The organism is Deinococcus roseus, assembly GCF_014646895.1.
GTDB classification, from domain to species: Bacteria; Deinococcota; Deinococci; order Deinococcales; family Deinococcaceae; genus Deinococcus_C; species Deinococcus_C roseus.
In genome coordinates, this window is the sequence record NZ_BMOD01000001.1 from 288,452 (window position 1) to 515,174 (window position 226,723).

Below are 226,723 nucleotides of genomic sequence, written 5' to 3' on the forward strand. Positions count from 1 at the left end.
GGGATGGCTGACACTCGCAGCCCACAACAGGGCAATCAGGATGCCCCCAATGGCCACCGTCTGAATCAGGCCGTTGATCTTGCCAGAGATGCGCTTGTGCACCTCGTCGCGGCCACGGGCCAGGTCCATGAAACGCAAGGACCAGGACACCAGATCCCGCCACATCACCATCAGCACCATCCAGAGGGGAATCAGGTGGTCTGAGAGCAAAAGCAAAAACACACTCAGGCGAACAAAACCATCTGCCATGGAATCCATCAGTTCGCCTTCACGGTGGGCCACATTGTATTTGCGGGCGTAATAACCATCAAAAAGGTCGGTCAGGCCCATCGCGGCCAGCAAGCCCAGGCTGGCCCACAGAGCCCCCACCTGCTGGGAATGGAACACCAGACACAGGGGCACGATCAAAACAATACGCAGCGCCGTCAGCACATTTGGGCGTTTCAATTTGCGGAACATGTTTTATCTTAAGCAACGCAAGTCAAAAGATGCTGAGAAAGCCATCAGCTGAGCGCTCCAAAAAAAATCCCCCTTGCGGGGGTCGGGAAGATGGTAAGCCGGGTTCTGTCCCTGCCGGGTCGAAATGGCCCAGCAGGTCATGGTCATCTGTCTGGGACGCCTGTCGCCAGACGCCTCAAGCGGTCATCCTGCGGGTCAATGGAGCGGGCAGCTCCTCGCCGACTGTCGGACCTTGCACCGGATGGGGTTTACCAGCACCCCGAATCGCTCCGGGATCTGGTGCGCTCTTACCGCACCGTTTCACCCTGACTGTCAACGCTTGCGGCGGGTTCCGTTTCGGACATCCCGCTCCGCGTTGCGCGGACGTGACAGCGGTCTGGTTTCTGTGGCACTTTCCGTCGACTTCACACCTCGGCCCTTTGGAGGCTGGTTTGTTCGTCGCCCAGCCGTTAGCGTGGCATCCTGCCCTGCGGTGCCCGGACTTTCCTCACGCATCTGCGCGCGACCATGTCTCTTCCCGAAACCGTATTTTACATAATCCCACTCTTCATGCAAGCGGGTGCGTTCACGGGGACTGCAGGTTTCCTGCATCAGGACTTCAATTTCACGCTGGGTGAGCTGTCGGTATTCTCCGGGTTTTACGCCCCGCAACGTCATGCCTCCCAGCCGCACCCGCACCAGACGGCGCACCGGTTTGCCGATGGCATCCATCATGCGGCGCACCTGGCGGTTGCGACCCTCCCGGATGGTCAGGTACAGGCCTTCTGGTGCACGGATCACCCTGGCAGGTTCGGTGATGCCGTCTTCAAGTTCCACCCCATCTTCCAGATGGGCCAGATCCTGGTTGGTGAGTTCTTCTTCCGACCAGATGCGGTATTCCTTTTCGTGCTGGTATCTGGGATGGGTGAGTTTGAGGGTGAGGTCCCCATCGGTGGTGAGGATGAGCAGGCCCTCGGTCAGGCGGTCCAGACGGCCCACCGGGTGCAAACCAGGAATGACAGGCATCAGGTCCAGCACGGTCTTGCGGCCTGCTTCATCTGACGCTGTGGTGATCACCCCTTTGGGCTTGTACAGCAGGAAGGTCTTGTGGCCTTCTGAAACCTGGATGCGTTTGCCATCCACAGCGATCTGGTCGGTGAATTCTGCACTCTGGCCCAGCTGGGCCACTTTGCCGTTCACGGTCACCCTTCCAGCCTGGATCAGTTCTTCGGCGTGCCTTCTGGAGGCCACGCCCGCCTGGGCCAGAATTTTTTGCAATCTGGGCATCAAAACTCCCTTCGAGGTATGAAAAGCAGGTTCAGGATGGCCAGCAGGCCAGAAGCCCCCGAAATCAGCCACACCACCTGGGTGGTGGGTCCCTGCAGGTACTTGCTGAGGATGGCCGGAACCAGGGTGGCCACCAGCAGCAATTGGGTTGCGGAAAGTCCCACACTGAGTCCAGTGCTGGGTCTGGCAAAACAGGCAATCAACCCGAGGCCCACGTAGGCGGCTCCGAGCATGCGGTAGAGGGTGAGCACCTGAATTCCGTCCAGCAGAGGATTGGCAAACACAAAGTAAAAGAAAACACCAAGTGCCATAAAGAGGCTTCCGCTGATGAAGTACACAACGCGTGTCACCGAAACATCATACAGGGTGGATGTGGGTTTGGGGACAGGGGAAATGCTGAAAGCAGCAGGCAGAAAGGCAGGGGAGGCATGTGGATGCCGAGATCACAGGGCCGAGAGCACAGGGTCGAGAGCAAAAAAGATTGGCGTTGCGCCTGTAGGGGCGAGCGTGCAGAGGGACCACGTGGCAGTTCCTCGCATTGCACAAGACAGGCACGCCTGCCAGCAACCCCAGATCACACTACTTGCTCAGATCCCGACTGTTGAACCGCATCAGCCCAATCCCACTGAGCACCACAGCAATGGCCACCAGCACCAGGGCACTGCTGGCGTCAAGACCGTTTTTGATGGGCAAGGTGTCGTTGTAATAGTAGAACACCGAGAAAGACTGCAACACCTTCAGGTCGGGATTGACCGGGGCTGCGGCATTGAGGAGGTAACTGGCCAGCAGGATCACACTGGCCGTTCCCATCACCACACCAGAATGGGGCACCAGACTGCCCACCATCAGGGCCAGGGTGGAAGCTGTAAGGGCCAGCAGAAACACACTGCTGAAAGCATCCAGCAAATGTGCACCTTTGAATTCCACTCCCAGCACAGGCGCAAACAGCACACAGGTCAGGTAGAACACCCCGACCAGCAGCATTTGCATGCTGACCATGGCAAGCAAACGGCCCAGGTAATATCCGGTACGGCTGAGCGGATTGGAGAGCAGCAAATCCAGTTGCCCATGCTGTTCTTCTCCTGCAATGGCTGCATTTCCCAGGCTGATCCCGTGAATGATCAGCACCAGAGGCAAAGTCAGGCTGAGGAGTCTGGCATTGAAGTATCCAGGGGCAGTCACCAGATCCATCCTGAAGAACATCTGCTTGAGCAGGGGGGGCATGTTGCCCATCATGCTGTCAAGCATGCGGTCCATGCCTCCACTGGAGATCAGGCTTTTAAACAGGGAGAGTTCAGCCAGGCACCACAGAAAGAGCGCGAGGCACCAGAAGATCAGGGGTTTTCTGGCCCGCAGCCAGGTGTTTTTAAACACGCTGAACATGTTGGTCCTCCCGGTAGTACTCCATAAAAAGGCTTTCCAGATCGGCACTCATGGACCTCAGGCTGAGGATTTCAAACCTGGAGAGGGTCTTGATGAAAGCGTCCATCTTGCCTGAAACCGTGAAAATGGCCCTGTTGCCCTGCAGTTGCGTTTCGGTGATGCCTGGAATGTTTGAGAGGGATTCCGCTGGTGGAACAGCTGCAAACTCCACCTCAATCTGCTGTCTAGCATGACTTTTTAACTCTTGCATGGTGCTTTCCACAATCAGGCGGCCTTCTTTGAGGATGCCCACCCGGTCTGCGGTCTTGTCCACCTCTGCCAGCACATGTGAACTTAAAAGCACGGTTTTGCCCTGTTTCTTGCTGTCCAGAATGATCTGGTCAAATTCGTACTGCATCAGGGGATCCAGACCCGAGGTGGGCTCATCCAGAATCAGCACTTCCGGGTGGTGCATGAAGGCCTGGATGATGCCGATTTTCTGCTTGTTGCCTTTGGAGAGGTCGCGGATCTTTTTTCTGGGGTCCAGTTTGAGGCGTTCGATGGTGTCGTGGACCTCTTTGTCCATTTTCATGCCACGCAGATCCGCGAAGTAACGCAGGACTTCCAGGGCGGTCATTTCGGGGTACAGGTTGAGCTCTCCGGGCAGGTAGCCCACCTTCTGGCGGATTTTGACCGTGTCACGCTTGATGTCCAGACCCAGAATGGAGGCCTGTCCAGAGGTGGGTTTCAGCATGCCCAGCAGGGTGCGGATGGTGGTGGTTTTGCCTGATCCGTTGGGTCCCAGAAACCCGTACACCTCCCCTGTTCTCACCTCAAACACCAGGTCCTGGATGCCTCTGGAACGCCCATACTTTTTTTCAAGATGCTGAACCTCAATCACTTTCATGGCTGTCCTTTTCTGCTTTGCCACTCCTGCAGAATTCTGGGGTAGGCTTCCTGCCAGAACTCAAAAAAGGCCTTCATGTCGCTCAGGCGGTCATTGGGGGCCAGTTGCAAACCAAAATCCGCCACCTCGATGAACATCTGCAGTTTCTGCACCCCCTGCATGGCCACTTTTTCCCACACCCCTTCCCGGAGGCGGTAATCGCTTTTGCGGTCTCCTTTGACCCGTACTTTTTCGATGAAGCCCATCTGGGTCAGGGTGGTGCATCCCTGACTGATGGCCGCTCTGGAAACGTGCAGGCTGTCTTGCAGTTCCTGGGCGTTCATCTGGCCTTTCGGGTGAATCAGCAGGGCTCCCAGCAGGAGACCCAGAATGCGCTGTGCTCCCTGGGCTTCAAACACCCTGGTCACGTGCTGGATGAACTGGTCCTGTGGCGGGGTCATACACTCTTTTCTGAAATTTCAGGAATCTTTGAAATTTCAAGTTCACTTTACTGCTGGGTTCAATTCCTGGCATCTGCCACCATCAGACACCCCTTGCTGTTGTGCTCGATTGGGTCAAAGTCCCTCAATCTTTGCAGAAAGCTTCCAATGGGAAGCCTGTTCCTGTAGCCTACTGCCATGCCCATTTACGCTGTGGACAAGCCCCTGAATTTCACCTCCCACGATGTGGTTGCCAGATCCCGCAAATTGCTGAAGACCCGCAAGATTGGCCACACCGGGACCCTCGATCCCCTTGCCACCGGAGTGCTGGTGTTGTGCGTGGAGGATTCCACCAAACTGGTGCAATTCATGGAGGCAGACTCCAAAGATTATCTGGCCTTCATTGCTGTGGGTGCAGCCACCCTGACCCTGGATGCTGAAGGCCCCATCACTGAAAAAACCCCTTCTCCCCTGCCCAATCCCAAAAAAATCCAGGAGGTTCTGAAGGGCTTTCTGGGACCTCAACAGCAGATTCCACCCCAGTTCAGTGCCATTCAGGTGGGTGGAGTGCGGGCTTATGACATTGCCAGACAGGGCGGTTCCATTGAGCTTCCTGCCCGTTCCATCACCTTGCATGAATTGACCTTGCTGGGAATCAGCAGCACCCAGGACATGCAACACCTGCGTTTTGGGCCTGCAGAAAAAGGATGGAGCATCACCGAATCTGGCCAGGCTTTCCCTTTTCCAGAACAACTGGGGGATTTTCCCGTGCTGGTGGTCCGTTGCAGCGTGAGTTCCGGGTCTTACATCCGTGCCCTGGCCCGTGATGTGGGATTGGCCCTGGACATGCCAGCCCATCTTGCAGGACTGGTGCGCACCAGGGCAGGAAAATACCACCTGCAGGATTGTGTGTCCCTGGAACAACTGCCAGAAGCCACCGGATACAGCGAATTGACAGCCCTGGACTTTCCTGTTCTGGAGGTGGACGCAGAACTGGCAAAACGGCTGCGGTCAGGCCAGAAAATCAGGCACGATCAGGAGGGCCGTTTTGTGGTCCTGCATGAAAATGAACTGGTGGCTGTTGCAGAAGTCACTGAAGGGGTGCTCAGGGTTTTGCGGGTCTGGCACGGATCTTGAAGGGCCGGGCTTGACCTTCACGCAACGTGAGCCCCTAACCTCTTTCTGGGTGAAGCCATGTTCAAGATCGGTGAATTTGCACGCATCACAGGGGTGACCCTCAGGACCCTCAGGCACTACGACGAACTGGGCCTGCTGTCTCCGAGTCGCATCTCAGACAACGACTACCGGGTGTACACCGCTGGAGATTTGCAGAAAATGCAGCAGATTCTGTCTCTCAGGGATCTGGGGATGCCTCTGGAGCGCATCCGTCAGGTGACCCAGGGGCTGTCCAGAGCAGATTTTCTGCTGCTCCTGGAGGAGCACCGTGCTGCACTGCGGGAGGAGCTTGAACACCTTCAATCCAAAATTTCACGTCTGGAACACAAGTTGAAGGAGGTTCACATGTACAGCCCCGAGATCCGCAGCATCCCTGAACGTTTTGTGCTCTCTGCCCAGGGCACCGCGCAGGATTACCAGCACGTCACCGCTCCCATGCAGCAGTTGTGGGACCGCCTGTGTGGCCATCTGGCCCAGCATCCTGCAACGCGCACAGGACCCGACACCGTGGTCTGGTATGGCGATTATGGAGACATGGAGGCGTTCACACTGGAACTGGTTTTTCCCATCGCAGCTCCCATCGAGACTGCAGAAGGCGTTCGTTGTTACTTGCAGGAAGCCACCCCTGAGATGGGTGTGGTGCTGCACAAAGGCAGTTATGAAGATCTGGGAGATGCCTACGCTGCACTGGCGGCCTTTCTGGAGCAGCATGGTTATGAACGCACCGGGCACATGCGGGAAGCCTATCTGCACTTTGGTGAAGACCAAAAAGACCACCTGACCGAAATTCATGTTCCGGTGCGCAAGAAAGCCTGAGTGCATGGCTTGCATGGTTATGCCTGAAACTTGATATTCATGACAGCCTGATTGTGCTTTTTCATTGACAATTGGTGTATCGAGGCCCATCTGTTTTTGGTGTAATGACAACACTTAAACAGGGCATTCTGGTCTCAGCACAGACAGGGGAAGATGGAGGGTTTCCATCTTCCCTTTTGCATGGAAAATGGGTTATCTTGAAGTCCAAGCAATCTGTATACAGGATACACACTCTGGTGTGGACCACAGTGAACCACAGTTGCTTTCGCAATACCAGACTTCTGGTCCAGCAAAACCTGCCCAGAAGTGCTGAGAAGGAAGGTCAGTATGATCATCGGCTTGCCTAAAGAGATCAAAGTCAAAGAGAACCGTGTGGCCCTTACCGACGGAGGCGTTGCCAGTCTCGTCCGCCGTGGGCACACGGTGTTGGTTGAACAGGGTGCAGGTGTGGGGTCGGGCATCTCCGACGACGCATACCTCGCTGCTGGCGCAAGGCTTGTCACGGTAGACGAAGCCTGGGGCGCAGACATGGTGGTCAAAGTCAAAGAACCCATCAAGCAGGAATACCAGTACCTCAGAAAAGGACTGCTGCTGTTCACCTACCTGCACCTTGCTGCAGACCAGGCCCTCACCGACAGGTTGCTGGAAACCGGCACCACCGGAGTGGCCTACGAAACCGTGCAGATGAACGACGGCAGCCTCCCCCTGCTCACCCCCATGAGTGAGGTCGCAGGTCGCCTGTCCGTGCAGGCCGGAGCCTACCACCTGCAAAAACCCAATGGCGGTCTGGGCGTGCTGCTGGGCGGCGTTCCTGGTGTGGAACCCGGCAAAGTGGTGATTCTGGGCGGCGGCGTGGTCGGCACCAACGCAGCCAAAATGGCCATGGGCCTGGGTGCACAGGTCACCATCCTGGACGTGAGCCACAAACGCCTGCAGTACCTGGACGATGTCTTCGGGGGACGCATGGTCACCCTGATGAGCACCGAGGAAAACATCCGCAAAACCATCGCCACCGCAGATCTGGTGGTTGGTGGCGTGCTGATCCCCGGAGCCAAAGCCCCCCACCTGATCACCCGCGACATGCTTTCCCTGATGAAACCCGGCAGTGTGATTGTGGATGTGGCCGTGGACCAGGGGGGCTGCGTGGAAACCATCCATGCCACCACCCACGATGACCCCACCTACGTGGTGGATGGTGTGGTGCACTATGGCGTGGCCAACATGCCCGGAGCTGTGCCCAGAACCAGCACCTACGCCCTCACCAACCAGACCATCCGTTATGCGCTGGAGCTGGCAGACCGTGGACTGGACGCACTTGCCACCAATCCCTCCCTGCTGAAAGGCCTCAACACCTTCCAGGGCCAGTGCACCAACCAGGGTGTGGCAGAAGCCTTTGGGCTGAAATTTATGGAACCTGGACAGGCCCTGCAACAGGTTCTGATTTAAACTTCAGAAGCATCAAAACAATAGCATCAAAACAATAAAGCGAAGGGGTTTCCTTCGCTTTATTGTTTTTGTGTTCTTTTATTTGGTTTCAGAACCAGATTTAGGCTCTTCAGGTTTGGAAGGGGCAGGTGTTTCTGGCCCGTCATCATCTTTGAGAATATCGTCCAGCAAACTCGAAATGTCCTGCCCTTCGATTTTCAGAAACAGCATCACAGATTTGTGCTGGCTGTTGAAATTGTTGCGAAGGTCCAGGGTGTACATGGAAGGAATGTACTCTTCAGACTTTGCCACTATGATTTTGTAGGTCACTTCGATGGAATCGTAATATTTGTACTGGATGTTGTCGTAGTAATTCCCAGGTGTGACAGTTACTTTCCCAATTTCTCTGCGGGCTTCCACATAAGCAATGCTGATGTCAACATCTTTTTTGGGGCTGATGGACATGACGTCAAACATGCCCTGTAAAGATCCGGCGTAAATGTCACCTTCCTTGGGGTAATCTGGTTCCACAACGTTGTTCTCAACCGCTTTGCTGAAATCACCATCCAGATATTTGGGGTTGTAAGAAACCGTGGCGTATGTGGTTTCTCCAGGCTTGACTTTGATGCTGCTCAGTGTCTCGTAGCGCGCTGCAGCAGAATAAGGATTCTTTGATTGGTTCAAAGAAGAAGTTGCTCCAGGAGCGCAAGAAGCCAGACCAACCACCAGAGCCATCAATACAAAATTTCTAAGCATAAACCACCTTTGCTGTCCATTTTCAGGACTTCTGGAACAGTATGCTGCATTTAAACTTTCATTTCAAGCTCATGCAAATGGTATAGGCTAGATGATCTATCAAAACCTCAAACCCTGATTTCACCCTTTGAACGCTTCTGGGAACAAATGAAGCTTTTGTTGTAAACATGCAAAGGTTCAGTTCAGGGCTTCCAGGATGGACAGACGCAGTTTTCTCTTAAACCCAGAGTCAAAAGACACTTCCAGAATGTAATCACCTGAATACCCAATCCCCCTGTTCTGGGTTTCAAAAGTCAGGGTCAACTCATCTGCAAAAACGATGCGTTCATCCGTGCGGCTCAGGATCTTGCGGTTTCCCTCGACTTTCACCAGGTGAATGTTCAGAACATCTTCTTTGGATCCATCTGACAATTTGAAACGTGAAGTGAAATTTCCCAGGGCAATCTGATCCCCTGCCATGGCAGTCATTTCAGCCTCTGGGTGCAGTTGTGCAAAGGTGTCTGGATCACCTGTGAGTTCCCGTACCGAATGGGTCACTGAAAAAGAGTAAAGTCCATGCGGAACACGGATGGATTGGGCTTGCCTCAAAATGGCAGGAGCCTGTGTGCTGGTGACCGCTGGAGCACAGGAAGCCAGCAACACCAGAAGTCCAGTTAAAATTGCTCCAGGAAAACCTTTTTTCATGACCACTCCTTCATCAATTGCCATAAACTGCAAAAAGCATCTCCATGCATCTTACCTGACCCTCTGCCAGATGGCTGTGGTCTGCCCAGAAGCCAAGACTCCGGTATACTCTGAAGTCATAAGAGGTTGATATGAAAGGAAACATTACCATCACCGAAGGGGCACTGGCTGCCCTGATTGGACTGACCGCCCATGAAATTCCCGGCGTGGTGGGGATGTCCCCTGCCAACATCCGTGACGGCATCCGCAAGATTCTGGGGCGGGCACAGGCCTCTGAGGGGGTTGCCATCAAGAAAGACAGCAATGGCCAGTACAGCGCTGAATTGTTCGTGATTGTGGCCTTTGGGGTCAACATTCCCATTGTGGCCCGCAACATCGAAGAGAAAGTCAAAGAGTTCATCAAAAGAAATGCAGGCATCGAATTGGCCGGAGTGACCGTGCATGCCGTGGGGGTGAGCCATGCCTGAGACCCTGTCTTCACAGCAAATTGCAGCATCTTTGAGGTACGCCACCGACTGGCTCGGGGTGTACAAAGAGCAGGTCAATGCCCTGAATGTGTACCCGGTGCCTGACGGTGACACCGGAACCAACATGCACCTGACCATGCAGTCCATCCGCCGGGAACTCGACACCTGCGATGAGGACAGCATGCCTGGGGTGGCCAAAGCCATCTCTTATGGCGGTCTGCTGGGTGCGCGTGGCAACAGTGGCGTGATCCTCAGCCAGCTGTTCAAGGGCTTCAGTGAAACCATCCGGGACCAGAAAAATGTGACGGTGGAGCACCTGAAAACAGCTTTTGAACAGGCCTCCAGACTGGGTTATGCCGCCGTGATGCGGCCCGTCGAGGGGACCATCCTGACGGTGGCCCGTGAAGTGGCTTCTGGAGCCAGAAAAGCCAAGACAACCACTGTGGAAGGGTTGCTGGAATGTGCCCTGCAAGCGGGTCAGGAGGCTCTGGCCAGAACCCCGGACCAGCTTCCTGCCCTCAAACAGGCCGGTGTGGTGGACAGTGGAGGACAGGGTTACCTGTACATTCTGGAAGGCATGCTGGCCTACCTGCAGGACCGCCCTCTGCCTGCTGCGCCCACCATTGAATCTTATGCTGGACAGGGCATAGAGCACGAAGAGTTCGGGTACTGCACCGAATTCCTGATGAAAGACTGCACGCTCCCCATCGAAAAAGTGCGTGAACTGGTGTCCCCGTACGGAGACAGTTTGCTGGTGGTGGGCGCAGAGGGATTCGTGAAGGGTCACATTCACACCAACGAACCCGATGAACTGCTGGCAACTGTGGCCAGACACGGAACCATGGTGCGCACCAAAGTGGAAGACATGAGCGAACAGCACACCGAAATCCTCTCCATGGCCGGGGCCAGCACCCGTGCCGAAGAGGACCTGCCCCAGAGCGGTCTGGTGGCGGTGGCCAGCGGTTACGGTCTGGTCAAGGTGTTCCGCTCGCTGGGGGCAAGGGTGGTTTCTGGTGGGCAAACCCAGAACCCCAGCGTGCAGGACATCCTGGACGCTGCAAAATCCGTGACCGCCAGAGAAATCATCATCCTGCCCAACAACAAGAACGTGATCATGGCCGCGCAGAAAGCTGCAGAACTGCTGGGAGGCCATGTGAAAGTGGTGCCCACCCGCACCCTCGGACAGGGCATGAGCGCAGCCATTGGTTTTTCCAGTTTCTCCAGTGCAGAAGAACAACTGGAATCCATGCAGGACAGTGCCAATCGGGTGATCACCCTGGAGGTCACGCGTGCTTCCCGTTCTGTGCAACTGAACGGCCTGGACATTCAGGAGGGTGGGGTTATTGGCCTGAAAGACGATGAACTGGTCTTTGCAGGGGAAACCCCCGAGCAGGCGGTGCTGGAAATGCTGAAAACCACCTTCACAGACCAGACGGTGGCCACCATCTTCACGGGTCCCAATGTGGACCAGGAGCAAATAGACCGCCTGATGAATGACCTGCAAGAGCAGTTCCCTGACTTGATGGTCGAAGTGCATCCTGGCGGACCGGATCTGTATGACTATCTGGTGACCCTGGAATAACCCTTTTCGGCCACAGAACCGCAGCATGGTTGCTGCGGTTTTTTGCTGTCCTGAGAGAACGGTCCCAGGCAGATTTCATCTGCAGCCACCGTCTGTTTTTTCCTCATGTGGCTGCGGTAGGATGTGGCCTGTATGATTGATCCCCAGCAGTTTCCTTTTGATGCAAAGCGCCATCCTGAGGCCAGACCCGCACAGCGGATCACCTTCGTGGCCCAGGATTGTGATGAAAACACGGCTTTTGCTGCCCTGCAAGGGGCAAACCGTCACGGAAACGAATTCATTGCGCAGGCCCTGGAAAAAGGGGCTCCTTTTGTCCTCACCGATCAGGATGTCCAGAGGGGTCTGCAGGTGGCAGATGCCACTGCGGCCCTGAGGCAGTGGGCAAGGCACCAGCGTGATTTGCATGACCAGGCGGTCATTGGCATCACCGGGAGCGCTGGAAAAACCACTGCAAAAGAGTACGTGCGGGCCGCTGTGGATGGGGTGGCAACCCCAGGCAACCTCAACACCCTCAACGCCATTGCCTGCTTTCTGCTGGAACATGCAGGACAGACACCTGCCCCACTGGTCCTGGAGATGGGCATCGACCGCATCGGGGAAATGCAGGAACTGGTGGAACTCACCTCTCCAGATTACGGCGTGGTCACGGCTGTCGGAGAAGCCCATCTGGAATTTCTGGGAACCGTGGAAAATGTGGCCCGCGAAAAAGGTGGCATCTTGCAGGCCAGAAAACTGGGTGTGGTGAGCCAGCGCTGCACAGCTTTTTATCCAGGCGTTCCCACCTATGGCATGGAACATGGAACGTTTCAGGGTAGGAACCTGACATTTGAACCCACCCAGTGCCATTTCCAGTTTCTGGGAGATGCCATCACGGTGCCCACCACTTCACAGGTGGTGGCAGAAGCTGCCGTGCTGGGTCTGGGTCTTGCCCGCGAACTGGGCCTCAACCTGCGGGAAGCCGCAGAACGCATCCGCAGTGTGGATGTTCCAGGGGGCCGTTTCCGGGTGCATCCGGGCATCGTCACGGTGATTGATGACACCTACAACGCCAACCCCATTTCCATGCGCGCCAGCCTGGAAAACCTCAAACATTACTCGGGGCGCAAGGTGGCGGTGCTGGGAGACATGCTGGAACTGGGTCAGAACGCTGCAGAGTACCACCGCGGCATTGGCCTCCATGCCCAGCAGAATGCAGATCTGGTGTTCAGTGTGGGTCAGTTTGCAGAGCAGCTTTCTGCCCATCCCCACAGCGACATGGCGGCCCTGATCCAGACCCTCAAAAACGAGGTGCGGGCTGGAGATGTGGTGCTGTTCAAGGCATCCAGAGGCATCCGCCTGGAACAGGCTGTGCAGGCTGTGCGCGAGGTGTTTGGTGTTTAAAAAACTGGCCCTGCTGCCCCTCTTGCTGATGGCCTGTGCGCCCTGGGTGAGCCAGGTGAATCAGGGGCCCAGACTGGTGGTGTCCAGTTTTTCCAGAGGGGTGGCCTGGGCGTATGGACGGAATGTGTATGTGTTGCAGGGTCCCCGGTATGAACTGGAAAAAGTCACCCTGCCTGCTCCTGTTTCTGGACTGGCCTGGTGGAAAGAAGATTTGTATGCCAGCTTGCCCGCATCCAGCTGGGTGCTGAAAGTTCAGGGGGTTTCTGATGTGCGTCCTCTGGGAAGGGCCAGGGCCCTGAGTGCCAATCTGGTCTACCTGGACAACGGAGATGTGCTCACGCCAGAAGGCAACCTGACGGCGTACCGCTTTCCAGGATTCATCCAGGATGTGCTGTCTGTAGACCAGACCGATTTCGTGCTGGCCGATGAGAAGCTCTGGAAACTGGACAAAGGTGTGGCTTCTCTGGTTCGCAAAAGCAATGGTCCACATCTGGTCGCCGTGCCTGGGGGTGTGGAAACAGCACTGGTGCCCACCGTGCAGGTGCAGAACAAACGCTTCACCCTGGAAGGCCAGACCGCCTTCCTGAAAACCCTGGACGGCACCCTGCTGAAAAGCTGGAAGCTGGACCAGCAACGGGAATGCAATTGGGGCGTGGTGTACGATCAGGTCATGCTGGTTTGTAAAGACGGATTTTTTCAGCGTTTTGATCTTGAGCTGAACGCGGTCGGGAGTGCCTTGTGAGCCATCTTCTCAATGTGGTCTGGGGGGCTCTTGCCGCCTGGTTTTTTGTGGGTCTCTTTCTGGGCATTGCCCGCAGGCGGGGGTGGGGCCAGACCGTGCGCAAAGACGGTCCCCAGACCCACCTTGTCAAGCAGGGCACGCCCACCATGGGCGGTGCGCCTTTTGTGGTGGCTTTGCTGTTTGTGTGGATTTTCAATTACCTGCAATCTGGAATTGGGGTCGTCAAACCCCAGGAAGTGGTGTTGATCCTCAGCATCGTGCTGATGGGCATCATTGGTCTGATTGACGATTACATGATCGTGCGGGCCAAACTGACCGGGGCGGCAGAGCGGGGCGGCCTGATGGCCCGCTACAAAATTGCTTTGCAGATCACTGTGGGTCTGGCTTTTGGCATCGCTGCAGCCAGACTGGCCCACCCCACCACCGTGGACTGGGTGTTCTGGTGGGACCTGATCTTCAACACCTTCGTGATGGTGGGGGCGGTAAACGCTTTCAACTTCACAGATGGAGTGGATGGGCTCTGCGCTGGCGTGACCCTGATCATCATTCTGCCGCTGCTGGGGGCCTCTCCTGTGGTGGCGATCATGGCCGGGTGCATCATCGGGTACCTGTGGTACAACTGGAAACCCGCCAGCATCTTCATGGGAGACGTGGGTTCTCACGCGCTGGGAGCACTCGCAGCAGGTGCTTATGTGCTGTATGACCACACCTGGCTCTTGCCCATTGCAGGGATTGTTCCCGTCATGGAAATCCTCAGTGTGTCCCTGCAGGTGGCTTACTTCCGGCAGACCGGAGGCAAGCGCATCTTCAAAATGACCCCCATCCACCACCACTTCGAACTGAGCGGCTGGCAGGAAGGCAAGGTGGCCGGGCGCTTCTTTGCCATCACTGCGGTCTTCACAGCCCTGGCCTGGGGCCTGTTCGGGAAGGGTCAATGAACGCCCTGATTTATGGCCTGGGACGCTCTGGGCGCGGTGTGGCAAGGTACCTGAAAAAGCTCGGCTGGAATGCCGAATGGATTGACCAGAAACCCCAGGAGGCAGACCTGCAACTGGTTTCCGAACTGGGTTTTGGAGAGGGCTCTGTGGACCGGAAATACACCTGGGTGGTTGCAGCCCCCGGCGTGCCCATCGACCATCCTGACCTGGAAAAATTGCGTTCCAATGGAGCAAAAGTCATTGGAGAGCTGGAACTGGGTTTTCTGACCCGCAGAACCCCGGTCATTGGGATCACCGGAACAGCAGGCAAAGGGGGAACCAGCGTTCTGATCACGCAGCTTTTACAGGCGTCTGGCCTGAATGCACTCATCGGTGGGAATTTCGATCCGCCTTTTCTGGACATCATTGAAGATGCAGAGGTGGCCGTGGTGGAGATCTCCTCTTTCCAGCTGGAACGCATTCACACCTTCAGACCCCATGTGGCCGTGATCACCAACATGGACATCGACCATCTGGACCGCCACAAGACTGTGGAAGCCTACCACGCTGCCAAGTGGCGCATCCAGGAAAACCAGCTTTCAGACGACACCCTTGTGGTGATGGAAGAATTGAAAGTGCCAGAAAAGGCCAGGGCCAGAATCCTCTCCTTCCCCAGAAAACCCGAGCAAATCAAATTGCTCAGGGGTGATGTGCTGCTGGATGCAGCAGAGCTGCCCAGAGGCATTCATCCTGCCAATGCCCAGGCTGCTGTTTATGCCGTGGAAAGTTACCTGCAACAAATCCAGAAAACCGTCCAGCCAGAAGTGCTGCGTGAAGCCCTGCTGGAATCAAAAGCCGTGAAAGGCCGCAATGAGCTGGTGGCCAGCCACCAGGGCATCGATTATGTGGTGGATTCCATTGCCACCCGAACCATTGCCGTGAAATCTGCGCTGGAACAGGCAAAAGCCCCCATCGCCTGGATTGTGGGAGGCAGAGACAAAGGTGCTGCACTGGAACCCTTGCAGGACGTGGTGCAGCAGAAAGTCAAATTCATTGTGGGCATCGGGGAAGCAGGAGAGGCTTTTGCCAGACCCTTTAACCTTCCCCATCAGGTCATCTTTGAGGAAAGTGGGGATGCTACCATCAGGGAAGCTGTGAAAGCCGCCTCCCTGCAACTTCCCCAGGGTGGAACGGTGCTGCTGGCTCCGCTGGGCACCAGTTTCGACCAGTTCAGGGATTACCAGGATCGGGAACGGGCTTTCCGGGAGGCAGTCACGTGTTATACGAAGGAACCCTGAAACCCGCCCTGACCCTCAAAAGCCGCCAGTACCACCAACTTTTATGGCTCTCACAGGGCATCCTTGCGGTGCTGGGACTGGTGGGGGTTGCCACGGCCATGCCCGGAGAACTGATCGGACACGGCATGCAGACCACCATCGCCTTTGTGGCCACCTGGCTTTTTGCCCTGATGCGTCCCAAAGGGGTGATTCGCATTGCCCCTTTCATGTGGGTGATTTCCCTGGTTTTGCTGGTGATGGTGATGGTGATGGGTGAAGGGGGAAACGCCAGTGATGTGAAACGCTGGCTGGACTTTGGCCCCATCCGCTTTCAGCCTTCCGAGCTGGCCAAACTGACCCTGATCATGCAGCTGGGGAGTGCTTTTGCCCGCAAAGGGGTGAATGCCAAACTGTGGCAGAGCAGCCTGATGATCATGGCCACGGTGGGTCTGGTGATCATCGAGCCTGACCTGGGAACCAGTGTGCTGATTTTCGCCTCGGGGATCCTGATGATGTTTGCTGCCGGGGTGCGGTTCACCAGCATCAGTGCCCTGATCCTGTCCCTGTTCCTGCTGGCCCTGCCTTTTGCCAGCAGTTACCTGGAACGCAACCCTTACATTGTTGAGCGCTTCTTCGGGCACGTCAACACCGTCAAAGGCCAGGACACCTCGCAGGACTCCGGCTATCAGGTCAAACAGGCCCGCAAAGCCATGGAACGGGGCGGACTCTGGGGCCAGGGTGTGGATGGACGTCTGCCCCGCCTTCCCGCCAAAGACACCGACATGATCATTGCCAGCGTGGCTTTTGCCACGGGTTTTCTGGGGGTGGCCATGATCATTCTGGCCTACTGGCTGGTGGCCTATGTGGGACTGGGGGCATCGGAGATGGTGGTTTCTGCAGGCACTTTCAGGCCGCACCTGCACGCAGCCAGCATCATGGCCACCGGAGCCATGTTCATGATTGTGGGGCAGGCTTTCGTCAATCTGTGTGTGGCGATTGGCATTTTCCCGGTCACGGGGGTTCCCCTGCCCATGGTTTCCAATGGGGGAAGTTCACAGCTGGCCATGGGCATTGCTTTTGGTCTGATTCACTCTGCCCTGCGTGAAGTGCGCCTGGCCGAGGGCAGCAATCCCGAGCACGCTGCAGCCCTGTAAATTCAAGACCTTCAGAGACCAGGGTTTGGCCCTGGTCTTTTTTGTGGTCTTTTTGCCCCAAGTGCTTCAGTTGATCTTCAGGCAGTGGTCTGTGCAAGCAGGGTTTCAAGAGCAGGCACATGATCCAGCTTCATGATCCAGTCTGCCCAAAAAGCCTGTCTTGCGCTGGTTTGCAGCAGGCATGTCACGGTCTGGCTGACAGCTCCAGATGTGAAAAACCCTCTCTAGCATTTGGGCCTGCAAAACATATAAGGTATAGGGCGATGAGTCAGCCCACGATCGTACTCGCCACTGGAGGAACCGGAGGACACATTTATCCTGCGGTTGCCCTCGCTCAGGAACTCGCAAAAAGGGGGCATGCCTCGGCCATTCTGGGAATGGAGGGGGGCATGGAAGAGCGGATTGCCCGACAGGAAAACCTGCCTTTTTACGGGGTCAGTGCTGGAAAGATAGACCGCAGTAGACCCAACCCCATGGAAGTCCTCAAGGCAGCCAAAGGCTTCACCGAGGCCCGCAATGCCCTGATTCGAATCAAACCAAAAGTTGTTGTTGGTTTCGGAGGTTATGCCTCCCTGCCTGGTGTGCTGTCTGCCCAGTCTCTGGGCATTCCCACCGTGCTGCACGAACAGAATGCCAAGCTGGGTCTCACCCAGAAACTGGCGCTGGGCCGTGCCAAAAGTGTCACCACCGCCTACCCGAAAGTGCAGGGCCTCCCGGAAGGCAAATCCAAATGGGTGGGCATGCCGGTGCGGGAAAGGCGTCTGGACCGCAAGGAAGCCCTCAGCCGCCTGAACCTGCAGGAAGGGCCGCTCACCGTGCTGGTGATGGGAGGATCTCAGGGCAGTCTGTTCCTGAACCAGTCTGTGCCCGGAGCCCTGGAAGGGGCCTGCGGCATTGAAGGGTTGTGTGGAGAACACGGCATTCAGGTGATTCACTCCACAGGTCCCAGATGGCTCACCGAAATGGTGCCCAAAGTGCAACACCTGAGCTGGTACAAAGTTTCAGGTTATGTGGACAGCACCGCTGCCTGGTCCTGCGCAGACCTCGCCATCACCCGTGCGGGCAGTGGAACGCTGGCAGAAGCGGCCTTTTATGGCGTACCCCTGATTGCTGTTCCGCTGTCCAGCTCTGCAGACAACCACCAGTTGTTCAATGCAAAAGCCGTGGAAACTGCAGGAGCAGGCCGGGTGGTGGAAGAATCCCAGATTTCTAAACTGGGAGAGGTCTTCAAGGAACTGGTTCCTCTTGAGAAACGCAAGAAGATGCGGGAAGCCGCTGCCACCCTCACCCCCGCAGGTGCGGTGTCCCGTCTGGCAGATGAAGTGCTGCGCATCAAAGGAGGCCTGTGATGAACTACCACCTGATGGCCGTGTGCGGCATCGGGGTCAGCGGTCTGGCCCGCCTGCTGAAAGCCCAGGGACACCAGGTCTCCGGGTGTGACGCCAGAATCAACGAGATGGGTCAACAGCTCATCGCAGAAGGTATTGAAGTCTTCGAGAAGCACAGCCCGGACCACATCTCTCCTGACCTTTCGGCTTTGATTCTGAGCACCGCCATTCGGGAGACTGAACCTGAGGTGCTGAAGGCCAGAGAACTGGGCATCCCTGTGTTAAAGCGCATCCAGGTGCTTGATGAGGTGATGCAGGGAGCGCCTGCCAGTGTGGGCATTGCTGGAACGCACGGCAAAACCACCACCACCAGCCTGACCGCTGTGGCCCTGATTGGGGCAGGCCTCGACCCCAGTGCTTTTGTGGGAAGTGTGCTTCCTGACTTTGAGGGCAGCAATGTGCGTCTGGGTGCAGGTCCTTTCGTTGCTGAAATTGATGAATCTGATCCGCAGTTCCAGCATCTGAAGGTTTCTATGGCCGTGATGACCAATCTGGAAGACGACCATGTTTCTCCAGACGGTCAGGCCAGCGAAAATTATTACCCCTCTGTGGAAGCCTTGCATGCCGCTTTCAGGCAGTATGTGGACAATGCACAGCAACTGATTTACTGCGCAGACTGGGAAGGCCTGGATGCCTTTACGGCCCATCACCCGAACCGGGTGTCTTACGGGATTGGCCACGGGGATTATCAGGCCTTCAACATCGAATCCACAGACCAGAGCCAGGGTTACGACCTGCTGGTGCGCGGGGTTCTGGTGGGAAGGGTGCACCTGACCCTGCTGGGCAACCACAACGTGCTGAACAGTCTTGCAGCCCTCAGTGTGGTGGGAGAACTGGGAGGCGACCTTCAGGGAGCCATCCTGGCCCTTTCGCAGTTCAGGGGAGCAGGCAGACGCTGGCAGGAGATCGGCAGACGCGGAGGTGCCCTGATTGTGGACGACTACGCCCACAACCCCACCAAAGTGCAGGCCGCCTTGCAAGCTGCCAGACAGACCGGAAGGCGTGTGAGGGTGATTTTCCAGCCCCACCGTTACAAGCGCACCCAGCTCTCCTGGGAACGCTACGCCACCATCCTCACCGCTGCAGACGAGGTGATCCTGCTGGACATCTACGGGGCCAGCGAAACCCCCATTGAGGGCATCCACTCGGGTTTGATCCTGGCCCGCATGCAGGAACTGGGTTTCTTGCAGGTGGTGTACACCCCCACTTTTGAAGAGGCCATCGAAAAAGCCCTGTCTTCTTTGCAGGACAACGACCTGCTGCTGACCCTGGGTGCCGGAGATGTCACCCGCATTGCTGTGAGGTTGCTCGAATGATCAAGGTGTCCCATCTGCCGCTGGCCAAGCTCACCACTCTGGGGGTTGGAGGAGAATCCGAAGTCTGGACCGTGCACGACCAGACCGAGCTTCTGGAAGCCATGCAATCCCCTTACCGCCCTCTGGGGGGAGGATCCAATCTGGTGGTCAGCGATGCTGGCGTGAAAGAACGGGTCCTGCTGCTGAAAGGCACCCTCGCAGAGGTGAATCTGGAGAGCGATCCTGAACTGTCCCATGAAAAACTGCATGTGACCGGCTGGATTGGTGCAGGAAAAGCCCTGCCTGCCCTGGTCCGTCAGGTGCAGAAACTGGGTTTAAGCGGTCTGGAAGGTCTGGTCGGCATTCCTGCCACTGTTGGCGGAGCGGTCTGGATGAACGCAGGCACCCGCTACGGTGAGATGTGGGACGCCCTGTACTGCCTGGAAATTGCTTACCAGGGCAAAATCTCCGTGCACCATCCCAGCGATTTTCCTTACCAGTACCGTTCCAGCGGTCTGCCTGAAGGGGCAGTGGTCTCGCGGGTGCGCCTGAAGCTCACCCCATCCAATCCCGAAGATGTGCAGGCCAGAATGGATTTTGCAGACAATGCCCGCAAAGGCCAGCCCAAAGCCAGAACCGCAGGATGTGCCTTCAAAAACCCCAACGGGGTCAGTGCAGGCAAGCTGATCGACGAGGCCGGGCTCAAAGGCTTAAGGGTCGGCAATGCCATGGTCTCACACGAGCACGGTAACTTTGTGATCAACCTGGGTGGGGCCACCGCTGCAGATGTGCTGGAACTTTTACGCATCGTGCGCGAAAAAATTGGCATCCCGCTGGAAATGGAGTACGAAGTGTGGGAATAATTCGCTTTCTGGTGTTCATGCTCATCACCGTGACTTTGCTGGTGGCGTCCTGGTTCATTCTGCCGGTGCGGCAAACCCAGATCACGGGCCTGAGTCACCTCAAAGAAAGCGAAGTGCTGAACCTTGTGCAGGGCCATCCCGGAGATCCCTGGCTGTGGATTGCAAAGTACCGCCTGAAAGCCCTTGAGAAAGAGCCCTGGGTGCTCAGCGCAAAAGTCACCAAGATCTTCCCCAGCGATGTGAAAGTCAGCATCGTGGAGCGCGTCCCAGTCGCCAGACTCCTCAAAGACAGCCACGAAGTGGTGCTGTCTGTGGATGGTGTGGAACTGCCTGGAGCCCCCCGTGTGGGACCCCTGATCAAGGCAGAAGGCAAATTGAATATTCAACAGGCCTTAGAAGTTGCCTTCCTGTTGCGTCGAGAAGGCGTTCAGGTTGTAGAATTGACTCCAGCAGGCATTCGCATGAAAATCAAAGACTCCACCGTCTGGGCGGATTCTGTCGATTCCTTGCGCAAATACATGAGCAGTGTCAAAATGAAGCGTGGTAAAAACATCCACATTTACCCTTGGGGGGTGAGCGTCCAGTAATGAGTGTTAACCAAATCATTGTAGGTCTCGACATCGGTACGACGAAAGTCACAACGGTGATCGGCGAGGTCGGACCCGATGGTGTTCTGGACGTTATTGGTGAAGCCACCGTTCCCAGCGACGGGATCAAGAAGGGGGTGGTCGTCAACCTTGACAAGACCACTCAGGCCATCCGGCAGAGCATTGCGGCTGCCGAGCGCGTTGCAGGAGTGAAAGTACACGAAGCATTCGTCAGCGCCAACGGCTCCCACATCAAAGCGCTCACCAGTCACGGACTAGCAGCCATTCGCAGAAACCAGGAAATCTCCCGCGCAGACGTAGAACGCGCGATTGAAAATGCACAGGCAGTGCCACTTGATCCCACCGTGGAAATCCTGCACATTTTGCCGCAGGAATACACCGTGGATGGTCAGGAGGAGATCAAAAACCCGATTGGCATGCAGGGCGTCCGTCTGGAAGTGGACGTTCACATGGTCACGGGTTCGGTGGGACCCCTTGCCAACCTGCGCCGCTGTGTGCAGGAAAGCGGGCTCACACCCAACCAGCTGGTTTTGCAAGCGTACAGCGCTGGCCTTGCCGTGCTGGAACAGCAGGACTACGACCACACCGTGCTGGTGATCGACATTGGCGGCGGAACCACCGACATTGGGGTGTTTCGCCGGGGCAACCTCTGCCACAGCGCAGTGATCCCCATCGGTGGCGACCACATCACCGGAGACATTGCACAGATCCTCAAGATTCCCTTTGAGGAAGCCGAGCGCATCAAAAAACGCTATGGCAGCGCCATCCCCGAACTCGCAGACCCGGACGCCATGCTGGAAATCACCCAGGCTGGCGTGCAAACCAGCATCTCTCCTTTTGAACTCTCCCGCATCATCAAACCCCGTGTGGCTGAAATTTTCGCGCTGGTGCGCGGCGAAATCGACCATGCGCTGGGCCCCATCGAGATCATCACCTCCAGTGTGATCCTGACAGGCGGCACCAACATGATGAAGGGCATGAGCGAACTGGCCAGAGACCGCTTCAGATTGCCTGTAAGGCAGGGCTCTCCTGCCAAACTGGGCGGACTGAAAGACCTGGTGGCCAAGCCCAGCTATGCCACTGCCATTGGACTTCTGCGTTTTGCCCACCTGCAGGACGAACACCTCGCTTCCGGGGCCACCCGCACCAAAGCCACGGTCCCCGCCACTCCAATCCCCACGCCTACACCAACATCTCAGGAAGTGCACAACCACATCCCCACTCCCACAGCCAACAGCACCCAGGTGCCTCAACCCACCACCGTGCTGGATGACCCGGTGCCCCAGCCCAGACCTCAACCCCAGAAAAATCCCGATGGTGGCAAAAGTTTTCTGGACCGTTTGAAGGACATTTTCAAAGATTTCTTCTGAATTGCGAAAGGATTTCAGAGGAATTTCAAGAAATACAGGGCTTGGCACACAAAAAAAATAGAGTAGGATGTGTTGATAAGGAGAAGCAATGCAAGCAGCAAAGATACGCGTGATTGGATTGGGCGGAGCTGGGAACAACGCCGTGAATCGCATGATCGAATCTGGACTTGAAGGCGTGGAGTTCGTTGCAGGGAACACCGACGCACAGGTTCTGGCCAAGAGCCATGCCGAGGTGCGGATCCAGCTGGGAGACCGGCTGACCCGAGGCCTTGGTGCAGGAGCAGACCCAGAAGTTGGAGAAAAAGCCGCCCTGGAAGACCGGGAACGCATCCGTGAATACCTGGACGGCACCGACATGCTGTTCATCACCGCAGGCATGGGGGGCGGCACCGGCACCGGAAGCGCCCCGGTGGTCGCAGAGATTGCCCGCGAAATGGGCATCCTCACCGTGGCCATCGTGACCCGCCCTTTCCGCTTTGAAGGCCCCAAACGGGGTCGGGTTGCAGAAGAGGGCATCGCCAAACTCGCTGAACGCGTGGACGGCATGATCGTGGTCAACAACGAGCGCCTGCTCACCACCGTGGGGCCCAAAGTCAGCGTCAGGGATGCTTTCCTGATTGCAGACCGCGTGCTTTACTACGGCGTGAAGGGCATCAGCGACGTGATCAACGTGGACGGCATGATCAACGTGGACTTCGCAGACGTGCGCAACCTGCTGGTCAGCGCTGGAACCGTGCTGATGGGCATTGGCTCCGGTCGCGGCGACAACCTCGCTGAGGAAGCCGCTGCCAGCGCAGTGCACTCTCCCCTGCTGGAACGCGGCATCGAAGGTGCAAAACGCATCCTGGTGAACGTGACCGGCGGTTATGACCTGTCCCTCGACGATGCCAACGCCATTGTGGAAAAAATCCGCGAGGCTTCCGGCTTCGACGATCCAGACATGCTCTTCGGGGTGTCCTTCGACGAAAACGCCGGAGACGAAGTGCGCGTGACCGTGATTGCCACGGGATTCAACGAATCTCCAGTGCAAAACCAGCGCCGCAGCGCCATCGAAAGCATGGCCCGCCAGACCCGTGGCAAAGTGGACCAGCTGGATTTCGACATCCCAGCGTTCCTGCGGTACGGGGACCGGGACTGAGGTTTCACAAAACGAGTGCAGGGGCGCAGCGTGCTGCGCCCTTTTTTTGGCTCTGGTTCCCATTGAACATTTCTGCCATTGGGCGAGGCATGCGTCTTGGGCATAACAAGAGATCGCGTGTTGATCCCTCTGCCCGCCTCGCCCCTACAGGTTTTGCCTGAGATCCCAGCCATTGGGCGCAGCACGCTGCGCCCCTACTGCCTACTGCCTTCTGCCTACTGCCTTCTGCCTACTGCCTTCTGCCCCTCTGCACAGCCCTGCCCTTTTTCCCCATTTCCCTGTACACTGAGTTGCTGATTGCAGACCTTGCACTGACAATCCCAGATTCCACCCCAAATCACACCCAAGGTGAGTCCACCTGAAATGAACACCTACCAGCATCCCTCCCAGCGACCCGACACGGACACCGTGATTGCAATTGGCTCTTTTGATGGCGTTCACCTTGGGCACCAGAGCCTGCTGAACACCCTGATTGCCCAGGCCAAAATGCACCATGTTCCCAGTGTGGTGTTCACTTTTGACCCTCCCACCCGTGTGCTGATTCAGGGCGTGGATTTCCTCTCCACCCTGCCTGAAAAACTGAAACTGCTGAAGCAACTGGGCATCGATGAGGTGATTGCGCTGCCCTTCACCCGGGAGTTCGCTGGTCGTCCCAAGGAGGAATTCCTCAAGGACCTGTCCATTCTGCGGCCCAAAACCATTGTGGTGGGCCAGGACTTTGGATTTGGCAAGGGGCGCAGTGGGGGTCTGCCCGATCTGGAGACCATCACTCCAGAACTGATTGCCCTGCCCATGCTGAGCCTCGATGGGGAGCCCGTCAAGAGCACCCGCATCCGGGGCTTTCTGGGGAGTGGTCAGGTGGAGGAAGCCCACCAGCTTCTTGGTCGTGAATACGAAGCCATCGGTGTGGTGGTGCACGGAGACAAACGGGGCCGTCACATCGGTTTCCCCACCGCCAATGTCGCCGTCCCTGAGGGCAAACTGCTGCCCAGAGGGGTTTACTTTGTGGAGTTTGTGGCAGCAGAGCAGAGCCATTACGGCATTGCCAATGTGGGCAAAAGACCCACTGTGGAAGGCGAAGATGTGCGTCTGGAAGTGCACCTGCTGGATTACCAGGGCGACCTGTATGGTCAGGAGGCCCTGGTGAAATTCAAGCGTTTCATCCGGCACGAACAAAAATTTGCCGGTCTGGATGCCCTCAAAGAGCAACTCGAAAAAGACCGGCAACTGGCACGTTCCTGGATCCGCTGAAAGGCTGGACGAGAACCTCTACTTGAGGTTCTCGTCCAGCAGGGCATTGCACTCAAATGCAGCATCCGGGTCGTAAGCCAGGTAAGCCTGACGGATGTCTTCTGCCACCCGCTGGGCAATGGTATGGCTTTCTGCATTGTTCTGGTGGGACAGGTGGTTGTAAACCGCCACCTTGAAAGGCTGGATCTGGCTTTCCAGCAACCAGTTCATGGTTTCCTGCACATCCATGCTGCTGAAATCCATGTCCTGCCAGTCGCCAAAAACCAGTTTGCCTTCAAACAGCAACTTCGGCTGGAAGTTCTGGTAGCTGTACACCTCATATTTGCTGGCCTGCTGAAATTCCGAGAGGGGGATCAGGCCCACCTTGTCTTCAGGGGTGAGCATCTGCCTGCTGATGGTCTGGTCGTTCTGGTCTTTGAGTTGCAGCAAGAGCGCGGTCTGGTCTGGCAAATCCAGCGGCAATTCCACCACATCGTACGGGTACACTGCAGGCAGAACCACATCGGTGCTGATGTCGTAGCAGGTGGTGGTGCTCAGGGCCTTGGAAGACCCCGAAATGGTCACCGCTGTGTCCGAAGGCAGAAAAAAGCGGGTGATGCCATCCACATAGTTGGCCACTGCCTCTCCAAAAGACGGCGAGGGGGCCCACACCTTTTCGCACCCCGAGTCAGAAAACATGGATTTGGAGAGCTTTTTCTTGTTGTCCACAAAAAGGTCGTAGCGCAAGGAGCCTTTGTCCACGCAGATCTGTGAACCCCTGCGCAGGATGAGGTTCTGTTTGGTGGTGTAGTAGTGCAAAAGGCCTTCAGGATCAACAATCTTGTACCGGGTGGAAGTGCCTGCTTTGGGGGTCACCACCAGTTTGAGGGTCTGGGCTGCTGCTGTTCCTGCACAGAGCAAGGCAGCCAGCAGCAAGGTTCTGGCTGCAAAAAAAGTCATGTTTGTACCTCCTCGGTTGAACTGGAACCGCTGTTTTCCGGGCTTCCTGAAGTGCTGACTGAAGTGCTGTCTGAGGTTGAGGTGCCGTCTGAGGTGCTGTCAGCAGATGTCGGTGCTGCTGTTTCTGGATTGTGCAGTTTCATGAAGGTCCGCAAGAGGTAAAGGGCCACCAGAGGCAGCGTGTAGTCCAGAAAATACCCCTGGTAATGCATGATGGCAGCGGCTGGAATCAGGAGCAGCAACCAGACCAGCACGATTTCCAGGAAGTCTCCCAGCAGGTTTTTCAGTTTCAGGGTGCTGTCCACCAGCAAAGTGGCAGCCAGTTGCAAAATGAACAGGGTGATGGCTGCAAAGATCAGGATGTAAATGCCTGAAACAGCCTTGCCAAAATGGTTGTAGTTCAGCAGGTTCATCAGGCTGGTGAGGTGCACCTCCACCCCACTGGTGGGCACTTTCACAAAGGGGCTGATGGGGGTATAGTAGTTGTCTCCGTTGTCCCGGTCCGTGCGGCCAATCATCACAAGTCCAGGTTCATAGAGGTGCTGGTCGGTGGGATGCTGCAGGATCTCCGCTGCTTTGCGGATTTCCAGGCTGTCCCAGTACTGGAGTTCAGCGTTGCGGTCCAGTTTTTTGTAAACCAGGGCGCTGATTTCTATGGGTGTACTTGCTGCCTGCTGTCCTGTTTTGTTGCAGGTGTGCTGTCCTGCTTTGACCTGATTGCCCCGGCTGACCTGATAAAGGGCTTCTGCCACCGAGGGATAGCCTGCTTTGGGGCCAGCCAGTTGCCTGATTTTGAAATCCCCCTCGTCCAGCAGCAGGTCATGGTTCACAAAGCACAGGTTGGGGAAATCACGGATGTGCTGGATCCGGCCATCCAGCACAAAGGCATCCTGGTTTTCTCTGCCTTTCTGGTAGGGCAAAAAGACCGGGAAGGGAACTTTTTGCAAAGCAGAAATCAGGGCCCGGGAATCGGAGTAGGGATCGGGATATGAGAAATCCAGGTCAATGAAAACCGCTTCTGGCTTTTCATCAAAGCGGGAAAGGTTGTTCAGGATGCTTGCCAGGGCTTCCCGATTGAAGTACAGCATCTGGTTGGCCTGGCATTTGCTGGCGTCTTTGAATTCGCAGTGGCGCTTCTGGGCTTGCTGGGCGGCCACCTGCTGCACCGCCTGATCGTCCAGGTCGATCAGGTAGACTTTTTCTCCATCGCGGTGTGGGAGGGTCACCCCAGATTGCACAAAATTGACGGTGTCAAAGGCCTGCTGGCTGATGTTTTTCAGGGAACTGGCCAGCAGGGTCACCAGGGTGATGTTTTTGCCTGCCCCATCTGCAAAGGCCAGAAACACTGTCAATGCAGCCGAGAGCAGCACCACAAACAGGGTGCTGTTGGCGCTGTCTCGCACCTGGGCAGCATGGTTGGTCCAGAAATCCGTGAAATAACGCTTGATCCGGGTCAGCACAGAAGGCACCTCAGTGGCAGGCTTGTTGTCAAGTCGGGTTGCTGCACTTTCATGATACAGACCGGGACCTGCAAAAGTTCCCGTGGCCGTCACATGCTCAGCCTTCCCAGAGCCACCAGACCCAAAGGAGTCTTTTCTTGACTGAGGTTCTGTTTCACTGGTCTAAAGACCCATTGTGCTCTGGGATGTGACGGCAGGGATCAGGAAAACCCCTGATTTGAAATCAGGGGTTTCAGGTCAGTTCAGGTTCTGGGGGTGAAACTCAGATGTTGGGCTCGATCAGACCGTAATGGCCATCTTTGCGGCGGTACACCACGGCCACATGGCTGGTCTGGCTGTTCAGGAACACGTAGAAGTCGTGGTCCAGGGCTTCCATCTGCACAGCAGCGTCTTCTGCACTCATGGGGCGCATTTCAAAGCGCTTGGAACGTACAATTTCTGGGTTCTGGAAATCTTCCACCTCGTGGAGGGTGGGTTCAGCAGGGGCTGCTTCATGGCGGCGTTTGAGCAGTTTGGTTTTGAATTTGCGCAACTGGCGTTCCAGCACATCCACCACGCGGTCTACGGCAGCATACATGTCACTGTTGGATTCTTCAGCACGGATGATCCCACCCGGAATGTTGATTTGCACTTCAATCCGGTTTCTGCGCTGGGCATCTCGGGCTTCCCGCACACTCATCACCACACGGGCTTCCGTGATGTTTTCGTTGAAGCGGTCCAGTCGGGAAAGTTTGCTGCTCACGTAATCGCGGAGGGCCTCGGTGATTTCAAGGTTACGTCCAGAGATTTTATAGATGTTCACACGATCACCCCTCTATGTATAACGCCAAAGCGGCCCGACGCATGTTGTCCCATACGCCTTTTTTCGAGGCTCTACCGTCTTTGGTGTTCATATCTTAACACATCTCCATGAAAACACCAGACCTTTTGTCCCCTGTTACAAAAAACAAAAAAACACACGTCTTGCAGCTTAAAAAATGACTCGCCGGGCTGCATCTAAGCAAGAACCCTTACTGTGCCCCCTCATGCATTTGTTAAATTGACCCCATGAAACCCCTGGAGCAGCAGTCTGTCACAGAATTGAAGGACGGTCTGGAGGCGGGTCACTTCAGCAGTGTCCAGCTCTGCCAGCATTTTGTGCAGCGCATTGAACAGCTCAATCCCGAACTTCATGCCGTGATTCAATTGCACCCTGAAGCCCTGCAAACCGCTGAAATGCTGGACCAGGAGCGTGCTGCCGGAAAAAACCGTGGTCCACTGCATGGCATTCCCATCCTGGTCAAAGACAACATTGATGTGGTGGGGGTGCCTTGCACTGCAGGCTCAATTGCCCTGAAAGACCACTTTCCTGCCAGGGATGCTTTTGTGGTGCAGCAACTCAGGAAGGCAGGCTGCATCCTTCTGGGCAAAACCAACCTGACCGAGTTTGCCAACTTCATGACCATCGACATGCCCAATGGGTACAGTTCGCTGGGAGGCCAGACCCAGCATGCCCACCTGAAAGGCCACAACACTGGAGGTTCCAGCTCAGGAAGTGGGGTGGCCGTGGCAGCCAGACTGGCCCCTCTGACCATTGGGACCGAGACCAGTGGCAGCATCATCCATCCAGCGAACCACAGTGGGGTGGTGGGCCTGAAGCCCACTGTGGGAAGCGTGTCCAGAACAGGCATCATTCCCATCTCCTTCAGTCAGGACACCGCTGGTCCCATGGCCCACTCTGTGCAGGATGCTTTTTTGCTTTTTCAGGCCATGGTGGGACAGGATCCAGAAGATCCCCTTTCCAGAACCCTTTCTCTTGCTCCACTGCCCGAGGTGGGAGCAGGCACCCGTCTGGGAATCTTCCGGGACAGCTTCACCCTGCTGACCGAAGAAGAAGCAGAGCTGCTGGACAGGGGGCTGCAGAAGCTGCTGGATGCAGGAATCGAATTGGTGGATGTGGAGTATCCGCATCCTGAGCTCAGCCACCAGTGGCGCTGGGAGGTGCTGACCTACGAATTCAAAGAAGGACTGAACCGTTACCTGTCGGGCGTTTCTCAGGGTTCCCGTTCTCTGCCAGAGCTGATTGATTTCTATGATGATCATCCTGAAGAAGGTTTGCGTTACGGTCAGGTTCTGCTGCTGGCGGCCAACAGCACCACAGGAACCCTCAGCAACCCGGCCTACCAGCGGTCCCGCAAGCTGGATGTGCTGTATTCCAGAGACCTGGGCATTGATTTTCTGTTGCAGGAACACCAACTGGACGCCCTGATCTACCCCAGATGGTATGGCTATGATGTGCCTGCCAAGGCAGGTTATCCCAGCCTCACCGTTCCCGTGGGTGTTCGGGAAGATGGTCTGGCGGTCAACCTGACCTTTACCAGCACAGCCTGGACAGAACCCCTGCTGCTGGCCCTGGGTTTGCTGCTGGAGCAATAAAAGCTGGAACACAAAAAGGGCACAGCAAATTGCAGTGCCCTTTGAAGCAAGAAGCTGATTTCCGAAGTCGGGTTTACTCGGCAGTGCTGTCCAGGAAAGCAGCCACCCAGGAAAGCGGAGCATTCCAGTTGATGGTGATTTCGTTCATGGTCCATGCCCCCAGGTCATCGATGTAACAGGTCAGACCCACGCATTTGCCTTTCATGTTGGCGGCCACAGGATCGCTGAAGCTCTCGGAGTTGGGGCCACCGGACAGGGCACCAGCAGGAACTTCGGGAGAGTTGGGATCGGCCTGGTGCGCCCAGAAGCGGTGGTGGGGATTTCTCAGGGGTCTGCTGCCATATCCAGAAACATAGGATTTGTCCATGGGGTTGCGGCCCAGCAGGTAGTTCATGCCTTCCAGAGCACCCTCCAGGTATTTGCGGTTCTTGCTGAGGTCATAAGCGGTGCCCAGCACAAGGGCACGGTTGACCACAGCGCTGTTGGAGCCCCAGGGGTAAGGATCGGCTTTGAAAGGCAGCCTGTACCCAAGCTGGTCCACTTCCTTCAGGTAACTGTTTGCAGCAGCAATCAGGTTGCTCTGGGCGGTTTTGACATCTGCTGCAGGAAGCTCTGTTTTGACGGTGGCCAGGGTGAGGGTGGCAGCCTGGGTCAACTCTCCCCAGGTCAGGTCTTTGTCTGCCTGCAGGTAAAGGGGACTGGCTTTCAGGAAAGTGAGGTATTTTGCAGCACCCGTGGTGGCATAAAGTTCTGCTGCAGCCCAGTAGAATTCATCTGAGACATTGCTGTCGTTGTAAGGGCCTCCACCTGTGAAGATGTCGTAGGCGTAGACGTCCGGGTTGCGCTGGGCTGCGTCCCAGGCCTTTTCAGCAGCGGTGAGGCATTTTGCAGCGTAGGCATCATCCACACCTTTGAAGACCCGTGCGCACTGGGCAGCATTGGCGGCCAGGTTGAGGGTGGCTGCTGTGGTGGGGTAATAAAGGTAGCGCTTCTGGGGATCCTGGTCGGGACGGGTGGGAAGTCCAGTCCAGGCCACATCGTGCAATTTGTGGTGGACCATGCCCGAAGCGTCCACAGCCGTCCTGGTCAGGGCACCCAGATTTCCGCTCTGGTCACCTATGGGCAGTTTGAGGGTTTTGCCTGCAGGCACCTGCATGCCCAGCAGGAAATCCATTTCCCAGCGCACTTCGTCCAGCAGGTCGTTCTTGCTGTTGGTGTTTTCGGGGATCTGCAGTTTGCCATCTGCGAATCGGGAGGCGGTGCTGGTTCTGCTGGCCCGTTCGTACTGGTTCAGCAGCGTCCAGACCGACACCCCTGCATTCACCACGTATTTTCCGTGGTCTCCAGCGTCGTACCAGCCTTTGCTGGCGTCCAGATGGTAATCGCAGCCTTCCCAGGTGTTGCCTCTGGTGTCCGTGCCATCGAAGCAGGAAACGCTGGTGTCGCCCTGGTTGGGGGCAAGGCCCAGGTGCCCAGCAGGTCTGGCCCATTTGGCATCTCCAACGTATTTCTGCTCGATGGCGATGCCGCTGCGGTTGTGGTAGAAGTAGGCCAGCGCATCGTATTGCAGCTTGCCGTAAATGTCCTTGCCAATCTTGAAGGGGTGGCTTTGCAGGCCGGCCACATCCAGCACATAGCCTTCACCTGTGGCCGTCACACCAGAGAAATCTGCCTGATGCACGTGCTCTCCAGAAGCCGCGTCCTGTCCGAACACCCTGGTCTTGCCCTGGGCCACCGTTTTCCCTGCCTTGCTGAGGGTCCAGGCCAGTGGGGTGGCAGAATCATGGGCAATGGTGGCGGTTTTGGGGGCGTCTGGAAGGTAACCCACCTGATTGACCCGCACAATTCGGCGGTCATCTGCCACAACCGTGGTGCCACCACTGCCAAATTTGGGGCCTTTCAGGGAAACGTTGGACACGCACACTTTGGTCGCTGCCTTGCCTCCCATCTGGAACTGGAAAGCAGCTTTGGCATCGCTTTTTTCCTTCATCTGGAAGGTGTAGGTGTAATTTTTGGCCACAGGTCCCAGATCGTTCACTTCTGTGGCAAAGTAGGAGGTGTAGGGGGCAGCATCAAACTGCAAGAGGGGTTTGAATCCGGTGGCCACATCTGCCCGTGCAGTGAAACTGAGGGTATAAGTGGCATCCTGATTGAGCCCCACTCCACCCTGCCCCAGGATGACATCCCAGGGGTTTGCACCGGGAGTGCCAATGGTGAGGCAGGATTCTCCTGCATTCACGTCCCAGCCTGGACTGCCACTGGTCCACCAGCCATCTTTGCCTGAAGCAAAAGTGCCGTTGTTGAGGAGTTCTCCAATGGAGGTGTCTGCGATGTTGACACTGACCTGCACAGGAGCAGACACCGAAGCATTGCCCGAGGTGTCATAGGCCTGCGCACTGTAAATGTGGTCTCCATTGAGGGCTGCTGTGGCTGCAATGGTGGCCTGATAAGGGGCTTTGTTGACCTCTGCAACTTTTTTGCCTTTGTCGTAAAAAACCACCCGGGCAATGTCTTTGTCCTCACTGGTGGCGGTCAGCAGCAAATCTCCTTTTTCGGTGACACTGGCACTGCTGCTCTTGAGGGACACGCTGGGCGGGGTGGTGTCCTGAGGGGCCTGAAAAGCATTGCAAGAGGTGGTGCTCACGCCTAAAGTCAACAGGGCAGTGAGCCAGAACGCAGATCTGGACATGGTTTCTCCTTGTAAAACACAGTTGGGCTGATGTGAATGTAAGGTAGCAGGGTTAAGTTTATTCGTCAACAGAACAAAAGCAATCTGCCAGATTTTTGCAGCATTTTTCGAGAAAAAAGAAAAAATGCATCACCCTGAATTTTTCACAGGTGCATACAGGAATTTCTTCATCGGACAAAAGGTTTTCTGGCTTAACCATTTCCTGGTAAACAGCAAAGTCTGCCCGTGTCCCCAGGAGCGGTTTTTGAAAAGCTTTTCAGGTTTTCAGACAGACAGGGTTCTGCATCTCTCAAGAATGAATTCTTCCTGACCGAAATTTTCATGGGGATTCGATCATCCTCATAACATCACCCAAAATCCACCTAGACAACTGCGTCTTCAGCAAAAGAAAACCCACCGCCAGGGTGGGCTGCAAACTGCATGGGAAAAATCAGTCCTGAATGACAGTCATGTCTTTGGGCTGGGGCAGGAACTCCAGATCGGAGTACTGCTCCAGGGCAAATTCCAGGTCAAAACGGTTTCTGAACAGCATCACTGGTCGGCCCCGGTCATCTTCAACGTGTTTGGCAAAACGGGCCAGAGCACTGGGTTCTCCGGCCAGCCAGCGCACCAGTTTGTAGCTGGAGTGCATCAGATCAAGAGGCACATTGTATTCTTCCAGCATGCGGTGTTCGAAGACTTCGAATTGCAGTTGCCCCACCACGCCCAGAATGGGATCTCTGGCCCCGTCTGTGGGGAAGAAAATCTGCACCACGCCTTCTTCTGAGAGCTGTTCCAGGCCTTTTCTGAACGCCTTGCGCTTGCTGACATCTTTGGGAGAAACTGTGGCAAAGTGCTCAGGAGTGAACCTGGGGAAGTCTGCCAGCCTGATTTTGGGGTTCACGCTGACCACATCGCCGATCTGGAACACGCCAGGGTTCACCAGACCCACAATGTCCCCAGGGTAGGCCACTTCGATGCTCTCGCGGTCCTGGGCAAACAGTGTGTGGGCACGCGACAGGCGGATTTCCCGACCTGTGCGGGTGTGGGTCACGGCCATTCCACGTTCAAAGGTGCCCGAAGCCACCCGCATGTAAGCGGTGCGGTCCCGGTGCTGCTTGCTCATGTTGGCCTGCAGTTTGAAGATGAAACCTGTGAAACTCTCCTCGGTGGGTTCCAGTTTGCCCTGCGTGGTCTGGATGGCGTGAGGAGAGGGAGCGAGTTCCACCAGGGCATCCAGGAAGTTTTCCACCCCGAAGTTGGTGATGGCGCTTCCCCAGAACACCGGGGTCATCTCCCCTCTCAGGAACATCTCGGGGTCCAGGGGGTCCAGCACACCTTCCACCATCTCCACCTGTTCTTGCAGGATCTGCAAGGCGTCGCTGCCAATCAGGGTTTCCAGTTGGGGGTCAAACAAATCTGCCACCTGCACGGGAGCACGTTTTTTGCCGTGCTCGGTGCGTTCATACAGGAACACCCGTTTTTGCTGCAGGTCATACACCCCTTTGAAGTCAGGGCCAGAACCGATGGGCCAGGTCATGGGCACCACTTTGATTTTCAGGGTGCTTTCCACCTGCTCCAGCAGCTCAAAGAAATCCATGGCCGGACGGTCCATCTTGTTCATGAAAGTGATGATGGGGATGTTCTTGTTGCGACAAACGGCAAAGAGTTTCTCGGTCTGGGCCTGCACACCACGGGCAGCATCCAGCATCATCAGGGCACTGTCCACAGCCATCAGGGTGCGGTAGGTGTCCTCAGAGAAGTCCTGGTGTCCGGGGGTGTCCAGCAAATTGATGTGGTAGCCGTGGTAATCGAAGACCAGCGCAGAACTGGAAATGGAGATCCCACGCTGTTGCTCAATGGTCATCCAGTCCGACTGGGTTTGCTTCTGGTTCTGTTTGGCGGTGACCGAACCTGCGCTCTGGATCGCTCCTGAGTAGAGCAGCAGTTTTTCGGTCATGGTGGTTTTGCCGGCGTCCGGGTGGGAGATGATCGCAAACGTGCGTCTGCGCTGAATTTCATGGGGTAGGGTTGTCATAATGGTGACCTCTGCAAGAAAAAACGCCCGGTCCAGAAGGGCGATAACACTTCAGTATACCCGATTTGCAGATCCCCCAAAAATCCATGAGTATGTTCACCATTATCATCATCTTACACAACATACTCAACACATGGGGGTTTCGATGAAAATTGCAGTGCTCTCCGACATTCACGGAAATTTACAGGCTTTTCAGGCGGTGCTGGAAGACGCAAAAGAAGCCGACCAGATCTTTCTGCTGGGAGACAATGTGAACTGGGGCGTCCATTCCCCGGACGTCCTGCAACTCATTGCAGCAAGAAACCTCCAGACCCTCAAAGGCAACCATGAAACCATGCTGCTGGACCACCTGACGGGGCAAGCTCCGGTGGAGGCTTACACCAGCGAGGGTTTTGCTGCAGCGCGCTTCTGGGCCACTCAACTTGCAGCATTCAAAACAGAGATTGAAGCCTGGCCTTGCAGCCTCAACCTGCACTTTAAAGGTTTACCAGAACTTTTCTTCTGTCATGGCAGCCCCAGAAATGCCTTCGAGGAGGTCCTGAAACAATCCGATCAGGCGTTGAAAAGCACGCTTTCTGAGGTGTCTGCCCGCTGGATTTTTGCAGGCCACAACCAACGCCAGCAGATCAGGCGGCTGGGGAACACCACCCTCTGCACGGTGGGCTCTGTGGGCTTTGCAGTGGATGGATCCAGAACTGCCCAGTATGCGATGCTGCATGGAGAAAATGGAACCTGGAACATCGAATTCAGGCAGGTTCCTTTCGACTCAAACACTTTTTTCGCCAGTTACCACCACAGCGGATTTCTGCAGCAAACCGGCATTGTGGGAAATATCATCTATGCGGGTGTGTTGCTGGGCAGGTCCACCATCCGCGAATTCTGGCAGTTCAGAAACCGCCAAGCACCAGAAGCGGAACTTGATCAGGGTCTGCTGGGTCAATTTCTGATGCATGAACTCAAACCCACAGAAAAACAGTTTTTGCTGCACTGCCAGCACTCCTCTGATGAACTGAAAAGTGCACTGAGAGGCCTTTCTGTGCTGGTTTTGTGATGGGAATGGGCACATGCCGGAGATTTGCGCCAGATTGCACAAAGACAGAAAACACCCGCCGAACCATCCCGAATCACAAGCATGACGAGAATTTCGATCTTCCAGAACAACCATTTTTACATCACACTACAGCAACAGAAGTTGCACGATGCTCAATCGTTCACTGGTCAACTTTGAAAATGACAAAGGAAGCCTATAATCGAGCCGTGAACATTGCCATTCTCTGTCATGCCACAGCAGGCGGCTCGGGCGTGGTGGCCACCGAACTTGGGGTGGAACTTGCCCAGCACAACCATGAAGTGCATTTTGTTTCGACGGCCCAGCCTTTCCGGCTGTCTGCCCTGGATTGTTGCACCAATGTTTTCTTTCATCAGGTCGGACGTTATGAGTATCCCCTCTTTGAGCAGGCCCTGACCACCATCAACACCGCCAACACCCTCTCAGAAGTGATCCATGAGCATGGCATCCAGATCACCCATGCCCATTACGCCATTCCTTACACCACCAGTGCCCTGATGGCGCAGGACATCACCGGAAAAACCCGGGTGGTGACCACCCTGCACGGCACGGATGTGACCCTGGTCGGTCTGGATCCGGCCTTCAGACACTCCACCCGACATGCCATTCAGAAATCTGGCCGGGTGACTGCTGTTTCGCAGTTTCTGGCCAACCACACCAAAGAGCTTTTTGATGTGGATGTGCCCATTGAAGTGATTTACAACTTTGTGGACATTCACCGGTTCCAGCGCAACACAGATGCCAGATACCGGGCCAGGTTTGCCCATCCTGAAGAAAAAATCCTGCTTCACCTCTCCAACTTTCGAGGGGTCAAACGCACGCTGGATGTGATTGAACTTTTTGCCAGGGTGCAAACTGAAGTGCCATCCAGACTGCTGATGGTCGGAGACGGCCCGGACCGCTCCAGGGCCTTTGAACTGGCCCAGAAGCTGGGTGTACTGGGTCGGGTGCATTTTCTGGGTTCTTACCCATCGGTCGAGACCATCATGGGCATTGCAGATGTGTTCCTCCTCCCTTCCAGCCAGGAGTCTTTTGGGCTGGTGGCTCTGGAAGCCATGTCCTGCGGCGTACCGGTGGTGAGCAGCAACATCGGGGGCATCCCTGAGGTCAACATTCAGGGAGAAACTGGATACCTGTGTCCTGTGGGTGATGTGGACGGGATGGCCCATGCAACGTTAAAACTGCTTCAAGATGAAAAACTCCACCAGAAATTGAGTCTCAATGCCCGGTCCAGGGCGGTGGATCATTTTCAGCCGCATCATATCGTTCCCCAGTATTTGAGAGTGTACGAAGATTTACTGAGAGAATAAATTCTCATTTTTCACCCATAACATAATGAGTGATCGATGAGTATATTCAAATGATTTGTCCCCTTCTGACCTCAATTTGACAAGTTGCATTTGTCAAATTGAGGATTTTCACCCTTTAGACCCCTTAAGACCCTTAAAAACACCCAGAAAAGCACCCTTACAATTCAGTTTTCATGAGAATCTTAATTTTTCGTTTTAATGTTTTATCATCTTTTTTTACATGTTCAAGGCAGCATTTTCCTGATCGTTCAACATCAAAATGAACTGTGTTGTGAGAATGTAATGAGTAACAAAACTTATTTTTCTTAGGTTGTGCTCACAGGCTCAGCTTAACTTAAGTTAGGCAAGTCTAGAATTGCCAGAGCTTCAAAGGCGTATCGGTCCTTGGGAAAAGCCAAACGCGTGCCGCACCCCCTTCTTCGCACGCATCGACCCTAAAGCAGACAACCTGCATCTACATCACCCACAACCGGTGGGTAGAGGACGCTATTGAATTATGGCAAAACGCACCCTTAGATTCACCCTGATTGGGACTGCATTGTTGTGCAGTGTGCTGAACCTCAGCACCCCCGCCCACAGCGAAGCCGAGAAAAAATCCTTAAAGGTGGAAATCCCCCTTGATCCTGTCCTGCCTGCAGACAGCCTGGCAGAAAAAGCCCTGGAACTGACCCAGCCGGCCCCCGTACAGGCCCAGCCAGCCCAGGTGGTCAAAGCTGTGCAGCAAATTCAGGTGACCAAAACCCAGACCATAAAGGCACCTGTCAAAACCCAGACCGTCAAGACACCCGTCAAAGCCCAAACGGCCAAGGTGGTTCCAGCCCAATACCGCAGTGGCAGCAGCTTTATCCTGAAAGCCACCGCCTACAACAGCTTCTCAGGGCAAACCGACAGCAGTCCACACATCACAGCCACTGGAGCCAGAACCCGTTTTGGCATTGTGGCCCTGAGCCGGGACATGCTGCGCAAAATCCCTTACGGCAGCAAAGTCAGAATTGAACTGCTGGGAAAAGGGGCCTCCTATTACAACCGCCTGCTCTCCCAGACTGTTTTCGTGGTGGAAGACACCATGCATCCCCGCAAATACGGACAGGTGGACATCTGGATGCGTTCATCCAGCGAAGCCCGCTCCTGGGGTGTGCGTCAGGTCAGGCTCACCGTTCTCAGGTAAAATGCCACCATCAAACATGAGATGCATCTGGGTCATCTGACAGAGGGTCTGCAACAGCGGACCCTTTGCCTTTTGAAAGATTTTTGTGGATCACACAATGTTTTTGCAACCTGCCTGCCAAAACCTCCAGATGAAAGCTTGATTGAGACAGGGTGTCTGGACAGCTAACAATTCTAAGACATTCGGTTCTTAAACTGTCCCCGTACCTGGCACAACCCCCTTTCAGACTGGCTTCAGGTGCTTGCACCTGACCTCCAGATGTTGAAAGACCCTTATTGTTTTGGGGCCATGCCATGGACAGGAGGATTGAACCGTGCACAACTTGCAAATGACCTTTCCACATTCACAACAACGCCGCCTGAAAAGACTGATTCGCAAATTGACCCGTGCAGCCCAGCAAGAAGGGCACACCCTGAACGTGCTGTCTCCAGAAGAGCACCGACCCACTTTTGTGCTGCAGATTCAGGCCTCCCTGGAAGCCATCCAGAATTTCATTCGCAACCATTTCAGTTTCACCTTCAAAGATGCGCTGTGCAGCATTGAAATCCGGCCCATTTGAGGCCCATTTGAACTTGCATCTTCAGGTCCACCCTTCTGAAATTTGACCTTGCCCGTGGGACAAGGTTGTATGCTGCCCCTGAGGTAAAGGCATGCCAGAAGCGTGGCTGAAAATTGGCGAAATTGCATCCCTGCTGGGGGTCAGCACCAAAACCCTCAGGCATTACCAGAAACTGGGTCTGATTCAGGAACCCGAGCGCACCGAAGGGCAATACCGGCTGTACACCCCGGCGCACCTGGACAAACTGCGCCAGATTCGTGATTTGCAGGATCTGGGTTTGAAACTCCATGAAATCCGTTTTGTGATGGAAAGCTTAGAGCCCGAACTGCTTTTGAAGCAGATGCTGCACCTGAAAACCCAGGAACTGGAACGGGACATTGCCCGACTTCAGCAGCAAAAGCAACGGGCCGAGCAGATGCTGAAACAGGAAAAACCCCTGCAACACCTGCTGGAAGCCAAAGTTCCAGAATTCTGGAAAGCCAGTCTGGACCAGATTGCAGATCGAATTTCGCCTGAAGCCCTGCAACGGGAAAAACAACTGATGGGCAAAATGCTCAGTTTTCCCGCTTTGCAAAGCCCGGAACAACTGGAAAAAGACCAGCAGTATCTGCAAGAGCACCCGGAAATTCAGGAGCTTTTGCTGGACTGGACCGGACGGGTGGACCGCACCGAAGACCCACAGGAACTGGACTTGCTGGCCCAGGAATTGGCCCGCAGTGCCTGGTTGAGGGGCTTGTTCCTGCATCCAAAAGGTGTGCAGGACAGGCACGGAGATTTTGTGACCCAGGCTTTGCTTCCCCCGGACAGCAAAGAAGGCTGGATGCTGGAGCGTGTCAAACACCACATGCTCAGAGACCTCAAAAACAGCAAGGAGCAAAGAACCCATGAACATTCCTGAACTTGCCCAGAAACTTTTCGAACCCTTTCAATCAAAAACAGCTGGAAATGCCGTGGCTGTCCTGTGGCAAAACGAACTGGTGTATCAGCACACGGCAGGTCGGGCAAATCAGGAAAAGTACATCCCAGTCACGCCTGACACCCTGTTTTGCATTGGTTCCATCACCAAAACCATGACAGCCATCCACATCATGCAGCAGGTGGAAGCAGGCCGCATTGCTCTGGATGACCCCATCCGCAAACACCTGAAAAGCATTCCCATTGCTGAACCCTACATCAACAACCCCATCCGGGTGCGCCACCTGCTCACCCACACCTCAGGGCTGGGATATTTCCGTTCCTGGAAAGACATCTTGTTGCCTGCTGGTGGGCTGGGAGCCCTGAAGAACACCCCCACCCTCACCGAGTATTACCGGGATGGCCTGACCCCCATCTACCCACCCCTGACCCGATGGGCCTATTGCAACCATGCTTTCGCCCTGCTGGGACAGTTGATTGAAGATGTCACAGGACAGCCTTTTGAAACCACCTTCACAGCAGAGGTGCTGCGCAAATCTGGCATGGTTCATGCCACCCTGCAACGCCCCGAAAACACCGAATTGAGGGCCATGCCCTACATGAAATCTGACTCCAAATCTGGCGCTGTTTACAAACCATCCCCAGACCTGGACATCGTGGTCAAACCTGCAGGATCGGTGTACGCCAGCATCACCGACATGGTTGCCTACGCCCGGACCTTGCTGGCCCACTCCTCTCCCCTGCTGACCCGGGAATCCCATGACCAGATGCACAGCCGGCAGTTTGAAGTGAATCCTGACCTGATGGGCATGGGACTGGGTTTTGTGTTGCTGCCCTTTGGTGAAAAACAGGTGTCCTTTCACACCGGAGGCTGGCTGGGCTACAACAGTTCCATGCACATCTGCCCGGAACTGGGTGCTGCAGTGATCACCCTCTCCAACTCAGAGAACCCCGAAGTGATGTCTCTGGGAGAACAGTTTTTCAAAGAAGCCCTGCAGATCCAACCCACTGAAGCTGCAGGTGTGCCCGTGGAAGACCTGCAGTTTGCCCGCAGCTATGGTGAACCTGTCAAAGGCCTGGAGCGGGTGATTGCCCTGCTCACCCAGCCAGGAGGCCTGAAGTTGATCCGCAAAGAGGGACAGCTTCACCTGAAAACCCTCACAGGTCCCTGGAGGAAAGGGATTGCCCTGAAACCCAGAGGCGGTTCCCTGTTTGAAATTGCAGATCCACAGCAGCCCATGCTGTGCAACCTGGAAATTTCAGGACAGCGGGTGACGGCCCTGCACCTGGGCCTCAACCGGCTGGCTGGACAGTTCTGAAGCACCTGCTGCATTCTGCTGCATCTGCACACCCACAGCACGGCTCTCACCCGGCTCAGGTAAGCTAAGGGCGTCATGCGACTCATTCTCACCCTGGCCCTCTCGCACCTGCGCAGGAGGCGCACCCAGAACCTCCTCACCCTGATTGGCATTGCCGTCGGGGTGATGGTGCTGGTGACGGCCCTCTCCCTCACCAATGGATTCACCCAGTCCCTCATTGATGCCACCCTCAGAACCATTCCCCACCTGGCCCTGGTCAGCCGGGAAACCCAGCCCAACAAAGCACTGGAAGCCGCTCTGAAGAAGAATCCCCAGGTGCTGGCCTTCAGTTCCTTTGCTGCAGACAAAGCCCTGATCACCCGACCCGCCACCATGGGCCTTCCTGCCGGTGTGGACTTCTCCACCTTGCTGGGGGTAACCCCTCAGGAAAACGGCATCCTGAACCTCAGGCCCGAAGAAATGAAACTGATCAGCAGCCTCAAACCCAATGAAATTGTGCTGGGAGAGGTGCTGTCCCGTGCCATCGGGGCCTTTCCCGGAGACGAAGTGCGCCTTCTCAACAGCCAGTACAAAAGGGCCAGCTTGCGGGTCAAAGGCACTTTCCGTTCTGGCTACATCCTGATTGATCAGGCTTATGCCTTCATGAGTCAGCAAGCCGTCAAAAAACTGAACCCGGACAGCCCCATTGGGTACCGCATCAACCTGAAAGACCCCATGAAAGCCCGCGATCTGGGTTATGACCTGATGCGGCAATTCCAGGATTACAATGCACAGCCCTGGCAGGACATCAACGCCACCCTGATCGAACAGATGGCCCTGCAAAAACGGGTGATTGGCATTGTGGTGTTCCTGATCGTGATTGTGGCTGCCTTCGGCATTGCCAACATCTTGATCCTCAGCGTCTTTGAGAAAACCCAGGAAATCGCCATCCTGCGGGCCATGGGCACCCCCGAAAAGTGGATCCTGCAGACCTTCATGCTGGAAGGCCTGATTCTGGGTGTGGGCGGCCTGATCCTGGGCAACATTCTGGGTCTGCTGGTCAGCTATTACTTCAAGCTCTACCCCATCCGGCTCCCTGGAGACCTCTACTTCATTTCCAGCCTGCCTGTGCAGATCCAGGCCCTGGATTTCGTGTGGGTGAACATCGTCAGTCTGGCCACCACACTGCTGGCAGGTTTTGCAGCGGCCAGCAAAGCAGCCAGGATTGAACCTGCCAAGGTGATTCGCTGAAAGGCTGAGGGCCCTCAGCCTTCTGCCTTCTTCTTCACCTCCCAACCCTTTCTTAACTCCCCCTTAACAGCCTGCTGCCATACTTCCAGACAGATCGCGTTTTAAAAGATCCCCTTCAGGAGGAATGCACATGGACAATGACGACCAACCCATCGGCAAGGTGCTCAGCCGCAGACAGGCACTCAGGCTTTTTGGCATTGCAGGAAGCAGTGCGGTGGGGGCCACTGTGATCGGGCAGGCCCTGGCCCAGAGGCAGCCTCCAGGAGGTCCAGGGGGCAGTTCAGGCACCAGTGCAGGGAACAGCGGAGTGCAGGGGCTTCCTGGATGCGTGGTGCGTCCCTCCATGACCGAGGGGCCTTACTGGGTGGATGAGAAGCTGAACCGCAGCGACATTCGCAAGGACACCAGAACAGGAGCCATCAAAACCGGGGTTCCCCTGACCCTGATTTTTCAGGTGTCCCGCGTGGCTTTAAAGACCTGCGAGCCCAGAAGCGGCGTGATGGTGGACATCTGGCATTGCGATGCAGACGGGGTGTATTCGGATGCCAATGACCAGGGGTTCAACACCAGAGGGCAGACTTTCCTGCGTGGGTACCAGATGACCAATGCAAAGGGAGCGGCCACCTTCCAGACCATTTATCCGGGCTGGTATTCCGGTCGGGCCGTGCACATCCATTACCGGATGCGCACCATTGAGAACGGCAAGGTGACTGGAGACTTTGCTTCCCAGTTGTTCTTCGATGAGGCCGTCACCGACAAAGTGCATGCTGTGGCCCCTTACAAATCCAAAGGCAAACGGGACACCCCCAACAGCACCGACATGCTTTACAAGAACGGTGGCAACCAGATGCTTTTGAAGCTCACGGGCAGCCCGGAAAAGGGATACACAGCGACGTTTGACATCGGGCTGAACATCGGGTGACCTCATCCACCAGGGCATCAGAAAGAGGTCACCATCCTCCTTCTGGTGCTCTCAAAACAGTTTTGAGAAAAGCAAAATACTTTGGATCTTCTTCCTCAAAGATTTCTGAACCGTCCAGCATCATGGCACGGGTCAGGTACTCTGCTGCAGTGAGGTTGTCCTGCAGCTCAAAAGCAGTTTCTCCCACCCGGAGCAGCACAAAAGAGTTCAGAAAGCCTTCGGGCATCTTCATGCATTCCCAATAAAAAGGACTGGCTTTTTCAAACTGCTGCTGAGCAAAGTGGATTTCTCCGAAGCCCACGTAGATGCGCATGGTTTCCCAGTACGCGTACTTGGGTTCCGGGATCAACAAAAGCGCTTCTTCATAGATTCGGGTGGCGGCTTCAAACTCCCGGGCTTCTTCCAGGGCAATGGCCTGATCGATCTGTTCATCCACCCGGATTTTCAGGGCTTCAGGAAGGTCTTGTGGGTCAAACATGGGGGTCTCCTTTTTGAGGGCTGCGCAGACCAGAGAAGTAATCTTTCAGCAGTCTGGCACATTCTTTCTCCAGAACTCCAGTGACGACTTCAGGGGTGTGTCCCCAGTGGCTTCTGAGCAAATCCATCACCCCGCCCAGTGCACCCATTTTAGGGTTGCTGGCCCCAAACACCACTTTTGCAATGCGGCTTTCCAGAATGGCTCCAAGGCACATCGGGCAGGGTTCCAGGGTGACATAGAGGGTGCAGTCGGTCAGGTGCCCTCCCTGTTTTGTGCTGGCCTCCCGGATGGCTTCCAGCTCTGCGTGGCGGGTCAGGTCATGCAGGGCTTCGCACTGGTTGTGCGCTGCTGCAATGACCTCGTTCTGGTGTACGATGACTGCGCCAATGGGCACTTCGTTTTGCTGGCTGGCTTTGTGGGCTTCCTGGATGGCCTGTTTCATCCAGAAAGCATCTGAAGGGGGGGGTGTCTGCCCTGGAAAGCTTGCAGCCCAGATGGGAGGGTTGAGGCCCACCCATTGCACCTGCCCTTCCTCTGCCAGCAGCCAGACGTGATCCCGTTCACCTCTGGGAATTTTGCGGTCTGTCAAGACATCTGAAAGTTTGCGGGTGCCTCCAGCAAGGCGAATGCGGTCCCCTTCCTGACGGTGCCGGAGTTTCCAGTTTGCAGGAAACTGAAAATCTGGCTTTCGATAGACCTGAGGGTCGGGAATTTTTCCCTGCTGGACGGTCACCTGTTTTCCTGCAGGCAGGGTGAAATGCTGCACCACGTGTGATTGCAGGGCAGCCTGAATCTGGACCAGATGATCATGGTCAAATTCAATCCCCCGTTTTTGCAGTTTCAGGGCGATCAGGCGACGCTGGATGGCAGCGGGCTCCCTGTCCCAGCGGGAGTAAGGGGTCAATTGCTCAGCCATTTCGGTCAGCAGGTCATGGTCTTCCCTGCTGTAAGTGGCAAACCTGGCAAGAGCAGCATCTGCCTGAGGATTGAGTTCCTGAAGCCATGGCAGCACCTCATGGCGCAGACGGTTGCGGGTGTAAGTGAGGTCCTGGTTGGATTCGTCTTCACGCCAGGGCTGATTTCTGTCCAGCAGAAACTGCTGAATCTGGTTTTTGCTGATCCCCAGCCAGGGGCGATAAACTTTGCCATGCCAGGCAGGAATTCCAGTGGCTTTGGCAGTGCCCCTCACCAGTTGCCAGAGCACCGTTTCAGCCTGATCGTTCAGGGTGTGGGCTGTGAAGATCAGGTCTGTGCTGTGTTTCTTCGCTGTGCGGGTCAGAAAGCTGTACCTGAGCTGGCGTGCCGTTTCTTCGATGCTCTGGCGTTTCTTCTGACTGATGTTGCGGATGTTGGCGGTCCCAACCTCCAGGGGCACCTTCAGTTGCAGGCAGAGGTCACGCACAAAGTGCTCGTCTTCCCAGGCTGCTTCACGCAACTGGTGGTTGAAATGGGCAGCAGCGACGCGAATTCCTGCTTCAAGACAGGCCCTCAAGAGTCCAACAGAGTCTGAACCTCCAGACAGGGCCAGCAGCACGTGCCGGTCAGCATGGGACTTGAGGGGGTGGAGCAGGTCTTTCATGCTCATCCAGCCTACACCATTTGATCTATTTCGAAGTTTATCTAATTGGATTAAAATTGATTTTATGAGCATCAAACCAAAATTTCCCACATCTTCCAGCACCACCCCCGAACACAGTGCTGCCTTTTTCAAGGCCCTGGGACATCCCTCCAGACTGATGATTCTGGCCCTGCTCAGGCAGAAATCGCAGCATGGGGAGGAACTGGCAAAGCGACTCAACCTGAGTCCAGCCACCGTTTCCCATCACATGAACCTGCTGACCGAGCAGAACCTGGTGACCGCACAAAAAGATCAGTACTGGCAGGTTTACTCCCTGAATGAAAAAGCACTTCAGGGTTCAGTGTTGGCCCTCATCCCTGTGCTGATCGAAGAAAAACAGAAGTACAGTGAACAGGAAAAAATCCTGCATGCCTTCTTCAAAGATGGGCGTCTGGTGAAGTTTCCTTCCCAGATCAAGAAACAACGCATCGTGCTGGAAAAACTGATTGAGGCTTTCGAATTTGACCGGACCTACACGGAACTGGAGGTCAACCGTGTTCTGGTCGAATTCAACGAAGATGTGGCCACCCTGCGGCGCATGATGGTCACCGAAGGCCTGATGGTGCGTTCAAACAGCATTTACCAGAGGGTTAGAGACGAAACTTCCACAAAAATCCTCTGAATTCCCTACAATGTCAGGCATGACGTTGCGTGTCGGAGACCCTGCACCCCCTTTTTCTGCTCTCAGTGACCAGGGGCAACAAATCAGCCTGGACGCTTTGCATGGAAAATGGGTGGTGCTGTTCTTCTATCCCAGAGCGGGTTCCAGAGGCTGCAGTGTGGAAGCCAGGGGGTTTGAAAACCTGCTGCATGACTTTCACCGGCTGGGAACGGACATCATCGGGATCAGCACCGACACCGAGGCGCATCAGGCCAAGTTTCGCCAGGGTTGCACCCTTCATTTTCCCCTCATCCCCGACAGCGACAAGAAAATCTGCTCCAGGTATGGGGTGATGGGGTTGCTGGGGTTGCTCACAGGACAGGCAGACCGCCAGACCTTCCTGATTGACAGAGAAGGAAAAATTGCGCACCACTGGCGTTTTGTGAACCCCTTCAGCCATGCCTCAGAGGTTCTGGAGCAAGTTCAGGGCCTGACGGGGTACACTGAAACGCGTGAAAGTCAGAGTTAAAAGCGGAAAAGAAAAGAAACTGCTGAACCATTACCCCTTTGCCTACAGCGGGGATTTGCTGGAGGTCCCCGAACTCGAAGCAGGCAGTGTGGTGGATGTGCATGCCGAAGGGGGCATGTTCATCGGACGGGCATACTTCAATCCCACAGGCAGCATTCCCCTGCGCATGCTCACCCTCAAACGGGAGAACATCGACGAGAAATTCTACCGGGCACGCATCCAGCAGGCCTGGGACAGGCGCAAAGCCCGCCTGCCTGAAGCAGAAGCCTTCCGTTTGCTGCATGCAGAAGCCGACGGCACCCCTGGCATCGTTGCAGATTACTTCAATGGCGTCCTGAGCGTGCAATTCAGAAACGCTGGTGTGGAAAAGCACCGGGACATCATCCTGAGCGCCCTGAAACACGTCACGGGAGCGTCTTCAGCCTACGAACGTTCTGATACCGTGGAGCGCAACAAAGAAGGCCTGGGACAGACCACAGGCGTGCTGTGGGGGGAACCTCCCCAGGAAGTGGAATTCACCGAAGGCGGAGTCAAATTCTCCTTCAAGCCTCTGGACAGCCAGAAAACCGGATTTTTCCTGGACCAGCGGGACAACCGTGCCCTGATGGCAAACCTGGTCCAGCCAGGAGACAATTTTCTGGACGTGTACAGCTACACAGGGGGCTTCAGTTTGCACGCTGCAAAACAGGGAGCCAGAACCATGGCCATTGACAAAGACGCCACCGCGCTTGCCACCCTGGAAAAAGTGGCCCAGAAAAACGGTCTGGACCGTCAGGTGGGGATGCGCCTTGGAGATGCCATCAAGGTTCTGGCAGATCTGGAAAAAGAAAAACGCACCTTCCAGCACGCCGTCTTTGACCCTCCCACCCTGGCCAAACGCAAGGACGATGTGCCCCAGGCCAAACGCATCTTCTCCGAAGGGCTTTCCCACATCTTCAAGATGCTGACCCCTGGAGGCCACGTGCTGGTGAGCACCTGCGCCCACTACATCCGGGTGGAGGACATGCTGGACGCAGCCCGACTGGCCATGGCAGACACCGGACGCACCGCAGAAGTCATCACCGTGACCCACCAGCCTGCAGACCACCCCTGGATGCTGCTGGTCCCCGAAAGCCTGTACCTGAAATCCATCCTGCTGAGGGTTGAATGATCGGTGAAGTCAAACAGACTGAACTTCACCCTTTTTCACTTCTGCTCACCACCGAACCTGATATTTTAAAGCCATGATCGAGTTCACACCCCCTGAAGCCCCTCCTTTCAATGCCTCCTGCGCAGTGGAGCCTGCTTACCGGTTGCTGGACCACTACACCTCCTACCGGACCGATGTCACGGTGGATGGGGTCCAGCATGAAAATGTTGTGCTGTTCGATTTTCTGAAAACCCTCAAGACCCACCCAAATTATCCTGCTGCCCGCTCCCGTTTCCTGAAAAACATCGAAGGGGTTCTGGAGCGCGAGGGCGGCAAACTGGAATGGCTGGAGCGTGACCTGTGACCGAAGAAACCCTGCTGGCACTGGACAGTTACATCCAGAAACACTACGCCCAGGAGGACCGCGTCCTCAAAAACATCCTGACCCACAGCAATGAAGCTGGCCTGGACCCCATCCAGCTCAGCCCCACCCAGGCCAAGATGCTGCACCTGCTGGTGAAAATTCAGGGTGCAAAACGCATTCTGGAAGTGGGCAGTCTGGGCGGGTACAGCGGCACCTGGCTGGCCCGTGCCCTCCCCCAGGACGGCAAACTGATCACCCTGGAAATCAACCCGGACGCAGCACGGGTGGCCCGCAGCAATTTTGAACAGGCCGGTCTGTCAGACCGGGTGGAAGTCATTGAAGGCGACGCCATCCAGACCATGAAAGGCCTGCTGAAACAGGAGCCTTTCGATTTTGTGTTCATTGACGCCGACAAGACCCTCTACCCCGAGTACTACGAATTTGCCATGCGTCTGGTGCACCCCGGAAGCCTGATCGTGCTGGACAATGTGGTGCAGCAGGGTAAAATTCTGGACCCCAGCCTGAAAGAAAGCCGAAACCGCAAGGTCAGGGAACTGAACGCCTTCATCGGGCTGGATCCCAGGGTGGAAGCCATCATGGTGCCCACCTTCACCTCCAAAGGGCTGGATGGTTTTCTGGTGGTGCGGGTGAAGTAGATCCCTCTGCACCCCCCTGCACCCCCCTGCACCCCCCTGCACCCCCCTGCACCCCCTGCGCTTGTGCTGTCCCCCCTTCAGGGGGACTTTCTACGACACCCAGACCCGCAATCCATCAGAGGCCAGACGCACCTTTTCGGGAAGTCTGGTTTCTCCATTTAAAACCCTTCTGGCATCAATGTCGTGGCTCATGTGGGTGAAGATCACCTGTTTTGCAGACTGAACAGATGGCAAGGCCAGCGCTTCCTGCACATCGTAGACACTGCGGTACTTCATCTCGTAAGATTCATGCCAGTAAGAGGTGCCCAGGATCAGCAAATCCAGGTTCATCATGTGGGTCTGCTCGGTTTCTTCGGGGATGTTGATGCTGTCGGGGCAGTACACCCAGCAGAAATCGGGCTTTTCAAAACGGTAGGCATAACTGAAACCATTTGCCCCGTGGGGCACTTTAAAAGCAGACACCTGATACCCTGCCAGCATCAGTTCAGAAGTCACAGGTTTGAGCCAGTCCTGCAACTTCACGTAAGCAAAGCGGGCTTTGACCATTGGGATGACTTCTTCGGAGGCGTACATGGGCAAATCGTTACTGCCGTAGTACATGAAGTCCAGCAAATCCCCAAGGCCCAGCACATGGTCGTTGTGGGCATGGGTGATCAAGAGGCCGTCCACTTTTCTGAGGTCTTCCCGCAAAGCCTGGGTCTGGAAATCCGGTCCAATGTCGATCAGTACATTCTGAGAAGTTGAACCAGCATCTTCCTGAATCAGCAGGCTGGAGCGGGTTCTGCGGTTCTGACCGGTGCTTCTGGCCTCCTCGCAGACCGCACAATCACAATAAAAACGGGGCACCCCTCTGGAATCGGAAGTTCCCATGAAAACCAGTTGTGGCATTTGAATGCTCCTCCCAGCACAAAGGAGGGCATGTGCTGGCCCTCCTGCACGTTTAACAGAGATCAAACCTTCAGGAGTTCACGGGTGGCTTCTTCCAGGCTGCCGCTTCCTGACAGGCTGGATCCCACCAGCACGGCATCTGCAATTCCTCGAATTTCTGCCAGTTGCTCTGGAGTGGAGTAACCGCTCTCGGCAATCAGCACCCCTTCAAACCCTGCAGCTCTGGCTTTTGCAATCAGTCTGGGGGAAACCTCCAGATCGATCTTCAGGGTGGTGAGGTCGCGGTTGTTCACCCCGATGATTTTGCAACCTGCAGCCAGGGCGATGTCCAGTTCTTCAGCAGTGTGCACTTCCACCAGGGCATCCAGACCACAGTGGTGGGTGTACTCCAGGTACTCCCCGATCAGATCTCCCAGCACGGAAACCATCAAAAGGACGGCACTGGCTCCCCATTCACGGGCCTCTTCAATCATCCTGGGGTGCAGCACGAAATCCTTGCGCAGCACTGGAATCTCCACTTTTGCCACCACGGCTTTGAGAAAATCCGGGGAACCTTTGAAGTAACGCTCCTCGGTCAGGACGCTGATGGCACTGGCTCCACCCCGTTGATATGACAGGGCAGCATCCACAGGGTCCAGTTCAGCGATGGCCCCCAGAGAAGGACTGGCCTGCTTGACCTCAGCAATCAGGGCCAGAGGCTGGCTTCTGAGGGCAGTTTCAAAACGGCAGGATTTTTCCTGCTGTGGAAAATCGGTGGTGATGGGAAGCTGGTAATCCTGAGCCCGCAGGGTGCAGATCTCTCCCAGCACACCAGGGACTCGGGTAAGGTCGGGTAAACGCATGAAAGCATTCTACCGACTTGGCTGGTCACAGAAAGAAAGTCGTTTAACGAACCTTGACCCTTGGCTGGCTGTAAGCCTTCTCACCCTTCAACAGTCAAAATGCTCACTAACATGAAAGACATGCAGAATGTGCTGATCATTGAAAACAAAAAAGCAGGTCGGGGGAACCACCACCTTCACGAATTCCGGGATTTGTTGATCGAAAAAGGGATCAATGTGGTGGAACGGGAACTCAGCCGGGAAACCACCCCCGAAGCCCTCACCGCAGACACCGACAACTTTCAAGCGGTGGTGGCTGCCGGAGGGGACGGCACCATCAGCTGTGTGGCCCATGCTCTATCGGGAAAAGACATCCCCCTGCTCACCTTCCCTGCAGGGACCGCCAACCTGATTGCAGTCAATCTGGGCATTCAGGACAATGCAGAAACGCTGTATGACCTGCTGGAAAACGGAGAATCCTCCCGAATTGACCTTGCAGAGCTGGTGGTGGGCACCAAGCAATATGGCTTTACCATGCTGGCCGGAGTCGGTCTGGATGCAGAGATGATCCACGCCAGCGAGGAACTCAAACCCACCCTGGGTGTGGCAGCTTATGTGGTCGCCATGCTCAAAAAAATTGCAGTCCCAGAGGCCGACATCACCCTGGAAATGGACGGGAAAACCGTCAAGACCCGGGGCATGAGCGTGATGATCGCCAATTTTGGCATGGCCACCTTCGGCATTCCCATCACAGAAGGCATCGATCCCAGCGATGGCCTGTTCACCATCATCGTGCTGAAAGGCAACACCCCTCTGGCCCTGGTGCCCAGCATCATCGAGAGCATCAAGGCCCACCTCAAGGTGGGAAAAGTGGATTATGGAGACCGCATCGAGGTCTACCACTGCAAGGAAATCACCATCCACACCGACCCCACCCTTCCCGTGCAATATGACGGTGAGGTGGTGGAGGACGCCTGCACCCCCATTCATGCCCGTGTGCTGCCAAGAGCCGTCAGGATGATCCGGGCAAGGGAGAAAGAGGAACTGGCGACTTAGAGGCCGAGAGCCGAGGGCAAATCTGTAAAACTTTAGCTGGCGCTTCTGAATCTGACATTTGGCTGAAGCTTTTGCATTTCAAGGGCTTGGCCCTCGGCAAAAACACCTCCCTGCACGAAATTTTCGACCCTGCCTTCCTGCCCTGTGCTGTCCAGCCGTGTTAAACTCTTCTGGATATGGTGTTTTCCCCTGGTAACGGAGAAGTTCAAATCAGCGCTGAGACCATTCAGCAGCGCATCAAAGAAATTGGTGAGCAGATCACCCACGATTACGCAGGTCAGGAGCCCCACCTGATTTGTGTGCTCAACGGTGCTTTTCTGTTCCATGCCGACCTGGTCCGGGCCATTGGTTTGCCCCTGACCGTGGATTTTCTGGCGGTGTCTTCTTATGGCAATGCCAAGCAGTCCAGCGGTGAAGTCAAACTGATCAAGGACCTGAGCCTGCCCATTTCCAACCGCCATGTGATTCTGGTGGAGGACATTGTGGACACCGGCATCACCATGAATTACCTGCTGCATTATCTGGAGGGGCGTCAGCCTGCCAGCCTGAAGGTGGCTGCCCTGCTGTCCAAACCTTCCCGTCGCAAGGTGCAGGTGCCTGTGGAGTACGTGGGCTTCGAGATCCCGGATGCTTTCGTGTATGGCTTCGGATTGGACCGTTCACAGCGGGACCGCAACCTCTCTTTCATCACCTCTCAAGAGTCCTGAGATGCTGGGTTTAGCAGAGCGCCTGAAGTACGCGCTTCAGGAAGACATTGGGCGTGGAGATGTCACCACCCTGTCCACGGTGCCTGCAGGGCAGCAGGGCATCGGGTTTCTGAAACTCAAAAGCCCCGGTGTGGTGTTTGGCCTGGAAGTCGCCAGAGAAGTGTTTCATCTGGTGGATCCCAATCTGCAGGTGAACTGGGATGTGCAGGATGGCAGCGATCTGCAACCGCAGGTGCTGGGCAAAGTCACGGGCAGCATGCAGAGCATTTTGCTGGGTGAACGTCTGGCCCTGAACCTGATGCAGCGCCTTTCAGGTGTCGCCACCCTGACAAAAGCCTTTGTAAATGCGCTGGGAGACAGCAACACCAAAGTGCTGGACACCCGCAAAACCACGCCCCTGTGGCGGGATCTGGAGAAAGCTGCGGTGCGTGCTGCAGGAGGCGTCAACCACCGTTTTGGCCTGGACGATGGCCTGCTGATCAAGGACAACCACGTGGTGGCTGCAGGTGGCGTACAAAAAGCCATTCAGGCCGCCAAAGAGCGCTTCTACCTGATCAAGATTGAATGCGAAGTGGAGTCTCTGGAGCAGTTGCGTGAGGCCATTGGGTCTGGTGCAGACCGCATCATGCTGGACAACATGGACGACCAGAACCTGCAGGAAGCCGTGCGCATCAGAAATGAACTGAATCCACAGATTTCCCTGGAAGCCAGTGGCAACATGACCATAGAGCGTCTGGGACGCATCAAAAATTTTGGTCTGGATTTTGTGAGCGTGGGCGCACTGACCCATTCTGCAACAAGTTTGGACATTTCGCTGGATGTTCGGCTGGCCTGACCCAACAATGACAGTCTGATGCTGCACGTTTCTGGTGCAGGCCCGGACTGTCTTTTTTTGGGTGGTTGCTTGATTATGGGATGGTTTGCAACTGCAATTTTGTTTTACACGTTCCTGACAAAGTTACGCGAAAACCATAACTCAACTCATAATTCCCATAGAGATCTGGAGCTATTATGAGAGAAAGAGGCCTGAATTCCAGGCCTGCTCCCTGAGGCGCAACCACAGTCGCAACCACAGAGGTGACTTGATGAACCTGATCCAACTGGAACCCTTCCGCACCCCTGCAGAGCTGAAAGCCGAAATTCAGCGCCTGAAAACAGAGAAAAAAGCGGTGGTTCTCGCCCACAATTACCAGCGCCCCGAAGTGCAGGAAGTCGCAGACTACGTCGGGGATTCGCTGGGTCTGGCCCGCCAGGCCGCAAAAACCGAGGCCGAGGTGATCGTCTTTGCGGGCGTGCACTTCATGGCAGAAACCGCCGCCATCCTCAACCCAGAGAAAAGGGTGCTGCTTCCCAACCTCAACGCTGGTTGCTCTCTGGCAGACACCATCACTGCAGAGGACGTGCGGGCCTGGAAAAAAGACAATCCAGATGGCCTGGTGGTGGTTTACGTCAACACCACTGCAGATGTCAAAGCAGAAGCCGATTACTGCGTCACCAGTGGCAACGCTGTGGCCGTGGTGAACTCCCTGCCTCAGGACAGAAAGATTTTCTTTGCCCCGGACATGTTCCTGGCGGCCCACGTGGAACGCCAGACCGGACGCAAACTGGACATCTGGCTGGGAGAGTGCCATGTGCATGCTGGCATCCGACCCGACGACATCGACGCCCAGAAAGCCCAGAACCCTGGTGCCGAGTTCCTGATTCACCCGGAATGTGGCTGTGCCAGCCATGCCATTTACAACTTCCCGGACACCCCCCTGCTTTCCACGGAAGCCATGATCAGCCACTCCAGACAGTCTGAAGCAAAAGACTTCATTGTGGTCACGGAAATTGACATGGTGCACCGCCTGAAGCGCGAAGTCCCTGAAAAGAACTTCATTCCCGTGAACCGCACCGCCCTGTGCGAATACATGAAAATGATCACCCTGGAAAACGTCTATGAGACCCTGCGCGACCTGAACAACCAGGTCAGTGTGCCTGAAGAGGTGGCCCAGAAAGCCCTCAAGAGCATCGAGCGCATGATCCAGATCGGGTGATTGCCAGAACAGAAGCAAAACAGGGAGGCACAGTTTGACTGTGCCTTTCTTTCTGCCCTGCACACTCAAAAGGAGGTCTGATCCAGATGCAAACCCACCAGAACCATGACCTGCTGATTGTTGGCAGCGGAATCACCGGCCTGTACGCAGCCCTGCATGCCCGGAGCCTGGGCCTGAAGGTGCTGCTGATCAGCAAAGCCAACCTGGAAAGTGGTTCCACCTTCTGGGCCCAGGGTGGGCTGGCCTTCCCCACCAGCCCTGAAGACATTGAGCCGCACATTCAGGACACCCTGAAAGCCGGGCGCGGCCTTTGCGATGAACAGACGGTGCGCCTTTTTGTGGAGGAGGCGGGGCAGCACCTGCACAAACTGCTGTCTTATGGGGTGCCTTTCGAGGACCACCAGACCCTGGAAGGCGGTCACAGCCATGCCAGGGTGTTTCATGCCTGGGGGGACGCTTCTGGGCGGGCTGTAAGTGTGACCCTCACCCAGGCCGTCAGAGATCAGGGCATTGAAGTGCTGGAGGGGGCTTTTGTGCAGGCCCTGCTGATCTCAGAATCTGGAAGGGTGGTAGGGGTACAGACCCAGAACCAGAACCATCTGGCGGGAGCGGTTTTGCTGGCCTCTGGAGGCTTTGGGCAGCTTTACCCGGTCACCACTGCACCCGAAGAAGCCACCGGAGACGGCATTGCTCTGGCTTACCGGGCCGGGGCCGTGCTGCGGGACATGGAATTTGTGCAGTTTCACCCCACCGTGTATCTGGCAGGCAACCGGGGCCTCCTGATCACCGAGGCTGCGCGGGGTGAAGGGGCCATCCTGCTGAACAACCACATGGAACGCTTCATGCAGCAGTACGACCCTCAGGGAGAACTGGCCCCCAGAGATGTGGTCGCCCGGGCCATCGCCTCCGAAGAAACCCGAACCGGCAAAGTCTTCCTGGACCTCAGGCACCTGGGGGCAGAATTTGTGCAGCACCGTTTCCCCAGCATTTACAAACGCCTGCTTTCTCAGGGCGTGGACATCAGCACGGAGCTGGTTCCGGTCAGTCCAGCGGTGCATTACACCATTGGGGGCATTTTGACCGATGTGAACGGCAAAACCACCCTGGATGGGCTTTATGCTGCCGGAGAGGTCGCTTCTTCGGGGCTTCACGGAGCCAACCGTCTGGCCAGCAACTCCCTCCCGGAAGGTCTGGTGTTCGGGGTGCGGGCTGTGGATGCTGCTTTAAAAGACCTCAAGTTTGAAGATCCTGCCTCCAGAACCCTGCTGGAAACGGTGGACAGCAAGGCCAGCGTGCAGCAGGTGATTCGGGATGGGGCAGGCATCAACCGCACTGCAGAAACCCTGCGTGTGGCCCTCTCCGATTTGCCCAGACCCACGCCATCCAATGGAACCATTGAAGAACTGGAAGCCGGAAACCTCTCCCGCATTGCCGAAACCGTCCTGAGGGGTGCATTGCAGCGGGAAGAGTCCAGAGGTGGCCACTTCCGCACCGATTACCCCGAACTGGACGAGGTGAGGCACAGCCTCTTTCAGATCCCTCCCCTGCTGGAGACTTTATGATCAAACACGCTGTTTTGCAGCTCAAACCCGAAAAAGGCAACATTAAAGGCAACCTTGAGCTTTTGAAATCCGCTCTGCTGGACCTCAAAGCCGAGTCTCCCGATGTGGTGGTGCTCCCAGAAGCTTTCCTGACCGCTTACTTTCTGCAAGGCGGTGTGCGGGAACTGGCCCTCACCCAGCAGGAATTGCTGGCCCTCTTGCAGGAGATGTACCAGAGCCTGGAATGGACCGGGGTGCTGGATCTGGTGGTCGGTTTTTACGAGCGGGAAGGCGGCACCTTCTTCAATTCCTGCGCTTATCTGGAACTGGGAGGAAGGGGTATCCTGCACGTGCACCGCAAGGTGTTCCTGCCCACCTACGGGGTCTTCGATGAGGAGCGGTACCTGTCCAGAGGTTCCCGCATACAGGCCTTCAACACCCGCTTTGGTCGGGTGGGCATGCTGATCTGCGAGGATTTCTGGCACACTGTCACCAGCACCATCATTGCTCTGGACGGAGCCCAGATGGTTTATGTGCCCTCTGCCAGTCCTGCCCGTGGTTTTGCTTCCCAGAACCCTGGCAATATGGAGCGCTGGAGTGCGCTCGCTCAGGCCGTTTCTGCCGAGCATGGCGTGTACACCCTGCTCAGTTCCCTGATCGGGTTTGAGGGGGGCAAAGGCATGGTGGGAGGAAGCCTGATCGTGAGTCCAGAAGGGAAAATCATGGTTTCTGCTCCTGCTTTTGAAGCAACTGCACTGCTGGCAGAAATCGATCTGGAACGCATTCCTGCTGTACGTTATGACAATCCCTTGCTGGCAGACCTGCAAGGCAACCTGCCTTCGATCCTGCCAGACCTCAGCCGTGTGGTGCACAGAGGTGAGAAATGAAAATCCTCAAAGCAAACCGGGGCAGTGAAGCACTGGACCTCAATTACCCTTTGCTTGCCCAGTATCTGGAGCGCTTCATCCGGGAAGAACTGGCCTGGAGGGGCTACCAAAAAGGCCTGATCGGAGTGAGTGGAGGGGTGGATTCTGCCCTGACCCTGGCCCTGGCCGTGCGTGCTCTGGGAGCAGAAAATGTGCATGCAGTTGCCATGCCCCACCAGCGTTCTGCCCCCACCTCTTTTGAACACGCAAAGCTGGTCTGCGATGCCTTCGGGGTCAAGCTGGACACCGTAGACATCACCCCCATTGTGGAAGGCTACGCCCAGACCGATCCTGAAATGACCGCCAGACGCAAAGGCAACCTGATGGCCAGAAGCCGCATGATGGTGCTCTTTGACCAGTCTGAGAAACACCACGCCCTCACCCTGGGCACTGGAAACAAGACTGAACGCCTCTTTGGTTACTTCACCTGGCATGCCGATGACACCCCACCCATCAACCCTCTGGGCGACCTCTACAAAACCCAGGTGTGGGGTCTCTCTGAACATGTTGGGGTACCAGACACCGTGCTGCACAAGGCCCCCACTGCAGACCTGGAAGCAGGCCAGACCGATGAAGGTGATCTGGGCATCACATACAAAAGGGCCGATGTCATTCTGGAACACTACCTGAAAGGCTACCCAGATGCTTACATCGAAAGCCTGGGGTACACTGCTGCTGAAATCGAGCGGGTGAAAACCCTGGTGAACCGCACCCACTGGAAACGCACCACCCCGGCCACAGCCGTGGTCAGCAGCACCGCCATCAACGAGTTCTACCTTAGGCCTCTGGATTTCAGGATCAAATAAACCCGCAACTTTTTCAAGCTGCAACCCGTAACTGTGGCATGCAAATCTTGTTTTTTGTTTTCTCTGTGCTGGCAGATGTGTTGGTTCAGGTGCTCTGGTGTGGCCTGTTGCGGCTGTTTGGCTGGTGGGCTTTGCTGGTCCCAGCCCACATTGTGCTGATCGCTGCTTTTCCCAGCTGGACACTCTTTTATGGGAGTCTGGGTCTGTGGCTGGGTCTGGTGGTCCTGAAACAATTCAGGTTGCTGAACAGGCTTCCCTTGCTGAAAAAAGCTTGATCTCCTGCATTGACAACCACAGACACAAACCCACATTCAGAAACAAGAAAACGGCCTGGTCAGGGCCGTTTTTCTGTTGTTCTGAAGTTCAGAAGAAAACTTTGAGGCCAAAACGTCCACTCAGGTTCACCGAGTTGCCGCCGCCCACAAAAACCACATTGGGCTCCAGTTCTGCAAAGAAAGAAGCGGTTTTGGTGAATTCAAAATCTGCACCCAGCACGCCACGCAGCATCACGCTGGTGCTGTTGTTGCCGATGCCAAAACCCAGACCTGCACCAATGTAGGGCTTCACATCGCTCTTGCCAAAGGGATAAAGCACGTCTGCATTGAGGCCCATTCCGAAGCTGCCCCCAAAAACACCAAAGCTGGCTTCCAGACGACCGTCAAAGTCACCCAGAAATTTTTCTGCACCCAGACCGATGCTGGCGGAAAAAGCCGCTGCACCTTTGCCGTTGCTGACAAAATTGGCGTCTGCTCCAGAACCCCCCAGAATGTAGGTTTTCCCTGCTGCAAGTGTGCTGCCCATCAGGGCCAGAATGCTGACCATCACAAATTTTTTCATGTTTCCTCCAGCGCACCACTCTAGAGACAACCCTCATGAATTGCATGAGATCACACAAAATTCACCTTCATCTTGACTTTTATTGATATTTGATTATCATTAATCAGTATGAACAGCATCCCCATCACCGTGCTCTGTGGTTTTCTGGGCAGTGGCAAAACCACCCTGCTCAACCACCTGCTGCAACAATCCCAGAACCATAAAATCGCCGTGATCGTCAATGAATTTGGCGAAATCAACATCGATGCCAGCACCATTGTGCACACCGATGAGAAAACCATCGAACTTTCCAATGGCTGCATCTGCTGCACCCTGCGCGGAGATTTGCTGGAAGCAGTGGACCACTTGCTGAACACCCACGAAGTGGACCACATCATCATCGAGTCCACGGGCATCGGAGAACCCCTGCCCATTGCCCAGAGCTTCTGCCTGACCCCGGAAGAACTGGACCTCGATTCTGGCCTTCCCAACCTGCTGGGACGGGTGCACATTGATGCCATGGTCACCGTGGTGGACAGTGCCCAATTCTTTGAAATGTACCAGCGTCCTGGCACCATGGAAGGAGACGATCTGGAACGCGGTTATGGTCAGCTGTTGCAGGAACAGCTGGAATTTGCCAACCTGATCCTGCTCAACAAACTGGATGTTGCAGACCCTGCAGACGTACAAAAACTGCAAGAGCTGATCGGCATCACCAATCCCAGGGCCAGGGTGCTCCAGGGCATCCGTGGAGCTGTTCCAGCACAGGAGATTCTGGGCGTAAAGTTGTTTGACTTTGACCTCATGAGCCAGCTGGATGCCTGGATGCTGGAACTGGAAAAAGAACACACACCAGAAAGCGAAACTTATGGGCTGAACACCTGTGTTTACCGCCCAGAAATGCCTCTGGACCTTGAATCCCTGTATGAAGTGCTGGAAAATGGCCTTCCCAGAAACATCATCCGTTCCAAAGGATGGATTTACACAGGCAGCAGCACTGCCATTTTGTGGAACCACACTGGACGTTTTTTGACTCTGGAGCCCCTGGGAGAATGGAACAACCCATCAGAAGCCTTCACTGAACTGGTGTTCATCGGGCAGGATGTGGATGCAGAGGAAATTGAAGCCCTGCTGGCTCCTGCTCTGGTTCAGGGCACCTGTCAGGTTTGAGGTTCTGGAAGCCATCCAGAGCTGCATTTGAGGACTTCACATCAAACCCCTTTAAGCTGAAAGCATGAAAAGAACCCTGCTGCTTGCTGCAATGATCTGCTCCACTGCATTCGCCCAGGAAAAATACAACCTGATCCAGGCCGCCGACAAAACTTCGGCCCTGCCCGGAGAGGTCATCACCTACCTGCAGGATTTCACCATCAATGAGGCCATCACAGGAATCAGCCTGCAACTGGGCATCCCCGAAAACACTGATCTGGTGCAGCTCACTGTCGTTTCACCCAATGCGCGGGTGCTGGTGAGCATCGACAAGCAGAACTGGCTGCCCCTTTCCAGAATCGGAGACGGCAACATCCTGATCACTGCAGATGAGTTCCAGAAAGCTTTCGGGCAGGCAGCAGACACTTTTTTCATCGGGGCAGACACCAACCGGGATGGACTGCTGGACGGACAGGATGCTTTCACCACCGAAGATGAGCTCGGGGTGATCTACAAGGTCAAACTCCGCAAACCCTGAAGGATCCCGTTCAAAACACAGAAAGGGCGGGCAAAACCCGCCTTTGTCTTTGTCTGCCTGATTCAGCTCAGCAGAACACCTCAGTAAAACACCACAGTCTTGTTTTCATAGACCAGAATGCGTTCTTCCACCTGCCAGCGCACAGCACGGGCCAGCACCTGGCGCTCAATGTCGCCTCCCAGACGCACCAGTTCCTCAATGGTCTGGCGGTGGGACACCCGCACCACGTCCTGCTCAATGATGGGACCTTCATCCAGGTCGTTGGTGACGTAATGTGCCGTTGCTCCAATGATTTTCACGCCACGCTGGAAAGCACTATGGTAAGGTTTTGCCCCAATGAAAGCAGGCAGAAAGCTGTGGTGGATGTTGATGATCCGGTTGGGCCACTTGCTCACCAGCCCTGGAGAGAGGATCTGCATGTAGCGGGCCAGCACCGCAAAATCCACCCCATGTTCCACCATCAGTTCATGAATGCGCTGTTCCTGCTCCTGCTTGTTCCCCCGGGTGACAGGCAGATGGAAAAACGGAACCCCGAAGAATTCAGCATCGTTTTTCAGGTCCGGGTGGTTGGAGATGATCAGGGGAATGTCCACTTCCAGGTCTCCCCTGCGCTGCCTCCACAGCAAATCCAGCAGGCAATGGTCGTATTTGGAGACCAGAATGGCCATGCGTTTCTTTTCATCAAAACTGATGCTCCAGTCCATGCTGAACTGGTCTCCAATGGCCTGAAATGCCCCTTTGAGGATTTCGCCGGAGGCCCGTCCACGCTCAAACTCGATGCGCATGAAGAATTCGCCGCCACTCTTGGCGGTGGCATGCTGATCGGCATGGATGATGTTGCATCCCTGCTGGGTGAGGAAACCAGAAACTGCAGCAACAATTCCAGGCTGGTCAGGACAGTGAATCAATAATCGGGCCGTCATGGTCAGGTCATACTAGCATTGCCCTGCCAGAACACAGAACGTATACGTGCATACGGCAGTCACTGGGACAGTTGCAGGTTTGGAAGCCAACCGCAGTTTCTGCGCTGACACAGAAAAATCTTCAAGAGGAACCCATAAAATTTAAAGGCACCCGAAGGTGCCTCACAGTCATGAAATCTTACTTCTTGCGCTTCTTGCCGCCCTTTTCACCGGGACCACGCTCTTTGGCGTCACGCAGGAAGGACCGCAATTTGTTTTCAAACTCGGGACTCTGACGGCCAATCATGCGGGGACGGGGCATTTCCTCGGGAGCATCCTGCAGCTCCTTGATGGAAAGGTCCAGACGGCCCTTCTCGTCGCGTCCAAGGACCTTGACCTCCAGGGTCTGTCCTTCTTGCAGGTAGTCGCTGACATTGCGCACGTAACTGTGAGCGATCTGGGAGATGTGCACCAGACCCACTTCACCGTTCTCGAACTGAATGAAAGCACCGAAATCCGTAATGCGGGCAACCCGCCCTGTGACCACCGCTCCTGATTCAAATACCACTTTGTTTTCCCTTCATAGGCTCCCACAGTGTACACCATGAGAGGTGGGTAAGTTGTGCTCTGAAGCCAGGGTGAGAAAAAGGTCAAGAGAGCTTTCAGAGGTCAGCTTTCAGAGGTCAGCAAGATGCAGCTGATTTGGAGGTCTGGAACGACACAAAAAGCAGCAAGGGCAGCAGCGACTGCATGCCAATGCCCTCAGCCCATCCGCATCCAACCGATCAGGAGAAAAGCGCACTGGCTGACGGCTGATGGCTGACCGCTGAACGCTTTCCATGTAGAATGAGTCAGATATGAAATTGCGTGGAACGCTGAGTGGCCTCAGCTTGCTGCTGGAAAGCAAAGACACCCTGGAAAGCCTGAATACCCAGCTGACCGAGCGGGCCCAGGTGCTCAACAAAGCCCAGGTCTCCATTGAAATTGAACAGGACATCGCCTGGATGCTCATCGAAAACACCCAGGGCATCCTGAAGGAACTGGGGGCAGAACTGAAAAGCATCCGGCCTGCCATGGGAAGCCGTGCACCTGCCCAGCCCACCTCCAGCCCATCTCAGGGTTCTGTTGCTTCTGCTGCTCCTGCCAGCCCATCATCCAGCCCTTCACCAACTCCACCTTCCCAGATCAGTGCGCCCATCCTGCCCCAGCAGACCCGCATCCTGACCCAGCAATTGCGTTCTGGCATGCGCATCGAGCATCCTGGCAGCCTGGTGGTGGTGGGAGATGTCAACCCTGGCGTGGAACTGATTGCTGGTGGAGATGTGATTGTGACAGGTGCCCTCCGGGGCATGGCCCACGCAGGTGCACAGGGCAACGAAGCCAGTGTGATCTGGGCCAGACCCATTGCCTCTCCACAGATCCGCATTGGCAAAGCCGTGGCCCGTGCCCCAGAAGGCAAAGTCATGGACACCATGCGCCGCAATGAGAACTTCGATGCCGAGATGGCCAGGCTGGAAAACGACCACATCGTGATTGAGATTGTGAAGTCGAGCAAGCACTGACCTCACCCGCTTGCTTTGCTGCGCTCCTCTCCTGACAGGAGAGGCCGGAGTTGGCGGCGACCATTGGACGCTGGAATTCGCATTTTCCCCCCGCATATCGTATACTCAAGTGTAGTCTCGGGCTTGAGTCCGATGCAGTTTGAGGGTCAGCCTTGAACGAAGAATCCCTGTGTTCATAGGGGTGGGTGTATGCCCACCCTTTTATCATGGGGGAGGTGCATAGTGAATCTTGAGAGCATCGCCGTCAACATCCTGGAACCTCTGGGGTTCGAGGTGCTGGAAATTCAGGTGCAAAACGCGCAGCGCAGTCCCATTGTGGTGGTGCGCATTGACCGCCTGGACGAACAGCCTGTCACCACCGAAGACCTGCAACTCTGCAGCCAGACCCTGGGTCTGGAGTTTGACCGTCTGGACCCCATCAAGAAGGAGTACCGTCTGGAGTTTGAGTCTCCTGGACCCAAACGTCCGCTCAAGACCGTGCGCCATTTTGAACGCATGCTGGGCCTGAAAGCCAAAGTGCGTTCCAACATACAGAATTTCACTGCACCCATCAAAGAGGTGAACGGTGATCTGGTGACTTTTGACCACGGTGACGAAGGCATCACCCTGCGGATTGGTGATTTTCAGGCCAACCTGGCAGAGTTTCCCGACCGTCACCGCTGAAATCCGTAAGGAGCAAAGAACGTGAACAGAGAATTTTTGGATGCGCTCAATGATCTGGCCGTTGCCCGCAACATTGACAAGGGTCAGTTGATCAAGGCCTTTGAAGAAGCCTTGCAGCAGGCCTACACCAGAAACGTGGAACCCGAGAAGCGGATTGAGGTGCACCTGGACGCCCAGAGTGGCGAACTCGAAGTTTTGATCATCCGTGAAGTGGTGGAGAAAATGGAGGACGAGCAAAAGCAAATCTCACTGGCAGATGCGCTGGAGCTGGATCCTGAAGTGGAAATCGGCATGGAAATGGAATTCCCTGTCGAGCGCGAGAAATTCACCCGCATTGCCCTGCAGGCCACCAAACAGGTGCTGACCCAGCGCATGCGTGAAGCCGAACGCAACATCGTGTTCAACGAGTACAAGGACCGCGAAGGCGAAGTCCTGACTGCTTCTGTGGTCCGAATGGACAACAAAGGCAACGTCTTTGTTGAACTCGGACATGGCGAGGCCATCCTGCCCCCCAAAGAGCAGATCCCTGGCGAGAGACTCCTGAACGGCAACCGCGTCAAGGTCTACCTGAAGGAAGTCAAGAAGACCAACCGTGGCCCCAGCATTCTGGTGTCCCGTGCAGACGAACGCCTGCTGGATTACCTCCTGAAACAGGAAATCCCTGAAGTCGCCGAAAACATCGTGGAAGTGAAGTCCATTGCCCGCGAAGCTGGACAGCGTTCCAAGGTGGCTGTGTTCAGCCGCAACCCCAACGTGGACCCCATCGGGGCCTGCATTGGTCACCGTGGCAACCGCATCCAGGCCATCACCGGCGAACTGGGCAAAGAGCGTGTGGACGTGATTCTGTGGGATGCCAACCCCAGAGAGTTCATCCGAAACGCCCTCTCCCCTGCCAAGGCCGCTTTCATTGAAGTGGACGCAGACAAGAAAGAAGCCACCGTCACGGTGATGCCCGACCAGCTTTCCCTGGCCATCGGCAAAGGTGGACAGAACGTGCGTCTGGCCGCCAAGCTGACCAGCTTCAAGATTGACCTGCGCGAAACCAAGGCCATCAGTGATCTGGATGCTGCCATGCTGCAAGCCGCCGAACAGGGCGAGAAACAGCCTGCCGGAGCCAGCACCGGAGCTGCACGTGCCGCTTTCGATGCCCTTTTCAAAGATTCCAAGTCCGTTGCCAGTGCCACCCCCGAGGGTGATGTGGACCTGAAGGAGTAAGCCGTGTCTTTTTCGCCCGAGCGCACCTGCATTGCCTGCCGCAAAAAGCGTCCCCAGTCGGAGATGCTGCGGTTCAGAAAGACCGCTGAAGGCTGGGTCATGCAGGATGAGGACAGGTTCGGGCGGGGCGCTTACGTGTGTGGGGACTCTCAGGGCTGCTGGAATGAGAAAAAACTCCGGCGTCTGGGCAAAAGTTCCCAGCGTTTAAGCGAACAACTGAATACCAGGAGGTCTTGATGTCCAAAGTACGCATCTACACCCTAGCGAAAGAGTTAGGCCTCGACAACCAAAAAATGCTCGATGTGCTGAACGACCTCGGCGTGAATTACAAATCTGCCAGCAGCACCATCGATGACGACATTGTTGAGCTGATCCGAACCATGGTTGCCGAAGAGCAAACCCCCGCAAAATCCGCCAAGAAAGCAGAAGCTTCAGCAGCGGAAACCCCCAACGAAGACGATGGCAGCATTCCCCTGCGTGCTCCAGTGGTCACCATCATGGGTCACGTGGACCACGGGAAAACCAGCCTGCTGGATTACATCCGCAAGACCAAAGTGGCTGCCAAGGAAGCCGGGGGCATCACCCAGCACGTCGGTGCCTTTGAAGCCAAAACCAGCCGCGGAAAAATTGTCTTCGTGGACACCCCCGGACACGAGGCTTTCACCAGCATCCGTGCCCGTGGAGCCAAAGTGGCAGACATCGCCATCATTGTGGTTGCAGCAGATGATTCCATCATGCCCCAGACCCGTGAAGCGGTGGCCCACGCCAAAGCTGCCAACATTCCCCTGATTGTGGCCATCAACAAGATGGATTTGCCCGGGGCAGATCCCCAGAAAGTCAAAAACGACCTGATGGCCCTGGGGCTGGTGCCCGAAGAATTCGGTGGCCAGACCATCACCGCCGAGATCAGCGCCAAGACCGGTCAGGGGGTCGAGGAACTCCTCGAGTACATCTCCCTGATTGCCGAACTTGAAGAGTTCCGTGCAGATCCCAATGGCGAATTCAAAGGCGTCGTGGTGGAAGCCAAAGTGGACAAGCAGGCCGGAGTGCTGACCAACATCATGGTGCAAGAAGGCCAGCTCAATGTCTCTGACTTCCTGGTGGTGGGCGAAAACTACGGCAAAGTCAAAGCCATGGTGGATTCCTACGGTGAGCGCATCAAGAAGGCCGGACCCAGCACCCCTGTGCAGATCCTGGGCTTCTCCGATGCCCCCCAGAGCGGCGACATGGTGGTCTCCGCCAAGAACGAGCACGAGGCCCGCGAAATCGTGGCCAAACGTGTGAATGAACGCCGGGAAGCCGAAGAGGCCGCCTCCACCCGCCGCAAGTTCTCCCTCTCCGATGTGTTTGGTGCCCTGGAAGGCGAAACCCGCGAGGTCAACCTGATCCTGCGTGCCGACACCCAGGGTTCTCTGGAAGCCATTCAGGGCATTCTGGCCCGCAAGAAAACCGACGACCTCAACATCAATGTGATGCTGGCCGGAATCGGTGCTCCCAGCGAATCAGACGTGCTGCTGGCCTCCACTGCTGGCGCAACCATCCTGTGCTTCAACGTGACCGCTGCTCCACCCGTGAAAAAAGCGGGCGAGCAGAAGGGCGTGGATGTGAAGACCTTCCGCATCATCTACGAACTGATTGATGAAGTGGACCGCCTGCTGAAGGGAGAAGTTGAGCCTGTCTACGAAGAGCGTTACCTCGGTAAGGCCGAAGTGCGCATGATCATCTCCCACCCCAAATTCGGCACCATCGCTGGCTCTTATGTGCAGGATGGGAAGCTGAAGCGCAATGCCAAAGTGGTGGTCAAGCGCAAGGGCAAAGAGGTGTATTCTGGCACCATCATCGGCCTGAAACGCTTCAAGGACGATGTCCGTGAAGTGCTGACCGGCTTCGAGTGCGGAATCAACGTGGACTGGAACGAAGTCCAAGAAGGCGACATCATCGAGGCCAGTGAAATGGTCGAAGTGACACCCTCTTAAGAATTGCGAACAAAAAAAGACCCGCAAAATGCGGGTCTTTTTTTGTTGCCGGGGGCCGAGAGTACAGGGCTTTTCGGGAATCAGCATCACAGCAACGTGAAGTATAGAGCCCCTTGATGAACGAGAGAAACTCTTTCTACCTGAGCCATGGCTTGAGAGAAATACAACCCATGACCATGATCTTTTGATTGGCGTTGCATCATGCTCTCGGCTCTCGGCCCTTGGCATGAACCCACAACCCCTAGCACTCCCTCCCATTTCCTTGTAAAATATCCCGGCAATGCAAACGCAACCAAAGTCTTCCGTGCCTTTTTTGATCAAGGCGCTGTTGCCTCTGGTTTTTTCGCTTTTGCCCTGGCTGGGTGTGCAGTACGAGCGGGTGCAGGGTTCACGTCATGCCGAAGTGAGCCTGCGGGCCCTGCCCATTCCTGAGCTGACCACCAGCAGCATTCCTGCACCTCAAATTCCCAGCATCAAAGCAGCTTCTCCTCCTGCAAGGTTTTTCACCTTGCCCTGGTTTGTTCATGCCCTGGCCAGAACCGTGCAGGTCAAGGAAAAGGTGCTTTTTTTGCCTTACAGCCTGCCCTGGCTGGGCAAAATGATGCTGGATGGTGGCTGATTCCCGCTCCTGAATTGGCGCACCCTTAAAAACCTTTCTTTTCATGCAACAGCAATCCCCTGAACCCAGGCAGGTTGCTGAATTCAAGGAGCAAAATGCATCAAGCCCCCCGCAAAAAGCGCCGTGCACAGGCACCAGGCGCCAACACCATCTGGACCACCCTGGTCATTCTGGCCGTGCTCGTGGGCTCTTTGCTCAGCATCTGGAGGCCCTGGCAGCACCCACAAACCCCCACTGCCCTGTGGACCGAGAACTTCAAGTTTCTGAACCTGGGTCTGGACCTGCAAGGTGGCCTGAGGGTCACCATGAAAGTGGACACCGCCAATCCCACTGCAGACGATGTGGACAAGGCCAAAACCATTCTGGAAAACCGCGTGAATGCCCTGGGGATCGCTGAACCCACCGTGCAGCGTCAGGGCAATGACCGTGTGGTGATCGAACTTCCGGGCATCAAACCTGAAGAGCAGGACAAAGCCCGCAAGCTGATTGGCACCACCGCCAAGCTGACCTTCCACATCGTTCCTGATGCCATTGCCCAGAAGACCGATGCAGAGATGAAAGTCTCTGAACTCGGCCCAGCCGTGGCCACCGGGGACATCATCCTGAACGCCCAGGCCCAGGCCGATTCTGGTGGCCGCTGGGCCGTCAGTTTCACCACCACCCCCGAAGGCTCCAAAAAACTGGAAACCCTGACCCGTGCCAATGTGGGCAAGCGCATGGCGATTGTGCTGGACAACCAGATCAAGAGCGCTCCCACCCTGCAGAGCGTGCTGTCCACCAACGGTCAGATCACCGGTTCTTTCACCTCTGAAGAAGCCACCGACCTGGCCCTGGTGCTGAAGTCTGGTGCCCTGCCCGTGCCCCTCAAAGAAGTGGAAGTGCGTGCCATTGGGCCTTCACTGGGTGCAGATGCCATCAAGAGTGGAGCCATTGCTTCACTGGTGGGCATTGGGCTGGTGTTTGTGTTTGCCTTCTACTATTACGGGCTGTACTTCGGTCTGGTCATTGCTGTGGGCCTGCTGTTCTCCGGTCTGATCATCATGGGCATCCTGGGCGGTCTGGGTGCCACCCTGACCCTGCCTGGCATCGCCGGTCTGGTGCTGACCATCGGTGCTGCTGTAGACGGCAACGTGATTTCCTTCGAGCGCATCAAAGAAGAACTGCGCCGTGGCAAAGGGATCCGGGGAGCAGTCAACAACGGCTTCAACCACTCTTTCTGGACCATCTTTGATGTGAACCTTTCCCACCTGCTCTCTGCTTTTGCCCTGGCCAACTACTCCACCGGAGCCGTTAAGGGTTTCGCTGTGACCCTGGCCGTGGGTGTGATCGCCTCTGCTTTCTCCAACCTGGTGTTCTCCAAGTGGATGATGACCGCCATGGCCCAACGCAGACAATTCACCGCTCCGGACTGGGCTGCTTTCAAACACCCCACCATTGATTTCATGAAACCTGCTGCAATGATCACCACGGCCAGTGTGGCCCTGGCCATCATTGGCACAGTGATTGTGGGTGTCAAGGGCTTCAATCTGGGTGTGGATTTCACTGCAGGAACCTCTTACACCGTTGCCACCAAAGCTTCTGTTGAAGTGGAGGATGTGCGCAGCAAACTGGAAACCGCCGACATTCAGGGTGTGGATCCCAAAGCTGCCGTGATTCAGCGTTCGGTCACTCCAGGCATTGAAGGGGCACAGTTCACAGTCAAGGTGGGCGAAATTGCCGACACCACCAGCGACCAGTTGCGCAAAACCCTGACCGAACTGGATGGCGGTCAGGTCACCCAGATTGAAAAAGTGGGTCCCACGGTGGGCAAAGAGCTGACCGACAAGACCCTCAAAGCTGTGATTCTGGGGCTGTTCCTGATTCTGGTGTATGTGGCTTTCCGTTTCGATGTGATCTTCGGGGTGGGCAGTGTGCTGGCCGTGATCCACGATGTGGGCATCGTGATGGGTCTGTACTCCCTGCTGGGCCTGGAATTCACCATTTCCACGGTGGCTGCCATCCTGACCCTGATTGGTTACTCCCTGAACGACTCGATCATCGTGTCGGACCGCATGCGTGAAAACCTGAAGCTGATGCGTGGCAAGCCCTTCCGGGAGATTGTGAACGCCTCCATCAACCAGACCCTTTCCCGCACCATCATGACCTCTGTGACCACCATGCTGCCTCTGGTGAGCCTGTTCTTCCTGGGCGGGAGTGTTCTGCGGGACTTCTCCCTGATCCTGCTGGTGGGCATCATCATCGGAACCTACTCCAGCATTTACATCGTGGCTCCCATGGTGGTGTTCTACAACAACTGGCGCGCCACCCACAAACCCAACAGCAAAAAACCTGCCAAAGCTTAAACCCTTTGCAACCCCATGACCTCCTGATTTTCAGGAGGTTTTTGTTTGCCCTACTGCGTTTATCAGTGGAATAGAAGGATTAAAAAGAATCCTTCTATTCCAAACAACATCAACCCTTGCAGTAGCCTCTTATTCTTCTGTCAAAGGCTATAAAAACCCTCTACACTGTTGAAAAGAACCTGAAGTTGAAGGGGTGCTGGTATGAATCGAACTTGTGTGTCATGGTCAAAATGGTCAATGGTGTCGTTTTTGCTTTTCGGCTTTTCGCAGGCCAGGGTGGGTGGGGGCAACCTTCCAGCAGCAAATTCACCCATCGCCCAGAGCATGGTGGCCCTCATTGATGTGGAAGGCTCGCTGTGTTCCGGGGTCCTGATTGGCAACAGCACGGTGCTGACAGCGGCCCACTGTGTGGAGGACATGGTGGCCATTCCTTCCCCCATCGTGTATTTTCCACAGCCCGGAGAGGTGATTGGGCACAACCAGAAAGAACTGATGGTGAAAGGGCGTTTTCTGATTCCCAAGCGGATTCTGCGCACCCCGGAGCGTTCCAGTCGGGTGGCCCTGAACAATTCCACCTCCTCCCATCCCAAAGTGGTGAATTTTCAGGAAGAGCGAACATACCAGGGACCTGACCTTGCCCTGCTGGAGGTGGATGCAGGGGCTGTGCGTTTGTGGAACAGTTTCAAAAAAGCCCCTTTGCTGTTGAATCTGGACAGCGAAGAACTGAACCCTGGTGAAAGCATCCGGGTGGCCGGATTTGGCATTTACGAATTTCAGGACAGTGAACCCGCCGGGCAATTGCATGAAGGCACCGAAGAAGTGGAAGGGTTCGGACGCACGCCAGTGGGCACCTATGTCATCCAGCCTTCTGTGGGGGCCAGGGCCTGTGCAGGAGATTCTGGAGGAGGGGTTTTTGCCCTGCGCAATGGGCAGTGGACCCTGGCAGGCATCATCAGCAGTGCCAGTGGAACCGCCGAGCAGGCCAATCGCATTGCCCATGGCAGCAAAACCCACCGGATCTGCCAGGAAGTCGGGTACACCGCCATTGTGGATGTGCTGCAGTACGGCAAATTCATTGCCCAGGCCGCCCAGTGGGACACTGCCATTGCAGACTGGGTGAAAGAATCGGATCGCCGCAAGGCCCTGCTGGTCAACAATTTTCAGGCAGATGGCAATTACCTCTACAAACAGGCACAGGAGTGCGCCAGTGCTTTTGACCAGAAGAAATTCACGCAAGCACTCCCCGTTTGCACCACGGCAGCACAGGGGCGGGTGGAGTCTTCCCAGTACCTGCTGGGCCTGATGTACCTGAATGGGGACGGCGTGAGCAAGAATCTGGAAAAATCAGCATTCTGGATGGAAAAATCTGCAAAACAGAATTTTGGTCCTGCCTGGTATGTGCTGGCCTTCTGGCATGAGCAGGGTTCCGGTCCTTACCCCATCAACCCGCAGAAAGCCAGGGAAAGTTACCAGAAGTGTGCCCAGTTGCAGGTTGAGGAATGCCTGAACCGCCTCAAAGCCCTGCAGGGGCACTGAGGACATCGCAGCCCTGACGGCTTTTGCCTGACAATTTCTGGCCTGTGGGTCCTTTATGCTGAGGTCAAAGAGTGGAGGACGGAATGGACCATGCCCACAAATTGCACAGCATCTGGGACGAACTGGAAAAAGGAAATGAAGAGGCCATCCATGAAGCCCGCAAGCTGACCCGCAAAGCCCAGGCTGACCTGCGGGCAGTGGGAGCATCCAGAAAAACCCAGAAACCCTGGAAGAAATTGCGACAGACCATCGCACCCATCCGGGATCTGGATGTGACCCTGAGCAACCTGAAAAAGCTGCTGAAAGATTTGCACGCCGATGCAGTGACCCTGGAACTGCTGGGTCTGCATTACCAGACCTTGCGCCTCCGCATGTGGTCTGAGGTCAGGTTGCCTGCCCGGCCAAAGGGTGTTGCAGACGCGGACCCCGAACAGGTGAAAGAAACCCTGCAAGAAGACTGGGCCGCCCTGAAGAAAGAAGCCCGCAAGGTGTTGAAAAGTGATGATGCCACAGCCTGGCACAGCTGGCGCAAGCACCTCAAACGCTACCGTTACACCTGGGAAATTCTGGCAGAGGCCCCCACCGCCCTGGTGGATTTGCTGGGGCATCTGGGCAACATGCAGGACATGGAGGTTTTGAAAGCAGAGTTGCAAGGAGCACCTGAATTCCTGCATCCTTACCTGCCCGAATTGCAGGAGCTTTTAAACCAGCAGCATCAGGAGGAACAACAAAGAGCAGTGTCTGTCTGGCAGGAATGGAGCAATACACATGCAGTCCTGATAGAATCATAGGGTGGATTTAAGCGCAGTACAGAAAAAACAGCAGGCTTTCATTGAAGAGCGCGGCTGGTCCGAATTCCAGACCCCCAAAAACCTGGTGATGGCCCTGATGGTGGAAACCGCCGAGCTGCAGGAAATTTTTCAGTGGCTCACCCCTGAAGAAAGCTGGCAGGTTCGCCAGAGTCCTCAGGTTCTGGAACATGTGGGAGAAGAAGCCGCTGATGTGCTGCTTTACCTGCTGCACCTGTGTGGCCAGTTGAACATTGACCTTGAAGCCGCCGTCAAGGACAAAATGCAAAAGAATGCCCTGAAGTATCCCCTTCCGGCAGGGCCCGCATGAAGGTCCTGCAATACATCCAGGTGCTGCTGCTGCTCACCCTTCTGGGCATGATTCTGGTGGTTCAACTGGAAAACCCGCTGGAGGTGCGCCTTCCTTTCATCTCTGGAGGCAAAACCACCATTTCACTGGGCTGGTTTCTCCTGATGACCCTGGGAATGGGGGCATTGTACACTTTCTTCCTGATGCTTCCTCCTTACCTGCGCAGCCTTTGGGCCATCCGTTCTGAGCGCGTTCGCAGTGCTGAAATGCAAAAACAGCCTGCTGTCCCTGCAGCCCCTCTGGTGTCTGATGCACCAGATCTGGCCCCTCTGGAAGGAACCCGTGAACCATGAAAGAGGCCGTCTGGACGCTGGCCAATCCAGCCAGCCTTGCTGAACTGTCTGCCCTGATGGAAGATTTTGCCATCAGCCCCCTGATGGCGCAGGTTTTTCATTCCCGTGGACTGACCCGCGAGCACCTGTCTCCAGACCTGGGGCTGAGCCCCAATCCTGCCCTGCATGAAGCCGCAAGTCGAATCATTGCAGCCATTCAGCACAAAAAGCGCATCCGCATCCATGGAGACTATGATGCAGACGGCATCACCGCTTCCAGTGTGCTGGTGCTGGGTTTAAAAGCCCTGGGGGCAGATGTGCATGCCTTCATTCCCCACCGCCTGAACGAAGGCTACGGGATGCATCCTGACAAAGTCCCGGAGCACATTGATTCCTGTGATTTGCTGGTCACCGTGGACTGTGGGGTCACCAACCTGGAAGAGGTGCGGCGGGTCCTGGAAGCAGGCAAAGAGGTGATCGTCACAGACCACCACAAGCCTGGGGCTGAATTCCCAGACTGTCTGGTGGTGCACCCGTACCTGACCCCCAATTACGACCATGACCTGCACAACCTGACCGGAGCAGGCGTGGCTTACCATTTGTTGTGGGCCATCCACCAGCAACTGGGCAAACCGGATCCTGTGGAATACACAGACATCGCCACCATTGGCACCATTGCGGATGTGGCCCCCCTGATCGGGGAAAACCGTGCGCTGGTGATTGCTGGCCTGAAGCAAATGAAAAACAGCATTCATGCAGGCATCCGGGCTGCCCTCAAGCAGAACCGCATCGAGCAGCCCAGTGCCCGCGATGTGGCTTTCATTCTGGCCCCCCGCATCAATGCAGCAGGCCGTCTGGGTGAAGCAGAAATTGCCCTGGAGTTCCTGACCACCTACTCGGAAAGAAGGGCGCAGGAACTGGGCATTTACCTGGACACCCGCAACAAGGAGCGCAAGGAAATCCAGGACAAAATGTTCCAGCATGCCCTGCAGATTGTGAACCCCGAGGATCCCGCCATTGTGGTCACCCACCAGGACTGGCATGCAGGCATCATGGGCATTGTGGCCAGCAAACTGCTGGAAACCTACTACAAACCGGTGTTCATCATTGCGCAGGGCAAGGGCAGTGTGCGTTCCACCCCTGGCATCAGTGCCGTGGATGGCCTGAATTTTGCAAAAGACCTGCTGAAACGCTATGGGGGCCACTCTGGAGCCGCAGGTTTTGCCATTTACGAAGAGAACATCCCTGCGCTGCAGGACCGCCTGCATGAATTTGTGAACCGTTACCCGGTTCCGGTCAGGCAGATCAAGATGGACACCCTGCTGCCACCCAATGCTGCGCGTTTCAGCCTGCTGGAAGAAATCCAGCGTTTTGAACCTTACGGTGAAGGCATCCGCCCCCCCAGCTTCTGGGTGAACGGCCCTCTGGAAGAAAGCCGCCAGATGGGCAAAGAAGGCAAGCATTACAGCTTCAGGGCACACGGCATCCGGGGCAAAAAATGGGACTTCAAAGGACCCAGACAGGGCACCCCGGTGGACATTGCGGTGGCTCTGGGCAGCAACACCTACCAGAACAAAACCACCCTGGAATTTGATGCCGATGCTGTGCGCAAACAGCACCCTCTGGACCTGGTCCAGCAAGACCGCAAAGTGCGGGTTCACAGGCTTTCTGCCCGCTCAGCTTTTGCCGAACTGAAAGCCCATCCTGCCCACTTTGCTGTGTACGCAGAAAACGAGGGCATTCCATTTCTGCAGAAAAACTGCCCAGAAGTGCGTTTGCTCTCTGTGGAGGAAAATGCCCCTCAGATTCTGCTGATGGCCCTGCCTCCCCTGCAGGTGCTGCAACGCTGGCTGCAACAGGCTGAGGTGACTTTTGCTCTGGGCGAAAAGAATTTGCTGTCTTTGCTGAATGCTTACCAGCATGGCAACGAACACCTCACCCAGCATCCCCGTGCGGAGACACTGGAAGAACTCGGGGTGGCTTCTTTCATGGATGTGCCCGGAACCAACGTGTGGGCCAGCCAGAGTTACCGTCAAGAAGCCCTGGAGGCTTACATCAAAACCGCGCTGGCCCAGTTTTTCCTTTCCCTGAGCGATGCAGGTTTCAGCACTGCTGTGTTGCAGTTGTTTGCTGCAAAGCAAACCCCGAAGCAGGAATCCCTGCTGTCCCTTTCCTGAGGGAGCCCCTCCCAGAGAGATTTTGTTAAAATGGCGGCATGCAACTTGATTCCAACATCGCAGGGTTGATTGTCAAAGACAGGCAAACCGTCACTTCGTCAGGAGAGAGCGTCAAGAAGCGCATCGAAGGCCTGCACATCATGGAACGCCCTTCCAATGAAGACCACCGGGGAGAACTGATTGAGGTGTTCAATCCAGCCTGGAATTTTCATCCTGATCCGCTGGTGTATGTTTACTCTGTGGTGGTGCGTCCACAATCGGTGCGGGGGTGGGTGGTGCATCTGGAACAGGAAGACCGCATTTTCATTCTTTCTGGAACCCTCAGGTGGGCCTTTTATGATGCACGGGAAGGCTCTCCCACCCAGGGGATGCTCAATGAATTCACCTTCAGTGCACACCACCGGGTCTTGTTCGTGATTCCCAGTGGTGTTTTGCATGCCGTCAAGAACATTGGCGAGGGAGAAGCCACCTTCATCAACATGCCCAACAAACCCTACAACCACCAGGACCCTGACAAGTACCGCCTTCCCATGCCCAATGACCTCATCTCTTTCACGTTCTGAACCCACCGTCACGGTGATTGTGGCCACCTACAACAGTGCCACTTCACTGGAATTCACCCTGCGCAGCATCCTCAACCAGACCTTGCAGGATTTTGAGGTGTGGGTGATTGGGGATGCCTGCACCGATCAGACTGCAGCAGTGGTGGAAGGGTTTGGGGACACCCGTCTGAATTTTTACAACCGCACCCAAAATTCAGGAAGCCAGGCCCTGCCCAACAACGATGGTCTGGAGCGGGCCAGAGGAAAATACATTGCCTATCTGGGCCATGACGATTTGTGGTTTCCCTGGCACCTCTCAGAACTGGTGTCCGCACTGGAAACCCAGCAGGCAGATCTGGTGCATGCCATGTGTGCCCGCCTGTTGCCCCAGGGACTGCAGGGCATCTGGGGACCACCCAGCACTGGAAAGGGATATCACCTGGTCCACATTCCTCCGTCTTGCATTCTGCACCTCAGGGGAAAACTCACCTGGAAAGCTGCAGAAGACGCGCTGGTGGGGGTGGATGTCGATTTTCTGCGGAGGATGAGCCTGTCAGGACACCGGATTCATTTTCATCCCCGGCTGTCGGTTTTGAAATTTCCCTCTGGTGGCTGGAGGGCTTATGACCCCAGAACCCCAAAACCCCAGCAACAGCACTGGAAAGACCTTTCTGATCGTCCTGAAGCGCTGGAACACCGCATCCTTACCGAGGCAGCCCAGGTGCTTTCCCAGCACCTGAATCCCCTGTATCCCCTTCCCCAACTCATTCGGCACCTGATGCGGCACCTGACCTACTGGCTGACCCTACAGGGCATCAGTGAAAACAAGCTGATTCACCCTCTGTTGAAGATGCACTTGAACCGAACACGCAAACACAAGCGAAAAGTGCGGGGGCTGGATTGACCTGTGCAGCTCTGGGTGCTGTGCACTCAGGCTTCCAGTTCTGCAATCTGGGTGCTGAGGTTTTCCCACTGGTCCATCAGTTGCAGCAACTGGTGTTCCAGATCGGCCAGTGCTTTGCCCAGCATGGCAAAATCAGCGTCAGGGTTGGCCTGATCGAGGGCTTCTGCAGCTTTTTGCTGTTTGCTTTCGGTGTCGTGGATGTCCTGTTCGGTCTGCTCCAGTTTGCGCTTCAGGTGCCAGAGGCTGGGACCTGAACGTTCCCGTTTCACCTTGACCTTGACCTCTTCGGTTTTCTGGCTGACCACATGTTTTTGCCGGTAATACTGGTAACCTCCGGGATAACTGTAATACTGGCCGTCTTCCAGCAGCCAGATCTGGTCTGAGAGGTTTTCTATGAAACGCCTGTCGTGGGAGACCATCAGCAGGGTGCCTGGATACTCTTTGAGGGCTTCTTCCAGGCTTTCCACCATTTCCATGTCCAGGTGGTTGGTGGGCTCGTCCAGCACCAGAAAGTTGTACTGCTGCAGGGAGAGTTTCAGCAGGGCCAGTCTGGCCCGTTCTCCTCCCGAGAGGTTTTTGACCTGCTTGGTCTGGGCATCGTAGGGAAACATGTATGCCCCCAGCAGGTTGTGGGCCTCCTGGTCTTTTTCCACCAGGGCACGCACTTCGTCGTAGAGGGTGCTTTCAGGGTCCACACCCCTGAGTTGCTGGTCGTAGTATCCCACCCTTACCCTTGCTCCGCTTTTGACTGTGCTGCGGGAATCATCAGAATTCAGCAGGCCCAGCAAAGCCTTCAGAAAGGTGCTCTTCCCTGCCCCGTTCATGCCAATCAGGGCTATTTTTTCTCCTTTTCGAATGTGGACATTCACATCTTTGAACAGCTGCCGTCCTGCGAAATTCTTGGACAGGTGGCGGGCATCAAGCACCACTTCTCCAGAGTCAGAGCACTTGAAACTGACTTCGGTGACTTCTTCATCGGGAGGGGGAGCATCCACCTGGGCGGCCTGCATGCGTTCCAGGCGTTTTTCCATGGCATGCACCCGCTTGAACAGCTGGCTGTTTTTTCTGGCCCACACCCGGTTGAGTTCCACAGAGTCCTTGAAGGCATCAATTTTGCGTTGCTGGGCCTCAAAGACTTTCAACTGGTGTTCCAGTTCTGCTTCGAGTTGCTGTTTGAAGTGGGAATAGTTCCCGGTGTACACCTTCAGGTTGCGGTCCCGGATGTAGGCGGTCTTGCTGGTCACATTGTCCAGAAAAGCCCGGTCGTGGGACACCACCAGGATGGCTCCAGCATAACGGCTCAGGAAGCCTTCCAGCCATTCCAGCATTTTGATGTCCAGGTGGTTGGTGGGCTCGTCCAGCAGCAGCACTTCCGGGTTGCTGACCAGGAGTTTTGCCAGGCCCAGTCGGGTTTTTTCTCCGCCCGAAAGGCTGCCCACCCTTTCAAATTCCCGTCCTCGAAAGCCGAAGTTCAGCAGGACCGCGTCCCTGCGGGAACGGCGTTCATAACCGCCCCTGAGCTGGTAGTGTTCCAGCAGGTCATGGTAGGCCTGGAAGTCCTGCTCAGTCGCCCCTCCCAGCTTTGACTGCAGGTGTTCCAGCTGTTCTTCCAGGCCGTCCAGTTCATGAAATGCAGAATCGAGCACGCTGTGGATGGTGTCTTCAGGATCAAAATCCGGGTCCTGTCTGAGCATGCCGATGGTGGTGCCCTGGGCACGCCTGACGTCGCCAAAGGTGGGGTCTTCTTCTCCGGTGATGAGTTTCAGGACGGTGCTCTTCCCTGAACCGTTGCGACCCACCAGGGCCACCCGTTCTCCGGCATGCAGGGCAAAATTCAGATCTTCAAGCACGGTCTGCTGACCGTAATATTTCAGGATGTTGTTCAACTGGACTAACACCCTCAAATTGTACTGAATGTGGAACCATCAGGTTGAACAGCGACCCTCATCGGCAGTTTTCCCGAACCCCTTTACACCCTTTTTACATCTCCCCTCGCCCTGCAGCATTTGCCCAGAAAAGGCCGCAACGCCGCACAAATCGGCTGCTTTCCAGCATGTGCTTTGATAGTATGGGCATATGCTCGCTGAGGTGATGATTGAAAATGCCACCGAGGTCCGTACAGCCCAGCACCTTGGTGCCCACAGCGTGCTGCTGGCCCGTCATGTGGGCCGGGGGGGAACCAGTCCAGACCTGAAAACCCTCTCTGAGGTGCGAGAAGCCGTGAGGATTCCTCTGACGGTGCTGGTGCGGCCAGACCACCAGGGCTTTTCTTACGAAAAAGAGCGCAAGGACAAGTTGCTCAGCCACCTCAAAGCTTACCGAAACGCAGACATTGAACGCATTGCCCTCACCGTGCTGGATGAAGATGCTGTGGATGTTTTCTTTCTGGAAGACATCCTGGCTTTTGGTTTCCAGATCACCTTTCAGGATTTCAACAACCTGAAGCATCCTGTGCAGATGGTGAAAATGCTGGGCATGTACCCCAGGATCACCCGTCTGGTCACCCGTGGGAATGCGGTTTCCAGCTGGGAGGGTCGGGAGGTCATCCGCGATCTGGTGCCTGCAGCACGCCACGGTCTGGAGGTTTTTGCAGAAAGCACAGGCCTGACCCACCAGTCCATGGCAGACTTTGTGCGCAATTCCGGGGTGGCCGGGGTGCAATTTGGAGCGCAATGTCGGGACAGCTCAGGCAGGCTGGATCTGGTGATGATCGAGCAGTTCATTGACATCCTGCTGCATAAATCCCTCAAGCGTTTTTGAATCCGCTGAAACTTCACCTTCAGCTGAACAGGCTTCACCACTGTTGCCAAGCTGTTGTCCAACTGAAAAAGCAGAATCGTCTTCAAAAAACACTGCATAAAAATACATACCTCGTGAAACCCATTGGGCAAGATTTTGTTTTATCAAGCGCAGTTCTTTAGAATTGTAATCCATATGTAATTATTTGTTCTGGAGAATAATATTCACTCTTTTCAGCCAATCCTCAGCAGCAAATGCTAGCATGGCAACATGATCGCTGAGGTCATTGTAGAAAATGCCACTGAAGTCAGAACCGCGCAAAACGCTGGAGCCAATCGCCTTCTCCTGGCGCGCCATATCATGCAAGGTGGTGTCAGCCCCGACCTGAAAACCATAGCAGAAGTGCTTGAAGCCTCCCGGGTTCCGGTGTACGCACTGGTCCGCCCGGACCTCAAAGACTATGCCTATGGCCTGGACCGCAAGCCTCGGATCTACAAAATTCTGGACGCCTACCGCAGGGCGGGCATTCAGAACATCTCTTTTGGGGCCATCGAAGGATCCATGATCAACTGGCTTTTGCTGGAAGAAGCGATCACTTATGGTTTCAACATCACCTTCAACGCGGCCTTCGATTTCACCCAGGAACTCAGCGTGAACTACCTGCTGCTCAGCATGTACCCCAGGGTCGAACGGGTCACCACCCGGGGCCAGGCCGTCAACATCCCCGATGGTCAGGCCGAAGTGAAAAAACTGGTGTCCCTCAACAAACCCCACCTCAGGGTGATGGTGGAAGCCAGCGGTTTCACTTACGAAAACCTCCCTGCCTTTCTGCAGGAAACCGGCGTCAAAGAAATCCAGTTTGGCAGAACCGTCAGGGACGAGCACGGCAAACTCAATCCCATCACCCTCGCACAGTATGTTTCCATCATGAATGGCAAACCCATACAGAAGGAAAAGCGCGGTTTGCACAGCGGGTTTGACATCTCCTCTGATGTTTCACGTTACCGCAGGTAAACCTTCACAGACCAGCACATACAAAACAAAAAACCCGCCTGAGCGGGTTTTCTTTTTGCCAATCTCTTTATTTCATGGCCTGCTGCACGATGGGGTTGTCAAAGAGGGACAGCACCCAGTTGGGCAGCACCCCCAGCACCACCGTGGCCGCCACACTGGCCAGCACCGTCAGGGTGCTGTTGGGGAAAGGACGGTCTTCCAGAGTCTGGGCCTCCTCGGCAGGCATGAACATCAGCACGGCAGGACGCAGGTAGTACACGAAAGCAATCATGCTGGTGACGATGGCAATCACGGTCATGGCAATGTAACCGCTCTGGAAGGCTGCTCCAAAGAGCACCAGTTTGGCCACAAAGCCAGCGAAGGGCGGAATGCCTGCCAGCGACAGCAAAAAGATCGCCAGCGAGATGGCATGCAGGGGCTTGCGGTAGTACAGGCCGCGCATTTTGGGGATCAGGATGCCCCGGTCATCTTGCTGCAGCATGGCCACCACTGCAAACGCACCAGCATTGGCAAAGGTGTAGCCCAGCAGATGGTACAGCAGGGCAGGAATCCCCAGTTCAGGATTGGCCAGCAAAGCCAGCCCAAGGTAACCCGAGTGGGCAATGGCAGAGTAGGCCAGGGCGCGCTTGATCTCGGCCTGGCGCAGGGCAGCCATGTTGCCCCCGATCATGGTGAGGGCCAGGATGACCTGGGCGGGCAAAATCCAGTCTGCACCAGGCAGGGCTTTCAGGAACACCGAGATCAGTCCAGCGAACGCTGCGGTTTTGACCACAATGCTCATGAACTGGGTCACGATGGTGGGGCTTCCAGCGTACACGTCAGGGGTCCACTGGTGGAAAGGGGCCATCGCCACTTTGAAGCTGAATCCTGCCAGCAGCAGGAAGCTTCCGGTCAGCAGCAGGATTTCGTTCTGGAAGGTGTTGGAGGCAATGGCCTGACGGATGCTGTCATAGCCAAAGCTTCCCGTGGCCCCGAAGATCAGGGCGATGCCGTAAATCAGGATGGCACTGGCCACAGAGCCCAGCAGGAAGTATTTCATGCCTGCTTCCTCACTGCGCTTGGATTCTTGCAGTGTGGCGAGCACGTAAGTGGAGAGGGACATCACTTCCAGACCAATCAGCATCACGATCAGGTCTCCCGAGAAGGCAATCAGGAGGGTGCCCGAAATGCCGTACAGCAGGATGATGTCAAACTCTGGAAAGTTGAGGTTGCTTCTGGAAGCATGGTCCAGACTGGTGAGCTGGCTGAGGATTGAACCAATCAGGATGATGCCCGCGAACACCAGGCTGACGTTGCTGAGCTGCAAGGCACCCGCAAAACTGGTGAGGTTCTGGTCCCACAGGAAGAACAAACTGCCCAGGGTCAGCACCTGTCCGGTGATGCCCAGCATGGCGATGTTGCGGCGGGTGGTGAAAAAACCCAGGATGGTGGCCAGCACTGCCGTGATCAGGATGATGGTGATGGGCAACATGGCCGTGAAGTTGATGTCAGGCATTTGCAGGGTCATGGCTTAACCTCCCAGTCCTTGCAGCAGACGGTCCACTGTGGGGCGGATCAGGGCGATGGCAGGAGAACTGTAAATCCCATACACCAGACTGACCACCACCGCACTGACCAGAATCAGGCCTTCGAGACCAGAAATGTCTTTCAGCAGGGTGGTTCCCTGGGGTTTGGTTTCCCAGTAGGTCTTCTGGTAAGCGGTGAGGGCGTAGGCACCCGCAGCAATCACGCTGAGGCCTGCCAGGAAAGCCAGCCAGGGGCTGACCTGATACGCGCCCAGCATCACACTGAATTCTCCGATGAACCCGGCCAGTCCGGGTACCGCAATGGCTGCAAACCACAGGGTCATGGTCAGGCCAGAAAGCACAGGAGCATCGTCCATCAGGCCCCCGAAGTGGGTGCCCACGCTGCCGGTACGGGAATTGACCATGCCCACAGCCAGGAACAGTGCACCCATGTAAACCCCCTGAAAGGCCAGCAGGTACAGTGCGCCCGTGGTGGCAATCTCATTCATGCTGAACACACCCAGGGCCACCAGACCCATGTGGCTGAGGCCCGCGTAGGCCAGCAGGCGTTTCCAGTTGACCTGCTGGAAAGCAATCCAGGCAGCGTAGAGGGTGGTGAAGGCAGCGAGGGCCATCAGCACGATGCGCAGCTCTTCACTGGCATCTGGAAAGAGGGGCAGTGCGAAACGGAACACCCCATATCCACCCACTTTGTAAAGCGTACCCATCACGTCTGGCACACCAGAGTTGTGGTTTTCCTCGTGGAATTCGGGGAGCCAGCCGTGCAGGGGGAACATGGGGAGCTTCACGCTGAAAGCAGCCACAAAGCCCAGCAACAGCCAGGTTTGCACTTTGGGATCTAAGGGTTTGGCCAGCAGGTCTGCCAGAGCAAAGCTTGCAGCGCCAGAGTAGTATTTGACCCCAATCATGCTCAGCAGCATGAAGAGCGAACCGATGATGGTGTACACCGCAAATTTGGTGAGGGCCTGCACCCGTCTGGGACCGCCATAAATGGCCAGCATCACCAGGGCAGGAATCAGGGTGGCTTCAAAGAAGATGTAAAAGAGGATCAGGTCGCGGGAAGCGAAGATGCCCAGCAGACCGGACTCCATCAGGAGCACGTTGGCCAGCATGGGGCCGGGTCTTTCCACATTGAAGGCGGCGTACAGCACGCACAGCAGGCTCATGAAGGAGGTGACCAGCGTGAGCAGCAGGCTCACCCCATCCAGTCCCACACTGTAGGTGATGCCCAGGGTGGGCACCCAGGGGGCGGTGGTGGTGTCTGCACCCCCCTGTTGCCACAGCAGCAGGTTGACGATGAAAGCCAGCAGGGTGCCAGCAATGGCAAGGTATTTCTTGGTAGCTCCTGGAGTGAACACCAGCAACAGTGCAGCCATGGCAGGGATGTACATCAGCAGGTGAATCATTGCAGACCTCCCAGAACGCGCACTGCAAGGTAAACCAGCAGGGCTGCGGTGCCAACCAGCATCAGGCTGGCGTATGCACGCACATAACCGCTCTGCAGGTGGGTCAGCCAGCCACCGGGCTCGGTGGAGACACGGGCCGTGGCTTCCAGACCGCCTTCCACACCCCTATCCATGGCATCCAGCCCACGGGCCAGACCTCTGGCAGGTGCACCAAAGATGCTGTCATAAAGGGAGTTCACATAGAGGGCCTGCAAACTGGCGTTTTCAAAGCTGCCCAGTTTCTCGATGCGTTTCTGGCGATACAGCGTGAACCCAATGATGATGCCGAGCGCAGCAGTGCCCACCGCCACAGCAATCAGGGTCCATTCGGTGCTTTCCGAGAGGGTGGAGTGTTCTGCAGGAAGCACCTTGCCCAGGTATCCTGCCAGTCGGTTTTCACCCAGCTGGAAGATGTGGGGCAACCCGAGGAATCCGCCAAGGGTGGAAAGGGCAGCCAGGGCGATCAGGGGGAAGGTCATGATGGGACCGGATTCGTGGGGATGGGCGTGTCCACGGTATTCACCCCGGAACACCAGCACGTACCAGCGGGTCATGTAGAAGGCGGTCAGCAGGGCCACAAAAAGCCCAATGCCGTACATCCAGACGTTGTGCTCGAAAGCGCTGGTCAGGATGGCATCTTTGGAGAAAAAGCCCGAGAAGATGGGAATTCCGGCAATGGAGAGCCAGCCCACCACGCCCACCGCATGGGTGAGGGGCATTTTCTTGGCAAGGCCACCCATCTGGCGCACATCCTGCTCGTGGTGGCAACCGTGAATGACGCTGCCTGCCGTGAGGAACAGCAGGGCCTTGAAGAAAGCATGCATCACCAGGTGAAACATGCCTGCCCAGTAAGCCCCGACTCCAACGGCCAGAATCATGTAGCCGATCTGGGACACCGTGGAGTAGGCCAGAATCTTCTTGATGTCGTACTGGTTGATGGCAGACAGAGCACCATACAGGGCCGTCAGTGCACCCACCCAGGCGACCCATTCGTGGGCTACAGGGGCTTTTTCATAGAGGAAGTAGCTGCGGGCAATCAGGTACACCCCAGCGGTCACCATGGTCGCCGCGTGGATCAGGGCAGACACCGGTGTAGGGCCTGCCATGGCATCAGGAAGCCAGGTGGTGAGGGGAATCTGACCGCTTTTGCCAGCCGCACCCAGCAGCAGGAAGAGTCCCACCAGTTCCAGTGCAGGAAGCACGGCGCTCAGGCCTTCCACTTTTTCAGCGAGGTCAGGGATCACCAGGGTTCCGAAGTTCTTGTAGAGCAGGAACATCGCCAGCATGAAACCCAGGTCTCCAATGCGGTTCATGATGAAGGCTTTGCGGGCGGCGTTGGCGTAATCCCGCTTGTTGTACCAGAAGCCAATCAGGAGGAAGGACGCGGTGCCCACGCCTTCCCAGCCCACGAACATCAGGGGGTAAGAGTCTCCCAGCACCAGAATCAGCATCAGGGCCACGAAGAAATTCAGGAAAGCAAAGAAGCGGGTGTATCTTGGGTCGTCCTGCATGTATCCGATGGAGAACACGTGGATCAGGAAACCCACACCGGTGATCACCAGGGTCATCAGGCTGGAGACCTGATCGAGGTAGAACCCGACTTTCAGGTCTTTGCCTTCGTCCAGGTAGGGAAGCCAGGTGAAGTACTGCTCGTGAATGGCTTTGTCCAGGCCCATGTAGTTGCTGGCCGCCACCACAAAGGCACCCAGCACCGCCAGCGATCCGATCCAGCCACCGGAAGATCCTTTAAAGACCCGGCCTCCGAAGGTGATCAGGATCAGAAATCCCACAAAGGGAATGAGGGGCATCAGATAAAGTGGCATGGTTTCACCCTTTGAGTTCAGCCAGGGTGTCCACGTTGGTGGAGACCCGCTTACGGAAAATGGTCACAATGATCGCCAGACCAATCGCGACTTCGGCGGCAGCAAGTGTCATGACAATGAAAACCGCAGACTGGGCAACCAGATCCCCCCAGGCCTGCGCAAAAGCCACCAGCGCAAGGTTGGCGGCGTTCAGCATCAGTTCCACGCTCAGAAACACCAGAATGGCGGTGCGGCGGGTCAGGGCTCCAATCAGGCCCAGGCTGAACAGAATTCCAGAGAGCATCAGGTACGGGGTGACAGAGTCCATCAGGCCTTCACCTCCTGGCGCTCTCCTTCAAAAGAGCCGACCAGTTCGCCATCTGGCAGGTTGTCCTGTTGCTGCTCCGGGCGCTTGACCAGGGCAACGGAACCCACCACGGCCACCAGCAGCAGGATGGACACTGCTTCAAAGGGCAGCAGGAATTTGGTGAACAGCACTTCCCCGATGGGACCGGGAGCACCGCTTTGCAATTTTGCCGCTGCTTCAGGAATGGCGGGGGCCTTGAAGGAATTCATGATGATCACCATGGCGAAGATCACCAGACAGGCCGCCACCCCGGCCACTTCGGTCACGAAGGGGACAGGGTTTTCTTCGGTGACGGGTTTGGCCGCATTCAAGAGCATGATCACGAACAAAAACAGCACCATGATGGCCCCGGCGTACACGATCACCTGCACTGCAGCCAGGAAGTGTGCATTCAGGGTCACGTACAGCCCGGCCACACTGATCAGGCAGGCGACCAGTCCGAGGGCCGCGTGAACAGCATTTCTGCCCAGAATGGTGAGGCAGCCTCCCAGAATGGCCATCAGGGCGAAGGTCACGAAGATGAAGGTCATTCGTATTTCACCCCTTCCAGCTCCTCTCTGGGTTTCACTTCAAAGCCCACCCGCACAGGTTTGTTCTTGCGTTTGGCCTCGCGGCGCTGCGGGCGGGAACCAATGTTGCCCACCAGCATGTCCTCTTTGCCATACACAAAGTCCTTGTATCGGTAATCGGCCATTTCGAATTCGTTGCCCAGAACCACCGCTCCGGTGGGGCAGGCTTCTTCGCAGAGGCCGCAGAAGATGCAGCGCAGCATGTTGATCTCGTAGACCTTGGCGTAACGCTCACCAGGAGAGACCGGGCTTTTGGGGTCATTCTCCCCTGCTTCCACGTAGATGGCGTAGGCCGGGCACACCGCAGCGCACAGGGAGCACCCGATGCACTTCTCCAGTCCGGTGCCAGGGTGACGGGTCAGGATGTGGCGACCGCGAAAACGGGGTTTCAGTTGCACCCGCTGTTCGGGGTAAGACACGGTCACGGGCTTCTGGAACAGCTTGCTGAGGGTCACCCCCATGCCCTTGGCGATTTCAAGAACGCTCATCAGTCCCCTCCTTGGGTTTCTGCACGGTGCAGGGTTTGAGGTTTGTAGCGGGTGCTGTAAGCCAGACCGCCCACCAGGAGCAGCAGCTCAACCAGGGCCAGAGGCCACAGGCTGGCATCGGGGAAGTACGCGATGTAGAAGGCCACCAGCATGGTGTTGAACAGGGCCAGGGGGAACAGCACCTTCCAGCCAAAGCGCATCAGCTGGTCGTAACGGTAGCGGGGCAGGGTGGCCCGGATCCAGATGAAGATGAACAGGAAAATGGCGATCTTGACGATCAGCCAGATCAGGGGCCATTCGCTGATGCCCGGAATGACTGAGTCCAGGAAAGCGGGACCCCGGTATCCCCCGAAGAACAGGGTGCTCATCACGGCGCTGGCGGTGATCATGGCAATGTACTCGGCCATCTGGAACAGGGCCCATTTGATGGACGAATACTCGGTGATGTAACCCGCCACCAGTTCCTGCTCGGCTTCCACCAGATCGAAGGGGGTGCGGTTCACTTCTGCGGTTGCAGAGATCGCAAACAGAATGAAGGCAAAAGACTGGAACAGGAACATCGCCCCGTTGTTGAATTGCCATTCCACGATGTCACGGAGGTTGGTGCTGCCCACGATCATCAGCATGCCCAGCAGTGCGAGGCCCATCCCCAGTTCGTAGGAGATCATCTGGGCACTGGAGCGCAGACCGCCCAGCAGGGGGTATTTGGAGCCAGAAGCCCAGCCTGCCAGGAAAATCCCGTACACACCCATGGAGGTGACGGCCAGAATGAACAGGATCCCGATGTCAAGGTCAAACACCCAGGGGTCGGTGCCAAAGAGCGATTTGGCGGGACCTGCAGGAATCCCACCAAAAGCCATTAATGCAGAAGCCACCGCCACGATGGGCGCGATGATGAACACCACCTTGTCTGCCATGGTGACGTTGATGTCTTCTTTGAAGATGGATTTGATGGCATCTGCCACGGGTTGCAAGAGGCCCATGGGACCCACCCGGTTGGGACCGAGGCGGATCTGCATGCGGGCCAGCAGGCGGCGTTCAATCAGGGTCATGTATGCGAAGGTGGTCAGCAGCCCCACCACCACCAGAATGGCCTTCAAAAGGGTGATCAGGACGTCAATCAGCCACTGCGGCATTGAAGCTTCCTCCCAACTTTTCCCTCAGGCGCTCAGAGCGCAGCATGGTTTCTTTCCACATGCCCACCTCGGGACGGTGGTATTTGCTGGTGCGGGCATTGTACTGCCTGCCCAGGTCCACAATTTTGCCCTGGGCAGGCAAATCTGCCACATCCACCCCGAAGCGGTCTTTCAGGGCTTTCTGGGCGCTGCGCTGTCCCCGGATGGGGGCTTTCAGACTCAGGGCCTCCGCCACGGCACCCAGAGCGGTGATCAGGTCTGCAGATTCCCCGGAGGAAATGGCGGCAGGTTCCAGTTTGAGCAGGCGGCCTTCCAGGTTCACGGTGGTTCCGCGCTTCTCGTAGTTGGTCAGGGCGGGCAGCACCACATGGGCGCGTTTGGCCACCTCAGTGAGCTGGGTTTCGTGCACCACCAGGAAGCCACTGAAGTCTTCAGGGATGCTGGTCAGTCTGGACACCAGTGCAGCTTTGAGGGTGCCCAGCAAAGAAAGGTCTGCACCTTGCTGGGGAACGATTTCCAGTCTGGAGAGGCCCACCCCGTTGGAGTCCGCAGGAATGGGAAGTACCTTGGCGTTGCTGGACAGGGCGATGTGGGCCGCAATGTCCAGCCCAATCTGACCGCCTTTCAGCACGTCTGAGCCCAGGATGATCACGGGTTTCTTGGCGTTCTTCAAAAGGGCAGCCGCTTCTTCGATGGCTCCGCCTGCATACTGGCCGCTGATCACGCTGGAAAGGTGTTCCAGCACCTGAATGGAGTTCATCTCTGCAGAAATGTCCGCCACACCATGCATGCGGGTGGTGGTGGGGTAAAACACCGCAAGGCGTTCACGGTAACGGTGCATGCGCTCGGTGAGCCTCAGGTCGGCAATGGCGGTCCCGAAGTCGTATTGCAGGGGCAGCACGCCACCTTTGAGCATTTCCTGAACGCGCAGATCCACCACAGGGGCTTCTTCGCTCAGGTCTGCGCCAATCACCACGATGGCGTCTGCAGTGGCCACATCCAGCAGGGTCGCTGCAGGGGCATTGACCACCACACCATGTCTGGGGGCGTGGTCCACGTTGGGGGTCCCAACCTGTTTCACGAAGGCTTCCAGGGCAATCCCCTCTTCCAGCGTGATGTCTGCTCTGGTGAAAAAACCCATCTGCTGGGCGGAAACCCCGTCCAACCCGGTGCGGATGGCGGCAATGGCTTCTTCCCAGGTGGCGGGCCTGAATTGACCATTCACCTTGATCAGGGGCTGGGTCAGGCGGCCATCGTCCACGTAAGGGTGTCCGAAGCGGCCCCCATCGCAGAGCCATTGCTCGTTGACTTCGGGGTTATCCCGGCCCACGATGCGCTCCAGACGGCCATTTCGGGCATCCACAGTGATGGAGCAGCCCACAGAGCAGGCGGTGCAGGTGGTCGCGGTGTGGTCGTACTCCCAGTTGCGGCCCCTGAAGCGGGCCACGTTGTCCAGCAGGGCACCCACCGGGCAGATGTCGGTGATGTTGCCCGAGAAGTTGCTGGGCAGTCCTCCCTCGATGGTGTCAATGAAGGTGTGCCCGCCACGCTCGATGAAGTCCAGCACCTCCTGGTTGGGCACCTCCTCGAAGTAGCGGACGCAGCGTTTGCAGTGGATGCAGCGCTCCTGGTCCAGCACCACGAATTCCGAGAGTTCGTAGTGCTTCTCGGCGTGTCTGCGGTCAAACTGGAAGCGGCTGACCCCGTACCCGTACTCGAAAGCCCGGTCCTGCAGTTCGCAGGCACCGCCCTTGTCGCAGGTGGGGCAATCCAGTGGGTGGTTGATCAGCGTGAATTCCATCATGCCCGCCTGGGCTTTTTTGACGCCCTCGCTGAGGGTTTTGATGACCATGCCATCGCTGGCCCCCAGGGTGCAGGAGGCCATGGGTTTGGGGAAGTAGAAGATCTTCTTGTTGCCCTGCTCGTCCAGAATCCAGCTTCCATCCGGGTTCTTTCTGGGGGTTCCAGCTTCCACCAGGCACATGCGGCAGGCCCCAACCGGGCTCAGGTACTGCTGGGAGCAGAAGTAAGGAACATCCCGGCCCGCCTGGAAAACAGCGTCAATGGCACTGGTGCCTGCGGGCACCTGCACTTCGCGTCCATCGACAATCACGGTGATGCTGCTGGGCTGCGTCATAGGTCACATCCATCAGAAGGTTGAAGGTTTAAACGCATCGAAAAAGACGACATCTCACTCCTCCTTCCAGCGGGACTGCGCTGGATACATGGGTTTGCCATTGACCACCAGATGGTCGTATTCGTTGCGGAACAGCTTGATGGAACTTAAAACCGGACCCATGCAGGCATCTGCCAGGGCACAGAAACTCTTGCCCGAGATGTTGTCGCTCATGTCCAGGATCAGTTCCACATCTCCGGGTTTGCCCCGTCCGCGCACCAGTTTCTCGTACATCTTGACCATCCAGCCAGAAATCCCTTCGCGGCAGGGGGTGCATTTCCCACAGGATTCGTGGGCATAGAAACGCACGAGGTTCCAGGTGGCATTCACGATGCACATCGATTTGGGCAGCAGGATCACGCCACCCGTTCCAAGCATGGAACCTTTGGCCGCCACACTCTCGTAGTCCATGGGGGTGTCCAGGATTTCATCGGTCCAGGGCATCATGGGGGTGCTGGACCCTCCGGGGATGATGGCCTTGATGTCCTCGGTGGGGCCTCCGCACCAGTCGTAGATCAACTCGCGGAAGGTGGTGCCCATGGGAAGTTCAAACACACCGGGGCGTTTGACCGGGCCAGACACCTGATACAGCTTGGTGCCTTTGGATTTCTCGGTGCCCATGCTGGCAAACCACTCCGGGCCATACTTGATGATGTGGGTGGCCGCACAGAAAGACTCCACATTGTTGATGGTGGTGGGGAGGCCATAGAGTCCTGCTGCTGCAGGAAAGGGCGGTTTCAGTCTGGGGTTGGCCCTCAGGCCTTCCAGGGAGTTCATCAGGGCGGTTTCCTCACCGCAGATGTAAGCCCCTGCGCCCCGGTGCACCTGCAAGTCAAAATCAAAGCCGCTGCCCTGAATGTTCTTGCCCAGCAGCCCAGCCTTGCGGGCTTCCTTGATGGCTGCCCAGGTGCGCTCTGCCGCCAGCACGTACTCCCCGCGGATGTAGATGTAACCCACACTGGCCCGCATGGCATAACCCGCAATGATCATGCCTTCAATGAGCTGGTGGGGATCCTCGGTGAGCAGGTAGCGGTCTTTAAAGCTTCCGGGTTCGGATTCATCGGCGTTGCAGATGATGTAGTGCTGCCTGCCGTCTTTGAGGGGCATGAAACTCCACTTCATTCCGGTAGGGAATCCTGCACCTCCACGCCCACGCAGTCCACTCTTTTTCATTTCATCGATGATGGCGTCTGGGCCAATCTGGAAAGCCCGCTTTAAAGAGGTGTACCCACCATCTTCTTTGTAGGAGTCGATGGTGTAGCTTTCTTTTTTGCCCACACGGGCATACAGGGTGGGCTTGAACCGGGGATCAATGCCCGAGGTGATGGGTCTGGGAGGGGCCTGGGTCATGCTTCACCTTCCACCAGTGAGGGGAGTGTGGTGGCGAGGCCACCTGCGGGAAGTCCGTTTTCCAGTTCCTGCTGCCCTGCATGAATCGGAATGGGGGGCAGGATGTCGGGGTTGAAAGGCTCTCCCCTGCGGAACTGGTCCAGCAGGAGTTTGATGCGTTTCTTGGAAACGCACTCGTGATAACCCTCGTCGTTGATTTGCAGCATGGGGGCGGTTCCGCAGCTTCCCAGGCATTCCACTTTCTGGATCGAGAAAAGTCCGTCTTTTGTGATCTCTCCCTGCTGAATGCCCAGCGTGTCCACCAGGTGATCCCACAGTTCATCGCTGCCCGCGATGGCGCAACTTAATGTGGCGCACACCTGCAGGTGGTGTTTTCCGGTGGGAATGGTGTGGTAGGTGGAGTAGAAGCTCATCACGGATTTCACTTCGGTGGCGGTGTTGCCCAGCAGGGAAGCGATTTCCTCGATGTTCTCTTCTGGGACGTACCCGAAGGCGTTCTGCACTTCCCTGAGCAGGGGCATCAGGGCGCTGCGTCTGCCGCGTTCGGTGTCGGGATACCTTGAAAATATGTCCTGCACTACGTCCTGTTTGTCGGCAAAGTAACGCATTTCTCCTCCGCTTTCATTCCCGCCAGGGGGCCCACATCGGACCGTCGGATTCGGTCCAGGCCACCCCGTTCATTCTCAGCACCATCAGGATCTGGCCCCGGTGGTGGGCATCGTGCACCATGGCATGCTGCAGAAACATCAGGGGATGGCTTTCATACACCTTCTCAAACCCGCTGTTCTGGTCCAGCTTTTCCTGCACGGCCTGTTCAGACACCTGATCGGCCTGCTGCAAAATCTGCTGAATCTCCTGCACATCATGGGTGCTGACATCAAAGCCACGGTCTTCCAGCACCTGATGCAGGTAAGCCACTTTTTCAGCGTGCTCAGGAGCGATGGTCTCCATCCAGCCCCTGCGAAAATCAACCAGGTCGCACAGGTGCTGCCCGATGGTCCAGCCGCCTGCAGGATCCCGCAAATCCAGCTTTTCTGCCGTCAGGGCACCCAGCAAAGAGGCATTCACCTGTTTGTTGCGGTTCCAGGCGTTCATCACCACCTGATCTGCAGTCAGGGCTTCGCTCATCGGTCCACATCTCCCAGCACCGGGTCCACACTGGCCAGTACAGTGATCAAATCTGCGAACTGGCAGCCAATTCCGGCCACTTCCATCAGTTGCAGGTTCACAAAACTTGGAGCACGGATCTTCAGGCGGTAAGGCATGCTGCCCCCGTCAGAGATGATGTAGTACCCGACCTCGCCACGCGCTGTTTCCACTGGAACGTACACTTCCCCTCTGGGGGGGTGGAAGCCCTCGGTCACCAGTTTGAAATGGTGAATCACGGCCTCCATGCTGGTTTCCAGTTCGGGTCTGGGGGGCAGGCTCACCTTGCGGTTGGGGTCCTTGATCGGTCCGGGAACCAGATCGTCCAGTGCCTGCCGGATGATGCGGGCAGACTGGCGCATCTCTTCCAGGCGCACCATGAAACGCGCAAAGGAGTCCCCCTCTATGGCGGTGGGCACATCGAATTTGTATTGCTCGTAACCCGAGTAGGGGTTGTCTCTGCGGTGGTCAAAATCAATGCCAGAAGCCCGCAGGTTGGGTCCAGTGATGCCCATGTCCAGGCACTGCTCGGCAGTCACCTTACCAATTCCGGTGGTACGGGCCAGGAAGACCGGGTTGTTGGCAAACATGGTCTGGTACTCATCAATGCGGTGGTCAAATTCCACTGCAAATTTGCGCACGTTCTCGGCCCAGCCATCGGGGATGTCTCTGGAAAGGCCCCCCACCCGGAAGTACCCCTGGTTCATGCGGTAACCCGAAACCTCTTCAAAGAGGTCCTGAACCCACTCTTTTTCCCGGAAACAGTAAAACAGCAGGGTCAGCGCCCCCAGGTCCAGCATCCCGGTGCCAAAGAACACCAGGTGCGAGTGGATGCGCCCCAGTTCATGCAGAATCACCCGGACGCGCTGGGCACGGTCCGGGACTTCGGCACCGATCAGTTTTTCCACGCTCAGCACGTAGGCCAGCTCATGCCCGAAGGAGTGCAGGTAATCGGTTCTGGGGGCAAAGGTGACGTTCTGGTGGTAGGTGCGGTTTTCCATCACCTTTTCAAAACCGGTGTGCAGGTAGCCCATGTGGGGCACCACCTTGGTGATGTACTCCCCGTTCATGTGCACCACCAGACGCAACACCCCGTGGGTGGAGGGGTGCTGGGGTCCCACGTTGAGGATCATTTCCTCGGTGTGCAGCAGGCTGGAGGCTTCCTGATCAAGCAGGGTCATTTGGGACCTCCTTTGGAGACGTTCTGTTCAAAGACATCCACGGTGGGAGGGAAGCTGGGGGTGCTCTGGTCTCCAACCCGCTCTCCTCCACGCCATCCGGTGAGGCCCTTCTCCTGTCCAGAGAGGCCAGCCCGGAAGGTGGGAGGATCAATGAAACGGCCCTCGTTAAACAAGGTGGGGGTTTCGCCGAGGGGGAAATCCTTGCGCAGCGGGTGGCCTTCCAGATCTTCGGGGGTCAGCACTTTGCGCAAATCCGGGTGGTTGAGGAACACAATCCCCATCAGGTCGTACACTTCCCTTTCCAGGTAATTTGCGGCTTTCCAGATGGAATACAGGCTGGGAGCCTCTTCCCCATCTGAAAGGTAAATGCGCAGGAAAACACGCTCTTTGCTGGGAATGCGGTAGAGGTTGTAAATCACAGCGAAGCGCTTGGGACGGTCTTCCACATACTCGCTGTAATCTGCACCCACCACATCCAGCAGCACGAAACCTGCACGCTGGAATTCACGAGCCACCCTGAGCAGGTCGTCCCGCTCCACCACCACATGCTGCAACTGGCCCAGGGTGACTTTGAGGTTCAGGCGGTCCAGCAGTTCGTTCAGCGGGTCCATGCATCCACCGCCTTGAGTTTTTCACCGCGCTCGTCGTAGGCTTCCCCACGCACCTTCTTCTGCAGCTGGGTCACAGCGTAGATCAGCGCTTCGGGTCTGGGAGGGCAACCAGGAACAAAGACATCCACGGGCACCACGCTGTCCACGTTCTGCACGATGGCGTAATTGTTGAACATCCCTCCAGAACTGGCGCAGGCCCCCATCGAGATCACCCATTTGGGGTCGGGCATCTGTTCATAGACACGGCGCATGATCGGGGCCATCTTCTTGGAGAGGCGTCCGGCCACAATCATCACATCGGCCTGCCTGGGGGAAGCCCGGAACACTTCAGAGCCGAAGCGGGCGAGGTCGTTGCGTCCATCGGTGGAGCTCATCATCTCGATGGCACAGCAGGCCAGCCCGAAGGTCGCAGGCCACATGGAGTTGGAGCGTCCCCAGGCCACCAGCTTCTCCAGGCTGCTGAAAAGGATTCCCGAGTTTTCCAGTTCCTGCACATCTTTGGTGAACAGATCGGTCAGCGCCATTCCAGCACTCCTTTTTTCAGGATGTAGTAGTAGCCCACCAGCACCAGCACCACAAAGGTCACGGCTTCCCAGAAGGCAAACACCCCGAGTTTTTTGAAAGCCACCGCCAGGGGGTAGAAAAATGCCGTTTCAATGTCAAAGACAATGAACAGCATGGCCACCAGATAGAAGTGAACCGGGAAACGCTCTCTGGCACTGCCTTCAGGGTCGTTTCCAGACTCGTAGGGCATCAGTTTGGTGCGGGAGGCTTTCTTGGGTCCCAGGATGGCACTCACGCCCACAGCCAGCACACCAATCCCTCCAGCGACGAGGAACATGATCAGGATGTTGAAATATTCCATTCTCCCTCCTACATCGTGCTTTTTTTCCCTAAATTGGTGAAAAAAAGCACAAAGACTTCCGACAAAACAAACGGGGTCTTTTGCCCCATGCACGATGTACTACAAAACGGTCAGTACATTCATACCACAAAGCCAGGGAAAATAAAAGAATTTCCCCACCACTACGCACAATTTGGTTTTAAACGCTTTACAGGATGAGATTTTTCTGACAGCTGACAAAGCCCTTTTCTGGGAGGGATCAGGGAGGCTTCAGGAGGGGGATTTTGCACCCCAGGTGAAGGCAGGACTTGCCGAGCGACCCAGCGGTCACAAACCGTTTTGAACCGCGCTGTGGGGTCAAGAGGGGCCGAGCGCCAAGCGAAAAAAGCATGCGATATGCTCTGGAAAAGAGCATCACCAGGGGGCAATGCTTTATGGGCCATGTGGAATCCAGGTCTGTCTCTGAAGCCCAGGCAATTGCTCCAGCATCAAAGCAGTTGGTGCTCGGCGCTCGGCCCTCGGCGCTCGGCATCCTGCCCTTGCCCCCCAGCCAACACCGACACATGCTTCCCTGCCACCTGATACCCCAGGCTCTGGTAAAGCACATTGGCCACGGCATTGTCTGGATCCGCAAACAGCAGGGCATTCTTTTTGCGTTCCTGCAAGATAAAAGCACTGAGGGAAGCCATCAGTCGGCGACCAAACCCCTTGCCTCTGGATTCTGGAGGCACATAAACAAAACTGACACTCTGGTAATGCAGGGTCCAGCGGTTCACTGCAGCCACTGCAGCGCATTTCTGGCGGTGTTCCAGAATGTAGAACTCCCGGTAACTGGCGTACAGCATTTTCAGGACTTCTGCACGGGTCAGGGTGCGGCCCCGGGTTTCGGCATTGAACTGGATCAGCCAGTTGACCACCTCCACATCATCAGGACGCAGGCGTCTGAACTCACGGTCCATCTGGAGGTCCTGGTTTTCCAGGGTGTAGATCAGGCTTGTTCTGGAGCTGGAATTTTCATTTGGATGCGCTTCCACGATTTTTTGCATGGCGCATTCTGGGCCTTCCAGCAAAGCAGCCTCCTGCAAAAAGCTGGCAGGAAACTGAGCATGTTCTCCCAGCACCGAAACCCTCATATGCTGGTGTCTGGGGTCCCAGAGCAGGCACCCCTGGCGGTCTGGCAAAGCATAAGCTTCCAGGTCATGGTTGCGGGCACAGGCCCAGATCAGTTTGTGGTTGAGGACCTCATGCTGGTACAGCAGGTTTAAAGCCTCCTGGTGGTCCATCCAGGTGAGGCCAGTGGAGATTTCAGAGAATGTGGGGTAAGACATGAGCACCTTGCTTGTTGCTTTCTGGTTGGGCTGGGTTGATTGTACGTTGTTTGCAGCCATTGTATACACTGTGGTCTGCACAGTTTCTTACAGGAAATTTTGATCAGGCGCTTTCAAGGCGAAAACGCCCCCTTGCGGGGGCATCTGGTCTTAAGAAAGCACCTCTACATCGTCGTCTTCGTGTTTTTCCAGCGGCAGGGTGAAATAAAACCTCGCCCCTTTGCCCCGCTCGGATTCCACCCAGATGCGGCCTCCGTGTTGTTCAACGGCCAGGCGACAGAAGGCCAGTCCCATGCCCGTGTCAAAACGGGAGTGCATGGTCAGGCGGGATTGTTCGAAAGCAGCAAACAGGTTGGGGATGTCCTGGGCAGGAATCCCTTCCCCGTTGTCGCGCACGGCCAGTTCCACGGCAACAGCAGATGAACGGGCCACCACTTCAATCAGGCCCCCAGTGCGGGTGTGCTTCACAGCGTTGCTGATCAGGTTGGCAAAAATGCGCCTGAGAATGTCCTTGTCCACCGGTACATGATTGAAACGCTTGTCCACGTTCACGGTGATTCTGCGCTCTTTGAGTGCGATGCCCACGTCCAGCTTGGCCTGCTCGATCACCTGTTCCAGATCGTTGGGCCGGATGTGGGTCAGGGAGAGCACCATCTTGCCTGCCTGCATCTTGCGCACGTCCAGCATGTTGGCGGCCAGATACAGCAGGTGCTGGGATTCCTCGCGGGCCAGTTCGATCATGTTCATCAGGTCCGGGGGAATCAGGCGTTCGCCATCGTCCTTGACGATTTCCAGCAGGCCCAGAATGGCCGTGATGGGGTTTTTCAGGTCGTGGACCAGCATGTGCACCAGCTGGTCACGGGTTCTTTCATCTTTGATGTGGTTCTCAATTTTCTTCTGCAACTCAACCGTTTCAGATTGAAATTTGCCTTCCCTCTGGGCACGCTCCAGGGACCTTTTGACAGCCTGGGCAATGGTGGGGAGGCTGGAGTCCTGGGGCAGCACGAGGTCTGCTCCACCCTCCAGAACAGCCTGCATGGCAGCAGGAGCAACCACGGCAATCATGCGGGTGGTGCCCAGATCGGGTCTGCGGACCAGAATGGCAATCAAATCAGACAGGGCCAGGCCGGGACTGAACCCCTCGCGCAAAACAATGGCACTGGGCACGCCCTGGTGGGTGAGCTGCAACAATTCTTCGGGGGTGGCGGCCCCACGAACAGGCACACCAAGCAACCCCTGCAGCTGGGAAGCATCTTGAGGAAACTGGGTTCCGAACAGCACACTACTATCCACTCACGCACCTCGGGAAGAAAACGCGACACACAAATTCCGGCACAGGTATCATTTTAAATCTAACACATTTCTTAACTGAAAAAGTCGCCCCTGCAGTCCGCCCGGATGGACTTTCCAATGTGGTGCAGGGCACAGACCGGGAATTCTGTCCTTGCCAGCAACTTTCATTTTGCACCAACATGTTTTTGGGATGCAAAAAACACTCTGTCTGACAACCATAAAAAGAGCAGATGTTCATTTTTTGTTCCATTTGTGGTTTTTCACCTGGAGCCCATTTCCACTTAAAGTTTCCCTGAAGAGAGAGCCGGACAACTTTAATCAAGACAACAATACTGTAAGGGGTAATTCTGCTAAACTTTCCTTAACAGGCGACACCACGCCCCAGCTCACACACAACCACGAAGGGGGTCTACGGTGAACAGGTACGATGACCGAGCAAGACTGGTTTTCCATTACGCACGCGAAGAAGGCAACCGTTTGGGCCACGCTATGGTGGGCCCGGAGCACCTGCTGCTCGGCCTGATGCGTGAAGGGGGCACCGCCTGTCAAATCCTGCAAGACTTCGGGTTTACACTCGAAGGCTTACGGCGCAAGGTGGAAGAGATCATTGGACGCGGAGAAGGAAGTCGCCTGAACGACGCGCCCTCGATCACTCCCCGTGCACGCAGGGTGATGGAGCTGGCTTCTGCCGAAGCCAAAGCCCTCGGGGCACAGGTCACCAGCACAGAGCACATTCTTCTGGGGATCATCCGTGAAGGAGATGGCGTTGCATACCGCATCCTGCAAGAGCAGGCGAGAGATGTGGACACCATCCGCTGGCGCATCATGGCCAGTGCCGACACCCGCAACAACCCCAAACCCGTACACACGCCCTTCCTGGACGAGTACGGACGTGACCTGACCAAACAAGCAACGGAAGGCAAGCTCGATCCCGTGGTGGGCCGCAGCGAAGAAATCCGCCGTGTGACCCAGATTCTCTCCCGCAGAACCAAAAACAACCCCGTGTTGATTGGGGATCCGGGTGTCGGAAAAACCGCCATTGTAGAGGGTCTCGCTCTGGCAATTCACGAGAAACGCGTTCCTGCAAACCTGCAAGGTGCAAGGGTGGTGTCCATTGACCTTTCGGGCGTGGTGGCTGGAACCAAATACCGTGGTGAATTCGAAGAGCGCCTCAGACAAATCATCGATGAACTGCGCAACGCCAAAGTGATTGCTTTCATCGACGAGCTGCACACCCTGGTGGGTGCCGGTGGCGCAGAGGGAACCCTGGACGCAGCCAACATCCTCAAACCCGCGCTGTCCCGCGGCGAAATTCAGGTGATCGGTGCCACCACCACTGGTGAGTACCACCGTTACATCGAGAAAGACGCCGCCCTGGAACGCCGCTTCCAGCCTGTGATCGTGCTGGAACCCAATCCTGCAGAAACCCTGGAAATCCTGCGTGGCCTGCGCCCCCGTTACGAGGAGCACCACGGCGTGATCATTCCAGATTCCATTCTGGAGCTGTCTGTGCGCATCGGTGAACGCTCGCTGCCCGGACGCAACTTCCCTGACAAGGCCATCGATCTGATCGATGAAGCCGCCAGTCGGGTGCGCATCAACCTCAGTCTGGGTGTTCCGGTGGCAGAAGACGAAGCCGGAGAACCCGTGGTCACCCGCGAGGACCTCGAATCGGTGATCAACAGCATGGGTGGCGTTTATGTCGATGAACGCGAATCCAGCACCCTGACCACCCTGGAAGACAACCTCAAAGACCAGGTGTATGGTCAGCCCGAAGCCATCAAAGCCCTGTCCAGTGCCCTGCGCCGCGCACGTCTGGGGCTTGGAGGCCGCACCCGTGTTGCCGCCAGCTTCCTGTTCGTGGGACCCAGTGGGGTCGGTAAAACCCACCTTGCCAAAGCCCTTGCCCGTTCCCTCTTTGGCAGCGAACGCAGCCTGATTCGCATTGACATGAGCGAATTCCAGGAACCCCACAGCATCTCCAAGCTGATCGGGTCCCCTCCCGGATACGTCGGTCACGAACAGGGTGGTCGCCTCACCGAAGCCGTGCGCCGTCAACCTTTCAGTGTGATCCTGCTTGATGAGATCGAGAAGGCCCATCCTGACATCTACAACACCTTCCTTCAGGTGCTGGACGATGGTCGATTGACAGACGGTCTGGGCCGCACCGTGGACTTCAGACGCACCATCATCATCATGACCTCCAACACCGGCTTCAACACCGGTCCCGGTGTGGGTTTCAGCCCCGTGAAGGTGGAAGACACCCAGCCCCTGCGCCAGATCTTCACCCCCGAGTTCCTGGACCGTCTGGACGACGTGATCCGCTTCAAGGCCCTCGGAGAGAACGAACTGGTTCTGGTGGCCCGTCAGTTGCTCGGCGAAATGCAAGAAGAGCTCGCCACCCGCGACCTCAAAGTGCGCTTTGCAGATGCTGTGGCCCCCTGGCTGGTCAGCAAGCTGAAAGCCCGCTCCAGCAAGCACGCCCTGGGTTCCTCCCGCCAACTCCGCACCGTGGTGCGTGAAGAGATTGAAGATCCCCTCGCCCTGGAACTGCTCGAAGATGGCGGCGAACTGACCGTCAACGTCAAGGAAAACCATCTGGCTTTTGATCGGGCCAGCGTGGATTCCAAGATCCTGGCTTAAACCCGCATACAGTTGTGAAACGTTCTCCCTCTCGGGTTTCCGGGGGGGATTTTTCTGAATGGGTTAAACCCTGAGACTCACGCAGTCAAAATCCTGATCCCCCTCTCAGTATGTTCAGAACATAACAGGTACAATGGAGGGGTGAATTCTCCTCTTGTCCATTGCACCCCCTTCCCGAGGTCCTCTCGTGGCTAAGAAAAACCTGCCCACCTTTCAATGCAACAGTTGCGGTTACCAGTCTCCCAAACTGCTGGGGCGGTGCCCCAACTGTCAGGCCTGGGGCACTTTTGAAGAACTGGCCCCCTCCCCTGTTTTTGCTTCTGCAGGTGGAGCTTACGGAGGCATCAGGGGCGGCAAAATCACCCGCCTGACGGAAGTCAGCCGTCGTGAAGAGCCCCGCACACCCACGGGTCTGAGCGAACTGGACCGGGTGCTGGGTGGAGGTCTGGTGGCAGGCTCTGTGACCTTGATTGGTGGGGAACCTGGCATCGGAAAATCCACTTTGCTGTTGCAGGTCGCAGAATGCCTTTCCCAGGGAGGACACAATGTCATTTATGTTGCAGGAGAAGAATCCCTCGAACAGATCCGACTGAGGGCAGACCGCCTCGGGGTCAAAGGCGATTTCATGATGACCCGCGACACCCGCGCAGACCACATCGGAGGACTGCTGGACGAGCACAAGCCTAAACTTTGCATTGTGGATTCCATCCAGACCGTGCAGGTGACAGATGAGGGAACTCCTGGCAGCATCTCCCAGGTGCGTGAGGCCACTGCTGCCCTCACCCGTTATGCCAAAGAAACCGGGGCCAGTGTGGTACTGGTGGGCCACGTCACCAAAGACGGCACCGTGGCCGGTCCCAAGGTGATGGAACACATCGTGGATGCCACCGTGTTTCTGGAATCGGTGGGACAGTTCCGTTTGCTGCGCAGCGTGAAGAACCGCTTTGGTCAGGCTGGAGAACTGGGGGTTTTTGAGATGCGCTCTGAAGGTCTGGTGGCCGTGGAAAACCCCAGTGCTGCCTTTCTGGCCGAAAGACCCATCGGCGCTCCGGGCAGTGTGATTGCTGCAACCGTGGACGGGCACCGTCCCCTTTTGCTGGAAGTGCAGGCCCTGGCCTCCAAAACCCCTTACCCCAACCCCAGAAGGGTGGTGGTGGGTCTGGACCCCAAGCGGGTGGATGTGATCATCGCGGTGCTGGAAAAACGCTTCAATTTGACCCTCAGTGGCCTGGACATCTTCGTGAATCTGGCTGGAGGCATCCGCATCAACGATCCGGGACTGGACCTGGCTGTGGCCCTCGCCATCTACAGCGCCGTGGTGTCCAAAGCTGTGCCAGAAAAAGTGGCTGTGTTTGGAGAAGTGGGTCTGGCTGGAGAAGTTCGCACCGTTCAGCAGGCCATTCGCCGTGCAGAAGAGGCCATTCGAGCAGGGTATGACCAGCTTCTGTGTCCTGCGGGAATCCAGGGCAGCATGTTTGCTGTCCGGGACATCCAGAGTGCCATGACCAGCCTGTGGAGCCTGAAGTCCTGATTTTATGGAATCAAAAGCAGCCAGGGAACGAACAGACAACCGGCCTTTTCCCTGGCTGCTTTGTTTGCAGGTGGCTCAAGTTCCAGTCAGTTTCATGTCGAAAATGTACTTTTAAACTTCAATGGCCTTTCGGGAAAACATTTCAGCTTTCTTCAGGGAATCTTTGGCTATAATGTACGAGTAAAATGAACTGGATACCCCAAACCATTCGCATCCTCATCATGCTACTCGGGGGATATTTCTCCTATTTGCTGCTGGTGTGGTTTCCCATTCTGCAAGGTGGCCCTCAGGGATCGGTCACCAACCTGGTGTATCTGGTGGTCGCTGGCGTCCTCATTGGTTATGTGATTTCCAAACGCATTGAACTGACCCTGGCCCGCTGGGTGGAACAGTGGGTGGCTTTGCTGGTCAACCTGCAACCCAAACGGGTGATGGCTGCCACTGTGGGGGCCATCCTCAGTTTGCTGGTCAGTGTGCTGCTCAACAACCTGCTTTCCAATGCCCCTTTTTACCACTGGGGATTCAGCCTGCTGACCACTGCCGTGCTGGCCATCTTCTTCATCTTCTTTTCCCTGAAAAACAGTGATTTCTTTGGGTCTTTTGTGGCCAACACCACTGCACCCAAGACCACCCGGATTCCCAACCCCAAAATCCTGGACACCAACGTGATCATTGATGGACGCATCATTGAACTGCTGCAAAGCCAGTTTCTGGAAGGCACCCTGGTGGTTCCGCTCTTTGTGCTGCGTGAGCTGCAGTTCCTGGCAGACCATGCAGACCCCAGCAAAAGGGCCAGAGGCAAACGCGGACTGGAAGTGCTGGAGCAACTGCACAGCATCACCACCCTGAAAGTGCTGGACTGGAACGATGACAACATCAAGACCGTGGACGACAAGCTGGTCAAACTGGCCCAGGAATTGCATGCCAAACTGATCTCCAACGACTACAACCTGGGGCGGGTGGCCAAACTGCAGGATGTGGATGTGCTCAACCTCAATGCGCTCGCCACCGCCATCAAAGCCCGTTACAACGCTGGAGACATCATCCAGGTCAGCATCACCAAAGATGGTCAGCAAGCGGGACAAGGTGTGGCTTACCTCGAAGATGGAACCATGGTGGTGGTGGAAGACGGTGCAGCATTCAAAGGTCAACTGAGAAATGTGGTGGTGCTCTCCAACATCCAGACCAACGTGGGCCGCATGATCTTTGCCCGCACCGAAACCAACTGAATTTTCTTTTCAAAAAAGAACCGCCCCAGAGGCGGTTTTTTGTATTTGGATTTGTAGAAATCACTCGTAGCGCAGGGCTTCAATGGGTGGCAGTGAAGCGGCCCGTGAAGCAGGCCACACACCGAACAACACCCCGGTGAGGATGCTCACACTGAGGGCCACAATGCCCGTTGTCGGAGAGATGATCACCTGAGGGAAAATGTTGGGCAGGGCAGTCGCCAGGCCCACAATCACCAGCAGGCTGAAGACATATCCAATGGCCCCTCCCAGAGCGGTGAGGGTCACGGCTTCGATCAGGAATTGCTGCAAGATGGTGCCTCTTTTTGCTCCAATGGCCTTGCGCAGCCCAATTTCACGGGTGCGTTCGGTGACGGAGACCAGCATGATGTTCATGATGCCAATCCCACCCACCAGCAGGGACAGACCGCCAATGCCCGCCAGCAAAGCCTGCAAAATCAGGGTGATCTGGTTGAATTGCTGCACAAACTGGTCCACGTTGGTGACACTGAAATTCTGGCTGCCTCTGCGGCGTTGCAGAATGGATTCCACCTGACGCTTGACCTGTTCAGCGCTGGCCTCTGGGTGCAGGCGGAACTGCAAGTATCCGTATTCTCCTCTGGATTCATATCCTCCGCGCCAGCTGTTGGTGATGGGGATAAAACCCGTGTCTCCTTCGCTGAACAGGGCACCGAGGTCCTGGGTGATGCCAATCACGGTGTACTCTTCACGAACGCCTGTGTCCCGAATGGCCCGAACCACCTTGCCAATGGGGTTTTCTTTCTCAAAAATCTTGGTGGCGGTTTTCTGGCTGAGCACCACCACCTGGGCAGCACTTTTTTCCTCGTAGTCGCTGAAGTAACGGCCTTTCAGAATTTTGGCCTGGCTGGTGAGTCTGCTGAAGTTGGAGCGGGTGCCCCGCACACTCACCGAGACTTCCCGGTTGCGGTGGGTCATGCGCAGGCTGGAACCACTCGTGGAAATGTCATTGAGAGGCAACACCAAAAGGGCATCCATGTCTGCCTGGGTGAAGGTTTTGTAGGGCTTTCCAGGTTCATAGGAGGCCTGCACGAACATGGTCTTGCCGCCAATGTCATTCAGTTGCCCGGTGATGGCCTGGGTGGCCATCTGGCCCAGAGACAGCATGGTGGACACCGCAAACACCCCGATGATCACCCCCAGCATGGTCAGGACGCTGCGCAGTTTGTTGGCAAAAATGGCCTGAAAGGCAGCAGCAAGGTTTTCCAGGGGATTCATGGCTGGCCTTCCAACTTGCCGTCCCTGAGGCGCACAATGCGCTGGGCTCTGGCCCCCACCTCGTCTTCGTGGGTCACCAGAACGATGGTGCGGCCTTCCTGATGCAGTTCATCAAAGAGGGCCAGGATGTCATGGGTGCTTTTGGAGTCGAGGTTTCCAGTGGGTTCATCTGCAAGCAGCACATCCGGGTTTTGCACCAGGGCACGGGCAATCGCCACCCGCTGCTTTTGCCCGCCAGAGAGTTCACTGGGTTTGTGGTGCAACCTGCTGCCCAGACCCACCCGTTCCAGGGCTTCTTTGGCTCTGCGGGTGCGCTCGATACGGGAGGTTCCCCGGTAGGCCAGGGGCAATTCCACATTGACCAGCGCAGAGGTGCGGGCCAGCAAATTGAAGGCCTGAAACACAAAGCCAATGCGCTGGTTGCGCACCCCGGCCAGCTGGTCCTCGCTGAGCCGGGACACCTGCTGGTCTGCCAGCAGGTATTCTCCGGTGCTGGGCAAATCCAGGCAACCCAGGATGTGCATCAGGGTGCTTTTTCCACTGCCAGAAGGTCCCATCAGGGCCACGTACTCTCCCCTGCCAATGTCCAGGCTGACCCCGTCCAGGGCTCGCACCTGACTTTCTCCTTCTCCGTAAACCTTGGTGATGTTCTTCAGGGAAATGACGTTCATGGCTGGGCCACCTGGACCCTGTCACCCACCTTGATGGTGTCCATGTCCAGGGTCAGGACCTGGTCTCTGGGCTGCAGGCCTTCAATGGCTGCCACTTTGACATTGCGGTCCAGTATTTTCACTTTGATTTTTTCCACACTGCCCTGGCCTGCAGCATCTGGTCTCACCCGGTACACAAAGGTCTGCTCTGCTTCGGTGATGGCTTCCAGAGGGACCGTCAGGGTGTTGGGCTGTCTTAAAGTTTCCACTTTCACACTGGCCGTGAAGCCCGGTTTCACACCGCTTTTCTGGAAGGCGATCTGGGCGTTGACACTGGTCACCTGACTGTTGCCCTGTCCGCTGGTGGCTGTGGGATTGACCCGAAGCACTTTTCCACTGACCTTTTGACCGGGCAGGGCATCAAATTCCAGCACGGCTTTCTGCCCATTCGCAAGGTCTCTGGATCGAGTCTCATCAAAAGGGACCTCCAGATAAAGGTCGGTCAAATCTGTGATTTCCACTGCAGCCACTCCGGATGTGGCAAACCCTCCGGGAGACACCGTGACACTGCTGACCACTCCATCCAGAGGGGCCCTCAGCACCGCATCGGTCAACTGTTTTTCCAGGGTGAGCACCCGTGTTCTGGCGCTTTGCAGGATGCTCTGGGCATTTTGCAAAGTGGAAGTCTGCAGGCTTTTGGTTCCCTGCTGCCTGAGTTTTGCAGACTGCAAATCCAGTTGTGCACCCTGCACTTTCAACTGGGCTTCTTGCGCCGTGGTCACGGCCTGTTCGTAGTCGTTTCTGGAGATGCTGCCAATCTGGTAAAGGTCCTGCTGCAATTGCTGCTGTTTTGCAGCCACGCGGTAAGCGTTCTGCGCGCTGATCAGGGCATTCTGGGCCTGTTCCACAGTTTTGCGGGAATCCAGGCTGTCGGTCTGTATGCTGTTCTGGGCTTTCTGCACATCGGCCTGGGCGGCCTGCAAGCTGGATCTGGCACTGTCCAGATCGGTCTGGATGGACCGGGTGTCCAGGGTGATGAGCACCTGGCCTTTTTTCACCTGATCGCCCACCTTGACTGGCACAGCGAGGACTGTTCCTGGAGAAGCAAAGGCCAGGGGGCGGCTCAATGTGGCCTTGACCGTGCCCACGGCACTGACCTCCTTCACAAAAGTTTCCTGCTGCACAACGGCTGTGCTCACCCTGGGCAACTGGGGGACTCTGGGCATGAAAGTGTAAGCTGCAACCCCAACCCCTCCCAGTGCCAGAACCGTGAGGATCACGGTGCGTGGTTTCATTTTTCATCTCCCCAGGAAGCAAAATTGGCTGCCAGCAGCACACCATAACCCGCTTTCAATGCGGTGTTGCGGGCCTGTCCCAGAGCCGTCTGGGCATTTTGCACTTCCAGTTCGGCTTGCAGCACCTGCAGCCTGGAAATCAGGCCTTTCTGAAAACGGGCTTTCTGGGTGGTCAGGTTGGCCAGAGCAATCTGCAAGGAACGGTCTTTTGCTGTGACACTGTTTTGAGCAATCTGGTGCTGGCTCAGGGCATCTTCCAGGGCTTCTTGCAGGTCAGAAAGGGTTTCGGCCTGGGTCTTGCGAGCGTTTTCCAGCGCAATGCGGGCCTGGTCCACCTCGATGGCAGGGCTCAGGTCGCTGGATTTGATCTGGTATTGCAGGTCGGCATTTTCCAGGGTGGCCTGGTCCCTCAGGGCACGGGGATGGCTTTTTAAAGCCGTCTGCAACTGGGCAGTGGTCCAGCTCAGCTTTTCATCTCCAGAAGCATCCGGGGTTTTGCCATAACGCTTTTTGAAGCGCTCCTGGGCATCCTGAAGTTGTTTTCTGGTGCTGTCCAGGTCTTTCTGGGCACTGTCCAGATCGTTTTCGGCTTTTGCAAGGTCCAGCTGGGTTGCTGCTCCTGCTTTGAGGCGTGCACGGGAGGCCTGGGCCTGCAATTGTGAAATCTCCAGGCTGATCTGCTGGCCCAGCAACTGGTCTTGCAGGCTGTCCAGGTTTTGCAGGTCTGTCACCAGGTGTTGTCTGACCATCAAAGACTGATTGATCAGAGATGCTCTGGCTTGATCCAGACGCTGCTGGGCACCGAGCAGGTCGGGCTTGAGTGCCACCGGGTCACTCTGGGTGCGGGTCAATCCCCGGTCAGCTTCCTGCACTTCGGTGAGGCCCATCTGGTAGGAGGCGTTCTGTTTTAAAGCGGTGGGATAAAGAGGGGCTGGATTGACAGCGAAAGCCGTGGAAGCTGTGGTTGCCATCAACACCAGAATCATTTGCCATTTTGCGGATACCATGTGTAAACCTCCCAGAGTTGCAAAGCCAGATCCTGCAGGGCTTTTTCGAGTTCAAGCATGTTTTGCTGTTCTTTAAGCACCTGAGACTGCACCTGCAGCACAGCTGTTTCACTGACCAGTCCCTGATTCAGTCTGATTTTTTCCTGCTCTACAGCGGCCTCACTGAGCTGCAAAACCTGTTTTGAAAGGTCCAGCAGTTCCTGGTTTTGCTGCAACTGCATACGCAAATCTGCTCTGAACAGTTGCAACTGTTGTTGCTGGTCTCGCAGGGTGTCCAGGGTCAACTGCAATTGCTGGTTGTTCAAATCTTGCTGTCCTGTACGTGTAAAATCCAGGCCAAATCGGGCAGACAGTTTAAGACCCCAGGATTCAGGGGAAGCAGGGCTGTTGAAGCCATACCCATATTCCAGATGGGTGTCCAGGTTCTGGTTGATGCTGCCAGAAAGGCTGCTGTGCCCGTTGCTGTAACTGGCTCCCAGAGAGACCTCTGGCCACTGCTGCAGGTTCAATTTCTGTCCTTTGAGTTGCAGTTCAAACACCTGTTGCTGGGTTTTCAGCACTTCAGAGGTTTCTGCAGAGGTTGTTTCTGGTGGGAGGGGCAGTTCTGTGGGCACTTCTGGGGCGGTGAGTTTCAACCTTTGCAAATCCGCGAGGGATTTTTTCAGGCCCACCTGTTGCTGCCTGAGCTGCAATTCAGCCCGATTGACCAGCAAAGCAGCATTTTTCACCTGCTGTTCTGTCAGGGCACCCAGCTGGAAACGGGCCTGCCTGGATTTCAGTTCAAGCTGCTGGGTTCTGAGGTCCAGTTCGGCCTGTGCTGCGGAGAGTTTGTTTTTGCGGTAGGTCCATTCGGTTTGCAGCAGATCTTTCAGGGTGCGAATGCGGGTTTCGATCAGCTGGGTTTGCAGGCCCTGAACTTCCAGGTCCAGTTGCCTGCGTTGCTGTGAAGCAGAGATCCAGCCATAAGTGATTTCTGCTCCCACGCTGCCCGTCCATTCCTGCTGAGCGGTGATGGGATCTGGGGCAGATCCTGCGTCCCCTTTCAAGGCGAGATCGGGAACCAGTCCAGGTGCATTTTTTTTCAATGCGGTTTCTTTAAGCTGAATTTGCAGGGTCTGAACTGCGGGCTGGACCTCCACCCCTTGCAGCAATTCTGGCAATGGGGTGGCCTGGGCCAAGGTGAACAGGCTCAGTGCAAGGGTGAGCATCCATCTGTGCATGTCATTTGCATCCTCCTTCTGTATATGTGTACTACATCACTAGTACACTATCAATATATATAGTGAGCTGCTTTTTTGCAACAGGTGAAATCTGCTTCCATGCACACCCTCTGCCCAGAAAAACCAGTACACTACCAACTGTGAAAAGCATCAGCATCATCGGCGCAGGACTCAGTGGATCAGAAGCCGCACTGGCCGCGGCCAGACTCGGGGTGCAGGTCCACCTGTACGAAATGCGTCCTGTCAAAATGACCCCTGCCCACCACACGGGCAACTTTGCAGAACTGGTCTGCTCCAACAGCCTGGGTGGAGAGGGCAACACCAATGCCAAGGGCCTCCTGCAGGCAGAAATTGCCCATGCAGGCAGCCTGATCATGGAAGCCGCAAAGCTTTCCAGGGTTCCTGCCGGGGGTGCGCTGGCTGTGGCCCGTGAGGGTTTCAGCGAATACATCACCGAACAGGTGAAAAACCACCCTCTGATACAGGTGCACAGCGAAGAAGTCACCCGGGTTCCCGACGGCATCGTGGTGCTGGCCAGTGGCCCTCTGACTTCAGACGCTCTGGCAGAAGACCTCAAAAGGTACACCGACGGAGAGCACCTGTCTTTTTATGATGCTGCCGCTCCAGTCATCTCTTTTGACAGCATCAACCTGGACATTGCCTACCGCAAAGGGCGCTACGACCAGGAAGCGGATTACATCAACTGCCCCATGGACCGGGAACAGTACGACCACTGGTACAACACCATCCAGGAAGCGCGCCAGCACACCCCCCACGACTGGGAAAAACTGGAGTTCTTTGAAGGCTGCATGCCCATCGAGGAAATTGCAAGGCGCGGCAAGGACACCCCCCGGTTTGGTCCCATGAAACCCAGAGGGCTGCACAACCCCCGCACAGACCGTGAGCCTTACGCCGTGGTGCAACTGCGGCAGGAAGACCACGATGGCCGCATGTGGAGCCTGGTGGGATTTCAGACCGGTCTGAAATGGGGCGACCAGAAACTGATGGTCCAGAGCATCCCTGGTCTGGAAGAAGCAGACATCGTGCGTTACGGGGTGATGCACCGCAACACCTACCTGTGTGCCCCCAGAGTCCTGCACAACACCCTGCAACTGCGTGCCGATCCAGAGAAACTGGTGGCAGGGGTGCTGGCTGGCACCGAAGGTTATCTGGAAAGTGCCGCCACCGGATGGCTCGCTGGAACCAATGCAGCACGGCTGGCCCTGGGTCTGGAACCCATCTGCCCTCCCGAAGAAAGCATGCTCGGCGGTCTGGTGCGTTACCTCGCCAGTGCCAATCCCAAAGGTTTCCAGCCCATGAACACCAACTGGGCCCTGGTGCCAGAGTTCACCATTGAAGGCCGCAAGAAGCTGGGCAAACGGGAAAAGCGTCCCCTGATGTTTGACCGTGGCCTGAACGCCTTCAAAGCCTGGCACAGCCAGCTCTGACCAGCCCATCTGTGGAACCAGCAAAAATCCCCCGAAAGGGGGATTTTGCTTGAGGAAAGGTGTCGAGTTGCAGGTTAAGGAAGGCTCTTGGCAGAGTTGACGGCTGCGTAGGCATCCACCAGACCCTTGCCGCATCCCACATTGCAGGTGCTGTGGGTGATGGGTTTTGCAGTGTTCTTGAGGATGGTTTCCACCTGTGCAGGGGTGATGGTGGGTTTCACAGCGTACATCAGGCTGACCAGACCCGACACGTGGGGGGTGGCCATGCTGGTGCCCTGGTAGAAGGTGTAGTTGTAGCTGCTTCCGGTGCTGTTCAGCAGCGTGGAGAGGATGCCGTCCACATAACCGTCGCCATCACGGTCAATCTGGCCGCTGGCATCGTCGGTTTCGCCACCAGGAGCAGCGATGTCCACGGTGGTGCCGTAGTTGGAGTACCAGGCGCGACCTCCATCTTTGCGGGTGGCGGCCACAGCAATCACGTTGGCACAGTTGGCAGGGGTGGCTCCAGAAGCGGTTTTGTTGTCGTTTCCGGCAGCGATCACCACAGTCACACCACGGGCCACAGCATCATTGATGGCGCTCTGGTAGGTGGAGGGGCAGGAGGTCCCGGTGTAAGCCCCCAGGCTCATGCTGATCACTTTGGCAGGGTTGGGGTTGGTGGGCACGCCAGCCACAGAGATTCCTGCAGCCCAGCGGATGGAATCAGCAATGTCGGTGGTGGTGCCGCCGCATTTGCCCAGCACACGCAGGGCGCTGATTCTGGCGTTCCAGTTCACGCCAGCCACACCCAGGTTGTTGTTGGTGGCTGCTCCAATGGTGCCTGCCACGTGGGTGCCGTGCCAGGAGTTGGGGTAGTTGGAGCCGTTGCAGACCCCGCCATCCCCCACATCGGTGGGATCGCTGTCGCGACCGTTGCCATCTTTTGCAGCTGTAGCGCTGGAAATGAAGTCATATCCCGTCACCCATCTGCCTGCAAGGTCAGGATGGTTGGTCTTGCCGGTGTCAATCACGGCCACCACAGGGCTGCCCACCCCGGTGGTCACATTCCAGGCGTTGGGAAGGTTCATCTGGCGCATGTCCCACTGGTGCTGGGCATAGTAGGTGTCGTTGGGGACAGCGTTGGCATGCATGATAAAGTTGGGTTCGGCATATTCCACGTTGCTATGGGCACGCAGTTTCTCAATGGCAGCCAGGGTGGCTTTGCCTGATGCACTCTCAGAGGTGGTCACTTGCAGGTCCAGACCCTGCTTGGAGACGCCATCCAGTTTCAACACCACTTCTCCTCCGCTGAGGGTGCGGTCCACACTGGCATTCACGCCCAGTTTGCTGATGCCCTGGGTGCTGACATTTTCTTTGAATTTGACGATCACTTCGCCAGGCACGAATTCAGCTTTGCTGTCCAGCGTCATGGACTGAGCGGTGTCCACACTGGGGGTGACAGAACTGGAGCAGGCGGCGAGCAGGGCAGTGAGAACAACAACTCCGATTTGCAGTTTGCGCATACAACATCCCTCCCTGTGCCCTCTCGGGCACAACTTTCGAACTCGGTTCAGATTGATGAAAAGGGTTATACCTTTCTGAGTGTTTGCTGTCAATCAGGTCAGTTTTGGTCAGAGAAGTGTAATGATATGCATTTTTTGGACCCGGTTGATCTTTATCTTGTATACAGACATGGGTGGTCTCGAGCCACAGGCGCATATCAGAAGAAGTGAGTGAATATTTATTCCGATTTGAGAGGTATTATTGAACCGCTTTACCGATATATTTGTATAGACAAATTCTCTTTTAAATTTTTCAAAGAAAATAGGGTTTCGCAGACTTGGCTTTCTGAACGTCTTTTTTCTCAAAAGACTTCAAAATTTATCAAAACATCAGAAAATCTTCAGCCAGTCGAGGTGCTGCAGATTGTTTGACCAGAGAACATAAGTATTCACCCCAATCCCATCCTGAGCAAATCATGCAACCTTATATATGTATGCAAATTTCCTATTGATCATAAATCTATCTGGGATAAGTCGATTTTTACCATCTGAAAATACCGAGAAGTAGAAAAAATACGGTAAAATCTCTCCAAGTGGCATTTTTCGGTTTGGTGCGTTAGGATTGGAGTTTGTGTCTGACCTTGCTTCACTTCTGACCCGGGCCTGGAACCACAGAAAAGCCCTGCAGCTTTTCTCACACACCACTTTCTTTCGTGCCCTGCACCTTGCAGAGCATCCGGGCATGACCCTGGATGTGGTGGACCAGGTGGGCATCCTCAGCCTGTACCAGTCTTTTTCTGAGCAGGAAGAGCAGGAGGTGTTCAGAACCATCCAGCAGGTGCTGCCACTGGACACGCTTTACCTGAAGCGCAGACCCGTGGAAGCCCGCCATGTGTCCAACACCAGCAGAGACTGGCTCAGCCCTGAAGATCCTGTGTGGGGACCTGCCAGACCTGAGCTGATTGGGCTGGAACAGGATGTGAAATACCTGTTCAGGCCGGGCTCTGACCTCAGTGTGGGGCTCTTTGCAGACATGCGACTGGCCAGGCAGTGGGTGCGTGAACATGCACCAGAAAAAGTGCTCAACACCTTCAGTTACACCTGTGGGTTTGGCCTGAATGCAGCCCTGGGAGGCAGCACCACCGTAAAGAATGTGGATGCCAGCCGTAAAGTTCTGGAATGGGGTCAGGAGAACTACAGCCTGAATGGTCTGACCACTGACCCTCTGGACTTCATTTATGGAGATGTGCAGGAATGGTTGAAGCGTTTCCGAAAACGCCAGGACCCGTTTGATCTGGTCATCCTGGATCCACCCAGTTTTTCCAGAGGCAAACAGGGCATCTGGAAAGCCGAAACCCACTATGGCCAACTTGTACAGGAGGCTCTGCCATTGCTAAGCAGAGGGGGCATGGTGCTTGCCTGCTGCAACCATGCTGGCATTTCTATGAAGGACTTCAAACAGCAGATCCGCAAAGACAACCCCGCCCTGAAATTTCATCAGAGCCTGCCTGTGGCGCCTGATTTCCCTTCACAGCAAGAAAGCCACCTGAAGATCACCCTCTGGGGCCAGTGAATCCATGAAAGACCAGCTTGCCCATTGAAACCCTCCTAACAGTATGAAACCCTGTACGGGTTACACTGTTGGGTATGCAATTGGTTCCCCTCACCACCCCCGAAGAAGTCGATGCCTTTCTCTCTGAGCACCCTGTGTCTGCCATTTTCAAAGCTGGCACTTGCCACAAAACCATGCAGGGTTTCAGCGTGGTGGAACAGTTTCTCAAGCAGCGTGATCTGCCTGTGGGATTCATCCGCGTTGTGGACTGGCGTCCGGCCAGCAACCATGTGGCATCCCTGACCCAGATCACCCACCACAGCCCACAGTTCATTGTCTTCAAAGACCAGAAAGCTGTCTTCGATGTGGACAACTGGGACATCACACCTGAAGCCCTGGGACCTGTCTTTGAAGAGTACGTTCCTGAGCGTCAGGATCAGGCCGGAGAGGTCAAGGGCAACCTCACGCCTTACATTGACCTGACCGAGCGTTTCCTGAAGGGCGAACTGACCCCCTACCAGTACCAGACCTACTTCACCGACACCTTCCGTGACGATGGTTCCCTGCGCTCCAAGCAGGAATTTGAACTGCTGAGCCGCATGTTCGGTGATCCTGATGCTTACCACGGTGGTTTGCACTCCCTGGGCAACCCCACCCAGGACGACACCATGAAAGAACGTGCTGCTGAACTGCTCGAAGCCCTCAAAGCGCTTTCCTGAGCTGTCCTGCAAAGCAGATCAAATTCAACCCTCCAGACACCTGGAGGGTTTTTCATGAACCATGTGATGAATCAAAAACGCTTTTTCTTTGTGCCCTTTGCTGAAAGCTGATGGCTGACCGCTGAACGCTTCAGTACAGCCTGCTGAGCACTTCTTCTTTCATGGTGAAGCTGTGTTCTGGACCAGGAAAACTTCCATTTTTAACATCCTGCACATAGTTCTGAATGGCTTCTGTTCCCAGCTTGGCCATCTGGGCGTACTGTTTGACGAACTTGGGGGTAAAACGGTCAAAGAGGCCCAGCAGATCGTGGTACACCAGCACCTGACCATCGGTGTGGGGGCCTGCCCCGATGCCAATGGTGGGCACTTTCAGGCGCTCGGAAATTTTCTGGGCCAGAGGCGCAGGAATGGCTTCCAGCACCACCATGAATGCTCCTGCATCTGCCACGGCCTGGGCATCCCGCATGATCTGCTGGGCGTCCTGCACGGTTTTTCCCTGCACCTTGAAGCCTCCCAGGTTGACCGCCGTCTGAGGGGTGAGCCCCACATGGGCCACCACAGGTATCCCCGACTGGGAAAGGTGCCGGACGATGGGGGTGACCTCCTCTCCTCCTTCAATTTTCACGGCATCTGCTCCAGTTTCACGGATCAGGTGAACCGCGTTGCGCAGGGCATCGGTGAGTCCAGTCTGCACGGTTCCGAAGGGCATGTCCACCACAATGAAGGTTTCCCTGGCTCCGCGCTTGACAGCACGGGTGTGGTGGATCATGTCCTGCATGGTTACAAAAACGGTGGATTCGTAGCCAAGAACCACCATTCCCAGACTGTCTCCCACCAGGATGAGGTCCACACCAGCAGCTTCGGCCATCACAGCTCCAGCGTAATCGTAAGCGGTGAGCATCACGATTTTCTGTTTTCCCTGCATGGCTTCAAAATCAGGCACTGTGTACTTGGGCATGGTTTTATTTTACGCAGTCCAAAACTGGTGTATCCAATCTGTTGCGTGAAGTAAACCAAAAACACCTCCCTTTTCAGGAAGGTGCGGGTTGTTTTGCCCCAAAAACAGCAAAATCAGGTGTTGGGCACCCCGTAATAATGCATCACCAGGTAAATCACCCATCCGGTCACAGCCACATAAATCCAGACTGGCACCGTCCAGCGGGCCCACATGCGGTGCTGGCTGAAATACTTGCCTGGGCCTTTCTCTCTGGAACGGTCCAGACGGCCATCTGCCAGCTTGCGTCCGATCAGGGCATTGCGCACCGCCATGATGGCCAGAGGACCGTTGGCCGCAGCCAGGATGCTGTGGGTGATCAGAATGAAAAAGTACAGGTTGGCGTATTCGGGTGGACCGGCATATTTCATGCCTGCGCCCAGAGCGAGTTTGGTCAGGTAAAGCACCAGAAAAACCACGGCCAGTCCGCAGGCCGTGAGCATGGCATTCATGTGCTGCTCTTTGCGGTCCGTTTTGATGAAGTACACCCCGAGGCCAAGGGCCACCCCGCTGAGCACAATGAACACCACAGACAATTCTGAAACGAGTTCCCCCACTGAAAAAACCTCCTGAAACGGGCCATCACGCTGTATCTAAAGGGCGAAACCCATGGAAATGGCCTAACATGGAACCTGGAGTCTGCGGAGTTTGCAAGGTTCTGAAGGGCCTTGATGCGTCACATCCGGTCCATGAATCCACCTTTCAGAATAAAAGCTGGAATGAGAGACATCTGAGGACAATTGTCCTGAGTGCGCTTCTGGCGGCTGACTAGAATAGAGGATGTTATGCAGCATGGAATCAAAACCCTCACGCTGGGGCCCGTCAAACTCGATTTCACCACCTTTGCCTGGCTTTTGTTTGCCTACAACGTGCTGGTGATTTTGTGGGGCGCCTGGGTGCGCATCACGGGCAGCGGCGCAGGTTGCGGGGACCACTGGCCCGATTGCAACGGCACCATCTTTCCCCGCACCCATCAGGTGGAATCCCTGATCGAATTCACCCACCGGGCCACCAGTGCCCTGAGTGGTTTTGGGGCCATCGGCCTGGTGGTGTGGTCCAGATTGGCCTATCCCAAAAAACATCCTGCAAGAACCCTTGCTGGCTGGCACCTGGGCTTTGTGATTCTGGAAGGTCTGGTGGGTGCCCTGCTGGTGAAAAAAGAGTGGGTGGGTCAGGATGAATCCTTTGGTCGTGCCCTGTTCATGCCCATCCACATGGCCAACACCCTCCTGTTGACTGGCACCGCAGCCCTGACTGCACTGCGCAGTCAGCCCCGACCTGCAGTGCTGAAACCCCTGTTGTGGGTTCGCATTTCCCTGTGGGTGGCTGTGGTTGGCACCATCCTGATGGGCATGAGTGGAGCTGTTGCTGCACTGGGAAACACCCTCAATCCTGTGGATTCCCTGCAAGAAGGACTGAGCCGTGCCCTGACCCCCAGGTACTACCTGGACCAGTTGAAACTGCTGCACCCCAGCCTGACCGTCATCACCAGCGTGCTGCTGGTGGCCTGGGCCAGGGTGATGGCCTCCCGCTTTCAGGTGAACCCCGTGCAAAATGCCGCTGCAATGCTGCAAACCGCCATTTTGCTGCAGGTGATTGCTGGAATCTTCAATTATCTGCTGCATGCACCCGGCTGGTTACAGGTTCTGCACCTGCTGCTGGCCTGCCTGTTGTGGCTTGCCGTGATTCTTCTCGGGTATCATGGCTGGGTGCAACGTGAGAAGGAAACCCCATGACCCACACCCTGACCACCACAGAAAAGCCAACCTGGCGCGACTACTTTGCCCTGACCAAACCCAAGGTCAACAGCCTGCTCCTGTTCACCACCATGACCGCCATGGTGATGGCGGCTAGGGGATGGCCCCGGTGGGATTTGTTCCTGGCGGTTTTCATCGGTGGCTACATGAGCGCTGGCGCTTCTGGTGTGTTCAACATGATCATCGACCGGGACATTGACCAGCGCATGAAGCGCACCAGCAACCGTCCCAGTGCCTCTGGCAAAATCAGCAGCACCAGTGCTTTCATTTTCGGGTGCCTGCTCACCCTGGCGTCTTTTGTGCTGCTCTGGCAGGCCGCCAACCTGCTGACCGCCATGATGGCGATGGCTGGCCTGGTCACTTATGTGTTCATCTACACCCTGTGGCTCAAACGGGCCACCTGGCACAACATTGTGATCGGAGGAGCCGCAGGCTGCTTTCCGCCCCTGGTGGGCTGGGCTGCTGTGACAGGCGACCTCAACCTGTTCAGCTGGTACCTGTTTTTCATCATCTTCTTCTGGACCCCTGTACACTTCTGGGCACTGGCCATCATGATCAAAGACGACTACGCTGCTGTGGGCATCCCCATGCTTCCAGTGGTGTATGGCGAACGCATGACCGTGGCCCAGATTGGGCTGTATGCAATCATGACCGCCGTGTTGTCTATGATTCCCCTGCTGCTTGGCGAGGTCCGCTGGATTTACTTCGGGAGCGCTCTGGTATTAAATGTTGTCTTGTTGAAGCGCTCGCTTGAACTGTACCGGAACGTGGACCGCAAACACTCGGTTTCGCTCTACAAGTACACCCTGCTGTATCTGGCGCTGCTGTTCCTGGCCATGGCCATTGACCGCAGCATCCTGTGAACACAGCACAGGCAGACCTGCAGAAGGTTCAGGTGGGAGAATCTGGAATGCCCAAACCGGCTTTTCATCAAGTTTCTGAAGTTTCCAAAGTTTTCAGAGTTTCTAGAGAGAGTGAGAAGGGAAAGGAGAGATGTTGAAACCGTTTCAATTGTTCATGTTTGGGCTGGTGTCGCTGGCAACTGTTGCACATGCACAGCAGCCACAGGGGAGTTCTGGAGAACGCCTGATCAATATTCTGGACAGTCAGGCCAAAACCACCCAGGACATCAACCTGCTGTTGTGGGTCGCAGGGGCTTTTTCATTGCTGGTGCTGCTGGTCACCGGTGGAGCGCTCTGGTGGGTGGTGCAGAAGTACAAAGTCCGCCCCGGAGACAAACCCACCAGACCCGGAGCCAGCAACGAGCCTGCCCAGTTCCACGGCAACAACACCCTGGAAGTGGCCCTGATCGGGGTGCCGGTGCTGATCGTGTCGGTGCTCAGTGTTTTCACCGCGCTGGCCCTGGCCAAAGTCAACGAGAAACCCGCCAACATTGCCGAAACCATCCAGGTCAACGGCTGGCAGTTCTGGTGGGACTTTGACTACGAGAAACAGGGTTTCCGCAACTCCAACGAACTGGTGATCCCTGTGGGTCTGCCGGTGGAGCTGAAGGTCAGCGGCAAAGACGTGATTCACTCCTTCGGTGTGTCCAACCTGGGTGGTCGCCGCGATGCCCTCCCTGGCCAGACCAACAAACTGATCCTCACTGCAGCCAAACCTGGCATTTATTACGGCCAGTGCTTTGAGCTGTGCGGCGCATCCCACGCCAACATGCTGTTCCGGGTGGTGGCTTTGCCCCAGGCCCAGTACAACGAGTGGGTCAGCAAAGCCAAAGCCTTCCAGGCCGGTACCCCCAGCGATCCTGAACTGGCCCAGGGCCAGAAGGTCTTCCAGGCCAACTGCTCTGGATGCCACGCCGTCAAAGGCCAGCAGGGCGGAGCTCCCAGCTTCCCTGACCTGAGCTTCTTCGGAAACCGCACCACCTTTGCTGCAGGCATCTACCGCAATGTGGAAAATGCCAGTGAACTCAGTGCAGACAAAGGTGACCGCACCATCGACTTTGATGGCACCAGACGCCCTGCCACCCTGGAAGACTGGATCCGCAACTCTGCCCACGTCAAACCCGGCAGCCTGATGCCCGCCTTCGATGGCAGCATGCACAAAGTCAAAAATGCAGACACGGGCAAGTGGGAAGACGTCCCCTACACCAAACTTTCTGACAGCGACATCACCGCCGTGGCGAAATACCTGCACAGCCTGAAACTGGATGGCATTGATTTCAAGAGCATTCCTGAAATCACCACCGAGAACAGCAGTCAATAAGGAGGACATGCGAAAATGGCCGTAAACATTCCCTCCTCAGCACCCAGCCGCAAACCCGGCTTCTTTGAAGTGCTGTGGGATTACATGACCACCGGAGACCACAAGAAGATTGGCATCATGTACATGCTGACTTCGGTGCTGGGCTTCGCCATTGCCGGACTGCTGGCCGTGGCCCTCCGGGTGCAACTCATCGTGCCCAACAACACCTTCCTGGTGGGACAGCAGTACAACGAAGTCCTCACCATGCACGGGGCCATCATGTTGTTCTATTTCATCATTCCGTTCGGACTGGTGGGATTTGGCAACTACCTCTTGCCCTTGCAACTTGGTGAACGCGATGTGGCCCTGCCCCGTGTCAACACCTTCGCTTTCTACCTATTCCTGTTCAGCCTGATTCTGGTGGCCGTGTCCTTCTTTGTGGGAGGCCCTGCTGCTGCTGGATGGACTTTCTATTACCCCCTCACCATGAAGAGTTCTGTTGCAGGCTCTCACGGTGTGGAGGTGCTGATGGTCTCCATCCTGCTGAACGGTCTGGCTTCCCTGCTGGGGGCTGCAAACTTTTCAGCCACCGTGATGAACCTGCGTGCCAAGGGCATGGGTGTGTTCAAAATGCCCATGTTCGTGTGGAGCATTCTGGCCACCTCCATCCTGCAGCTGATCGCCCTTTCCGGCCTGACCTCTGCAGCCCTCACCACCCTGATGGAACTGAAACTGGGCATCTCCCTGTTCAATCCTTCCATGGGTGGCGTGCCCGTGCTGTACCAGCAGTTCTTCTGGTTCTACTCTCACCCCGCCGTGTACGTGATGCTGCTGCCCTACCTGGGCATTGCCGCAGAGATCGTGTCCACCTTCAGCCGCAAACCCCTGTTCGGTTACAAGGTGATGGTGTACTCCATCCTGGGCATTGTGCTGGTTGGTCTGGTGGTGTGGGTGCACCACATGTTTGCTGTGGGCCTTCCTGAAGGCTGGCAGATCTTCTTCGCTGTGGCCACCGTGATTGTGGGTGTCCCCACCGGGGTGAAACTCTTCAACCTGATCGGCACCATGTGGGGCGGTCATTTGCAGATGAAATCCCCCCTCTACTGGGTGATTGCTTTCATCTTCAACTTCACCATCGGGGGCATCACCGGTGTGGCTCTGGGTCTGATTCCCTTTGACTATGCTGTAACCGACGGTTACTTCGTGGTGGCCCACTTCCACAACGTGCTGATGTTCGGCACCTCCTACCTGGTGATGGCTGGCCTGTACTACTGGTGGCCCAAAATCACCGGTCGTCTGATGAGCGAAAAAATGGGCCTGTGGCACCTGTGGCTGTTCCTGATCGGCTCCTGGCTGACCTTCATGCCCCAGTACATCCTGGGCTTCCTGGGCATGCCCCGCCGTTACTACACCTACCCTGACGGCAACTACATGTGGAACGAACTCAACTTTGCTTCCACCATTGGCGCATTCGTGCTGCTGCTGGGCGGCATCATCTGGGTGTACAACATGGTCTGGAGCCTCAGAAATGGTGAAAAAGCCAACGACAACCCCTGGGGTGGCTACACCCTGGAATGGCTGACCAGCAGCCCACCCGCTCCCCACAACCTGGAAGTGGTGCTCCCCACCCACTTTGCCAGCGAGCGCCCCCTCTACGACTGGAAAAAAGCAGGCGTCAAGTTTGAGCCTGTGAACATGAAAGACGTTCACCTGCCCCAGTCCACCATCTGGCCTTTCATGAGCGCCCTGGCCATGCTGATCTTCGGTCTGGGCATCTCCTACAGCTGGTTCAATGCTCCTCTTTCTGATCCCTGGGCCATTGCCATCTGGGTGGGCTTCGCTTTCCTGCTGTACTCCATCTTCAGATGGGCTGGCACCCCAGAGTTTGCAGAACCTGTACATCACCATGTGCTGACCAGTGTGCCCAACGGCGCGATGGGCATGTGGTGGTTCATCATCTCGGAAGTCACGCTCTTCGGTGTGCTGATCTCCGGCTACGTGTACCTGCGTGTGATGGGCAAAGCGGTTCCTCCAGAAGAGCGTCCTGACATCTGGCTGGCTGCCCTCAACACCCTGATCCTGGTCAGTTCCTCCTTTGTGATTCACAAGGCAGAGCAGGACTTCGCCAGGGGCATTTTCAGCAAGTTCCGCATGGGACTGATGATCACCATGATCCTGGGCGCAGTGTTCTTCCTGTTCCAGACCTACGAGTTCACCAAGTTCGGCCTGGAAGTGGATTACACCCAGAACGTGTGGGCGTCCTGCTTCTTCACCCTGGTGGGTCTGCACGGTCTGCACATCATCATCGGTGGTGTGGGTGTGGCCCTCCCCTACTACCAGGCCCTGACCGGCAAGCTGAACCACAAAGAGCACGGCAGCCTCACCCCTGCCAGCATGTACTGGCACCTGGTGGACGTGGTGTGGATTGTGATCATCTCGATCTTCTACATCTGGTGACGTCCTGAAAACAGGAACCAAAATGAAAGAGCGGGGTCAATTGACCCCGCTCTTTTGCTGCAAGATGGGACATTTCTCGTAAAGCTGTCCGTTTTGCCAGAAACCGAGGGGCAATTGCCCTCATTTTTTTGCTGCACAATGGGTCAGTGCAAGCAACCGTGAAAAAAACCAACCCCACCCTCATCACCCTGATTCTGGGACTGCTGGTGCTGGCTGGCATCTGGGCCTACAAGAAGTTCACTCCGGCAGAACTGCATGGCACAGTGGTGGAGGCAAAACCCCTGATTCCAGAACTGCCGCTGATCGACACTGCAGGAAAACCCCACACCCTCAATCAGGATGCTGGCATCAAACTGGTGTTCTTCGGGTTCACCCGCTGCCCGGACATCTGCCCTGCCACCATGAGCATCCTCAGGCGGGCCTATGAGGGCGCAGGAAGCCCCCGGAACGTCAAGGTGTACCTGATCAGCGTGGACCCCGAGACAGACACCCCTGCGGTCCTGAAGCGGTACGTGGAGTCTTTTCAGAAGGACTTCGTGGGCCTGACTGGAAATGCGGACAACATTGCCCGGCTGGCCAATGCTTTTTATGTGGGCTTCAACGAAAATCCCGATGGTCTCATCACCCACACCGACATTGTGGCGGTGCTGGATCAGCAGAACCGCATGCGTCTCATCTACAACCAGGAGAAACTGGGCAAAGGGCTGCTGGATCAGGATTTGCCTGCTCTGGCGAAAGGACAGTTGTGAAACTTGAAGTCATGAAGAAATGGCTTGTGATCAGCAGCGTGCTCATGGGCAGCGCTCTGGCTCACGGGGGCCATGTGGAATTGCAGTCTGCAGCCCTGCACAAAGTGACTGGTGGATATGTGTTGCTTGCCAGCATTGCTTACCACGAAAAGGAAAAAGTGAACATCACCAGTGCAGTGGTGGGCGGACTTCCTGGGGTTTTGCAGATGAAAGACTCCAGGGGCTACCACACCATCAAGAAACTGCCCCTCAAAACGGGAAACACCCGGCTGGGAACGGGAAGCTCCTACCGGGTGTTCTTCAAAACCTTGCCCAAAGTGAAAAAGCTCTACCTGACCTTGTTGCTTTCAGGGAACATCCTGGGGCAGGAAATTCATCTGGTGAAATGACCCTTTGAAAAGCGGTGTGTTTCTCCATTTGCGCTTCTCAAAATGTAGAACCCCCGAGTTTGCACTCGGGGGGATCCGGTACCCGTTGGGTCTCAGGGTACAGCTGTCTGTTAAACTACCCTGCTCGGGTACCTCCACCAACAGATTTTCTTAACAGTTGGATCACCCCCTTTTTGTGGTAAGACCAATATACCGCAGGTTGTGAAAAAAATCATTGCCTATATCACATTCTGGTGGCTTACGCTCAAAAGCTTAAATTGCAGCCCCCTGAAGACTGTCCAGGTGGCCTAGCAGAGGCTTTGTACTTTATAGGCTGCGGTTGTGATGTCGTGTGGTCCACCATGTCACAACGACGGAGAAAAAGAGAAATCCCGCCAGCAAAGTCACTGAGGTGGGAATGCTTCCGGGGCCAGATTTTTCCACCACACTGCCCACCAATGGTGCAGTCACCACGGGGCCAAATGCCCCCACCATGCTGACAATGGGTGTGAAGATCTGGCTGCGTTCCTTGAGGATCTCTCCGAGCCAGGCCAGCAAGGTGGGATATGTGGGGGCAAAAAACCCGCAAGGGGGTAAAAGTACAGGGCCAGGGCAGTGTTGTGGGTGCCCAGCAGCATCAGGGTGGCTCCCAGAGCAGCCAGGATCACCAGCACACTGGGTTTCACCATGCGGCTGACTGGAGCAAAAACCAGCCGTCCCAGGGCCAGAGCACCCCAGTACAGGCTGGGAGCCAGGCCCACCCAGAAGGGAGAGAACACCCCTGTCAGGTGGGTGACCATCCAGTTGCTGGGAGCCACTTCTGCCGACACGTAGGCAAAAGAACTGAGGGAAAAACAGGCCAGCACAGCGATCAGTGTGCCTGCAGTTGCCATTTTGGGTCTGGGAGGCAGGGTCTGTTCCTGAACCCGCAAGCTCAGCACAAACACCACCACCGCCAGTACACCCAGCACCAGAAAAGGAAGGCCATAACTTTCAAACAGGCGGATCAATTGAGGCCCCAGCAGACTCCCCACCCCGAACGTGGCATTGACCCCGTTCAGCACTGGCGCAGCCGCCACCCCATACTGGGACAGCAGGGTGTTGATGCAGGAAGCATGCACGCCGTAAGCCACCCCAAATACAAAAGCACACCCCAGCAAGAGGGACCAGGTGGGGCTGTAAGCCATGCCAAGCAAACCCGCCAGCAGCAGCAGGGCACTGAGCAGCAGGGTCTTGCGGGCTTTCAGGTATTTGAGGGCAGCAATGCTGGAGATCATGCCCAGGGCAATCCCTGTGAACTGGCTGCTCACCACCTGGCTGACTTCGGCCTGCTCTACATGGTAATGCTGCATGAACACCGAGAAATAGGGTCCCAGGAGGGCCTGCACTGCTCCCAGCAGAGGAAAAGACAGGCAGGCAACAACCAGGAGGGGGAAAAGCTGGGGGGGCAACTGGGCCATAGGGCCTGATCATAACACTGCCCTTTCAAGTTTGTGAGCGCTTCCAACAAAGTCATCAGGACAAGCAGGTTTGCCCTGCCTATAGACCTGCCGCATCCCACAAAAGCTGAAATGGCAGAATGAACCCATGGACAGAAAATACCCCATTGGCCAATTCATCCACAGCGGAACCCTTGACCTGACCGAAGTTCAGGGCTGGATTGACACCATTGCTGCTGCACCTGCGCATTACCGGGCTCTGACCGAGGGCCTTTCTGAAGAGGCTCTGGATTTGCCGTACAGAGAAGGGGGCTGGACCATCCGGCAGGTAACGCACCACGTGCCAGACAGCCACTCTCAGGCGTACACCCGTTTCAAACTGGCCCTCACCGAAAACAACCCCACCATCAAACCCTACGATGAGCAGGGCTGGGCTCAGCTTGCTGATTACAAACTGCCCGTGGCGGTTTCCCTGAACCTGCTGGAAGCCATTCATGCGCGCTGGGTTCACCTGCTGAGAAGCCTGACCGGGGAACAGTTAAACCGCACCTTCAACCACCCAGAATCCGGGGTACAGCCCCTCTGGAAGGTCATTGGCATGTATGCCTGGCACGGCCAGCACCACCTTGCCCACATTGAACTGGCCCTGGAAAAGACCCAGGCCTGAGATCTAGAGTCTCAGAAAAAACTTCAGAAACTGCGGAAAGCGCTCTGCCCAGGCAGATTCATGGTGCAGGTGATCCTTTCCAATCAGAAGTTCAACTTCACTGCCCTGCTGGGAGATCAGCAGGGCGATTTGTTTGGCCTGCCGCACCAGATGGGCTGCTTCTTCCAGGGTGGTGCCTTCCCGGTCTCCCATGTCCACAAAACAGCGAACCCCCGCCAGAACAGGTTTGACATCATCGAAAGAGCGGTATTCTCCCACCCACAAAGCCGGGCTCATGATGCCTGCCACGCCAAAGACCTCCGGGTGGTTCAGGGCTGCATACAGGCTGATGATGCCTCCCAGACTGGAGCCGCAAATGGCAGTGTGATGGAGGTCCTGACTGACCCGAAAATGCCGATCAATCCAGGGTTTGAGGGTGTCTGCAATGAAGCTCAGGTAATCCAGTCCCTGGGCCTGATGCCCGTGCAAGCGTGAAGGGAAAGGGACGTAATAGGCCATCCTTTTGTCCTCAAGGGTCCAGATGCCCACCAGAACCACAGGATGTCCGGCAGCAGCAAACTCCTCGGCGGTTTCATCGGCTTGCCAGTCAAAACCGTAACTGCTGGTGGACCGGTCAAAAACGTTGTGTCCATCGTGCATGTAAACCACCGGGAACACAGCCTCTGGCTGGCTGAAGTACTGCGGGGGCAGGTAAACCAGCAGTTTCACCTCTTCCTGGAGTTCAGGACTGTAAAGCAGGTGTTCCTCGATGTGACCTGTTCGGGTGACTTCTGGGAGCAAATTTTCCCTGAAACCCAGCACCTCAAAAGAGACCTGCTGGTTCCGATCTGCTGCAAGAATCCGGGGATTGCGTTTCAGGCCCTCATGTCCGACTTCTTCATGTTCTCCCCTGCTGATGCGACACTCCAGCAGGTTGCCCTGCAACAACTCCAGCGCAAGCACATAACCCTGAGGGGTCCATTGAAAGGCAAATTTGGACTCAGGCTTCCACTGGCTGAGGGCACTGAGCAGGTAAACCTCTTCATGCTGTTTTGCCAGATCCAGCTGAATCTGGATGGTGACGGTTTCTGGTGTAAACATGACCTCAGAATACAGCCCCAGAGCAGAAAAATCAGGATGAAAGTGTGTTTGCCTTCCTCATGGAACTTTTCTGATCTGCCCCTACTCTAAGAAGTACAGAGGTCATGTACGAGCATCTGGAAGATCGACAACTGGTTTCCCTGGCAAGGCGGGATCAACGCGCCTACGAGGCCCTGATGCGCAGACATCTGCCTCGCATGCACGCTGTCGCCTGCGGCATTGTGGGTGAAAGCAATGCCGAGGATGTGTTGCAGGAAGTGCTGTGGAGCACCTACCGAAACCTGAAGAACTTCCGGGGAGAAGCCGAATTCTCCACCTGGGTGTACCGCATCACCATGAATGCCTGCTATCAGGCGCTCAGGAAACCCCAGGCAGACGTGACCCCTCTGGAAGACCTGGATCCGCCCTCAAGAGAGAACGTCTCTCACAAGGCCGAGCAGAACCAGATGCGTGAACTCATCGAGGAGGGGTTGCAATCCCTTCCTGCCGAGCAACGCGAAGCTTTCTCTCTGCGGGAATTTCTGGACATGGAGTACCAGCAAATTGCAGAAGTTCTGGGGGTGCAGCTTGGAACCGTCAAATCCAGAATCAACCGGGCCAAACAGGCCCTCAAGTCTTTTCTGCTCCAGCGTGGAGTGCAACCCTAGGAGAAGGTATGGACCCGTGGGATGAGTTGTTCAGAGACCACCTGAAAGTGACCACCAAGGATGTGCAGGCCAGTGAGCGTGCGCTGGCAAAATTCAACCTGCAGTTCAATCAGCAACAGATGAGAGGACAGCGCAACAAACTGTGGTATGCCTTCAGTGCAGCCGCGGCCTGTTTTGCCCTGCTGGGAGGAGGTCTGCTTTACCAGCAGCAAAACGCCCCCCTCCCCCACACTGTGGCCTATGAAGCCTACACCCAGGTGAACGGCGAATGGTAAAAGCCTTCTTGACCCTTCTGCTGATGCTGGGCACGGCTTTCGCAGGCGACTGGGAAGACCTGCAAAAGGCCATGGTCAAAGGCCGCAGTTACATGCCAGAGGGAAAAGTGGAAGTGCTGGTGCTGTTTCCGCCCAGCGACAAACCCATGAAGATGCGCAAAGATTTGCCGCAGCTCAGTTACCTGCACACCCTGGTGCGCAAGAATTTCAAACTGTCTGCGGAAACCCATCAGGTGATTGCCGGGCGCAGCACCACCATGTACACCCTTTCCCCCAGAAACAAACTGTCCAACGCCTGGATGGTGTGGGTGGACGACGAATGGCAGGTTCCAGTGGCTTATCAGCAGCAGGACCTGAATGGCACGACCCTGCGCAGAGCCGCTTACCAGAGCTTCAAGGGCACCCTGAACCCGCTTGCCACGCCTTTCAAGCCCAAAGTGCGCTACAACGCCGATCTGGAATCCAGAATTCTGGCTGCCTTGCCTGGACTGTCTTTGCCCAGACCTTACCGGGTGGTGGGGTTCAAACACACCCAGTTTCAGGATGTGCCCAGCACCGAGGTTTACCTCTCGGATGGTCTGAATGTCATTCCGGTGATCATTGCACCCAAGGGGGTGCAGCAGGCTGAAGGGGTGGCGGTGATCAGCCTCAACCGGCAGTTTGTGTGGGTGGTGGCCAAATTGCCCCCTGCGGAACTTCTGGGCATCATTGAGCATCTGAAAGACATCAGGACCGAAGAAATATCCAACACAGGAGAGTAAAACATGCTGAAACCCTACCAGGGTGCTTTCGATCAGGAGAAAGCAGCCCATCTGCTCAGACGTGCCTGCTGGGGTGCCCCCCTCTCAGAAGTCAAAGAGGCAACCCAGAAAGGACTGGCCCAGACCGTGGAAGATCTGCTGGATTTTCGCATGAACATGGCCCAGAACAATCCCTTTGATTACCGGGATGCCATCAAACCTGGACGGGGATTCCAGCTCACCCAGCTGAACTGGCTCTTCGAGATGATCCATGGACCTCAGCCTTTCCGGGAGAACCTGGCCCTGATGTGGCACAACCATTTCGTGGTGGGCACCGACAAGGTGAAATCCGGCTCTGCCCTGATGGGTTATCTGGACACCCTCAGAAAGCATGCACTGGGCAATTTCACGGATCTGGCCCTGGCCATCTCCAAACACCCCTCCATGTTGCGCTACCTGGACAACGACCAGAACGTCAAGGGGAAACCCAACGAGAATTTCTCCCGTGAGCTGCTGGAACTGTTCACCGTGGGCATCGGGCATTACACAGAAAAAGACATTCAGGAGGGGGCCAGAGCCCTGACCGGATGGACCCTCAAACGGGTGGGCAAAGGCACCCCCGAAGATGGGGCAGAATTCGTGTTCGCCAAAAACAAGCACGACACGGGCAGCAAAACCTACCTGGGGAAAACCGGAAATTTTTCGGGCGAGGACATCGTGCAGATGGCAGCAGGCCAGCCCGCCACAGCCCTGTTCGTTTCCCGCAAGATCCTCAGGCATTTTGTCTCAGACTCTCCCACAGATGCTGATGTCAAAGCCCTGGCAGAAACCTGGCAGAACAGCAAAGGCGACCTCAGAACTGTGATCCGGGAAGTGCTGCTCAGCGAGGCCTTCTTTTCCCAGCATGCCCAGGAAACCCGCATCAAAAGCCCCATCGAATTCATTGTGGGCACCCTCAGGACCGCACAGATCAAGCCCCTGGACAACGACAAATACTACGAGGGACTGCTGAAAACCCTGGCCCGTCTGGGACAACTGCCACTGGCCCCACCCGATGTGAGCGGCTGGTCTGGAGGGCGCAACTGGATCAGCGACGCCACCCTGCTGACCCGCATGAAATTTGCCGCCCAGGTCAGCAAGAACATCAAAAACAAAAAGGGTTTGCACCTCAGTTTGCTGGGGAAAGAAAATGCCAGCATTGAGAACCTGCTGAAAGACCTGCCTGCAGAGAAACAGGCTTACCTCTTGATGGTTTCGCCAGAATACCAGCTGGCCTGAACAGGAGATGCAATGCACAGACGAGACTTTCTGAAAATGACCAGCATGGCGCTTGCCATCACCTCGGGGATGCCACAGTTTCTGGCCCGTGCTGCTGCCCAGGCCAGGGGCGAGAAAACCCTGGTGGTGATCCAGCTTTCTGGGGGCAATGATGGCCTGAACACCCTCATTCCGTATGGCAACGACGCTTACTACGCTGCAAGGCCAAACATTGCCATCCCCAGAAAAGACGTGCTGCCCGTGACCGATGTGCTGGGCATGAACCCCAACCTGAAGGCCTTCCTGCCCATCCTGGAAGACAACGAATTCGCCTGGATTGAGAGTGTAGGGTACCCCAACCCCAACCGCAGCCACTTTGCCAGCATGGCGATCTGGCACACTGCAGACCCCACCGGAGCCAACCGGGAAGGCTGGATTGGCCGCATTGCAGAAACCATCGGGGATCCTTTTTGCGCCACCTATGTGGGGGACATTGCTCCATTGGCCCTGCGCAGCGACACCCTCACCCTGCCCGTGGTGGACGATCCAGACACCTATCAGGTCAATCTGCCTGCGGGCCTGGAAAACCCTTACCAGAGCATGTTGAACCTCAAACGCACAGGAGAAGCGGCTTTCATTCAGCAAAGCACCTTGAACCTGCTGAAACACACCCAGGAAACCCAGCAGAACCTCAAAAAGTACCGTCCTGGAGCCCAATACCCTGCAACCAAATTTGCAGAGCAACTGAAAGACCTGGCCAAACTGATTGCCTCAGGGCAGGCAGGGAGGATTCTGTACACTTCCCTGGGTGGGTTTGACACCCATGCTGCACAACGTGCTGAACAGGATGATTTGCTGAAAACCCTGTCAGAAGGGCTGGCTGCTTTCCGGGCGGATCTGATGTCCCAGGGCCTTTACGATCAGGTGATGGTGCTGGCCTTCAGTGAATTCGGACGGCGGGTGCATGAAAACGACTCTGCCGGGACCGACCACGGCAAGGGCGGGGTGATGTTCACCTTTGGCAAAGGAGTCAAAGGCGGCATTCACGGCAGCAGCCCGGATCTGGAAAACCTGGATGATGGGGATGTGCGTTATCAGGTGGATTTCCGGGGCGTGTATGCCCGGACCCTCAAAAACTGGCTGGGCCTGGATCCCAGAGTCGTGCTGGGGAAAGATTTTGATGGCCCGGCCTTCATCTGAGCGGTCAGCAGTCAGCCACCAGCGGTCAGCAAAAAGCTTCAGACTGAAACAGCTGGGACTGTTGCTGATGGGTCTAGCGCTTCTTGGAACAGCTCTGGCCCTCCCCCAGTACCGCCTGCAGGCCATCAAGCAATTTCACTACAAAGGCAGCACCCTCAAGAAAAGCACCATGCCCTGCACCTTCTGCCATGTGAAAGACACTGGAGGAGATCCCTGGAATGCTTTTGGTGAAAACCTCAGGAAAACCTTCCACGAAAACCTGGACAAAAGCATTGCAGAGGCGATCTATCTGGTGCTGGAAAAAGACCTGGACAGCGATGAGGACGGATACAGCGATGTGCTGGAAGTGTATGCCCACACCTTGCCCGGAAACCCCGAAAGCAAGCCCACTGCCCATGTTGAAGCCCTGAAAACAGATTTTGCTGCTGCAGGTGGTTTAAAACAGTATCAACCTGCAGAAAAGAAGAAATGATCTTCAAACCATTTCACTTCTGATGCCCAATGACGCAATTCAATGCCTGCCCAGTTTGTTCTGGTCAGGCGTTTTTCTGTCGGAAACGGCGTAAATTTCAGACCAGACCGAAAAATATCCCAGGGATTGCGCCAGATTTCGGGAGTGCAGGTTGGCCACACTGGTGGAGTAATAAGGGATTTTTCCAGCCTTGAAGACCCGGTGGGTCAGTTCGCTGACCAGGGATTTGCCCACCCCTTTGGCCTGAATGCCTGGAAGCACATCCACCCCGATCTGCCAGAGGTCGTCTGAGTCTGCACAGGCCCCTGCCACCCCAATCAGGTCATTGTCCAGATAGCCTGCCACGGCAATGGTGTCTGGTCTGCTGGAATGCTCGGCATACCTCAGGGCATGGCGGAAACCATCGATCTGGTACAGGGAATGAATGGCACTGTTCTGCAGGACTTCCATTCTGAGGCCCCTGGGCGGCTTGCAAGGGGTGAAGTCCTGTTGTGAGCAGCTGAATTTGAGGTCTGGTCCAGCCAGAAACTGGTCATCCATCGTCACCAGTTGTGAGAGGACATGCATGCCTTTTCCAGAAAAAATCTCATCCCGGTGCATGCCGTCCAGCAAGCGGCGCACCACCGGAATTCTGGGGGCCACCGTGGACACCACCGTTCCCATGCCAAAACTCACCATCAGGAGGTAAGGGTCCCGGTAAGGAAAACGGCGGCGACCAGGGGTCAAACCCGCCTCACAGACGATCAGGGCATCTGTAGAAAAGGCCTGGGGCACCGTGTTGCAATCCTGGGCCAGCACCTGGGCCAGGAAACGCTTGACCGAATCTCGGGTGGTGTTGTTGCGCTGAAAGAACATGCTTACCTCAGAACAGGGTTCAGAACCTCGTGGTGGGCACGGCAGCGGGCTTCATAGGATTCACTGGCCCCCACCAGCACGATGGGGTCATCGTAGCGGGCAGGTCTGTTGCCAATCAGGCGCTGGGTGCGGGTGGCAGGACCTCCACACACCACACAGATGGCGGTCAGTTTGTCCACCACTTCTGCGCGGGCCAGCACTTCAGGCATGAAACTGAAAGGCTCTCCCCGGAAATCCTGATCCAGTCCGGCCAGAATCACCCGCACACCAGCATCTGCAAACTCGGTGAGCAGGGGAACCAGAGCAGCATCAAAAAACTGGGCCTCGTCAATGGCGATGACCTCTGGAAGAGGGTTGGCACTGGAAAGCAAGGGGGTGTTGCCATACACCAGATTGCGGATGTCTTCGCTGGACTGCACGGCATGCGCTTCGATGCTGCGTCCGCTGTGGCTTGCCACCTGGGTCTGGTGGTAACGGTCATCAATGGCAGGCTTGAACACCGCCACCGTCTGGCGGGCAATCACTGCCCGGGTCACCCGGCGGATCAACTCCTCGGATTTTCCAGAGAACATCGGGCCAACGATCACTTCGAGGTGACCTGTGGTGTGCATTAAACGATCACGCATGGCTGCAGAGAAGTTTAGCACAGCCAACAATGTTCAGTCTGCCCGGATTTTCAAAGCCGCGACATTCGCTCAGGCCGTAAAAAAAAGGTGCTGGGGTATTTGCTGGAAGGGTTTTCTGGCAGGGACATGTTCACCTTTTTCAACATAAGCTGATTGGCTCAAGATGTTCTGACCGTAATGTGGTGTACTGGAGGGATGAAAAGACAGGCTGGACTGGCTTTTATTCTGGTGACATTGTTGCTTGACGTGCTCGGATTTGGATTGATCATCCCGATCTTTCCGGAATTGATCAAGGAGGTTTCAGGTCAAAACACAAGCGATGCAGCCCTGCTGCTGGGTTACATGGTGGCGGTTTTCTCACTGGTGCAGTTCGTCTGCTCACCCATCCTGGGAGGGCTCTCTGACCAGTATGGCCGCAGACCCATTCTGCTGATTTCCCTGCTGGGATTGGCTCTCGATTACCTCCTGCTGGCTTTTGCACCCACCATTGGCTGGATCTGGGTTGGACGCATCATTGCAGGGATGACTGCTGCCAACATCACCGCAGCAAGTGCTTACATTGCAGACGTTTCTGCCCCAGAGGACCGGGCCAAAAACTTCGGGATGATGGGCGCTGTTTTCAGTGTGGGCTTCATCATTGGACCGGCCATTGGTGGCTTCCTGGGGGAACACGGCACCCGCCTGCCCTTCTTCTTTGCAGCAGGTCTGGCTTTCCTGAACTGGCTGTATGGCTTCTTTGTGCTGCCTGAATCCCACAAGAAAGAAAATCGCAAACCCTTCAACATCAGAAATGCAAATCCAGTGGCTGCTCTGGGCCTGCTGCGCAAGTACCGCGTGGTGTTCAACCTGACCGGCATGTTCCTGCTGACCAACCTTGCCAACCAGTTGCTGCAAAACGTCTGGGTGCTGTACACCGCAGAACGTTACGGCTGGGGCCCCCAGGCCAACGGCTTCTCCCTGACTGCAGTGGGTGTGATGGGAGCCATTGTGCAAGGTGCACTGGTGGGCATCCTGATCCCCAAACTGGGCGAGAAAAGAGCCATCCTGCTGGGTCTGGGTTTGGGTGTGGTGCAATTCGTGGCTTTTGGTCTGGCCACCGAAGGCTGGATGGTTTACGCCATCATCATTGCTGGAGCCATTGGTGGGATTGCCGGACCGGCCATTCAGGGTCTGGTGTCCAGGCAGGTGTCTGAGACAGAACAGGGCTCTGTGCAGGGCGCACTTTCTGGTCTGTGGAGCCTGGTGAGCATTGTGGGTCCCATTCTGGCCACTTCCATCTTCGCCCACTTCACCCGCAAAGGTGACGGTGCCCTGTACATTCCGGGCATGCCTTTCTTTGTGGGAGCCCTGATGATGATGCTGGGCACCTTCATTGCTGTCTGGGCCTTCCGTGCCAAACGCTACGATGACCCCATGAAGCTGAAACCCGCCGAAGACTGAAATTCTTGCAAAAATAAAAAAGAGCCACCCGATCGGGTGGCTCTCTGATTTTGTCTCTGATTTTGTTCTGTTGCTGGCTGGCAAAAAAGAATGCGCTCCGAAGAGCGCATTTTGTGGTGACCCCAACGGGATTCGAACCCGTATCGCTACCTTGAAAGGGTAGTGTCCTAACCGTTAGACGATGGGGCCATCCATAAGGCCCCCTTCAAGGCGAGAAATAGGATACTCAATAATTTGAGTTTTGTAAACCCCTCCTGAGGATCAGCCAAATGGCCTGTCTGAATTCAACTCACCTGAGAAGCCCCATCAGGCGTTTCAGATTGCTTTCAACACCTTTTTTGGATTCCAGACCCATCACTCCAGATGGTCATACTGGTACAGCAACGCAGCCCTGGGATTGGATTCGGGATGATGGTGCAGACGCACCAGTTCAATCACAGCGGTTCTGGCTCCAGCCTGCAAGAGCATTTCAGCCCCCAGCTCAGGGTGAGCAAACCTCACTTTGACCCCTTCTGCGGGGATGTGTTCGGAAAAACGGTAAGGCACCAGACCCACCAGCACCCTTTCCAGCACGCTGTAGGGTCTGACACTCTTGCCACAATCGTGGAGCACTGCTGCTGCCAGCAACTCTGGATCTGCTGCAGGATGGTCTGCCTGCAAAGTGCGGGCCACCCGTGTCCCATGCTCCCGGTCTCTGGGATCCATCTGGATGTACACTGAGAATTCTTCTCTGGTGAGCAGGGTGCTGGCCCAATTGTCTTCGGGATTGGCCTGATGGGGCGTGATGGATCTGGCAAGGCGTTTGAGTTTCCCGAGCATCCGTCCCATCTTAACCAACCTTTGCTGAGATTCATGCTGCTGGGCATCCGGGAAGTCAGTGCACCGCTTTCCAGTCCTCGACAAAGGCGTCAAAAAGGTTCAGGCCATCTCCAATCATCAGGGGCCTGAGCATGTCTTCCCGTTCATAGATGCCCAGTTGTTCGGTGTCCCACACAACGGCATACATGGCTTTTCCCTCTGAATAAACAGTTTTCATGTAGGGAGTGGTGAGCTGGGACAACTGGGCCTGCTGCAGAGTGAGTTGCAAACGGGTGTTGTAGATGTACCCTTTGATGGTTTTGCTGATGTTCACAGTCAGGTACACAAACCCAACGCAATTTTCTTCTGTGGTTTCGGCAATGTTCAGACCTTTTCTGGCCGCTTCTTTTTTGAGGATCTGCTGGATTTCTGCAGGCAAAGCAGAGGTGGAATCAAATGTTTTATCCAGGAAGATGGAAGGCTTTTCAATACACACCTCTGAGGGCTGCAACAGGGCGAGGTTGTTGGCGTAACGGGTGGCCTGGGCTGTGCCCAGCAAGGTCAAAGCGACCAGAACAATGCGTTTCATGTCAGAGCGTTTCATGTGAGAACCTCAATTCCTGAATTTCCAGTAGATGTAGGCACGTCCAGATCCGCTGGCACTGCTGCCTTTGCAGGATGCTGCTGCAGGTTTGAATTCCACCACAGTGCTGTTTTCGTACTCGCCATCGTAGGAGGAAACGTCCAGGGCTTCCCGTTTTCCTTTTGCGGAAATGAAGGTGGCTTTGACCTGATAGGGTCCCACAGGAACATCGAGCACATAGCCTCTGGCTGGAGCCACTTTGGTCAGCACCTTGCCTTTGCTGCCATCAATGAGTGGGCCTGTGGGGGTCAATTCCACCTCGATCTGATCGTTCTGGGTGGCAAACCGTTCCTGCCCAAAAGCGGCCATCAGGGGCATGCTGCCTCCAAAATAACCCATGTCGTCGTAGAGGTCCTGGTCAGGAATGCGTCCTGAGGTCTTCCAGACAAAATTGCGCACGATGCCGTCTCTGGGATTGAAGGGGTTGTACTCTGCTGTGCTGGTCTGGGCCAGCCTCAGGCAGAAGGTTTTTCCTCTGTACGGCACTTCCATCCAGGCATATGCCCGGTAGCCCACAGGAGGCAATCCATCAATCAGGTATTTGCCGTGTTCATCGGTGAGGGCTTCGGCAACTCCAGTGGTCACCACGGGTTTGATCCAGATCTGCGCCCCTTCCACGGGTTTGCCCTGGGCATCGAGCACCTGTCCTTGCACGGTTCCGGGTTTGCTTGCTGCTGTGCCAAGGGTTGCACCCAGCAGGATGGAGCCCATCAAAATGATTCTTTGCAACATGTTTCACCTCTTCTGCGTCCAGACTTTGCTTCTGTGCTGTCTGGAACGGATGACCTCAAGGTACAGAAGGGATCATGGTTGCAGCGTGGTCCTGGCAAAGCAAAAGCCCTTCCTGAAAAGGAGGGGCTTCAAAAGCTCAATCATGGTGCAGTCACAAGTGGCAGTGACATCTTGCAATCAGGCGTGCTGAACTTCCAGGTGGGCCAGGAGTTTTTCTGCAGTCATGGCGGCACGGGTGCCGGCACCCACACTGGTGGCAAGCTGGCGATAAATGTAATCACTCACGTCTCCGGCAGCAAGCACACCATCGGTGGAGGTGTAAATTTCTTCTTTCACCTCGATGTAGCCGTCTTCGCGGAGTTTCACCAGACCACCCAGGAAGGCGGTGTTGGGAACGTGTCCGATGAACACGAACACCCCATCGGTGGCGTGGTCGTAGACCTCTCCGGTTTTGAGGTTTTTCAGGCGCACGCCGCCCACCACTTCATCCCCGAGGACTTCTTCCACCACGGTGTCCCAGATGAAGCGCATCTTGGGGTGGTTGAGGGCGCGTTGCTGGGCCACTTTGTTGGCGCGCAGGGTGTCGCGGCGGTGGATCAGGGTCACGGTGTCGGCAAATTTGGTGAGGAACAGGCCTTCTTCAACGGCGGCGTCTCCTCCACCCACCACCACCACATTTTTGCCCCTGTAGAAGAAACCATCACAGGTGGCGCAGGTGCTGACCCCTCTGCCCCAGAATTTCTCTTCTCCGGGAACCGAGAGGGCTTTGGGGTTGGCTCCGGTGGCCACAATCACCATCTTGCCGAAGTAGGTGGTGTCATAACCTTTAACAGTGAACCCACCTTCGACTTTCTCGATGCCCTGGACTTCATCCATCACCAGGGGGCTGCCAAAACGCTCGGCCTGCTGCACCATGCGCTGGGACAGCTCAAAACCGCTGATGGGTTCCGGGAAACCGGGGTAGTTCTCGACCTCCTCGGTCTGGGCGATCTGGCCTCCGGGCTGGCCTTTTTCGATGATCACGGTTTTCAGGTTGGCCCGTCCGGCATAAATGCCTGCGGTCAGTCCTGCGGGGCCTCCACCGATGATGATGATGTCGTAATGTTCCATGTGACGTTCACTCCTCCAAAAAGTATGGTCATGATACTGCAAGCCTTGCAGTGGAAAGGTGAATTGATCAGTCTTGCAGCACAATTCAATTGCAGGTCAACTTCAGGCCAAATCTCCTGCTGAAATTGCCTGGTTTTCCCGAGATGCAGACCCATCGGGATTCCAAACAGCAGAGACCCCAGAAGTTCTGAGGTCCCCGCCAGCGCGTAGAGGCGATGCATGCTTTTCAGTGTCACCCAGAGAGTGACCTTAAGCTTTCTGTTCATGATGAGAAAGCCCTTGAGGTGGGTCGTCCCGGGTGCTTTCACTGTATCCCCCAGAACTCGGGCAAATGTCCTGTCCTTTCTGTTGTCAGCGAATTGAGCATGTTGTTACAAATTAGAAGATTTAGCGTACTCATGGGCATGGGGGTTTACTCGGGGGGTCTCCGCTGTGTACAATGAGATGTTGCCGTTTGTGGTTTCTGGCCCCGAACGGTTTAAGGAGGAACATAGTTAATGGAAGACAAGGCTACTCAGACCCCGGTCAACGAGACCGCTCAGACCACCGATACCACCCGCGAATACCCCGCCATGACCATGGAAGACGTGCTGAGCACCGAAGTTCAATACAAAGAGCCCCAGCGCGGCGACGTGGTGAATGGCACCGTGGTGTTCATTTCCAGCGAAGGTATCCATGTGGATGTTGGGGCCAAAGTTGAAGGTGTGATTCCCTTCAGCCAGATTCACGAAGAACCCATCACCCAAGAGCAAGCCCAGGAGCTCTTCAAAGCAGGCGATCAAATCGAAGCCTACGTGGTTCGCGTGGACCTGCCCAACTCCACCATTGTGCTGAGCAAACGTCGTGCGGATCAGGATCGCGGCTGGCGCGTGTTGGATAACTTGTTCAAAGATGGCAAGGAATTCACCGTGGACATCCTCGAGAAAGTCCGTGGCGGTCTGGTGGCTTCCATTGAGGGCATCCGTGCTTTCCTGCCCGCTTCCCAGGTGGACACCCGTCGTGTCAACGACCTGAGCCCCTACGTGGGCAAGCCCCTGGAAGTCAAACTGATCGAGCTGAACAAAAAGCGCAACCGTGTGATCATCTCCCACCGCTCCATCATGGAAGACCGCAAAGCCAAAGCCAAAGCCGACACCCTCGGCAAGCTGGAGCCTGGTGCCGTGTTGGAAGGCGAAGTTGTCGAAATCACCGACTTCGGTGTGTTCGTCAGCCTCGGCGGTCTGGATGGACTGGTGCACCGCAGCGAACTGACCCATGCCCGTTTCAACCACCCCAAAGAAGTGGTCAAACTGGGCGACAAGGTTGAAGTTCAGGTCATCGACCTTGATGGTGACCGCGAGCGCATCAACCTGAGCATGAAAGCCCTGCAGAACGATCCCTGGCAGAGTGCTGTCGAGAAGTACCAGATTGGCGAGCGCGTTGGCGGCAAAGTCACCAACCTCACCAACTTCGGTGCTTTCGTGGAACTCGAGCCCGGTCTTGAAGGCCTGATCCACGTGACCGAGATGAGCTGGACCAAGCGCATCCGTCACCCCCAGGAAATGGTCAAAGTGGGCGACACCGTGGAAGCCGTTGTTCTGCGCATCGACAACAAAGACCGTCGCATCAGCCTCGGTCTGCGCCAGACCACCGAAGATCCCTGGTCCACCCTGCCTGACCGTCTGCCCCCAGGAACCCCTGTCAAGGGCAAGATCACTGGCATCACCGATTTCGGTGTGTTCATGGAGATCGAAGAGGGTATAGAGGGTCTGATCCACATCAGCGAACTCAGCCACGACCGCGTCACCAACCCCGCTGAACTGTTCAAGCGTGGCGACGAGATCGATGCTGTGATCCTGAACATCGATCCTGTCGAGCAGCGCGCCAGCCTCAGCCGCAAGCGCACCATCCCCTACGATGGCCCTGCACGCGACTACACCAAACAGGGTGGCGGCGAACGTGGAGACCGTGCCATGGGCACCGGTGGCGGCAACCGTGGCGCAGGCCAGGGTGGCGGCAACCGTCGCAAGCGCGAAGGCTTCGACTACGATTACAGTTATGCCAAAGAAAGCACCACCAGTGCTTCCAGCGGCAAAATCTCCACCAAGCTCGGCGACGTGTACGCCGACCTGTTCGCCCAGTTCGGCATTGGTGGCAAGAAAGAAGAAGGCAAAGAGTAATCCTCTTTGTTCGAATGGGAGGGCTTCGGCCCTCTTTTTCTTTTTTATGCTATTATGTTATAAGCGTAATATCTGTTCAAAGTTCCAAAAGGGGTAAAAAGCATTTCTGTTGTGAAGAAAACCTGTCCACTTCACAGAAAGAAGTGTTACTATTTCGTAACTCTTCGGAGCAAACCCATCAAGAACACACCCATACGGAGCCATCATGGAAAAACACTATCTGGAGTATTCGGACCCCAACGGCGCAGAACACAAGTTTTATGAAGTCACCATCGACGATGTGAACCTGAGCATCCGTTATGGTCGCATTGGCACAGACGGCCAGACCCAGAACAAGGCTTTTCCCAGCTTTGAAAAAGCCAGAGCTGAAGCCGACAAGAAAATCAAAGAGAAGAAACGCAAAGGCTATGAAGACGCGGTGCAGGGGGTGCGCCAGAAACGCTCCATCACTCGCCGCAGCGTGGAAGAAGTCAAGCCTGCCTCCTCCACCAACAAAGCCCCCGTGCTCTGGCGCATGAAAACTGGATCCAGTGCATTCGGCATCTACGCAGACAGCGAACGGGTCTGGGTGGGCAACCAGGGCGGCAAAGTCATTGCCCTGGACCACAACGGCGAAACCCTGAGCAGCTTCCAGCTTCCTGAAGGCGTCAAATGCCTGGTCAGCGACGGCATGTTCATGTACGCAGGTTGCGACGATGGCAACGTGTACGACCTGACCGGCAAAGTTCCTTTCGTGGCCTACAACATCGACGAAAGCGTGGACATCTACTGGCTGGACATCCACAACGGTGTGCTGGGGGTTTCGGATTCCCGAGGCAACATCTACGCCTTCAACCCCGAAAGCGAAAACCAGTGGGGCAACGTGGACGGCAGCAGTTCAGGGGGCTGGATGGTCCGCATGGACGACGCCGGGGTCTACCATGGACACAGCGGGGGTGTGGCGGCTTACGATCCCCAGAGTGGCATCGAACTGTGGAAAGCCAAAACCAACGGGGCTGTGCTGTTCGGTTGGCAGGATGCAGAGCACGTTTATGCTGCCACCGCCATGCGTGCAGTCCAGCGTTTTGACAAGAAAGGCAACCTGCAGCAAACCTACAAGTGCGATGCTGCCGTGTTCTCCTGTGCTTCCAGCCCGGACGGAGAATACATTTTCGCCGGGGACAACTCCAGCGCCATTTATGCATTTTCCAAAGACGGCACCCGACTGTGGAAACTGAACTCGGGTTGCGCCTCAGCGCTTTCCATGCAGTACCTCAACGAGCGCCTGTTCATCGTGACCACGGACGGTTCTCTGGCGGTCATTGACGCTTCTCCCGCAGCCATTGCCGCCGCCCAGCAAGGCCAGCTCCCCACCGTCAAGGACATCAAAGCCCAGGCTGTGCAGGCCACCGCTCCACTGCAACGCCAGACCCTGCAAAGCGCCCAGTACACCGGTCAGGGTGTGGTCCTGAAATGCGTCAAGGAAAGCGGCAAACTGCGGGTCCGGGTGGAATCTGAAGGGTACCATGGCAACTGGAACGTGCAGTTCCCCAAAGACCTGCGTGAAGATGGAGCCCGTTACCTGGTGGATGAAGTCGCCGAGACCAACGGCTTTTACCGGGTGGTTGGGGAGATTCGGAAACTGGACTGACCTCTAGCCCTCCCAAACCCAAAAGCCCAGAGGCTCACACCTCTGGGCTTTTATATACACCTCAACCTTACAGGCAGAGGTCGTCCAGGTTCCAGTCGTACTGGTCCAGCAGGGTGCGGGCATCATCTACACCCAGGCCGCGCTTGATCATGACTGCTGCGGCTTTGACCTGCCAGTCGCACTGCTCCAGGGCCATTTGGGCCTGTTCGGGGGTGGTGTCCACGCAGGCCAACACCATCTGGATGGCACGGTTGAACAGCTTCTGGTTGGTGGCTTTCATGTCCACCATCAGGTTGTGGTAGATCTTGCCCAGACGCAGCATGATGGTGCTGCTGAGGGTGTTGAGGGTGATCTTCTGGGAGGTTCCGGCTTTCAGTCGGGTGGAACCGTTGATCACTTCTGGGCCAGTTTCCAGCAGGATGGGGCAATCGGCCTGCTCCAGCAAGGGTGCGCCTGCATTGTTGGCAATGCCAACGGTGAGGGATCCGGCCAGCTGGGCACGTTTGAGCACGCCCAGGGTGTAGGGGGTGCGGCCTGAGGCAGCCACCAGAATGAACACATCGTGTCGGGTGGGATTCAGCTGGTCTGCTTCGTTGAAGCCCGCGTTGACATCGTCTTCGGCGGCTTCCTGGGCGGTCCACTCGGCAGCGGTTCCACCTGCCAGCAGGGAGATGGAGCGGCTCAGGGGCCAGCCAAAAGTGGGGGGCAATTCTGCAGCATCCAGGGCAGCCAGACGGCCACTGGTGCCTGCCCCCGCGTAGATCAGGCGACCTCCCTGTTTGAGGTGGTAGGCGGCGTTATCTGCTGCAGTGGCAATGCTCTGGGCTGCGGCCTGCACGGCCAGGGCGGCTTCTGCCTGGTCCTGAACCAGGTTCAGCACGGCCCCCACCGTGTCCTGCGGATTGAGAATTCGGGTTTGAGACTGGATGGCTTCTGTACTGGTCATGCTTCCCCCTCTTTGCGCCGGCAGTGGTCAGGTGTCTAACCTGACACTTCCATACCATAATAATACCAGTATAATACCAATAAGGGAGGTGATTGCCAAAAAGCCTAGAAGTGGTATTATGATGGTATCTATGTTACACGATGTACTGACCCAGGCCTCCAAGAGCCTCAACCCCACCGACTCCACACCCATGTACCTTCAGGTGGCAGGAATTCTGGAGAAGATGATCGACGATCAGGTCTTCACAGAGGGCAGTGCACTTCCGTCTGAACGTGATCTCACACAGGCTTTTAACGTTTCTCGCGTGACCATCCGGCAGGCGCTGGGGGTTCTGGAAGAACGGGAACGCCTGAACCGCAAACGGGGCAGTGGCACCTATGTGGCGTCCAAGCGCATCATGCAATCGCTCAGTTCGCTGACCAGTTTCAGCGATGACATGCGGGCAAGAGGTATGGTTCCCGGAGCAAGGGTGATTTCCTTTGAACGCTCGAGGCCCAATCCCTCGGAGGCGCTCAACCTTGGCATCAGCCCCACCCAGGAAGTGTACCGTCTGAAACGCCTCAGGACCGCCAATGAGATCCCACTGGCCATCGAAACCAGCGTGCTGCCCACCACCATATTGCAGATGAGCCTGAGCCGGGAGGACATCGAGAACCACTCGCTGTACACCTTCCTGCAACGGCAGGGCCGTTACCCCTCACGGGCACTGCAACACCTCAGGGCCAAGAGTGCCGACCCGGACACAGCCCACCTGCTGAACCTGCCCAAGAATTCAGCGGTGCTGCACACCGAGCGCATCACCTGGGACCAGGATGGACGGCTGCTGGAATACGTGGTCTCAAGTTACCGTGGAGACATGTACGACTTCATCGTGGAGCTGAAAACCGGACTGTAACACACCCTGTAAACCCCTTCGGCTGAAGCAACTTCACCCCACCCATCCACACCCTGGACCTGCTTGAAGCAGCGTTCATGGTTTCTTGCACCAGAAGGTTTTCCCACCTTCCAGGCACCTGTGCTCCCACACAGGAAGGTCTTTTTTGCCTCAATTTCTTGTCTCAGGAGACTTCCCCATGCAGATTCAAGGACAGGTTCTCACCCCGGCAGGCTTTCAGAAGGCCACCCTGCATTTTTCAGATTGCATTGAAGCACTGCGGCCTGCCCGATCAGGCAAGCATTACATCCTGCCCGGCTTCATCGACACCCACGTTCATGGAGGTGCGGGGGGCGACACCATGGATGGCCTGGAAGGCATCCAGACCCTGAGGATGTTTCATGCCCGGCATGGCACCACCACCCTGCTTCCCACCACCATCACCAACCCCTGGGAGAACATTGTCTCTGCGCTGCAGGCGGTCAAGGAAGCCCAGGGCATCTGGCATGGGGCCGATGTTCCCGGTGCCCATCTGGAAGGCCCTTTCATCAGTCCTGGCAGGCTGGGGGCACAACCTCCGTTTGCCCTCTCTCCCAATCCAGCATTGCTGGATGAACTTCTGCACATCGGGGTGATTCGCAGCACCACTGTGGCCCCTGAGATTGAGGGCGTCACCGAAAGCCTGCCCCAACTGATTGAAGCTGGAGTCAGGATCAGCATTGGTCACACCCGTGCAGATTTCCAGACCACTGTGGATTTCATTGAAAAAGTGGTGGCCCTGGGAGGCACCGTTGCTGCCACCCACCTTTACAACGCCATGGGGGGCCTGACCGGACGCGACCCCAGCATTCTGGGCGCTGTGCTGGTGAGCAAGCAGGTGTACACCGAGGTGATTCTGGATCTTCACCACGTGCATCCAGGGAGCTTTGAACTGGCAAGGCAGCTCAAGCCCGAGAAACTGATCCTGATCACCGACGCCATGCGTGCAGCAGGTCTGGGAGACGGAGAAAGCGATCTGGGCGGCCAGACTGTGTATGTCAAAAACAACCGGGCCAGTCTGGCAGACGGCACCATCGCCGGAAGCCTGCTGACCCTGGATGAAGCCCTGAGAAATGCTGTTCAGCTGGGGGTTCCTCTGGAAGAAGCCTCACGCATGCTCAGCAGCACACCCGCCCGTTACCTCGGTCTGTCAGACCGGGGCAGCATTCAAAAAGACAAACGCGCCGATTTCGTTGTCCTGGATGACAACTTGAATGTCGTAGACACCCTTGTTGGTGGAAGGAGCATCCATGAGTGACCCCCTCATGCTACAGGAAACCCGCGAAGCCCCCTCTGTGGTGAGACGCCTGCTGGAACAGAACCAGCAACGCGTGGAAGCCCTCTGGAAAGTGATTCAGGAGCGCCAGCCTCAATTTGCTGTGACCATTGCCCGTGGGTCCAGTGACCACGCCAGCCTGTACCTGAAATACGCCATCGAACTGACCCTGGGCATTCCTGTGGCCAGTTTTGCGCCCAGCGTCAGCAGCGTGTACCACAAGACCCTCAAACTGCAAAACGGTCTGGTGATTGCCACTTCACAGTCCGGGGCCTCCCCTGACGTGGTGGAATCGGTGAAAGCCGCCCGTGAAAGCGGAGCCATCACCCTGGCCATCACCAACAATGTGGATTCCCCACTGGCCCAGGCCGCCGAGTTCCTGCTTCCCATGCACGCTGGACCCGAAAAAGCTGTGGCCGCCACCAAGAGCTTTGTGGCCAGTGCTGCCGCTTTCCTGCATTTGCTGGGCGAGGGGGATCCCGAGCTGAAGAAAGCCCTGCATACCCTGCCAGACGTGCAGGAACAGGCCCTGAAACTTGAGGAGAGCCTGCGCCTGACGGCAGACCGCTACCGTTACGCCAGCAGCATGGTGATTCTGGCCCGTGGCCCCCACTTTGGCATTGCCCACGAGTCTGCCCTGAAACTCAAGGAAACCACGGGCATTCATGCGGAAGCCTACTCGACGGCAGAATTCAGCCACGGACCCACCCGCATCATTGAGCAGGGCTTCCCGATTCTGGCCTACCAGACCCGCGATGCCAGCCAACCGCTGAATGAGCAGGCCTACCAAGACCTGGAAACCCGCGGAGCAGATCTGCTGACCATCGGGGCTTCCAGCCACCTGAACCGGGCTGCTCAGGTGATCACCCCACCTGCTGACCATCCCCTGCTGGACCCCCTGGTGAACATCCTGCCTTTTTACCTGTTCAGCGGGTATGTGGCACTGGCCCGCAACCTGAACCCGGACAACCCACCTCACCTGAAAAAAGTCACGCTGACCAGATAAAGCTTCATTTCAAAAGTTTCTTCTCAATGGGGCGTTTCCTGCACATCCAGGAAACGCTCTGTTTCCATCTGTTCGCTAATGGGTTTCCCATTTTGTGAAAATTGCCCCTTCCTGCAGCAAAAAAATTTCTTATGCTTAAAAGCATGAAAATCAAAGCCGGACATGTCATTGGAATTGCAGCCCTCGGAGGCCTCGCCTGGTACCTGCGGGACAAGAACCCCTACCACATTTTTGGAAGCGGATTCATCGATTTCACAGGCAGCAAGAAAGATCCCTCACAGCTGCTGAAAGCCCTGGAAGACACCCAGACCCAGCTTTCCCGCAAATTTCGCGAATTGCCAGACACCCCCGAAAACCGCAAGCAACTGGGGCACATCCTGGCCATTGAGCGCTGGGGCACCAACAAACTGAAGGTGTTCAACGGTGGAGAGCTGCTGAACGACTCCTCGCAGGAGTATTACCCATCAGAAGAAGACTCCATGGAATCCCTGATGAACCAGTTCACCGAAACCCGCCAGGAAACCATAAAAGTGGGTCAGGAAGCCATTGCCAACGCAGACCAGCAGAAAGTGGAGCATGACCAGTTTGGCCCCCTGAGTGCTGCTGGCTGGATCCAGTACCTGAATTACCATGCTTTCCTGGAAGCTTACAAATTCAAGAAAGCCGAACCTGTCAGCCTGCAGGATGGCAAAGAGGAAGATGCTCAGGAAATCAGCTCACAGACCCCAGGCCTGCAAAGCTAAGACGTTCTGAAAGGTCAGGATGCTGCGCCATTCCTGATCTGCTTCCGTGTTTCCCCAGGACCAGCTCGGTTCCCAGTGGCCCTGGGGTTTCTGGGTCTCCAGCAAGAGTTCGAGTTGCACCTGCACTGCAGCTTCCAGGTCAAAAGCCAGAGGATGCTCTGGTGCAGGTGCAATTTGCAGGGGCAACAACACATAACCTTGCATGGTTTCCCGGGTTTCTGGAATCAGGGGCAAAACCCGTTCCCTGAACACCTCCAGCAAGGGATCCCGGTACACATCGGGCAATTCTTCGGTGCCCAGCAACTGGGCAAGGCAGATCAGGTCATGCATTTCATGTGCAGTGGTGGCTTCCTGCAGCACAGCGTCGGTGAGTTGAACCAGCAGGTCTTCCGGGACCAGTTCCTGATAGGCCCACAGGGAACCCAGCAGATCTGCTCTGGGGTTCAGAACACACCCCGAGAAACGGTTCAGCAGGGTGCCATCTTCGTTGTCCCACCAGGGCGCATGGGGGTCTTGCTGGGCTTCTTCCGGGATGATCCTCCAGGTCAGGGTCTCAGGGTCCAGGGTTTCCAGCAGGTAATTCACAGCAAATTGCACCACAGGTTCGGTGACAGACATGCCCAGGCGTCTGGCTTCACGCAGCGCAATGCTGGTGGCCAGGGCTGAAGAAACGGTGCTGCGGTTGTCGGGCTCAAAGAGGGCTGCAAAGCCCCCGTCTTCGTTCTGCATGTTTTGAAGCGCTTCCACCACGGGAAGGATGGAAGCGTGCTGAAAAGCATGTTGAAAGGCAACCTTTTCATAGGGACGGGCATGACCGCTGAAATGCTGCCACGCATTCTGTAAATATCGAATTGCCATGCTGTATTTTATCATGTCAGGACCCCTGCTCTTTCATCTTTTGTTGTTCTTTCTGTTGTTCTTTTTGTTGGTCCTTCACGTCTTTCAAAGCCTCGGTGGCTTCTGCGCTCTGGGACACTGGACGCACCTTTGGACCCTCGGGGGCGGTTTTGCCCTGCAGTTCTGCCTGCACCAGTTGCACCATGCGCTTCATGGACTCACGGGCAAAATAGAGCTGCAAAGGCCGTCCAAAAATCCAGAATCCAATCTGGTAGATCAGATTTTTGATGCGGTCCGGTCTGGAATAGGCCTGAATGCGAAAAAACACCTTACCGGTTTGCAGGTTTTTCACCACCAGAAACTCAATCTGGCCTTTCTCAAAATGGCCCTGCAAGGTGCGGTAGTTGTAACCCCAGATCTGCTCCTGGCCTGCTTCGGTTTCTTTCAGGGTGTCAATCACCCCGCCAATTTTCACCCCGAAGAAAAAGGTCATCCACAGAAAATGGGCTTTCAAAAGCATGTAACGCTCTGCCAGCGGTCTGTCCGGGTAATAAATCCCCTGAATGAGTCCTGGAGGAGGAAACCGGTAATCCTGCACGATGCCCTTTGCCACCTGAAAAGGCCCCCACTCTTCCGGCTGGCCGGGTTGCTCAAAAGGCAATTCTGCCTCGTAAGCATCCACCCGCCAGCCGGTTTTGCGGGTGTACTCTGCAGATTTCTCTGGATCAAAGTTGTAGGACAGGGCACCGATCTGCTCCAGACGCTCCCGGTACACTTCCCACAAAGGCTGTTCTGGACGGGTCATGAAACCTCCTGAACCTGGGGCGGGGTTGCAAGTTCACGGGTTTCGGCGTGAAATTCACCTGCAGCCTCTCCTCCACTGGCTTCTTGCACCCGTTCACAGAAGGTCTTCCAGGCTTCCTGTTGCACCCTGTTCCCCCCCAGAAAACGGTAGGCCAGATGCACCAGTGCATCTCTGGACCGCGCCTGGGAAGAAATGGAGAACCTCAGACCCTCTCCCTGCCGTTCCAGCTCAAATCGGATCTGGCCTGCCTCAGGATGCGGCTTCAGGGTGGCCAGTGTAAAAGCATGGCCTTCCATCTCCACCACCCTCACCCGGCCATTCCAGGGACCGAAAATGCGGATGTCGTATTCATCTCCCACCTTCAGGAAATCCTCTGCACCCCGGGTCTTGGTGAAATCGGCCAGCAGACCCGGACAGAAAGCAGAAACATCTTCGGTGATTTTTTCAAACAGTTGATGGGCTGGAACACGGGCGTTCTGGATGTCCAGCCAGTAGGAACGGTAGATCAGGGGGCCATGACCCTCATCGGCCAGTTGCAAAGGGCTGCGTCTGGCTGTAGGGCGAGACCACCACAAAAACCCCAGCACACCCAGCAAAGCCAACAACAAGAGGGGAAGCGCATGCTTTCGGGTCTGTTCCATGTTCTTCAGGGTAAAGAGAAGCGCCCTTTGAATCTGAACCAAAAAACACACTCCCCGCAGGGAGTGTTTTGCAAATCACGCTTGAGGCTGTGGTTTGGGCTTTCTGGGCTTCACCTTTTTGGGTCTGGGGTACTTCACAGCCGGGGTTTCAGGAATTCTTGAATCAATCATTCCTCCACCCAGCAGACGGTCCCCGCTGTACAGCACCACACTCTGACCCGGAGCCACTGCAAACTGGGGTTCCAGAAATTCCAGCTGGAACGCCTCTTCTGTGGCCTTCAGCAGTCTGGCTTTCACAGGCTGACTGCGATAACGCACCTGCACCTCAAGGTCTTCTGGGAGGTCGGTCACATCCAGCAGGTAATTGACCTTGCTGGCAGAGAGGGTGGTCCAGTGGCAATCTTCGTAATTGCCCACCCACACGACCTTGCTCTCGGGGTCGATGTGCACCACATAACGCACCACATTGGACTTGTAAAGGTTCAGGCCCTTCTTCTGTCCAATGGTGTAATACTGTGTCCCGAGGTGCTCTCCGACCACTTCTCCGGTGTGGATGTCCACCATGTGACCCTGCACCTGCGGAATGTACTCGGTCAGGTACTCCTGAATGGTGGAAGGCACAAAACAGATGTTCTGCGATTCGGGCTTTTTGGCCGTGATCAGACCGTATTGCTCTGCCAGTTCACGCACCCTGGGCTTTTCCATCTCCCCCACCGGGAAGAGGATGTGCTTCATCGCGTCCCTGGGGGTGCCCCACAGGAAGTAGGTCTGGTCTTTTCTGGGATCATCGCCCCGGTGGAATTCCACGGTGCCGTCTTCCCGGTCCACGCGCTTCACATAGTGCCCGGTGGCCACATATTCACAGCCCAGCATGCGGGCTTTCTTGATCAGGGCATCAAACTTCACTTTGGTGTTGCAGTTCACGCAGGGGTTGGGGGTGCGGCCCGCGGCGTACTCCTCCACAAAGGGGCGCATGATGTTCTCCTCGAATTCCTTGCGGTAATCCAGCAGGTAAAACGGCACGCCCACCTGGTCCGCCACCCGACGGGCTTCGTAAGCCGCATCCGGGGAGCAGCAGGTGTCAAACGTATCCATGCGCTTGTGGTCCGGCCAGAAGCGCATCATCGCGCCAATGACACTGTAACCCTGTTCTTTGAGAAGTGCTGCACTCACGCTGGAATCAACGCCCCCAGACATGGCGCAGAGCACACGGCCCTTGTTCATTTCAACCTCCGTGCTGAACGCACAATAAAACAGTGTATCAGAGGCAGAGGGGTGGGGTGTGATTCGGGGGACAATTGGGGTGGATGCCTGGAGCATTGGGTGGATGCCGAGGGCCAAGAGCCGAGGGCAAAAAACTGCAGGGGCGAGCGGGCTGAGGGACCAAGATGCAGTCCCTCGTATTGCACAGGACGGCATGTCTCGCCCAATGGAAACCCGCTTAAACCAAATGCAGAAGGCAGAAAGCCATATGATTCTTCAAAAAGCGAATCGTACCACCATCAAAAAGACACCAATCAACGCATTACTGCGTTGATTGGTGAAACAGGAGGATTTTTCTGAATCTTCCTGTTTCAGAGAACATCAGCCCAGGAAACAACCTTTTATTCTTCTGTCAAATGCTCTAATAAGCCAACAACACAACAAAAAATCTGACCCGAGAGATGAACCAGTCGGATCAGATTTAAACTGTTCAAAAATCAAACTTTCGAGGTTTTTCGCTCCAAAGATCAACTTCTGAATGTCTAGATTTTAGCACCACAAGCCAGAGAATCGGTCATTTTTATTACATTCATTTTAAAAGTCTTAAAAGACAAAATCAGGAGAACAGCACTTCAAATCCAGAACGGATCTGGTCAATCACCATGGGGTCAAGGTCCAGTTTCACCTGAATGCTGGAGAGTCCCAGAGTTCCCTCTGCCTCTTTTGAATACTGCAGGGTCAGGCTTTCTGAGGTGAGTTGATGGGAAACAATGCCGCCCTCAAAAGTGGCCCCTGAGGTGAGCACAGTGGTGTAGCTCTGGCCTGTCTCGGTTTTTTGCAGTTCAAAAGTCTGTTGGGGGTTTTCTGCGTCGTCTGCCAGTGCAATCACAAAAGTATCGGAGTCATCCAGTTCACCCACATAGCAGGCCCTGGCAATAAAGGACAGTTCAGTCATGCTGTCATGCTATCAACTTCTCTGTCAGAAAACCAATGTGTCAGGAAAACAATCTGCCAGAAAACCAAAACATCTATTGGAATCAATTCCAAAACGCTGCTGGCTGCTGTTAGAATGCTTCCATGCTTTCCCGCGAACAACTGCTGCATGCTGCCGAAACCCACGGCACCCCCCTCTATGTCTACGATGCCCGTGTGCTGGACGAGCGCATCCAGCGTGCCATTCAGGCTTTTTCTGGTGCAAAGATTTTCTTTGCCATGAAAGCCAATTCCAACCTGCACATCGTGCGCCGCATGAAAGACCAGGGTCTGGGCTTCGAGGTGGTGTCGTACGGCGAGTTGCACAAAGCCCTGCACGCAGGGGTTCCCGGAGAGCGCATTCTGGTCAATGGACCCGCAAAAACCCTGGAGGAATATGAACTGGGACAGCAGGTGGGGGCCACCTTCATTCTGGACCGCCTGGACGAATGCCATTTTCTGAAGCCTGGAGCAAAAGCCATTGTGCGGGTGAATCCTGAACTGCATGTCTCCACCCATTCCCATCTGGCCACCGGGGAAGCCCATTCCAAATTTGGCATCCCCCTGGGACATGCCGCAGAAGCCCTCCAGCAGGCCAGAGATGCGGGTTTGAATGTGCGGGGCCTGCATCTGCACATCGGCAGTGCCATCCAGAACCCCGAGGACTTCCGGGAGGCATTTGAAAAAGTGGCCCACCTGGCAGATGAGGTGGGCCACCTGGAAGTGCTGGATGTTGGGGGTGGATGGGGCCTGAACGCAGATCTGGAAGGAATCGCAAAAATTGCGTTTGAGGCTGCAAAATCCTTTGGGGCAGAACTGTGGGTGGAACCCGGACGTTTTCTGGTTTCAGAAAGCGGGGTGCTGTTGACCCGGGTGGTGGGCACCAAAGAAACCGCCCGCAAATTTGTTTTGCTGGACGCAGGCATGACCGAAATCCTCAGGCCCATGCTGTACGGAGCCATGCACCCTTTAAGACCCCTGTGGGACCATCCAGAAACAGACCGTTTTGATCTGGCAGGCCCTGCATGTGAAAGTGGGGATGTGCTGGCCCGAGATGTTGAGCTTCCCCTTCCAGAACGCGGCAACATCCTGGCCCTAGAGCAGGCTGGGGCTTATGGGGCCGTGATGTCCAGCACCTACCTCTCGCGTCCCAGACCCGCCGAGGTCCTGTGGGATGGGGACTTCAGGGTGATCCGCAGACGTGAAAGCCTGGAAAAACTCTGGGAACTGGAGATGACTTCAGGGTTCTGAATCAGGAGGGTTCTGAATCAGGAGGGTTCTGAATCAGGAAGTTGCCGGATGTGCTCTGCCAGATTCTGCCAGTGCTCGATGTTGAAGTGTGAATCTGCCAGAGGACTGGTGGACGGCAACACGAACACCTCCGCACCTTCAAACGTCTCGGGTTGCAGGCCAAACTGCAGTTTCTTTTTTTGCAAGCCTTCCTGAGCCGCCCTTTTGCTGGTGAAGGCAATGACGCTGGGCTTGAAGGTGCGAACTTTCTGGGTGAGTTCATCCGGGGTGAACCCTTCTGAGGGCAACACCGAATCGATGCCCGAAAAACGCTTGCACACATCGGTGAGTCCCAAGCCATATTCAGGGAGGATCTGAAATTCCTGAGGTTTCATGGGTCTGGGAACCAGTCCCACCTGATGCAGCACCCGCCAGAATTTGTTCTGTGGATTGGCATAATACGCTTTTGCAGCAGCAGAGGTTTTGCTGGGGGCTGTCCCACAAAACACCAGTTTCAAACCTGGCTGCAGAACATCTGGAACGATGTATTCATCCTGAGGAAGGTCCAGGGGCAAGTCATTCATGGATTTACCTTAGTGGATCTGGCTCCAGAAAACAGGGAGAAAACCTCAAAACAGAAAGGCACCCCTGCTGATGCCCATGCATCTGCCCTTTGCTCTTGGCCCTCGGCCCTCGGCATTCTGTCCCTCAATCGTCGTCGAAACGTTCTTCTTTAAAGGGATCGCCCCGCATGTGGTAGCCGTTCTTTTCCCAGAAACCGGGATGGTCTGCGGTCAAAAATTCAAAGCCAGAAACCCACTTGGCGCTTTTCCAGAAATACAGGTGGGGGACCACCAGCCTGAGGGGACCACCGTGGTCTTTCTCCAGGGGTTTTCCATCGAAGGTGTGGGCCAGCAGGTTGAGGTCTCTGTTGAAGTCTTCCAGCAGCAGGTTGGTGGTGTAACCGCCATAACAGTGCACCATCACCGCTGTGGCGGCAGGGTCCACCTTGAGGTGCTGCATCAGTGTGGGGATGCTGATTCCGGTCCAGGTGGTGTCCAGTTTGCTCCAGTGGGTCACACAGTGGATGTCGTAGGTGTGGGTGGTCTGCAGCAAAGCCAGCAGATCCTGCCAGCTGAAAATTCTGGGTTCGGCCAGGCCAGAGATGCGGATTTCCACCTGTTCAGGCCTGAGGGTGGGGACAGGCCCGTAGGTCAAAACCGGGAAGCGTTCGGTCAGGGATTGACCCGGAGGAACCCTTTTGTTGTCTGCAGAGGGCTTCTTGAAAAATTTACCAAGCATTCATGAACCTCCAACTTCTGGCACCTCGCATCACACCACCGAGGCAAGACAGATACGCCGCCACACCCCAAAAAGTTCATGGGGTGTTCCTCACAGGGTAAGTGTTCTGGATGAGCAGGTAAGTGGTCATGCTTACTGGGTGATGGAAGTCCTGTCCATCCCCTGATATATTTCGCTACAATGGAGGCATAGGGTACATTGCACACCAATGACCCTGTACCTGAGACCGGGTCTCAGGTATTCTCAAAGATTCACACTTTGCTCTTGCGTCAAGCAAAGGAGGAGGTGAGCATGTACGCCAACAGCACCGCAACACAAGAAATCGAAGAGGCCAAGCGGCAGGCACTGCTCAACAACATTCTGGCCACCCTGCGTGGAGAGGACAACCACCTGATTCCCTTCGAGTGGGTGCGCTTCTTGAACCCGCGTGGAGAACATTATATTGGAACCCAGACCATTTTGGTAGAGCAAATCATCGGTTCCGTGGACCGCTACGACGAGTTTGACCAGCACTTTCTGCCCCTGACCCACCACCTCGATGAACGCTGGGTGGCCATCAGAAAAGCCCAGATTGAAGGCAAAGAGCTTCCCCCCATTCAGGTGTACAAGGTCGGCGAAGGGTACTTTGTCAAGGACGGCAACCACCGGGTGAGCGTGGCCAAAAGCACCCACCAGAAGTACATCGATGCCGAAATCATCGAACTGGATGTCAGCATCACCCCCCACCCTGGTGAATCCCTGCGTGAAATGATCATCCGCTCTGAAAAAGTGGAATTCTACCGCCACCTGGGTCTGGACACCCTGCGCCCTGACCATGCCGAGATTGACTTCAGCACGCCAGGACGGTACGACATCCTGCTGGAGCACATCCGCACCAGACAGTACTACCTGGGCATTCAGGAGCAGAGGGACATCAGCTGGGAAGAGGCTGTGGGCTCCTGGTACGACAAGCTGTACTGGCACGTGGTCCGGAACCTGCGCAAGCACAACGTGATGAGCAAGTTCCCTGGCCGCACCGAAGCTGACATCTACCTGTGGATCATGGACCACCGCTACTTCCTGACCGAGCAGCTTGGTCACGATGTGGGCAGCGAATACGCCACCCTGAACTTCAAGGACCACTTCAGACCCCATTGGTGGGAACGGCTGGGACAGCGCATGCAGCTCTTGCGCAAGAAGATCGTTCCTGCCACCCACTCCTGACATCAGATCCATTCAAAAGAAGGCCTCCAGATCAAAATTCTGGAGGCCTTCTTGCACTGAAAAATTCAGATTTTCTGGGAACTCAGCGGGCAGGGCCCACAGCATAAACCGCCTGCCAGGGCTTGTAGTTGCTGCTGATGGTGTCCTTGCGGGTGCCTTTGCCGTCCGTGATGGTGCGGGTCACCTGCACGTTGTACCCATCCACAGCCCAGTCCACCTGTTTCATCTGACCGGGGGCCAGTGAAGCGTCATAAATGGTTTTGGAGGCAGGATGAGGGGTTCTGGACAGGATGGTGGCATCCGAAATGGTCACTTTGCGTTTGACGGGAACCCCATACAAATTGACGGTGAGGGTGCCTTTGGCCATGTCGGTGATGGTGCGAACCAGGATGGGAGCACCGGTGTCGTTCTTCATCTTGAGGTCCACTCCGGGCTGGTACACCGCAGCTTCAAAACCCATCTGAGGCGCATACCAGTGCACCCAGTAGGCGTGCTGATTGCGTTCCACGATGGGAAGGCCTGCTTTGTACATGCTGCGGAAGGTGGTGGTGGACACCTGACACACCCCTCCGCCCACACCTTCCACGGTGCGCCCACCACTGATCACCAGGGCACCCACATAGCCATTCTCTGGGGAGATGTCTCCGATGGCATTGTTGAAGCTGAACACCTCATCTGGAGCAATCACATGACCATCCAGCGCTCCCGCAGCCACCTTCACATTGGTGGAGCGTTCACGGCTGGAGCCTTTGAAGGTGCTGGTTCCGCTGGAAATCAGCTTCAGGTTCCTGGGATCAGGCAAATCTGCCAGGGTGAGGGTGGGTTCCTGCACCTTGAGGGGCACCTCCACCTGGATCATTTCAGGTTTAAGCACCATGTTGGAGAGGGCCTCAAATGCGGCCTTCTGGTCCACGCTGTAGCCGGTTTTCTCCGGGACCGCTTTGATCTGGCCCTTGGAGAAACGGAAACTGGCATTCAGGGCAGGCTGACCAATCAGGGCGTCCAGTTTCTGGATGGCACGCTGGATGCCTTTGGGGTCCAGCTCCAGTTTGTCTGAGCGCACCCAGAACAAATCTGCCACGGTGTTGACCCCCAGGGTTCCGGTGCGCTCCTTTTTCGCCGGGGTGATGCCCACCACGGTGATGGGTCTGAGCACCAGATTGGCCTGATCGATCAGGGGCTTGATGCTTTCTCTGGTGACAGCGGCCCGCATGGTTTTCACAGGGATTTCCAGGCTGGTGAGGGCTGGATTGCCCGTGTAGGTGTTCAGCACTGCCGTCACATCTGCAGCCTGACCGGGTTTGTCTGCCTGAATGATGTACTTGCCATTGCTGAAGATGGCTCTGGCAGGCACGGGTTTGCCGTCCAGGGTTCTGGACCAGCTTTCCAGTTGCTTTTTCAGCACATCGGGTTTGACGGTGACCACCCAGTCGGCGGTCTGCACGTCTTTCTTCCAGCCAAAACGGTACTGGACCCGCTCGAAGGTGGTGCGCTGCTGTCCCAGGTCAAAAGCCGTTTTTGCAGTGCTTTCATAATCCAGGGTCCAGCCCAGACGGGTGGCTGGAACACTGAAAATCTGGTCTGCCAGTTTCACGGTCACCACAGGAGCCTTGAGGGGTGCAGCTTTGAGCGCAGCAATGGCTTCTGCGAAGGTTTTTTCACTCAGGTCCAGGCTTCCCACCTGGACTTTTTTCTCAATCCGTTCCGAGTCCTGCATGGAGTAGGCCCACACCAGAGGGGTGGCCACCACAAAGGCAATCGGCACGAGATACATCAAGGGTCGTTTCATCCGAATAACAGTGTAACAAGGTGGTATACATTTTTTGGTAAGCAAAATCAGGTACTTGTTTAGAAAAGGGAATCAAAAAGGGATTGCAATGATCGTTTCCCGGAAAGCACCTCAGGGAGCAGGTTTTCAGCATCCCTGAGTTTGTCGTGCGCCCAGTCTTCCAGCAGGACGCGCAATTCAAACCTCAAACGATTAAGACGACGCTGCCTGAGCCCCTCTGCTCCCAGATGCTCCCGGTGGTCCTGCAAAGCCTTGAGGAGTTCCGGAATGCCCTGCCCTTTCTGTGCACTGGTTTTCACAGCGGGGGGCATCCATTCCAGCATGCCACCCAGGGTCAGGGTGGCATGCAATTCACGCACCACCCGGTCTGCACCGGGCAAGTCACTCTTGTTCACCACAAAGACATCAGCAATCTCCATCACCCCGGCTTTGAAAGCCTGCACCGCATCCCCCTGATTGGGGGTCAGAACCAGCACGGTGTGATCGGCAATGCTGGCGATGTCCACCTCGCTCTGGCCCACCCCCACGGTTTCAATCAGGATCACATCAAACCCAAAAGCCTCAATGGCCCGCAAAACCTGCAGGGTCTTGCCAGACACCCCACCCAGTGCCCCCCTGGACGCCAGGCTGCGAATGAACACCCCGCTGTCCAGGGTGTGCCGGGCCATGCGAATGCGGTCTCCCAGAATGGCCCCTCCGGTGAAAGGACTGCTGGGATCCACGGCAATCACCGCCACGGTTTTTCCCTGGCTGCGCAGTTCCTGAATGATCTGGTCGGTGAGGGTGCTTTTCCCACTGCCCGGACTCCCGGTGATGCCAATGACCTGGGCAGTGTGGTGCAGAGAAAGAAGCTCTTCTGGAAAGTCCTGACCGGACTCCAGCAGGGTGATGGTGCGGGCCAGGGCTCTGGGATCGCCCTCCTTGAAACGTTGCATCAGCATGGCTGAACCAACATAACATTTCAGCTCTCAGCTGTCAGCCATCAGCGGTCAGCAAAGACAACAGCGAAGCTGCAGCTTCATGCAAGCAAACCATCTCATGAAGACCTTCCAGAAAGCAACCTTCCCGTTCCTGAAACACACGAACGGGAAGGTTAAGCTGAACCAGCGGCTGAAAGCTGATGGCTGATCGCTGACCGCTTCAGGGCACCTGTACGTCTTCGTCTTCCAGAGACAAATCTTCCAGGTGGGCTGCATCGTTGAAGCTGAGCAGCCTCCCTCCATCCGAATGCAGCACAAAGCGGGTGATGCTGGTGTTGTCGATGGAAAGTCTGGCCCACACATCGCGCAGTTCGCCCCCCAGAGCAAGGCTGACAGCCACCCGCACCACACCCCCGTGGGTGACCACCATCACGCGGCCCCCTTTGTGCCGGTCGCGCAGTTCGAAGAAAGCCTGACTGACCCGGTCGTACAGGTCGGCCATGCTCTCCCCTCCCGGACGGCGGGTGTTCCAGGGGTCCTGATGCAAAGCCGCCAGATACTCCCCATGCTGCACTTCAATGTCTGGGAGGTACAGGCCACCCAGTTCGCCCACATCGATTTCACGCAGGCGGTCATCGGTCTGGATGGTGGGCTGGTTGTTCAGAACAGCAGCCATCCCTCTGGCCGTGTCCATGGAACGGGTGAGGTCGCTGGAGTAAATGGCATCCACAGAAACCCCTTCCAGACGGTCTGCCAGAGCCTGCACCTGCAATTTTCCGTGGTCTGACAGGGGAACATCGGTGTGGCCCTGGTAACGGCGAATGGCGTTCCAGGTGGTTTCGGCATGGCGGATCACCCAGAATTCCGTGAGGTCACTGCCCTCACGGAATCCGGTGGGTGGGGGTGGCACCCTTTTGGTCACCGGCCCACCAGTTGGATGCCCTCGCCTGCCACCATCTCCCCGATGCGGTAAGGGGTTTCTCCGGCTTCACGCAGGATTTGCATGGCGAGGTCCTGCTCTGCCAGTGTCACCATGAAGACGTATCCGATGCCCATGTTGAGGGCACGGTGGGCCTCCACAAGTTCAATCTGTCCAAGCTCCACGATTTTCTGGAAGAGGGGTGGAACGTCCCAGGAGCCTTCGTAAACTCTGGCCCCCAGACCTTCAGGAAACACCCGTGGGGGGTTCTCAATGAGGCCGCCTCCGGTGATGTGGGCCATCCCTTTGACGTTGACACCCGCATCTTTGAGGGCACGGTAGGCCAGCACGTATTCCCGGTGGGGTTTCAGCAGGGCTTCTGCGTAAGTTTCACCGTTCAGGAAGTCACGGGGCACAAAGAGGTCTTCGTTTTCCAGCACCTTGCGGGCCAGAGAAAAACCGTTGGTGTGGAGGCCCGTGCTGGGAACGCCAATCAAAACATCCCCTTCTTGCAAGGTGCTGCCATCCACAAGATCCTTGCGGTCCAGCACACCCACGATGGTGCCCACCAGGTCCAGTTCGCCTTCCAGATAAACACCGGGCATCTCGGCGGTTTCGCCGCCCAGCAGGGCTGCACCCACACGCTCACAGGCCACGGCAGCACCGTTCACCACGGTGGCCACGGTCTCGGGAACCAGTTTGCCAGTGGCCACATAATCCAGGAAGAACAGCGGACGGGCACCCTGCACCAGAATGTCATTGACACAGTGGTTCACGATGTCCATGCCCAGCGTGTCAAACTTCTGTGCGGCCACAGCCACCTTGGTCTTGGTGCCCACACCATCGGTGGAGGCCACCAGCACGGGCTCTTCCATGTCTTTGAAGTTCAGGGCCGAAAACAGTCCTCCGAACGACCCGACGCCTGCCAGCACCTGGGGGGTGTAGGTGCGCTTGACGGCGTCTTTCATCAGTTCCACAGCGCGGTTACCAGCATCAATGTCCACACCGGCGCTCTTGTAATCTATTGACATCTCTTCCTCCAGAGCAGCCCTCTCCGGGCACTCTGGTTATTGTAACCTCTGGCAGGCGGGAAGAAACAGCATTGTTTATGGGATTGTTTATGGGATTGTTGGTGGAAATTCTGGAGGGGAATGGGAGATTGCCGAGGGCCGAGAGCCGAGGGCAAAATACAACTTCCATGCGATGCTCTGTTCGCATCCAGTGTTTTGCAAGCACTCAGTCCTCTTCACATCCTGCACATTGCCTTCCAAACCTGTACAAATTTGAAGGACGAAGACAAAGCCAGATCCTTAAGCCCTCGGCCCTGTGCTCTCGGCCCTCGGCATCTTTCCAGCAAATCCACCCCAATGCACACTCACCCCACCTCTCAGCAGGCAAAATTCGGACATGACGGCAAGCAAACTGGCTCTGGTGACCGGAGCAAACCGGGGAATTGGCTTTGAAGTGTGCAGGCAACTGCTGGGCAAAGGATTTCGGGTCATTCTGGCGGCGCGGGATCTGGAAAAAGCAAAGCAGGCGGCACAGCAACTCAGTCCAGAGGTGATCCCTGTTGCGCTGGACGTGACCTCCTCTGAAAGCATTGAGCAGCTCAGAACCTGGCTGGAACATCAGCATGGGGGGCTGGATGTGCTGATCAACAATGCAGGCATCTACCCAGATGAAGGGCAGAACATTTTGAAGGTCCCTGTCCATGCTTTCCGGGAGGCCATGGAGGTGAATGCTTTTGCTGCCCTGGAAATCTCTCAGGCCCTTTTTCCCCTGCTGGAAAAACGAAAAGGACAGATCATCAATGTGTCCAGTGAAATGGGAGCGTGGGAAGACCTGCATCCCAGCACCTCTGCATACCGGCTGTCCAAACTGGCCCTGAATGGCATCACCCTGATGCTGTCCCGTGCAGGCCGGGGGCACATCTCGGTGAATGCGGTGTGTCCAGGATGGGTCAGGACCGACATGGGAGGACCAGATGCTCCGGGCAGCGTTCAGGAAGGAGCATCTGGCATCGTCTGGCTTGCAGAGCAGGTCAGGGGAACCGGAAGCTTTTACCAGAACCGTCAGCAAATCGACTGGTAAACGCTATTTTCCTTGCACCCTTTGCCGGGCCAGTTCTGACAGGTACACTTCCAGGTTGGTGTAGCCCTCCACCCCGAGTTTCGCTTTGGAGAGGTTTGTTCCGTTGTTGTCTGCAACGCCAGAATTCAGGCCATTGGCGTTTTCCCAGGTGTCTGGCATGCCGTCACTGTCTGTATCTAAGGGGGCAGCAGGCAATGAGGCAGGCAGTTTGATGGTGTCCGCTTTGGGATTCTCACTCCTGGGGGCCGGATCAAAAATCCCTTTCTGCACAAAATCCATCAGGCGGGTGTCCATCGGGTCTCTGGGGAAAACTCCAGCGTTCTGCACGGCGTAATTTCTGAGCTGGTCTGCGGGCGTGTAGCTGATGGCTGGAAAGTCGTGTCTCACGTTCTGCGCCCACACCGGATTTGACGCAGCAAAAGGCATGCCCATGTCTGTGACCGCCTGTTCAAAATCATTGCAGCAATACACCAGCTGAAAATCCTTCACCCCGGAGTACAGGTTGATGTGGTTATCCTGCATGAAAATGCGTGTGGGTGTGTTGGCAGGCAGGTAACCCGAGTCTGGAGATGATGCCCCTTCCAGGGTGAACATCCCGGTTTTCAGGTTGGTGCTGTTTCCGTAATAGAGGTTGCCCACAAAGTTTGCCTGGTAATACAGCGGATGGCTGGTGTACCCCTCGTTGGGGGAATTCACCTGACTGGTGTTGCCAATCCACATGGGGAAGCCCGGATCGTAGTACAGGTTGTTGGAGACCTCGAGTTGCATGGTGGTGCCGTCTGCACTGGGGTTTTCCCGGCTGAGTTCTGGCAGGCGGCCCACAATGCGGTTGAAGGTGTTGTGGTGAATGGAAATCCGGGTCAGGGGGAAACCCCGGTCTGGATCAGAGTAATTGAGCAGCATGCCCCCCAGATCTGCGTGTTCTCCCAGGGTTTCGGCAATCAGGGCATTCTGGATGGTGACATCGCTGGTGAAGGACACCTGCACGGCTTCATCCTGGGCATTGCCCACAGAAACATGGTCCACAATCCCGTTCTTTGCCCGGTGAAAACGCAAACCATCATCGGTGGTCAGACCGGGCCTCAGGCGCAGAAACTGCACAATGAAATTGCTGGGGGTGAAAGACGGCAATGGGCAGCCATCAGCTTCACAGATCGAATCATCATTCTCGATGCGCAGGCCCCGCAGGGTGATGCCTCCTGGCGAAGTCTGACCTGCGATGGTGACATCTCCACGCCTGATGCTGACCACCGTGTCAATCAGACCACTGACTTTGAAAACCACGGTGCGTTTCCCGGATTCGTCCAGAGCGGCTTGCAGAGAGCCTGGACCATCTGCATTGAGGTTGGTCACGTAAATGACCTTTCCTCCCCTGCCCCCTGTGGCACTGGCCCCAAAACCCTCTGCTCCAGGGAAGGCTTTCAGATCAGGATCCACGGGCGTGGTGCCCTGGATGGTCACATCAAAAGAGATGGTGTTGGTGACACCTGCAGCCGTGCCTTTCAAGGCGGTGGTGGACAGTCCAGGGGTCGCTGCATTGGAGGCCGTGAACGTCAGGGTGCCCTGCTGGCTTTCTGCTGGAATGGTGAGGGGGGCAGCGGTCAAACCTGCAGGTGCATTTTCCAGTTCCACCTGCACCGGGAAATCCCCACCTGTGCGCTGAACATTGACTTTGACCTCTTTGCTCTGTCCTTGCTGCAAGGTCAGGCTGCCTGGAGTGGTGCTGATCGTGAAATTCTGGCTTCCGCCGCTGTTGCTGGCAGAGCACGACAGAAGACCCAGCAAAACCATCATCGCGAGACTGCGTCCATCTTTCATGGTGAACCTCCCTGGTGGTGCATCCCTCTGACCTGCGTGTGACTTCAGGATACGGGGGTTGTTCTTACGGGGATGTGACAGCCCCTGCAACACCGGACAAAAAAACCGGGTGGATGGTCTAGAATACTCGGGTGCGCAATCTCATTGCTGACTTCATTGACCACTTGCTTCCCCGAACCCATGCCCGTCCTGAAATCCAGCACCTCTATGACCTGATGCGGGATTATCCCCAGCGGGGCGGGAAAATGCTGCGCAGCCAGTTGCTGTTGATGGTTTCGGAAGCTTTCGGGGGCAGTGTGTCGCAGGCTCTGCCTCTGGCTGCCGCACTGGAACTGTTCCAGAACTGGGTCCTGATTCACGATGACATTGAAGACGACTCCGAAGACCGCCGGGGCATTCCAGCCCTGCACCGTCTGCATGGGGTTCCACTTGCCCTCAATGCCGGAGATGCCCTGCACATCTACATGTGGCAGGTGGTGCATCAGGCAGGGGTGCAAGGGGCTTTCGAGGAGTTCCTGGACACCATCCACCGCACCGCAGAAGGCCAGCATGTGGACCTGAGCTGGGTCACCCACAACACCTGGGACCTGAAAGAAGCGGATTACCTGCAGATGGTGCACCTGAAAACCGCCCACTATACGGTGGTGGCTCCATTCAGGCTGGGCATGCTGGCCGCTGGTCTGCAACCCGATCCCGAAATTGAAGCGGCTGGACTGAAACTCGGTGCAGCATTCCAGATCCGGGACGATGTGCTGAACCTGATTGGCGACCCTGCAGATTATGGCAAAGAAATTGCCGGAGATTTGCTGGAGGGCAAGCGCACCCTGGTTTTGCTGCACTGGCTGGGTCTTGCCACCCCAGAGCAAAAAAACACCTTTTTGCAGGTCATGACCCTTCCCAGAGAGCAGAAAAAGACCGAAGACATTCAGCAGATTCTGGGCTGGTTGCAGGAATCAGGCAGCATCCAATACGCCCAGACCATTGCAGACGAGGAGGCCCGTGCAGGTCTGGCCCTGATCCGCAAAGTGCTTTCCAGAGCCCCCCAGCAGCAGGTGGCCGAACAGATTCTGACCCTGCTGGAGCAACTGGCCACCCGAACCTCTTAAGGTGTCAGGCGTTTGACCCAGTAACCCCATCCCAGAACTTCTGCAACCTGCAGGGCTTCAGGGAGAACTTCGGGCTGGAGTTTGCTGAGGGTCACTTTTGCCCGGAAATGGCCCAGTTCATGGGGTCTGGTGCGGGAAAAAACTTTTTCTGTGGTGGCAAGGGCTTTTCTGGCGTGCCCCCAGCGGATGTGGGCCTCTGCAGTGATGGCAAGGGCATAAGGATCGGCTTCCTGGTTTATGAGTTCTGCAACTTTAAAAGCTTCTGCCAGAGCTACCACTGCAGGTTTGTGCTGCTGCAGGTCCAGCAGCACTTCCCCTGAAATGCACACCCCACTGATGATGGCGCTCCCATTGCGCTCTTTTCGTGCCTGTTGCAACCCCTCGGTGGTCACTTCCAGGGCTTCATCCAGTTTGCCCAGTTGCCACAGGCTGCTTCCCTGGTGAATGAGGGAGAGGCTGCCAGAAAGACCCTGCAGCACCTCCAGGGCAGCTTCTGGATTTCCCTGTCTGTTCAAAGCAATGGCTTTCAGCAGGTTCATCTGGCTTCCGGCCTTTTCGCACAGCAGCACGGTCAGGTTCACCAGACCGGACTGCCAGGCCAGCACAGCCAGCTTTTCTGCTTCTTCTGGTGCAAGAGCGGGATCCTGCTGCTGGGCCTGAAACTGGTTTTGCAATGGGTGAAGTTCTGGGAAAAGCCGTGCGAGGTCAGACATGAATGAACACACAGTATATAAAGCGCATGGCACCCACACCAAACCAGACTGGACAGCAGGTGGCCTGTAAGACCTTCTGCTGTCCAGTGCTGTTGCGGTTCAGTAGTCGTCGCCGCGCTTGGGTTCGTCGTACTGGGAGTTCAGCACAAACAGTGGGAGTCCCACAAAAAACCCGACCACAACAATGGCTGTGATGATTCCAAAAATGAGGGTGGCGTCCATGTTGTCCTCCTGAGAAACGGTCCTGTTCGGAGCAGTCCCCGAGACAACAGTGTACTGGATTTCTCCAGGGACAAAAACACCTTACAAAACACCTGGCAAAAAGCAACCCCTGTGGGAACAGGGGCACATCAGGGACAAAGCAACAAACTTTAAAAAACCTGCGTCAACTGGCTTCCTGCAAACCCAGAAAGCGCTTGAGTTCCCTGCGGGGAATCCTTAATCCCTCCGGAGTCTCCAGGGCACTGAGGGTCCCGGAGCGAATCCAGCGTCTGACCGTGCGGTCATGGCAGAAGGTGAAATCTGCCACCTCGCGCACGGTCAGGAACTTCGGAAGATGACGCAACTGGTCGTTTAAAGTCATGCGAACCTCCCATGCCAGCCAAAAAAACAAGACCGCACAAGGCGGTCTTGATTCTCAATCACTTTTTTGAGGAGTGACGGTGAGCCGATACAATTTGGCGCAATCGGTGGCATCTGGTTCGATTATAACCATGAATGTCAGGCAAAAGTAAAGACCTTGTGCAAAAAAGCACCACTGGATCCTGTCCTGTCTTTTCAAGGTTGCACTGGGCTGTCTGCTGCAAGCGGATGGCAGCACATTTTTAAGGTTATATTGTGGCAATATGGATTTTTTCCTGAAGACAAGTGGCACCTGGATCAACTTCTTCACCGTTATTGTGGGCACCCTGCTGGGCATGGTTCTGGGGGGCCGCATCCCCGAGCGCATGAACCACACCCTGATGCAGGTGCTGGCCGTCACCACCCTGTACATCTCCATCGACATGGGCGGAAGCCTGGGAGGCCTGAAAATTGGCATCCTGCCCGGCATCATTGCCGCTCTGGTGTGCCTTGCTCTGGGAGCAGTCATCGGAGAACTGCTGCAACTGGAAGAACGCCTGGGCACCCTGGGAGAAACCCTCAAGCAGAAATTCAAAGGTAAAGGCCGCTTCACAGAGGGCTTTGTGACCGCCAGTTTGCTGTTCTGCATTGGTCCCATGACGGTGATCGGCAGCCTGCAGAACGGCCTGCAGCAGGACCCCAACACCCTGATTCTGAAAGCCACCTTAGATGGCATTGCTGCAGTGGCCCTGACCGGGGTGTATGGCATGGGGGTGGGGTTCTCTGCTATTGTCGTTCTGATTGTGCAGGGCATCCTGAGTCTGGCTGCTGGAGGTCTGGCAACCGCCCTACCCAGCCCTGCCACCGATCCCAGCGTGCTGCTCATCACCGGAACCGGAGGCCTGATGATCACCGGGATCAGTTTCAATTTGCTGTTCGGCAGTTTTGATGCCCCTTACCGGGTGCGGGTTGGCTCTTTCTTGCCTGCCCTGGTGCTGGCCCCCTTGCTGGTGGGCCTGATGTCTCTGTTCAAGTGAAGGACCCCAATTTGTCTTCGAGGTGACGTGTGGAAATTCTGGTTTTGCTGCTCTCTTACCTGTTCGGAAGCATTCCGATTGGCCTGCTGATCGCCAGGATGTACAACATCGACATCACCAAAGTCGGTTCTGGCAACATCGGTGCCACCAACATCCAGCGCAACATTGGCTGGGGACCTGCGCTGGTGGTGCTGGCTTTCGATGTTTTCAAAGGGGGCATTGCCCTGTATCTGGCCCGCACCCTGGGTGTGTCGGATTTTTTTCTGGCAGCCTGTGCTCTGGCCGCTGTGCTGGGGCACAATTACAGTGTCTTCTTGCGCTTTAAGGGAGGCAAAGGGGTTGCGACCTCCATTGGCACAGTTCTGGTGATGAATCCACTGATTGGTCTGGGCACAGCCATCCTGGCCATCAGCATCATTTACCTGACCCGTTTTGTTTCGGCGGGCAGCATGATGGGAGGAATTGCTGCCGTGCTGCTGCTGATTTACCACGGAGATCCCCTCTGGCAAATTGTCACAGCCACAGGTCTGGCTTTGCTGATCCTCTGGACCCACCGGGACAACTTCAAGCGCCTGCAGGCAGGCACCGAGCGCCGTCTGGGTTCTCCCAGAGAGGCCAAATAAACATGCGTCAGGTGTACGGTCAGCTGCAAAATCTCTATGCCCTGTGCATTGCCCCCCACCCGGACGATGCCGAAATTGGTGCAGGGGGAACCCTGATCCGTCTGGCAGAACAACATGCCGTAGGTATCCTGGAGCTTTCTCTGGGAGAGATGGGCACCCTGGGCACCCCCGAGCAGCGTTTGCAGGAAGCCCGTGACGCTGCCGAAATCATGGGTCTGGCCTTCAGGGGCAACCTGGAATCGCCCGATGGAGCCCTGCGTCCTGTGAAAGAACAGGTGCAGAAACTCGCCCAGGCTTTGCGGGACCTCAGGCCCGAAGTGCTGTTCATTCCCCACCTGCAGGACCGTCACCCGGACCATGTGGGCAGTTACCACCTTTGCAAAGAAGCCGTGCATCTGGCAGGCCTGAAGAAAGCCGATTTGCAGGGAGATCCCCACAGGGTGCGCAGGGTGCTGCTGTACCAGGGCAATTTTCCCATTGAGGCCAGTGTGCTGGTAGACACCAGTGCTGTGCAGGACAGGTGGGAGGCCTGCGTGCTGGCCCACGTGACCCAGTTCACGGGTCCAGCCGTTTCTGAAACCGTTTCCCCAGAGGTGGTTGAGCGCCGCAGGGCCAGAAACATGTACTGGGGCACCTTCGCTGGTGTGAAATATGCAGAAGCGTTTGAGAGCGAAACGCCCCTGCTGCTGGATCCTGCACAACTGTAAAACCCTTTTCAGGTTTTGTGGTTCAGGTTTTGTGGTCCTGTCCTGATGGGCAGGATTTTTGCATCTGGTCCATTTTGAATGTGGTTTATGAATGCAGAAACCTATGATGGACACATCAGGAATTTCTTAATGCCATACCACTCCTGACATCAGCAGTGCCCTGATTCCAGGGCACTTGCGCTCCTGAAGGCAAACCCATGAAAACCATTGCTCTTGCATCACTGATCCCACTTGCACTCATCTCTTGCAGCAAACAGACCCAGGATCTCCCAGCAAACCAGGGAAGCCAGCTGACCCAGAAAACCATTCTGGAAGAATGGACGCTGGAACCCAAGGCACCCACCAAAGAATTTGTTCCTGCCTGTCCGGTCTCAACAAAAGTCACATCTTCAGTCATCGTGCAGGACGCCAAACAATACTATACTGCAATGATCAATGGAACCTATGAATCTGCTCTGTCTCAGCGCTTTACAACAGAATGGTCTTTCGAGGGTTCTGCGACAGGAGGATTTGATGTTTCGGCAGTTAAAGCGAGCATCGGTCTGAAAGTTACCTACAAAGTCACCAAAGATTTAAATGTCACCGCCGCCCCAAGAACAAAAGTGACCCTATGGCGCATCCCTGTATACAGAAAGGTTTCTGGATATCAGATCAGGCAGTGCCCCAACAAACCGGCCGAAACAAGTGCTTTCTCAGCGAAAGATGGTCAGGATGTGATTTACTACACCACCGACCAAAAACTTTAAATGCCCCTGCTCACGTTCCAAGATTTCAATGCAATCCATCCTTAAAGCAATCTCACGAAAGGAACCTCACATGCTGCTTATGATTTTGACCTCTATGCCTCAGGCCACTCCTCCTTTGCAAATCTATGTACAGGAGCAGATCAGCAAGAATTCATCCGTTGCCCAAACCATCACTTTTGAGCTTCCAGATGGTTTCAGCATGACCATTCCTCTGGGGAACATTAAAGGCTGGCAAAAAATCACAGAACCCTCAAGGTGCACCAACCCTGAACAAAAAATCACCGTCACATTTACACCCAATGAAAACCACTCCAAAGTGGGCTATGGCTTCAAATGTGGAGACATGATCAAAAATGCCACAGTGGTTTTCTTTGCCCAAAAAACCAAGAAAGAAGTGCTGTTTGGAGAGCGCTCTTATTTGACCCCCGCCATGAAGAAAGCTGTGGAAATCCCTCGCTGATTTACGCAACGCCCAGTGCCTGTGCTTTTGCAGACAGGTTCTGGGCATAAAATAAAACCATGAAGCACGTGGCACAACTTGCCCTGACTGGACTCCTGCTGGTTTCCAGCACACCTGCAGGGATTCCCAGTCCTCAGGAGGATGCGGTGGCGGCAGCAGCAGCCCTGCCCTACCCTGAAAATTACCGGTCCACCATGACCCTTTATGCCGTGGTGGACCGTCCTGATGGCATGGTTCGCAAGCTTTATGTGAGCCTGCCTGCGCTGGAGGCTGTGAAGAACCAGCGGGCCTATCCGACTTCTGGGGATGCACTGTATGTGATTGAGAATTACAAGGCACAGAGCGCCAACCAGAAGTACCTGCTGGATGCGCAAAAACACATGATCCCAAGGGAAAACCCTGAAACCATCCATGTGATGCAGCGTCGGGGCAATGTTTCTGGAGCCATGGACAACTGGAATGTGCAGAGTTTTCAGGTTGCAAGCCACACCCCGGACCTCACAGCCACCCTGTCAGAGTGCTGGTCCTGCCATGTGTCTGCAGAAAAACGGGATTTTGTGTTCTCGAGACCGGTGTTGCAAAAGTTTTTGCTGACCCGGCAGGTGCAACGCTGGGATTGCCCCAAAACCAACCGACAACTGTGTGACCAGCATTTGGACCCCCAGTGAGACAGCCGTATAAAATGGAGGGGTGAAACACAAAATACTGCTCACCTCACTGCTTTTTGCCGGAAGCCTCTCGCTGGCTGCACCACTGAACCGTTATGTTCCTGAAACCGCCCTCGCAGAATTTGAATTGAACGACCTGAAGCAGGTCAAACCCAAAATCAACACCCTGCTGGACCTGGAAAGCACCCTGCTGGACGCAGGTCTGGAATACGACGAGGCCAAACTGGTGCAAAGCCTGATCTGGGGTGGGCTGGGCACCGAGGCCAGCCTGTCGGTGCACACCGTCAAAAACGATGTGGAGGTGCTGGCCGTCACCCGTGTGGACAAAGCCTCCCAGAAACAGGTGCAGAAACTGCTGGCAGAGGCCAGCAAAGACGGCAAGAAACCCGTGCGCCTGCAGGAAGGCCGCTATGTGTTCTTCGGACAGGAGGATTTTTACTTCGGGTTTCAGGATGGTCTGGCTTACGTCAGTTCGCATCCGCAATTGCTGCGGGAATTCTTCAAACGCTTGCAGAACAGCAAACTGGACAGCCTTTCCAGGCAGCAGAGCTTCCAGAGCACCATGGCTGATGGCACAGGCAACTTCAGGGCTTTTGTAAACCTGAAACTGCTGATGAACCTTGCCCTCAAAGAAGTGCCCAAATCCGATCTGGAAAGCGTTCCCGAAGTGATCAACGCCATGAGAAGCCTGCAGGGTCTGGGCCTCTCGGCAAAATTCACAGCCTCAGGGATGGAAGGCAGCAGTGTGCTCAGCTTCCAGAACCTGACCCCAGAGCTGCGGGGTTTGCTGGCGTACTCCAAATCCAATTTCAATGCCAACACCCTGATTGCGCCTGGCGTGCAAGGATACGCCGTGGGTGCCGTGAATGCCCAGGGCTGGCTGGATTACCTGGTGGGTCTGGTTCCAGAACTCAGCAGCCAGCTTCCCGAATCTTACGAACAGTTCAAAGCGCAACTGGGCACCGAAGTGGTGACCCTCTACCCTGCTGCCTCCTCTGGCAAAACCCTGTCCAGCCTGACCGGACTGGGTGTGCTGTTTGGTCTGGAGGTCAAAGACCCGGATGAAGCACAAACCCTGCTGGACGATCTGGTGCAGCAACTGGAAGACCTGCAAAACCAGACCAACACCATAGAACCCGTGGTGGACGATGGTGTCACAGATCTGGATTCCCCCCCTGAAGAAATGACTTCAGAAGATTCAGGGCCTGTGGATCCCGTGGACCCCGATCCTTTCACCTCCATGACCTCCGAAAAACCCGAATTCAAGGTGCAGCGTCTGGATGGAGGCATCACCTGTCTGGACTTCGCCCAGGACAGCGAAAACGCCACCATGAGCCAGATGGCCGCCCTGAATGGCATGCTGGGAAGCGCCATGAAGGTGTGCTTCAAGATCCACCAGAACTTCCTGATGGTGGGTCTGGGCAGCGATGCCCTCAATGCACTGCCTGAAGCAGATCAGGCCCTGTCTCCCTCCAAACAGCAGGTTTACTTCGGAAGCCGTGCCCTCACGGGTTTCCAGTGGGTGGGCGAAGATTACTACAAAAATTACGCCAGTCAACTCAGACTGGCTGGGGTGATGCTGGGCTCTTTCGCAAAAGACAGTTACGAGCGCCAGATCATGGGATTTGGCACTTCACTGCTCTCTGGCTTTGCCAACCTGTCTGACCGCATTCAGGAAAGTGTGGATGTCTCCTACTTCGAGAACAACCGCCTGGTCAGCAAGAGCACCACCAAAATCAACTGGTAAACAGCAAAAAACACCCCCGGGACCTGAGGAGGAGGTAAAGGGTCCTGGGGGGTGCTTTTTCAGTGTACGGTGACCCCATAAGAGGGGGGTGATTCCTGCATGAAAAGCTGCATCACCCGCTGAGCAGTAACCGGGGCAAGCAAGATGCCATTGCGGTGATGTCCTGTGGCAACCAGAACATTTTGCAGGCTGGGATGGGGGGCAATCATGGGCTCGGGCAAAAGGGGACGCAAACCCACTTTGTGGTCCAGAACCCGGACTTCTTGCAGGTCAGGTTTGTGCTGCTGGACATAAGCCAGCAAGGTGCTTCTGGCCCCATGGGTGGGGGTGGTGTCCCAGGTGTCAATCTCGGTGGCCCCCACATAGGTGGCTCCCTGCCTGGGCACCATGTATCCTCTGCCCTTGTAGGTGGCATGGTCTACATGCTCCCCCTCAAGCAGCAAAGCCTGTCCCTGTCTGCTTTGCACTGGAATGCCAAAACGGTTGCTCCAGGCTCCGCAGGCCAGCACAGCACCATCGGCCTGCAATTCGCCAGAAGAGGTGTCGGCTTTGATGGTGTGCCCGTCTTCCCACAGGCGCTTCACTTCTGCCTGGGTCACAGGCACCAGGGCATGCAGGGCACGCAACACCTGAACAGGATCCAGGCTGCCTTCTTCTGAATAGAAGGCCATCCCGTGAGGATGTTCAGGGTTGTCTTCGGTCCACTGGCCAGCAGATTGCAAGTTGCTTTTGAATTGTTCTGCTTCCTGAAGGTGGGTTGCAGCATGTGCCAGACTGGAAATGTAGCCCACATCCAACCCCATCCTTTCAAAACGCTCCAGCCAGGTTTTCCAGAGCTGCAAAGACAGCTGGGCTTTCTCGCGCCAGGACACAGGCAGGGAATGGGCTTCACTGGTGGGGGCCAACATGCCGCCGCTTGCACGGGTGGCTTGCCCAGCAAACCCGGCATCCAGCAAAGTCACCTGCCAGCCCAGGTCCAGCAGTTGCACCGCAATCATGCTACCCACGATGCCTGCTCCAACCACCATCACATGTTTTTCGGTTTTCAAAGTCATCTCCTAAACGGGAACTTCCGGGTTCATCAGGCGCACCACGCCCTGCACCGGGCTGCTGGGGCTGGCATTTTCCCGAACAGGCATGCGGCCTGCCAGGTGAGCTTCCCTTCCAGCTTTCACAGCATCCCTGAATGCAGCAGCCATGCGCACAGGGTCTCTGGCCTCTGCAATCGCAGTGTTGACCAGCACACTGCTGGCCCCCATTTCCAGGGCCTGAGCTGCCTCGGAAGGCACCCCCAGACCTGCATCCACCACCACGGGAGCCGTGACGCTTTTCAGGATCACCTCAATGCTGGCCCGGTTCTGAATGCCCTGACCAGAACCAATCGGGGAACCCAGAGGCATCACAGTGGCACAACCCACCTCCTGCAGGCGTTTTGCCAGCACAGCATCTGCAGGCATGTAAGGGAGCACCACAAAACCCTCCTCACAGAGGACCTTTGCCGCTTCATATGTGCCAATGGGATCCGGCATCAGAAAAGCCGCATCTGGAATGACCTCCAGCTTCACCCAGCTGGTTCCGGTCAGGGCACGGGCCAGCCTGGCCACCCGCACGGCTTCCTCTGCGGTCTTGCATCCTGCCGTATTGGGCAAAAGCTGGTATCTGGACAGGTCCAGAGCATCCAGAATGCCCACATGACCTGCTGCGCCAACCTCCACCCTGCGAATGGAAACCGTGACAATCTCTGTTCCAGAGGCCTCCAGTGCCTCTTTCATCACTTCAAAATCCCGGTATTTTCCGGTGCCCAGCATCAACCTGGATTGAAACTGCTGTCCGGCAATGGTCAGTGTATCCATTTGAAACCTCTTTTCTGGGGTTTGTGTGTTGTTTTGTTGATCCATCTCAGCTTCCACCCACCTCCCCTCGTCAGGGAATCGAAGGGGCTCAGGAATCTCGTAAACCACCAACCTCCCCTCGTTAGGGGAGGAGCGAAGGGGTGACGAAGTCCAGCCCAAGCGGGTGGGGTCTACCCCCCTTGCATCGCCTTCACAATCTCAATCACGTCACCGGGCTGCAAGGGCACATCCAGAATCTGTCCAGCAGGGTAAATCTGCTCGTTGACCATCACGGCCACACGGTCTGCAGAAACCCCAAATTCTCCCAGCAAACCCAGCAGGGTTAAGCCTTCCTGGTGGGGATGGGTTTGTCCATTAACCTGCATGAACCAGCTCCAGGACTTTGCCAAATCCCAGGGCGGCATGCTCGGGGTCGGGGGCGTTCAGGATGGCCCGCACCACCGCCACCCGCTGCACTCCGGCCATCACCAGATCGGTGATGTTGTCCAGATCGACATTTCCGATGGCATAAAACGGGATGGGCAGTTTTTGCTTTACAGCCCAGCGGGCATATTCCAGGCCCACAGCCTGCCTTCCTGCTTTGGTGGGGGTTTTCCAGATGGGGCCAACGGCAAAGTAATGCGCTCCTTCTGCAACAGTCTGCAGGGCCTGTTTGGGGGCATGGGTGGAGCGTCCGATCAAGAGGTCTGGGGCCAGGGTCCGGGCAAACTGGGGAGGCAAATCCTGCTGTCCCAGATGCACGCCATCTGCCTGCACCGCCAGGGCCACATCCACACGGTCATTCACAAAGAAGGTTGCGCTGTATTTGCGGGTGAGGTCCCGCAGGGCTTCTCCCAGACGGATCTGGGTCTGAACCTCAGCGTGCTTGGCCCGCAGTTGCAGAACGCCCACCCCTCCTTTCAAAGCCGCCTCACAGCGCTGCAGGTATTCCGCTTCGGGCATTTCTGGGGTGAAATTGGCCACCAGATAAAGCCTGGGATTGGGTGCAGGAGCCATCTAACCCACCACCTCGGGGTCCAGGTAGATGTTCAGTCCTTTTTCCAGGAACTCCTCGGATTTGTCCTGCATGCCCCGCCGGATGTCCTCGGTGAGTTTCATGGAGCAGAAGTGGGGGCCGCACATCGAGCAGAAGTGGGCGGTTTTGGCGGCTTCTGCGGGCAGGGTGGCATCGTGGAAACTTCTGGCCCGCTCGGGATCCAGAGACAGGTTGAACTGGTCCTCCCAGCGGAATTCAAAACGGGCTTTGGAGAGGGCATTGTCCCGGATCTGGGCACCCGGAAACCCCTTGGCGAGGTCCGCAGCATGGGCAGCAATCTTGTAGGTGATGACCCCTTCCCGCACATCGTTCTTGTCTGGAAGCCCGAGGTGTTCTTTGGGGGTCACGTAGCACAGCATGGCCGTTCCATACCAGCCAATCTGCGCTGCACCAATGGCCGAGGTGATGTGGTCGTAACCAGGGGCAATGTCCATGGTGAGCGGCCCGAGGGTGTAAAAAGGCGCTTCAAAACAGTGCTTCAGTTGTTCATCCATGTTCTCTTTGATGAGCTGCATCGGGACATGACCGGGGCCTTCAATCATGGTCTGCACGTCGTGCTCCCAGGCGATGCGGGTGAGTTCTCCCAGCGTGTGCAGTTCTGCAAACTGGGCGGCGTCGTTGGCATCTTCCAGCGAACCGGGACGCAAACCATCTCCGAGGCTGAAACTGACATCGTAAGCCTGCATGATCTCGCAGATCTCTGCAAAGTGGGTGTATAAAAAACTTTCCTGGTGGTGGGCCAGGCACCATTTCGCCATGATGGATCCGCCCCTGGAGACAATTCCGGTGCGCCGTCTGGCGGTCAGGGGAATGTAGCGCAGCAGCACCCCGGCATGAATGGTGAAGTAATCCACGCCCTGCTCTGCCTGCTCGATCAGGGTGTCCCGGTAGATCTCCCAGGTGAGTTCCTCGGCCTTGCCCCCCACTTTTTCCAGTGCCTGATAGATGGGCACAGTGCCCACCGGGACAGGGCTGTTCCTGATGATCCACTCGCGGGTCTGGTGGATGTTCTTGCCTGTAGACAGGTCCATGATGGTGTCGGCTCCCCAGCGGGTGGCCCAGACCATCTTCTCAATTTCTTCCTCGATGGAACTGGACACCGCACTGTTGCCGATGTTGGCATTGATTTTCACCCGGAAGTTGCGTCCGATGATCATGGGTTCAAGCTCCAGGTGGTTGATGTTGGCTGGAATGATGGCGCGGCCCCTGGCCACTTCTGAGCGCACAAATTCGGGGGTGATTTCACGGGGAATGAAGGCCCCAAAGCCCTCTCCGGGGTGTTGTTGCAAATAATCCTGCATGCCTTCCAGACGCTCCTGCTCCCGGATGGCCACATATTCCATTTCTGGAGTGGTGATGCCTTTTCGGGCGTAATGCATCTGGGACACATTGCGGCCTGCTTTTGCTTTCAGAGGGAGGGGAATTGCAGGAAAGGTGTTCTGGTCCTGCAGCAGGTTGCGGGTGAATTCAGAGGAGAATTCTGGCAGAACCTCCACATCCTGACGGTCCAGCAGCCCGTTTCTGCGGATGGGGGGCAACCCGGCATACACATCCACCTGCCTTGTTGGATCGGTGTAAGGACCGCTGGTGTCATAAACCCACACGTCTGAATTGGGTGTGTTGCGGGAAACCCCATTCCACATCTCAAGCGTAGGATGCTGCGAGATCACCCGAAAGGGCACCTGCACATCCGGGTGCAGTTTGCCCTGCACGTGTTTTTTCTGGCTGGCGGGAAAAGGCTGGGTGGTGATGGTCTGCATGAAACCTCCAAAAAACGACACAAAAGAGGACCCACCCGGGTTTGAATCCGGGCAACGCAAAATCAGGCTGGACAGCACATCCCCCTTGATGAGGACATGCAAGCATCAGTTCAGATGATCCGCTCCTTCAGGGGACCACACAAACACTGCAAAAACATTGAATTTTCAGGGTAAAGGTGTGTGCTGGTCACGTTTCCTCCGCTGGTACAAACCAGATCAGGTTCCACGGGTTGAGCTTCTGCTCTCTCAGCCGCTGTAAAAGTCGGCACCCCGAGTGACGTTTACAGGTGTAGCAAAAAAAGCGCCTGCAAGTCAATGGAGAAATCCAGAACCTGTCAGATGGGGCTTCCTGTAAGGTTCGGGTCGGCTACAATCTGAAACCATGACCTCCAGAGCCCTGCTTCCTGTGGCCCTCTCCATCGCTGGATCGGATCCCAGTGGTGGAGCAGGCATCCAGGCCGACCTCAAAACCTTCCATGCCCACGGGGTGTACGGCCTGACCGTGCCCACCCTGATCACCGTTCAGAACACCCTGGGGGTACAGGAGGTCTTTCCCCTGCCTGCAGGGCTGGTGCAACGCCAAATCGAGGCCCTGCTGGAAGATTTTGAAATTGCGGTCATCAAGATTGGGGCACTGGGAAACGCAGACATCATCCAGGCTGTTGCTGAAGTTCTGCAAGGCACCAGAAGCCCTGTGGTACTGGATCCGGTGCTGGTGTCTTCCAGTGGCAAAACCCTGCTGACAGTCGAGGGCATTCACGCCCTGAAAACCCTGCTGTTTCCCCTGTGCACCCTGATCACACCCAATTTGCCTGAATTGCAGGTGCTGTATGGAGGACAGGTCCCAGACACTGGCACTTTTCTGGTCAAGGGAGGGCACGGCTCAGGCGAAATCCTGGTGGATGCTCTGTGGGTAAATGGGATCCAGATGGCGTTTTATCCAGCCCAGAAACAGCACACCCGGCATTTGCATGGCACAGGATGCACCCTCTCCAGCAGCATTGCTGCACATCTTGCTCTGGGAAGTCTTCTGGACATGGCCATTTCAAAGGCCCATGCTTACCTGCAGGAAGCCATCAGGCATGCTCCTGATCTGGGTCAGGGCTCGGGAGGATTGGAACACTTCTGGATGCAGAAACGCTCCTGATTGGCTGAAAGTGCCTCCAGCTTTGTTTCAGTTGGTTCTCATTTAATTTTGAGGTGACACGCTTTCAGCTTCCAGATTTTCTCTGCATGGCCCACTTCTGTTGTGCAGCAGAACCTTAAAAACACATTTTTTGACCGCCATTGTGCACAAAAATTCAGCTTTTCTGGCTTCACATTTTTGCCTTAACCGAGTCTTTAGACACATTTACGGGAAACCCCTTAAGCCAAAAATGTGATGAATCCCTGACCCCAAACAGGTTAAGCTATACTCGGGGCGCAAAGAGGACATGCATAACCCATCCCAAACCATTGATCACCCATCACCCCATCCATCCTCCGGGGAACCCTAGATACAACCCATTGAACTTCCACCATCCAGAGCGCGATTATCGCGCCCCTTTTTTTTGTCAAAAATGCCCAGGAAAAGCCCAGTTTGCTGGGCATTTTGCCAAGGGCGCAGGACCGAGGGCCGAGAGCAATACAGAACCAAAACAGTTGTTCCGTACAAAAGACATGCAGCACAGCAAAATAAATCACAACTTGCTGCACTGAAGGGTGCTCTTCCGGGATTTGGAATCTCTCAAGACCATTCTTCCCAATCATTTTGAACAGCCCTGTGCCCTCGGCTTTCCACAAATAATTATTCAAAAACCACAAATTTTATGTATAATCATTAACCTATGACGAAGTTCCCCCCCCGACTCACTGGCAGAGATTTCCTGAGCAATCTGGACGTGACGCCTGAAGAATACCGCGCCCTCATGGACACCGCCCATGCCATGAAGCGCGGCGAATTTAAAGGTCTGAAACCCCTGGAGGGACAGACCCTGGCCCTGATCTTCGAAAAAGCCTCCCTGCGCACCCGAACCACCTTCGATGTGGCCACCTACCAGCTTGGGGGGCATTCCATCACCCTCACCAACAATGAAATTGGTCTGGGCACCCGTGAACGCGTCTCGGATGTGGCCAAGAACCTGGAACGCTGGGTGGATGGCGTGATGGCCCGCGTGTACCTGCAGAGCACCCTGATCGAACTGGCAGAACACGCCAGCATTCCTGTGATCAACGGCCTCTCTGACTTTCTGCACCCCGTGCAACTGCTGGCAGATTACCAGACCATTGAGGAGAACTTCGGCACAGAAAACCTTTCTGGCCTGAAAGTCACCTACCTGGGAGATGGCAACAACCTCGCCAACAGCCACATCCACATGGGCGTGCTGACCGGAGCCCACGTGACCGTCTGCACCCCGGTGGGCTACGAACCCAATGGTGGCGTGCTGCTGGAAGCCATCAAAGCGGGTGCCAAGATCACCCTGACCAACAGCATCGAAGAAGCCCTGGAAAACACCGATGTGCTTTACACCGATGTGTGGATCTCCATGGGCCAGGAAGCCGAAGCAGACCGCAAACGCAAAGCCTTCGCGGGTTTCTGTGTGGACGCTGCCATGCTGGAAAAAATCAAACCAGACGGGGTGTTTCTGCACTGCCTGCCTGCCCACTACGGCGAGGAAGTGGTCCCGGAAGCCACCGAACACCACAAATCCAGGGTCTTTGATCAGGCCGAAAACCGCCTGCATGCCCAGAAAGCCCTGATTTACCATGTGATGGGCGGGCAAAACGTCCGCTGGTAACACCTTTTTCAGGGCGAGGCAGACACATTGGGGTGACCTCGCCCTGTCTCTTTTTTCAGAGGCCTGAAATGCACCGAAAAGCTCCACACAACCAGTTGCTGGGACGGCTGATCTGGCCTGATGATGGATCCCTGCTTTACAGAACGGATCTGCTGGACCATCCCAGAGATCCCCAGATGTTCTGGATTGGAAATGCAGCAGACCATCAAGTCCATGTCATGGCCCAGCTGGATCTGTTTGACCTTCCCGTCTTGCAGGGAGGTCAGGAAGGTCTGGTGCTGCTGGAACCCTTTACACCGAACAGGTCTTACTGGTTGTGTGTGAGGACGGGCCATCTGGTCCGGCTCAGAACCCTGAGCGGGTTCATAGACATTGAGGTTCTGGAAGCACTGGATTCTGGGTACATTGAGGAAACCACTGGCACGCTGGATGCCAGCAGCAGAGACCGCTTAAATCAGCTGGTTCTGCTGTCCAAATCCGACACTGCAGGAGAAGACCATGGGTAAACCCCGAGTTTTTATTGATGGAGAGGCCGGAACCACTGGCCTGCAAATTCGCTCCCGGTTGCAAGGCAGAAACGATCTGGAACTCATCAGCATTGATCCTGCCCTGCGCAAGGACCAGAACGAGCGCAAACGTCTGCTGGGCAGTGCCGACCTGGTGATTCTGTGCCTTCCCGACGAGGCATCCAGAGAAGCCGTCAGCATGATCGAAAACGAAACCACTCGTGTGCTGGATGCCAGCACCGCTTACCGGGTGGCGGAGGGCTGGACCTACGGCTTTCCCGAAATGACCCCCACCCAGAAAGCAGAGATTCAGGGTGCCCGCTTTGTGTCCAACCCTGGCTGTTATTCCACGGGAATGATTGCCCTGGTACGGCCTCTGGTGGATGCTGGCCTGATTCCTGCCGATGCGCCCATCAGCGTGCAGGGGTTCAGCGGATACAGCGGAGGAGGACGGCAACTGGTGGACGCCATGGAAGGCCGCGGAGGAGAACACCCCCTGGCCGGGCTGTTCAAGTCTTATGCTCTGGGGCTTGCCCACAAGCACCTGCCCGAAATGCAGAAATACGGGACTTTGCAATTTGCTCCGCTGTTCACCCCTTCGGTGGGGGCGTGGCGTCAGGGGATGCTGGTTCAGGTGCCCCTGTTTCTCAGAACCCTTCCAGCAGGCACCACGGCAGAAAGCATCCATGCTGCACTGGCAGAACATTACAGGGGCCAGCGTTTCATTGAAGTGATGCCTTTCGAGCACGGCAAACCCGCAGAGCCTCAGCTGGATCCCCAGACGCTCAATGACACCAACAAGCTGCAGATTTTTGTGTTCAGCAATGCTGCACTGGGACAGGTGCTCCTGATGGCAAGGCTCGACAACCTGGGCAAAGGGGCTTCTGGAGCCGCTGTGCAGAACCTGGATGTGATGCTGGGTCTGGAAGGAGAGCAGGACTACAGCGTGCCCCCAGAAGCTCCTGCTGTGACGCCCTGACAATCCCGTTATGAATTTGGGAAGACAGAACCCCTAGAATGAAATCAGCATGAACCACCCGATTGAACACTTCTTCCATTTCACCTCGCCTGCTTCTGAAACAGAGGCAGGTCTGGTGCTGTCCGGGGAGCACGCCGTCCTTGGAATTCCAGAAGTGCATTCTTTCAAAGCGCTGATTCAGGTGTATGCAGAGCATCTGGGACAGGAAGGGTATTTTGGCAACAGCCTGGATTCCTTTCAGGATTGCCTGAACGATCCAAAAAATTTCTGGAGTGTTCAGCCCAGCAGCCTGGATGTGCAGCACCTGCACTTTCCAGACCTGCCTCAGGAAGATCTGGAGCCATACACCGTCGTTCTGATTGAGACCGTCATCCATTACCACACCCACAAGCAGTACAACCAGCAACTGGACCCAGTGCACATCCGCAGGGAATTGCAACTGCATTTTCCCAGCATGTCTGAAGCCCAGATGGAAGCTTACATCTCCCCCATCCCCACCACCACCCTGAGGGTGTTCTTTCCTGCTGAAAGCAAAACGGTGCTGCAAGAGGTGCTGGACATCCACAGTGGCACCATCTCTGATGAACTGGACCGCTGGGCAGCCAGAGGATTCACCCTCCCTGAACGGTTCACCCTTTAACACCAGAACATGCGGCCAGAGGCAGCTTTTTGCACTGTTCTGTCCCCATGCTGAAATCCCAAGGAGCATCCATGACTTTAGCGTTTCAACCCAGAGGATTTAAAGTCTGTGCCAAAAACATTGGCATCAAACAGAACCTGCTCGATTTCACCGTGATTGCCTCGGAGGTGCCTGCCTCAGGTGCAGCGGTGTTCACCAAAAGTGCTTTCTGTGGCAGCCCCATCATCGTTGGCCGGGAGCATGTGCAAGACGGGATCCTGCAGGCTTTTGTGATCAACAGTGGCAACAGCAATGTCGCCACCGGAGAGCAAGGCATCCAGAACGCCCGTGAAATTGTGCGTCTGGTGGCTGCAGAGCTGGACATCAAGCCTGAAGACATTCTGCCCTCCTCCACAGGTGTGATTGGCCGTCAGCTGCCCATAGACATCATCCGGGCAGGCATTCAGGGGGTGGGGCAGCAACTCAAGGAAGGCCATCTGGAAGAGGCTGCCGTCGCCATCATGACCACAGACACCCGTCCCAAGGTGCGGGCCGCCCAGATTGGTGACGCTGTGCTGGTGGGCATGGCCAAGGGCAGTGGCATGATTGAACCCAACATGGCCACCATGCTCTCTTATTTTGTGACCGATGCGCAGATTGAGCCCGCCACCCTGCAAACCCTGCTGCGTGAAGTGGTGGATCTGTCTTTCAACATGGTCAGTGTGGACACCGACACCTCCACTTCAGACACTGTGGCCATGATGGCCAACGGACTGGCCGGAGAGGTGGACCTGCAGGAGTTCCGGACTGTGTTCACCCAGATGGCCATGGAACTGGCTCAGGACATTGCCCGCGACGGAGAAGGGGCCACCAAACTGATCGAGGTGCGGGTGCAGGGTGCCCATTCTTTCAGGGATGCCAAAGCCCTGGCCAAGAGCATTGTGAACAGCCCCCTGGTCAAAACCGCCATTTTCGGGACCGATCCCAACTGGGGCCGCATCGCCATGGCCCTGGGCAAGGTGGACACCCAGGACACCCAGATTGACCCCTATCAAGTGCAGATTTCTTTTGGAGATTTGATGGTCTATGACCGGGGCAACTCTGACACTGGCCAATTGCAGGCCCTCACAGATTACCTGAAAGGCTCTGACATCCTGATCGATGTGCACCTGAACCTGGGAGACCAGCAGGCCACTGTCTGGGGCTGCGATCTGACCTATGACTATGTGAAGATCAATGGGGAATACACCACCTGATCTGCAACAACATCAAACTGACACCAAACAACACAAGACCCCAGAGCATTCTGGGGTCTTTACATTTGAGGAATCAATGGATTCCCGCAGGGGAAATCAGAGCATCCACCTGATCTTCACTGTGTTCACGGGCAGAACTGGGCAGGGCCTGCAGAGGTCTGGGCATGCGGTTTCCCAGCCACTTTTTGCCCAGAAAAGCGAGTCCAACACCAAGGGCGGTCAGCAGCAAGAGTTTCATGTTTCCCTCCTTTGTGGGGACTGAAAAATTCAGCGCCTGCGCAGGAACAAAATGGCCAGAATGCTCAGCAGCAGCGCTCCCAGCAGGAAGTTTCTGTTGCGCTCGGTCTGCAGGTTCTTCCAGAGGGTGCTGTCCTGGGCTTTTGCGGCAAACTCTTTCACGTCGGTGGCCAGAGCGTCTGCTTTGACTTTGGCATCCTCCACCACCCGGATCACGGGTTCGCGGATGTTGTCAAAATCGGCTTCGTGAAATTCCTTTCGGGCTTTTTCACTGAGTTCTTCCACTTTTTCTTTGACCGTCTGGGCAGCCTGTGCCACTTTTTCAGAGACTTTTTCAGTCAGGGGGTCTTTGTGGTCTTTGTTCTGGGCAGTCATGGAATCCTCCTGTGTTCAGTTGACTCTGAATGTGCTTGTTTTGCTGTAAAAAATGCTGGATTTGATGCATCTGCAGCAAAAAGCTCAAAACAGAAAAAGCTCAAAATCCAGTCAAATTCAAAAAACCCCGAGACCATCTCGGGGCGGAAAGGGGGGACAGATCAGGCCAGGGTTCTGCGGCGTCTGACCAGGAACAAAGTTCCCAGTCCCAGTGCTGTCAGAATCAGCAGGTTGCGTTTGGAAGCCACTTTTCCAACAGGCTTCATCATGCTCTGCATGCGCTCATTGGCTTTGATGTCGTGGACTTTGGACTTGAGGTCATCCACTTTTGCCTTGACGGTTTCGGTGGTCTGTTCGATCAGGTGGGGTGCGGTTTCAGCACGAACTTCATGAATTCCAGAGCGCACTTTGTCCGCAGTCTGGTGAAAACGCTCTCTGGTCATTTCAACTGCATTACCAAAACGTTCTTTCAATGTGGGGGTTTCCTGGCTCATAATGGCCTCCTTGAGCATATTAAACCATTTGGGTTTTTAGGAAGTCTGATAGGCCTCTTAAACATGATTTAGGTGTTCTTCAGGGCAGGTACAGCATGATGGCTCCAAGTTGATCTGTTCTGAGCATGTTGATGTGCATGGATTGTAAGCGTTCTAACACTTCTGTATGTGGGTGGCCATAATTGTTTTTCCCAGAGCTGATCACTGCATATTGGGGGTGTATTTCTTGCAAGAAAGCCTCATTGCTGGAATGCCTGCTGCCATGGTGTGCCACCTTCAGGACATTCAGCGGACCCACACCCAGTTTGTTTTCCAGAGGATCTGGCAAATCTCCCAGAAAAACTGTGCTGAACGTGTGACGTTCCAGACGGATCACCAAGCTGTTGTCGTTGTCTTCTTTGCTCCAGGGGGCACCTTCTGGATAAAGCACCTGCAAAGCCGTGTCATTCACAGTGAAGGTGTCTCCCCTGCGCACTTCCCGGATGGAGATGTTTTTGCTGCGAGCCACCTGCAAGACCTCCTGCAAAACAGGATCTTCCTCTTTGAGGTGCCCCAGCCAGAGTTCTCCTGTGGGAATCTGCTCCAGCACTGCCGCAAGACCTTCAATGTGGTCGGTGTCTGCATGGCTGGCCACCACCACATCCAGATGGAAAATTCCCAGTTTCCTCAGTGCAGGCAGCACTGTTTTGCTGCCCACATCAAAAGAACTGCCTGGACTGCCTCCTCCATCAATCAGCACATTGAAATGCCCGAGTTGCAGCAATGTGCTGTCTCCCTGCCCCACATCCAGGTACACAATGCGGTAAGGAGGAAACATCTGGGATGGAAGCCAGGACAGCAATGCAGCCAGCAAACTGCAGGTCAGCATGCGCACTGCATTCAGTTGGTTTCTCAGCCACCAGAACGCTGCAAGAAGCCAGAGCAAGTACAGCACCAGACCAGCCGGGCTGATGTGTCCCCAGGGCAAGGGGGGCACCTTTGCAAACAGAGAAATCAGCCACAGGAACACCGTCAGAACCAGTCCTATCAGGGGGTTGATCAGGAAGGCCAGTTTGCCCAGCAAACCTGCCAGCATTCCAGCAGGCACCAGCACCACCATGAAAGGTCCCAGAATCAGGTTGCTGAGCGGGCTGATCCAGGGCAGGGCGTTGAAATTGCTGGCCACCACAGGCAATGTGGTCAGCTCTGCACACAGGGTCGCTGCCAGACCATAAGCAAGCCAGCGGGGAATGCGGTCTGGAAGTTTGTTGACCACCTCTGGCACAAACCCCAGGCCCAGCACGGCCAGATAAGAAAGCTGAAACCCCACATCAAAGAGCCACATGGGGTAACACAGCAAACTGACCAGAGCTGTGAGGGCCAGGGTACCCAGCAAATCCAGTTTGCCCCGTCCCAGATAAAGGGACAGCAACACCACAGTTCCTTGCAACACAGCCCGCAAAATGCTGGGTTCAATGCCCACCAGAAGCAGGTATGCACCCAGAAATCCCAGCAGAAACAGGTGCCTTTTGCTGCCCCACCTGCGCAGCAGCAGTTCCAGGATTCCCACCAGAATGGCCACATGCTGCCCACTGAGGGCCAGAAAGTGGGCCACTCCTGCACGGGCAAAGGCGTCCTGCATGGACCAGCCTCCCAGTTGCTGGTCTTTGAGGTTCTGTTTGTCTCCCAGTTCCAGGGCCACCATCAGGGCGGCTTGCTGTGGGTTCAGGTGGGTGGTCAGGCCCGTCTGAAAGTGGCTCTTGAAGCCCAGATCTGGCTCAGAAGACACCACCTTGCCTCCATACAGCACACCTTGCACCCCACGCAGATGCAACCACTGGGCGTAATCAAACGCATGGAAATTGCGTTTGCCTTCTGGCGGGTTCAGGGCGCCCCGGATCACCAGATGACCTGCTGGAACCTTCGGAGCTGGAGCCAGCGCAATTCGGGCTGCTGGTTCTTTTAACTGCAAAAATGATCCATCCCAATCCCCAGAAAATTCCCATTTCTGGCCGTAATAGGGCTGCAGGGGATCAGGTGTTTTCAGCAAGGATCCAGAGTGAAAATACCCCCATCCCAGACAGACCAGGGCCAGCATCAGACCAGGAACAGAGCGCAGAAACAGCAGCGCCAGCAGCAGAACCACACTCCAGAATTGTCCATTTGCCAGCAAAATCCCTGCACACAGGGCCGCCAGCAAGTAAACAGGCAGGGTCAGAACACGCATCAGAAAGTGACCAGTGGCTCCAGGGCATGCAGCATTTTCTCCCCGATGCCTTTCACTGCATCCAGGTCCTGCAGACTGTGGTACGGACGGTGGTCCAGGATGCGCTGGGCCAGTTTTTCCCCCACCCTGGGAAGTTCAATCAGATCCTGCAAAGAAGCGGTGTTCAGGTTGATTTTTCCCACCACAACAGGCCGAATGCTGGCCGTAGACACAGGAGACACAGGAGGCGCAGCAGCTGGGGCCACCTGCCGCACAGCAGGCATGGACCGCACCGTTTCCAGATGCACCCTGGGTGCCCTCAGGTGGTCCATCAGGATCCACACGCCCACCAGCAAAAAAGCCATCAAAAGACCATGCACAGGTTTCATTCCGCTTCCAAATTAGCGGCTTTGCACAGCAAAAGAAAGCCCCAGAACAGCAAAATCGGGATTTTACTGAAGGGTCATGGGGCGCATCCGGGGATTCAATTCAGGGTTTTCGCTGGGCGGTTGTGGGGGTAACTGCTGCCCCGCTGGATGTCCTGCAACTGGGGCATGGTCTTGTTGCGTCCTGCGGCTTTGGCCTGATAGAGCGCCTGATCTGCCCGCTGAATCAGGGACTGGATGGAATCCAGAGGGGCCAGTTCGGAAACACCCACACTGATGGTCACGCTGCCCACCTTCTTGAACTTGATGGAACGCATCACCACATGGATGAATTCTGCCACCTGCCAGGCCCGGTGCAAATCCATCTCGGGCAGGATCACCAGAAATTCCTCGCCTCCCCAGCGGCCAGCAATGGCGTTTTTGGGCAGGTGGAGGTGCAAAACTTCGGCGAAACCCTTGAGGATGATGTCCCCGGTGGCATGCCCGAACAGGTCATTGATCTGCTTGAAGTGGTCGAGGTCCAACAGCAGCAAAGACACCGTTTTGTCGTAACGCACGGCAAAACTGACCACCTCGTTGAGCTGGTCTTCCAGGTAACGGCGGTTGTACAGGCCAGTCAGGGCATCGCTGTTGGCTTCCCGGTAGGCCAGCACGTATTTGTCCTTGATCAGGATCACGTATCTGGACATCATGATGGTCACCACCGAAGCCACATAAAAATGAATCAGCCAGGCCATCTGGCTGGGATCGATTCTGGAGAGGGTTCCCAGGTGCACCACCAGACTGAACAGGCTGAGCACCAGAAGCCCCAGGGCCAGACGGTGTGCGGTCTGGCTGGGATAAAGCACATAAATCACCATGTACTGCACGGGAAACCACAGGCTGAAGGCCAGAAACAGCGGCTGGGCTGTGCTCTGCTCAAAAAAACCATTCAGGCACAACAGCAGGTACAGTATCGTGGTGCCCAGGTAAATGTTCTTGATGATCGGGTAGGTTCTGGGGACCTGCCACACCACCACCGACAGAATCAGCCAGGCCATCAGCAAGAAAGGCAGGGTGACATGGTACAGCCAGGAATACTGGGCAATGGAAACCCAGTAAGCTGCGGTGCTTCCCAGAGCAGCAATGCCCAGGGTGGCCCGCATCAACTGCAGCTCCAACTGTTCGAATTGTCGGTCTAAATCCACATGGAGGTGGCGCATATCAGAGTGACTTTTTCATTTTACATGTTTTTGCTGCACTTTGTTTCACAGATTTTAACAAGCTGGAAAAGAAGACGTATACTGGCATAATGCTGATTTATGGAAGAAACCCAGTCTTTGAAGCCCTGCGCAACGGCGAGGTGCTGGAAGTGCTGGTGGCAAAAGGCATCGAGCCGCGCGTGGTGCGTGAACTGGAAGAATACAACCTCCCCCTCAAGTTCATTCCCCGCATCGAAATGGACCAGATGGTGGGCTCCACCCAGCACCAGGGCCTGATTGCCGAAGTGGCAGATTTGCACTTCAGTGAAGTGGATGACATTCTGGATCTGGCCGAGCAGAAGGGCGAACAGGTGTTGATGGTTTTGCTGGACGGCATCACCGACCCCAGAAACTTTGGGGCCATCATCCGCAGCGCTGAAGTGCTGGGTGCCCATGGTGTGGTGGTGGAAGAACGCCGCAGTGCTCCCCTCTCTGCCGTGGTGGCCAAGACCGCCGCAGGAGCCACCGCGTACCTGCCCATTGCCCAGGTGAAAAACATGGCCCGCTTCATCGACCAGCTCAAAGAGCATGGCGTGTGGGTGTACGGCGCAGCAGGAGAAGCCCGCATGAACATCACCCAGGTGGATTATGACCGCCCGCTGGCCCTGGTGATTGGTTCTGAGGGGGACGGAATGCGCCGTCTGGTGCGTGACAAATGCGACGAACTGGTGTCCATTCCCATCCAGGGCAAAATCCAGAGCCTGAATGCCAGTGTGGCCGCCAGCATCCTGATCTATCAGGCCGTTCAGTCCAGAGGCAAGTAACCCGTTTTGATGGCTTGCCCAGGTTCAATGTGAATCTGGGTTTTTTGTTCCAGAGGATGACCCATGACCGAAAGCGAACAGACTTTACACCCCACCATGCCTGCAGAAGACCTGGGCATTGGATCCGTGCAGGCCCAGAGAACCGAGCGTTTCCTCACCCGGGATGGACGGTTCAACACAAAACGCATCGGTCTGGGTTTTCTGAGCAGCCTGAGCCCTTTTCATTTGTTGCTGTCTTTGAGCTGGGGAAAATTCTTTGCCCTGGTGGGAAGCCTCTTTGTGGGACTCAATGTGCTGTTTGCCTTTTTCTACATGGTGTGCGGAACAGATGCCCTGCAGATGACCACCGAACACCCCATCGAAAACACTTTCTGGCGGGCTTTTTTCTTCAGCATCGAGACTTTCTCCACCATTGGGTACGGGCACATCGCACCCACCACCCTGGCAGCGCATCTGGTGTCCAGCATTGAGGCTTTTACAGGCTTGCTGGGAGCCGCACTGATCACAGGCGTGCTGTTTGCCCGGTTCTCCCGACCCACCACCCGCATCCTCTGGAGCAACAATGCCATCTTTGCACCTTACAGAGGTGGGCAGGGCCTGATGGTCCGCATGACCAACGGGGCACACAACGAACTGATCGAACTGGACGTTCAGGTGGTGCTGGTGCAATTTGAAGGGGTCAATGGGCAGCGCACACGTCGCTTTTATCCTCTCAAACTGGAAAGGAATCAGGTGGAGTTTTTCTCCCTGGCCTGGACCATTGTGCACCCCATAGACGAAGAAAGCCCTCTGTGGGGTCACAGTGAGGCCGAATTGCAGGCCAGAGACATCGAACTGCTGGTGGTGGTCCACGGCACCGACGACATGCTGGCCCAGCACATCCATGCCCGGGCCTCCTACAAAACCGAGGATTTCCGCTGGAACGTGAAATTTGCCAGCATCTATGTGCCCAACGACCACGGCGCAGTGGCCATTGATGTGCGCAAGCTCAGCGAGTTGGAAGAGGTGCGCTGAGCAATCAGTAAGCCCCGTACCGCAAAAACTCCCGCATTTTGAAAGCACAGGTGTCATCGCTGGTGATTCGAGCACTGCCCGTGATGGTCCTGAGCTTGCCCCCTTCAGAAAGGTACACCTGGGTCACGTAATACCCCTTGCCCTGGCTGTTCATGGTGTAAACAGCCATCACGGCCCACTGGTTCAGACGTGAAGTGGATTCTGTGGACACATCTTTCATTTTCTGCTGTTCCAGTGCAGACTTCAGTTTGCGACCAAATGCGTCTGCATCTTCACGGGTGGCCAGCGGCTCGAAGGGTTTGGTGTGTTGTGTCTCCCTCAGCAAACAGGACGAACCTTCACTGACCCAGACGGTGGGGGTCAGTGAGGTCCAGCCCTCCAGAGGCACATTGATGGCAGAAGCTGTGGAAAGCAGCAGAAGTCCAGTCCAGACCAGGCGTTTCATCTGCACCAAGGTACCACAGCAGAATTAATCTTTTTTGAGCGCCAGACGGATGTGCTCCAGGTGATGTCTGACATGCCATTCGTGTTTGCTGATCAGCCTCCAGATGGCCTGCTTGCCTTCTTCCGGGTGAATGAATTCCCGTTGCAGTTCAGGCATCGACACATGCTTCAGGAGGTGCAACCAGCGGTCATTGACGGCCTTGAATTGGTGCACAGCCACATCAACAGGCAAATTGTAATCCTGCAGGGCAGCCCACAACTCCTGAGGAAAAGGCTGAATGGTCGGGACATCCAGGGTCAAACCAAAACGGAAACGGTTGAACCCCTGGTCATGCGCATCGGCAATGTGAAACGCCAGTTGCCGGACGGTAAAACTGCCCTCCCGGTACTGCCTGTGCAGGTCCTGCTCGGTGAGGGGGCAGACCAGGTCATGGAAATCTCTGGAGAACCCCTGGAAAAGCTGTACATACTGGTCCAGAAGTTCCTTGGACAGTGCATCGGGGATGGATAATTTACCAACAGGGTATTGTTTGTCCATAGGTCATGGTAGCAGGAGCAGCGTGAAAAAGATCAGGGGGATGGGTCAGGGTTGCTCAGAACTGCAGGTCCGTGACCACAGGCAGGTGGTCTGACCCCGTACTTTCCTCCACCCAGGTTTTGCGGGCAACAAGGTCTGGAGAGGTCCAGATGTGGTCGATCCTCAGCACTTTGAAAGAGGCATTCCAGGTGTGTCCAAAACCCAATCCTGAATGTGCAAAAGCATTGTCAAGTTGATTTTCAAGCTGGCGGTACAGGGGTCCCAGAGGGGGCATGTTGAAATCACCACAGGCCAGAAAAAGCCGGTTTTGTTGTTTTGCATTGTTGTGGGCTTCCAGCAGAACATTCACCCCTTCCTGGCGGACATGGCTGACCTTCTGGGCACGTTCATGCATTTTGTTCCCAAACTGGGGGTCCCAGGGGGCAGCATTCAGGCGGTGCCTGTCCAGGTGGGCTGTGACCATGTGCAGCGTTTTGCCCTGAACCTGCACGGTGGCTTCCAGCTCTATGTGAGGGGTGCTGGGAAACTCCAGTTTGCGCTTCTGCACCACAGGAAAACGGCTCAGGATGACCAGTTCATCCCCCTGTGCCATCTGCCAGCGAGGGTCCTGCTTCTGCAAAGCCGCAAACAATCTGGGACCAAAACTTTTGGCTTCCTGGACACACAGCAGGTCGGGTTTCACCTGATTCACTGTGGCCAGAATGGGCTTCATGCCTGCAATTCCTCCATGCAAGTTCCAGGTCATCACCCGGAGACTTGAAGAGGGCACTGGAGCAGGCCAGTGCAGTTGCAGGCCCATCAGCAGAAAAAGCCAGACCAGCACCACTGGAACCTGCATCAGCAAGACCCTCCAGCGCTTTTTGAACAGTGCCCACAACACCACCAGCACGGTGGGAATGATGTAAACATGCTGGGGGATGGAAGCCAGAAAAGTGTAAACCCAGTGGGTTTCTGCACGGGTCTGGTGCAGGTACCACAGGATCAGCATGGGAAGTACATTCAGGAGCAAACCCAAAAACAGAAGCATTGATGTGTAAGATACACATGTTGTGTATGAATTGGGTGAACAACCCATTTGATCTTAACAACAAAAACCCTCCTCCAAGAAGGAGGAGGGTTGAAATCCCAGAAGGATTTTTAGAAGTCCATGCCACCCATGTCAGGGCCGCCAGCAGGAGCAGGAGCGCCTTTGGGCTCAGGCTTGTCGGCGATGATGGCTTCGGTGGTCAGCACCAGGCTGCCGATGGAAGCAGCATTCTGCAGTGCGGTGCGGGTCACTTTGGCGGGGTCTACGATGCCAGCGGCGATCATGTCGTCCACGAATTCACCGGTGGCGGCGTTGAAGCCGTAACGGGGTTCTTTGTTGTTCAGCACGGTGTTGACAATCACACTGCCTTCGAAGCCAGCGTTGAAGGCAATCTGGCGGGCGGGCTCTTCCAGGGCACGCAGCAGGATGCGAGCTCCAGTGGCTTCATCGCCCTGCAGGGTGTCAGCAAGTGCACGCACAGCGGGGATCACGCGCAGCAGGGTGGTGCCCCCACCGGACACGATGCCTTCTTCCACAGCACTGCGGGCGGTGGAAAGGGCGTCCTCGTAGCGGTGCTTCTTCTCTTTGAGTTCGGTTTCGGTGGCAGCACCCACACGGATCACAGCAACGCCGCCCGCCAGTTTGGCCAGACGCTCTTGCAGTTTTTCACGGGCGTAGTCGCTGTCGGTGCTGTCGAGTTCGGCCTTGATGGCATTCACGCGGGCATCGATTTCGACCTGTTTGCCATAACCATCAATGATGGTGGTGGTGTCCTTGGTGATGCGGACGCGTTTGGCGCGGCCCAGCATGTCCAGGGTGGTGCTTTCCAGCTTGTAGCCGAGTTCTTCGGAGATGACCACGCCGCCGGTCACAGCAGCGATGTCTTTCAGCATTTCTTTGCGGCGGTCACCAAAGCCGGGGGCTTTCACAGCGGCAATGTTGAGGGTTCCACGCAGTTTGTTCAGCACCAGGGTGGCCAGGGCTTCACCTTCGAGGTCTTCGGAGATGATCAGCAGGGGACGACCCGTCTGGGCAGCACGCTCCAGCACGGGCAGCAGGTCTTTCAGGGCAGAGATCTTCTTCTCATTGATGAGGATCAGGGCCTCTTCCAGAACAGCTTCCATGCTGTCAGGGCTGGTCACGAAGTAAGCAGAGATGTAGCCCTTGTCGAACTGCATGCCTTCCACAACGTCCACTTCGGTGGCCAGACCACGGGACTCCTCTACGGTGATCACGCCTTCTTTGCCCACGCGGTCCATGGCGTTGGCAATTTCTTTGCCAATTTCGGCGTCGTTGGCAGAAATGCCAGCCACTTCTTCGATGGCTTTGCTGTCTTCCACGGGCACGGCCAGACGCTGAATTTCTTCAACGGCAGCCACAACGGCTTTTTCAATGCCGCGTTTCAGGGCCAGAGGGTTGGCTCCGGCGACCACGTTGCGCAGGCCTTCTTTGATGATGGCCTGGCCCAACACGGTTGCGGTGGTGGTGCCGTCACCGGTGATGTCGTTGGTCTTGGAGGCCACTTCTTTGAGCAGTTGTGCGCCAATGTTCTCGAGTTTGTCGTCGAGTTCAATTTCTTTGGCCACGGTCACGCCGTCTTTGGTGATGGTGGGGCTGCCAAATTTCTTCTCGATCACCACGTTGCGACCACGGGGGCCAAGGGTCACTTTCACAGCGTTGGCCACAGCATTGACGCCGCGTTCCAGTGAACGGCGGGCCTGCTCATCAAAAATCAGTTGTTTGGGCATGGGTTACTCCTTTACAGCACAGAGAGAAGGTTCAGGATGAACTGAGACTCGAAACGCTTACTCAACGATGGCGAGGATGTCGCGCTCGTTCAGGATGGTGTATTCGGTGCCTTCAATTTCTAGGGTGGTGCCACCATATTTGGCGAAGACCACAACGTCCCCCTCTTTGACTTCCACGGGGACACGGGTGCCGTTGTCCAGGGTTTTGCCCTGGCCCACAGCCACGACTTTGCCGCGCACGGGCTTCTCTTTTGCACTGTCGGGAAGAACGATACCGCCACGGGTGGTGGGGGCGTCTTGCACCAATTCGATCACGACACGATCACCATAGGGTTTCAGCATGGGTGGAACCTCCAAAACAAATCTTTCTGTGAGTACGCTGGCTGTCTCTCACCTGAAAAAACCCACCGGACATGACCAGCGCATGACTCAGTTTTGCCTCAGGCTTGAGTGTCAACCAACTCCAGTAGCTATTATAACCTCACTCATTCATGTGTCAATAGCTTGAACACAAGATGTGAGTGCATTTCGCTCAAGTTTACTGATTAAGAACGGGCAGGAAGTTGCTGGTTCAATTTTTCCACAGCCTGACGGATGGTCTTCTCCACACCCTTGCCATAAGGCACCACATTGGACAGCAGCATCAGGCTCATGGAACGCGGTTGCAAGGACATCTGGTAATTGATTTCTGTCTGACCGCCCTGATACTCGAACTTGAACGTGGAACGTCCATTGAGGTCCCCTTCAATCAGCAGTTGCATTTCCCGGCCTGGACGCACATCCACCACCGTCAACATCAGGCGCAGACGGCCCCGCACCAGCATCACCTCTGCCCCGACATTTCCACCCTTGATCAGGGTGAATTCCCATCCTGCGGGCCACCACTGGTGGTAATTTTCAAAATCCATGAACGCCTCGTAGACCTTCTGAGGCGCAGATTCCACTTTGATGCGTTCTCCTGCTTCTACTTTCGCCATGTTGCACCCATCGTAGCGCAGATGAAGGGAAAGGGTGATCGGGGGTTATTGGATCTGGTACACCCGTCGGGCATTCTGCACGGTGATCTGCTCGAAGGCTGCTTCTGAAAGGTCCAGCAATTCTGCCAGAAACTGTAGGGTGTAACGGGTGTACCCTGGACGGTTGGATTTTCCACGGTGGGGCATGGGAGCCAGAAAAGGCGCGTCGGTTTCCACCAGAATGCGGTCCAGAGGCACGGCTTTTGCAGCCTCTCTGAGTTCATGGGCATTTTTATAGGTCACGTTTCCTGCGAAAGAGACATGGAAACCCAGCTCCAGACCCGCCTCAATCAGGCCCATGTGTCCGTTGCAGCAATGCAGAATCCCCTGGTTCCAGCCGGCATTCTTCAGAACCTCCGCACAATCCAGACTGGCCTGCTCCCGGTTCTGTTTGTCGCGGGTGTGAATGATGACCGGTCTGCTGGTGCGTCTGGCCCAGTCCAGTTGCCACTCGAAAGCCGCAATCTGCACTTCTTTTGGAGCCGCATCCCAGTAATAATCCAGTCCGGTCTCCCCCACTCCGACCACACTGGGATGCCTGCCCAGTTCTTCCAGGTCTGTTCGCACTTCTGGCGTGTCCTGTAAGGCATCCGTGGGATGGAGGCCCACCACCGTGGAAATCCGGGCATCCTGTTCACTGAGGGCAATCACCTTGCGGGCATGCTCGGGGTCTGCGCCAATCGCCACCACATGGGTGAGGCCCAGTTCATTCAGGGCCTGCAGGGGGTCTTCGAGGTAATCCAGATGGCAGTGGGTGTCAATCATCAGGGGTTCATTTTAAAGCAGGAAACAGCACAGGAGGGACATGCTGAACCTGAGAAGTTCACAGTAGACAGTTCACAGCAAACCCTGGAACTTCCAGACAAAATGCACCATCCAAGAAGCATGATTCGAAACTTGTTGAAGGATGTGTTGCTGTCACTCCCATTTGTGGCTTTGCTGGCTTCCCAGGGGCAGGCCCTGGACCTCAGAAACATTCAGGCTGCTGCCCTTTATTCCCAGAGCCACCGGGGCAGTGCTCTGCTGGTGCTGCAGGATGGAAAAGAGATCTTTGCAGAAGCCGAAAACCGCTTTGACCTTTCCAGAGAACACATCCTGGCCAGTGGCAGCAAGAGTTTTTCCTGCACCATCGCAGTAGCATTGCAAGCAGAGGGGAAACTGAAGCTGGATGAACCGGTCAGCCAGAGCGTTCAGGAATGGCAGCAAGATCCCCAGAAATCCAGCATCACCATCAGCCAGTTGCTGCATTTCACCAGTGGACTTCCGGGGAAAATTGGACCCAGCATCGTGCGCCTGAACAAGGACATGTATGGAACAGCCATTAACACACCGCTGGCTGCAGAGCCAGGGAAGGTGTTCATGTATGGAAATTCGCATCTGGCGGTTTTTGGAGAGGTGGTCAAGCGCAAGACCGGGCTGGATCCCGCCATATACCTGCAAAAGCACATCCTGGATCCCCTTGGGGTGAAAGCTTCATGGCAAAGGGACCAGAAAGGCAACCCCAATCTGGCAGGCAGTGCCAGCATGACCGCACGGGACTGGGCCACTTTTGGCCAGATGGTCCTGCAAAAAGGACAGTGGCATGGGAAACAGGTTCTTCCTGCACAAGAACTGCAAAAATGCTTTCAGGGCAGCGAGGCACTTTCCACTTATGGCCTGAACTGGTGGCTGAACGTCCCTTTCAATGGCACCCTGGATGCTGGCGATGAAGTGCCTGTGCAACTGGCAAAAGCAGGCAAAGACCAGCAGCAAATTGCCCCCAGTGCCCCTCAAAATGTGGTGATGGCCGCTGGAGCCTTCAACCAGCGCCTTTACCTGCTGCCAGACGAGCATGTTGTGGTGGTGCGCTTTGGAGAAGGTGGAGACTGGAGCGACGAGGCCTTCCTGAAACTGCTGCTGGGAAAATGAATCTGTAAAATCAAGTCAAAAACATCCTGCAACTGCACAGAACATGCAAAAAAGGATGTTTTCTTTGTTCCTGCATTGTGAGGTCAAACTTTGACCCAGTGAGCCGATTTTGAAAACAACAGCCTCCCACATTAACAAACCATTGTGGCAGGGGTTACGGTGAAAGACCCTTACCTGCACTTCACGCTTTTCATGTCCTGATCAAGGACACTACTTATCGGAGGTCAAAACATCTTGCTACGCTATGCTTCCTGGGCATTCCTGGGGTTGTTGTTGCTGGGTCTGGTTCTGGCTTTGTTGCCCAGTCCTGCTGTACAGGCCGCTCAGGGGGTCAAACTGATTGGGGTCAGCATGAAGCTGTACCCGCAACAGGACCCTGACGCCGTATGGGAATTCCAGAGCAACACCATTCAGTACGATCCCATCGAGGGAAAGTCCGTTCTGAATGGCACCCAGAGCGGGAAACGCATGGTCAAAGGCACGCTGGACATGACCATCACTGCACCGGGAATTGAAATTGATCGGACAGATAACTTGCACATGAAAGAAGCTGTCCTTAACATTCCTAAACAGTGCACCACACTGAAAATCCAGAAAGACGTCACGATTGACCAGGCCAGTGGTTTCTCGGGTCAGCGTGTGCAGTACCGTGCCGCCAACACGGACATGACTGCAGATGCCATCACCGCTCCTTTTGACCTTGGACCGGAAACCCAGATGACCAAACCCAAACTCGTGAGCGATCTGGACGCACCTGAAAAATGCGTGCACGGTGAAATCGTAGAAAAACCGGAGGATGAAAAATGAAAAGAGCATGGATTGCCGTTGCCCTGCTGGGCGTGACTGCCCTGGCAGCAGACACCAAAGAACAGAGACTGCTGAAATTCGCTTCTGAGACCTTCAAAGGGGATGTCAGAAACGGACCCTACACCTTCACCGGAACCGAAAAAGAACCCGTGCAGGCCCAGGTCAGCAACCTGAAAATCACCAGCCTGAACGCTGTGTTCTCTGCCCCCTCGGGCAAAGCCATGACCGAAGCCGCTGGCCTGAGAACCGCTGAATTCACCAACACCGTGAAAGTCAGCCGTGGCCGTCTCTCCGCAGAAGGCCCCAGCCTCAGTTACTCCGAGGAGACCGGACAGGGCGTGCTGAAAGGCCCAGCCACCAGCGTCTTTGCCCCTGAAAAAGACGGCGATGATCCTGTGAACGTCAAGGCCAACCAGATGTCTTTCGATGTGGACACCAACATCTCCACCTCCACGGGCAAAGTCAGCCTGGTCAACGGACGCCAGACCGGAACCAGCGACAAACTGGTCTTCGATGAGAAGAAAGAACTGGGCATCCTGACCGGCAACGCCCAACTGGTCAAAAACCCCAAAGACGCCAAAGACAACAAACTGGTGATCACCGGAACCGAAGCCCGCGTGCTGACCAACGACAACAAGAAACTGCTGCTGGTCAAAGGCACCGTCAAACTCGTGGATGGAGACATCACCACCACCGGAACCACCGTGTACTACGATGACAAGGCCAACCGCGCCATTGTGATTGGTTCTCCTGCCAAGAGCTACAACGCCAAGAACAAGACCACCGTTTCGGGTGGTACGCTGGAGCAAAACACCGAGAAGAACACCGTGCGCATCTTCAAAGGCAACGTGGAATTCTCCGAGGCCCAGTTCAAGTAATCTGTAAGACCTCTCGCTTTCTTACATACCAGAAACCCGAAGCATGGAAGTGAACTGACATGAAACCCATCCAGCGCCTCACCTCCCTGCTTCTGTTTGTTGTCGGTGCAGCGGTCCTCGCCCAGGAAGAGGACACTGCGCCGACTTTCACGCTGGAACGCAAAGACAAAGTGATCATCATGAGCAAGCGCGGCCCGGACGAATCCGGTCTGGCGATCTTCTGCGATCAGGACCCCATCACCAAGGGCATTTTCTATGATCCCTCGGAAGAAGCCGTGGTGGCCACCATTGACGACAACCGCATCAAGGCCCCACTGGCTGTGATGGACAAGAAAGAAGGCGGGGACGGGCACCTGGAGATGTCCTCTGGCAAAGCCAATGAGGACGACGATGGAGACTGCCCCACCCTGGAGCCCCAGAGCACCGCAGGGGGCCTGAAAATCACCAAGGGCAAAACCCAGCTTTCCGGGGCCAAACTGGTCTACGACGAGAAAGACGGCCTTGCCAACATTGATGGTCCCATCACCTTCGAGCGCGAACAGAAAGACGGCAAACTGACCGGAACCAGTGAAAAACTGGTGGTGGATGTGGACAAGGACACCACCGTTTTAAAGGGCAACGTCAAACTGACCAGCGGCGAACGCACCAGCAGCGCCGATGAGGTCGAGTACAGCGAAAAGGACAATGTGGCGATCCTGAAAGGCACCGCCCAGAATCCTGCCCGGTCCACCAAGGGCAAAGAAGAACTGACCGCAGAGGTGATCCGCTACAACCTGGACACCAACGACGTGGTGGCAACCACCAAGAACAACTCCATCAAGGGGAAATTCGAGGATGAGGACAAAAAGTAAGGCAACAGAGCCAGATGTTGTTTTATCCCATCAAGCAAAAAGACAACTATGAATGATCAAAAAATACAAAAAATTCAGGAAATCTTGGATCCTCTCCTGGTCCAAATGCGAACTGATCATCCTTTAATCAGCAAGCTGGGTTCAGAGAATCTGGAATTTTTAACAAAAGCAGGCCTTCCTGTTGGGAGCAAGGTGCTTGATCTATTGAGTTCGGGCCTCTATTTCAGAGATCCAGACAATTTTCAAATTTTATCAATTCACAACAAAGAATTTATACGGTTTACAGGAGGAGATCATCGAGGAATAGGCTGTTTTCCCAAAAGTGACAAGGTGTACCTGGTATATCAGCTCATGGACGATACTATTGCCCATGGTCCTAAAATAAAATTGATCAATACAACTCTTGAAAATTTCATGTATTGTTTGGCTTTATACTTCGATGCCGCTACTGTAGAATCCAAGTATTCTTATCAGGATATGAAAAAAGAATTTCAACTGCTTGAACCTGACCTTCCCTTCAGAGAACCGGAAAGCTACTGGGATGATATGGATCACTTCTGGGACAATGCCATTCTTCGAGAACTGGGTGAAATCTATTGATCCAACAAATCAAAAACCCCTTCAGGAGAATCTGAAGGGGTTTTTCTGGTGGGCAGTGAGGGATTTGAACCCCCGACCCTCCGCTTGTAAGGCGGACGCTCTACCGCTGAGCTAACTGCCCGTGTTGCAAGCTCAAGTATTGTATTAAAGCTGCTCTGGTTCGTCAACCCCTGGAGCAGCAGAAGGCTGAAGGCAGAAAGCAGAAGGCAGAAAACAAACGGCCAGACCAGAGCTTTCTCCTCTGCCCCACCAGAAAAACCACCCAGCAAACCCACAAATTTACTCTTTTGATAAGTGTGTATCAATTCATATGCACTGCACCCGCCAGGGAGTACACTGTTTCCTTGATGCAGGAAGCGGCGATCGAAACCCAGGGGCTCCGTGTGCGTTTTGGCGACTTTGTGGCCCTGGACAACCTGACAATGCAAATTCCCAGCGGGTCTTTTCTGGCCGTGGTGGGTCCCAATGGTGCGGGCAAGAGCACCTTCATGAAAACCCTGCTGGGTCTGGTCACGCCAGAAAGCGGGCAGGTCAGGGTGCTGGGAAAACCTCCTGGAAGCACCCCCACCCAGATTGGTTATGTGCCCCAGATCAAAACCTTTGACCGTTCCTTTCCCGCCCTGGCAGTGGAACTGGTGCTGTCCGGGGTGCGGCGCGCCTGGCCTGGTCCTCTGAGGGCACCCGAACGCAAACTGGCCCTGGAAGCCCTGGAAAGGGTGGGAGCAGAGAGGCTGGCAGAGCGTGCACTGGGGCGGCTTTCTGGAGGAGAACTCCAGCGGGTTTACCTTGCCCGTGCGCTGGTTCGAAGGCCTGAGCTGATCCTGCTGGATGAACCCGCCACCGGGATTGACGCTCTGGGTGAAAAGGACATGTACCACATGCTGGAGGCTTATCGCAAGGAAAGCGGGGCCACCATCGCCATGATCACCCACGATTTTGATGTGGCCCGCTACCATGCCTCTTACGTGATCGTGATGAACCGGACGCTTTACGGGTGCGGTCATCCCTCCGCAGCGCTGTGTGAGGATTGCCTGTCCAGGGCTTACGGTCACGGCAAACACGACCACAAGAGGACCCTGTAAATGGAGCAACAGTAAATGGAACTCTTGCAGGATTTTCTGACCCTGCCCTTTTTGCAGCGCGCTCTGATGGCAGGCGTGGTGATTGGGCTGATGTGCGGGTATTACGGGGTTTTCATTGTGCAGCGTGGTCTGAGCTTTCTGGGTGATGGTCTGGCCCATGCGGCTTTTGGAGGGGTGGCCCTGGGATTGCTGCTGGGCTGGACACCGCTCTGGGTGGCTTTGCCCTTTACCGTGCTGGTCAGTCTGGGCATCACCTTCCTGCGTGAAAAGACAGAGTTGCAGGGAGACACCGCCATCGGGATTTTCTTTGCGGTTTCGGTGGCGCTGGGGGTGCTGTTTCTGGGCCTCAAGAAGGATTACACCGCAGATGCTTTCAGTTACCTGTTTGGCAGCATCCTGAGTGTGGGGACCACAGATCTGGTGGTGATTGGTGTGCTTTTGCTGGTCACGCTGGCCCTGATTCCAAAAACCTGGAAGCACCTTGCTTACAGCACCTTCGATCCAGAACTGGCCTCTTCAGATGGGGTGAACGTAAGGGGACTGAATTACTTTTTATCCGTGGTCATTGCGGTTACAGTGGTGGTGAGCGTCAAGGTGATCGGCATCGTGATGGTGGCGTCCTTTCTGGTGATCCCTGCCGCCTCGGCACGGCTGCGCAGCAGCACCCTCTACCAGATGACCCTGTGGTCTTCTGGACTGGCCGCACTCGCCAGTGTGGTGGGACTGCTGGCCTCCTACCTGATCAACGTTCCTTCCGGTTCGACCATCATTCTCGCTCAGGCGCTGTTTTTCATTCTGGCAGCGGTTCTCCCCAAAAAAACCCGTACTTGACGCACGGATTTTACGGGTTTAAGGTGGTATCAGATTATGTGGATCTCGACCAAAGCACAGTACGGGCTGCGTGCCCTGATTGAAATCGGCAAAACCCCTGCCCAGGCGGTTCCGCTCAAAGATGTTGCAGAGAAGCAGGACATCAGCCAGCACTACCTGGAGCAGATTGCCTCCAACCTGCGCCGTGCCGGTTTCATCCGCAGCGTGAGGGGTGCCCATGGAGGCTACAGGCTGTCCCGTGCCCCAAAAGACATCCGGGCCTGGGATGTGGTGGTGACCATGGAAGGCAGCCTTGCTCCGGTCAGTTGCCTGGAAGATTCCGATTCCTGCAGCAAAACCGGAAGCTGTGCCACCGAAACCCTGTGGAAACGTGTAGAAGATGCCGTTCGGGATGTGCTGTACAACACCACCCTGGAAGACCTGATCCGGGAAAACGTGCAAATGGAGCACAACAGGCTGGTTCAGCTTGAGCCCTTCTACGCACCGCAGTAAAACAAACCCCTGACTTTCAGACCAGAGACTTGAAGTTCTCTGGTTTTGCCATTTCAGCAAAGCTGAAACAGGCTGCTGATCGCTTCTTCCAGCAAAGTATGTTTTTGGTAAGGCATGATCTTTTATGCTGATTCACACGGGAGTAAACTGCTGTTATCGGCAGAAGTTGGTTGAAGGGATGTTGCATCCCGAAACCGGTCTTTCCCTGGCAGTTGGGTGAGGTCCCTTTGCCAGATCGGGTGTTCTCTTTCCCCTACAGAGGAGCGTATGGTCCTTCACTTGCTGTTGGTCAGTGCACTTGGAATGCTCGCCCTCCGTTACGCCGCCCAGCTTTATGTGCGCAGTTCTGGCACAACCCAGACCCACACCATTGCCAGCCTGTACGTGCTTTTTGCCTTCATGAACTTTCTGGTTTTCATCAGCCAGCATGCAGGAAATGAAGCGCTCCGGGCAGCCTGTCTGACCCTGTTTTTCATTGCCCTGCCCCAGTTCATTGCACGGGTGTCCCAGACCCTGGTGCAGACCTTCCAGTCCGTCTACCACAAGCACCCTGAGCAGATGCACACCATCACCTACGCAGCCATGTCCATGACCACTTTGCTGGCCGGTCTGAACATCCTGGGGGTGATGTTCACCGGAAAACTGGTGACCGATGGCAGCGGGCTTTTCATGAACATGTTTTATGGTCTGGGTTTGATTGGCTGGATCTGCATTTTCCTGATGGTGCAAGGGGTTCTCAACAGTTTTCCCCATCACCACAAATACGCCCTTTCCATGATGGTGGCTGTGGCCTTTGGTCCCATTCTGCTGGCCCCCATCATGTCTGGTTTTGTGCATGTCAATGATGCCCTGGTGCTGTTCCTGACCTTCACACCGGTGCTGCTGACCCTGACCTTGCTGGTGGACCGGGCAGGCCTCCTCAACCCGCCTTATTACATGCCAGAACGCGCCTTGCGTTTTGTGCCCAACCCGGTGATGGTGACAGACCCGGATGACCTGATCACCTGGATGAACGAGGAAGCCAAAAAGCTCGATGCTGCAGAAGTGGGCCGTCCTGCCCTCAGTGCGTTCTATTCCAGCGAGGACTTCGTCACCGACCAGAACCAGTGGGAGCCAGACCGGGAGTACCGTTATGTGCGGACCCGCTACAAGGAATACTTGCTGCGCAAGCAGCCCATCAACAGCAATGAAAACGAGCTGCTGGGTTACCTGTACACTGCACAGGAAGTCACCGTGGAGGACAAACTGGCCCAGCATTACCACGCCAGCAAGAATTACCATGTCTCCCCCATCAAACGGAATTATTCAGAGCAGCAGGATTCGTGAACCCTGCTGAACCCTGCTGAACCCTGCTGAACCCTGCTGAACCCTGCTGAACCCTCAGGCCCAGAACACCACCAGGGCATTGAGCAAACGCCTGAAATGCCCTGCATCTGTAAATCTGGACGCTCTGACATACCGCTGGTGCAACTGGTAATGGTGCAGGTCCTGCAGAATGCTCTGCACCACGGGTGTGTCCTCAAAGCAGCCTTCAAAACGGTAGCGGTTGTGGCCCAGGTCCTGCACAAAATGCTGCCCCTCGGCCCAGCCATAAACATGTGAATCAAAATCCAGCTGACCCTCTTTGAGGTTTGTGAAAAGGCTGGTGTAGTACAGCTCCATCAGGTTTGAAAAGTCCGTGCTGTTGTGGTTTTTGTTGATGTCCTCGTTGCGACCATAGGTGAATTCCAGATGCACCAGATGGCGAGGACTGCCCGGGTACGTTTCATCTTCAAGCAGGGTGGTGTCCAGCAGGTCAATGGAAAGCATGATGCCTGCAGTGTAAATCAGAACCCTGCATCCAGAAATGCTGCAGGTGGCTTACAATGCACCGCGCAATTGCCGGATGCCCTGTTCAATTTGCTGGGGATTCAAATGGGCATAGTTCAGGATGATCCCGCTGTGGTGGGCCTGGGTGGCATACCTGCTCAGAAAATCCACAGCAACCCCGGAGCGCAGAGAAGCTTCTCTGAGTTGCTGCTCGGTCCAGTCTGCTGGGAGGAAAGCGCAGATGTGCAGACCTGCGCCCGTGGTCGGAATGGTCCACTCTGGAAAATGCTCTTTCAGGGCTGCCAGCAAAGTTTCATAGCGCTCCAGCACCATGGCCCGTGCTTTTTTAAGGTGCCTTGCAAAGCCACCTGAGTGCAGAAAATCCGCCAGGGCCAGGCTGTCCAGCGTCGGGGGTTGTCGGTCTGTGAGATAACGGGTGGCAGACAGCACCTCAATGATGGGTGCAGGAGCCACCAGAAAGCCACTTCTGAGGGCAGGAGACAGGCTCTTGGAGAAGGTGCCCACATAAATCACCTGTGCAGGATTGAGGCCCTGCATGGCAGAAAGTGGGCGGGTGTCAAACCGGAATTCCGAGTTGTAATCGTCTTCCAGAATCCAGGCTCCGACTGTTCTGGCCCAGTCCAGAATCTTCAGGCGTCTGGAGGCAGGCAGGATTGCACCTGTGGGGAACTGGTGGGCAGGCGTGATGTAAAGCAGGTCTGCTTTTCTGGGCAAAAGTTCAGGATTCAGACCTTCAGCATCGACGGGAAGGTAAATCACCTCCGCACCCGAAGCCTCAAACACCCTTCTGGCCCCCAGATACCCCGGATCTTCCATCACCACGGTTTTTCCTGGTTCCAGAAAGACCCTGGCAAGAGCATCCAGGCTGCCCTGAGAGCCACTGGAGAGCATGACCATGCCTGCTGTGGCCTTGACCCCACGCTCACGGGCCAGATAGCTGGAAATCGCTTCACGGGTTTCCAGCGGTCCCAGTTCATCACCGTACTGACCCAGACCTCCCTGCAAGGCTTTGGCCCGCTCACGGAGCGCCCTGGCCCACGCTTCTGCAGGAAAAAACTCACTGGGCACATTGCCCAGCCTGAAATCCACCTCGATGTGGTTGTAGGAAGGCCGGATCGGGGTTTGCAAAGCACGGATGGCCCATTCGGTCAGTTTCAGTTGTGGGGCAGGCACTTCCAGCGTCAGTTCTGGATTGACACTGCGGGCCACATAAGTGCCACTGGCCGGACGGGTCTCTATGAAACCCTCGATTTCCAGCAGCTCAAAAGCTTCCAGAACGGTGTTTCTGGCCACCCCCCAGGTTCTGGCAAATTCCCGGCTGCTGGGCAATTTGCTCCCCTCAGGTAAGGCACCTGACAGAATGGCCTCCCGCAAAGCCTGATAGACCTGTCGGTACAGCGGTTCCGTGGGATTGGGATTTAGAGGGGGAAGCATGGCTACAGTTTAGGGGCAGAGGACCGAAGGCAAAAGTCAGAACACTGCACAGGTTTTGAAAAACAAAAACCGCCCCCTCTGGAGCGGTCCTGTCTGAAAACTTCATCTGGATTTGGTCTTGAAGCGCCGCTCCAGTTCGTTGGTAAAGAGGGTCATCACGGTGGTCAGAAACAGATAGATCGATGCAGAGGTAACATAAGAAGGAATCACCAGGAAAGTCTGGCTCTTGAACCGATCAATGGCATTGGCAAGTTCCAGGGTGCCCACCACAGTGGCAAGTGAGGTGTCTTTCAACAATGACACGATGTTGTTGACCAGTGGAGGAATCGAAACCCGAACAGCCTGGGGCAAAATCACCAGCCACATGGCCTGAATTCCACTGAGTCCCAGCGAACGGGCCGCTTCGGTCTGGCCTCTGGGAATGGCCTGAATGGAAGCCCGGATCACTTCTGCATTGTAGGCCCCCTGGTTGAGGGCCAGGGCCACCATCGGGGCATAAAAATCAAAATCCGGCAAATCCACCACGCTGGGCACGATGCTGGGCACAGCATTAAAAGCAAAGAGGATTTGCACAATCAGTGGGGTGCCCCGAAACACCCACACATAAAAAGAAGCCAGCCACCTGAAAGGAGCAAAACCACTGAGTTTGGCAATCCCGGTGACGGTTCCCAGAAAGATGCCCAGAACACCAGAAGTCACCGTAAGCAGCAATGTGGTCTTGGTGGCATCCACAAAAATCTGAGCATTGTCTGCAAACTGCTGGGCATAACTGAGGTGCAGCAATCCAGGCAGTGTTTTGACCCCATAACCAATCAAAACCAGTGCAATGGGAAAAGCAACGACCAGTCCAAGAATCCACAACACGTTGTTTAAAGACGAGTTCTCTTTCATAGCACCACAAAGAAAGCAGGAGGTGAAGTCCTCACCTCCTGCCCATGGGATTTATTTGCAACTGACGTCCGTACCGAAGTATTTCTTGCTGATCTTCGCGTAGGTTCCATCTTTGAGGATGTCGGCCAGGGCACCGTTGAGGGCTTCAGTGACGCTGGTGTTGCCCTTGTTGATCACCATGGCGATTTTCTCCTGGAACAGAAGATCACCCAGTTGCCATTTCACTTTGGGATTGGCTTTCTGGGCATCCAGCACCACGAATTTGTCAGAAACCCAGGCATCAACGGTGCCAGAGATCAGGGCCTGCACAGCGTCCGTGTCTTTGGGGAAGGTTTTGACCTTCGCGCCTTTGACTTTCTGCACGTTGGACAGATAACTGGTGCCCACCTGCACAGCAACACGTTTTCCATTCAGTTGCGCAGCGGTCTTGATGTTGGGGGATTTGGAAACAATCTGGCCCCCGGTGCAGTAGTGGGGATCGGAGAAGTCCACCACTTTGGCCCGCTCTTCATTGATGCCGTGAGAGGCAATGGCAAAGTCATAACGGTTCTGGGTGACCCCAATGATCAGGGAGTCAAAAGGCTGGGTGACCCACTGGACTTTCAGGCCCAGTTTCTTGGCGATGGCATCGCCCAGTTCCACTTCAAATCCAGTGAGTTTTTTGCCCACAAAGTAGTTGAATGGTTTGAATGCCCCTTCAGTGGCAATCTTGATGGTCCCTGCAGCCTTGATTTCATCAAAGGTGCGAGCCCCAGCAGTGGCGGTGAGCAGAATGGCACCCAACAGTAAAGCGGTCTTCTTCATGGCAACTCCTTGTGGTCTGGTGATTTGGCACATTCTAGCACAGCTTGAGGGGAATCTTTTCCTGTCCTGAACGTGCGTTTTGATTCGGCCCAAGTTCAGGCAAACGGCAGGTCAATAGCTGATTTAGCTTAACACAGCCTGTCTAAATTTGTATACAAAATTACCATGTGTAAGGTGCATGGGAGATGAATGTTGGAACTGCCTTTGGCCCTCAGCAAGCAAAAGTAGAAGCCCGCCGAAAACGGCGGACTTCTACTTTTGCTTCTAAATTTAGCGGGTCAGGGCCAGCTCGGTCTGCATGTCGAAAGCGTACAGACGGCTGCGGTCCACCAGCAGTTCAACCTGGTCACCAGGGCGCACAGGGGCGTGTCCGTCCACTTTGGCGATCAGGGTCTGACCACCAAGGTCGACAATCACGTCGGTCTGGGCTCCGAGAGGCTCCACCACTTCCACGGTGGCGCGGATCACGTTGGTGGCATCTTCAGGAATGGCGGTGTAGCCTTTCATGCCGATGTGCTCGGGACGGATGCCCATCCAGACCTGCTTGCCTTCGTAGCCACGCAGGGACTGGGCCAGACCACCAGTGGGCAGGATGGCGAAACCCTGGCCGGTGAAACGTCCGCCCTGCACGGTTGCAGTGACGAAGTTCATGGAGGGGCTGCCGATGAAGCCTGCCACGAATTTGTTTTTGGGGTTGTCGTACAGGTTGAGGGGGGTGTCCACTTGCTGGATCACTCCGTCACGCATGACGACAATGCGGGTGCCCATGGTCATGGCTTCGACCTGGTCGTGGGTCACGTAAATGACGGTGGCACCCAGACGGCGGTGAAGCTTGCTGATCTGTGAGCGCATTTCCACACGGAGCTTGGCGTCCAGGTTGGAAAGGGGCTCGTCCATGAGGAACACTTTGGGTTCACGCACGATGGCGCGACCCAGAGCAACACGCTGACGCTGACCCCCGGAGAGTTCCTTGGGTTTGCGGTCCAGCAGGTGCTCGATTTGCAGAATCTTGGCGGCTTCACGCACACGCTTGTCGATTTCGGCTTTGGGGGTCTTGCGCAGACGCAGACCGAAAGCCATGTTCTCGTACACGTTCATGTGGGGGTAAAGTGCGTAGTTCTGGAACACCATGGCGATGTCGCGGTCCTTGGGGGGAACGTCGTTCATCACCCTGTCGCCAATGCGCAAGGTGCCGTCAGAGATGTCTTCCAGACCGGCGATCATTCGCAGGGTGGTGGACTTTCCGCAGCCCGAAGGACCGACGAACACCATGAATTCACGGTCATGGATGTGCAGGTTGAAATCGGTGACTGCGGTGACTTTGCCGTAGCGCTTGTAGACCTTCTCTAAGATTACGTCTGCCATGTTGTTATCCTCCCCCATGCTCTCACCCGTGAATTTCCTCGGGCGACTTGGGTGCGTTGCGATTGCCTGGTGCTGACTCTGGTGATTTTGCCTACAAACTAGATCATAGCATTGTCATCAGACCGTGCATAGTCCCAGAATGACCTCAATGTAAACGATGAAACAGTTGTCTGGGCAAGGAATTTTTGGGGTTTCCGCAATTACAGTTTTTTTACGTCTCCCATTTCACGGGACAAAAAAATCCCCCTTTGTGAAAAGGGGGACAGGCAGAGCATTGTGATGTCAAGAGGGTTTTAAGCTTCAGATCCCTGGTTGACCTGCAGCCTGAACATGAACTTGGTGACTTCACCTTTAAGGGTGTCGATCATCTCGTTGAACATCTTGGTTCCTTCAAATTTGTATTCCTGGAAGGGATCACGCTGGCCGTAACCACGCAGGAAGATGCCCTGACGCAGCACTTCCATGGCATGCAGGTGCTCTTTCCAGTACTGGTCCACGTTTTGCAGCAACACATAACGACCAATGCCCATGTACAGGCCGCTTCCCAGTTCTTCTTTGCGTTTGTCATGGGAATCTGCAGCGTATTCCAGCATGCTTCTGTGGCACTCGTCCACAGTGTTGCCTTTCAGGGACTCGAAGTTGAACGCCTCAAAGTGGGGGATGTGCTCTTCCAGTTCGGCTTTGAGCTGGCCCAGATCCCAGTCTTCAGGGCTGATGTTTTCTGGGGCATAGGTGTAGAGGGCAGATTCGACGTAATCCCCGATCATGCCTTCGATGCTCTCTTCGATCTGCACGTCTTCACCGAGCAGCACTTCACGGCGCTGGGCGTAGATCACTTCACGCTGTTTGCCCAGCACGTTGTCGAATTCCAGCAACTGTTTGCGAATGGCGAAGTTGCGTTCTTCCACCCGGCCCTGTGCCCGTTCAATGGCTCCGGTCACCATGCCTGCGGCAATGGGCTGGGTGTCGTCCATGCCGATGCGGTCCAGCATGGCCAGCACCCGGTCATTGGCGAAAAGGCGCATCAGGTCGTCTTCAAAGGACACGAAGAATTTGCTGGAACCGGGGTCCCCCTGACGTCCTGCACGTCCACGCAGCTGGTTGTCAATGCGGCGGGATTCGTGGCGTTCTGTACCCACAATGTGCAAGCCACCCAGCTCTTTGACTTTCTGGCGGTCCGCTTCAATCTGGTCGCGGGATTTCTCAATGCGCTCGATGATCTTGGGGTGCACGCCTGCTTTGAGGCCCATGTCGCGGGCATTGGGGTCCTTGCGGGCCATTGCCTTGATGAAGGTCTCAATGTCAGGCTGGTAACGGGAGAGGCTGATCTGCTCGACCAGGTCTCCAGCAATGAATTCCACGTTGCCACCCAGCATGATGTCTGTACCACGACCTGCCATGTTGGTGGCGATGGTGACGGCCCCCAGACGGCCTGCCTGTGCAATGATGTTTGCTTCGCTTTCGTGGTATTTTGCGTTCAGCACCTGGTGTTTGACCCCACGGGCCAGACCTTCCAGGGTTTTGAGGCGCTTCACGAACAGGTCAAAGACCTCCAGGGCATTCTTGGGCATCTCACTGCGCAGGGATTCCAGTTCCTCGCGCTTGAGGCCCTTGAACATTTCCTGCAGTTTGGCTTTCAGGCCTTCGTTCTTCTCAACTTTGGCCATCAGCATGTTGGCCAGTTGATTGACAAACTCGCCGTATTGCTGGGGATCAGAAAGCAGCTTGGAGAGGTGTTCGCTGGTTTCGATGCTGGCTGTGCCCACCAGCATGGGTTGCCCGGTCTGGTGGCGCTCCACAATCTCATCAATGACGGCAGCGTATTTGCCTGCTTTGGTGCGGTACACCAGATCGTCGTGGTCTTTGCGGATCACGGGCAGGTTGGTGGGGATCACCAGCACGTCAGATCCGTAAATGTCCAGGAACTCTTTTTCTTCGGTTTTGGCGGTACCCGTCATGCCGGAGAATTTGGTGTACAGACGGAAGAAATTCTGGTAGGTGATGGTCGCCAGCGTCTGGTTTTCGTTCTGGATGGGCACGCCTTCTTTGGCTTCAATGGCCTGGTGCAGGCCTTCACCATAGCGGCGTCCGGGCATCTGGCGTCCAGTGAACTCGTCCACGATCACCACTTCGAGCTCGCCTTTTTCGTTGGGTGTGATGATGTAGTCTTTCTCGCGGAAGTACAGGTCCTGGGCACGCAGGGCCTGCACAATCATGTGGGCTTTCTGCATGTGGTCCGGGCTGTACAGGTTATCGATGGAGAGCATCTTCTCAATGCGGGTGATGCCGCCTTCGGTCAGGTGCACCCCTTTGGATTTCTCTTCAATGGTGTAGTCACCGGTGGGTTCGGTGCGCACTCCGGGTTCGGCGGGCTCTCCTCTGGTGAGGCGTTTGACCAGTTTGGAGATCACAAAGTACTGGTCGGTGGCTTTCTCGGTGGCTCCGGAGATGATCAGGGGGGTTCTGGCCTCGTCGATCAGGATGGAGTCCACTTCGTCCACGATGGCAAAGTTCACGGGGTGTTCGGCGCGCAGCACCAGCTGGTCGGGGCCCTGGGCCATGTTGTCACGCAGGTAATCGAAGCCCAGTTCGCTGTTGGTGACATAAGTGATGTCACAGGCGTAAGCGGCTTTGCGCTGGGCAGGCTGCAGGTCGTGCTGGATCAGACCCACGGTGAGGCCCAGGGTGCGGTAGACCAGACCCATTTCCTCTGCACCCACTTTGGCGAGGTAATCGTTGGTGGTGACCAGATGGCAGCCTTTGCCTTCCAGGGCGTTGAGGGCCAGGGCCAGGGTTGCCACCAGGGTTTTCCCTTCACCGGTTTTCATTTCTGCAATGCGGCCCTGGTGCAGGGAAGCCCCACCAATGAGCTGCACATCGTAGTGGCGTTTGCCGATGGTGCGTTTGGCGGCTTCACGGATCAGGGCAAAACCGGGCACCAGCACCTGGTCGAGGGTCTTTTCACCGTTCTGAACCTGGGCACGCAGTTTCATGAATGCATCTGCCAGATCGGTGACCTTTTCCATCTCTGCTTCCATGGCATTTACGGGGTCAACGACGGTTTTGCGCAAGCGCTGAACGTCGCGTTTGTTGTTGTCGAAAGCCTTCTTTAAAAGTGCAAACATGATCGCCTCACTATACTATCGTTTCGGTGAAAGTGCGTTTGACGCGCTGTCACCCGAGAGACCGGGATGGATTCAGGAACAACAGACGGTCTCTTTGACTTTTCCTGATGTTACCCGAACCTGTTGCGAGAGGGGTTGGGTCGCTCAGACCAGCCCAGCAGGTCAACGGGTGAACTGAAGATGTCACCCATCATAACACGCAATAGATCTGCGTGTGCTGTTGTCAAGTTGGGCGGGGCAAGGGGTTTTTCTTGCCCACATGGATCCAGTTGTGTTGCTCAGTCCCACCTCACGCCTGTTCCTGCCTCGGGTTCAGAAGTTCAAACGGCAAACTTCAGTGAGGCACCTGTGCCAGCGGCAAGTAAGCTTCAGCTTCAGCTTCCCAGTCGTTGCCCACGTCTCCAGCCAGCACATTTTTGACTGCAGCCAGGGCAATCATCGCTCCATTATCGGTGTTGAGGTGCATGGGAGGGAAGTGGCTTTTCAAACCACTCTGCTTGAAAGCGGTCCTTAACGCCTGATTGGCCGCCACCCCTCCAGACACCACCACATGTTTCAGGCCCAGGGCTCTGGCTGCCCGTTTGGTGGTCTGCACCAGCGATTCCACCACCCTGGACTGAAAACTGGCTGCCAGATCATCTGCATTTACGCCAGATTTCACCGCCAGCATGCAGGCCGTTTTGAGGCCTGAGAAAGAGAAATCGAACCCCTTCTGACCCAGCAGAGGACGCGGCAGGGCAACCCCGGCAGGGTCTCCCCTCTCCGCAGCCTTGCTGATGGCAGGCCCTCCCGGATAACCCAGGCCCAGCATGCGGGCCACCTTGTCAAAGGCCTCTCCCGCCGCATCATCACGGGTGGCCCCAACCAGTTCATATTGCCCGGGAGCATTCACCTTGAAGAGGTGGGTGTGCCCTCCAGACACCACCAGGGCCAGATGGGGAAAAGGCAGATCGGGATGCTCAGACACTGCAGCCTGAATGTGCCCCTCCAGGTGGTGCATGGCATAAAAAGACACCCCCAGTCCCTGGGCCAGCCCCTTGCCATAAGTCAAACCCACCAGCAAAGCGCCCACCAGACCAGGTCCACGGGTGGCAGCCACCGCCGAAATTGTGGAAAGCGGAATTCCAGCCTGGGAAAGGGCATCTTCCAGAATGGCATCGATGCGCTCCACATGCTCACGGGAAGCCACTTCTGGCATCACCCCGCCATACTGCCGGTGCACCTTCTGGGACCACAGGGCATTGGCCAGCACCTCAGGCTTGCCGTTCTGCACCCGCACAATCCCAACCCCGGTGTCATCACAACTGGTGTCAATGCCCAGTAAATACCTCCCCTCTGCAGGGGAGCGACCCAGTGCGACGCGGGCCGTCCCGCAAGCACGTGGTGGGGTCAAGACGGACCAGCCGGAGGCTGCAGTGGGGTTTTCCTCTCCCTCTGCAGGGGAGGAAAGCGGCAGCGAGGTGGGGTCAAGGTCATGCTCTGGTATGGGAAATCACCCCCGTGGCTGCCAGCACCAGGATCACCACACCTGCAACGATGCGGTAGATGGCAAAGCCCTTGAAGTTGTGTTTGGAGATGAATTTCAGCAGCCAGCCAATGGCCAGCAAACTGGTGGCAAAAGACACCAGCAATCCAATCATGATGTTGCCAGCTCCAGCATTTCCCAGGTGCTCCAGGTCTTTGACCAGAGAGTACAGAGATGCTCCTCCCAGCACCGGAATGGACAGGTAAAAACTGAATCCGGTTGCTGCAGAGCGGCTCATGCCAGACAGCATGCCCCCCATGATGGTGCTGGCGCTTCTGGACACCCCTGGAATCAGGGAGCAGATTTGCGCCAGACCCACGATCAGGGCCTGGGTGAAGGTGATTTCGGTGGTTTCCCGGGTGGTTTCCCGTCTGGGAAGGGATTCAATGATCCACAGCACAATGCCCCCCACAATCAGGGAAATGGCCACCGTGGTGGAGTTGAACAGGTACTTCTGAATCTGGTCTTTGAAGAAGAAAGCCAGTGTGACTGCAGGCAGAACAGCAACAATGATGCTGGCCCAGAAGCGCCGCACCTCCCTGGAGGTGGTGAGTCCCTGGGCCTGCTTGAGGATGTCCCGGAAGTAAAACACCAGCACCGCCAGCACCCCTCCCAGTTGAATCACAATTTCAAAGGTGTCACTGCCTGTGAACTTCAGCAAATCTGAAGTGACAATCAAGTGTCCGGTTGATGAGATGGGCAGAAATTCGGTGATGCCTTCCACCACGCCCATGATTGCAGCTTTGATCCAGTCAAACATAACGAACACTTTATAGCACTTCCATGAAATTCCTGCGCAAAAACAGGCACCATCCCGCTGTGGAAATGGTGCCTGTCACACTCTGGTCTAGATGTCGTTCAGATGGTGTTGGGAATCAGAACTTGAAGGTCAGACCAACTTTGCCACCAAAACCATTTCCTGTGTAGGTCTGGTTGAGCTTGCCATAGTTGGCTTCGGTGAAGAACCACAGGCCATTGCCCAGATCTGCCCGCAGACCCAGTCCGCCCCCAAAGGCCACTGCAGTGGTCACATTGACCCCGAGGTCGCCATAAATGTCCAGGCCAGAATTCACGTGGTAAGTGCCACCGGTTTTGACACCCCAGATGTTGATGCCTCCACCACTGAACAGACGGTCATAAGAGCCTTCCACAAAAGAGTCCAGGGTCTGGTCTGCATTGGTGAATGCCACACCTGCCACCAGACCGGCACTGCCCACAGAAGAGCTTCCAGAGGTGGTGATGCTGCCACGGGGTCCAATGTAAACACGGGTGCCATATACGGTGTCGGTGTAAACGTTGAACAGCAGGTCACCGTTCAGGTTGAATGCGGTGGTGTTGTTCACGCTGTAGACGTTGCCGTTGAGGCGGGTGTTGAGGGTGATGCCCCCAAAATCTGCAATGTCTTTGGCTTTCAGGCCAAATTCTGCGCCCAGGCGGTTCTGGTCACCCACACGGTCCAGCCCTGCGCCCACAGAAAACCAGTTCTCGTTGGCAGCCAGTGCACTGCTGCCGACACCTGCAATGATCAGTAAAGAAAGGAGTTTACGCATGTCATGTACCTCGAGGTCAATGTACACCCCTCTCTCCAGACGCGCTTAAATGCAGGCTTTAGTGATTTGCCCCATTTGGCTCACACTTTTGAGCAGAGGGGACGCTGAAGTCCGTGCAATAGGGTCTTTTGCTACTGTGAAAAATTAAAGGTTTCTTCATCAAAGGCTCTGGTCCTGCACGGGCACAGCTTTTTCATGGCTTCTCAAGCATCCAGAAAAGCAAATTCTTGAGAAGAACTGTCGAAATTCTGAGCCTCCTCTCAAGAAAAAAGCCACCCCATCAAACAGAAGTGGCGAAAATGAGAACAGCAGGTCAGATCACAGACTGGCTTTTCAGGTGGTCCAGGCTCTGCTGCAAGCTGTCCCAGGGAGAGCCTTTGCAGTTGTCCTGCTCGATCAAAAGCCACTTCACGCCTGCATTGGGAGCTTCAGCCAGGATTTGCTGCAAGGGCACTTCTCCGTTGCCCAGTTCCACGGTCTGCCAGCCGCCCTCGGGTTTGGATTTCACATCTTTGAGGTGCAGGAGAGGCACCCGGCCTGCGTATTTCTGCAGGTAAGCCACAGGACTCACGCCTCCAGCATGCAGCCAGGCCACGTCCAGTTCAGGGTTGAGGCCCTGGGCTTTCAGCAGGAAGTCAAAGACCTTCTCGCCCTGGTGTTCTTCCAGCAGTTCATGCTCATGGTTGTGGTACTGCAGGGTGATGCCCGTGCCTTCCAGGCCCTGAGCCGCTTCGGTCAGAACAGTCTGGATGTACTGCCAGGACTGCTCTTCGGTGGCTTTGGACCATGCACAGGTCAGGTACTGGGTGTCCAGGGTTTTGCATTCTTCGATCAAATCAGCAAGGTTGTTTTTGAGGCTGTCCAGGCTGGTGTGACGCCCCACCACTTTGAGGCCCACCTCGTCCAGCACGCTTTTGATGTGGGCAGGTCCGGGAATTTCCCCGAACAGTTCCACCCCCTGAAAGCCCATTTCTGCGGCTTTTTTGAGGGAGCCTTCGTAGTCTTTTTGCAGCTCGTCGCGGATGGTCCAGCATTGCAGGCCGTAATTCATGGGGATCTCCTTGTGTTTCGGTTTTCAAGGTTTGAATGGAGTTCAAGGCATCTTAAACAAACACCCACAGGTGTTCCGTAAGCTGGTGCGAAATCTGCTTCTCTGTCAGACTGTCATTCCATCATCTGTTGCTGGCTGTCCAGGGCCAGGGCTTCTGGGCGCTGTGGCGCAGATTCCAGATCCACAGCACAGCGTTTTTCACTGCTTTCCAGAATGGCATGCATGGTTTCCAGCACGTGGTAGGCCAGGTCTCCAGAGGAGCGGTGTGGGCGGTCTTCATCGTGGGCGTAGAGCAGGTCGCTGAGGCCCACACCCCGGGAGTTGGCAGTGAAACCGTGTACAGGCTGGATTTCGGTCCATTGCCCATCTTTCCACAGGCGGGTGACGCCACCAAAATTGTTGGGGTCAGGGAGCACCAGGGTGCCCTCGCTGCCATAGATCACCAGGGTGTCGTATTTGTCCCAGTGGGTGTCAAAGCTGGTGGTGAGGGTGCCAATCACCCCGGAGTGCAGTTGCAGGCTGGCGGTCACGTGGGTGGGGGTGTTCACGGTGATGTTCTGGCCCTGCTTGGTGCCACTGCCAATGGTTCTTTCAGGAAAGCTGGCCCGTGAAAAACCACTGACAGAATGAACAGGACCGAGCAGTGCAGCAATGGCAGTCAGGTAATAAGGTCCCATGTCAAAAAGGGGGCCGGCTCCGGGTTGATAGAAGAATTCTGGATCGGGGTGCCATTTTTCAGGGCCTCTGGACAGCATGGCGGCATGGAAACCGATCACCTCTCCGATGGTTCCGTCGTCGAGCAGTTTGCGGGCGTTTTGCAGGCCACCTCCCAGAAAAGTATCTGGAGCGCAGCCCACCCGCAGGTTTCTGGCTTTTGCTTCTTCCAGCAGGGTTCTGGCCTCATCCAGTTTGATGCTGAGGGGTTTTTCGTTGTACACATGCTTGCCTGCCCGGATGGCCTGCAAGGCAATGTCTGCGTGGGCAGCAGGGATGGTCAGGTTGACCACGGCTTCAATTTCGGGGTGGGCCAGCAATTCCTGCACGGTGAGCACCTGGGGCACACCGTATTTTTCGGCCTGGCTTCTGGCACGGTCCAGGTTGAGGTCTGCGAGGGCGAGCACCCGGGTGTTGCGAAAACGGGCAGCATTCTCCAGGTAGATGCTGGAGATGTTGCCTGCTCCAATGATGCCGATGGCGTGTTTCATGACGTACCTCTGGAAGAACAAGGGATTTGGGATTTCTCCCAGTCTAAGCCGAATTGAAAGCGCTGTCAAAACTTGGGTCAGATGCAACTTGAAAGACTTTCAGAAACATCTTGCCAGACAGAGAATTTGTCTCTTCTTTCGCCTGAAAATTTCTGAAACTTTTTTGGGGGCAAAGTTCAAAGGTGGCAGCAATGGGCCTGACCTGCAGCTCCATCCAAAATCCATGATTTAAAATTCTTCGTTCAGGTCAGAGAATCTTTTCAGGTTCTGCCCGTGAATCCGTTGTCATTTTGGCCGATCTTCCAGACGCCTCAATCCTTTTGAACTGCGTTCATTGTTGACATGTCTATGTCACTGCTTTTCACTGTTGCAAGGCTGGCTTTGCGAGGGTTTAAAAGCATCCTTTGACACCAATTTGAGAGCTTAGCCCTGACCTCTCTCCCATTTCTCGTTTCACAGAGAATTTTCAACCAGCAAACAGCACCCTTCAGAGGGGTTTCAAAAGCCTGGATGTGAAAACTTCTGAAAAGCCCTCTGCACCGACCAGATCATGGATGAATTCCGAATTTTATTTAATTAACTAAATTTGACACCCTTCAGGCAACCTGTTACTGTGGGTTCACCAGACCCTGTGCTGGAGGAGCAAAAATGACTTCACTGAAAGGTGATCAGGGCACCACCCGGGCCCTCAACCGCCGCCTCATCCTGAATGAAATCCGCAGGCAAGGTCCCACCAGCAGAGCAAGGCTGGCAGAGCAGACCGGTCTGAGTCCTGCTGCCATCACCTTCGTCACCACTGAACTGCTGCAAGAAGGTTTGCTGATCGAAAAAGGAGAGCGCCGCCCGATTCCACTGGACATCCATTACAGCGGTCATTTTGTGATTGGCCTGAAACTGATGGAAAGTCGACTGGAAGCCGTTCTGACTGACCTCTCCACCCAGATTCTGGCCCGCACCTCACTGGATTTGCCGGACCATCAGCCAGAAACGGTGGCCCGTTATGCCGCCCGTGCCAGAGAAGAATTGTGCCAGCAATCCGGGGTGGATGCCCAGAAACTGCTGGGGGTTGGCATGGGTCTCCCGGGGGTCATTGATGCCAAAAGCGGGATCTGTCTGCTTTCCGGTCGCTTTGGCTGGAAAGACATTCCCATTGCCCGTCTGATCAGTGAGCACACCCAGCTTCCAGTCTGGGTGGACAACGATGTGAATGCCTTTGCTGTGGCAGAACGGTTGTTTGGAAGCGGCAAAAACACTCCCAATTTTGTGGTGGTGACGGTGGGAAGGGCCATTGGGTCTGCCATTGTGATGGAAGGCAAACTGTACCGGGGACGCAATGGCGGTGCAGGAGAGTTCGGGCACACCCTCAGTGAGTACCGGGGCCGCAAATGTGAATGTGGGCGCCTGGGGTGTCTGGAGGCTTACGCCAGTGAACACTCCCTGCTCAGGCATTTTCAGGAAATCAGCCCCAGGCACCACAACATCCAGATGGAAGGCCTGCTGAAACTGATCGACCGCAAAAACGAACGCATTCTGAATGTTCTGGAAGATGCAGGCAGCAGGCTGGGACGCAATCTGGCAGACATGGCCAATTTGCTGAACCCTGATTTGATCGTCCTGGGAGGTGAAGGGGTACGGCTGGGAGAGGCATTCTTCCGACCCATGCGTCTGGCCTTCCGGGAAAGGGCTTTTGATTGTGTGGCCGAAGACCTGCCCATTGCCATCCATGACTGGGGTGATGATGCCTGGGCCAGAGGGGCAGCAGGCCTCGCCACCGAGCACTTTTTTGATTTTGAAGTTCAGCCCTCAGAAGGGCTGGAGAACAACTGATTCACCTGGGCGTACTGCAGCAGCAAAATGGTCTTGGCGTCCACAATCTGGCCCTTTCTGACCATCTCCAGGGCTTCCTGAAAAGGCAATTCCAGCACCTCAATGTCTTCTCCTTCTTCCTCAAGACCACCGCCTGAGTTGTCTCTGGAGGCAGGATCATATTCAGCCACAAAGAAATGCAGCTTTTCTGTGACCGAGCCTGGGCTCATGAAGGCTTCAAAGATTTTGTGCACCCGATCCACCCGGTAGCCGGTTTCCTCTTCCACTTCACGGCGGATGCAGGCCTCTGGTTCAGATTCGTCCAGCAATCCTGCAGCAGCCTCAATCATCAAGTCCCGGTAGCCATTGACAAAAGCTGGAAACCGGAACTGGCGGGTCAGCACCACGGTTTGTTGCTCTGGATGGTACAGCAGGATGGTGGCTCCATTGCCCCGGTCATAGGTCTCTCTGGACTGGGTTTGCCAGCTGCCGTCTTTTCTGAGGTAATCAAAAGTGTTTTTCTTCAGGACATACCAGTCGTCTGACAGGGTTTTGATTTCACGGATGCGAATGCGCTCTTCCAGTGGGGTTTTCGGGGCGTCTGGGGTGTTCATGGCTGGTTCGATCTTACCCTGTTGGCTGTGGGCAAAACCTGCACCCATCACACCCCTGTGGTTTTCCCAACTGAGCGAACAACACATTTTCAATCAATATGTATCCAATAGCACTATTTTTTTTATAGTATATGGTTTAAGATTAAACCACTGAGCAGCACCCCCCAGCTGCAACCCAGGAGGACTTTATGAAATGGAACATTGACCCCAGCCACAGCCAGATCGGATTCGCCGTCAAACACATGATGATCTCCACCGTGCGTGGCAGCTTCAAAACCTTCCAGGGCACCATTGAAACCGACGACCAGTACCGCCCCACCAGCATCCAGGTCAGCATCGATGCCAGCAGCGTGGACACCCGCGATGCCCAGCGTGACGGCCACCTGAGAAGTGCAGACTTCTTCAATGCAGAAAACAGCCAGCAACTGCTGTTCAGCAGCACCAACATTCAGCAAACCGGAGACCAGAGCTACCAGATTCAGGGCAACCTCACCATCAACGGCATCACCCGCCCGGTCACCCTGAAAGCCGAGACCACCTCCACCGGCAAAGACCCCTGGGGCAACACCCGCATTGCTGCAGAAGCCACCGCCACCATCAACCGGGAAGACTGGAACATCACCTGGAACCAGGCCCTGGAATTCGGCGGAGTGCTGGTGGGCAAAGATGTCAAGCTGAATCTGGAGGTGCAGGCCATTCAGGTGCAAGATCCTGTGCTGTCCTGAACCCTGCTGAGCAAGCATCAAAAACAAACATCATCAAACCAGCCCCTGACTGAATCTCAGTGGCTGGTTGCATTGCTGGTCTCGGTTGTTTTACAACAAATTCACATCACATCACATCACACTGACGTTCAACTGCAAGTCTTCCTGGGTTGGGGTCAGCTGAGCACACTGGTCTCCATTTTTCACACAACCGTACAAATCCCCTGCATCCCGAACCTTGCTTTTGTTGACATCACGGTAAGCTTCCAGCTGGTATTTTTCCCCTGCCAGACCCGTGATGCTGAAGGTGGCTTCCTGGCCATTCTGGGGCACAGGGACCTTGCGTTTGATGGAATCCTCTGTGCACACTCCATCTTGCAATTGACAGGCAATCAGGGTCAGACCATTGGTGTCCTGGCCTGCAGGGACTTTCAGGGTGCCTGCCAGGGTGCGGGCGGGTTGCCAGGGCAAAGCCCCTTTAAAACGCACCACCAGCAAATAAGGCCTTTCAAAGTCGGTTTTCAGGGTGATGGTGGCGTCTTTGTTCTGACCCCGACCCACGTAATAAGCCATGGAGCGGGTGGTGTCTTTCAGGGATTTCAGGACCCGGTAGCCCAGAGGCCGCCAGCTGCTGGCAGGATTTCCGGTCAATCCCTCCCTGAGGTTCAGGGATTTGTAGTTGAACTGGTTGTTGATGCCCGTGTTGCTGAACATCAGGGTCTGGGCCCAGTCCAGCATCAGGTCAGCAAAACTCTTGCCCGTGATTTTGGACAGGTTGGCCTTGCCAGCAGCGTTGCTGACCGTCCAGGTTTTCCAGAATTTGTCGTGACCCACCTGCTCTGCCAGACGCCAGATGAACAGAAAATTGTACCCATAGAAGTTTCTGGACTCATCAAATTGCGAATTGTCTGACAGGTAGACCCGCACATTCTGGGGAGAGAGCATGCCCACAGAAGCCATGTTTCTGGCATAGTCTCCCATCTGGGTGCCATATCCAGAAAGCTCTTCGGCAGAAACGGCACTGGCTTCTTCAATCCAGCTTTCCTCATCGGGGAAATCCGCCTGGAAACGCTGGCCTCCAGCAATCAGGTGCTTCAGTTCATGGACCAGGGTGGAAGGCAAATCGTAGCTGAGCATGCTGCTGCGGCTGATGTCTGGCTCGAAAGAAGATGGGGTGGCAGCATAGAAGATGTCTCCCTCATTGGAGTGGATCTCCCAGGCCTTGTAGATTTCTGCATCAGGGTACCAGTCTGCTCCATACACATACCCAAAAGCTCCACCATTGGCCACCTCTTTGGAGAACACAATTTTGATTTTGCCGTTCCCGTCAAAATCTGCTGGCGAGCCAAAATACTTTTTGTCTGAAAGGAACAGTTTCTCTTCAAAGGTTTTGGCAAACTTTGCGAGCTCTGCATCGCTCAGGTCCGCAGCATCGTTCTGGTCCACAAACCAGTAGGCATTGGGGGAAATGTAGCGCATTTTGGTGGTGACTTTCACCTGGTCTTCTGTGCCGTACACCCAGTAGCTGCAGAGGTCGCCCACTTTGGGTTTTGCGCAGGTGTTGAAGACTTGAGGTTCCAGTTTGCTGTCTTTCAGGGACTTCAGGCCAAGCTGGCTGGCCTCTTTCATCAGCGCCTGCTGATTTTGCAGAAACTGGTGGTGTTGCATTTTGATTTGTTCGCGGATCTGGCTGACCGAATCCTGCTGTTGTTGCTGGATGCTGTGGGGTTCTGCCAGGGCAAAAGGGGCCTGCACCTGGTCCACCTGCAAGGTGTATCCGAAACCGTCTGGATTGTCTGGCTGCTCTGCATTGACCGGAATCACAGCCACGCTTTCATTGCTGGACAGGTTTTTCAGGGTGACAGAAACCTGACCCGCCTGAAAATCCCCAGGACGAAACGTTTTCACTTCATAATCAGGGTTAACAACGGGTGGAACCACAACCTGATTGCCACGGCACCCCACCAGGGCCACACTGGCCAGCACCAACAAACCCATTTTGTACACTTGCATGCTTTCTCCTCCAGCTGCTGCAGTGCTCAGGAAGCCTGAAAAGAAAAGCCAAAAAGTTTTTTGCAAAACAATTCAGCCCTGTGCTTTTGATTCCTTGCAAACCTGCAATCAGAAGTGTAACCCGAAAACCACCAATTGTATACAGGGTACAAAAAACAGAATGAGGCATTTGCACAGCAACACAAAGCACATCAGAGAGGGTTTCTGCAAGCAGAAACCCTCTCTGGATTTTTCCTGGCTTTGCAAAATAAAGCTTTACTGCACCGTTTCCTGCTCGCTGAAGATGCCCTCAAAGAGCACACTGGAGAGGTAGCGTTCACCCGAGTCAGGGAGCACCACCACAATCAACTTGTCCTTGAATTCGGGCTGTTCAGAAACACGCACAGCCGCTGCCACTGCAGCACCACAGGAAATGCCCCCCAGGATGCCTTCCTTTTGCATCAGCTGCCGGGCCATGTCAATGGCTTCCTGATCGGTGACGGTTTCCACGCGGTCCACCAGGCTGAGGTCCAGGTTCTTGGGAATGAAGCCTGCACCAATGCCCTGAATTTTGTGGGGGCTGGGCCTGGGCTCTTCCCCATTCAGGGTCTGGCTGATCACAGGGCTGTTCACGGGCTCCACAGCCACCGTGGTGATGGCCTTGCCCTGGGTTTTCTTGATGTAACGGCTCACACCCGTGATGGTGCCCCCGGTGCCCACTCCACCCACAAAGACATCAATTTTGCCTTCGGTGTCTTCCCAGATTTCAGGCCCCGTGGTTTTTTCGTGGATGGCAGGGTTGGCAGGGTTCTCAAATTGTTGCAGCAGCAGGTATTTTTCAGGATCGCTGTCCACAATTTCCTGGGCCTTTGCAATGGCCCCTTTCATGCCTTTGGGGGGCTCGGTGAGCACCAGTTCGGCACCCAGGGCCTTCAGGACCTTGCGGCGCTCCAGGCTCATGCTGGAAGGCATGGTCAGGATGATGGGGTAACCTCTGGCTGCAGCCACAAAAGCCAGACCGATGCCGGTGTTGCCACTGGTGGGCTCCACCAGGGTCATGCCGGGCTTCAGCACCCCACGCTCTTCGGCATCCCAGATCATGTTGGCCCCAATGCGGCACTTCACGCTGCCTGCAGGGTTGCGGGACTCCAGTTTGGCGTAGATGTTGCCGTTGCCAATGCGTTTGAGGCGCACCAGTGGGGTGTGCCCGATGGTCAGGGAATTGTCGTCGTAAACAGTCACATGATCCTCCTTGAGAAAGTGTTGCGGACAGGGATGGTGCGGGCTTCAGAAACAGACCTGCTTTTGAGCAGTTCAGATGTGGATGTCAAATTCGTGGTTCATCTCCAGGGCAGGGGTGAATTTCACATTGCGGGCCATGACTTTGGCAGGCACCCCCGCAACAGTGGTGTGGGCATGCACAGATTTTAACACCACACTGCCGGCGGCAATCTTGGCGTCCTTGCCGATTTCAATGTTGCCCAGCACGGTGGCTCCAGCACCAATCAGAACCCCGGAACGGATCTTGGGGTGTCGATCACAGCACTGTTTTCCAGTGCCGCCCAGAGTCACCCCATGCAGCATGGAAACATTGTCTGCCACCACTGCGGTCTCACCAATCACCACTCCGGTGGCGTGGTCCATCAGGATGCCCGATCCCAGTTTTGCAGCAGGATGAATGTCCACGGCAAACACCAGAGACATCTGGCTCTGCAAGAACAGCGCAAAAGCCTGCCGTCCTGAAGTCCAGAGGGTATGGGAAATGCGGTGGGTTTGCAAAGCATGGAAACCCTTGAAGAACAGAAAAGGGGTCAAAAGGTCTTTCACTGCAGCATCCCGCTCCCGGATGGCTTGCAGGTCCAGCGCCACCCCATCCAGCACATTTTCCTGGCTCAAAATGGCCAGAAACTCTGTTTTCAGGTCTGCAGCATTGACCTCTGCAGTACACAGCTTGCTGGACAACAGGACTGCCAGGCCTTCTGCCAGGGTTTTGGGTTGCAGCAATGCGGCATTCAGCAGGGTACGGAGGACCACTTCGCTGTCAGCCACCTGCTGTGCAGCCTGTTGAAGTTCAGCCCACAAAGTGTTGGTCTGAACCTGATTGTGAAGAAGGATTGCCACGCTCATAGTATACAAATGCTATCAATTGTGCGGGAGATCAATTGACTAGCTTGTCGCAATTGCAACACCTTACAGCCACCCCCAGACCAAACCTGCAAAGCCAGCTTTCTGCCTGAGGCAGCCTCCAAAAATGATCCTTTTGATCATCTGTCTTTCCCAAAACACAAAACACCCGGCATTTTCAGACCGGGTGGAAAGTTCAAGAGAAGTGCGCAGGGGTTAAAACAGCAAAACTCAGAAGGGGGAATTCAGAAACAGGGCCGTAAACTTGGAGATGACCGCCAGGGTCAAAAACGACACACTGAAGATGGTGAACATGCCCATTCCACGCCGAACATTCAGGGCGTAAGAGGGGTTGTTGACGTAGTTCTGGTGGTGCTTTTGCCACCTGGAAAACTTGAGTTTTCCATCTGCACTGATGCATTTGCTGGTGAAAGACAGACCCGACCAGGTGACAAAACCCTCTTCGGTGATGTGGGAAATGGTGTCTTTGCGAAAGAGGGGCTGGGGGTTGGACAGACTGGGATAGACGATCACCGTGTCTCCCACCTTGTATTTGTTGCTGGCCTTCACGAACTCTTGTAACATTGCACTTCCCAGAATACTATGCTCCTCTCAGTTTCACTACAGTTAGGTCCAAACGTTAAGGTTGTAAGACAGATGTACCCATTGCCTAAAGGACAATTGCCGTCTCATTGTTTTAAAACAACCTCAATCTTTCTGCATTAACACTGCTTCAAACACCTGTCAAATGAGAAAAGTCTTCCTCATTTGTTTCACGCAAACTTTATTTATGAAGAAGTGGATCCTGGCCTTTCAATTGCTGGATCAGCAGGAAATCGGTCTGGTTGATGTAAATTTCCCGGATCCGTTCACCTTCAAAAACAAACAGATCAATTCCGGCATCCTGAATCACCCGACCCGACGCAGGAATGCCCAGAAAAGGCCCCTGGTGGGTGCCCGCCAGCGACCACAGGGTGAACACCCTGTGGTTTTCCACCACCTCATCGTCCACCTGAAAGCGCAGGTCAGGAAAAACAGCCCTCAACTGGGTGGCAAACACCTCAAGGCCTTCATGGCCCTGAATGGGTTGTGGACGGGCAGGCAACACCAGACGCACATCCTCGGTGAAGATCTCGGGAATGACCTCTGTGCGGGCAGCATTCATCAGGTCATCAAAGTACCTGCGGCTTGTCAGCCGCCGCTGTTCCTGGAGTTGCAGGTCCTGCACACTGGAAAGTTGCCTGAGCAGCCCATTGGTGTCTTCTTTGAACACTGCGTGGGTGATCTGTCCATCCTGCACAGAAAGCCACAACATGCCCGTGATGGAAAACGCTTGCCCGGATGCAGGAAGCTCTCCTGCCACCGTTTGCAAGGGCACACCCAGATGCCGCCCACTGGATTTCCAGCGCACCGCCACCCGATCTGCAGAGGCCACCAGGTCCTGGATTTCAAAACTGAAATCCACCAGGGCTTGCTGCAAATGGTTCACCGCCTGCAAAAAAGCTTCACGGTTCAGTTCCTGGGTTCTGTAACTGGGCAGGGAGGCCGTGAAAACTGCTGCAAGCTGTGCAGCACTTCCCTGCCCCTGAGAGAAGAAATTCAAAAAATCGTAAGCCAGCCTCTTGTTTTCGATGGTCATGGGGTCTCACTTTCTCAGCCCTTCTGGGCACTTGCTGGTGGGGTCAAAGCAGAATCAATGCCTTCTGCGAGTGATTTTATCTGAAATGCCCCTGCTCTTTGCAACAAGCAGGCAACCCATGAAGGAGCAGCTGGTCTGCAAGTGAACATCTGCAAGTGAACATCTGAAAGCAGCAGTCCAAAAGCCCCTGACCTTTCTGATGCTGCTTTGCAGCAAAACTGTCTCTCTGGTTTCGCATGGGTGCCCTGCAGGGCTGATCCTTTCGGACCTCAGTACAGCCCCGGAATGGACACTTTGCTGTCAGACCCTGCCCGAAACTTACAGAATTCCTCCTGTACTTTTGCTGCTCTTTTTTCCCTGTTTGCTGTCAAAAAGCCTGTTGCAGGCTCCGTTGTTTCTGATGGTGCTGTCCATTTAAACCAGGAACAACACCCCAAAAGAACCCCCAGACGCTACAGAACAGAAAGGCTTGATTGATCATTTGCATGAAGCATGATGGCTCAAGAACCCGTTGTCATGCAAATGTCATGTAGGACATCTGTCACATTTCATCATGTACATTGGGGGCATGACAAATCCACATTATGCAAAATTGTCTGATGTTCCAGTGGGTCTGGCCACCAAGGCCCAATTGCAGGCCCTGGGCTTGAGCAAACTGGGTTTGAAAGTTGTGGCCACCGTAGAGTCTTTCGGAAAAACCATCAACCTGTATTTGATCAGCGAGGCCCAGAGCACCGCCAATTCATCTGTTTGAAAAAGATGAGCTCTGTAACCACGACAGTTGTTACAGAATTGCACTGCAGGTTGCGGTACCCTGAACGTCAGAGGAACGCTGAATCCGCTTCAGCCTGACCCCATGAAAGGAGCTTGATCATGCCTCTGACCGATCTTCAAAACCTGATTGAACATGACCTGCGAGGTGCAGAAGAAGCCCTGCAAACCGCTGAAACACATCCTGATTTGCACAGCAGGGTGTGTTTTCTGGAAAGGGCCAGACTGCAGCTCACTGCAGTCGCCGCAGAATGCCAGCGTCAAGATTTTCACATGTTTGACCTGACCATTGCCAGCCTGCAAAACCGCATGGCTGCCCTCACACCAGAGCGCACCCCTCCCCTGCAGGCAGCTGGTTTTTGAACGCATTTCACAAAAGCATGAGGCACAGAAGCACAAGAAGTTGCTTCCTGGATTGGTGTTTTTTGCAACAGAAGGATTCAGAAGCATCATCTGTTTCACCGATCAACGCAATAAAAACCATCTGACCCAAAGCAAAACCCCCGAGACATCTCGGGGGTTTGATTCAGAAGTGAAAAATCACTTCTTCTTGTTGCGGTAGCTGTCACCAAAGCGCTTGGTGAATTTGTCCACGCGACCTTCGGTGTCGACGAAGCGGTCTTCGCCGGTCCAGAAGGGGTGCACACCACTCCACACGTCCACGTGGATTTCGGGCTTGGTGGAGTAGGTTTCCATCACAACTTGACCCTGGTAGATGATCTTGCAGGGAACGACTTTGGGGTGAATGCTCTTCTTCATGGGACTCCTCCAGCACTGCGTTCTGCCTGTTTTCGGGGTGAATTCTGGGCTTATGGCGCAGTCAACTTTGCGATTATATCACAGATGCTGCAGAAGGCAAAAGGCTGAAGGCAAAGGCAAAAAATGCTGTTGCATAAGCTTTATTCGCCTTCGACCTTCTGCTTTCTGCCTTCTGCTTCTTTGAGGTCCCGCCCCCGTGCCAGATCCCGCACCCCTCTGCGTCCGAAAGCATGGGCAATGTCCCGTTCAGACAGCCTGAGGGTGGTGGGCCGTCCGTGTGGGCAGACCCAGGGATTTTGACAATTTTTCAGGCCGTTCATCAGGTCCTGGCCGTGGTCCATGCGAATCTGCCCGGCTTTCAGGGCAGGCAGACAGGCCAGTCTTGCCAGCACATCCCGTTCCGGGTCACTGCCAGAAACAGCAGAGTCAATCACCAGTTGCACAGCGTTCTGGATGGGCAGTTTGCTGAGGGCCTGCGGAATGGAGCGCACACGCACCAGGTTTGCTCCGAACGGTTCCAGCAGGAATCCCCAGCGAACCAGCACCGGGGCGCGTTCCAGCAGGATGCCCAGTGCCTCTGATCCCAGTTGCACCATCTCAGGACTGGTGAGCTCCAGGGGTTCAGCCTGCCTGAATGCAGCTTGCAGTTTTTCGTACCAGATGCGTTCAAACGCAGCATGGGCATCAATGACCCACAAATCCCCCTCGGACTCTGCCAGGAAGTAGAGTTCGCGGTACACCCCAATCATGCGGAAATCTGGCAGAGCATTGGTGTCCTGGATGGGTTCAGTCACCACCCTGGGTTGCGGAGCAGCCTGGGCAAGCGGGTGCTGCAAAAGCGATGCCTTGACCACGGCTTTGAGGGTTTCCAGCACCTCGGACAGGTTCTGAAACGCCACCTGGGTTTTGGTGGGGTGGATGTTGACATCCAGGGTCTCTGGAGGCAGGTTCAAATTCAGGATGCAGGTGGGGGCCTGGCCTGCGGGTAGGAATTCCCCGTAACCCGAGATAATGGCATTCTCCAATTCATTTGAAGCCTGAATCGGCCTACCATTGACAGCGAGGTGCATGCGGTCGCGCCTCGGGCGGGTGAGTTCCGGCCTGGAAATCACCCCCTGAACCATGGGGGTTTGAACATTCATCATGCGGTTGGCACTGAGGGGGCCAAAAACAGTGCCGACTGCATGGATGAGATCGCTGCTGACATGCTGAAATTTCAGCTCTCCATCCAGCGTCAATTTGAAACCGACCTGGGGATGGTGCAGGATGTAGCGCCCCACCAGCATGATGATGTCCCGGTATTCACTGGATGGTTGCAGTTGGATCCTCAGGCGGGCAGGAAGGTCTTCAAAGAGCTTCATGACCGTGACTTTGGTTCCTGCAGGACAGGCCGTGGCAGACACCCGAATGCGGTCCTGAAAAGCAAACAGTTCCATGCCACCCAGTTGCTGTTGCGGACGGGTGGTGATTTGCAGGTATCCTGCGTAGGCAATGCTCCACAGGGCCTCTCCGCGAAAACCCAGGGTTTTGATGGCATGCACGTCCTGCATGTCCTGGATCTTGCTGGTGGCATGTCTCAAAGGCGCTTTCGCCAGATCTTCTGCCGAGATGCCCACCCCATTGTCCCGCACGCTGATGGAGGTCAGGCCTCCACCAGCAAGCTCAATGTCGATGCGGGTGGCCTGGGCATCCAGGGCATTGTCGATGAGTTCCCGCACCACATCCAGGGGCCGGGTGATCACTTCTCCAGCGGCAATCAGGCGCTGGATGTCCACAGGAAGAATGTGAATCATGACGGCTCTCCTGCGTGCAGCAACATCTGCAAGTCATGGAGGGCTTTTAAAGCCTCCAGAGGGGTGAGCCGACTGACTTCCAGGGTGCTGAGACGGCGCATGGCTTCATGGTACTGCTCCTGCTCTCTGGCCCGGAAAGACCTGAGCAAACGGTCGGCCCTGTCGGTGACGCCTGAAGGAAGTCCAGCAAGTTTTGCCACACTGACCCCGTAGGATTCACTGGCCGCCCCTTCCATCACCTGATGGTAGAACACCAGACCTCCGGCTTCTTCCTGGGCAGCCACGTGAAGGTTGACCACACCGGGCAGTTTGCTCTCCAGGTGGGTGAGTTCAAAGTAGTGGGTGGCGTACAGGGTATAAGCCCCCAGCACCTGCAGGTGCTCCAGGCTGGACCACGCAATGGCCAGTCCATCCAGGGTGGAGGTTCCGCGTCCCACCTCATCCAGAATGATCAGGCTTCTGGGGGTGGCGGTGTGCAGGATGCTGGCCAGTTCGGTCATCTCCACCATGAAGGTGCTGCGGCCTCCTGCCAGGTCATCGCTGGCCCCAATGCGGGTGTGGATGGCATCAAAGAGGGGAAGCTGTGCAGTTTCTGCAGGCACAAACGATCCCACCTGATGCAGCAGGGCACACAGGGCCACCATCCTGAGGTAGGTGCTTTTCCCGGCCATGTTGGGACCCGTGATCACCAGCAGATGGCGGGAGGGATGCATCAGGGCATCGTTGGGAATGAAGTTTTCTCCCAGGTTTTTCTCCACCACCGGGTGTCTGGCCTGATGCAAACGCAATTCAGAAGACAGGCTGGGTTTGATCCAGTGGTGTTCTGCTGCAACTTCTGCCAGGGTGCAGAGCACATCCAGATCTGAGAACGCGGAAGCCAGCAGAGACAGGTGCTCTGCATGGGTTTTCAGTTCATCTCTCAGATGCTGGAACACTTCGTTTTCCAGGGCCATGGCTGCAGTTTCTGCACGGGAAATCTGGCGTTCACGGTTCCGGATGTCCGGGCGCACAAATCTGGCCCGGTCTTTGAGGGTGGCAATCTGGTGGTAATCGTCCGGGATTTTGCTGAAATGGGCGCTGGTGACTTCCAGGTAATACCCGAACACCTGGTTGTAACTCACCTTGAGGTTGCCAATGCCGGTTCTGGACCGTTCGATCTGTTCCAGATTGGCCATCCAGGTGCGGCCGTCCAGCGCTTCCTGACGCAGGGCATCCAGATCTGCATTGAAACCGTCCCGGATCAGGCCGCCTTCTGAAAGCTTGATGGGTGGATCCTCCACCAGCGCAGCACGGATCAGGGCCACCGCTTCGGGCAAATCCCCCAGCCTGCTTTTCAAATCCTGCAAAAGTCCAGAAAACCCCTGCAAAGCTTCTTGCAATTCAGGGAGCAGTTCCAGGGTGCGGGCCAGGGCAGCCACTTCACGGGGAGTGGCTCTGCCTGTGCTGACCCGTGCAGAAAGCCGTTCCAGATCATGGGCACGGTAAAGCTGGCTGCGAATCTTGTTGCGGGCAACAGATTGTTTCATCAGGTCTTCCACAGCCTGCAGGCGGGCAGCAATCAGGCCTTCATCCAGCAGGGGTTGCCTGAGCCACGCCCTGAGCCTGCGTTTTCCGCCAGAGGTGCGGGTTTCTGAAAGCACATCCAGCAGGGTCAGGCTTCCTGCACTGTTGGGTTTGAAGACTTCAAGGGCATTCAGGGTGCTTTCGGGCAGGTGCATGTGGGCACCCGGATCAAAGCGGGTCAGGCGGGTCACCATGGTCAGCTGCCCTTGCTGGGCAAAACTGGCATACATCAGGGCAGCACCGCAAGCACGCCGCAAAGCCATGTTCTCCAGGTAATCTGGAATGCGCCCAAACTGGCCCAGCAACGCCTGATCGCATTCTTCTGCCTCAAAGCGGGTTTCACTGAACATGATGGGAAATCGGGCCTGAAATTCGGCGTACAGCACAGGATTGTCTTTCAGTTCTGGAGACAGCAGCAGCTCTCTGGGACGGTGTTTGGACAGCTCATCGTAAAGGGCACTTCTGGAGGTGAGGAGGGCACATTTGAATTCTCCGGTGGAGACATCCAGCAAGGCCAGCGCGTACCCATCTCCGGTGGCCACAGCCCCCAGGTAATTTTCATCGGGGCTGAGCAACCGTTCTTCTGTGAGGGTTCCGGGGGTCAGGAGCTGGGTGACATTGCGGTGCACCAGTCCGCCACCGGGCTCTTCAAGCTGGTCTGCAATGGCCACTTTGGTGCCCAGATGCAGCAGCTTTTCCACATGGGGATCCAGTGCCCGGATGGGAATTCCAGCCATGGGGGTGGTGAAATCTTTGCTGGTCTTGTGGGTGAGCGTGATCCCCAGCAAACGGGACAGCCGCTCTGCGTCCTCTCCGAACGCCTCGTAGAAGTCTCCCACCTGAAACAGCAGCAGGTGGTCTGCATATTGATCGCGCAGTTGCACGTATTGTTCCAGCATGGGGGGCAAGG

Annotated in this window: 224 protein-coding genes, 2 tRNA genes, 1 other RNA gene, 1 pseudogene and 1 riboswitch (2 of these 229 cut by a window edge); of the genes and pseudogenes, 115 read left to right on the forward strand and 113 right to left on the reverse strand. The window is 55.7% G+C overall.

What is annotated here, in order from left to right:
- The 7 genes and pseudogenes from IEY52_RS01270 to IEY52_RS01300 all read right to left on the reverse strand — a co-directional run.
- Positions 1–459, reverse strand: partial view of a CDP-alcohol phosphatidyltransferase family protein gene (locus IEY52_RS01270; protein ID WP_188998606.1) — the 5' portion only. 117 nt of this gene lie to the left of the window's left edge; the window shows 459 of its 576 coding nt (coding positions 1–459); it begins with the start codon at positions 457–459; its stop codon lies beyond the left edge, outside the window.
- A gap of 78 nt (positions 460–537) precedes the next feature.
- Positions 538–980, reverse strand: an RNA gene (gene rnpB, locus IEY52_RS01275) — RNase P RNA component class A.
- A gap of 148 nt (positions 981–1,128) precedes the next feature.
- Positions 1,129–1,725 (reverse strand): annotated as a pseudogene (locus IEY52_RS01280) (pseudouridine synthase); the annotation flags it as partial.
- A complete protein-coding gene (locus IEY52_RS01285; RefSeq protein WP_188998609.1) occupies positions 1,725–2,075 on the reverse strand; it encodes a hypothetical protein in 351 nt (116 codons plus the stop codon). The pseudogene IEY52_RS01280 and the gene IEY52_RS01285, both read right to left, overlap by 1 nt.
- Positions 2,076–2,304: 229 nt before the next feature.
- Entirely contained in the window at positions 2,305–3,108 is an 804-nt protein-coding gene (locus tag IEY52_RS01290) for an ABC transporter permease subunit (RefSeq protein ID WP_188998612.1), read from the reverse strand.
- Entirely contained in the window at positions 3,092–3,994 is a 903-nt protein-coding gene (locus IEY52_RS01295; RefSeq protein ID WP_188998614.1) for an ABC transporter ATP-binding protein, read from the reverse strand. Before IEY52_RS01295 ends, IEY52_RS01290 begins: the two co-directional genes overlap by 17 nt.
- Positions 3,991–4,434 (reverse strand): GbsR/MarR family transcriptional regulator, encoded by a 444-nt coding sequence (locus IEY52_RS01300; RefSeq protein WP_188998628.1) that lies wholly within the window; start codon positions 4,432–4,434, stop codon positions 3,991–3,993. The genes IEY52_RS01295 and IEY52_RS01300 overlap by 4 nt, the downstream gene beginning before the upstream one ends.
- Before the next feature lie 177 nt (positions 4,435–4,611).
- Between IEY52_RS01300 and truB the strand changes: the two genes are divergently transcribed.
- From truB to ald, 3 genes are all read left to right on the forward strand, one after another.
- Positions 4,612–5,550: a tRNA pseudouridine(55) synthase TruB gene (gene truB / locus IEY52_RS01305; RefSeq protein WP_188998631.1), complete on the forward strand. Its 939-nt coding sequence runs from the start codon at positions 4,612–4,614 to the stop codon at positions 5,548–5,550.
- A gap of 57 nt (positions 5,551–5,607) precedes the next feature.
- A complete protein-coding gene (locus IEY52_RS01310; protein ID WP_188998634.1) occupies positions 5,608–6,405 on the forward strand; it encodes a MerR family transcriptional regulator in 798 nt (265 codons plus the stop codon).
- Between the two features lie 327 nt (positions 6,406–6,732).
- On the forward strand, positions 6,733–7,851 hold the full coding sequence (gene ald / locus IEY52_RS01315; RefSeq protein WP_188998638.1) for an alanine dehydrogenase: 1,119 nt from the start codon (positions 6,733–6,735) through the stop codon (positions 7,849–7,851).
- Positions 7,852–7,929: 78 nt separating this feature from the next.
- On the opposite strand, the gene IEY52_RS01320 is transcribed toward ald, so the two are convergent.
- Together IEY52_RS01320 and IEY52_RS01325 are read right to left on the reverse strand one after the other, a co-directional pair.
- Entirely contained in the window at positions 7,930–8,586 is a 657-nt protein-coding gene (locus tag IEY52_RS01320) for a hypothetical protein (protein WP_188998641.1), read from the reverse strand.
- Positions 8,587–8,763: 177 nt separating this feature from the next.
- Positions 8,764–9,270, reverse strand: a complete 507-nt coding sequence (locus tag IEY52_RS01325) for a hypothetical protein (RefSeq protein WP_188998644.1) — start codon at positions 9,268–9,270, stop codon at positions 8,764–8,766.
- 131 nt (positions 9,271–9,401) lie between these two features.
- On the opposite strand from IEY52_RS01325, the gene IEY52_RS01330 reads away from it, so the two are divergent.
- The 14 genes from IEY52_RS01330 to ribF all read left to right on the forward strand — a co-directional run bounded on the left by IEY52_RS01330 (position 9,402) and on the right by ribF (position 24,702).
- Complete coding sequence (locus IEY52_RS01330; protein WP_188998648.1) at positions 9,402–9,737, forward strand: Asp23/Gls24 family envelope stress response protein; 336 nt, start codon at positions 9,402–9,404, stop codon at positions 9,735–9,737.
- Positions 9,730–11,319, forward strand: coding sequence for a DAK2 domain-containing protein (gene fakA / locus IEY52_RS01335; RefSeq protein ID WP_188998651.1), 1,590 nt, complete (start codon positions 9,730–9,732; stop codon positions 11,317–11,319). The genes IEY52_RS01330 and fakA overlap by 8 nt, the downstream gene beginning before the upstream one ends.
- Before the next feature lie 132 nt (positions 11,320–11,451).
- The gene (locus IEY52_RS01340) at positions 11,452–12,699 is read left to right on the forward strand and encodes a UDP-N-acetylmuramoyl-tripeptide--D-alanyl-D-alanine ligase (RefSeq protein WP_188998654.1); all 1,248 of its coding nucleotides are present in this window, start codon (positions 11,452–11,454) and stop codon (positions 12,697–12,699) included.
- On the forward strand, positions 12,692–13,441 hold the full coding sequence (locus tag IEY52_RS01345) for a hypothetical protein (protein WP_188998657.1): 750 nt from the start codon (positions 12,692–12,694) through the stop codon (positions 13,439–13,441). Before IEY52_RS01340 ends, IEY52_RS01345 begins: the two co-directional genes overlap by 8 nt.
- Entirely contained in the window at positions 13,438–14,379 is a 942-nt protein-coding gene (locus IEY52_RS01350; protein WP_229684596.1) for a phospho-N-acetylmuramoyl-pentapeptide-transferase, read from the forward strand. Before IEY52_RS01345 ends, IEY52_RS01350 begins: the two co-directional genes overlap by 4 nt.
- A complete protein-coding gene (gene murD / locus IEY52_RS01355; RefSeq protein ID WP_188998661.1) occupies positions 14,376–15,656 on the forward strand; it encodes a UDP-N-acetylmuramoyl-L-alanine--D-glutamate ligase in 1,281 nt (426 codons plus the stop codon). The genes IEY52_RS01350 and murD overlap by 4 nt, the downstream gene beginning before the upstream one ends.
- The gene (locus tag IEY52_RS01360; RefSeq protein WP_229684597.1) at positions 15,635–16,789 is read left to right on the forward strand and encodes an FtsW/RodA/SpoVE family cell cycle protein; all 1,155 of its coding nucleotides are present in this window, start codon (positions 15,635–15,637) and stop codon (positions 16,787–16,789) included. The genes murD and IEY52_RS01360 overlap by 22 nt, the downstream gene beginning before the upstream one ends.
- Before the next feature lie 263 nt (positions 16,790–17,052).
- Complete coding sequence (gene murG, locus IEY52_RS01365) at positions 17,053–18,138, forward strand: undecaprenyldiphospho-muramoylpentapeptide beta-N-acetylglucosaminyltransferase (protein ID WP_188998664.1); 1,086 nt, start codon at positions 17,053–17,055, stop codon at positions 18,136–18,138.
- Positions 18,138–19,493, forward strand: a complete 1,356-nt coding sequence (gene murC / locus IEY52_RS01370) for a UDP-N-acetylmuramate--L-alanine ligase (RefSeq protein ID WP_229684598.1) — start codon at positions 18,138–18,140, stop codon at positions 19,491–19,493. Before murG ends, murC begins: the two co-directional genes overlap by 1 nt.
- A complete protein-coding gene (locus tag IEY52_RS01375) occupies positions 19,490–20,335 on the forward strand; it encodes a UDP-N-acetylmuramate dehydrogenase (RefSeq protein ID WP_188998667.1) in 846 nt (281 codons plus the stop codon). The genes murC and IEY52_RS01375 overlap by 4 nt, the downstream gene beginning before the upstream one ends.
- Positions 20,326–20,922, forward strand: a complete 597-nt coding sequence (locus IEY52_RS01380) for a cell division protein FtsQ/DivIB (RefSeq protein WP_188998671.1) — start codon at positions 20,326–20,328, stop codon at positions 20,920–20,922. The genes IEY52_RS01375 and IEY52_RS01380 overlap by 10 nt, the downstream gene beginning before the upstream one ends.
- On the forward strand, positions 20,922–22,313 hold the full coding sequence (ftsA, locus tag IEY52_RS01385) for a cell division protein FtsA (protein WP_188998673.1): 1,392 nt from the start codon (positions 20,922–20,924) through the stop codon (positions 22,311–22,313). The genes IEY52_RS01380 and ftsA overlap by 1 nt, the downstream gene beginning before the upstream one ends.
- A gap of 88 nt (positions 22,314–22,401) precedes the next feature.
- The gene (ftsZ, locus tag IEY52_RS01390) at positions 22,402–23,451 is read left to right on the forward strand and encodes a cell division protein FtsZ (protein WP_188998677.1); all 1,050 of its coding nucleotides are present in this window, start codon (positions 22,402–22,404) and stop codon (positions 23,449–23,451) included.
- A gap of 363 nt (positions 23,452–23,814) precedes the next feature.
- Positions 23,815–24,702, forward strand: coding sequence for a riboflavin biosynthesis protein RibF (gene ribF, locus IEY52_RS01395; protein WP_188998680.1), 888 nt, complete (start codon positions 23,815–23,817; stop codon positions 24,700–24,702).
- A gap of 18 nt (positions 24,703–24,720) precedes the next feature.
- Here ribF and IEY52_RS01400 read toward each other — a convergent pair whose 3' ends face one another.
- The 3 genes from IEY52_RS01400 to hpf form a co-directional block, all read right to left on the reverse strand.
- The gene (locus IEY52_RS01400) at positions 24,721–25,641 is read right to left on the reverse strand and encodes a hypothetical protein (RefSeq protein WP_188998683.1); all 921 of its coding nucleotides are present in this window, start codon (positions 25,639–25,641) and stop codon (positions 24,721–24,723) included.
- Entirely contained in the window at positions 25,638–27,101 is a 1,464-nt protein-coding gene (locus tag IEY52_RS01405; RefSeq protein ID WP_188998686.1) for a CHASE2 domain-containing protein, read from the reverse strand. Before IEY52_RS01405 ends, IEY52_RS01400 begins: the two co-directional genes overlap by 4 nt.
- 262 nt (positions 27,102–27,363) lie before the next feature.
- Positions 27,364–27,903 (reverse strand): ribosome hibernation-promoting factor, HPF/YfiA family, encoded by a 540-nt coding sequence (gene hpf / locus IEY52_RS01410; RefSeq protein ID WP_188998689.1) that lies wholly within the window; start codon positions 27,901–27,903, stop codon positions 27,364–27,366.
- Between the two features lie 245 nt (positions 27,904–28,148).
- Here hpf and IEY52_RS01415 point away from each other — a divergent pair, with 245 nt between their 5' ends.
- The gene (locus IEY52_RS01415; protein ID WP_188998692.1) at positions 28,149–29,516 is read left to right on the forward strand and encodes an amidase family protein; all 1,368 of its coding nucleotides are present in this window, start codon (positions 28,149–28,151) and stop codon (positions 29,514–29,516) included.
- Positions 29,517–29,589: 73 nt separating this feature from the next.
- Here IEY52_RS01415 and IEY52_RS01420 read toward each other — a convergent pair whose 3' ends face one another.
- Both IEY52_RS01420 and IEY52_RS01425 read right to left on the reverse strand, forming a co-directional pair.
- On the reverse strand, positions 29,590–32,205 hold the full coding sequence (locus IEY52_RS01420; protein WP_188998695.1) for a glycoside hydrolase family 9 protein: 2,616 nt from the start codon (positions 32,203–32,205) through the stop codon (positions 29,590–29,592).
- Positions 32,206–32,635: 430 nt separating this feature from the next.
- Positions 32,636–34,222 (reverse strand): peptide chain release factor 3, encoded by a 1,587-nt coding sequence (locus IEY52_RS01425; protein ID WP_188998699.1) that lies wholly within the window; start codon positions 34,220–34,222, stop codon positions 32,636–32,638.
- Positions 34,223–34,355: 133 nt separating this feature from the next.
- On the opposite strand from IEY52_RS01425, the gene IEY52_RS01430 reads away from it, so the two are divergent.
- The 8 genes from IEY52_RS01430 to IEY52_RS01465 all read left to right on the forward strand — a co-directional run bounded on the left by IEY52_RS01430 (position 34,356) and on the right by IEY52_RS01465 (position 42,714).
- Positions 34,356–35,273, forward strand: coding sequence for a metallophosphoesterase family protein (locus tag IEY52_RS01430; protein ID WP_188998702.1), 918 nt, complete (start codon positions 34,356–34,358; stop codon positions 35,271–35,273).
- 206 nt (positions 35,274–35,479) lie between these two features.
- Positions 35,480–36,601, forward strand: a complete 1,122-nt coding sequence (gene bshA / locus IEY52_RS01435) for an N-acetyl-alpha-D-glucosaminyl L-malate synthase BshA (protein WP_229684599.1) — start codon at positions 35,480–35,482, stop codon at positions 36,599–36,601.
- Between the two features lie 496 nt (positions 36,602–37,097).
- Positions 37,098–37,769, forward strand: coding sequence for a 3D domain-containing protein (locus IEY52_RS26580; protein ID WP_229684600.1), 672 nt, complete (start codon positions 37,098–37,100; stop codon positions 37,767–37,769).
- A gap of 313 nt (positions 37,770–38,082) precedes the next feature.
- Entirely contained in the window at positions 38,083–38,328 is a 246-nt protein-coding gene (locus tag IEY52_RS01445) for a hypothetical protein (protein WP_188998708.1), read from the forward strand.
- Positions 38,329–38,419: 91 nt separating this feature from the next.
- Positions 38,420–39,226 (forward strand): MerR family transcriptional regulator, encoded by an 807-nt coding sequence (locus IEY52_RS01450; protein ID WP_188998711.1) that lies wholly within the window; start codon positions 38,420–38,422, stop codon positions 39,224–39,226.
- Entirely contained in the window at positions 39,213–40,562 is a 1,350-nt protein-coding gene (locus IEY52_RS01455; RefSeq protein WP_188998714.1) for a serine hydrolase domain-containing protein, read from the forward strand. Before IEY52_RS01450 ends, IEY52_RS01455 begins: the two co-directional genes overlap by 14 nt.
- Positions 40,563–40,637: 75 nt before the next feature.
- Positions 40,638–41,792: an FtsX-like permease family protein gene (locus IEY52_RS01460; protein WP_188998717.1), complete on the forward strand. Its 1,155-nt coding sequence runs from the start codon at positions 40,638–40,640 to the stop codon at positions 41,790–41,792.
- Positions 41,793–41,922: 130 nt separating this feature from the next.
- Positions 41,923–42,714, forward strand: coding sequence for an intradiol ring-cleavage dioxygenase (locus tag IEY52_RS01465; RefSeq protein WP_188998720.1), 792 nt, complete (start codon positions 41,923–41,925; stop codon positions 42,712–42,714).
- Between the two features lie 28 nt (positions 42,715–42,742).
- Here the strand turns inward: IEY52_RS01465 and IEY52_RS01470 are convergent, their stop codons facing one another.
- Together IEY52_RS01470 and tilS are read right to left on the reverse strand one after the other, a co-directional pair.
- On the reverse strand, positions 42,743–43,192 hold the full coding sequence (locus tag IEY52_RS01470) for a tetratricopeptide repeat protein (protein ID WP_188998723.1): 450 nt from the start codon (positions 43,190–43,192) through the stop codon (positions 42,743–42,745).
- The gene (tilS, locus tag IEY52_RS01475; RefSeq protein ID WP_188998743.1) at positions 43,185–44,771 is read right to left on the reverse strand and encodes a tRNA lysidine(34) synthetase TilS; all 1,587 of its coding nucleotides are present in this window, start codon (positions 44,769–44,771) and stop codon (positions 43,185–43,187) included. The genes IEY52_RS01470 and tilS overlap by 8 nt, the downstream gene beginning before the upstream one ends.
- 64 nt (positions 44,772–44,835) lie before the next feature.
- Between tilS and IEY52_RS01480 the strand changes: the two genes are divergently transcribed.
- The 5 genes from IEY52_RS01480 to IEY52_RS01500 all read left to right on the forward strand — a co-directional run bounded on the left by IEY52_RS01480 (position 44,836) and on the right by IEY52_RS01500 (position 48,089).
- The gene (locus IEY52_RS01480; RefSeq protein ID WP_188998747.1) at positions 44,836–45,432 is read left to right on the forward strand and encodes a DUF2087 domain-containing protein; all 597 of its coding nucleotides are present in this window, start codon (positions 44,836–44,838) and stop codon (positions 45,430–45,432) included.
- 19 nt (positions 45,433–45,451) lie between these two features.
- Entirely contained in the window at positions 45,452–45,940 is a 489-nt protein-coding gene (locus tag IEY52_RS01485; RefSeq protein WP_188998750.1) for a peroxiredoxin, read from the forward strand.
- The gene (locus IEY52_RS01490) at positions 45,924–47,090 is read left to right on the forward strand and encodes a class I SAM-dependent rRNA methyltransferase (RefSeq protein WP_188998753.1); all 1,167 of its coding nucleotides are present in this window, start codon (positions 45,924–45,926) and stop codon (positions 47,088–47,090) included. Before IEY52_RS01485 ends, IEY52_RS01490 begins: the two co-directional genes overlap by 17 nt.
- A 73-nt stretch (positions 47,091–47,163) precedes the next feature.
- Positions 47,164–47,433, forward strand: a complete 270-nt coding sequence (locus IEY52_RS01495; protein WP_188998756.1) for a hypothetical protein — start codon at positions 47,164–47,166, stop codon at positions 47,431–47,433.
- On the forward strand, positions 47,430–48,089 hold the full coding sequence (locus tag IEY52_RS01500; RefSeq protein WP_188998759.1) for an O-methyltransferase: 660 nt from the start codon (positions 47,430–47,432) through the stop codon (positions 48,087–48,089). The genes IEY52_RS01495 and IEY52_RS01500 overlap by 4 nt, the downstream gene beginning before the upstream one ends.
- A gap of 90 nt (positions 48,090–48,179) precedes the next feature.
- Here IEY52_RS01500 and IEY52_RS01505 read toward each other — a convergent pair whose 3' ends face one another.
- Entirely contained in the window at positions 48,180–48,977 is a 798-nt protein-coding gene (locus IEY52_RS01505; protein WP_188998763.1) for an MBL fold metallo-hydrolase, read from the reverse strand.
- Positions 48,978–49,039: 62 nt separating this feature from the next.
- Positions 49,040–49,819 carry an indole-3-glycerol phosphate synthase TrpC gene (trpC, locus tag IEY52_RS01510; protein ID WP_188998765.1) on the reverse strand — a complete coding sequence of 260 codons (780 nt, stop codon included), beginning with the start codon at positions 49,817–49,819 and terminating at the stop codon, positions 49,040–49,042.
- Positions 49,820–49,930: 111 nt separating this feature from the next.
- Here trpC and IEY52_RS01515 point away from each other — a divergent pair, with 111 nt between their 5' ends.
- From IEY52_RS01515 to IEY52_RS01550, 8 genes are all read left to right on the forward strand, one after another.
- Positions 49,931–50,854 carry a diacylglycerol/lipid kinase family protein gene (locus IEY52_RS01515; protein ID WP_229684601.1) on the forward strand — a complete coding sequence of 308 codons (924 nt, stop codon included), beginning with the start codon at positions 49,931–49,933 and terminating at the stop codon, positions 50,852–50,854.
- Positions 50,855–51,030: 176 nt separating this feature from the next.
- Entirely contained in the window at positions 51,031–51,561 is a 531-nt protein-coding gene (gene hpt, locus IEY52_RS01520) for a hypoxanthine phosphoribosyltransferase (RefSeq protein WP_188998771.1), read from the forward strand.
- A gap of 1 nt (position 51,562) precedes the next feature.
- Positions 51,563–52,396, forward strand: coding sequence for a carboxylating nicotinate-nucleotide diphosphorylase (gene nadC / locus IEY52_RS01525; protein WP_188998774.1), 834 nt, complete (start codon positions 51,563–51,565; stop codon positions 52,394–52,396).
- Positions 52,397–52,646: 250 nt separating this feature from the next.
- Positions 52,647–53,597 carry a quinolinate synthase NadA gene (nadA, locus tag IEY52_RS01530; protein ID WP_188998777.1) on the forward strand — a complete coding sequence of 317 codons (951 nt, stop codon included), beginning with the start codon at positions 52,647–52,649 and terminating at the stop codon, positions 53,595–53,597.
- Positions 53,598–53,683: 86 nt separating this feature from the next.
- Positions 53,684–55,159: an L-aspartate oxidase gene (gene nadB / locus IEY52_RS01535; protein ID WP_188998780.1), complete on the forward strand. Its 1,476-nt coding sequence runs from the start codon at positions 53,684–53,686 to the stop codon at positions 55,157–55,159.
- On the forward strand, positions 55,156–56,025 hold the full coding sequence (locus IEY52_RS01540) for a nitrilase-related carbon-nitrogen hydrolase (protein WP_188998783.1): 870 nt from the start codon (positions 55,156–55,158) through the stop codon (positions 56,023–56,025). The genes nadB and IEY52_RS01540 overlap by 4 nt, the downstream gene beginning before the upstream one ends.
- The gene (locus tag IEY52_RS01545) at positions 56,022–56,870 is read left to right on the forward strand and encodes an NAD+ synthase (protein WP_188998785.1); all 849 of its coding nucleotides are present in this window, start codon (positions 56,022–56,024) and stop codon (positions 56,868–56,870) included. The genes IEY52_RS01540 and IEY52_RS01545 overlap by 4 nt, the downstream gene beginning before the upstream one ends.
- A 38-nt stretch (positions 56,871–56,908) precedes the next feature.
- Positions 56,909–57,145 carry a hypothetical protein gene (locus IEY52_RS01550; protein ID WP_188998789.1) on the forward strand — a complete coding sequence of 79 codons (237 nt, stop codon included), beginning with the start codon at positions 56,909–56,911 and terminating at the stop codon, positions 57,143–57,145.
- Between the two features lie 88 nt (positions 57,146–57,233).
- On the opposite strand, the gene IEY52_RS01555 is transcribed toward IEY52_RS01550, so the two are convergent.
- Entirely contained in the window at positions 57,234–57,707 is a 474-nt protein-coding gene (locus IEY52_RS01555) for a hypothetical protein (RefSeq protein WP_188998791.1), read from the reverse strand.
- Between the two features lie 108 nt (positions 57,708–57,815).
- Between IEY52_RS01555 and IEY52_RS01560 the strand changes: the two genes are divergently transcribed.
- Both IEY52_RS01560 and IEY52_RS01565 read left to right on the forward strand, forming a co-directional pair.
- Positions 57,816–58,856 (forward strand): CobW family GTP-binding protein, encoded by a 1,041-nt coding sequence (locus tag IEY52_RS01560; RefSeq protein ID WP_188998794.1) that lies wholly within the window; start codon positions 57,816–57,818, stop codon positions 58,854–58,856.
- 64 nt (positions 58,857–58,920) lie between these two features.
- Positions 58,921–59,373 (forward strand): hypothetical protein, encoded by a 453-nt coding sequence (locus tag IEY52_RS01565; protein WP_188998797.1) that lies wholly within the window; start codon positions 58,921–58,923, stop codon positions 59,371–59,373.
- A gap of 80 nt (positions 59,374–59,453) precedes the next feature.
- Here IEY52_RS01565 and purU read toward each other — a convergent pair whose 3' ends face one another.
- Positions 59,454–60,296 (reverse strand): formyltetrahydrofolate deformylase, encoded by an 843-nt coding sequence (purU, locus tag IEY52_RS01570; RefSeq protein WP_188998800.1) that lies wholly within the window; start codon positions 60,294–60,296, stop codon positions 59,454–59,456.
- A gap of 178 nt (positions 60,297–60,474) precedes the next feature.
- Complete coding sequence (locus IEY52_RS01575) at positions 60,475–60,843, reverse strand: S1 RNA-binding domain-containing protein (protein WP_188998803.1); 369 nt, start codon at positions 60,841–60,843, stop codon at positions 60,475–60,477.
- Between the two features lie 289 nt (positions 60,844–61,132).
- Between IEY52_RS01575 and IEY52_RS01580 the strand changes: the two genes are divergently transcribed.
- The 14 genes from IEY52_RS01580 (at position 61,133) to IEY52_RS01645 (ending at position 75,241) form a co-directional block, all read left to right on the forward strand.
- Positions 61,133–61,837, forward strand: a complete 705-nt coding sequence (locus tag IEY52_RS01580; protein ID WP_188998805.1) for a septum site-determining protein MinC — start codon at positions 61,133–61,135, stop codon at positions 61,835–61,837.
- A gap of 189 nt (positions 61,838–62,026) precedes the next feature.
- Entirely contained in the window at positions 62,027–62,500 is a 474-nt protein-coding gene (gene rimP / locus IEY52_RS01585) for a ribosome maturation factor RimP (RefSeq protein WP_188998808.1), read from the forward strand.
- A 21-nt stretch (positions 62,501–62,521) separates the two neighbouring features.
- On the forward strand, positions 62,522–63,715 hold the full coding sequence (gene nusA / locus IEY52_RS01590) for a transcription termination factor NusA (protein WP_188998812.1): 1,194 nt from the start codon (positions 62,522–62,524) through the stop codon (positions 63,713–63,715).
- A gap of 3 nt (positions 63,716–63,718) precedes the next feature.
- Positions 63,719–63,952 carry a DUF448 domain-containing protein gene (locus IEY52_RS01595; protein ID WP_229684602.1) on the forward strand — a complete coding sequence of 78 codons (234 nt, stop codon included), beginning with the start codon at positions 63,719–63,721 and terminating at the stop codon, positions 63,950–63,952.
- Positions 63,952–65,691, forward strand: a complete 1,740-nt coding sequence (gene infB, locus IEY52_RS01600; RefSeq protein WP_188998815.1) for a translation initiation factor IF-2 — start codon at positions 63,952–63,954, stop codon at positions 65,689–65,691. The genes IEY52_RS01595 and infB overlap by 1 nt, the downstream gene beginning before the upstream one ends.
- A 280-nt stretch (positions 65,692–65,971) precedes the next feature.
- Positions 65,972–66,310, forward strand: coding sequence for a hypothetical protein (locus tag IEY52_RS01605; protein ID WP_188998818.1), 339 nt, complete (start codon positions 65,972–65,974; stop codon positions 66,308–66,310).
- Positions 66,311–66,405: 95 nt separating this feature from the next.
- Positions 66,406–68,652, forward strand: coding sequence for a protein translocase subunit SecD (secD, locus tag IEY52_RS01610; protein ID WP_188998820.1), 2,247 nt, complete (start codon positions 66,406–66,408; stop codon positions 68,650–68,652).
- 237 nt (positions 68,653–68,889) lie between these two features.
- Complete coding sequence (locus tag IEY52_RS01615) at positions 68,890–70,188, forward strand: trypsin-like serine protease (RefSeq protein WP_188998822.1); 1,299 nt, start codon at positions 68,890–68,892, stop codon at positions 70,186–70,188.
- 83 nt (positions 70,189–70,271) lie between these two features.
- A complete protein-coding gene (locus IEY52_RS01620; protein ID WP_188998826.1) occupies positions 70,272–70,979 on the forward strand; it encodes a CHAD domain-containing protein in 708 nt (235 codons plus the stop codon).
- A gap of 1 nt (position 70,980) precedes the next feature.
- Positions 70,981–71,307: a nucleotide pyrophosphohydrolase gene (locus tag IEY52_RS01625; protein ID WP_188998829.1), complete on the forward strand. Its 327-nt coding sequence runs from the start codon at positions 70,981–70,983 to the stop codon at positions 71,305–71,307.
- A complete protein-coding gene (locus tag IEY52_RS01630) occupies positions 71,304–71,639 on the forward strand; it encodes a LapA family protein (protein WP_188998832.1) in 336 nt (111 codons plus the stop codon). The genes IEY52_RS01625 and IEY52_RS01630 overlap by 4 nt, the downstream gene beginning before the upstream one ends.
- Positions 71,636–73,795: a single-stranded-DNA-specific exonuclease RecJ gene (gene recJ, locus IEY52_RS01635; protein ID WP_188998834.1), complete on the forward strand. Its 2,160-nt coding sequence runs from the start codon at positions 71,636–71,638 to the stop codon at positions 73,793–73,795. Before IEY52_RS01630 ends, recJ begins: the two co-directional genes overlap by 4 nt.
- A 38-nt stretch (positions 73,796–73,833) precedes the next feature.
- Entirely contained in the window at positions 73,834–74,358 is a 525-nt protein-coding gene (locus tag IEY52_RS01640; protein ID WP_188998837.1) for a dTDP-4-dehydrorhamnose 3,5-epimerase family protein, read from the forward strand.
- A complete protein-coding gene (locus tag IEY52_RS01645) occupies positions 74,333–75,241 on the forward strand; it encodes a glycosyltransferase family 2 protein (RefSeq protein ID WP_188998841.1) in 909 nt (302 codons plus the stop codon). Before IEY52_RS01640 ends, IEY52_RS01645 begins: the two co-directional genes overlap by 26 nt.
- Positions 75,242–75,267: 26 nt before the next feature.
- On the opposite strand, the gene IEY52_RS01650 is transcribed toward IEY52_RS01645, so the two are convergent.
- The gene (locus tag IEY52_RS01650; RefSeq protein ID WP_188998844.1) at positions 75,268–77,139 is read right to left on the reverse strand and encodes an ABC-F family ATP-binding cassette domain-containing protein; all 1,872 of its coding nucleotides are present in this window, start codon (positions 77,137–77,139) and stop codon (positions 75,268–75,270) included.
- 178 nt (positions 77,140–77,317) lie between these two features.
- Between IEY52_RS01650 and IEY52_RS01655 the strand changes: the two genes are divergently transcribed.
- Positions 77,318–78,001, forward strand: a complete 684-nt coding sequence (locus IEY52_RS01655) for a copper homeostasis protein CutC (RefSeq protein ID WP_188998846.1) — start codon at positions 77,318–77,320, stop codon at positions 77,999–78,001.
- Here the strand turns inward: IEY52_RS01655 and IEY52_RS01660 are convergent.
- Positions 77,927–78,175: a hypothetical protein gene (locus tag IEY52_RS01660; protein WP_188998849.1), complete on the reverse strand. Its 249-nt coding sequence runs from the start codon at positions 78,173–78,175 to the stop codon at positions 77,927–77,929. The genes IEY52_RS01655 and IEY52_RS01660 overlap by 75 nt on opposite strands.
- 75 nt (positions 78,176–78,250) lie before the next feature.
- Between IEY52_RS01660 and IEY52_RS01665 the strand changes: the two genes are divergently transcribed.
- Positions 78,251–78,994, forward strand: coding sequence for a copper homeostasis protein CutC (locus tag IEY52_RS01665; protein WP_188998853.1), 744 nt, complete (start codon positions 78,251–78,253; stop codon positions 78,992–78,994).
- 67 nt (positions 78,995–79,061) lie between these two features.
- On the opposite strand, the gene IEY52_RS01670 is transcribed toward IEY52_RS01665, so the two are convergent.
- From IEY52_RS01670 to IEY52_RS01750, 17 genes are all read right to left on the reverse strand, one after another.
- Positions 79,062–80,501, reverse strand: a complete 1,440-nt coding sequence (locus tag IEY52_RS01670) for an NADH-quinone oxidoreductase subunit N (RefSeq protein ID WP_229684603.1) — start codon at positions 80,499–80,501, stop codon at positions 79,062–79,064.
- A gap of 3 nt (positions 80,502–80,504) precedes the next feature.
- Positions 80,505–81,926, reverse strand: a complete 1,422-nt coding sequence (locus tag IEY52_RS01675) for a complex I subunit 4 family protein (RefSeq protein ID WP_188998856.1) — start codon at positions 81,924–81,926, stop codon at positions 80,505–80,507.
- The gene (gene nuoL, locus IEY52_RS01680; protein ID WP_188998859.1) at positions 81,923–83,788 is read right to left on the reverse strand and encodes an NADH-quinone oxidoreductase subunit L; all 1,866 of its coding nucleotides are present in this window, start codon (positions 83,786–83,788) and stop codon (positions 81,923–81,925) included. The genes IEY52_RS01675 and nuoL overlap by 4 nt, the downstream gene beginning before the upstream one ends.
- Positions 83,789–83,792: 4 nt before the next feature.
- Complete coding sequence (nuoK, locus tag IEY52_RS01685; protein WP_188998862.1) at positions 83,793–84,095, reverse strand: NADH-quinone oxidoreductase subunit NuoK; 303 nt, start codon at positions 84,093–84,095, stop codon at positions 83,793–83,795.
- Entirely contained in the window at positions 84,095–84,664 is a 570-nt protein-coding gene (locus IEY52_RS01690; RefSeq protein ID WP_188998865.1) for an NADH-quinone oxidoreductase subunit J family protein, read from the reverse strand. Before IEY52_RS01690 ends, nuoK begins: the two co-directional genes overlap by 1 nt.
- Positions 84,661–85,191 (reverse strand): NADH-quinone oxidoreductase subunit NuoI, encoded by a 531-nt coding sequence (nuoI, locus tag IEY52_RS01695; protein WP_188998868.1) that lies wholly within the window; start codon positions 85,189–85,191, stop codon positions 84,661–84,663. Before nuoI ends, IEY52_RS01690 begins: the two co-directional genes overlap by 4 nt.
- A complete protein-coding gene (nuoH, locus tag IEY52_RS01700; protein ID WP_188998871.1) occupies positions 85,191–86,327 on the reverse strand; it encodes an NADH-quinone oxidoreductase subunit NuoH in 1,137 nt (378 codons plus the stop codon). Before nuoH ends, nuoI begins: the two co-directional genes overlap by 1 nt.
- Complete coding sequence (gene nuoG, locus IEY52_RS01705; protein ID WP_229684604.1) at positions 86,308–88,464, reverse strand: NADH-quinone oxidoreductase subunit NuoG; 2,157 nt, start codon at positions 88,462–88,464, stop codon at positions 86,308–86,310. Before nuoG ends, nuoH begins: the two co-directional genes overlap by 20 nt.
- 54 nt (positions 88,465–88,518) lie before the next feature.
- Positions 88,519–89,853 carry an NADH-quinone oxidoreductase subunit NuoF gene (nuoF, locus tag IEY52_RS01710; RefSeq protein ID WP_188998875.1) on the reverse strand — a complete coding sequence of 445 codons (1,335 nt, stop codon included), beginning with the start codon at positions 89,851–89,853 and terminating at the stop codon, positions 88,519–88,521.
- On the reverse strand, positions 89,850–90,461 hold the full coding sequence (nuoE, locus tag IEY52_RS01715; RefSeq protein WP_188998878.1) for an NADH-quinone oxidoreductase subunit NuoE: 612 nt from the start codon (positions 90,459–90,461) through the stop codon (positions 89,850–89,852). The genes nuoF and nuoE overlap by 4 nt, the downstream gene beginning before the upstream one ends.
- A 13-nt stretch (positions 90,462–90,474) precedes the next feature.
- Complete coding sequence (locus IEY52_RS01720) at positions 90,475–90,981, reverse strand: DinB family protein (protein ID WP_188998881.1); 507 nt, start codon at positions 90,979–90,981, stop codon at positions 90,475–90,477.
- On the reverse strand, positions 90,978–92,180 hold the full coding sequence (gene nuoD / locus IEY52_RS01725) for an NADH dehydrogenase (quinone) subunit D (RefSeq protein ID WP_188998884.1): 1,203 nt from the start codon (positions 92,178–92,180) through the stop codon (positions 90,978–90,980). The genes IEY52_RS01720 and nuoD overlap by 4 nt, the downstream gene beginning before the upstream one ends.
- Entirely contained in the window at positions 92,177–92,791 is a 615-nt protein-coding gene (locus IEY52_RS01730) for an NADH-quinone oxidoreductase subunit C (RefSeq protein ID WP_188998888.1), read from the reverse strand. The genes nuoD and IEY52_RS01730 overlap by 4 nt, the downstream gene beginning before the upstream one ends.
- On the reverse strand, positions 92,779–93,315 hold the full coding sequence (locus tag IEY52_RS01735; RefSeq protein ID WP_188998890.1) for a NuoB/complex I 20 kDa subunit family protein: 537 nt from the start codon (positions 93,313–93,315) through the stop codon (positions 92,779–92,781). Before IEY52_RS01735 ends, IEY52_RS01730 begins: the two co-directional genes overlap by 13 nt.
- A complete protein-coding gene (locus tag IEY52_RS01740; RefSeq protein ID WP_188999570.1) occupies positions 93,306–93,632 on the reverse strand; it encodes an NADH-quinone oxidoreductase subunit A in 327 nt (108 codons plus the stop codon). Before IEY52_RS01740 ends, IEY52_RS01735 begins: the two co-directional genes overlap by 10 nt.
- 491 nt (positions 93,633–94,123) lie before the next feature.
- Positions 94,124–94,963, reverse strand: coding sequence for a GNAT family N-acetyltransferase (locus tag IEY52_RS01745; RefSeq protein ID WP_188998893.1), 840 nt, complete (start codon positions 94,961–94,963; stop codon positions 94,124–94,126).
- 150 nt (positions 94,964–95,113) lie between these two features.
- Positions 95,114–96,256, reverse strand: a complete 1,143-nt coding sequence (locus IEY52_RS01750) for a sensor histidine kinase (protein ID WP_188998896.1) — start codon at positions 96,254–96,256, stop codon at positions 95,114–95,116.
- A gap of 414 nt (positions 96,257–96,670) precedes the next feature.
- Here IEY52_RS01750 and IEY52_RS01755 point away from each other — a divergent pair, with 414 nt between their 5' ends.
- The 3 genes from IEY52_RS01755 to IEY52_RS01765 all read left to right on the forward strand — a co-directional run bounded on the left by IEY52_RS01755 (position 96,671) and on the right by IEY52_RS01765 (position 101,659).
- The gene (locus IEY52_RS01755) at positions 96,671–98,899 is read left to right on the forward strand and encodes an ATP-dependent Clp protease ATP-binding subunit (RefSeq protein WP_188998899.1); all 2,229 of its coding nucleotides are present in this window, start codon (positions 96,671–96,673) and stop codon (positions 98,897–98,899) included.
- A 187-nt stretch (positions 98,900–99,086) separates the two neighbouring features.
- Positions 99,087–100,430, forward strand: a complete 1,344-nt coding sequence (gene radA / locus IEY52_RS01760) for a DNA repair protein RadA (protein ID WP_188998902.1) — start codon at positions 99,087–99,089, stop codon at positions 100,428–100,430.
- A 185-nt stretch (positions 100,431–100,615) separates the two neighbouring features.
- Positions 100,616–101,659 carry a PIN/TRAM domain-containing protein gene (locus IEY52_RS01765; RefSeq protein ID WP_188998906.1) on the forward strand — a complete coding sequence of 348 codons (1,044 nt, stop codon included), beginning with the start codon at positions 100,616–100,618 and terminating at the stop codon, positions 101,657–101,659.
- A gap of 60 nt (positions 101,660–101,719) precedes the next feature.
- Here IEY52_RS01765 and IEY52_RS01770 read toward each other — a convergent pair whose 3' ends face one another.
- The 5 genes from IEY52_RS01770 to IEY52_RS01790 are packed head-to-tail and all read right to left on the reverse strand — an operon-like array spanning position 101,720 to position 107,085.
- Positions 101,720–102,913: an ABC transporter permease gene (locus IEY52_RS01770; protein WP_188998909.1), complete on the reverse strand. Its 1,194-nt coding sequence runs from the start codon at positions 102,911–102,913 to the stop codon at positions 101,720–101,722.
- Positions 102,910–103,584 (reverse strand): ABC transporter ATP-binding protein, encoded by a 675-nt coding sequence (locus tag IEY52_RS01775; RefSeq protein WP_188998912.1) that lies wholly within the window; start codon positions 103,582–103,584, stop codon positions 102,910–102,912. The genes IEY52_RS01770 and IEY52_RS01775 overlap by 4 nt, the downstream gene beginning before the upstream one ends.
- Positions 103,581–104,858, reverse strand: a complete 1,278-nt coding sequence (locus IEY52_RS01780) for an efflux RND transporter periplasmic adaptor subunit (RefSeq protein ID WP_188998915.1) — start codon at positions 104,856–104,858, stop codon at positions 103,581–103,583. Before IEY52_RS01780 ends, IEY52_RS01775 begins: the two co-directional genes overlap by 4 nt.
- Positions 104,855–105,844 (reverse strand): TolC family protein, encoded by a 990-nt coding sequence (locus IEY52_RS01785; protein WP_188998919.1) that lies wholly within the window; start codon positions 105,842–105,844, stop codon positions 104,855–104,857. The genes IEY52_RS01780 and IEY52_RS01785 overlap by 4 nt, the downstream gene beginning before the upstream one ends.
- A complete protein-coding gene (locus tag IEY52_RS01790) occupies positions 105,841–107,085 on the reverse strand; it encodes a TolC family protein (protein ID WP_188998922.1) in 1,245 nt (414 codons plus the stop codon). Before IEY52_RS01790 ends, IEY52_RS01785 begins: the two co-directional genes overlap by 4 nt.
- Positions 107,086–107,225: 140 nt before the next feature.
- Between IEY52_RS01790 and trmFO the strand changes: the two genes are divergently transcribed.
- The gene (gene trmFO / locus IEY52_RS01795; protein ID WP_229684606.1) at positions 107,226–108,533 is read left to right on the forward strand and encodes a methylenetetrahydrofolate--tRNA-(uracil(54)-C(5))-methyltransferase (FADH(2)-oxidizing) TrmFO; all 1,308 of its coding nucleotides are present in this window, start codon (positions 107,226–107,228) and stop codon (positions 108,531–108,533) included.
- 74 nt (positions 108,534–108,607) lie between these two features.
- On the opposite strand, the gene IEY52_RS01800 is transcribed toward trmFO, so the two are convergent.
- A complete protein-coding gene (locus tag IEY52_RS01800; RefSeq protein WP_188998925.1) occupies positions 108,608–110,035 on the reverse strand; it encodes a S8 family peptidase in 1,428 nt (475 codons plus the stop codon).
- Positions 110,036–110,645: 610 nt separating this feature from the next.
- Here IEY52_RS01800 and IEY52_RS01805 point away from each other — a divergent pair.
- Both IEY52_RS01805 and abxC read left to right on the forward strand, forming a co-directional pair.
- Positions 110,646–111,587, forward strand: coding sequence for a class I SAM-dependent rRNA methyltransferase (locus tag IEY52_RS01805; RefSeq protein WP_229684607.1), 942 nt, complete (start codon positions 110,646–110,648; stop codon positions 111,585–111,587).
- Between the two features lie 74 nt (positions 111,588–111,661).
- Positions 111,662–112,285 carry a monothiol bacilliredoxin AbxC gene (gene abxC / locus IEY52_RS01810; protein WP_188998928.1) on the forward strand — a complete coding sequence of 208 codons (624 nt, stop codon included), beginning with the start codon at positions 111,662–111,664 and terminating at the stop codon, positions 112,283–112,285.
- Positions 112,286–112,415: 130 nt separating this feature from the next.
- On the opposite strand, the gene panB is transcribed toward abxC, so the two are convergent.
- Together panB and IEY52_RS01820 are read right to left on the reverse strand one after the other, a co-directional pair.
- Positions 112,416–113,243, reverse strand: coding sequence for a 3-methyl-2-oxobutanoate hydroxymethyltransferase (gene panB / locus IEY52_RS01815; RefSeq protein WP_188998931.1), 828 nt, complete (start codon positions 113,241–113,243; stop codon positions 112,416–112,418).
- 113 nt (positions 113,244–113,356) lie between these two features.
- Positions 113,357–113,836, reverse strand: a complete 480-nt coding sequence (locus IEY52_RS01820; RefSeq protein WP_188998934.1) for a DUF420 domain-containing protein — start codon at positions 113,834–113,836, stop codon at positions 113,357–113,359.
- A 228-nt stretch (positions 113,837–114,064) separates the two neighbouring features.
- Here IEY52_RS01820 and IEY52_RS01825 point away from each other — a divergent pair, with 228 nt between their 5' ends.
- From IEY52_RS01825 to IEY52_RS01850, 6 genes are all read left to right on the forward strand, one after another.
- A complete protein-coding gene (locus IEY52_RS01825; protein WP_188998936.1) occupies positions 114,065–115,015 on the forward strand; it encodes a COX15/CtaA family protein in 951 nt (316 codons plus the stop codon).
- Positions 115,012–115,899, forward strand: a complete 888-nt coding sequence (locus IEY52_RS01830) for a heme o synthase (RefSeq protein ID WP_188998939.1) — start codon at positions 115,012–115,014, stop codon at positions 115,897–115,899. The genes IEY52_RS01825 and IEY52_RS01830 overlap by 4 nt, the downstream gene beginning before the upstream one ends.
- A 130-nt stretch (positions 115,900–116,029) precedes the next feature.
- Positions 116,030–117,259, forward strand: a complete 1,230-nt coding sequence (coxB, locus tag IEY52_RS01835; protein ID WP_188998942.1) for a cytochrome c oxidase subunit II — start codon at positions 116,030–116,032, stop codon at positions 117,257–117,259.
- 15 nt (positions 117,260–117,274) lie between these two features.
- Positions 117,275–119,695 carry a cbb3-type cytochrome c oxidase subunit I gene (locus IEY52_RS01840; RefSeq protein WP_188998945.1) on the forward strand — a complete coding sequence of 807 codons (2,421 nt, stop codon included), beginning with the start codon at positions 117,275–117,277 and terminating at the stop codon, positions 119,693–119,695.
- Positions 119,696–119,841: 146 nt separating this feature from the next.
- On the forward strand, positions 119,842–120,444 hold the full coding sequence (locus tag IEY52_RS01845) for an SCO family protein (protein WP_188998948.1): 603 nt from the start codon (positions 119,842–119,844) through the stop codon (positions 120,442–120,444).
- An 11-nt stretch (positions 120,445–120,455) separates the two neighbouring features.
- Complete coding sequence (locus tag IEY52_RS01850) at positions 120,456–120,833, forward strand: hypothetical protein (RefSeq protein ID WP_188998951.1); 378 nt, start codon at positions 120,456–120,458, stop codon at positions 120,831–120,833.
- A 446-nt stretch (positions 120,834–121,279) separates the two neighbouring features.
- On the opposite strand, the gene IEY52_RS01855 is transcribed toward IEY52_RS01850, so the two are convergent.
- Entirely contained in the window at positions 121,280–122,272 is a 993-nt protein-coding gene (locus IEY52_RS01855; protein WP_188998954.1) for an MFS transporter, read from the reverse strand.
- Between the two features lie 127 nt (positions 122,273–122,399).
- Between IEY52_RS01855 and IEY52_RS01860 the strand changes: the two genes are divergently transcribed.
- The gene (locus IEY52_RS01860) at positions 122,400–122,918 is read left to right on the forward strand and encodes a YfiT family bacillithiol transferase (protein WP_188998957.1); all 519 of its coding nucleotides are present in this window, start codon (positions 122,400–122,402) and stop codon (positions 122,916–122,918) included.
- Positions 122,919–122,921: 3 nt separating this feature from the next.
- Here IEY52_RS01860 and IEY52_RS01865 read toward each other — a convergent pair whose 3' ends face one another.
- On the reverse strand, positions 122,922–123,998 hold the full coding sequence (locus IEY52_RS01865) for an alpha/beta hydrolase (RefSeq protein WP_188998960.1): 1,077 nt from the start codon (positions 123,996–123,998) through the stop codon (positions 122,922–122,924).
- 104 nt (positions 123,999–124,102) lie between these two features.
- Between IEY52_RS01865 and IEY52_RS01870 the strand changes: the two genes are divergently transcribed.
- From IEY52_RS01870 to IEY52_RS01895, 6 genes are all read left to right on the forward strand, one after another.
- Complete coding sequence (locus IEY52_RS01870; RefSeq protein ID WP_188998963.1) at positions 124,103–124,645, forward strand: RNA polymerase sigma factor; 543 nt, start codon at positions 124,103–124,105, stop codon at positions 124,643–124,645.
- 8 nt (positions 124,646–124,653) lie between these two features.
- Positions 124,654–124,920 carry a hypothetical protein gene (locus tag IEY52_RS01875; protein ID WP_188998966.1) on the forward strand — a complete coding sequence of 89 codons (267 nt, stop codon included), beginning with the start codon at positions 124,654–124,656 and terminating at the stop codon, positions 124,918–124,920.
- A gap of 8 nt (positions 124,921–124,928) precedes the next feature.
- A complete protein-coding gene (locus IEY52_RS01880) occupies positions 124,929–125,681 on the forward strand; it encodes a hypothetical protein (protein WP_188998968.1) in 753 nt (250 codons plus the stop codon).
- A gap of 3 nt (positions 125,682–125,684) precedes the next feature.
- A complete protein-coding gene (locus IEY52_RS01885) occupies positions 125,685–126,938 on the forward strand; it encodes a DUF1800 domain-containing protein (RefSeq protein WP_188998971.1) in 1,254 nt (417 codons plus the stop codon).
- A gap of 12 nt (positions 126,939–126,950) precedes the next feature.
- On the forward strand, positions 126,951–128,117 hold the full coding sequence (locus IEY52_RS01890) for a DUF1501 domain-containing protein (protein ID WP_188998974.1): 1,167 nt from the start codon (positions 126,951–126,953) through the stop codon (positions 128,115–128,117).
- Between the two features lie 67 nt (positions 128,118–128,184).
- The gene (locus IEY52_RS01895) at positions 128,185–128,589 is read left to right on the forward strand and encodes a hypothetical protein (protein ID WP_188998976.1); all 405 of its coding nucleotides are present in this window, start codon (positions 128,185–128,187) and stop codon (positions 128,587–128,589) included.
- A 39-nt stretch (positions 128,590–128,628) separates the two neighbouring features.
- On the opposite strand, the gene IEY52_RS01900 is transcribed toward IEY52_RS01895, so the two are convergent.
- Both IEY52_RS01900 and IEY52_RS01905 read right to left on the reverse strand, forming a co-directional pair.
- The gene (locus IEY52_RS01900) at positions 128,629–129,444 is read right to left on the reverse strand and encodes a GNAT family N-acetyltransferase (protein WP_188998978.1); all 816 of its coding nucleotides are present in this window, start codon (positions 129,442–129,444) and stop codon (positions 128,629–128,631) included.
- A 2-nt stretch (positions 129,445–129,446) separates the two neighbouring features.
- Positions 129,447–130,070 (reverse strand): thymidine kinase, encoded by a 624-nt coding sequence (locus IEY52_RS01905; protein ID WP_229684608.1) that lies wholly within the window; start codon positions 130,068–130,070, stop codon positions 129,447–129,449.
- A 195-nt stretch (positions 130,071–130,265) separates the two neighbouring features.
- Between IEY52_RS01905 and IEY52_RS01910 the strand changes: the two genes are divergently transcribed.
- A complete protein-coding gene (locus IEY52_RS01910) occupies positions 130,266–131,510 on the forward strand; it encodes a TCR/Tet family MFS transporter (protein WP_188998981.1) in 1,245 nt (414 codons plus the stop codon).
- 114 nt (positions 131,511–131,624) lie between these two features.
- On the opposite strand, the gene IEY52_RS01915 is transcribed toward IEY52_RS01910, so the two are convergent.
- The 5 genes from IEY52_RS01915 to trxB form a co-directional block, all read right to left on the reverse strand.
- Positions 131,625–131,699, reverse strand: a tRNA-Glu gene (locus tag IEY52_RS01915).
- 165 nt (positions 131,700–131,864) lie between these two features.
- On the reverse strand, positions 131,865–132,338 hold the full coding sequence (locus tag IEY52_RS01920) for an HD domain-containing protein (RefSeq protein ID WP_188998984.1): 474 nt from the start codon (positions 132,336–132,338) through the stop codon (positions 131,865–131,867).
- A 46-nt stretch (positions 132,339–132,384) separates the two neighbouring features.
- The gene (locus IEY52_RS01925) at positions 132,385–132,912 is read right to left on the reverse strand and encodes a hypothetical protein (protein WP_188998987.1); all 528 of its coding nucleotides are present in this window, start codon (positions 132,910–132,912) and stop codon (positions 132,385–132,387) included.
- 9 nt (positions 132,913–132,921) lie between these two features.
- Positions 132,922–133,683 carry a carboxypeptidase-like regulatory domain-containing protein gene (locus tag IEY52_RS01930; RefSeq protein ID WP_188998989.1) on the reverse strand — a complete coding sequence of 254 codons (762 nt, stop codon included), beginning with the start codon at positions 133,681–133,683 and terminating at the stop codon, positions 132,922–132,924.
- A 177-nt stretch (positions 133,684–133,860) separates the two neighbouring features.
- Positions 133,861–134,793 (reverse strand): thioredoxin-disulfide reductase, encoded by a 933-nt coding sequence (gene trxB, locus IEY52_RS01935; protein ID WP_188998993.1) that lies wholly within the window; start codon positions 134,791–134,793, stop codon positions 133,861–133,863.
- A 497-nt stretch (positions 134,794–135,290) separates the two neighbouring features.
- Between trxB and IEY52_RS01940 the strand changes: the two genes are divergently transcribed.
- The gene (locus IEY52_RS01940) at positions 135,291–136,952 is read left to right on the forward strand and encodes a 30S ribosomal protein S1 (RefSeq protein WP_188998995.1); all 1,662 of its coding nucleotides are present in this window, start codon (positions 135,291–135,293) and stop codon (positions 136,950–136,952) included.
- Positions 136,953–137,157: 205 nt separating this feature from the next.
- Positions 137,158–138,582 carry a WGR domain-containing protein gene (locus IEY52_RS01945; RefSeq protein ID WP_188998999.1) on the forward strand — a complete coding sequence of 475 codons (1,425 nt, stop codon included), beginning with the start codon at positions 137,158–137,160 and terminating at the stop codon, positions 138,580–138,582.
- Positions 138,583–138,649: 67 nt separating this feature from the next.
- Here the strand turns inward: IEY52_RS01945 and IEY52_RS01950 are convergent, their stop codons facing one another.
- A complete protein-coding gene (locus tag IEY52_RS01950) occupies positions 138,650–139,528 on the reverse strand; it encodes an N-acetylmuramic acid 6-phosphate etherase (RefSeq protein ID WP_188999002.1) in 879 nt (292 codons plus the stop codon).
- 130 nt (positions 139,529–139,658) lie between these two features.
- Between IEY52_RS01950 and IEY52_RS01955 the strand changes: the two genes are divergently transcribed.
- From IEY52_RS01955 to IEY52_RS01970, 4 genes are all read left to right on the forward strand, one after another.
- Positions 139,659–140,423, forward strand: coding sequence for a GntR family transcriptional regulator (locus IEY52_RS01955; protein ID WP_229684609.1), 765 nt, complete (start codon positions 139,659–139,661; stop codon positions 140,421–140,423).
- Between the two features lie 178 nt (positions 140,424–140,601).
- Positions 140,602–141,699 carry an N-acetylglucosamine-6-phosphate deacetylase gene (gene nagA, locus IEY52_RS01960; RefSeq protein WP_188999005.1) on the forward strand — a complete coding sequence of 366 codons (1,098 nt, stop codon included), beginning with the start codon at positions 140,602–140,604 and terminating at the stop codon, positions 141,697–141,699.
- Complete coding sequence (locus tag IEY52_RS01965) at positions 141,692–142,723, forward strand: SIS domain-containing protein (protein ID WP_229684610.1); 1,032 nt, start codon at positions 141,692–141,694, stop codon at positions 142,721–142,723. The genes nagA and IEY52_RS01965 overlap by 8 nt, the downstream gene beginning before the upstream one ends.
- 143 nt (positions 142,724–142,866) lie before the next feature.
- Positions 142,867–143,466 carry a hypothetical protein gene (locus tag IEY52_RS01970; protein ID WP_188999008.1) on the forward strand — a complete coding sequence of 200 codons (600 nt, stop codon included), beginning with the start codon at positions 142,867–142,869 and terminating at the stop codon, positions 143,464–143,466.
- Here the strand turns inward: IEY52_RS01970 and IEY52_RS01975 are convergent.
- From IEY52_RS01975 to IEY52_RS01995, 5 genes are all read right to left on the reverse strand, one after another.
- Positions 143,440–144,324, reverse strand: coding sequence for a hypothetical protein (locus IEY52_RS01975; protein ID WP_188999011.1), 885 nt, complete (start codon positions 144,322–144,324; stop codon positions 143,440–143,442). The genes IEY52_RS01970 and IEY52_RS01975 overlap by 27 nt on opposite strands.
- 16 nt (positions 144,325–144,340) lie before the next feature.
- Positions 144,341–145,108 carry a DUF1990 family protein gene (locus IEY52_RS01980; protein WP_188999015.1) on the reverse strand — a complete coding sequence of 256 codons (768 nt, stop codon included), beginning with the start codon at positions 145,106–145,108 and terminating at the stop codon, positions 144,341–144,343.
- Positions 145,105–145,749 (reverse strand): DUF1990 family protein, encoded by a 645-nt coding sequence (locus IEY52_RS01985; RefSeq protein WP_188999018.1) that lies wholly within the window; start codon positions 145,747–145,749, stop codon positions 145,105–145,107. The genes IEY52_RS01980 and IEY52_RS01985 overlap by 4 nt, the downstream gene beginning before the upstream one ends.
- Before the next feature lie 75 nt (positions 145,750–145,824).
- Entirely contained in the window at positions 145,825–146,973 is a 1,149-nt protein-coding gene (gene mnmA, locus IEY52_RS01990) for a tRNA 2-thiouridine(34) synthase MnmA (RefSeq protein ID WP_188999021.1), read from the reverse strand.
- Positions 146,974–147,568: 595 nt separating this feature from the next.
- Positions 147,569–147,907, reverse strand: coding sequence for an Imm10 family immunity protein (locus IEY52_RS01995; protein ID WP_188999024.1), 339 nt, complete (start codon positions 147,905–147,907; stop codon positions 147,569–147,571).
- Between the two features lie 122 nt (positions 147,908–148,029).
- Here IEY52_RS01995 and lysA point away from each other — a divergent pair, with 122 nt between their 5' ends.
- A complete protein-coding gene (gene lysA, locus IEY52_RS02000; protein WP_188999026.1) occupies positions 148,030–149,175 on the forward strand; it encodes a diaminopimelate decarboxylase in 1,146 nt (381 codons plus the stop codon).
- A 17-nt stretch (positions 149,176–149,192) separates the two neighbouring features.
- On the opposite strand, the gene IEY52_RS02005 is transcribed toward lysA, so the two are convergent.
- Together IEY52_RS02005 and IEY52_RS02010 are read right to left on the reverse strand one after the other, a co-directional pair.
- Positions 149,193–149,738, reverse strand: coding sequence for a mismatch-specific DNA-glycosylase (locus IEY52_RS02005; RefSeq protein WP_188999029.1), 546 nt, complete (start codon positions 149,736–149,738; stop codon positions 149,193–149,195).
- A gap of 124 nt (positions 149,739–149,862) precedes the next feature.
- Positions 149,863–150,456: a sulfite oxidase-like oxidoreductase gene (locus IEY52_RS02010; protein WP_188999032.1), complete on the reverse strand. Its 594-nt coding sequence runs from the start codon at positions 150,454–150,456 to the stop codon at positions 149,863–149,865.
- Between the two features lie 291 nt (positions 150,457–150,747).
- On the opposite strand from IEY52_RS02010, the gene IEY52_RS02015 reads away from it, so the two are divergent.
- A complete protein-coding gene (locus IEY52_RS02015) occupies positions 150,748–151,659 on the forward strand; it encodes a DUF4032 domain-containing protein (protein ID WP_188999035.1) in 912 nt (303 codons plus the stop codon).
- Between the two features lie 82 nt (positions 151,660–151,741).
- Here IEY52_RS02015 and IEY52_RS02020 read toward each other — a convergent pair whose 3' ends face one another.
- From IEY52_RS02020 to purM, 4 genes are all read right to left on the reverse strand, one after another.
- Entirely contained in the window at positions 151,742–153,448 is a 1,707-nt protein-coding gene (locus IEY52_RS02020) for a VanW family protein (protein ID WP_188999038.1), read from the reverse strand.
- A gap of 59 nt (positions 153,449–153,507) precedes the next feature.
- Positions 153,508–154,389: a methylmalonyl Co-A mutase-associated GTPase MeaB gene (gene meaB / locus IEY52_RS02025; RefSeq protein ID WP_188999041.1), complete on the reverse strand. Its 882-nt coding sequence runs from the start codon at positions 154,387–154,389 to the stop codon at positions 153,508–153,510.
- 199 nt (positions 154,390–154,588) lie between these two features.
- Positions 154,589–155,290 (reverse strand): histidine phosphatase family protein, encoded by a 702-nt coding sequence (locus IEY52_RS02030; RefSeq protein ID WP_188999043.1) that lies wholly within the window; start codon positions 155,288–155,290, stop codon positions 154,589–154,591.
- On the reverse strand, positions 155,287–156,318 hold the full coding sequence (purM, locus tag IEY52_RS02035) for a phosphoribosylformylglycinamidine cyclo-ligase (protein WP_188999046.1): 1,032 nt from the start codon (positions 156,316–156,318) through the stop codon (positions 155,287–155,289). Before purM ends, IEY52_RS02030 begins: the two co-directional genes overlap by 4 nt.
- Positions 156,319–156,694: 376 nt before the next feature.
- Between purM and IEY52_RS02040 the strand changes: the two genes are divergently transcribed.
- Entirely contained in the window at positions 156,695–157,378 is a 684-nt protein-coding gene (locus tag IEY52_RS02040; protein WP_188999048.1) for an SDR family NAD(P)-dependent oxidoreductase, read from the forward strand.
- Between the two features lie 3 nt (positions 157,379–157,381).
- Here IEY52_RS02040 and IEY52_RS02045 read toward each other — a convergent pair whose 3' ends face one another.
- Positions 157,382–159,196: a hypothetical protein gene (locus IEY52_RS02045; protein ID WP_188999051.1), complete on the reverse strand. Its 1,815-nt coding sequence runs from the start codon at positions 159,194–159,196 to the stop codon at positions 157,382–157,384.
- A 131-nt stretch (positions 159,197–159,327) separates the two neighbouring features.
- Between IEY52_RS02045 and IEY52_RS02050 the strand changes: the two genes are divergently transcribed.
- A complete protein-coding gene (locus IEY52_RS02050; protein ID WP_188999055.1) occupies positions 159,328–160,302 on the forward strand; it encodes a polyprenyl synthetase family protein in 975 nt (324 codons plus the stop codon).
- On the opposite strand, the gene IEY52_RS02055 is transcribed toward IEY52_RS02050, so the two are convergent.
- The 3 genes from IEY52_RS02055 to IEY52_RS02060 all read right to left on the reverse strand — a co-directional run bounded on the left by IEY52_RS02055 (position 160,299) and on the right by IEY52_RS02060 (position 161,598).
- Positions 160,299–161,015, reverse strand: a complete 717-nt coding sequence (locus IEY52_RS02055; RefSeq protein WP_188999057.1) for a hypothetical protein — start codon at positions 161,013–161,015, stop codon at positions 160,299–160,301. The genes IEY52_RS02050 and IEY52_RS02055 overlap by 4 nt on opposite strands.
- A gap of 99 nt (positions 161,016–161,114) precedes the next feature.
- The gene (locus IEY52_RS26905) at positions 161,115–161,237 is read right to left on the reverse strand and encodes a hypothetical protein (protein ID WP_268239702.1); all 123 of its coding nucleotides are present in this window, start codon (positions 161,235–161,237) and stop codon (positions 161,115–161,117) included.
- Positions 161,238–161,400: 163 nt separating this feature from the next.
- Positions 161,401–161,598: a helix-turn-helix domain-containing protein gene (locus IEY52_RS02060; protein ID WP_188999060.1), complete on the reverse strand. Its 198-nt coding sequence runs from the start codon at positions 161,596–161,598 to the stop codon at positions 161,401–161,403.
- Between the two features lie 262 nt (positions 161,599–161,860).
- Here IEY52_RS02060 and IEY52_RS02065 point away from each other — a divergent pair, with 262 nt between their 5' ends.
- From IEY52_RS02065 to IEY52_RS02095, 7 genes are all read left to right on the forward strand, one after another.
- The gene (locus IEY52_RS02065; RefSeq protein ID WP_188999064.1) at positions 161,861–162,613 is read left to right on the forward strand and encodes a DUF554 domain-containing protein; all 753 of its coding nucleotides are present in this window, start codon (positions 161,861–161,863) and stop codon (positions 162,611–162,613) included.
- Positions 162,614–162,642: 29 nt separating this feature from the next.
- Positions 162,643–163,236: a glycerol-3-phosphate 1-O-acyltransferase PlsY gene (plsY, locus tag IEY52_RS02070; RefSeq protein WP_188999066.1), complete on the forward strand. Its 594-nt coding sequence runs from the start codon at positions 162,643–162,645 to the stop codon at positions 163,234–163,236.
- A 2-nt stretch (positions 163,237–163,238) separates the two neighbouring features.
- Entirely contained in the window at positions 163,239–163,943 is a 705-nt protein-coding gene (gene bshB1, locus IEY52_RS02075) for a bacillithiol biosynthesis deacetylase BshB1 (RefSeq protein WP_188999069.1), read from the forward strand.
- A gap of 197 nt (positions 163,944–164,140) precedes the next feature.
- Positions 164,141–164,689 (forward strand): hypothetical protein, encoded by a 549-nt coding sequence (locus tag IEY52_RS02080; protein WP_188999072.1) that lies wholly within the window; start codon positions 164,141–164,143, stop codon positions 164,687–164,689.
- 70 nt (positions 164,690–164,759) lie between these two features.
- Positions 164,760–165,149, forward strand: coding sequence for a hypothetical protein (locus tag IEY52_RS02085; protein ID WP_194510041.1), 390 nt, complete (start codon positions 164,760–164,762; stop codon positions 165,147–165,149).
- A 59-nt stretch (positions 165,150–165,208) separates the two neighbouring features.
- Positions 165,209–165,817, forward strand: a complete 609-nt coding sequence (locus IEY52_RS02090) for a cytochrome P460 family protein (RefSeq protein ID WP_188999078.1) — start codon at positions 165,209–165,211, stop codon at positions 165,815–165,817.
- Between the two features lie 22 nt (positions 165,818–165,839).
- Entirely contained in the window at positions 165,840–167,564 is a 1,725-nt protein-coding gene (locus IEY52_RS02095) for a hypothetical protein (protein ID WP_188999081.1), read from the forward strand.
- 59 nt (positions 167,565–167,623) lie between these two features.
- On the opposite strand, the gene IEY52_RS02100 is transcribed toward IEY52_RS02095, so the two are convergent.
- From IEY52_RS02100 to thiC, 5 genes are all read right to left on the reverse strand, one after another.
- A complete protein-coding gene (locus IEY52_RS02100) occupies positions 167,624–168,613 on the reverse strand; it encodes an NAD(P)/FAD-dependent oxidoreductase (RefSeq protein ID WP_188999085.1) in 990 nt (329 codons plus the stop codon).
- A 9-nt stretch (positions 168,614–168,622) separates the two neighbouring features.
- Complete coding sequence (locus IEY52_RS02105) at positions 168,623–169,417, reverse strand: thiazole synthase (RefSeq protein WP_188999088.1); 795 nt, start codon at positions 169,415–169,417, stop codon at positions 168,623–168,625.
- Positions 169,418–169,587: 170 nt separating this feature from the next.
- Positions 169,588–169,782: a sulfur carrier protein ThiS gene (gene thiS, locus IEY52_RS02110; RefSeq protein ID WP_188999091.1), complete on the reverse strand. Its 195-nt coding sequence runs from the start codon at positions 169,780–169,782 to the stop codon at positions 169,588–169,590.
- Positions 169,772–170,413, reverse strand: coding sequence for a thiamine phosphate synthase (thiE, locus tag IEY52_RS02115; RefSeq protein ID WP_188999094.1), 642 nt, complete (start codon positions 170,411–170,413; stop codon positions 169,772–169,774). Before thiE ends, thiS begins: the two co-directional genes overlap by 11 nt.
- Positions 170,414–172,213 (reverse strand): phosphomethylpyrimidine synthase ThiC, encoded by a 1,800-nt coding sequence (gene thiC, locus IEY52_RS02120; protein ID WP_188999096.1) that lies wholly within the window; start codon positions 172,211–172,213, stop codon positions 170,414–170,416.
- A gap of 175 nt (positions 172,214–172,388) precedes the next feature.
- Positions 172,389–172,496, reverse strand: a riboswitch (TPP riboswitch).
- 99 nt (positions 172,497–172,595) lie between these two features.
- Between thiC and thiD the strand changes: the two genes are divergently transcribed.
- On the forward strand, positions 172,596–173,360 hold the full coding sequence (thiD, locus tag IEY52_RS02125; protein ID WP_188999099.1) for a bifunctional hydroxymethylpyrimidine kinase/phosphomethylpyrimidine kinase: 765 nt from the start codon (positions 172,596–172,598) through the stop codon (positions 173,358–173,360).
- A gap of 257 nt (positions 173,361–173,617) precedes the next feature.
- Here thiD and IEY52_RS26570 read toward each other — a convergent pair whose 3' ends face one another.
- On the reverse strand, positions 173,618–174,007 hold the full coding sequence (locus IEY52_RS26570; protein WP_194510042.1) for a hypothetical protein: 390 nt from the start codon (positions 174,005–174,007) through the stop codon (positions 173,618–173,620).
- Between the two features lie 32 nt (positions 174,008–174,039).
- Between IEY52_RS26570 and argF the strand changes: the two genes are divergently transcribed.
- The 5 genes from argF (at position 174,040) to argJ (ending at position 178,350) form a co-directional block, all read left to right on the forward strand.
- On the forward strand, positions 174,040–174,990 hold the full coding sequence (gene argF / locus IEY52_RS02130; protein ID WP_188999101.1) for an ornithine carbamoyltransferase: 951 nt from the start codon (positions 174,040–174,042) through the stop codon (positions 174,988–174,990).
- A 68-nt stretch (positions 174,991–175,058) separates the two neighbouring features.
- Positions 175,059–175,496: a hypothetical protein gene (locus IEY52_RS02135; protein WP_188999104.1), complete on the forward strand. Its 438-nt coding sequence runs from the start codon at positions 175,059–175,061 to the stop codon at positions 175,494–175,496.
- On the forward strand, positions 175,489–176,475 hold the full coding sequence (argC, locus tag IEY52_RS02140) for an N-acetyl-gamma-glutamyl-phosphate reductase (protein ID WP_188999107.1): 987 nt from the start codon (positions 175,489–175,491) through the stop codon (positions 176,473–176,475). The genes IEY52_RS02135 and argC overlap by 8 nt, the downstream gene beginning before the upstream one ends.
- A 49-nt stretch (positions 176,476–176,524) precedes the next feature.
- Positions 176,525–177,115, forward strand: coding sequence for a barstar family protein (locus IEY52_RS02145; protein ID WP_188999109.1), 591 nt, complete (start codon positions 176,525–176,527; stop codon positions 177,113–177,115).
- A 71-nt stretch (positions 177,116–177,186) separates the two neighbouring features.
- The gene (gene argJ, locus IEY52_RS02150) at positions 177,187–178,350 is read left to right on the forward strand and encodes a bifunctional glutamate N-acetyltransferase/amino-acid acetyltransferase ArgJ (protein ID WP_188999112.1); all 1,164 of its coding nucleotides are present in this window, start codon (positions 177,187–177,189) and stop codon (positions 178,348–178,350) included.
- 73 nt (positions 178,351–178,423) lie between these two features.
- On the opposite strand, the gene IEY52_RS02155 is transcribed toward argJ, so the two are convergent.
- From IEY52_RS02155 to IEY52_RS02180, 6 genes are all read right to left on the reverse strand, one after another.
- A complete protein-coding gene (locus tag IEY52_RS02155; RefSeq protein ID WP_188999116.1) occupies positions 178,424–178,588 on the reverse strand; it encodes a hypothetical protein in 165 nt (54 codons plus the stop codon).
- A gap of 29 nt (positions 178,589–178,617) precedes the next feature.
- On the reverse strand, positions 178,618–178,962 hold the full coding sequence (locus IEY52_RS02160; RefSeq protein ID WP_188999119.1) for a hypothetical protein: 345 nt from the start codon (positions 178,960–178,962) through the stop codon (positions 178,618–178,620).
- Positions 178,963–179,123: 161 nt separating this feature from the next.
- Entirely contained in the window at positions 179,124–179,456 is a 333-nt protein-coding gene (locus tag IEY52_RS02165) for a hypothetical protein (RefSeq protein ID WP_188999122.1), read from the reverse strand.
- A 79-nt stretch (positions 179,457–179,535) separates the two neighbouring features.
- Positions 179,536–181,662 (reverse strand): DNA internalization-related competence protein ComEC/Rec2, encoded by a 2,127-nt coding sequence (locus IEY52_RS02170; RefSeq protein ID WP_188999125.1) that lies wholly within the window; start codon positions 181,660–181,662, stop codon positions 179,536–179,538.
- On the reverse strand, positions 181,662–182,030 hold the full coding sequence (locus IEY52_RS02175; protein ID WP_188999128.1) for a ComEA family DNA-binding protein: 369 nt from the start codon (positions 182,028–182,030) through the stop codon (positions 181,662–181,664). The genes IEY52_RS02170 and IEY52_RS02175 overlap by 1 nt, the downstream gene beginning before the upstream one ends.
- 95 nt (positions 182,031–182,125) lie before the next feature.
- Positions 182,126–183,229 carry a GGDEF domain-containing protein gene (locus tag IEY52_RS02180; protein ID WP_188999131.1) on the reverse strand — a complete coding sequence of 368 codons (1,104 nt, stop codon included), beginning with the start codon at positions 183,227–183,229 and terminating at the stop codon, positions 182,126–182,128.
- A gap of 89 nt (positions 183,230–183,318) precedes the next feature.
- On the opposite strand from IEY52_RS02180, the gene rlmB reads away from it, so the two are divergent.
- Positions 183,319–184,032: a 23S rRNA (guanosine(2251)-2'-O)-methyltransferase RlmB gene (gene rlmB / locus IEY52_RS02185; RefSeq protein WP_188999134.1), complete on the forward strand. Its 714-nt coding sequence runs from the start codon at positions 183,319–183,321 to the stop codon at positions 184,030–184,032.
- Between the two features lie 63 nt (positions 184,033–184,095).
- On the forward strand, positions 184,096–185,046 hold the full coding sequence (locus tag IEY52_RS02190) for an ion channel (RefSeq protein WP_188999137.1): 951 nt from the start codon (positions 184,096–184,098) through the stop codon (positions 185,044–185,046).
- 4 nt (positions 185,047–185,050) lie between these two features.
- On the opposite strand, the gene IEY52_RS02195 is transcribed toward IEY52_RS02190, so the two are convergent.
- The 7 genes from IEY52_RS02195 to IEY52_RS02225 all read right to left on the reverse strand — a co-directional run bounded on the left by IEY52_RS02195 (position 185,051) and on the right by IEY52_RS02225 (position 190,584).
- Positions 185,051–185,491, reverse strand: a complete 441-nt coding sequence (locus IEY52_RS02195; RefSeq protein WP_188999140.1) for a hypothetical protein — start codon at positions 185,489–185,491, stop codon at positions 185,051–185,053.
- Between the two features lie 24 nt (positions 185,492–185,515).
- Positions 185,516–186,028, reverse strand: a complete 513-nt coding sequence (locus IEY52_RS02200) for a DinB family protein (RefSeq protein ID WP_188999143.1) — start codon at positions 186,026–186,028, stop codon at positions 185,516–185,518.
- Positions 186,029–186,083: 55 nt separating this feature from the next.
- Positions 186,084–187,016 (reverse strand): endonuclease/exonuclease/phosphatase family protein, encoded by a 933-nt coding sequence (locus IEY52_RS02205; protein ID WP_188999146.1) that lies wholly within the window; start codon positions 187,014–187,016, stop codon positions 186,084–186,086.
- Between the two features lie 149 nt (positions 187,017–187,165).
- Complete coding sequence (gene groL, locus IEY52_RS02210; protein ID WP_188999149.1) at positions 187,166–188,803, reverse strand: chaperonin GroEL; 1,638 nt, start codon at positions 188,801–188,803, stop codon at positions 187,166–187,168.
- Positions 188,804–188,860: 57 nt separating this feature from the next.
- Positions 188,861–189,145 carry a co-chaperone GroES gene (groES, locus tag IEY52_RS02215; RefSeq protein WP_188999153.1) on the reverse strand — a complete coding sequence of 95 codons (285 nt, stop codon included), beginning with the start codon at positions 189,143–189,145 and terminating at the stop codon, positions 188,861–188,863.
- 203 nt (positions 189,146–189,348) lie between these two features.
- Positions 189,349–189,780 carry an SRPBCC family protein gene (locus IEY52_RS02220; protein ID WP_188999155.1) on the reverse strand — a complete coding sequence of 144 codons (432 nt, stop codon included), beginning with the start codon at positions 189,778–189,780 and terminating at the stop codon, positions 189,349–189,351.
- Between the two features lie 45 nt (positions 189,781–189,825).
- Positions 189,826–190,584, reverse strand: a complete 759-nt coding sequence (locus tag IEY52_RS02225) for a TatD family hydrolase (RefSeq protein ID WP_188999158.1) — start codon at positions 190,582–190,584, stop codon at positions 189,826–189,828.
- 120 nt (positions 190,585–190,704) lie between these two features.
- Here IEY52_RS02225 and IEY52_RS02230 point away from each other — a divergent pair, with 120 nt between their 5' ends.
- From IEY52_RS02230 to IEY52_RS02250, 5 genes are all read left to right on the forward strand, one after another.
- Positions 190,705–191,727 (forward strand): serine hydrolase domain-containing protein, encoded by a 1,023-nt coding sequence (locus IEY52_RS02230; protein ID WP_188999160.1) that lies wholly within the window; start codon positions 190,705–190,707, stop codon positions 191,725–191,727.
- A 234-nt stretch (positions 191,728–191,961) separates the two neighbouring features.
- Positions 191,962–192,534 (forward strand): hypothetical protein, encoded by a 573-nt coding sequence (locus IEY52_RS02235; protein ID WP_188999164.1) that lies wholly within the window; start codon positions 191,962–191,964, stop codon positions 192,532–192,534.
- A complete protein-coding gene (locus tag IEY52_RS02240) occupies positions 192,531–193,412 on the forward strand; it encodes an LptA/OstA family protein (protein WP_188999166.1) in 882 nt (293 codons plus the stop codon). Before IEY52_RS02235 ends, IEY52_RS02240 begins: the two co-directional genes overlap by 4 nt.
- A gap of 59 nt (positions 193,413–193,471) precedes the next feature.
- Complete coding sequence (locus IEY52_RS02245) at positions 193,472–194,263, forward strand: LptA/OstA family protein (RefSeq protein ID WP_188999169.1); 792 nt, start codon at positions 193,472–193,474, stop codon at positions 194,261–194,263.
- Positions 194,264–194,311: 48 nt separating this feature from the next.
- Positions 194,312–194,863 carry a hypothetical protein gene (locus IEY52_RS02250; protein WP_188999172.1) on the forward strand — a complete coding sequence of 184 codons (552 nt, stop codon included), beginning with the start codon at positions 194,312–194,314 and terminating at the stop codon, positions 194,861–194,863.
- Between the two features lie 46 nt (positions 194,864–194,909).
- Here the strand turns inward: IEY52_RS02250 and IEY52_RS02255 are convergent.
- Positions 194,910–194,984 (reverse strand) — tRNA-Val (locus IEY52_RS02255).
- Positions 194,985–195,210: 226 nt separating this feature from the next.
- Here IEY52_RS02255 and IEY52_RS02260 point away from each other — a divergent pair.
- The 4 genes from IEY52_RS02260 to IEY52_RS02275 all read left to right on the forward strand — a co-directional run bounded on the left by IEY52_RS02260 (position 195,211) and on the right by IEY52_RS02275 (position 198,594).
- A complete protein-coding gene (locus IEY52_RS02260; RefSeq protein ID WP_188999175.1) occupies positions 195,211–195,945 on the forward strand; it encodes a metal ABC transporter ATP-binding protein in 735 nt (244 codons plus the stop codon).
- Between the two features lie 15 nt (positions 195,946–195,960).
- The gene (locus IEY52_RS02265) at positions 195,961–196,776 is read left to right on the forward strand and encodes a metal ABC transporter permease (protein ID WP_188999177.1); all 816 of its coding nucleotides are present in this window, start codon (positions 195,961–195,963) and stop codon (positions 196,774–196,776) included.
- A gap of 36 nt (positions 196,777–196,812) precedes the next feature.
- Complete coding sequence (locus IEY52_RS02270) at positions 196,813–197,268, forward strand: RrF2 family transcriptional regulator (RefSeq protein WP_188999180.1); 456 nt, start codon at positions 196,813–196,815, stop codon at positions 197,266–197,268.
- Positions 197,269–197,535: 267 nt separating this feature from the next.
- Complete coding sequence (locus IEY52_RS02275; protein WP_188999183.1) at positions 197,536–198,594, forward strand: nitrogen regulation protein NR(II); 1,059 nt, start codon at positions 197,536–197,538, stop codon at positions 198,592–198,594.
- 54 nt (positions 198,595–198,648) lie between these two features.
- Here IEY52_RS02275 and IEY52_RS02280 read toward each other — a convergent pair whose 3' ends face one another.
- From IEY52_RS02280 to IEY52_RS02330, 11 genes are all read right to left on the reverse strand, one after another.
- Positions 198,649–199,077: a hypothetical protein gene (locus IEY52_RS02280; protein ID WP_188999186.1), complete on the reverse strand. Its 429-nt coding sequence runs from the start codon at positions 199,075–199,077 to the stop codon at positions 198,649–198,651.
- A 51-nt stretch (positions 199,078–199,128) separates the two neighbouring features.
- Positions 199,129–200,532, reverse strand: a complete 1,404-nt coding sequence (gene pdxR, locus IEY52_RS02285; protein WP_188999189.1) for a MocR-like pyridoxine biosynthesis transcription factor PdxR — start codon at positions 200,530–200,532, stop codon at positions 199,129–199,131.
- A gap of 102 nt (positions 200,533–200,634) precedes the next feature.
- On the reverse strand, positions 200,635–201,423 hold the full coding sequence (locus IEY52_RS02290; protein WP_188999191.1) for an amino acid ABC transporter permease: 789 nt from the start codon (positions 201,421–201,423) through the stop codon (positions 200,635–200,637).
- 51 nt (positions 201,424–201,474) lie between these two features.
- Positions 201,475–202,227 (reverse strand): ABC transporter substrate-binding protein, encoded by a 753-nt coding sequence (locus IEY52_RS02295; protein WP_188999193.1) that lies wholly within the window; start codon positions 202,225–202,227, stop codon positions 201,475–201,477.
- Between the two features lie 270 nt (positions 202,228–202,497).
- Positions 202,498–203,592 (reverse strand): ABC transporter ATP-binding protein, encoded by a 1,095-nt coding sequence (locus IEY52_RS02300; protein WP_188999195.1) that lies wholly within the window; start codon positions 203,590–203,592, stop codon positions 202,498–202,500.
- Positions 203,593–203,885: 293 nt separating this feature from the next.
- Positions 203,886–206,717, reverse strand: a complete 2,832-nt coding sequence (gene secA / locus IEY52_RS02305) for a preprotein translocase subunit SecA (RefSeq protein WP_188999197.1) — start codon at positions 206,715–206,717, stop codon at positions 203,886–203,888.
- Positions 206,718–207,051: 334 nt separating this feature from the next.
- Positions 207,052–208,038: a tRNA (adenosine(37)-N6)-threonylcarbamoyltransferase complex transferase subunit TsaD gene (gene tsaD, locus IEY52_RS02310; RefSeq protein WP_373289821.1), complete on the reverse strand. Its 987-nt coding sequence runs from the start codon at positions 208,036–208,038 to the stop codon at positions 207,052–207,054.
- Positions 208,039–208,189: 151 nt separating this feature from the next.
- Positions 208,190–209,002, reverse strand: coding sequence for an undecaprenyl-diphosphate phosphatase (locus IEY52_RS02315; protein ID WP_188999199.1), 813 nt, complete (start codon positions 209,000–209,002; stop codon positions 208,190–208,192).
- 115 nt (positions 209,003–209,117) lie between these two features.
- On the reverse strand, positions 209,118–209,792 hold the full coding sequence (locus tag IEY52_RS02320) for a hypothetical protein (RefSeq protein ID WP_188999201.1): 675 nt from the start codon (positions 209,790–209,792) through the stop codon (positions 209,118–209,120).
- 313 nt (positions 209,793–210,105) lie between these two features.
- A complete protein-coding gene (locus IEY52_RS02325; protein ID WP_188999203.1) occupies positions 210,106–210,843 on the reverse strand; it encodes a sugar phosphate isomerase/epimerase family protein in 738 nt (245 codons plus the stop codon).
- A gap of 113 nt (positions 210,844–210,956) precedes the next feature.
- Positions 210,957–212,048 (reverse strand): Gfo/Idh/MocA family protein, encoded by a 1,092-nt coding sequence (locus IEY52_RS02330; protein ID WP_188999206.1) that lies wholly within the window; start codon positions 212,046–212,048, stop codon positions 210,957–210,959.
- 648 nt (positions 212,049–212,696) lie between these two features.
- Here IEY52_RS02330 and IEY52_RS02335 point away from each other — a divergent pair.
- Positions 212,697–213,875, forward strand: coding sequence for an ROK family transcriptional regulator (locus IEY52_RS02335; RefSeq protein WP_188999209.1), 1,179 nt, complete (start codon positions 212,697–212,699; stop codon positions 213,873–213,875).
- Here IEY52_RS02335 and IEY52_RS02340 read toward each other — a convergent pair.
- The gene (locus IEY52_RS02340) at positions 213,845–214,468 is read right to left on the reverse strand and encodes an NUDIX domain-containing protein (protein ID WP_188999211.1); all 624 of its coding nucleotides are present in this window, start codon (positions 214,466–214,468) and stop codon (positions 213,845–213,847) included. The two genes, IEY52_RS02335 and IEY52_RS02340, sit on opposite strands and share 31 nt — an antisense overlap.
- 188 nt (positions 214,469–214,656) lie before the next feature.
- On the opposite strand from IEY52_RS02340, the gene IEY52_RS02345 reads away from it, so the two are divergent.
- Positions 214,657–215,193 (forward strand): YceI family protein, encoded by a 537-nt coding sequence (locus tag IEY52_RS02345; RefSeq protein ID WP_188999214.1) that lies wholly within the window; start codon positions 214,657–214,659, stop codon positions 215,191–215,193.
- A 111-nt stretch (positions 215,194–215,304) separates the two neighbouring features.
- On the opposite strand, the gene IEY52_RS02350 is transcribed toward IEY52_RS02345, so the two are convergent.
- From IEY52_RS02350 to IEY52_RS02370, 5 genes are all read right to left on the reverse strand, one after another.
- Positions 215,305–217,185, reverse strand: a complete 1,881-nt coding sequence (locus IEY52_RS02350) for a hypothetical protein (protein WP_188999217.1) — start codon at positions 217,183–217,185, stop codon at positions 215,305–215,307.
- 255 nt (positions 217,186–217,440) lie between these two features.
- Positions 217,441–218,406, reverse strand: coding sequence for a cysteine synthase A (gene cysK, locus IEY52_RS02355; protein WP_188999219.1), 966 nt, complete (start codon positions 218,404–218,406; stop codon positions 217,441–217,443).
- A gap of 72 nt (positions 218,407–218,478) precedes the next feature.
- Positions 218,479–219,285 carry a serine O-acetyltransferase gene (gene cysE, locus IEY52_RS02360; RefSeq protein WP_229684611.1) on the reverse strand — a complete coding sequence of 269 codons (807 nt, stop codon included), beginning with the start codon at positions 219,283–219,285 and terminating at the stop codon, positions 218,479–218,481.
- A gap of 234 nt (positions 219,286–219,519) precedes the next feature.
- A complete protein-coding gene (locus tag IEY52_RS02365; protein WP_188999225.1) occupies positions 219,520–219,873 on the reverse strand; it encodes a hypothetical protein in 354 nt (117 codons plus the stop codon).
- A gap of 199 nt (positions 219,874–220,072) precedes the next feature.
- Positions 220,073–220,927 carry an ester cyclase gene (locus tag IEY52_RS02370; protein ID WP_188999228.1) on the reverse strand — a complete coding sequence of 285 codons (855 nt, stop codon included), beginning with the start codon at positions 220,925–220,927 and terminating at the stop codon, positions 220,073–220,075.
- 568 nt (positions 220,928–221,495) lie between these two features.
- Between IEY52_RS02370 and IEY52_RS02375 the strand changes: the two genes are divergently transcribed.
- Together IEY52_RS02375 and IEY52_RS02380 are read left to right on the forward strand one after the other, a co-directional pair.
- Positions 221,496–221,681, forward strand: coding sequence for a hypothetical protein (locus IEY52_RS02375; RefSeq protein WP_188999230.1), 186 nt, complete (start codon positions 221,496–221,498; stop codon positions 221,679–221,681).
- A 119-nt stretch (positions 221,682–221,800) separates the two neighbouring features.
- A complete protein-coding gene (locus tag IEY52_RS02380; protein ID WP_188999232.1) occupies positions 221,801–222,061 on the forward strand; it encodes a hypothetical protein in 261 nt (86 codons plus the stop codon).
- 177 nt (positions 222,062–222,238) lie between these two features.
- Here the strand turns inward: IEY52_RS02380 and rpmE are convergent, their stop codons facing one another.
- The 3 genes from rpmE to mutS form a co-directional block, all read right to left on the reverse strand.
- Positions 222,239–222,457 carry a 50S ribosomal protein L31 gene (gene rpmE, locus IEY52_RS02385; RefSeq protein ID WP_188999235.1) on the reverse strand — a complete coding sequence of 73 codons (219 nt, stop codon included), beginning with the start codon at positions 222,455–222,457 and terminating at the stop codon, positions 222,239–222,241.
- 140 nt (positions 222,458–222,597) lie between these two features.
- Positions 222,598–224,250, reverse strand: coding sequence for a DNA mismatch repair endonuclease MutL (gene mutL / locus IEY52_RS02390; protein WP_188999238.1), 1,653 nt, complete (start codon positions 224,248–224,250; stop codon positions 222,598–222,600).
- Positions 224,247–226,723 carry the 3' portion of a DNA mismatch repair protein MutS gene (gene mutS, locus IEY52_RS02395; RefSeq protein WP_229684612.1) on the reverse strand. Its footprint extends 46 nt past the window's final position, so the window shows 2,477 of its 2,523 coding nt (coding positions 47–2,523); its start codon lies beyond the right edge, outside the window; it ends in the stop codon at positions 224,247–224,249. The genes mutL and mutS overlap by 4 nt, the downstream gene beginning before the upstream one ends.

Bases quoted from the DNA above. Each gene is read 5' to 3' on its own strand.
- IEY52_RS01290 (WP_188998612.1), bottom strand. From the start codon at position 3,108: ATGTTCAGCGTGTTTAAAAACACCTGGCTGCGGGCCAGAAAACCCCTG.
- IEY52_RS01295 (WP_188998614.1), bottom strand. From the start codon at position 3,994: ATGAAAGTGATTGAGGTTCAGCATCTTGAAAAAAAGTATGGGCGTTCC.
- IEY52_RS01300 (WP_188998628.1), bottom strand. From the start codon at position 4,434: ATGACCCCGCCACAGGACCAGTTCATCCAGCACGTGACCAGGGTGTTT.
- truB (WP_188998631.1), top strand. From the start codon at position 4,612: ATGCCCATTTACGCTGTGGACAAGCCCCTGAATTTCACCTCCCACGAT.
- IEY52_RS01310 (WP_188998634.1), top strand. From the start codon at position 5,608: ATGTTCAAGATCGGTGAATTTGCACGCATCACAGGGGTGACCCTCAGG.
- ald (WP_188998638.1), top strand. From the start codon at position 6,733: ATGATCATCGGCTTGCCTAAAGAGATCAAAGTCAAAGAGAACCGTGTG.
- IEY52_RS01320 (WP_188998641.1), bottom strand. From the start codon at position 8,586: ATGCTTAGAAATTTTGTATTGATGGCTCTGGTGGTTGGTCTGGCTTCT.
- IEY52_RS01325 (WP_188998644.1), bottom strand. From the start codon at position 9,270: ATGAAAAAAGGTTTTCCTGGAGCAATTTTAACTGGACTTCTGGTGTTG.
- IEY52_RS01330 (WP_188998648.1), top strand. From the start codon at position 9,402: ATGAAAGGAAACATTACCATCACCGAAGGGGCACTGGCTGCCCTGATT.
- fakA (WP_188998651.1), top strand. From the start codon at position 9,730: ATGCCTGAGACCCTGTCTTCACAGCAAATTGCAGCATCTTTGAGGTAC.
- IEY52_RS01340 (WP_188998654.1), top strand. From the start codon at position 11,452: ATGATTGATCCCCAGCAGTTTCCTTTTGATGCAAAGCGCCATCCTGAG.
- murD (WP_188998661.1), top strand. From the start codon at position 14,376: ATGAACGCCCTGATTTATGGCCTGGGACGCTCTGGGCGCGGTGTGGCA.
- murG (WP_188998664.1), top strand. From the start codon at position 17,053: ATGAGTCAGCCCACGATCGTACTCGCCACTGGAGGAACCGGAGGACAC.
- murC (WP_229684598.1), top strand. From the start codon at position 18,138: ATGAACTACCACCTGATGGCCGTGTGCGGCATCGGGGTCAGCGGTCTG.
- IEY52_RS01375 (WP_188998667.1), top strand. From the start codon at position 19,490: ATGATCAAGGTGTCCCATCTGCCGCTGGCCAAGCTCACCACTCTGGGG.
- ftsA (WP_188998673.1), top strand. From the start codon at position 20,922: ATGAGTGTTAACCAAATCATTGTAGGTCTCGACATCGGTACGACGAAA.
- ftsZ (WP_188998677.1), top strand. From the start codon at position 22,402: ATGCAAGCAGCAAAGATACGCGTGATTGGATTGGGCGGAGCTGGGAAC.
- ribF (WP_188998680.1), top strand. From the start codon at position 23,815: ATGAACACCTACCAGCATCCCTCCCAGCGACCCGACACGGACACCGTG.
- IEY52_RS01400 (WP_188998683.1), bottom strand. From the start codon at position 25,641: ATGACTTTTTTTGCAGCCAGAACCTTGCTGCTGGCTGCCTTGCTCTGT.
- IEY52_RS01415 (WP_188998692.1), top strand. From the start codon at position 28,149: ATGAAACCCCTGGAGCAGCAGTCTGTCACAGAATTGAAGGACGGTCTG.
- IEY52_RS01420 (WP_188998695.1), bottom strand. From the start codon at position 32,205: ATGTCCAGATCTGCGTTCTGGCTCACTGCCCTGTTGACTTTAGGCGTG.
- IEY52_RS01425 (WP_188998699.1), bottom strand. From the start codon at position 34,222: ATGACAACCCTACCCCATGAAATTCAGCGCAGACGCACGTTTGCGATC.
- IEY52_RS01430 (WP_188998702.1), top strand. From the start codon at position 34,356: ATGGGGGTTTCGATGAAAATTGCAGTGCTCTCCGACATTCACGGAAAT.
- IEY52_RS26580 (WP_229684600.1), top strand. From the start codon at position 37,098: ATGGCAAAACGCACCCTTAGATTCACCCTGATTGGGACTGCATTGTTG.
- IEY52_RS01450 (WP_188998711.1), top strand. From the start codon at position 38,420: ATGCCAGAAGCGTGGCTGAAAATTGGCGAAATTGCATCCCTGCTGGGG.
- IEY52_RS01455 (WP_188998714.1), top strand. From the start codon at position 39,213: ATGAACATTCCTGAACTTGCCCAGAAACTTTTCGAACCCTTTCAATCA.
- IEY52_RS01460 (WP_188998717.1), top strand. From the start codon at position 40,638: ATGCGACTCATTCTCACCCTGGCCCTCTCGCACCTGCGCAGGAGGCGC.
- IEY52_RS01465 (WP_188998720.1), top strand. From the start codon at position 41,923: ATGGACAATGACGACCAACCCATCGGCAAGGTGCTCAGCCGCAGACAG.
- IEY52_RS01470 (WP_188998723.1), bottom strand. From the start codon at position 43,192: ATGTTTGACCCACAAGACCTTCCTGAAGCCCTGAAAATCCGGGTGGAT.
- tilS (WP_188998743.1), bottom strand. From the start codon at position 44,771: ATGAAAGACCTGCTCCACCCCCTCAAGTCCCATGCTGACCGGCACGTG.
- IEY52_RS01480 (WP_188998747.1), top strand. From the start codon at position 44,836: ATGAGCATCAAACCAAAATTTCCCACATCTTCCAGCACCACCCCCGAA.
- IEY52_RS01485 (WP_188998750.1), top strand. From the start codon at position 45,452: ATGACGTTGCGTGTCGGAGACCCTGCACCCCCTTTTTCTGCTCTCAGT.
- IEY52_RS01495 (WP_188998756.1), top strand. From the start codon at position 47,164: ATGATCGAGTTCACACCCCCTGAAGCCCCTCCTTTCAATGCCTCCTGC.
- IEY52_RS01505 (WP_188998763.1), bottom strand. From the start codon at position 48,977: ATGCCACAACTGGTTTTCATGGGAACTTCCGATTCCAGAGGGGTGCCC.
- trpC (WP_188998765.1), bottom strand. From the start codon at position 49,819: ATGCGTTTACCCGACCTTACCCGAGTCCCTGGTGTGCTGGGAGAGATC.
- IEY52_RS01515 (WP_229684601.1), top strand. From the start codon at position 49,931: ATGAAAGACATGCAGAATGTGCTGATCATTGAAAACAAAAAAGCAGGT.
- hpt (WP_188998771.1), top strand. From the start codon at position 51,031: ATGGTGTTTTCCCCTGGTAACGGAGAAGTTCAAATCAGCGCTGAGACC.
- nadC (WP_188998774.1), top strand. From the start codon at position 51,563: ATGCTGGGTTTAGCAGAGCGCCTGAAGTACGCGCTTCAGGAAGACATT.
- nadA (WP_188998777.1), top strand. From the start codon at position 52,647: ATGAACCTGATCCAACTGGAACCCTTCCGCACCCCTGCAGAGCTGAAA.
- nadB (WP_188998780.1), top strand. From the start codon at position 53,684: ATGCAAACCCACCAGAACCATGACCTGCTGATTGTTGGCAGCGGAATC.
- IEY52_RS01540 (WP_188998783.1), top strand. From the start codon at position 55,156: ATGATCAAACACGCTGTTTTGCAGCTCAAACCCGAAAAAGGCAACATT.
- IEY52_RS01545 (WP_188998785.1), top strand. From the start codon at position 56,022: ATGAAAATCCTCAAAGCAAACCGGGGCAGTGAAGCACTGGACCTCAAT.
- IEY52_RS01550 (WP_188998789.1), top strand. From the start codon at position 56,909: ATGCAAATCTTGTTTTTTGTTTTCTCTGTGCTGGCAGATGTGTTGGTT.
- IEY52_RS01555 (WP_188998791.1), bottom strand. From the start codon at position 57,707: ATGAAAAAATTTGTGATGGTCAGCATTCTGGCCCTGATGGGCAGCACA.
- IEY52_RS01560 (WP_188998794.1), top strand. From the start codon at position 57,816: ATGAACAGCATCCCCATCACCGTGCTCTGTGGTTTTCTGGGCAGTGGC.
- IEY52_RS01565 (WP_188998797.1), top strand. From the start codon at position 58,921: ATGAAAAGAACCCTGCTGCTTGCTGCAATGATCTGCTCCACTGCATTC.
- purU (WP_188998800.1), bottom strand. From the start codon at position 60,296: ATGACGGCCCGATTATTGATTCACTGTCCTGACCAGCCTGGAATTGTT.
- IEY52_RS01580 (WP_188998805.1), top strand. From the start codon at position 61,133: ATGAAATTGCGTGGAACGCTGAGTGGCCTCAGCTTGCTGCTGGAAAGC.
- rimP (WP_188998808.1), top strand. From the start codon at position 62,027: ATGCCCACCCTTTTATCATGGGGGAGGTGCATAGTGAATCTTGAGAGC.
- infB (WP_188998815.1), top strand. From the start codon at position 63,952: ATGTCCAAAGTACGCATCTACACCCTAGCGAAAGAGTTAGGCCTCGAC.
- IEY52_RS01605 (WP_188998818.1), top strand. From the start codon at position 65,972: ATGCAAACGCAACCAAAGTCTTCCGTGCCTTTTTTGATCAAGGCGCTG.
- secD (WP_188998820.1), top strand. From the start codon at position 66,406: ATGCATCAAGCCCCCCGCAAAAAGCGCCGTGCACAGGCACCAGGCGCC.
- IEY52_RS01615 (WP_188998822.1), top strand. From the start codon at position 68,890: ATGGTGTCGTTTTTGCTTTTCGGCTTTTCGCAGGCCAGGGTGGGTGGG.
- IEY52_RS01620 (WP_188998826.1), top strand. From the start codon at position 70,272: ATGGACCATGCCCACAAATTGCACAGCATCTGGGACGAACTGGAAAAA.
- IEY52_RS01630 (WP_188998832.1), top strand. From the start codon at position 71,304: ATGAAGGTCCTGCAATACATCCAGGTGCTGCTGCTGCTCACCCTTCTG.
- recJ (WP_188998834.1), top strand. From the start codon at position 71,636: ATGAAAGAGGCCGTCTGGACGCTGGCCAATCCAGCCAGCCTTGCTGAA.
- IEY52_RS01640 (WP_188998837.1), top strand. From the start codon at position 73,834: ATGCAACTTGATTCCAACATCGCAGGGTTGATTGTCAAAGACAGGCAA.
- IEY52_RS01645 (WP_188998841.1), top strand. From the start codon at position 74,333: ATGACCTCATCTCTTTCACGTTCTGAACCCACCGTCACGGTGATTGTG.
- IEY52_RS01655 (WP_188998846.1), top strand. From the start codon at position 77,318: ATGCTCGCTGAGGTGATGATTGAAAATGCCACCGAGGTCCGTACAGCC.
- IEY52_RS01660 (WP_188998849.1), bottom strand. From the start codon at position 78,175: ATGGATTACAATTCTAAAGAACTGCGCTTGATAAAACAAAATCTTGCC.
- IEY52_RS01665 (WP_188998853.1), top strand. From the start codon at position 78,251: ATGATCGCTGAGGTCATTGTAGAAAATGCCACTGAAGTCAGAACCGCG.
- IEY52_RS01670 (WP_229684603.1), bottom strand. From the start codon at position 80,501: ATGACCCTGCAAATGCCTGACATCAACTTCACGGCCATGTTGCCCATC.
- IEY52_RS01675 (WP_188998856.1), bottom strand. From the start codon at position 81,926: ATGATTCACCTGCTGATGTACATCCCTGCCATGGCTGCACTGTTGCTG.
- nuoL (WP_188998859.1), bottom strand. From the start codon at position 83,788: ATGCCACTTTATCTGATGCCCCTCATTCCCTTTGTGGGATTTCTGATC.
- nuoK (WP_188998862.1), bottom strand. From the start codon at position 84,095: ATGGACTCTGTCACCCCGTACCTGATGCTCTCTGGAATTCTGTTCAGC.
- IEY52_RS01690 (WP_188998865.1), bottom strand. From the start codon at position 84,664: ATGACCTTCATCTTCGTGACCTTCGCCCTGATGGCCATTCTGGGAGGC.
- nuoI (WP_188998868.1), bottom strand. From the start codon at position 85,191: ATGAGCGTTCTTGAAATCGCCAAGGGCATGGGGGTGACCCTCAGCAAG.
- nuoH (WP_188998871.1), bottom strand. From the start codon at position 86,327: ATGCCGCAGTGGCTGATTGACGTCCTGATCACCCTTTTGAAGGCCATT.
- nuoG (WP_229684604.1), bottom strand. From the start codon at position 88,464: ATGACGCAGCCCAGCAGCATCACCGTGATTGTCGATGGACGCGAAGTG.
- nuoF (WP_188998875.1), bottom strand. From the start codon at position 89,853: ATGACCCAGGCCCCTCCCAGACCCATCACCTCGGGCATTGATCCCCGG.
- nuoE (WP_188998878.1), bottom strand. From the start codon at position 90,461: ATGCGTTACTTTGCCGACAAACAGGACGTAGTGCAGGACATATTTTCA.
- IEY52_RS01720 (WP_188998881.1), bottom strand. From the start codon at position 90,981: ATGAGCGAAGCCCTGACTGCAGATCAGGTGGTGATGAACGCCTGGAAC.
- nuoD (WP_188998884.1), bottom strand. From the start codon at position 92,180: ATGACCCTGCTTGATCAGGAAGCCTCCAGCCTGCTGCACACCGAGGAA.
- IEY52_RS01730 (WP_188998888.1), bottom strand. From the start codon at position 92,791: ATGGACCCGCTGAACGAACTGCTGGACCGCCTGAACCTCAAAGTCACC.
- IEY52_RS01735 (WP_188998890.1), bottom strand. From the start codon at position 93,315: ATGGCGCTGACCGATCTGTTCACCAAAGATGTGCAGGAACTGGAAAAC.
- IEY52_RS01740 (WP_188999570.1), bottom strand. From the start codon at position 93,632: ATGTTCCTCGTCGCTGGAGGGATTGGTGTGCTGGCTGTGGGCGTGAGT.
- IEY52_RS01745 (WP_188998893.1), bottom strand. From the start codon at position 94,963: ATGTCTTACCCCACATTCTCTGAAATCTCCACTGGCCTCACCTGGATG.
- IEY52_RS01765 (WP_188998906.1), top strand. From the start codon at position 100,616: ATGAACTGGATACCCCAAACCATTCGCATCCTCATCATGCTACTCGGG.
- IEY52_RS01770 (WP_188998909.1), bottom strand. From the start codon at position 102,913: ATGAATCCCCTGGAAAACCTTGCTGCTGCCTTTCAGGCCATTTTTGCC.
- IEY52_RS01775 (WP_188998912.1), bottom strand. From the start codon at position 103,584: ATGAACGTCATTTCCCTGAAGAACATCACCAAGGTTTACGGAGAAGGA.
- IEY52_RS01780 (WP_188998915.1), bottom strand. From the start codon at position 104,858: ATGAAACCACGCACCGTGATCCTCACGGTTCTGGCACTGGGAGGGGTT.
- IEY52_RS01785 (WP_188998919.1), bottom strand. From the start codon at position 105,844: ATGATTCTGGTGTTGATGGCAACCACAGCTTCCACGGCTTTCGCTGTC.
- IEY52_RS01790 (WP_188998922.1), bottom strand. From the start codon at position 107,085: ATGCACAGATGGATGCTCACCCTTGCACTGAGCCTGTTCACCTTGGCC.
- IEY52_RS01800 (WP_188998925.1), bottom strand. From the start codon at position 110,035: ATGCGCAAACTGCAAATCGGAGTTGTTGTTCTCACTGCCCTGCTCGCC.
- abxC (WP_188998928.1), top strand. From the start codon at position 111,662: ATGCAATTGGTTCCCCTCACCACCCCCGAAGAAGTCGATGCCTTTCTC.
- panB (WP_188998931.1), bottom strand. From the start codon at position 113,243: ATGCCCAAGTACACAGTGCCTGATTTTGAAGCCATGCAGGGAAAACAG.
- IEY52_RS01825 (WP_188998936.1), top strand. From the start codon at position 114,065: ATGCAGCATGGAATCAAAACCCTCACGCTGGGGCCCGTCAAACTCGAT.
- IEY52_RS01830 (WP_188998939.1), top strand. From the start codon at position 115,012: ATGACCCACACCCTGACCACCACAGAAAAGCCAACCTGGCGCGACTAC.
- coxB (WP_188998942.1), top strand. From the start codon at position 116,030: ATGTTGAAACCGTTTCAATTGTTCATGTTTGGGCTGGTGTCGCTGGCA.
- IEY52_RS01840 (WP_188998945.1), top strand. From the start codon at position 117,275: ATGGCCGTAAACATTCCCTCCTCAGCACCCAGCCGCAAACCCGGCTTC.
- IEY52_RS01850 (WP_188998951.1), top strand. From the start codon at position 120,456: ATGAAGAAATGGCTTGTGATCAGCAGCGTGCTCATGGGCAGCGCTCTG.
- IEY52_RS01855 (WP_188998954.1), bottom strand. From the start codon at position 122,272: ATGGCCCAGTTGCCCCCCCAGCTTTTCCCCCTCCTGGTTGTTGCCTGC.
- IEY52_RS01860 (WP_188998957.1), top strand. From the start codon at position 122,400: ATGGACAGAAAATACCCCATTGGCCAATTCATCCACAGCGGAACCCTT.
- IEY52_RS01865 (WP_188998960.1), bottom strand. From the start codon at position 123,998: ATGTTTACACCAGAAACCGTCACCATCCAGATTCAGCTGGATCTGGCA.
- IEY52_RS01870 (WP_188998963.1), top strand. From the start codon at position 124,103: ATGTACGAGCATCTGGAAGATCGACAACTGGTTTCCCTGGCAAGGCGG.
- IEY52_RS01875 (WP_188998966.1), top strand. From the start codon at position 124,654: ATGGACCCGTGGGATGAGTTGTTCAGAGACCACCTGAAAGTGACCACC.
- IEY52_RS01885 (WP_188998971.1), top strand. From the start codon at position 125,685: ATGCTGAAACCCTACCAGGGTGCTTTCGATCAGGAGAAAGCAGCCCAT.
- IEY52_RS01890 (WP_188998974.1), top strand. From the start codon at position 126,951: ATGCACAGACGAGACTTTCTGAAAATGACCAGCATGGCGCTTGCCATC.
- IEY52_RS01895 (WP_188998976.1), top strand. From the start codon at position 128,185: ATGGGTCTAGCGCTTCTTGGAACAGCTCTGGCCCTCCCCCAGTACCGC.
- IEY52_RS01900 (WP_188998978.1), bottom strand. From the start codon at position 129,444: ATGTTCTTTCAGCGCAACAACACCACCCGAGATTCGGTCAAGCGTTTC.
- IEY52_RS01905 (WP_229684608.1), bottom strand. From the start codon at position 130,070: ATGCGTGATCGTTTAATGCACACCACAGGTCACCTCGAAGTGATCGTT.
- IEY52_RS01910 (WP_188998981.1), top strand. From the start codon at position 130,266: ATGAAAAGACAGGCTGGACTGGCTTTTATTCTGGTGACATTGTTGCTT.
- IEY52_RS01920 (WP_188998984.1), bottom strand. From the start codon at position 132,338: ATGGGACGGATGCTCGGGAAACTCAAACGCCTTGCCAGATCCATCACG.
- IEY52_RS01925 (WP_188998987.1), bottom strand. From the start codon at position 132,912: ATGAAACGCTCTGACATGAAACGCATTGTTCTGGTCGCTTTGACCTTG.
- IEY52_RS01930 (WP_188998989.1), bottom strand. From the start codon at position 133,683: ATGTTGCAAAGAATCATTTTGATGGGCTCCATCCTGCTGGGTGCAACC.
- trxB (WP_188998993.1), bottom strand. From the start codon at position 134,793: ATGGAACATTACGACATCATCATCATCGGTGGAGGCCCCGCAGGACTG.
- IEY52_RS01940 (WP_188998995.1), top strand. From the start codon at position 135,291: ATGGAAGACAAGGCTACTCAGACCCCGGTCAACGAGACCGCTCAGACC.
- IEY52_RS01945 (WP_188998999.1), top strand. From the start codon at position 137,158: ATGGAAAAACACTATCTGGAGTATTCGGACCCCAACGGCGCAGAACAC.
- IEY52_RS01950 (WP_188999002.1), bottom strand. From the start codon at position 139,528: ATGACCAGTACAGAAGCCATCCAGTCTCAAACCCGAATTCTCAATCCG.
- IEY52_RS01955 (WP_229684609.1), top strand. From the start codon at position 139,659: ATGTTACACGATGTACTGACCCAGGCCTCCAAGAGCCTCAACCCCACC.
- nagA (WP_188999005.1), top strand. From the start codon at position 140,602: ATGCAGATTCAAGGACAGGTTCTCACCCCGGCAGGCTTTCAGAAGGCC.
- IEY52_RS01965 (WP_229684610.1), top strand. From the start codon at position 141,692: ATGAGTGACCCCCTCATGCTACAGGAAACCCGCGAAGCCCCCTCTGTG.
- IEY52_RS01970 (WP_188999008.1), top strand. From the start codon at position 142,867: ATGAAAATCAAAGCCGGACATGTCATTGGAATTGCAGCCCTCGGAGGC.
- IEY52_RS01975 (WP_188999011.1), bottom strand. From the start codon at position 144,324: ATGGCAATTCGATATTTACAGAATGCGTGGCAGCATTTCAGCGGTCAT.
- IEY52_RS01980 (WP_188999015.1), bottom strand. From the start codon at position 145,108: ATGACCCGTCCAGAACAGCCTTTGTGGGAAGTGTACCGGGAGCGTCTG.
- IEY52_RS01985 (WP_188999018.1), bottom strand. From the start codon at position 145,749: ATGGAACAGACCCGAAAGCATGCGCTTCCCCTCTTGTTGTTGGCTTTG.
- mnmA (WP_188999021.1), bottom strand. From the start codon at position 146,973: ATGAACAAGGGCCGTGTGCTCTGCGCCATGTCTGGGGGCGTTGATTCC.
- IEY52_RS01995 (WP_188999024.1), bottom strand. From the start codon at position 147,907: ATGACTGAACTGTCCTTTATTGCCAGGGCCTGCTATGTGGGTGAACTG.
- lysA (WP_188999026.1), top strand. From the start codon at position 148,030: ATGCTTTCCCGCGAACAACTGCTGCATGCTGCCGAAACCCACGGCACC.
- IEY52_RS02005 (WP_188999029.1), bottom strand. From the start codon at position 149,738: ATGAATGACTTGCCCCTGGACCTTCCTCAGGATGAATACATCGTTCCA.
- IEY52_RS02010 (WP_188999032.1), bottom strand. From the start codon at position 150,456: ATGCTTGGTAAATTTTTCAAGAAGCCCTCTGCAGACAACAAAAGGGTT.
- IEY52_RS02015 (WP_188999035.1), top strand. From the start codon at position 150,748: ATGTACGCCAACAGCACCGCAACACAAGAAATCGAAGAGGCCAAGCGG.
- IEY52_RS02020 (WP_188999038.1), bottom strand. From the start codon at position 153,448: ATGAAACGACCCTTGATGTATCTCGTGCCGATTGCCTTTGTGGTGGCC.
- meaB (WP_188999041.1), bottom strand. From the start codon at position 154,389: ATGCTGATGCAACGTTTCAAGGAGGGCGATCCCAGAGCCCTGGCCCGC.
- purM (WP_188999046.1), bottom strand. From the start codon at position 156,318: ATGTCAATAGATTACAAGAGCGCCGGTGTGGACATTGATGCTGGTAAC.
- IEY52_RS02040 (WP_188999048.1), top strand. From the start codon at position 156,695: ATGACGGCAAGCAAACTGGCTCTGGTGACCGGAGCAAACCGGGGAATT.
- IEY52_RS02045 (WP_188999051.1), bottom strand. From the start codon at position 159,196: ATGAAAGATGGACGCAGTCTCGCGATGATGGTTTTGCTGGGTCTTCTG.
- IEY52_RS02055 (WP_188999057.1), bottom strand. From the start codon at position 161,015: ATGTCTGACCTCGCACGGCTTTTCCCAGAACTTCACCCATTGCAAAAC.
- IEY52_RS26905 (WP_268239702.1), bottom strand. From the start codon at position 161,237: ATGGACGCCACCCTCATTTTTGGAATCATCACAGCCATTGTTGTGGTC.
- IEY52_RS02060 (WP_188999060.1), bottom strand. From the start codon at position 161,598: ATGACTTTAAACGACCAGTTGCGTCATCTTCCGAAGTTCCTGACCGTG.
- IEY52_RS02065 (WP_188999064.1), top strand. From the start codon at position 161,861: ATGGATTTTTTCCTGAAGACAAGTGGCACCTGGATCAACTTCTTCACC.
- bshB1 (WP_188999069.1), top strand. From the start codon at position 163,239: ATGCGTCAGGTGTACGGTCAGCTGCAAAATCTCTATGCCCTGTGCATT.
- IEY52_RS02080 (WP_188999072.1), top strand. From the start codon at position 164,141: ATGAAAACCATTGCTCTTGCATCACTGATCCCACTTGCACTCATCTCT.
- IEY52_RS02085 (WP_194510041.1), top strand. From the start codon at position 164,760: ATGCTGCTTATGATTTTGACCTCTATGCCTCAGGCCACTCCTCCTTTG.
- IEY52_RS02090 (WP_188999078.1), top strand. From the start codon at position 165,209: ATGAAGCACGTGGCACAACTTGCCCTGACTGGACTCCTGCTGGTTTCC.
- IEY52_RS02105 (WP_188999088.1), bottom strand. From the start codon at position 169,417: ATGGATACACTGACCATTGCCGGACAGCAGTTTCAATCCAGGTTGATG.
- thiS (WP_188999091.1), bottom strand. From the start codon at position 169,782: ATGCAGGTTAATGGACAAACCCATCCCCACCAGGAAGGCTTAACCCTG.
- thiE (WP_188999094.1), bottom strand. From the start codon at position 170,413: ATGGCTCCTGCACCCAATCCCAGGCTTTATCTGGTGGCCAATTTCACC.
- thiC (WP_188999096.1), bottom strand. From the start codon at position 172,213: ATGCAGACCATCACCACCCAGCCTTTTCCCGCCAGCCAGAAAAAACAC.
- thiD (WP_188999099.1), top strand. From the start codon at position 172,596: ATGACCTCCAGAGCCCTGCTTCCTGTGGCCCTCTCCATCGCTGGATCG.
- argF (WP_188999101.1), top strand. From the start codon at position 174,040: ATGACGAAGTTCCCCCCCCGACTCACTGGCAGAGATTTCCTGAGCAAT.
- IEY52_RS02135 (WP_188999104.1), top strand. From the start codon at position 175,059: ATGCACCGAAAAGCTCCACACAACCAGTTGCTGGGACGGCTGATCTGG.
- argC (WP_188999107.1), top strand. From the start codon at position 175,489: ATGGGTAAACCCCGAGTTTTTATTGATGGAGAGGCCGGAACCACTGGC.
- IEY52_RS02145 (WP_188999109.1), top strand. From the start codon at position 176,525: ATGAACCACCCGATTGAACACTTCTTCCATTTCACCTCGCCTGCTTCT.
- argJ (WP_188999112.1), top strand. From the start codon at position 177,187: ATGACTTTAGCGTTTCAACCCAGAGGATTTAAAGTCTGTGCCAAAAAC.
- IEY52_RS02155 (WP_188999116.1), bottom strand. From the start codon at position 178,588: ATGAAACTCTTGCTGCTGACCGCCCTTGGTGTTGGACTCGCTTTTCTG.
- IEY52_RS02160 (WP_188999119.1), bottom strand. From the start codon at position 178,962: ATGACTGCCCAGAACAAAGACCACAAAGACCCCCTGACTGAAAAAGTC.
- IEY52_RS02165 (WP_188999122.1), bottom strand. From the start codon at position 179,456: ATGAGCCAGGAAACCCCCACATTGAAAGAACGTTTTGGTAATGCAGTT.
- IEY52_RS02170 (WP_188999125.1), bottom strand. From the start codon at position 181,662: ATGCGTGTTCTGACCCTGCCTGTTTACTTGCTGGCGGCCCTGTGTGCA.
- IEY52_RS02175 (WP_188999128.1), bottom strand. From the start codon at position 182,030: ATGAAACCTGTGCATGGTCTTTTGATGGCTTTTTTGCTGGTGGGCGTG.
- IEY52_RS02180 (WP_188999131.1), bottom strand. From the start codon at position 183,229: ATGCGCCACCTCCATGTGGATTTAGACCGACAATTCGAACAGTTGGAG.
- rlmB (WP_188999134.1), top strand. From the start codon at position 183,319: ATGCTGATTTATGGAAGAAACCCAGTCTTTGAAGCCCTGCGCAACGGC.
- IEY52_RS02190 (WP_188999137.1), top strand. From the start codon at position 184,096: ATGACCGAAAGCGAACAGACTTTACACCCCACCATGCCTGCAGAAGAC.
- IEY52_RS02195 (WP_188999140.1), bottom strand. From the start codon at position 185,491: ATGAAACGCCTGGTCTGGACTGGACTTCTGCTGCTTTCCACAGCTTCT.
- IEY52_RS02200 (WP_188999143.1), bottom strand. From the start codon at position 186,028: ATGGACAAACAATACCCTGTTGGTAAATTATCCATCCCCGATGCACTG.
- IEY52_RS02205 (WP_188999146.1), bottom strand. From the start codon at position 187,016: ATGCTGATCCTGTGGTACCTGCACCAGACCCGTGCAGAAACCCACTGG.
- groL (WP_188999149.1), bottom strand. From the start codon at position 188,803: ATGCCCAAACAACTGATTTTTGATGAGCAGGCCCGCCGTTCACTGGAA.
- groES (WP_188999153.1), bottom strand. From the start codon at position 189,145: ATGCTGAAACCCTATGGTGATCGTGTCGTGATCGAATTGGTGCAAGAC.
- IEY52_RS02220 (WP_188999155.1), bottom strand. From the start codon at position 189,780: ATGGCGAAAGTAGAAGCAGGAGAACGCATCAAAGTGGAATCTGCGCCT.
- IEY52_RS02225 (WP_188999158.1), bottom strand. From the start codon at position 190,584: ATGATTGACACCCACTGCCATCTGGATTACCTCGAAGACCCCCTGCAG.
- IEY52_RS02230 (WP_188999160.1), top strand. From the start codon at position 190,705: ATGATTCGAAACTTGTTGAAGGATGTGTTGCTGTCACTCCCATTTGTG.
- IEY52_RS02240 (WP_188999166.1), top strand. From the start codon at position 192,531: ATGAAAAGAGCATGGATTGCCGTTGCCCTGCTGGGCGTGACTGCCCTG.
- IEY52_RS02245 (WP_188999169.1), top strand. From the start codon at position 193,472: ATGAAACCCATCCAGCGCCTCACCTCCCTGCTTCTGTTTGTTGTCGGT.
- IEY52_RS02250 (WP_188999172.1), top strand. From the start codon at position 194,312: ATGAATGATCAAAAAATACAAAAAATTCAGGAAATCTTGGATCCTCTC.
- IEY52_RS02260 (WP_188999175.1), top strand. From the start codon at position 195,211: ATGCAGGAAGCGGCGATCGAAACCCAGGGGCTCCGTGTGCGTTTTGGC.
- IEY52_RS02265 (WP_188999177.1), top strand. From the start codon at position 195,961: ATGGAACTCTTGCAGGATTTTCTGACCCTGCCCTTTTTGCAGCGCGCT.
- IEY52_RS02270 (WP_188999180.1), top strand. From the start codon at position 196,813: ATGTGGATCTCGACCAAAGCACAGTACGGGCTGCGTGCCCTGATTGAA.
- IEY52_RS02275 (WP_188999183.1), top strand. From the start codon at position 197,536: ATGGTCCTTCACTTGCTGTTGGTCAGTGCACTTGGAATGCTCGCCCTC.
- IEY52_RS02280 (WP_188999186.1), bottom strand. From the start codon at position 199,077: ATGCTTTCCATTGACCTGCTGGACACCACCCTGCTTGAAGATGAAACG.
- pdxR (WP_188999189.1), bottom strand. From the start codon at position 200,532: ATGCTTCCCCCTCTAAATCCCAATCCCACGGAACCGCTGTACCGACAG.
- IEY52_RS02290 (WP_188999191.1), bottom strand. From the start codon at position 201,423: ATGAAAGAGAACTCGTCTTTAAACAACGTGTTGTGGATTCTTGGACTG.
- IEY52_RS02295 (WP_188999193.1), bottom strand. From the start codon at position 202,227: ATGAAGAAGACCGCTTTACTGTTGGGTGCCATTCTGCTCACCGCCACT.
- IEY52_RS02300 (WP_188999195.1), bottom strand. From the start codon at position 203,592: ATGGCAGACGTAATCTTAGAGAAGGTCTACAAGCGCTACGGCAAAGTC.
- secA (WP_188999197.1), bottom strand. From the start codon at position 206,717: ATGTTTGCACTTTTAAAGAAGGCTTTCGACAACAACAAACGCGACGTT.
- IEY52_RS02315 (WP_188999199.1), bottom strand. From the start codon at position 209,002: ATGTTTGACTGGATCAAAGCTGCAATCATGGGCGTGGTGGAAGGCATC.
- IEY52_RS02320 (WP_188999201.1), bottom strand. From the start codon at position 209,792: ATGCGTAAACTCCTTTCTTTACTGATCATTGCAGGTGTCGGCAGCAGT.
- IEY52_RS02325 (WP_188999203.1), bottom strand. From the start codon at position 210,843: ATGAATTACGGCCTGCAATGCTGGACCATCCGCGACGAGCTGCAAAAA.
- IEY52_RS02330 (WP_188999206.1), bottom strand. From the start codon at position 212,048: ATGAAACACGCCATCGGCATCATTGGAGCAGGCAACATCTCCAGCATC.
- IEY52_RS02335 (WP_188999209.1), top strand. From the start codon at position 212,697: ATGACTTCACTGAAAGGTGATCAGGGCACCACCCGGGCCCTCAACCGC.
- IEY52_RS02340 (WP_188999211.1), bottom strand. From the start codon at position 214,468: ATGAACACCCCAGACGCCCCGAAAACCCCACTGGAAGAGCGCATTCGC.
- IEY52_RS02345 (WP_188999214.1), top strand. From the start codon at position 214,657: ATGAAATGGAACATTGACCCCAGCCACAGCCAGATCGGATTCGCCGTC.
- IEY52_RS02350 (WP_188999217.1), bottom strand. From the start codon at position 217,185: ATGCAAGTGTACAAAATGGGTTTGTTGGTGCTGGCCAGTGTGGCCCTG.
- IEY52_RS02365 (WP_188999225.1), bottom strand. From the start codon at position 219,873: ATGTTACAAGAGTTCGTGAAGGCCAGCAACAAATACAAGGTGGGAGAC.
- IEY52_RS02370 (WP_188999228.1), bottom strand. From the start codon at position 220,927: ATGACCATCGAAAACAAGAGGCTGGCTTACGATTTTTTGAATTTCTTC.
- IEY52_RS02375 (WP_188999230.1), top strand. From the start codon at position 221,496: ATGACAAATCCACATTATGCAAAATTGTCTGATGTTCCAGTGGGTCTG.
- IEY52_RS02380 (WP_188999232.1), top strand. From the start codon at position 221,801: ATGCCTCTGACCGATCTTCAAAACCTGATTGAACATGACCTGCGAGGT.
- rpmE (WP_188999235.1), bottom strand. From the start codon at position 222,457: ATGAAGAAGAGCATTCACCCCAAAGTCGTTCCCTGCAAGATCATCTAC.
- mutL (WP_188999238.1), bottom strand. From the start codon at position 224,250: ATGATTCACATTCTTCCTGTGGACATCCAGCGCCTGATTGCCGCTGGA.